The organism is Paenibacillus sp. FSL R5-0341 (assembly GCF_037975235.1).
GTDB lineage: Bacteria > Bacillota > Bacilli > Paenibacillales > Paenibacillaceae > Paenibacillus > Paenibacillus amylolyticus_A.
Genome location: NZ_CP150241.1, coordinates 1,326,446 through 1,557,131 on the forward strand (window position 1 = coordinate 1,326,446; position 230,686 = coordinate 1,557,131).

Below are 230,686 nucleotides of genomic sequence, written 5' to 3' on the forward strand. Positions count from 1 at the left end.
CTGTACGTCACGAGAGCGTTTGCGAATCCGTGGACCAAAAAACACGACCAGAAATGGAATCGCCAGTAAGGGGACAACACTGATCAAAATGAGCGTCAATGGAATCCCGCTAAGCAGCATCATGACAATGCAGGACAGTAGCAGGAAGGTGGCATTGGTCATGAGTGTCACACCGTTGGATATGGCTTCACGGACGGAAGTCACGTCATTCATGACATAACTGAGCAGTTTTCCGTTTCCCTGTTTGGAGAAATAATGCTCGCTAAGTTCGGAAAACTTACTGAATATACGCTCACGCGTCATGAATTCAAAGCGTCGACCGAGCTTCATAATCATGAATTGTCCGGTACCGAACAGCAGATTATACCCGATGGCAATAGCCAGAAGGGACAGGCTGTACCTTACGACGGTCTGCATCTGAAGCGTATTCTGCATCAACTGATCCGTGAAACTGCCCAGTATGCGGGGCAAGGATGCCTGCCCGATATTGGAGGCAATAATTAGAAGAATAGCAACCAGATAGACAGGCCAGTTCGACACAACATAACCGCGAAGTAATCCTTTCTTGGACATAAGCGTTGTTCTCCTTTTGGTATAGGTGAAGTCAGTTCAGCAGGTGGAGTCAAGAAAAGGGCCGACACCTGTTATTAGCGCGTCGTGCCCTCTTACTGTATGCGATCCGGTTTGCAGTTTATCCGTCATCCGATGGATTTCTCTATTCTTATTTTTGCGCTAATCCCAATCAATGTCAACGAAGCCACTTAGCAGAAAGCAAGTGGGTTACATTATCGGCTTCGGAGAAGAGATGTATGCCGTGTTCCTGTGCTGTATTCACCATTTGTCGAAATTACTGAAACATTTTCCAAGGGTATCCCGTCTGTAGGAATGAAGAGGTAAAAAATAGGCTTTACTAATCATATGGAGGTGCCAGGAAATGAAACATAAAAAAGGATTGGCTGCAACACTTGCGCTCTGCGTTTCTTTGACAGCAGGAGGTGCATCGGTACTCGCTTTTTCAGATGTGAAGGATGAAGGACAGAAGTCGGTTGTGGATTCTTTGAAATCAAAAGGTATTGTTAACGGAGTAACGGCGGATCTGTTCCGTCCAGATCTTGCATTGTCCGAGCCTCAGGGTGTTCAACTGATTGTGAATGCATTTGGTCTGAAAAATGCATACGCTGCATCTTCCGCTCAGGATAAAATTAGTCCAGACACGTGGTATGCTGATGCTGTTCAAGCGGCTACGCAAAACGGATTGTCCATTCCGGTAGAATTGAATCCCCAAGGCAAGATGACACGCGAGCAATTTGTTATTTTGCTTCATGAAGGTATCAACACAACCGGGACTTATCCGGTCATCATGAAGTATAATCTTGTTAAGGACGAAAATAAAATCGGTAAGGACGCCATATCTGCAGTCCAGAACTTGCTGAACATGAACATCATTGAACTGGATAAGGACGGTAACTTCCGTCCAGATCAGTCGCTTACCCGTATGGAGGCTGCAAGCATGATCTTCAATGCACTTGAATTTGTGGATAAACACGGCAACGGCGGCTCAGCAGAGCCAGCTCCAACCAATCCAGGTGAAGGCCAGCAAGCGATTGTACCTGAAGTGACAACGACGAAGGTTGATGACAAAACAACCAAAGTTAAACTCAGTGCTGAAATGCCACACCCTGGTTATGGACTGAAGATTGATGATGTGAAATTGGAGAAGGATGGACGTGCCATCGTACTCTATTCCATTATTCAACCTGATCCGGACATGATGTATCCAATGGTCATTACAAATGTGACTGCAGAAGCGGATATCCCAACAGGCTATACGGCAGAAGCTCAGCCTTCTGGGAAGTAATCAATTCTCCTGAACAGAATATAGCTTAACTTAAACCCACCCTTCATGCATGCATGGAGGGTGGGTTTATTCTGCTGGAGATTATTCTTCCAGAGGTTCATAGTCGAACCAATCGAAACTTGCAGGGGTGCGTTCCCCCGATGGATCGTAGGCATACATGGCTACAATAACACCTGTGAAACCACTTGCTACTTCGGTAGATAACAGATGGGTTTCACCTGAACCTACTTCAATGGCATCGGATGAGCCTTGCTGGTAGAGGAACGTAAAGTGATTACGGTCGGCCTTGATCTGTAAAACAACCGGACCCTTCTCACAGTCAAGCATCTGTACCGTTCGTAGAGAACCGACAGTTCGCCGTAGTATGATTTTCTTCTGGTCGTCGATCTTTGTTACAGCCAAGTCATAATGATATTTATTATTCATAAATACGGTTAAACCCGCTTCACCGCCGCTTGCACTTGGCTCATAATGCAGTTCGGTCGCCATGTTACATAAGAAATGGCTCAATCGACGCCCGACAAAGGCTGGATTTTGTCCATCATCGAGCGAAACCGGATGACCCCGCAGGATGAGTTGCCCGGGATTTTCTGTGAGCGTCCAACTATCCGGAGCCGGGTTGCGCAGGAAGATCCAGTTCATGTCCAAAGTTGATTCGTCAAAATGATCCCGAATAGCCTGATGCGACCAGGGGTGTTCAGGCAACGAAGGGCCAGTCATCTCCGGCTCAATATGTCCGTCCACACCGATCATCGGCCAACCGTCATCCGTCCACATGACAGGTGCCAGGAACGTTTCGCGTCCCAGATGGTGCCGCATGGGGTAACCTGCTGGACGAAGGCCCAGACATACAGCCCACCAGCTTCCATCCTGAATCTGGACAAGGTCTGCATGCCCGGTTGCATGGATACTGGATTTCATGCTGCGATTGGACAGAATCGGATTATGAGGACACGGATCAAATGGTCCGTATGGATTTGCACTTCGAGCAATGGTCTCCATATGACCATACTCGGTTCCACCTTCGGCGATCATGAGATAGTAGAGGTCGTTTATTTTGTACAAGTGGGGGGCTTCGGGGGCTGCTCCTCCGGTTCCCGTCCAGATCAATCGACTATTGGTCAGTCTGGCTCCGGTCGTGATGTCTATCTCGCACTGATAGATGCCTTCGCCTTCATTGCCATTACAAGCCGTTTGAAAGTATATACGTCCATCATCATCAAAGAGGAAAGAGGGATCTATGCCGTCCTGATCAACAAAAATCGGAGCAGACCATGGTCCCTCGGGCTGGGCACTACGTACATAAAAATTTCCGCCGCCGCTTACATTGGTTGTTGTCATATAGAACCAGCCATCATGATACCGGAGTGTTGGAGCATAAATGCCGCCAGAGCTGCCCGCGTTCGCTAGAGGGAGTTGTTCAGTGGTAGTAAGGACATGGCCGATCTGTCGCCAGTTCACAAGGTCTTTACTATGAAAAATAGGCACACCCGGAAAATATTCAAAGGTACTGGTCACCAGATAGTAGTCTTCGTCTACACGACAGATGCTTGGATCGGGATAAAAACCCGGAATAACCGGATTGGTATATTTCATCATGTTATGCTCCTATTCATTGTGAGAGTTTAGTACGAATCTGGACATATTAGAGAATCCTTGCTACAAGGCGAATTATAACGGATTTAAGGATATTGAACCTTGATTTTTCGGTCCTGGAATAGCATGATATAGACATTCAGCCCAACAATGTTTGTGGAGGGGAATGCTTTTGAGTAATGCCTATTTGAGATGGTTTACTTCAGATCATCAACAATTTCCGTTTTTCATTCAGTATGGTGGACACGTTGAGGACATGGAGCTTCATAATCATATGGATTTTACGGAACTTGTGATTGTTCTGAATGGTCATGCAACCCATGTGGTGAACACCGAGGAATTTTTTATTAAAAAAGGAAACGCGTTTGTCATCAATGGTGACACCCATCATGCGTATAAAGACCCTCATGATTTTAGGATCTGTAACGTGATGTTCAGTCCCGAGATGCTTGCTTCGGCTGGGCCTGATCTCAGGAAATCCAACGGCTTCCAGGCACTGTTTGTTTTGGAACCGTTCTATCGCAATACCCACTCATTTCCGAGTAAACTGGCGTTATCCATTTCCAGTCTGGAGTATGTCGAATCGTTGATATCGTTCATGATTGAGGAGTATCACAGTAAACAGCAAGGCTATCAGACGATGTTGATCTCACGTCTAACGGAGATGGTTGTATATTTGTCGAGGCAATATGATACGCAGGAAAAGGGCATTGAAGGCAACAATCTGATGCATCTGGCGAATGCCATTTCATATATTGAAGATCATTATCTGGAGCCATTGTCGCTGGAGGACATTGCGGGGAAGTCGAACATCTCGATAAGGCATCTGAATCGGATTTTTCGATCCTATTATCAGATGACTCCGATCTCTTATCTGCAGAAGTTGCGTCTGGAAAAGGCATGTCATTTATTGAAAAACGGGAACCTGTCCATTACGGAAATTTCATATGAATGCGGATTTAACGACAGTAATTATTTCACCCGTCAATTCAAGAAAGCCTATGGCAAGTCTCCCAAAACATACAGGCAAAATCATTAATACCTGACTGGATATAAGAAATCAAAACAGGGCCTCCGCATAAGGGAAGTCCTGTTTAATGTTTTTCAGAGACACGTTAATAGTCCAAAAGTCGTCCGTTATCATGCCACTGACCGTACATTTTATTTTCCTTCGTATTGGTTATGAATTTGTCCAATCGACTCTGGAATAATGCGGGCTGCTGTTTCACACTTTGGATCGTATCGATCCGAATCTTTTGATACAGAGCAGGGAAGGCGATGAAATTCGCATAAACCTGTTGATCCTCTTTCAGCCTTTGTTCGATTACACCATCGATAATGAAAGCATTCGGGTCCATAAAAGGGAGAACCTTTCTACCTTCGTCATGCATGAAGCCCAACTTTTCTAGACGGCGGACACGTTCCTTGTTCAATTCAGTCCAAGAGCTTCGATGGCTTCGAGGAGACAATCTCTGTGCTAATTGAGTCTCGGATATTTTCTTTTTGATTCCATCGATCCATCCAAAGCAAAGCGACTCTTCAACCACGTCCAAGTACAGCAGGGCATCCGAAGTTGGTTTCATGCTTACGATGACCCAGCAAGATTTCTGGACTTTTCCGTGCTCTTGCAACCAATTTCTCAATTCATCCCTCGATGTCACGGGGATACAATGTACATTTTCCATCGAATCGTTGTCTATACTTGAGCCGGTTCTTGATACCAGAATAGAGAATAGTCGTTCATGATGGAGGCATGCCCCAATTGACGCAGCATAGTAGATACATTGCCCCGGTGGTAGGTCCCGTGATTTACCAGATGGAATACCATTTCCGATAAGCTGGTTTCGCGAACTCCGGCAAATGGATTATCGAGCAGAACGGTTTGTTCCAGATCATCTTGGCCTTGGAACCACTCACTGTATTGCGCCGACAGGTCGTTAAAACATTGAATGTATTCACCCACAGAACCGTGAAGTTCACTATTGAGAGGTATGCATGCTTGCAGTGCCTCGGGCATACCTGTGCCAGTTAACACCAGGTACCACATCTTATCCACTGCATAGATATGGCTGAGTGCATGAGCGATGGTTGGAAACGAACTATTCACTTCCTGACTCAGTACGGAAGAGGGCAGTTCCTTGATTCTGCTCAGGATGGTTTGGTTGGCCCATGCGTGATAATTATACATTTGTACCGGATGATTCATTGATGATCGTCTCCTTTAATTTGGGGGTGGATTGGGTTAACTTACTGAGATAATTATAAAAAAAGAAGTATGACAACAGCGTGTCATACTTCTTCATAGAGGTTAAGTGCGTTTCGAAGTTGTTCTTTCAGAATGCTTCGTAATTCAATCGGTTCAATCACCTCGGCGCCACTGCCCAAACTGAGTAGAAACGACCATAACCACTTGGCTTGTAACGGCTGATGGACCTGGATGCGCATCGTCATACTTCCATCCTCGTGAAATTGCTTATCTGCCTGTTGAAAATGATCCATGGCTTCCGATAGCGATTCCGGTTTCACTCGAAAAACAACATCACTAATCTGATCTTGCCATGATGGATCTGACACAACATTCTCTTGAGGAAGCTCAAGATGTGGTTGAAAGTGTTCCGATGTAAGCTGAACGTTCATCATCCGGGACAGTCGGAATTCCCGATAATCCTGCCTTGTCTGGCAAAATCCATAAACATACCAATTACGATATTTAAAATGAAGTCTTACCGGTTCCAGCTGGCGGGGAGTATGTTCATTCTTCGTATTGATGTAGTCAAAACGCACAACCTGATGCTTCATAATACCTGTACGGAGATGAGGAAGGGCATCAGGTTCCGTTCGGCGAGTCTCCAAATCCACAGATAGACTTGAGGTCTGATGCTCCGGTCCAATTGTTTGCAGACGTTCAATCGTTCCCTGTGCACGCGCGTCTTCGAAGACAGTGGAGAGACTACTAAGGATCGTAATCAGGGCATCGACATCATAAGAACCGAGCAAGCTTTTATCCATCTTGTATCCATCCATCATGCCATATCCGCCTTTAAGTCCCTGGTGTGAGACGACTGGAAAGCCGGCTGCGCAGATTACATCAATATCCCGATAGATCGTTCTTGGAGACACCTGAAACTCTTCCGCCAAGGTGGAGGCAGACAACACTTCGTGGTTCAAAAGTTTATATATGATTGAGATTAATCGCTCCAATTTCAAAAGCTATCCCCGCCCGTTATTCCATTTTGTCATTCTAGGCCATTATTATATCACAGCAATATGAACCGGAAGGGAGTTCACCAACTCGTATCCTTCTAATCCTTCGGCGGCTAAGCTTGAATAAGCTATATAGCGAGAGAAAACAAAAAAAGAGTGCTGGATCGCACTCTTTCTAAGGATACATTATTGTTGTGTTGAACAGTTACGTTAGCAGATCGGTCGAACTTTTTTTATTTTGAGATTTTAGTCAGAATGGAAACTATTCCTCTTGCACGTTATAGAGAACGCGAGCAAGCAGATTCTGTCCATAGTTGCCAAAGTTTTTGCCGAAGATCGTCAAGCCCCGTTTGTTCAAAGGGCCGTCGGTAACCGCAATGCGGAAGTGAATATCGCTTTTGTAATCCAAACCGATCTGATCCAGCGTTACGTCCGAGATGCGGCATCCGTCGATATAGCTGCCTTCCTGTGTGATCCGGATCAGCTTCAGCATGCCGTACTGATTCAAATGGGGAGGCCACCATTCCGGATTGAAGGTACCGCGTGTATTGCCAAAATCGCCTGGACTCGTCCAGCAGCCAATCTCAATACCGTTAATGTAGAAATAAATATCCGAAGGATAATTGTCGCAAAAGCCAGGTGCCTCTGAACCCAGTTCCATCGACAACTGAATTTCGCTAAACGACTGATTCGGCTTAAGATAGTTGGGAATCCGATACTCCAGATAACCTTCAGCCAGCCAGATCATCTCCGCATCAATTCGCAATGGATCAGCAAAGTAACGCGGATCATCGAACTCTCCAACAATGCTGTCCCGGGTAGCGAGACCACATGTAGGCGCAGCCTGATAATCGCTGTAATGACCGACCTGAATTTCCACCTCGTAACGATTGTTAATCTCCTGTGAACGCAGATCAACCATTAATTTTTCCTCATTGAGATAACATATCTTCTGAATGCCATGTTTACCAACAGCGGTGTTGATCTCGATCAATCCGCTCTCTTCGAGCTTTTTGATATGCATTGTGATAGCGCCATTACTGAGACCCAGCTTAGTTGCGAGATCATTGAGATTAAGACTTTGGTTCTTGGCCAGCAGCTCGATGATCTGAATCCGGATTTCCGAACTGAGCGCTTTGAAGATATTCACACCCGACATCAGATCTTTAATATAAATCATAGGTGGATTCCTTTCCCCGTTCTGAACAAAGTCTCTTTTCATTGCAGACATTTGCACATTTATATGTTTTATTTCAGATAATTATAAATCATTCCTTCATGGAAGGGAAGGGCTGAGAAATGGAAGCCAAAACCCCTGTACATAGCGCAAATATGAAAATATAAACTACATTTTGTTCACTATTCCGGTTAAAATAAGTGTTAATCAGTTTACATATGTTTGAAATATACCATTGAAATGTAATGAAACCGCTTTTATAATCCTATTATACCTAAATTGATTCATTACTTCATGAACCTAATTAACCATTTGATTCGGAAAGGTGGAGTTCGGTTTGGAAAAGTTGAGCAATGTGAAGAGGTTTAAGTGGAAACGGTTGGCTTTACCGGCATTACTTGTGATGGTATTACTACTGGCAGGTCAGTCAAAAGCTTTGGCGGCGTTCTGGAATCTGACCGGAGATACCGCCGTTCATGATCCGTCGATTATCAAAGAGGGAAGCTCGTGGTACACCTTTTCAACCGGCCCAGGTATTCAGGTATTGAAATCGGATAATGGATCGTCCTGGTATCGTGTTCCACAAATCTTCTTAAGTAAACCATCCTGGTGGGCTTCTGCTGTTCCGGGACAAAGTGGATTGGATGTATGGGCACCAGACGTAGAGCAGTATAACGGAAAAGTATGGCTCTATTATTCCATCTCCACCTTTGGCTCCAATCGGTCTGCGATTGGTCTTGCGTCTGCCAACAGCATTGGAGCAGGGCAGTGGAAGGACGAAGGATTGGTGCTTCAGACTACGACCGCCAATAATTATAATGCGATTGATCCGAATCTGGTCATTGATGCTTCAGGCAACCCATGGCTGGCCTTCGGTTCTTTCTGGAGCGGTCTGAAGATTGTCAAGCTGGACAAAAACACGATGAAACCGACAGGAAGCATAACTTCCATTGCTGCGCGTCCGAATAACGGGGGGGCTATTGAAGGACCAAGTGTTGTATATCGTGGCGGATACTATTACCTGTTTGCTTCAATCGATTCTTGCTGCCAAGGGGTAAACAGTACCTACAAAATGGTCTATGGGCGTTCGACGAGTATTACAGGCCCTTATGTGGATAAAAACGGAGTGAATATGCTGAATGGCGGAGGAACGATATTGGATACAGGCAACGTGAAATGGAAAGGTCCAGGTGGTCAGGACGTGTACAACGGCAATGTCATTGCACGACACGCCTATGATGCAGAGGATAATGGCAATCCGAAATTGCTGATTAATGACTTGCTTTGGGACGCGAATGGCTGGCCGATGTACTGATTTATTTTAGATAAATATAAAATGTTTTATAAAAGTGTTGACTAAAGTGATCTGGATTTGATAAATTTAACAACAGAAATCCTATTTCATCCAATTGAATACGGTTACAAATCCAGATCAGGAGGGGTTCAGATGGTAAAGAAAAAGAATTGGGTCACATTTATGCTTCTTATGCTGGTAAGTGCGCTGGTACTTGCAGGTTGTGGAGGTAGCAGCGGCGCGAGTGGGGACAAGGAGTTAACGTTTATGTTCCGCGGAGGTACAGACGAGCAGAAAGCTTACCAGGCGGTGGTCAAGAAATTCGAAGAAGATCATCCGGGTGTGAAAGTCAAAATCATCGTAACGGCTGCGGATCAATATGCAACCAAGCTGAGAGCGGCAATTACAGGCAACAGCTTGCCTGACGTATTCTACATCAATCCGGGCGATGTGAAAGCGTATGTGAACAGCAATGTGCTGATGAACCTCACATCGTATATTGAAAATAACCCGGATGTTGATCTCGATAATATCTGGAAATACGGCGTGGATCTGTATCGCTATGACGGCCAAATGGCAGGCCAAGGTGATATCTACGGTATGCCGAAAGATCTGGGGCCATTTGCACTTGGCTACAACAAGACTTTGTTTGAAAAAGAGGGCATTCCATTCCCTGACACGGATAAACCATATACATGGGAAGAGTTCATCAAGGTGAACCAGCAAGCGACCAAGGATACCAATGGAGACGGTAAACCGGATGTATACGGTACTGGATTCAACGTACAGTGGGCCCTGCAATCCTTTGTATGGAGCAACGGTGGCGACTGGCTGGATGAAACCAAAACAAAGGTAACGATTGACGATCCGAAATTTGCGGAAGCACTGCAGTTCTTCGCGGATATGCAAAACGTATACAAAATCACACCTTCTATTGAGGAAGCGCAAACATTGGATACGTACCAACGCTGGATGAAAGGTGAAATGGCTTTCTTCCCTGTAGGTCCATGGGATATGAGTACATTTGAGAAACTGCCTTTCGATTATGATTTGTTGCCTTTCCCTGCGGGATCTACTGGCAAATCGGCAACGTGGATCGGATCTCTGGGCATTGGGGTATCGGCGAAAACGAAATATCCAGAAGAAGCGGCAGCATTGGTGAACTACCTTACGGCTTCGAAGGAAGGCATGCAGCAATTGGTAGATGCCAAGGTACAAATCCCGAACTTGCTTGATATGGCAGACGAGTGGGCCAAAGATACATCCACGAAACCAGCCAACAAGCAAGAATTCATTGACATCGTAGAGGATTACGGCCGGGCTCTGCCAGGTAACTACACGTACAATGCGGAATGGTATGACCTGTTCTTCACGGACATTCAACCGGTATTGGATGGCAAGATTACAGCCGCAGATTATGTGAAGCAGCAGCAGCCGAAAATGCAGAAGCTGCTCGACAAAGCGGTTGAACAGGAAAAGAAATCTCAGAATAAGTAGATAGGAAAAGGCGATGCCGGCGGCCAGCAATCATGCTGCTGGCATTGTTCTTATTGGAGCTTATTGGATTCCATACGGGCATGTGGCATTCGTTGATCGACAAGGTTCAATCGACGGATGCCACATGCTGATACTAGAAACAGGGGTGAACGCCGTGATTACGAAATCGAGTTTGTATCGCAAAGAGATGCTGTACGGATATCTGTTTATTTTGCCTCCGATTCTTGGGTTGCTAATCTTTGTCATGTTCCCGTTCCTCTATTCCCTCTATGGTTCCTTTACCGATTGGGATGGACTGGGACAGATGAATTTTATCGGTTTGGCCAACTTCAAGGATCTGCTCACGGATGACCTCTTTTACAAAGCGATGTTTAATACATTCTTCCTGATGCTAGGTATCCCGATTGGTCTGTTGTTGGCTCTATTGCTGGCAATGGGTCTGAATCGTAAAATTCCCGGCACAACGACATTCCGTGTGATCTATTACATTCCGGTTATTTCTTCCCTCGCTGCGGTGTCCATCATGTGGAACTGGGCATACAACGGGGATTACGGTCTGGTCAATCAGTTCCTTGACCTGTTTGGTATCAAGGGTCCAAACTGGCTCGCGAACAAAGACACGGTCAAACCCGCTCTGATTATTATGACGATATGGAAAGGTCTCGGATACACGATGTTATTGTACTTGGCGGCACTGCAAAGTGTATCACGTACATACTACGAAGCGGCTGAGCTGGATGGAGCCAATGGATTCCAGATCTTCCGCAACATTACCTGGCCTATGGTGAAGCCAGTTACCTTTTTCCTCATTGTTACAAATATCATTGGCGGTTCCCAGATCTTCACCGAGATGAACATTATGACGCCTACGGGTGGTCCTGAATATTCTTCGGCATCAATCGTCTTCTACATTTGGCAGAAAGCCTTCAGTAACTTGCAGATGGGTTATGCCTCAGCGATGGCCATGATTCTGGGTATTTTCATTTTTGTCATTACCCTGGTGCAATTCAAAATGAACGAAAAATCAGCCTATGATGGGGATTGATTGTCAAGGAAAGGAGTGAACCGGAGATGTCTTACAGTCAAAAGAGGAAATTAACGAACTCGATCATCTTTATCGTACTCGCGATCGGTGCGATTGCGATGATTGCACCACTGATCTGGATGCTGTCCACTTCATTAAAGGAGAAGCAAGATGTGTTCGCGCTTCCGCCTGTGTGGATACCTGAAGTATTCCAATTTGGTAAGTATAAAGAAATCTGGGAAGCTGGTCCGCTGCTCAGCGGGATCAAAAACAGCCTTATTGTTGCGGTGAGTGTAACGGTGGTGGGTACGTTTACGTCCAGTATCGCTGCCTTTGCCTTTGCCAAATTAAGATTCCCGCACAAAAATAAACTGTTTCTCGCATTGCTGGCATCCATGATGATTCCTTATCCGACAGTCATGATCCCACAATTCATCATGTTCGCGAAGCTGGGCTGGGTGGATACGCTGTTGCCACTGATCGTTCCAGGCCTGTTCGGTAACGTAATCATGATCTTCTTCCTTCGTCAATACCTGCTTAGTGTACCTGATGCGATTATTGAGGCGGCCAAGATTGATGGAAGTTCCTACTTCCGCTTGTACTCCAGTATTACGTTCCCGCTCATCAAACCGGCGATTGCTGCACAGCTGATTCTCTGGTTCATGGGCATCTGGAACGATTATCTGGCACCGATTATCTATCTGAATTCACCGGAGAAGCAGACGTTACAGCTGGTTATCGCGAACTTCAATGCGACGTATGCGATTCAAACGGATTACCCACTTATTATGGCGGCGTCCATTGTAGCCCTGTTGCCGGTATTAATCATCTTCTTGATCTTCCAGAAACAGATTATTGAATCGGTTGCCATTTCGGGAGTGAAGGGATGAATCAGCGGAAGAGATTCCGAGGGTGGACATTTTCGAAGAGAGGGGTTGTTGCTTCCATGTTGCTGATGCTGATTGTTGGAGCTACGGGTTGTTCTGGAGAAGGAGTAGGAGAAACGGTGTCCCGTCCCGTCTTTCCTGAAGCTCCTCAACATACTCAGTTGTATGACACTTCCATTTTGGACGATGAATCACGCTGGACGGTGAACAATGCGCATGATCCAGCTATTATCAAAACCGATCAGGGCTACTACGTCTATTCCACAGACGTTCGTGTAGCAGGAGAAGCGAAACCCGGTGTCATGGTACGAAAATCAGATGATCTGATTAACTGGACATGGGTAGGTCAGGCTCTGTCCGGTATTCCGCAAGAAGCGCTGGATTGGACAGGTGCAGTCAATCTGTGGGCACCGGATGTGATCCAGGCTGGCGATACCTATCGGATGTATTATTCGGCTTCTTCTTTTGGCAGTACCCAGTCGGCCATTGGTCTTCAGACATCCTCATCTCCCGAAGGTCCATGGACTGATGAAGGACTGGTTGTGAAAACTTCTGCGAATGAACAGGACAAATTAAATGCCATTGATGCTAATCCCATCGTAGATGCCGAGGGCAATTCGTGGATGGTATATGGTTCATTCTTTGACGGAATTTACATTGCGCCACTTGATCCAGACACCGGGAAATTCAAGGACGAGGGTTATGGTACACGCATTGCCGCTCGGGATCGTGCTACCGAAGAAGGTGCAGTCGAAGGTCCTTACATTGTGTATAACCCGGAGTTCAAAAAATATTATCTGTTCGTCTCCTATGATTCCTTATTCGAGGACTATAACGTGCGGGTTTCGCGTGCTGATTCAATCACAGGACCGTATACGGACATAAACGGCAATAACATGCTGGATACAGAGTATTTGCCGCAATATGAGATCGGCACCAAAATTCTCGGCGGTTATCGCTTCACAGAAGGTGAGGGCTGGGTTGCGCCCGGACATAACTCCGTTCTGAAGGACGGAGAAGATTATTACATCGTGCATCATGCACGGGGTGAGACGGATAAAAACTGGCCATATCTGCATGTACGCAAAATGTTATGGACCAAGGACGGCTGGCCTGTGGTTTCACCGGAGCGTTACGCCGGTGAGACAGCACAGGACATTCCAAAGTCCATGATAGCCGGGGAGTGGGAAGGCATGGCGCTTGACCCGTCCGTAGACGGGCAAATTCAGGCCGTGCCATATACCCTAACGGGCAACGGTAAAATTCAAAGCAAAAACGGTTCAGGAACCTGGACGTTTGATGGTAAACAAACATTGACACTAAAGTGGAAAGAAAGCCCATGGGGCGGAGCTTCCACGGAAGAGCTGCAACTGCTGCCGTCCTGGGACTGGGAGCGAAGCCAGCCGGCACTCGTAATGACAGGCCTCGATGACCACGGCGTGGCGGTCTGGGGCAAGCAGATCAGCGCACCTGAGGAGTGAGGCTGTAACCCAGCGAGCGCGAAAAGAGCGAGCTACTGCTCTAAGGGTGCACAAGCAGTGAGGGGGGAGGAAGGAGCCGCAGGAGCGAGTTTGGCATCCGATTTCAACCGCAGAGAGCGGTGATAAAAAGAAATCGGAGGACAAGAGAGCACCAAGGTCCTACCGCCACCGAACGCCCGCTGTGCATGACAAGCCGGCCAATAGCTCTGCGGCCAGCCCTGCATTACATGGGGAGAGTTGACCCTGCGAAGCGGTCAACCCCATAAGACCGAGCCACCAAAAAGGCTCGAAGTGAGGTTGTAACCCAGCGAGCGCGGTGAGAGCGAGCTGCCGCTCCGAGGGTGCACAAGCAGTGAGGGGGGAGGAAGGAGCCGCAGGAGCGAGTTTGGCATCCGATTTCAACCGCAGAGAGCGGTGATAAAAAGAAATCGGAGGACAAGAGAGCACCAAGGTCCTACCATCCCCGAACGTCCGCTGTGCACCACAAAGCTGGCCTATAGCTATGCGGCCAGCTCTGCATTACATGGGGAGAGTTGACCCTGCGAAGCGGTCGACCCCATAAAACCGAGCCAAAAATAAGGCTCGGAGTGAGGTTGTAACCCAGCGAGCGTGGAAAGAGCGAGCTACTGCTCTAAGGGTGCACAAGCAGTGAGGGGGAGGAAGGAGCCGCAGGAGCGAGTTTGGCATTCGATTTCAACCGCCAAGAGCGGGTGGAAAAGAAATCGGAGGACAAGAGAGAACCAAGGCCCTGCCACCCCCGAACGCCCGCTGTGCACTCAAATAGCTCTTCTCTTTTCTGCATCGTACACACAACCTCAACTCCGAGCCACCACACACATTTGAAAGGGGAGCATTCCCATGACTGATTCCATTACATTTACTAATCCCATCCTGGAGCAGCGTGCTGATCCGTGGGTGTACCGTCATACGGACGGTTACTATTACTTTTCCGCATCCGTACCAGCCTTTGACCGGATTGAGATCCGGCGAGCAGAGACGTTGGAAGGATTAAGAGATGCCGAGCCAGTAACGGCTTGGACCAAGCGTGACACAGGGCCAATGAGTGCCAACATCTGGGCACCGGAAATTCATTTTATCGATGGCAAATGGTACATACATTACGCTGCGGCTCACACCAGTGAGACCAACGAAGGCCTGTTCGACCATCGGATGTATGTTCTGGAGAACGATTCGGCGAATCCACTTGAAGGAGAGTGGGTAGAGAAAGGGCAGATTTACACCCGGTGGGAATCATTCGCGCTGGATGCAACGACCTTTGAACATAAGGGAATCCGCTATCTGGTGTGGGCGCAGAAAGATCCTGATATTGTGGGCAACTCGAACCTGTACATTTCCGAAATGGAAAACCCGTGGACGCTACGCGGTGAACAGGTCATGATCTCTACGCCAGAGTACGATTGGGAGATCATCGGCTTTAAGGTCAATGAAGGAGCAGCCGTGATGCACCGAAATGGAAGAGTGTTTATCTGTTACTCAGCCAGCGCGACTGATTACAATTATTGTATGGGTCTGCTCACTGCAGATGAAAATGCCGACCTGCTTGATCCGGAAAGCTGGGTAAAATCACCCGAGCCGGTATTCCAGACTTGTGAAGCGAACGGCCAATACGGTCCGGGCCATAACAGCTTTACGGTATCAACGGATGGCAAGACCGATATTATGATTTATCATGCGCGTAATTACAAAGACATCGAGGGTGATCCCTTGTATGATCCGAACCGTCACGCTCGTGCTCAAGTGATTCATTGGCGTGAAGATGGCACACCTGATTTCGGTGTTCCGGCTCCAGATGGAAAAGCAGTAGCAGAAGCGAAATAAGAGATAGTGAAACCTTAAATACGAGAGCCCTTAGTTAGCGAGTGATGCTGATTAAGGGCTCTTCTGTATGTGAGCGATAAGATAGAACGGCCTAAGTATCGATGTCTTGGATATAAAACAAAGCAACCACAACGATGATTTTTGCGTATGAGAAAGATACGGATTACGATACACAACCTATTAGGAGGATCACATATGGATTCACGCGAAACATTGGACCACGAACTTGAACAGATTTTGAAATGGGAAAAACAACAGAAGGACTTGTTTATATGGGATAAAATCGGGCGTTTACCGTTTGCGATGTTGGATAAGGTGATGCCTAAAGCGCTGAAACAGAAAATCGGAGATTCCCTGAATGACGTCGGTCAATATGTACAGAATGGGGGCAAGTTCCTCGTACAGAAGAAAAAAGTAGCCAAGCTGTTGCAAGAGGAAGCCGAGAAATCCGGTTATTCCATGACGGACACGACTGATCGTCTGGAACAGGATGCTGAAGCTGAGGGGACAGCGAAGATTCATAGTGTAGAGAATCTGCCACTTCAGGTGCTGGACCAGGTAGCCGATAACATTACCGAGAGTCGAACGAAGTTTGCCGCGGCTCAGGGAGCAGCTACAGGGTTCGGTGGCATTGTAACCATTGCAGCAGATATTCCCATGGTGATGGGGCTTTCTCTGAAGGTACTGCAGGAGATGGCACTATGTTACGGCTATGATCCCGATGAACCGCTGGAGCGTATCTTTATCGTCAAATGTCTGCAATTCTCTTCCGCCGATATCGTAGGCAAGAAAGCGATCATTGAAGAACTGGCAGCTTACGATGATCCAGACAAGCCTATTGAAGTGGTATCGCAAATGCAGGGTTGGCGGGAAGTTTTTAACTCCTACAGTGAATCCTTTGGTTGGAAGAAATTGTTTCAACTTGTGCCGATTGCCGGCATGGTCTTTGGTTCAGTGAGCAACAAAAATACGATCCGTGATGTAGCCGAAGCAGGTAAAATGCTGTACAAAAAACGGCTGATCCTTCAGCGTTTGAAATAAGGTTACAGAAGAAGTAGTCTTATAGCAGAATACTTAATTGAAAGAGATGAATTTTACATGTTAAACAAACAAGGTTTCTATGATCTTTTAGATCGCAACAATATCGTTTACGAGAGTATTGAACATCCCGCAGTATATACGATGGAGGAAATATTCTCTTATCAGATTCCACATACAGAACATATCGTTAGAAATCTGTTTCTGCGTGATGACAAGAAGCGCAACTATTATCTGGTAACGATTGCTGGAACGAAGTCAGTTGATTTGAGAAGTTTAGGCGAAAAGATACCTAGCCGTAAACTCAGTTTTGCGAGTGAAAAGGATTTGTTGGAGTTACTCGGATTGGAAAAAGGGCATGTTAACCCTATGGGGGTTCTCAATAATATTCAGAAGAACGTAACCGTCGTCTTTGACAAGGATCTAGTCGGTCAGAAAATTGGAATTCATCCCATGGAAAATACGGCGACGGTATTCCTTGAATTTGAAGATGTGAAGAAACTGATTACAGATCAAGGTAGTAGCGTTGTCATGTGTGACGTGGAATAAACGGTTGAAGCTAAATTCGAGAAAAACAAATATATCAAAAGGGTTCCTGCCGCTCTGTAAATACAGAGTTGGAGGGAACCCTTTTGTTGTGGTTAGACTTTTTATTTACTACAAATGTAGGTTACTCTTCACTACCGTTTTCTTTCGCCCAGATATTCAGTAATTTATCGGATGGAAGCAGGAACGTGAAGATCCCGAGCAGGGGCAGAAAGCTGCACACCTGCATTACTGGTGATACGCCGAAGACATCAATCCAGTTGCCCAGAACAAGTGCGCCCAAGCCTCCCATACCAAATGCCAGACCTGTAATCAGGCCCGAGACCGTTCCGATTTTGCCTGGAATCAGCATTTGCGCGTATACAACCGTAACCGAGAAGCTAGATAACATGATAAAACCAATAATGGTTAGCAGTACGCCTGTCCAGAACAGATTCGCATAAGGCAACAACAGAGCAAGTGGAGCAGCTCCGGCCATGGACAGGAAGATCAGGTTACGTTTGCCGAATCGATCCGCCAAGGGGCCTCCAAAGAACGTACCCAGTGCTCCGGCAGCCAGGAACAAGAAGATATAGATCTGCGCGTCCTCTGTGGACAATCCAAAAGTATCTTTCAGATTAAACGCATAGAAGCTGCCGATGGAAGCGATATACCAGGAACGAACAAAGACGAGCAAGATCAATAGTGTAATGGCGGCAGTAATCTTTTTACGTAAAGCAGGATTGGGTGCACGACGGGCAGCAGCCTGTCTACGCAGATATCCTCCCGATTGCAGCATGCGTCCATACCAACGGGCGATGTAGATCTGAACTGCAATTCCCATGGCAGCAATGCCTGTAAATCCAATGGCACCAAACAGTCCAAACGGGATAAAGATCCAGCGTGTAAGCAATGGGGCAAGGGACTGTCCGGCGTTACCTCCGACCTGGAAGATGGATTGTGCCAGCCCACGGCGCTGACCAGCAGCCATATGCGATACCCGTGAACCTTCCGGATGGAAAGCAGCAGAACCCAGACCGACAAAAATAACGGAGATGAGCACAGCCATATAACTGTCAGCGAAGGCCAACAGCAACATGCCGGTAAATGTAAAACCCATGCCAATGGGCAGAATGGAAGGCGTCGGTTTTTTATCTGCAAACCAGCCTACGACAGGCTGCATAATGGATGCGGTAAAGTTAATAGCAAATGAGATCCATCCGATCTGAGTATACGTGAGATGCATGGAATCTTTTAGAATCGGAAAAATGGCTGGAATAACCGACTGGATCGAATCATTGAAAAGATGAACCAGACTGATGGCAATAAGTATCCGGTAAACGGTGCTTTGGGCATCCGATCCGGGTGGGGCTTTCGAACGCGCTGTGGCGTCCTTGGTTAAAGTGGATTGAGTAGACATGTACAATTCTCCTTTGGTCGCGGTCACGAGGGATCAGCGCCTGATGTTGTAATATATGCGTGTAAGCATATTGTTACATAATAGGATAGATTGATTGGACCGACAAGGGGAACAAGGGAAAACGTTGGTGAATTCAACTCTATTTCCGAGGTGTTTATTAATAGCATTACATTTACAAAATAAACGTATTACTTTAGCATCTTCTGTAAGAAGACCCATATTTATGTGTAAGAAGGATAGAGGAGGGATGGATATGAAATCCTTATCACCTTATGAATCCGCCAAACGTGAGTTGGTGATGACCATTATATATATGGCTGTAATAACGTTTCAGGCTATCTATGTAGCACCGAAATCTCTATCTGCTGCCATCGTCATATTTATCATTTTTCAATCGATTGGTGTGTTGATGCTGACACATTACATTAAAAAAGTCAAAGAACTAAAGGACGATCAGTCTACTTGAATGCGCTGCGATCCCATTGTATTGATACACTGAGTTCCATACAGGTTTATACTTGAAAAGCCGAACTTCTTCAGATTTTGAAGAGTTCGGCTTTTCTGTATCCTATAATTTGACTTTATTTATAGCAGAGCTGATTTATCCAGCAGTTTAACGATTATCAATCGTCTCTGGATACATATCATGATTCATCATACGATGGTCGGCCATCTGTTCGTACTTCGTTCCCGGCTTACCGTAGTTCGTGTATGGGTCAATGGAGATGCCGCCGCGCGGTGTGAATTTGCCCCATACTTCGATGTAGCGCGGGTCCATTAGCTTGATCAGGTCGTTCATGATGATGTTCACACAGTCCTCGTGGAAATCACCATGGTTGCGGAAGCTGAACAGGTACAGCTTGAGTGATTTACTTTCCACCATTTTGATATCAGGAATGTAGCTGATATAGATCGTTGCAAAGTCAGGCTGACCCGTAATCGGGCACAGGCTAGTGAACTCCGGGCAATTGAATTTTACAAAATAATCGCGGTACGGATGTTTGTTATCAAAGTTCTCCAAGATTCCTGGATCATATTCAAACGTATATTTTACGTTCTGGTTGCCCAGCAATGTCACATCTTGCATCTCTTCAGGTTGTCTCATCGGTTATTAAACGCTCCTTGTTTCCGTCAAAGCCGAAGCCTTGCGGTATATATGAATAGGCGTGTTTTGCCTGTTGAATTCTTTTGTTTTCTAAGGACATTTCGTCTTCATCCTTACATCATGCCGCTCATTCCACCCATACTGCCCATCACACGCCGCGTTTGTTGCCCCATACCAGCGTATGAAGCTGTGGAAGCACACGAACATCATTCAGGTCATCGGATGCACTAACTTGGTCAATCAGCCACTCATAACGAGCAAGCAGTGAGGACGCCAGATCTGGCGTATCGGCGGAAGTCACATCCGGGTTCCCTGTTTGTAAAAATAAATCTGTGCCCGGATACCGTGCATGCACACGGCGGGCATAGTCCAGGTCTGTCTCATCGAAGATCACGATCTTCAGACTATGACTTCGTTCTACCGGGCCAGCGGCCAACCGTTTGATCAGATCATCCAGCACGGCCCAATCGGTGTCCATACCGGAGCTGGGTGGCTTGGGCGAGACGGTGACTTCGTCAATGTCCGCCAGCCAAGACTGCCAGCGGGAGCCCTGCGTCTCCACCGCAGTACGGATGCCGTTCTCCCGCAGCAGGGGAACCAATCCGCCCAGCGAAGCGAGCAGGGCGGGGTTGCCGCCGGAGATGGTAACATGGGAGAAACGCGTGCCGCCAACGCGGCGCAATTCTTCCCATACATCCTCTGGCGTAATCATGCGAATCTGGTCCTTGCCACTGCCGTCCCAGGTAAAGGCCGAGTCGCACCAGGAGCAGCGATAATCGCAGCCCGCGGTACGAACAAACATCGTTTTTTGCCCGATCACCATGCCTTCGCCTTGAACTGTCGGACCAAAAATCTCCATCACGGGAATACGAGCCTCTTTGCGAGATCCCGTCTCATTCACCTGCTCTGTCACACTACTCATCAATCATCCACTCCCGTCTCGCTTCCGCGTAACTGGTTGGTGTCTCAAAGAGTCGGACAAACTCCGTCCGCCCACCATCGGTCAGCCCGGCATAGGGCTCCGTCTGGAGCGCATGTTCCATCTGTTCGAACAGCCACACGACCATATTTTCAGCCGTTGTATTCATTAAAGGAAGCGTCTCGTTGAGGTACTGATGATCCAGATATCCCTCAATCTGAGTTTTCCATATATCCTTGATATGTCCAAAATCAACCGTCAGCCCGGTTTCACCCGGATAACCGCTGATGCCAAAAATAACTTTATACGTATGACCGTGCAAGTTCTTGCACTTGCCTTCATAACAATGCAGATGATGTGCTGCGTCAAAGGTGAATTCTTTGCTTACAAGCACACGTTTGCGGTGATAGCGCAGCTGGGTGGGTAGAATATCTTCTCCGATGCGTTGCAGATGCTCTACAATACGAAATGTTCCAGGTTCTCTCATCGTACATCCACTCCCGCCGATGCAGCAGCAGAACGTTGCTGTACATAGCGATCCAGTCCGGCTTTGCGTAGTTTGCAAGCAGGGCATTCTCCGCACCCATCGCCGATCACGCCGTTATAACAGGTCAGGGTACGCTCGCGTACATAATCAAAGGCACCGAGATCATCCGCCATCTTCCACGTTTGGGCTTTGTCCAGCCACATGAGCGGGGTATGAATGACAAATGGATAGTCCATCGACAGGTTAAGCGTCACATTCATCGACTTCACAAATGAATCCCGGCAATCCGGGTATCCGCTGAAATCCGTCTCGCATACCCCTGTAACCAGGTGACGTGCTCCTTTTTGCTTGGCCATAATGGCCGCAAAACTGAGGAACAGCAGATTTCGTCCATCTACAAATGTGCTCGGCAGTTCGCCTTCTTCATGCGTAATCTCCACATCCGTGCGAGTGAGCGCATTGGGTGCAAGCTGGTTTAACAGACTCATATCGAGTACCGTTTGCTGGACACCCAGATCGAGAGCGATTTCCGCTGCGCATTCAATCTCCAACTTGTGACGCTGACCGTAATCAAACGTAACGACCTCGACTTCGGCAAACTGTTGTTTGGCCCAGAACAGACACGTGGTACTATCCTGACCGCCGCTGAATACAACGACTGCTTTTTCTTCGTTCAACATAAAAAAACCTCTCCATCTTCTTGAGATCAAACCATGCACCTAGGCATAGAGTGTCGGAAGAACAGAGAAGTTCATGAACTGGCATCCATCAAAAAACACACCTTCTCGATAACCGCTTCAAAAAAAGCAGGCATGAGTAAGTGTCCTTAGTTTTTTACGTACATTACGTTAAGAAACGTGTACGCAAGACTTATACTGACCATCACATGGTCAAGTCTTATAGAGGGAGTTCGCGAACCTCTCCCATGCCATAGGCATGGATTTTCTTCTTCAATTGTCTGAACCATTATAACATGAAACCGCGTGGTGACCACCCCACTGGAGCATAGTGGCAGCTAATCGTTTGTAACAGCTTATTTGATCAGTACATTACCGAAAGGAATAACTTCTTTCAGAATTCGTTTGAACAGCCCCTCATCGTTGAGATCCTGTTCCAAGCGGTGATTTTCCCGCCCAGCCTGGAAGAGTACCGATCCATGTCCCGTCATCTTCCAATGATAGTTCATATGCTGACTGGCAAGATTGTTACCATATACCGTGAGTTCCAGATGTGCATTTTCGGGATAGGCAATAATACTGCCAGCATCCACATAGAGCGGGGCAGTCGGATGCAGTTCCTGTTGGCAAACCTGACCTTGGGTGAGCAATCCGATCTTGCCTTTGCCGGAAAATTTCATTTTCACTGCGTCACGGGTGATGAGCATGTTTTTGATTTTCTGAATTTTGGTATGCATGGTTACACCATCCGAGTAGAAGAACAGGTGGCGGAAGTCATAGAGCAGATCACTGTCCTCCGTGAGCTCTACTTCCTTCATCGTGAATCCGGGAGGCAGGGCAGCCACAAATTGGCATGGTCCGGTAATTTCGGATTTAATCAGCTTTTTTTTGCGATATATGCCCGTGATATTCATGAATTTATCATTGCGACTACCACTTGGACCGCGGAAGGCCACAATTTGCTGCGGATGCAAAATATGAAGGCGGTCATCTTTAATCAATGAGAATGTGACGACTTGTCCAGATCCGCCTGCTTCAGCATTGTTCAGGTGTATGTTCATGCAGTTGCTCCTGTTCTTTTATACTCGGCCCGAACGGCGACGCATTCCCCAACGCATCACACGAATCAGAATAAAGTAACCTAATATGAGAGAAACGACAGTGATGATCATCGTCTGAATTCGTTTGGTGGTAGCTGCTTTGGCATTCTGGTCATCCTGCAACTTGCTTACCATCTCAGTAAGTTTTTGGTTCTGAGCCAGCAACTGTTCGTTCTGGGTCTTGAATGCTTCGACATTAGCCTGGGCTTGTCCCAACTGGGCGGACGTTTGATTTAGTTGCTCCATCGTTTGCTTATAGCTTTCCTGCAGAGCGTTCACTTCTCCGGGCAGTTCGGAGACTCGCTCCCATCCGCTGTATATATCCGTAAATATATTGGCACTGGCTGCATTTACTGTGGAAGCGATTGAAACGGTAAATAGAATACATGTGGTGAATAACACCCGAATGAAATAACCCTGAATGGATTTTGGCATCGTTAACACCTCTTTCTTCGGTAGATAATATAGATCGCTGAATTCGTCGTCTATTGTTGAAATACGCTCTTACATTATACGTCAAAACCGGGACGATGGGTTCAAGATGATATCGTTTTATTACCCGAAATATTTAAAAATATTTATGAACAGAGCTGTTTAGCTTATAAATCTGTGGGGTAATAGTACGGTAGGCAAGCACACCGGACCGTTCTTACAGATCTTTTACTTCAGTTCCGGGTGCATGCTATTCACAAATACGCAATTTAATGAACGATACCAATATATCCGATTGAATATAAGATCGTGAACATGAAGGAGTAGAACCATATGTATACAGCAGATCAGAACACATCAACCAAAACCATTATGATTACTGTTAACGGAGAGCCAGTAGGACGTAAGCTGGTCATTGACAGTGTCACCTATGCTCCGGTTACCAAAGCAGATGGCACACAATATTTACACAAAATGGGAATTGATCATCCTACGGTTTAATTTGGGACTTGTCATAGAGAAGTCATTGAAAAGCTTGGCATAGCGCCAGGCTTTTTCGTCGTTTATTGTCGTATTCAGACGGATTTAGGGATATAAAATTAATATATTGGAAAAATTTAATGAGAACATATGTTCCGTGACAATATAGTGTCCATTCACCCTGATAACTTAGAAGATAATACATATAAATCGGGGGAGAGACTACCAGTGAACTCAGTCTTTGAAGTATCTTATTCGTGGAATAAAGAGGCCATACCGACAGGGGGAGCCGACCCCGTATATATGATGGTAGAGTGGCGTAACGGTGCCCCTGCCAAAAGACTTAGGAAAATAGCACCCAAAATTGTATCAAGAGATTTGGAACTTTTGCTCAAACCGGAATTTGGCGTACAGCTAAAAGGTATCTATGGATGTCGTTCCAAAGAAACGGATATTGGCTGGTTATTGAGGCTTGGGGATATGTACAAAGGGGAAAGTAAACAAATTTTGCTTGAATTCGTCATGGGACCCCGTGTATCCGGAAAAGCAGCCGTATGTTCAGCCTACTGGAGCACAAGGAAATTGAAGCAAAGTCAACGTGTATTGTTACGAAGAGAACAGCTGTATATTCAGTACACCAGTCATCTGGGCATGCTGCGACAGCCGGAAGATCCCAAGGTGGAGAAGACCATCAAGTTAAGTGAAACCGTGCCGCTGATCAAACAAGCCCTGCGTGCCTACGAAAGAGGTCGGGTTCAAGAGGGAAGTAATATGTTACGTCGTCATGCAGATGGGTTGTTAATTGAAGCTGCACGTAAGCAGGATCTGGATTATTACACGGAAGCGGAGATCATTGAACAGCTGCGTTATCACTACGGGATCACGTTTACAACCGGATATCATGACCGTGAAAAAAAGATATTAGGCGAATAGGGTTGATTTCAGATGGTAACGGTATAGAGAACGAGTCTACATATATTTTGAAGGTGAAGTTTAGGAGAAGGTCGAATGTATGTATCAATATCATATTAAACAATGGATGGAGTTGTATCAAATTTATTGAAACAACATCGTGGAGGGTCCGGCAAAATGACAGACCGACTAATCCGATTAATGCGCATTATAACGCTGGTGCAGGCCAAGCCAGGTATTCTGGCACGTGAGCTTGCCCAGCGATGCGAGACGACGGAAAGGACGATATACCGCGACATGGAGGCCCTCAGTGCAATGCATATCCCGATCGCCAATATGGGACACGGACAAGGGTACATGTTTATCAGCCATTTTGCCATGTATCCGCTAAATTGGTCTGATGAAGAAGCCCAAGCGTTCATGCATCTTGCTGAAGTTATGGAGAATATTCGTCCTTTGCTGAAACCTGCTTTTGAGAGCGCTTATGAGAAAGTGGTTGCTTCGAGTCAGAAAAACAAAACAGAACGAGTGGAATGGTCGGAGCAGATTAGTGGGTTGTTTAAAATGGGGTTGCCCGCATGGCAAAATGAGAGCAACGATCCACAGAATCAATCCCTGATTACCCTGCTTCAGGCTGGCATTTCACAGAACACCATTGAAGGGGAGTATCTGTCTCAAGGTAAAAAAGGGGTCGTACGCATAGATCCTTACTGTCTTATCCCTCGTGAATACAGATTTGAGCTGTTAGCGTATTGTCACCTGTCGGAGAAACTTCGAATATTTCAGGTGAGCCGGCTGCAAAAGATACGGATATTGCCACGAACGTTCCGCAAAGAGGATTATCTGATCCAATCGCACTTCCGCATTCCTTGGGCATATGAGGGAAGTACGGAGTGGACTGCGTTCAAAATTCGATTTTCACCCCATGCTGTGGAGCGTGTGATGCAGGAGCAATTTTTTATACGCCCCATCTTAACCATTGAACCGGAAGGTAGCCTGTTATTTGAAGCCATATTAAGTGATGTTGAGGAATTTCTCGTATGGATTTCTAAATATGGACCTGATGCGGAAATCCTCGAACCGGAGATCTGCCGCATCAAGATGAAAGAACGTCTGAACAGCTGGCAACAAATGTACAATAGAAGTTGAGATTAGCATGCAATCTGAAGCAAGAACAAAGATGCCAAAACACCTATACATTCTGTGCTGTGGACGGCTACTCTTTGGTTTTGAAAAGGCTTGCCAGATTGCCAAAAGGCGATTCTTTCTCTTCATCTTCTGTGGAGCTGGAATAGACGACCTTGGATGCAATGCCCTCATCATCAGCTGCGCAGTTGTTTTCCAGCGTGAATCGGTCAAACTGATGCATGAACACTTTGGCTGTATTGATGGCATCATCCAATGCGCGATGCTGGGTACCATCGAATTCGATTCCGCAGATTTCAAGAGCCTGAGCGAGACCGAGTTGACGGAACTTACCTTCTTTACGAACGACACGGGACCATTGTTGCTGGAGATCGTTATGATTGGTGATCCAGGCCACATCGAGCTGATGGGTACGACAATGAGAGATCAGTTTGCTGCGGTCGTCGGGTCCCCAGGAACACATGTAATAGGATTCGCTTCCCATCCAGGCGATGAATTGATTCAGTGCTGCCGGAAAAAGCGGCGCTGCATCAATATCTTTTTGCGTAATACCTGTAAACTGAATCGTGTCGGTAGACAGAACGGACTTGTTGGAAGGACGAACATACGTATGGAACGTATCTGTAACAGTCAGTCCATCCGCTGTTTCCGTAACTTTGACGGCACCGATATCGATAATTTCAGAAGAATAGCGAGTATTACGGCTTACTGTGAATTCAAGATCATATATGATATATGGCATAGGACAAGCTCCTTTATCGATTAATACCAAGGGTATATTTCTATTTCTCTATATTACAGGGAACAAGCTGTCATGTCAGCCATCGTTACGGAATTCATTGTAGTATATGTTAACTCGGTATGGTTGACAATTTCTTGTAAATGAACTAATGTGATCAAAAATGATAAAAGCGTTATAACGAGGACATGATTGTGTTGGTCAGCTTCAACAGAGAGGGAACAGTGTGGTGCAAGGTTCCTGTAGCTGCTTCATAAATTCCTACCTCGCGAGCTGCGGAAGAGAATGCCCAGACAGGGTTGCAACCTCCGCCGGCAGGGCCCCGTTATGCCCCGTAGGACTGCATGCTACAGATCGCATAGGTTGCGAAGGGATTAATTTGCAGTTAAATAAGGGTGGTACCACGACACATTCGTCCCTTGACGGATGTGTCTTTTTGCTGTTTATAACTCAAGATATCCAATAACAATGAGGAAGATTAGGAGTGTGTGCAGATGCGTCAAAGTGAAATGCTTGTTCCAACATTACGTGAAGCGCCAGCGGAGGCAGATGCAGCAGGGCATCGCTGGTTACTGCGTTCCGGTATGATTCGCCAACTGGCAGCAGGGATCTACAGTTACCTGCCCCTTGGACGACGTATATTGTTAAATGTTGAACGGATCGTTCGTGAAGAGATGGATCGTGCTGGATGTCAGGAAGTGTTGCTGCCGATTATGCAGCCTGCGGAGTTGTGGGAAGAATCCGGAAGGTACACACAGTATGGTCCTGAATTGATGCGTCTGAAGGATCGTCATGCACGGGAATTTGCTCTTGGACCAACACATGAGGAAGTCGTAACCGCTTTAGCGCGGGACGAGGTGAGTTCGTATCGTAAGCTGCCATTCACCCTGTACCAGATCGGAACCAAGTTCCGGGATGAACGCCGTCCTCGATTTGGATTGCTGCGCGGTCGTGAATTTATCATGAAGGATGCGTACTCTTTTGCTTCGGACTGGGAAGAGCTTGATCGGACCTATCAGGCCATGAACACAGCTTATAGTCGCATTTTGGAGCGTTGTGGTCTGGACTATATCCGTGTTGAGGCGGACGCTGGAACGATTGGTGGTCAAGGGGAAACACATGAGTTCATGGCTCTTGCTGATGTGGGTGAGGACACAATTGTAACCTGCAAACATTGTGGATATGCTGCAAACCTGGAGAAAGCGGGTTATCAGACTTCTGGAGATATTGAGAAAAAAGAAGGAAACTTGGATGTTCCAGCCGATTCTGCAAGTGCAGACTCCACGCTTCAAACGGATGAACATTCAGGAGCGGAAAACGTAGTACGCATCTCCACACCTGGCGTTCGTACGATTGCAGAGTTAACTTCCTTTGTGGGCGAAGGTGCTGAACAGATGATCAAAACGTTGCTTTATGTGGCGGATGGTCAGCTCGTCGCTGCCCTTGTACGTGGAGATCATGAACTGAATGACATCGCATTGAAGCAGGTGTTGGGTGCAGAGGAACTGAATCTAGCAGATGATGCAGCCATTGCGGCACATCCGAACCTGAAGGTAGGTTTTCTGGGTCCGATTGGACTAAATCTGCCGATGGTGGTGGACGCTGACGTGGCAGTGATGAAGAGCGCAATTACAGGAGCCAATGAAGTGGATGTGCATGTTGCCGGCGTACGTCCAGGCATTGATTTTGCATTGGAGCGAGTGGAACGAATTCGCTTTGCTGCCGAAGGGGACGCTTGCCCAACATGTGGATCGCCGCTTGTGTTTACCAAAGGCATTGAGGTTGGACATATTTTCAAATTGGGAACGAAATACAGTGATGCCATGGGCGCTTCATTCCTGGATCGCAATGGTCGCCAGTGCGCGCCTGTCATGGGATGTTATGGAATTGGCGTATCCCGCCTGATGGCAGCAATAGCTGAGCAGTATGCAGGAGATGAGGGGATTCGTTGGCCGGCCGCTGTGGCGCCATATGATGTGCATCTGATTGCAGTAAGTTGGAAGGATGAGCAACAACGTCAGCTTACTCTCGAACTGGAACAACAATTAATTGATGGTGGTTACTCTGTACTGGTCGATGACCGGGATGAACGTCCAGGTGTGAAATTCAAGGATGCCGAGCTGATCGGATTGCCTGTGCAGATCGTCATTGGCAGAGGGGCAGCAGAAGGACAGGTTGAATTGGGATCACACGCCCTTGCAGCATCAGGTGAATTGAAACGAATCGGCTTGACTGCACGGGAGGCTGTGCTTTATGTGAAGGAACAACTCACTTCCTAGATTCAGGGGATTCGTTCATTATATGAGTTCATATAATAGTACCGAATATGATGCGGTAGCTGATTTTGATTGCTGAAATTCCAATGAGAGCATGAAAAAGAGGGCTATAGGCATACAAATGGGTAGGATTTTATAAGGAAAATCATACGAAATAACTAAATTGGGATAGTTGTATTCAGTATACAAATGATTTTATGATTAAGGAATTGCAGATGATCATACTCGGGTAGATTTATGTGCAAATATGCAATTTTGAGAAGACAGAGATGTCGAAATTAAATGTACAATAACCGCATAAACACAGTAATTCCAGAGAGTTTTTATATAGTTCGGTGACGAAGGCATATGATGAAGTTGGTCCATCAAGGCCTAGCTGGGATTTATTTTTGCCTCAGATGATTGTCAAGATCAGCAGGATATGTCCACAGGAAATGTTCAAGTATCTGATGTGGATGGATGTTTAAGAACTGAGATACAAAAGGGTGTCCCCTTAACCAGTAATCTGGTTTGGGGGACACCCTTTTGGTTATGACAAGATTGATTCGTAATGTTGTTGCACCTTACAAGCAATCATGCCTATATGCACTTTGCTTTGCTGAGCTTAAGAAGCTGCAGGCAATTTCAATTGTTGACCTGGATAAATCCAGTGTGGATTTTTGATATTGTTCAGCTTCTGCAATGCCTGCCAAGTTGTGCCGTATTGTTTGGAGATGGAGTACAAGGAATCTCCGGATTTCACAACATGCAGTTTGGCTGGAGCTGGTTTGCTTGGTGTTGGTTTAACTGGTTTTTCCGGTTTTGGTGTTTCTGGTTTTGGCGTAGTTGGAGCTGGTGTTTCGGTTGCTGGAGTTTCTGGCTCTACTGCAGGTTTCTTCGCTTCACTGATCCGACCATCTGTTTTGATGTCTACAGCACCAAGTTTTTGCATGTAGTTGATCAATGCTTCGTCCAGCGCGCCATACATACCTGTAGTTGAATATTTGGCGAACATGGTGTATTCGTCACCACCAACAGCTGTGAAATCATTGGTTGCCAGTGTGTACGTTGCTTCCGGATCAAGGACTTTATCGCCAACGGTTACGGAATGTACACGGCTACCTTCTGCAGCGGAAGTGTCGATTTTGAACTTGATTCCGGATACTTGCGGGAATCCACCGCTTGGTTCGGGATAGGAAGCTACACCGACTTCAAGGGCTGCCAGAATATCGGAGCCTTTTACTTCAAGCGTTACCACTTGATTACCAAAAGGAAGCACTGTGATGATATCACCTTTGGTTACGATCCCTTTTTCGATGGAAGCACGGATACCACCACCGTTAGTCAATGCAATATCAGCGTTGCTGACATCACGAATTGCATCTGCAAGCAGGTCACCCAGATTGGTTTCTCCTGCACGTACTTGTTCACGCTTACCATCCAGCAGAATAGCTGTATTGGCTACTTCTTCTTTCAGGATAGGTTCTTGTTCTTTTTGAATGGAGTTCACTAGAGTCGCGACTTTCTCATTCGGTTTGATGTCTTTTGCTTCAGTTTCATCAATCAATGTTGCTTGTTTCTTCGTTACTTTACCACCATCTACCCACAGATCGATGACACCTACATAGTTGGTGTATTCTCCTGCACTTGCGATCAATGTTCCGTTATCGGATACAAGGCCATCTTGCAGTACTGTGTGACTGTGACCATCGATGAATACGTCGATGCCAGGAACTTCTTTAACGACTTTAAAGCTAGTATCCGTGCTGGATGCATCTTGTCCAAGGTGTCCCAGAACAACAACAACATCTACTTTGCTGCGGATTTCGTTGACCAGAACTTTAGCTTCCGCAGATGGATCTGTAATATCAAGACCTTCTACGTTTTTAGGGTTCGTTTTGTACAACGTTTCCGGTGTAGTCAAGGCGATGATACCAATCTTAACGCCATCCACCTCTTTAATGAGGTAAGGATCGAAGAGACGTGTTCCGTCTTTTTTCTTCACGTTGGCACTCAGCATTGGGAAGTTCATCATGTCCGCCAGTTCGATCAGACGATCTGAACCATAGTTGAATTCGTGGTTACCCGGTACGATGGCTTGGTATCCCATTTCATTCATGACTTTCACGATGCTCTCACCATTAACGAGAGTGGCAAATGTTGTACCATGCACAGCATCTCCAGCATCGAGCAAGAGCGTGTTCGGGTTTTCGCTACGATATTTGTCAGCGATTCCAGCTACTTTGGCAAAACCCATAGCAGGTGAAGATTCAACTGCGCGGGCATGCGTATCATTCGTATGTAGAATGGTAATGTGTTTGCCTGTGCCCGGAGTGGTGTCCGTTGCAGCCGCGGCAATACCTACACTGCCAAACAGCAAACAGACCGTTAGCAGAAGTGAAACGTAATTCTTCCAGATTTTCATATGAATCCGAAACCTCCCAAAATAATATCTAATTGAGCGTTTACACAGCTCAAATAGTATTTTAACAGACTATTATGTGGAAATCTCGCGATTTACGTAAAAATAAGTAACCTGAAAGTGACATGTGATTCTGCTAATGGAAAATAGAGAAAAAATAATCCTGAGAAAGAACATATGTTCTTAAACGGTGTAAAAAAAATGCTGCGCTTCACGCGGCAGTCCGGTACGTAAACAGAATTTCTCTAAAGATTCATCGGCTTCAGGCATCACTCCGGACGTTAACAACTGAATGGCAAAACGATTGGCCTGTCTTTCCAGTTTGCCTGGTGCAAAATAGGAATGCTCCTCCAGAAAGAAACGATTGATCCCTTTATGAAGCCGGTCATGGCCAAGCTCATGGGCGCACACGAACCGCTGCCATTCCGGCGGCAAATCATTGTGTATGACGATAAACCTGCGCCGGAGCTTGCGAAAGTACAGTCCTTTGGTGGATTTACCCAAGTTGGTGAAACGAATCTGTATTCCAACCGCGCGGGCAATGCTGAACGGGCAGTTGGTCCGGTGTTTTCGAATCAGCTTTGTTACGATGTCATCCATATGATCTCACCTGCTGCCTCATTAAATTCAGTTCGTCATGCTTCATGGGCGATTGTCCGATTCATCTGTCTTCTTGCGTTTGTTCATCTGCTTGGCTTCCCAGAACAGACCTGTCAGCACATCCTTGATGCGTTTCTTGTCCTCTTCATCGAGTGGAATGCCGTCAAACATCAGATCATCATCGTCCTCCAGCATCTTTTTGAAATCACGACGGTCTTTGTATGTAGCCCATTCCGGTACGTCCTGATGTTCAGTAGAACTCCCTGGTTCAATATAGCCAGCCTGCTTCATCATCTCTGTATAGGGAACCGAGAGTGCATCCGAAATTTTACGAATGGTTGCCGGTTTGGGCACACCCCGTACCCCGTTCTCAATGCGTGAAATCTGTGAGTTGCTTATTCCGGCTGCTTCGGCGAGCTGATTGATGCTGTATCCTTGTTGCTCGCGCAGTTGTTTCATATAAGGACCAAAAGCGTGCTCCACAATTCATGCCAACTCCTTCGATTCGTACAAGTGCTTGAGTTATAAAGAAGACAGTTGGATGGGGGAGGTAGATGTGCGTTCTATGCCCGTTTCGGATTCGGATCGTTCTTTTGATCGCTGTTATCCCCAGATTTCCTATTTCCCTCTCTAAAGGGAGAAATCCGGGGATAAAGGCGAACGCTTCGCTTCTTCAGAATCGATTCCGTCTCCTTCACTGCGTATGCGCGTGATACACACCTAAGTCTCTTCCCAAAAAATCTCGGTGGCTTCTTTATAAAAATCAAATGACTTGTACGGAAGTTCATTAATTAAACAGTACTATAACGTATATATACCATTAGGTAAAGAGATATGAAACATTTATGCCAAAAGGCATAGGAAATGAGAGCGAAGGTTTTATTTTATCGTCAAAATGAACCAAAATGAAGGTTTACTCCGATCTCCAGAAAGTGGTATCCTCAAATAGAAATACGAACACTATACGAACAAAATGTAACGTTATAGCGAAGCGTGTGTTTTGTAATCACCTTCTAAAAAGTGGAATTCCCCGTATTATAGCGGTTTGGAGTGATTCCAAAAGGCAACAGGGGAAAATTGAAAAAATGTCGTTACTTTTTTAGAAAACTGGACAACTCTATGAATAAGAGCATTTTGCTATCGTACAAAGAACGATGGCAAAACAATATGATGTGAACGATAGAGTGAGTGATATGAATGGAGTAAAGAATACTAAAGGAGGAAGATAAATATGGAATTGATGCTGCCCGAATTGGACCGACGTAAAACGCAAACAGCTGTTGAGGCTGCGCTGGAAAAATACCGAATTTATAAAACGATTGCATTTGAAGAACGAGAGGTTATGGTGACGGCAAGTTATGCCGAGCGATTCCATGGTGCAACCAATGTGACAGAGGATTCTACGGCGAGAACGGCGATTTATAATGTGGACGTGCAGCGCGCGCGTCAGGCATACTGCGATACGATTGATTTTGTGGTGTCCCGGCTGAGTGAGAAGGAACGTGTACTCGTCTGTGAACGATATCTGAAAGACGATGATGTGTTTGACTATAAAGTGTATAACCATGTATTTGATCCGCCTGTCAGCAAGGATACGTATACGAAGATTCGTACACGTGCTTTCTACAAAATGGCGTTGGCTCTGTCGGACCGCGGTCTGATTAATATGGAGCCTTTGTCCGTGTCCCGTAAAGAACGGCAGAAGCTGGGCTAAGCGAACCGAGTAAGAAGTTGATCCTTTAATATCCAAGGTGGATTGGTTACAATAGTTGAACAAACCACAGTTGGCATCAGTCAAAGGAGAGAAGTCTGCCATGTCGGAAGAGCTCGGAATGCAGGAAATGGTCACGCTGAAGACAATCGCGGAAACGCTCAATACGTCCAATGATCTGAGCTTAATGCTGGATACGGTGGTGAGCAAATTGCTGGAGTTGACCGGATTAACTGCCGGCTGGGTGTTCCTCATTAATGAACGCGGAGACTATACCTGTGTTTCAGATTACAATCTGCCCCCGGCATTACTGCGTAAAGATAAAGAACCCATGCGAACGGGTACCTGCTGGTGTGTGAACCGCTTCAAGGATGGTCGATTGAATCATGCGGTCAACATCATTAACTGCAAGCGGCTGGAAAATGCCGTGGAATTCAAATGGGGAGAAACCCATAATATTACCCATCATGCGACCGTACCGTTAAGATCAGGTGATAAGATGCTGGGCCTGCTCAACGTTGCTGCGCCAGCTAAGGAACTTTTCAGCGACAGTGAACTGGCACTGTTACAGGGCGTGGCGTACCAGATTGGTAGCGCGATGGAGCGGATGAGATTATATCGTGCGGAGCAGCGACGAGCTGATCTGTATGCCAAGCTGGGGGAGTTCAGTACGGATTTGGGTCTTGCAGTGAACGAATGCAGCAATTCTGATGCTTTTTCTTTAAAAGTTGTACAGTTGCTTGGACAGCATTATGATTGGCCTTTCGCTTCCATTATTCAGCAGAGATATGGCGTATATACAGTACAGGCAGCCTATACAGGTGGCATCGTTCAAACGTTATCAAGTGCGTCATTATCTTTGGAAGCGGCAAACCAAATGAATCGTGTGATCAATAGTCACAGGGCTGCGTCCCTGTCTGCGATAGAACTGATTGAGATTTTCACGGGGAGCGAGCTTGACAAAACGATGGATTCCCTTGTCTCAGGGATTGCTGCTCCCCTTCCCTACCATACGCCAGGTGAAACGAGAATTCTAATGATTGGACTTGGAACATCGGGTCCCACACAGGCGGACTTTGAAGTGCTGGAGGCACTGGCCGAGCATATTACAGCCTCATGGGAGAGTCTGAAGCTGGCGGAGAATCGCCGCGAACTGGCACGGCTGGAGGAGAGAAACCGATTGGCTCGCGATCTGCATGATTCGGTCAATCAGATTCTATTTTCACTATCGTTAACAGCTAAAGGTGTGGAAAGTATGTTATCCGGCTCCGAACAGTTGCACCCGGCAGTGGAAGCGATGAAGGATATTCGGTCTTTGTCTCAGGAGGCTCTTAAGGAAATGCGTGCATTGATTATGCAGCTCCGTCCCGCGGGACTGGAAGCAGGGCTGCTCCATGCGCTACAGGAATACGGCACCAGCCAGGGTCTTCAAGTGGTGATGAATCGGACGGGAATGCGGTCTCTACCGCGTAATATAGAAGAAGCATTGTGGCGAATCGGACAGGAAGCGCTGAATAATGTACGGAAACACGCTGGTGTTCGTTCTGCTGAGGTCACCCTCAAGCTAAGTGATCATGAAGCGATGCTCACCGTCACAGACAAGGGAAAAGGCGGAGCGAACAAGCCAAAATCGTCGTCTGGAAGCTCACTGGGTCTGTCCATTATGACGGAACGGGCTGAATCACTTGGGGGCAGGTTAGAAATAGTTAGTTCTTCCCGAAAGGGAACGACAGTAACGGCAGTCATTCCACTTCCGTTCGAAGCTGTATAAAGTCAGGGGGAAGAAGAGATGCCGATTACAATATTGCTCGCAGATGATCATGCGATGGTGAGACGAGGGCTACATGTTTTTTTGACCACGCAACAAGATATGAAGGTTGTTGGAGAAGCATCGAACGGGCAGGAAGCATTGGAGCAGGCGGAAGCATTAAAACCCGACGTGGTATTAATGGATCTGCATATGCCGGTTATGGACGGAATTGAAACAGCCAGACGGTTGCGTACGTTAATGCCAGAAACGCGAATCATTGTACTCACTTCTTTTTCCGATCAGGATCATGTCGTTCCTGCTGTTCGCGCAGGGGTGAAAGGATATCTGCTCAAGGATATAGAACCGGAGGATTTGGCCGTAGCCATTCGTAATGTGCATGCAGGTCAGGTAGAATTGCATCCCGCCGCAGCAGGTCAATTGATGCATGTGATGGCTTCATCCGATTGGTCTATAAATGAACAACAACCACAGCATATACCGATAGATCGGTCAGCAGACAATCAACATCAGGAGCCAAAGCAGGCTGGAAAATCAAATGAAACATCCCTTGGTGGTCCGGATATGCTCACTCGCCGTGAACAAGAAGTCTTGGGGCTGATTGCGCAAGGGCTGAGCAACAAGGAAATTGCGGTTCAATTAGTCATCACAGAAAAAACGGTCAAAACCCATGTCAGTCATCTGCTGGACAAACTCGGGCTGGCGGATCGGACGCAAGCGGCTCTTCATGCCGTAAGAAATGGCTGGGTCGTCTGACCAATTCCGACATATCTTCATACTTAAGTCGTATAAACTCAACCTAAAGGTTGAGTTTTTTGGTATTTCAAGTTAAGTCTATCTGCTGACGAATTGGCTGCGGAAGAAAGGTAAGATAAAGATAGCCAAAGATGGATCGGTTGAAGGAACGTGAAATTCAAAAATAATAAAAAAACCAAGGAGAGTGACATGGATGAATATCGTTATTTTGCAGGTAGCAATCGGAACAATGCAACCAGTACACGTTTGGGAGAATACGCAGTGGAGATTATTCGGGCTCAGGGGCATCAGGCCAGCTTGTTTGATCTGTATCAGACGCCACTTCCATTCTACGCACCAGATGAGAAACAAGCGGATCATGAACATCTGGCAGACCTGAACACGCGTATGCTCGCGGCAGACGCCATCATCCTGTCTACACCAGAGTATCATGGCAGTATTAGCGGTGTGCTCAAAAATGCACTGGATCACCTGAGCCAGGCTCATTTCAGTGGTAAGCCCGTCCTGTCCATCAGCTCCTCTGGTGGAGCGGTGGGGGTAAGTTCGCTTTTACAGCTGCAAGCGATTGTTCGCAATCTGCATGGCATCAATGCCCAGGAGTGGATTTCCATTGGTGGTGCGCAGCGCAGACGTTTCGAAGCGACATTTGACGGATACGAGGAGTACGAAGGCAGTCAGGATATAGAGGACCGGGTGCAGCGGGTCATTGGATCATTTTTAAATCTGGCCGAGACGTTAACGAATGCGCGGAATTCATCCATGAGTTGAGAACGAAGACGAAAATGGGAAATGGAAAAGAGGTTGAGCATCATGATTACAGGCATATTTGAAACACATCTAAACGTAACGGATCTGGAGAGATCCCATCATTTCTATGAAACAGTGCTGGGTTTACCCCATGCTTATATGCAGAAAGAACGTGGGAACTCCTTCTACTGGATCGGTGGAAAAGGCAATGCCATGCTGGGATTGTGGCAAAAGGAACCTTCCGAGGTGAAGCGTCAGCACTTTGCTTTTCATGTATCTCTGGAGGATATGAAGCATGCGGTGGCTCACTTGGAGAACAAAGGGATTAAGACACAGAACTTCCTGGATGATGATATTGGTGAACTGTACGTCTTCGGCTGGATGCCCGCGGTATCTGTATATTTTACCGATCCAGATGGTCATTCGCTTGAATTCATCGCCATGCTCCCGGATGAAGCAAAGCCTGAGCTAGGCATGGTGCCATGGAGTCAGTGGGAGGAGATGCAGGAGAAGATCGTATGATGATCGAAGAATTACAGTTATATACAGCACGGCTGGAGGACCTCAAGCACTTTTATCGTGATACGTTGGGAATGGAGGTGTTCAGTGTCACGGATCAGGCCTTCAACCTACAGGTTGGAAGGACAAAGATGATTTTCAAGCAGTGTGAAACAGATCGTGAGCCCTTCTACCATGTGGCCTGGTTGCTTCCGACGAATCGGTTCAAGGAAGCGAAGCAGTGGACTGCATCACGTGTTGTTTTAAGCAGGGAAGAAGATCGGGATGAGACGTATTCTACTAACTGGAACTCTCATTCTCTTTATTTCGAAGATCCGGCAGGCAATATTATCGAGCTAATTGCTCATCATCGTATTCAGAACGAGAGTGATCACGACTTCTCGACTAAAGATATATTACAGGTGTGTGAGGTTGGACTGGTGACGGATGATGTTCTGTCTACGGTGAATGAGCTTCAGCAGATGGGACTCACGCGCTGGGGTGAGGTGAGTGAAACCTTTGCTCCTGTAGGAGATGTGCATGGTCTGTTTATCGTGGTGAAGAAACATCGGACGTGGTTTTTTTCTACGCAAAAAGCACAGATCTATCCGCTGGAAGTGTCCATTCGTGACGTGGGCAGGCTTCGAATCGGCTAAACTTTATATTCCAGAGTAAAACGGGCATATGTGGAGCCATTCCATCATGTTATAGAAGTAAACGCTTTATTTATTAATTAGGATATATAAGTTGAATTAAATTTACACGATAACGGAGAGGACAGAAAAAACCTGAAAAAGCGAAGGTAAAAGCTTTCTGAAAGAAAGCTACTTTGTAAGCATAATCTCACATTTATCGCCGGATGTTCCCTTAGGAAAGGGAATCGAAAAAAAATCTGGGGATAAGAGTGATTGGAAGGTTGTTCTGTCAGGCTTACAGATGATGAAGGGTGGTGGCAAGCTTGGATCGACGTTTGTTGGAAGAAGGACTAGCGATTATCGTTTCCAGTCGGGAGCGTACAGGAGATCTGTGGCATGCCCATTATGGGGCGGGTGCGATTGCGGCATATTTTTGGGTACGGGAAAATCGTCTCACTGCCCTTGCCGCCGGCAGTGTTACCGCCGAAGCAAAAGCCATGCTTCGCCAGCATGGAGTCAGCCCTGGTCAGACCTCTCCGATTGGTGAAATCATGCCCAGGGAAGATGCCGAAGCGCGTATTACGGACGCATTGGATCGAACGATTGGAGAGTTGCACTGGGTTGGACACCAGGCCATCTACGGGGCAATCAGTCTGAAGGCCATTCGCGAACTGGATGGATGGGGTACTGCGGAGGATATTGGTCGGCTGGTTGAACTGATCGATTCATTCGATCGAACTATCCCAGGAAGATCCTGGATGAATACGACCGTGAAAGAAATTCGCAGTCTGAAGCCGGAAAAGAGAGATGGTTTCCCTGAGATCGAAGATCCAACGCAGTTGTCACGCCTGATTCTGGATGAGCTTGGTGCGTTCCAGACCATCTATCACGCGGAAGCTCATCATGATCTGATCGGCCATATGCTGACCTACGGACATGCGCTTAACATATTATATGAATTGGGTTATCCTGCATTATTCCATAAAGGCATTCCACCTTTCCTTACTATGGTGAAGGCGCTACGTTTAAGCCGAGATGTGAACAGCGAACAGGAGATGCCGACACTGCAATCACCTGTAGACTTGCTGCCATTATCGCGGGCGGAACGATCAGTGGCGCTTCCTCATGAGCTGGAATATTGGCTCACCGATAGACGTTCCCGTGACTGGTACGGAGGTCATGTGTTCAAATTCCCGTTCAGCTTCTATCATCATGCCAAGAACGGGGAACCTGTACCGGAAACATGGGAGAACTTTCGTTATATCATCGCGTGAGATGGAGCCAACGATTTGGAACAAAAATGAAGAGCACTTGCCAAAACTGGCAGGTGCTTGTTTTATGGATGTTATAATTTTATTCAGATTAAAACCGACGATTAACCGCCGCAGAGACAACTACATTCAGGCGTATTTCATCCCGATTACCATCAGCACGAGTGGGCAAAGGCGGTAAGATGTTATTATCGGATTAGCAGCAAGGAGGACACACCGACAGCTCATACGCTAAAGTACAGACCGGCCATGGGGCCGGTTTTTTAATTCGGTGATTGCCTCCTTGCCCTGATCGGGTATTAAAGACTAGATATATAAGTTGAACTAACGATTTACACGAGAACGAAGAGGACAGAAATAACCTGAAGAAGCGGAGCGTGCGCCTTTATCCACGGATTTCTACCTTTATATAAGTGGATCAAGAAAATCCGGGGATAACAGCGATCGGAAGGTTGTTCTGTCATCGAAGTGGCAAGTGTAAATAAACTGTAGTTCAACTTATATAGATAACAGGAGGCTACGTGATATGAAAACAGTATTGTATGTTCCACTGGATGATCGTCCAGCGAATCTGGATGATGTGATTGTGCAAGGGAAAGCAGCCGGTATCCATATCGTTACACCGAACCTGAGTGATCTTAAGAATCGTCTGGACTCCGAGAAAACCGTAGATGGCACTACGCTGCTCGGCACCTCCAAGCCAGTGTATGGTAAACCGTCCAACATTCATGACTTTATTCTGAAACATGCTGCCAAAGTCGACGGATTCATTATCTCATCCGATATGCTCGCTTATGGCGGTCTGATTGGCAGTCGTCAGCTCCGCGAAGATGGGGGAGGTACCTATCCGAAATACGATGAGGAAACCACTCGTTTGCTGGATGTGATTCGCGTGATCAAGCAAAAATATCCACGCAAACCCGTATTTGTCATGGATACTATCATGCGTTTGGCTACAACCTCGTTTGCAGATGGCTTGGCGCTCGATGCATATAATGAATCCCGTGCGTTGATGCAGCAGCCACGCCAGACATACACTGAGTTTGAGGATATTCTCGAAGGTTATAACCTGTCTCCAGATGGGGCGGAATATGGGACAACGACCTATTTTGATAAAGAACAATATTACAACACAAGACAGCATAAATTCAAAACGAATCTATACATTCTGGATCAGCTGGCTCGCACAGGTTATATCGATTTCCTCGCAGTTGGCGTCGACGATGCCAATACGCAGGGTGTTCAGATCAATGAAATCAAATACGTAGAAGCCCGGATCAATGAATGGCTGGGTGGAACCAATGGACAAAATCCAGATCGTGCGATCATCCTGCCGGATGCAGATGGTCTGGGGCACGCTTTGGTCGCTCGCATGGCGAACCAGTTGTTCCGAGGCGGTGCGAAGACACGTTACGGAGTGAAATATTTTGGTCCTCACGGCAATACCATCATTAACACGTATGAATACATGGATGTACATGAGAATGTGGTTCGTCATGTGGATATTGTTGGAGGTGTGCTTGTGGCCGACTCGGCATATCCTGAACCGGAGGTGGTGACGAATGCGGGTGCTGGCTTGGAAAATGAACAGCTAGTGGCTGTAGCAGCCGATCAGGTTGTCCCATTTGACATGGCTTCCGAGTTGGATCGTATGACCAAGGGTCACCCGGGTAATTCCGGAGAGTACACAAGCATTGACATTGAGATTATTGCGATTACCGCTCTGGATCAGGTGCAAGCAGCGTTGGAGCAATTGACCCTGAATGGGGAGCAAGGTCTGCCTTCGGTATTGATTGATTTTGTGGGTAAAGGACCAGCCAATGTCGATGTTGCTGAAGCGTTGCTAAACAGCCCATATACCGGACGGGTGCTGGGTTATAGTGCCTGGAATACGCCAGGTAACAAGATCGGTATTGCCGTAGGCATGGGACAGTCGAGGTACGCGTTGATCACAACAGAGAAGCATGAGCATAAATTGCGAGATGCGATGAATGCGCATGGCTCGCTGTTGTTTAAGCGTTTCCTGAAGGATTATTACTACAAAGCGGTAGCGATTGCGGACATCCGCACGTATTCCCGAGCCCATGCGCTGTATACCAACGTGGCTACCCTTTCGGATCAAAATATGCTGCTGTTCAACTCAGAGGAAGACTATGCCCATTTGCAAACTTTACTCCGTGATCTGATGCAGATGTATACCACGGCACTTGCAAATAAGACAGCTTTCCAGACAGGTAATATTGCGATCAAGCAGATCTGTGATGGCGAATTGTCTTATGCGACGTATGGCAGTGCGCTGCTGGAATATGCGAACCCTGATTTTATCTGGGGCCGTGCATTTGAGATTACGTTGAATCCGAAGGTCACTTTGAACTAAACTGCTATCTCACCATGGACTCCTCATGTTTAGGATAATCACTGGTATGGCTGTACTGCTTAATCTCGCCGTTGTTAAAAATGATGTATTGGTACTTGGCTTCGGGTTCATCCGCGAATGTTACGGAAGCACCGTAAGGTGCTTCAGAGCTTTTTGAAGAGTACGTACCTTTTATTTCGATAAGCTGTTCGGGTGAATAACCCTTCTGTTCCATCAGGTAAGTGGTTACCTGTTGTTCAGCTTCATTTTTCTTCAGCGGATTACCAAGCAGTCCGAAGTAGACCCAGCAGGATAACCCGAGTATAACTGCTAAGATGAAAACTGAAGTGGCCTTGAATGTTTTACTCATAGGTATTTCTCCTTCTTTCACGTAAGCGACAATGAATTTAATAATGAAATATTAATATATTTGGATATATTTATCAATTCATTGATCTTGATCTTAATGCTTACTTAGATATCCTTTAAAATGATGCTTCCAGAATCGTCTTTTTTCCACCCGAACGACGCCCTTAATCGCACCGAAGTCGTATGGAACACCATCCGCGCTAGGGTTGAAAGGGTGTAAGATTGTATTATCGGATCAATAGCAAGGGACGCACCGAAAGCACATACGCTAATGTACAGACCGGCCAGGTGGCCGGTCTTTTTGATGCGGTGAATGTAGTCCCGGTACTGGTTCGGTCGGAATACGACTCTGATTTAAAAGGGGGAGTCTACTGCTGCTGCATTGTCGCTGCACGGTGTGGGCAGATCTCAAACTTGCAGCCAAAGGGGGCGAAATGAATGTGTCTATGAATAATGAGACTAGCACTGCCATAAGCACCAGTGGATTGAGTACGCTCATTAAAAAAACGCTGAAACAGAAGCTCGCGGTGCTTGTTCCAGATTGGGACGGTCGTGTGCTAGATGTACCTGCGTCAGGCGAAGTGTTAGCCGGGCCTTGTGCAATCGTTGCGTTTGCCGAAGAAGTGCCGAAGTCTGCTTGGGCGGGATATCGAAGGATTATTAAAATCTCACCCTACGCTCGTCCAGAAGATGGTGGCACTGAACAAGTGGAAGCTTGGTCAGCCCTTCTAATTGATGGGTTGCACCAGGTAAGACTGGTGGATGAAGCAGGCGAGGCCTTCACCTGTATCTATCTGGGTTCTTCAGATAGTGACCGGGTGGATGCAGGGTCCGGCATGGTTACGCGCAGTCTACGGTTTGGGGTGTATGTTCCCGAAGACTCGGGAGCTGCTCTCGTTGAAACAGGGGACGCGTGGTTAGCTGCACTTCAAGACTGGACACAGCAGGAGCTTGGCTCGAACTGGTCGGTACATGGGGATGTATGGCCTGGTGGGTACGAGAAGCCGTCTGTGTTATGGCGATTGGCCGGATGCAGCACGTCTGTGGCAGGCACATCGGCATTGGAGGTTCGACAACAGTGGATTGGGCATGTGCTCACCGATTATCCGGTGCTAACACGCCAGATCGTTACTCGGTTGGTAGAGCAACTTGCGGTCCAAGCTCGTCTTGCCGTAACTGAAACGGGTGGCGAAGAGCACAAAAGTAACACACGGTATGTGACGGTGGATGAGGTAACGGCGGATCTGCAGACGGATGCATATCTGAATGGTCAGATTCGCCTGACGTTGCAACAGCGGATTCGTCGTCCGGGTACAAATGTACCTTTCATTCGTGAGATTCACCATAGCAAAGGGATGGAGTAAACGTTAGTCGAGAGGAACCTTCTATTAGAGGTTGTTCAAAAAGCCCGCTTTTGATTACAAAGGATGCCTAACGGCATCATCAGCATCGAATATGGAATTCAGCCGAAATGTCCGTTGCTCACGTAGTTTTCCCTACGCTCTGCTACTCCATTTCTAACTTCATCCCATCTTCTCGGTACTGAAAACCGATCTTTTTGAACATGCACTTTTAAGAGTGGTTCCAGATTATAGCTTTGAGTAGATTGATATAGCTTCAACATTGTAGCTTCAAACTCATAGGTTCACAGGATTGAAAATTCATAGATCAAGCTTAAAGATCAACGATTCACGAAATTAGTAGTCCAACAAATGAGGTGAGATGGCAATGGCAAGTTCAGTGAAAAAAAGCAAACAGACAGCCCCGCGGTATACACGGGCAGAACTAATGAATCATGCAGAAGCCCTCTTTGCCGTTAAGGCAGAGGTGCTGTACGGTGCGCTGTACGAAGCGGCGCAAGAGACGTTTTCCATTGAAGAAACGCAGGAACGAATTAACCAATTTATGAAAGCGAAGGTGAAGGGATAATGGCAGGTGGAACTTGGGAGCAAACAAATCGTCCGGTCCTTCCGGGCTTATATATGAATTTTCAGGCGGCAGCATCTTCGGCCATTCAAGCGGGTACGCGGGGAACGGTCGTTGTGCCAGTCAAGGCCAACTGGGGCCCGGTGGGGACTTTTGTTGAAGTAGGGAGCGAAGCGGCGATTGAACGTATTTATGCGGCGAATGTGCTGGATAACGGTACGGCCTATACATCCTTGAAACTCGCCCTGTTGGGTGGACCGAAGAAGCTGCTCGCTTATCGGGTAGCAAGTGCTGCGGCCAAAGCAGCTACGCTTACCTTGAAGGACAGCAGTGATGCCAATGTGCTGCAACTGGATGCAAAGTATCCGGGGGATCGTGCGAATGGGTTCTACGTCACCATCCAGCCGGGTGTGATTGATAATACGAAGCATGAAGTTCGCCTTTTTGAAGGTAACCGGATGTTGTATGCGCTCCTGACAGCGGATATTACAGCAGCTTCTCTGGCAAAAGAGATTAACGCGGATGAACGAAATGTCTGGGTAACGGCGCAGGCGATTGGCGATGGTACTGGCATGGTTGCTACCGTTGCGGGTGCGGCATTCAAAGGCGGCGTAAGTGGCAACGATGACCTGACCAATGCGGAGTACATTGCAGTACAGGGTGCGCTGGAAGGGGAGCAATTCGACGTTTTGGCTTTGGATCAGGCGGCAGATGCGCCTCTGCTTGCGAGTTTTGCGGCATGGGTGAAACGTGTGCGTAGTGAAGGTAAACCGGTGGTGGCCGTATTTGGCGGTTCCGCAGCGGACGACACCTCAGCTACAGCAGCACAAAAAGCAGCAGCACGTTCGCTTGCGCTGAACCATGAAGGTGTGATTAATGTCGGTACAGGCGTGCGCCTTGGAGATGCATTCTACAGCTCCGCGGAAACGTCCGCCTATGTTGCAGGTCTGATCGCCGGACAACGTCTGAACCAATCCACAACCTATGCAGCTACTCCGTTCGATGACGTGACACGTCGTTGGACGCGGGCAGAACAGGAGCAGGCGGTACAGAATGGTGTATTTATTTTCTTCCATGATGGACTTCAGGTGAAAGCACTTCGCGGTGTAAACACACTGGTAACGCCAGCCGCTGGACAGAATAATGCGTGGAAAAAAATCCGTTCCATTCGTGTGTTGGACGCCATTAACACGGATCTGCAACGTTCCGCGGAAGATACGTATATCGGTAAGGTAAACAATACTGAAGAGGGTCGTCAGGCGCTGATTAGTGCCATGAAGGCCTATTTGGCATTGCTCGCACAGAGCAATGTGATTGAAGCTGACGGTTATGATGTCATTCTTGACCCGGCGTATTATGGCACAGCACCAGTTCTCAAACCGGAGGCAGATCAGGTATTCCTACAATGGAATGTGAAGCTGACGGATGTGATGGAGCAGTTGTTTGGTACATTTTACGTGCAATAAGGTTTCTAGAATAATTACTATATGTTGAACTGATGGTTTACACGATAACGGAGAGGGCAGAAAAAATCTGAAGAAGCGAAGCGCTCGCCTTTATCACCGGATTTTCCCTTTATGAAAAGGAATCAAAAAAAATCTGGGGATAACAGCGATCGGAAGATTGTTCTGACTGCGGAGTTATACCGTGTAATATTTATTAGTTCAACCAACCCAAGGAGGAAAATATATGTTGGATGCATCAAGAGTAATTCTCGGTACCCATGGTCAGTTGCATATCGATGGTGTGTGGCAGACAAACATTAACAAGTTGGAAGCGAGTGTGGAGATTGAAAAGCGTGAGTTGAATCTGGTCGGTAACGACTGGAAGGTACACAAGAATGGTGCGAAAAAAGGAACAGGCACGATGACCGGCTACAAAGTCACTTCGGACATGATTCAGCGCGGCTTCACCAAATTCGAGATTATTTCCAAGCTAAACGACCCTGAATCGTATGGACATGAGAGTGTATTGTTGAGAGGCTGCATGGTGGACAAAATTCAGCTTGCCAACTGGACAGCGGGTGAGGAAGTACCAGAGGAAACAGGTTTTACGTTTGAAGGATTTGAATTGCTGAATCCGATTGTGGCGAACTAAAAAGGACTTTAATGGAGGCCGAGATGATCTCGGTCTCTTTGTTGTCTACTTAAAGCAAATTTAGTATCTGCACGGTAACGGAGAGGACAGAAATAACGTGAAGAAGCGGAGCGTTCGCCTAAAAGCTTTCTGAAAGAAAGCTGCATCGGAAGCATAGGCTATCGCCGGATTTTCCCTTGAAGAGGGGAATCAAAAAAATCTGGGGATAACAGCGATCGGAAGGTTATTCTGTCATCGGAGTGGCTAGTGTAGCATAATGATTGCCAAATGTGAACAAGAAGGAGATAACGACCAATGAGTATGATTGAAAATATGTCCGAAGAACAGATTTTGGATCAGTTGTTTGAAGCAGCAGAACGTTTGCCAGAGGAGAATGTACGCATTCAGCGTCTGGATCTGCTGTTGACCTTGCGTGGACTGACGTCTTCCAAAGTGGACCACATTCGCGAACGTTGCACGATTCGTAAAACGACCAAAGGCCGCACCGAGGAAAAGGTGGATACCGAAACATTTAACGCGCTGCTCATTTCTGAAGCAACGGTGAAATTGAAAGTCCGCAGCCTGGAACTCTCCGGCTGGGGAGATACCCGCATTACCGGCCGCATGAAGCTGTCTGGTGGAGAACAGGCGGTACGCCGCATGCTGCTGGCTGGTGAATTGGATGCCGTAGGTGATAAAGTGCTGGAGCTGTCCGGCTTTGGTGTGGAGATTGAAGACCTAAAAAACTGATTCACTCCGGCGGGATGACGACGTTCCTGTATCACATGTGGGTGCGTCATCATCTCCGGCCCGGAGAGTTCTGGTCTTTGCCACGCGGGGAGCGCTCACTGTTGATTGCGTTCTCGGAAGAGGAAATGGCAGCAATAACCTCGCAAATGAATCGATAAGGGAATAGGGTAGGAGGTGAAAAAATGGCAGAAATGATTGTAGGTTTATCCAAGTCCAATGCGGAAATGCGGACGACCCTTCGTTATCTGGATCAGATCCAGCGCTCGACGGAACGTCTGGGCAGAGTTCGTTATCAGAGTCTGATTAAGGTGAACAATGAACTGAGAACGACTGGACGCAGGTTAGAGCATATTTATAGTATGGCTGTGCGAATCAGCAGGCTGCGAATTACACCGACGATTGGGTTGATTGATAAGCTCAGTCCTGCACTGGATCGCGCATGGGCGAAACTGAATAGTTTCAGGGACCAGATGGTTACGGCTTCCGGAACAGTATCCCTTGAGGTTCGGCAGAAGATCGAAGTGGCGATGGGCAAAGGTGGGCCAACTGGTCCAACTATGGCTGTCGTGATTCAAAATAATAAAAATATCACTAACAATGCGAAAGAAGAAGATAGCTGGATTGATAAGGCTAACACTTGGATGGAATTTTTTAATAACCTCAATGATATTTTTGATAACATCATTGATAAAGTTGGTAAAATTATCAATTTGTTCAAAAAGAAAAAAGAAGAAAGTCCTGCATCAGATCCAACCAGAAGTCCAGCATCCAAATGCTGCTGTTGCACAGGTGGAAAGATGGGCAAAAACCGTAGAGTTCGTTCACCGAATGCAGATGGTGGTGGATCAGATCGTGGAAGACGAAATTACCGAAGCGGTAGAAGGTCTAGTAATCGTTCGAACCGGGGCCCATCACCAGTACCCAATCCTGTACCTGATACTCCAACTCCTCCGGCCGATCGCAACCGTAATAGGGGAGGCGGTAGAAGAATACGAGGAAGCGGTAGATTAGGATTTGCGGATGGTGGATTGGGATCTTTAACCGACATGCTGGCTGGTAATGGATTGATGGATAATTTAAGTAGTGGCTTTGCCAAAGGGGCAAAAAGGTTGCTTGGACCGATCAGCATGCTTGCTGATGTGGCAAATGTAGCGACAGCACCCCCGGAAGAGCGTGGCCGAGCGGTGGGTTCCATGATTGGCGGCACAGCTGGTACTGCGATTGGTAGCGCCATCGGTAGCGTTCTTTTGCCTGGCATCGGAACATGGGTTGGTGGTGCAGTAGGTGGTTGGGCCGGAAGTGCAGCAGGCGGCTGGATTGGAGACAAAGCGAAGGATATTGGAAACTTTATGTCTAGTGCTACCGAGGGTGTAGGGGATGCTTTGTCGGGTGCAGCCGATTATGTCTCTGAGAAAACAAAAAAAATCACCGATGGCATATCCGGCTTCTTTGGATTTGGTTCTAAAAAAGAAGAAAAGACGGTCTCGGCAGCAACGGTGGCTGCACCGTCTCCAGTTGCAACAGGCCCGCAGATGGCACCTGCCTATATGCCACCGGCACTGACCATGACAGGCCCAACGGCTTATATGAACAGCAAAGTCGGTCAGCCTACATCTGCTGGATTCATGGGAACAAGCATGATGCAGAGCCAAGCGATGGCGCTTGGTAACGGTGCGCAGACGAATGGGAAATCGTCCACGATGACGGTACAGATATCTGAAGAACAGATGAGCAGTCTGTCCGGTTACCTTAAGGATTTCAAAACGGAAACGACGAACCAGATTGCGATAAATATTCCACCAGGTGCGGTGCAGGTGACTGTGCGCGAAAATGCGATTGATTATGACGCAGTTTCTCACCAGGTGGGGCAACGGATCTCTAACGAGTTCCGCCGTGCGATGCAAAATCGCAAAACAATTATGGCCTAAGCAGAAAGGAGGCCGCAGATATGTCAGTACTTGAAGATAAAGTTGGTCCTAACAAAATGTCATTTACGTTGAAGGACGGCAACACTCCATTTCAATTCCCAGTGAACCCTGAAGAAGTTAATATTTCCAGGTCTAAGGGATATGAAACGGTCAATATGTTGGAGCATGGCGAGTTTGATTTTGCACAAGGGGAGAAGATGAAGGAGATCACCTTCTCTTCTTTTTTTCCCAAAAGATTTGATCCGTCCTATTGCATGAATGAAAAATCTTTTCTAGATCCACGTGTGGCGATGAATTTGCTGAACACCTTTCTGATCTCCAAAAAGCCGCTGCGTTTCATCATTTCAGAGACGGGCGTGAACGTGCCTGTTTTTATTGTTTCGCTTAATTCGAGCTTTCGTGGAGGGGAGACAGGGGATATTTATTTCGACCTGACCCTGCGCACATGGCGGGATTCCAAGGTGGAGAAGGTGGGCTCTGCGGCATCCGGGAGCAAGTCAGGTTCGCGTACCGATTTGAAAAAAACCAGCAAGACCTACACTGTCAAATCTGGTGACTCCCTGTCCAAAATTGCAAAGCTGGAGCTGGGTAGCAGTTCCAAATGGAACGAGATCTACAAGCTCAACGCAAAGATCATCGGGAGTGATCCGAACCGGATCAAGCCCGGGCAAAAGCTGGTGATGCCATGACCTACAAGGTCATTGTCGACGACAAATATGACATCACCAAGCTGGTGGAGACGATTACGCTGAAGGACTCGCTGGACCAGATTGCGTATCAGGCCAACATCCGGCTGGCGGTGTCTGCGTCTTCTGGTCTGCCTTCGATCTCACCGGGTATGGCGGTGAGGATTAGCGGGGTTCCTTTTGGCGAAAAATCCATGGTTCACTTGTTGCATCCTGCGGTCATCTGGGAGGTGGAAAGCTCGAACAGCGGCACCAAGCGGCTGTCTCTCACGGTGTACGACCGGATGATTTATCTGGAAAAATCGGAGGATGAGTTCCTGTTGCCGAAGGATCAGACTGCTACGCAGCGACTCAAAACCTACGCCAAAGAGTGGAAGATTCCATACGCTACATTGCCGGAAACCAAGACAAAGCTGGGAAAAGCCGTGTATCGGTCACAGACGATCTTCTCGATGATGTTTGCCGATCTGAAGGAAACGGCGAAGTCCGGCGGGGAGATGTATCATCCACGGATGACACCCGGCGGGTTACAGCTCTTTCAGGTCGGAAGTAATGCAAAGGTGTATGAGCTTGATCGACTAATTGATCTGACCCAGATGCGTACGCTCGAAGGGGCGGTTACCAAAGTCAAAGTGATGGCAGCGTCGGAGTCTACCAGTGGTAAAGAAGTTCCTTCCAAAGTGCTCGCAATTGAGCAGGATGGTGTGGAAGAACTGGGCACATTGCAAAAGCTGATTGAAGACGATCAGGTGAAATCGACAACTGCGGCGAAAAAACTGGCGAAAAGTCATCTGACGGGTATTCAGGAGACCTTTACGATATCCGCACCGGATGTGAATACGATCCGCGCCGGGGACGCGGTGTTGTTAAAAGGGCTGAAGCTAATCGTCATGTCGGTCAGCCGTGATCTGTCAGCCGGACCTGGAACGATGACGTTGGAGCTTGGGACTGCTGAGCTGGTGAAAAGGAGGTATTACCTTGAATAAAGATGATCCGTATGGGCATTTTGCCGACGTCATGCGGGGTGCGATGAGTACACATTCCCGTCAGGCCGTGAGCGGTCTGGGAGCAGTACTGGGTACGATGACCTCATCCGGCGTGAAGCTGGATGATTTCAAGCACGAAGTGCAGGATTATCTCGTGGCCGAGTTACCGGGCACGCTTGGACTGCCGGAGCGCGAGGCTGCTGGCGCGATTTCCGGTATACCTGACGTGGCAAACGGCGGAACGACGGGCACGGGACGGTTTCTTTTGCAAGAAGAGGAAGTGGAAGAAGCGGTGTGGTCTCTTGGTAAAGGATTAAAAGCGGGAGATCGCGTACTGGCGATGCGGGTGAATGGCGGCAACGACATTGTGGTGTTGTGTAAGGTGGTGAGTGCGCATGCCTAGTTTGTTCCCGGAAACGGGTGTGGTCTGGGGAGATGAGGAGGATCTGTCGGGGGCGGATTCGGAAGAGGCACGCTTTGGACGGAGCTGGCGATTTGATTACGATGCAGGGGATTTTGTATTGACCCCAAGTGGTAAAGTCGCTGCGGCTGGTGGGCATGAAGCCTGGGTGCAATGGTGCATCAAGGCAGTGAAAACGCCACGGTACAGACATGTGATTTACTCCCGGAACTATGGTTCGGAGCTGGAGGATCTGGTAGGGCAGGGTGATAGCCGGGGTGTGATGGAAAGTGAGATTACCCGGATGGTGACGGAGACGTTGCTGGCTGATCCACGGACGGATTCGGTAGACCAGTTCACGTTTGATTGGAATCGGGAGCAGTGTATGTTCTCGTGCCGGGTGGCGAGTGTGCAGGAAGAGATGTTTATTCTGGAAAGTGAGGTGATCTGACGGGATGGCTGAGATTCCGCGTTATTTGGAGGACCAGACGGAGGAACAGATTATGCAGCGCATGCTGGATCGTCTGCCCGCGGATCTGGATAAGTCGGAGGGTTCGTTCTTGTGGGATGCGGAGGCTCCGGTTGCGTTTATGCTGTCTGAAGCGGCTTTATGGGCGCAAGAATTATTGCGGCGGGGGTTTGCAAGTACGGCTACGAGCAGTGATCCAAATTTTCGTTCGGAAGAGCTGGATCTACGGGCAGGAGAGCACGGCATCACACGGCGAGCTGCGGTGGCAGCACAAGGTGCAGTGAGGTTCATGGGTACGCCGGGGAAAGTGGTGCCTGCGGGAACGGTCGTAGCTACGCTCGCGGATGAAGTGTCTGCTGAAGCTTCGCTCGAATATGAGACAGTGGGACGATTGGAACTGGATGCTGAGGGCTCCGGGATGGTAGGTGTGCGAGCGCTTGTTGCCGGAAAAGAAAGCAATGTGCCTGCTGGCACGGTAACTGTGCTGTCTACACCTGTAAGTGGCGTGACCTCTGTCACGAACGTTGATGTGATCAAAGGCGGTGCAGATATTGAGGCAGACACGGCGTTGTTGGAACGTTTTTATGCCAAAGTCCGCAATCAAGGAACGAGCGGCAACAAATCGCAATATGTGCAATGGGCCAGTGAAGTACCAGGTGTTGGTGCAACGCGTGTCATTCCGTTATGGCAGGGTCCGGGCACGGTGGGATTGTATCTGCTGGACACGGACAAACGCGCTGCGGGCATCGATCTGGTGGCGGCGGTACAGAAGTACGTTGACCCCACGCAGGATGGACAGGGTGAAGGCGTTGCACCGGCGGGGCCAGTGGTGTCCGTGATGCCAGCCGTGGAAGTGTCGATGAATATTCAGGTGAAGCTGACTCTTGCTAGTGATGCGACATTGGCCGATGTACGGGCATTAATCGAACGCGGGGTGACCGCGTATCTGAAACAGTTGGCTTTTGCCGATCCACTCGTTCGTTACACCCGCATTGCCGCGATTCTGCTGGATATTCCGCCGATTATCGATTATTCGGAGCTTACCGTGAATGGTGTAAGCGACCAGAATATTGAGATGACCGCGAACCAGGTGGCCGTGTTGGGGACGGTGGATGTTCATGAGTAACATTGGGCAGATGGTGGACGAGGAAGTAGTTTTGGAGTGCGGAGACCAAGGAAGATTGGGAGAAATACGCCGATCTGGGTTGGATATGGTGAGCGAAACGCTCCCTGTTGATGTGAAAGGAAGGGAGGGGACAGGGCATGAGTGCTCCTTCTATTGTAGATGTTGGACTGACGAGTGAGAAAGGGCGGGAGCTGTTCTCGTATTTGCCAAGGTATTATGAGACTTCACGAGTGATGCAGGCCGATATGCAGGCCAAAGGCAGTGAAATGGATCTGCTGTACAAGGCACTGGATGAGACGCTGGAGCAGTTTTTTGTCCGCACGGCGACGTGGGGGTTGGATTTCTGGGAGCAGGAGCTTGGCATTGAGACCGATCGTCTCAAACCTGTGGAACAAAGGCGTGCCGTGGTGGAGTCGAAGCTGCGTGGTGCCGGAAAGTTTTCGGGGAGACAAGTTGTGAATGTGGCTGAGGCATATGCCGGGGGAAAAGTGGATGTAACGTTTCAGCCGGAATTGTGGAGTTTTACGGTGAGCTTTGTGGATACGATGGGCACCCCGCCTAATATCGACGATCTTAAACGTGCGATTGAAGAGTTGAAGCCGGCCCATATGGCCGTGGAATATGAGTATCGCTATCTGATCTGGGACGACCTGGACAAGAAGCAGAAAACTTGGGATGAACTGGATTCCGCGTCACTGACGTGGAATGAATTGGAGGTGTGGGCGTAATGCCACAGGAAACAGATCGACTGAAATTACCTCTTCCCTTGGGGAACGAAAGAGTGACCCGGGATAGTATTAATATGATTTTCGAAAAGATTGATGCTGGTGTTGCAACGCAAGCGGATTTGGATGCTAAACCGTGGCAAAAATATGCACTTACTCAAGATACAGGGTTATCTAAAAGGCTCAGTATTGGTATAAACTTGGATGAATTAATCGATCCTGGTCAATACACCTGCGACTCATCAATAAATGGACCTATTGGTCTAAGTGCAGGTTACATCGAGGTTATAGGCAATGCATTTAGCAGCGATTTTATGATGCAAAGAGTAACTGATGTATTGACAGGATCAGTATATGTCAGAGTTATGCGATTGATGATTTGGGAATCTTGGGTATTACAAACACCAGAAGAAAACCTATGGGGGGCGTTATAGATGGCGGTAGTAACAAAGAGATTATTTAAAGCAGTGTCCTCGGTTACTCTGGGTAGCTATTACAGCGTTCCTGTTAATGCGACAACTATGGTCAAGGCAGTTACTTTGTGTAACATAACAAGTGCCGCAGTAACTTTTAGGTTGAGATTCGGAGGATCATACGTTATTTTTGATCATCAAATAAATGCAAATGACACAGTGACTATACCTTTCTTAGATCAGATATTGACAAGTGGAGAATCAATCGAAATGAGTTGTTCGGCAAATAACGCTATCAGTGTATACATCAGCGGTAAAGAGGTGACGTAATGCCAGGGATAGATATTTACTCATTGGGTAATTACAGGTTGGATGGTGCGGTATCAGCATCGATCCAAGATGTAACTCCAGCAATAGACAACGTATTAACCTCTATATCTCGTTTACAGACGGGAATTGCGTATACGATCGCAACATTTCCAGCAGGAACTAAACTAATATCTATAAACCCTACAATTGTATCTGCAAAAATGGGGTACAAAATAAATACAGAGGGTCCAGCGTCTATTTATTTGGCTTTAGTTGATGCTGCGAGTGTAGTGTGGCAACTTGCACCGAAAACAACCAACTTGACAGGCGTTTCGCTGATGTCGGTGCGAATTGCAAACCCATCAACAGAAAGCATGTATTTCATTGGTGATAGACAGGTAGGAATCACCACTACACCTTGGACACCTATTGTTTACGCCAAACCAACAGCGTTTAACATGGACACTGCTATGTCTTTGTGTGTGTATGTAGATTCAAATAATTCTCCATCTGCGTCTAACCTTTACGTCGATGTTAAAAATTTCCGGATTGTAGCGCTGTAAAGGGCCGTGCATGCTTTGATCAGATGTGGCACGTCTGAAATGGAGGTGAAGATAGGATGCAAACAGGTGAGGATCATTTATGATCAAGACGGGGAGATTGTATTCTCATTTGTGCAAGGTGACGGATCGCCGCGAAATGAGATCACGAAATTAGAATAAGTTGACCTGAAATATGATGAGATCGACTATAATATTTATCGAATTGTGAAGATCAATCCTGAAACAAAACTCCCCGTGATCGAAAGGATTTTTGCTGAACTAACTCCGGAAGAACATATCAAAGAATTGGAAGATCAAGTTGTGTGTCAGCCAATGAGAATACAGGAGGGATTTTGTAATGGTGAACGATGTAGTTGTGCGTATTGCGGCAGAGAGAATTCTGAATAAAGGACTATCCTAAGACTGGACAGGTGTACTTGCTTGATGGCATCACCGATGCTGATTATCGGCAAGCAGTCGAGGACTACATTTTAGAGATTTAACATGCGTACCCAAGTGGTGTGCTATTCTCATATCCTCTGGATTCAGTGGACTTTTCATATTTAAGGGGGCGGAGCCCTGTTCAGATGAGGGAATTTTAACCGGAAAAATCTTGACATATCAGGAGCATACTTACCTGCTGGCACGATGGAAATGACGAGTTCGATGATTATAGATGTAAGCTGATATGGCATACATCTATAAAACCAAAGGAGGTGAAATTATGGAAAGATGGGACACCCTATGGAAATGGGGAATTGCGCTCATGAGCAGCTCAGTAACCTACTTCTTCGGTGGATGGTCAGGCGTGCTCGGCGTACTACTCGTGTTCGTCATCCTCGACTACCTAACTGGTATCGCGGCGGCGGGCATGAGTGGCAAGCTAGAAAGTAATGTCGGCATGTTCGGCATTGCACGAAAGGTATTTATATTTGCAATGGTATCGGTGGCTCATCTGGTGGACGGTGTTCTGGGAGACGGACATTTGTTCAGGGATGCGGTCGCCTTTTTTTATATCGCAAATGAGTTGTTGTCCATCATTGAAAATGGGGGCAAGTTGGGCGCTCCAATCCCGCCAGTGATTCGGCAAGCCATTGAAGTGCTCAAGGGCAAAGGGGGAACCGGGGAACTTCCCGGGAACTTCTCCCCGAGTGCCAAAGACTCTTTTTCACAGGCAGATCCGGATGACAAAGATTCACAGACTGAAAATAGTAAGAAGTAATGCGATTATAGCAAGCTAGCACGTGAAACTACACATAACTCAATACATCAGGGACACGCACACAAGCAACCCCTGATCCAAATGCATTAACTATATACAAACGGCAATTTGCCGCATAAAGGGTGTGAGAAACATGCAAACGAGAAGTTCAGGCAACACACAGGGCATTGACGTCTCCCGATACCAGGGCAATATTGACTGGGCGAAGGTGAAGGCAAGTGGCATGACATTTGTATTCATCAAGGCAACTGAGGGACAGACATATACCGATCCGAATTATCAGAAAAATGTAACAGGCGCACTGGCGGCAGGCATGCTGGTGGGTACGTACCACTTCTTCCGGGCGACATCGACCGATGGTGCCAAGGCAGAAGCGGTACATTATGCCAATACACTTAACAAAGTGGGAGGCGCCAAAGCGCTACAACTGCCACCCGTGATGGACTACGAGAACAACCCTGGCAACCTGAGCAAAGCGCAGATGAATACAGTTGCCAAAGCTTTTTTAACCGAATTACAACGTCTGACAGGTGTAAAACCGATCATATACACGGGCAATTCATTTGCCGGGAATTTTGACACATCACTCAGCTCATATGATCTGTGGATCGCGCGTTACAGCAACACCCGTGTACCGGATGACCAGCCGGCATGGAAGCATTGGACGTTCTGGCAGTATACGGATTCAGGCAAGGTGAATGGCATTAGCGGCAACGTGGATATGAATGAATTCGAGGGAACAGCGGCACAGCTCAGAGCAAGATACGCAGCAGCCACTCCGAAACCACCGGAGCCATCCAATCCGACGAATCCAAGTAATCCGAATCCACCAACCGTACCACCGAAAGGGGGCGAACCGATGACAGCCGAAGAGAAAGCAGCGTTTGATGCGCTCAAATCCCAGGTCGACAAACTGCAGGCGCGTCAGCAAATGGAAGTTCCAGTATGGGCAAAAGCAGCTGTGGATGCAGCACTGGCATATGACACCAAAAATCCATTGTTCAGCATCGATAATGGGGCGAGTTATGATTTTTACCGTTTTATTACCGTGATGCATCGCAGAGGTTTGTTTAAAAAGTGAGCTGATTCTTGGCAAATGACAGGTTGATTTTATCTCAATGTGGATGGAATGGAGAAGGGACATGGGACGCTTTTTGTCGAACTGTGTTCCTTTTTTGTATTTTGTGTAAGTAATACTAACGCATATAATAAAGTTGAAGACTTATGTCTGTAAATCCCTTGTCTAATTGATTAATGTGATGTAAAGTAAGTTACACGAAATTGTTTTTCACTACGGTTTATGTACATAATCCTCCTCATCATGACAAAAACATAACATACGAAGTTATTGTAATGTCTCCCTGTTGTACAATCCAACATCTCAAGATGACTCGCTCATACGTTTTACACATCCAATCTGCAAGAGAAAGCCACCGTATTAAACAACTTACACGATTCATCAAACAACCTAGCCTATGTTGAGTTTCTTTCATCCGTAATTTCCATCTACCAACTTAAATTTGCTCTTTCCAGTCCATACCCATTCGCTGTTGCTTATTGACCTAAGTTCAAATAAAACGCAACAATCCCATAGATTCATTTCAGAAGATTCGTTTTTGAACCTTTTTCATTTTCTATAAAAGTAATCAACCGACGTCCCTAATCCATTGCACGATCTGATATTTATCTGTATTCCATACGTATCCCATGCTGTTTTTGAATTTCATATACATGCCGTACTTTTCCCAGAACTTTAATTCAGGTATCGCAGGCATCTAAAGCCTTTTATATGATACATAGCACCAAACCGATTGCCAACATTGGAGATCTTTCATGCCAGCATCACACACATTATGAGACAGGGAAGGGTGTTGTACGTATGCGAATGAGAAAAAAATGGATGTCCGGTGTTCTGACGATGGCCTTGAGTACCGTATTGGTGTTGTCCGGTTGCTCCAGTAACGAGAGTGGAGAGGCTACGCCTGCTCCGGCGGAAGGAACCGACCCTCCAACCGAAACGGTAGCACAGGATACGATGATTATGGGGCGTGGTGGGGATTCCGTAGCACTCGACCCGGCAATTGTAACCGATGGGGAGTCGCTGAAGATTGGACATCAGGTGTTTGATTCGTTGCTGGACTACAAGGAAGGTGGAACAGAGGTCGTTCCTGGACTAGCTGAGAGCTGGGAAATTTCGGCGGATGGGCTCAAGTATGTGTTTAAGCTGAAGTCCGGTGTGAAATTCCATGATGGAACTGACTTCAACGCGGAGGCTGTTGTGTTCAACTTCAACCGCTGGGGCGATCCGGCGAGTGAATATAAATTTGAAGGAGATTCCTTCGACTATTACGATTCCATGTTTGGTCCAGAGGACGGACGTGTGATCAAGGAAGTGAAGGCGACGGACAAGACTACGGTGGAGTTCACATTGAACCAGCCACAAGCGCCTTTCCTGCAAAATATTGCGATGACGCCATTCGGCATTGCCAGCCCAACCGCGATTCAGGAGAAAAAAGAAAACTTCAAGAGCGAGCCTGTGGGCACCGGCCCATTTGTATTCAAAGAGTGGAAGCGTAACGACTCCATCACCCTGGAGAAAAACGTGGATTACTGGAAAGAAGGACTGCCGAAGCTGAACAAAGTGATCGTGCGTTCGATTCCGGATAACACCGCTCGCTTCAATGCCCTGCAAAACGGCGAGATTGATGTTATGGAAGACCTGAACCCGGACGATCTGTCCATCCTTGAAGGCAACAGCGAGTTGCAGAAGATCGAGCGTCCACCGTTCAACGTGGCGTATATCGGCTTTAACTTTAAGAAGAAACCCTTTGATAATGTCAAAGTCAGACAAGCCCTCAATCATGCGGTGAACAAGCAGGCCCTTATTGATGCGTTCTTTGCGGGACAAGCTGAGCCTGCTGTTAACCCGATGCCGCCAACGCTGTGGGGGTACAACGATACTATTGAGGATTACCCATATGATCTGGAAAAAGCAAAAGCTTTACTAGCCGAGGCTGGCTTCCCTGACGGATTGCCTGAACCGGTAACTTTCTATGCGATGCCGGTATCCCGTCCGTACATGCCTGATGGCAAGAAGGTGGCGGAAGCAATCCAGGCTGATTTTGAGAAAATTGGTGTGACCACGAACATTGAATCCCCAGAATGGGCGACGTATCTGGATGATGCCAAAGCCGGGGAAAAAGACGATATCTACATGCTCGGCTGGACGGGTGATAACGGTGACCCGGATAACTTCCTCTACACGTTGCTGGACAAAGACGCCATTCCGGGCAACAACCGCAGCTTCTATGTTAACGAAGAGTTGCATGTGTTGCTGACGGATGCGCAGAAAGAAACAGATCAGGAGAAACGTGCCGAACTGTACAAACAAGCGCAGGTGATTATCAAGGAAGACGCACCGTGGATTCCACTTGTGCACACTACGCCAATTCTGGCGGGTAAATCGAACCTGAAAGGTTTCGTACCATCCCCGCTGGGCAGCGAATCTTATGCTGGTGCTTACTTCGAATAACGCAGAGGTAAACTGAATTTCTATCTCTATCTCTATCTGAATATGCATCTAACGTATCAACCATTCTTTCTATCAAAGCGCTGGTGAGACGCAATGCTTGGCAGAACCCACATCCGGACGTAACTATCCAAAGCATGCGCGTCTGCCGGCGCTTTTTATTTTTGCACGATATGTCGAAGGCAGGTGAACAGGATTGAACAGCTATATTGTCAAACGTGTGCTTGTGTTGCTGCCCGTGCTGCTGGGTATGACTCTGATCGTCTTTTCCATCATCCACGCCATTCCGGGTGACCCGGCTGAGACCATACTTGGGCAAAAGGCAACCGAACAATCCAAGCAGGCCCTTCGTGACCAGCTCGGTCTGGATAAACCCTGGTTTCAGCAATATTTCGCCTACTTGGGCGATTTACTCAAAGGTGACCTGGGAACATCCATCCGTACCAAGGTGCCTATTGCCCAGGAAATTGTGCCTTATCTGACAGCAACCCTTGAATTAACGATGGCAAGTATGTTGTTTGCTGTCATTATTGGGGTGAATGCCGGGATTGTCAGTGCATGGAAGCATAACTCTTGGTTTGATTATTGCTGTATGGTCATTGCTTTGGTGGGGGTATCGATGCCGATCTTTTGGCTCGGTCTGATGGAACAATGGCTGTTTGCGAACAAGTTGCAGTGGCTGCCGTCCATTGGACGAATGAATGCACGTGATCCGGTGGAAGCCATTACGGGCTTGTACGTGCTGGATACGATGATTGCCGGACAATGGAATCAGTTGTGGACCGTAACGAAACATTTGATTCTGCCAAGTGTTGCACTGGGTACGATTCCGATGGCCGTTATTGCCCGGATGACCCGTTCCAGCATGCTGGAAGTGATGAGTTCCGATTACATTCGTACAGCGAAGGCGAAGGGACTGGGTCCGTTTTTTGTCGTATATGGACATGCGCTCAAAAATGCATTTATTCCCGTGCTTACGGTTATCGGTATCCAGACCGGATCGTTGCTCGGGGGTGCAGTGTTGACCGAAACGATCTTTGCCTGGCCGGGCGTGGGACGCTATATATATGAAGCGATTAGTTCGCGGGACTATCCAGTGATCCAGAGTGGCATTCTGATCGTGGCATTCTTTTTCGTGGTGATTAACCTGATTGTGGACCTGCTCTACGCCGTGTTTGATCCTCGAATTAGTTATAAATAGGGCATTCATCATTCAATCATATCCAGGAAAGGAGACGCCGTATGGCCAAATTATCGACCAATACTGGACCATCCATTGAAGCTGCAACAGCGAGCACAGCCGGTCCGTGGCGGGAAGCGTGGAGAACGTTCCGGAAAAATCGGCTTGCGCTTGCAGGCCTGATCATTATCGTGTTTTTTATTCTGTTGGCCTTCCTCGCGCCATACATCGCACCTTACGATTATAAGGAGCAGGTACTGGTGGATCGGCTCCAGGCCCCTTCGGCAGAGCATTGGTTTGGTACCGATGATCTGGGGCGTGATGTATTTTCCAGAGTGCTTCATGGAGCGCGTATTTCACTGTGGGTGGGCTTCTTTTCCGTCATTGGTTCCATTATTGCGGGTACGTTGCTTGGTCTGATTGCCGGATTTTATGGAAAATGGGCGGACATGCTCATTTCGCGTTTATTTGATATTTTGCTCGCATTTCCCGGGATTTTGCTAGCCATCGCCATTGTGGCGATATTGGGCCCGTCGTTGCAAAATGCACTGCTCGCCATCGCCATCGTGAACATCCCGACCTACGGAAGATTGGTGCGTTCACGGGTACTCAGCTTGAGACAGGAGGAATTCATTACGTCGGCACGGACACTTGGAGCTGGCAACGGGCGAATCTTGTTTCGTCATATCTTGCCCAACAGCCTCACTCCGCTGATTGTGCAGGGTACACTCGGAATTGGGACGGCGATCATCGAGGCCGCTGCACTTGGATTTCTGGGCATGGGCGCGCAACCACCCGACCCGGAATGGGGTAAAATGCTGTCGGACTCCCGTCAGTTTATACAAAAAGCACCGTGGACACTAATCTTCCCCGGCGTTTCCATTATGTTGACCGTGCTCGGCTTCAACTTAATGGGCGATGGACTGCGCGATACCCTTGATCCGAAAATGGCGAAAAAGTAGAAGGCTCTGACTTCTGCTCCAACTCTAACTCTAACCGTAAATGTCTTTCCCCATGCCGGTTCGAACTTTGGTTCGAGTCGGCTTTTGTTTTACTAGCGTGATTACGTTAAAATATGGAGACATGTTCCAAAACGAAAAGGTTATTCGATCTTTTTGTTAAAATAACCGCCTTCGTATTGACACCCAATTTTCCCATATGTTATATAAAAGGAAGGGTTTAGCACTCCGATCATTAGAGTGCTAACAGATGATGTTTTTACTACACGACTACATATGGAATGATTCTGTTTTTGATAATAGATAAAGTTCACCTTGGGATATGACATGCGCGTGAAGTGGCTAGAAAAGTTTTTCTGAAATCGAAATGTATCTTCTGCTCATGGAGTTTCCCATTTGAAAATGTCTCAGCATCATTAAGTTATTTGTCGGAACACCTCGGTAGTGAAGGGGACGGAATCGATTCTGTAGAAGCGAAGCGTTCGCCTTTATTCCCGAATTTCTCCCTTTTTAGAGGGAATCAAAGAAATTTGGGAATAACAGCGATCAAAAGAACGATCCGTAACCGGAACGGCCATTAGAGAACGACAATAACTGAAGTGCTGAGTTTGAGAAGGGAATCCCATAATTAGCGGAACAAGCGATTTGAATGTTTTTTAGCATTGTAGCGTTTTGCATGAAAGACTCAAGGATGTACTTTCTATTTTCAATCAAATCATTCGATATCCAATTTGAAAGGAGTCCAACCACTCATGGCTAAAAAAGAATTCCAGGCAGAATCCAAACGTTTGCTGGATATGATGATCAACTCCATTTACACCCAAAGAGAAATCTTTTTGAGAGAATTGATCTCCAACTCCAGTGACGCCATTGATAAAATTTATTACAGAGCACTGACGGACGATGCGCTCGTTTTCAACAAAGAGGACTACTTCATCAAGCTCACGATCGACAAAGAAAACCGCACGCTCACACTGACGGATACCGGAATCGGGATGACGCAGGAAGAGCTGGAGAACAACCTGGGGGTTATCGCGAAGAGTGGTTCCCTGGCGTTCAAGAAAGAAAATGAAGCAAAAGACGGCCACAACATCATCGGACAATTCGGGGTTGGTTTCTACTCGGCATTTATGGTGGCAGACAAGCTGACCGTAACAAGTAAAACGCTGGGCAGCGACGAGGCTTGGAAATGGGAGTCCGAAGGCGCGGATGGTTACACGATCACACCAGCTGAGAAAGATTCCGTAGGTACAGAGATCGTCCTGACGATCAAAGAAAATACCGAAGAAGATTCGTATGACGAATTTTTGGAAGAGTACCGCCTGAGATCCATCATCAAGAAATACTCCGACTTCATTCGCTACCCAATCAAGATGGATGTAACGGGTCAACGTCCAAAAGAGGGCACGGAGAATGAGTTCGAGGAATACCAAGAAGAACAAACCGTGAACAGCATGGTGCCGATCTGGCGTAAAAATAAAAGTGAACTGACCGAAGAAGACTATACGAACTTTTATATGGAAAAACGCTACGGTTTTGACAAACCGCTCAAACACCTGCACATCAGCGCAGATGGCGCAGTAGTATACAATGCGATCCTGTTCATCCCAGAGAACACGCCGTTTGACTACTATACCAAAGAGTATGAAAAAGGCCTTGAACTCTACTCCAACGGTGTATTGATCATGGATAAATGCGGAGATCTGTTGCCAGACTACTTCGGATTTGTCAAAGGTATGGTGGATTCCGAAGATCTGTCCCTGAACATCTCCCGTGAGATGTTGCAACATGACCGTCAGCTTAGCCTGATCGCGAAGAACATCAAGAACAAAATCAAGAGTCAACTGCAAAGCCTGTTGAAGGACGAGCGTGAGAACTACGAGAAGTTCTATCAAGCGTTTGGCCGTCAATTGAAATATGGCGTATACAGCGACTATGGTGTGAACAAGGATACCTTGCAGGATCTGCTGTTGTTCACGTCTTCCAAAGAGAGCAAACTCGTGAGCCTGGACGAATACGTCTCCAGAATGCCGGAAGATCAGAAGTACATCTACTATGCATCCGGTGAGTCCATTAGCCGTATTGAGAAGCTGCCACAGATCGAAGGTGTTCTTGAGAAAGGGTACGAAGTATTGTACTTTACCGATGACATCGACGAGTTCGCAATCAAGATGATTACGAACTACAAGGAGAAAGAATTCAAATCCATCTCCAGTGGTGACCTGGGTATCGAAGATAACGCGGACAAAGAAGAAACGGACGCTCAGGACAATGACAACAAAGAGTTGTTTGAAGCGATGCAAGCTCAATTGGCAGGTAAAGTCAAAGCGGTTAAAGCTTCCAAGCGTCTCAGAAGCCACCCGGTATGCTTGTCCACTGAAGGTGAGCTGACGATTGAAATGGAGAAAATCCTGAAAGCTATGCCGAACAGCGAAAATGTACAGGCTGATAAAGTGTTGGAGATCAACGTAAATCACGATGTCTTCAAATCGTTGAAAGACGCTTTCGCGCAGGACCAGGAAAAGCTGAACCTCTACACTAGCCTCCTGTACCACCAGGCATTACTGATCGAGGGATTGCCAATTCAAGATCCAGTAGAGTTCACCAACGATATCTGTAAGGTTATGGTGTAACATCTTTGCACCCACTATCTCCACCCCGACAGGGCATTTCCGTCCTGTCGGTTTTTTTTGTTTTTACCCACAACGGGGAGGGCGCGGGGGAGGCAGACTATTATTGAAGTGATGGATGAACATTTTAATGGGATTTTTTAGCCTTTCAAAGTTTTGAAGAATTCCCCCTTTATAAGGATGTAATGTCATTTAAATTGGGAGTGAATCAAACAGCAAAAGTAGTGAAGGGGACGGAATCGATTCTGCAGAAGTGAAGCGTTCGCCTTTGTCTCCAGGTTTTTCCCTTAGTAGAGGGAATTCAGAAAACCTGGAGACAACAGCGATCATAAGAACGATCCGTAACCGTAACGGTCACCCTGGCAGAGTAAGTACTTATGGTTGTTCTGCCATGGGAGCGAGCATATGTGAAATAGTGAGTTCAATATGATTCATTATCATTTAGATGCACGGATGATAGTCTGGCAGGGTATAATAAGAGAAGATGACTGTTCATCACAAGATGATGTAAGAAGAGATGACAATCACAGACAGGTTTTACTTTTCGAAACCACAGATGTTGTGTATAATCACTCAAAATAGAGACAGTCGGCTAGGAGTGATCCCCATGCAATGGAACGATCTGAGAGAACATAGACAATATCCCGAATTAACCAAATTGGATGGATCTCGTGCGGCGTACGAACGGGACTATTCCAGACTCATTCATTCACCGACCTTTCGTCGGTTACAGGGCAAGTCGCAGGTGTTTGGCGCAGGAACGGGCGATTATTATCGTACTCGCTTGACCCATTCCCTGGAGGTGGCACAGATTGCACGAGAGGCTGCCCGAAGTCTGATTCGTCGATTTCCCGAGGTGGACTGGGATCGGGCGGATAACCCGGGTCTTATTATTGATTCAGAAGTGGTGGAGTGCGCTGCAATCGCACATGACTTCGGTCATCCGCCTTTTGGACATAAAGGTGAAGAAGTATTGGACGGCATTCTGGATGACCTCATTAACACCGAGGCTAAGAAAATTATGAAGAAAAGCCGCGGGGCCAAAGTTCCCAAGGTGGAGTCCGAGGTGCGTGCCGAGCTTAAACGGAAATATGAGCATTTTGAAGGCAATGCGCACAACTTCCGCCTCATTATGCACTTGGAGAAACGTGAAGATATCGACGGGCTGAACCTGTCTGATGCAGTATTGCTGGGAATTAATAAATATCCCTACCCTGGGACCGAGAGCAAGAAAGGCATGTATCATCATGAGTGGCAATATATTCGTGAGATCCGTGATCGCTGGAACGTGCCGGCAGGCAAGAAGACGCTGGAAGCACAGCTGATGGACCTTTGCGACGATATCGCGTACTCCTCGCATGACCTGGAGGATGGCATCAAAGCAGGCAAAATTGAAGTTCATGAGCATTTCCTGCAAGATCCGCATGTGAATCGATTGATTGTGGATAAGATTACGACGCTGGAGGATCTGTTCTGGAACGGGTGGACTCGAGAAGCCATTGGGCAAAAGGTAGAAGATGTCCTCGCTTCGTTCCTGCGCATCTGGAATGAGAAGATGCCGTTCTGCGAGCATGATTACTCGCGTACCCGCCGTGAGGTGAAAGCCTACTGGGTGAGCTTTTTTGTAGGCAGTCTGGGCGTTATTGACGACGGTGACTGGAAGAAGGTAACCTTTGTCCGTGAAGGGGCTGAAGACCTCGACATGCTGCGTACGGTGAGTGTGCTCAAAAGCTTTGCATGGGTGACCATGATTCGTGATCTGCGTGTCCAGCGGTTGCAGAAGCGTAGTGAATGGATGATTAAGCGGTTATGGGATGCATTCCTTGATCCGGAAACGTCCAAATCCATTATTCCATCTGACTGGCTGCAACGGTATGAGAAGGATCAAGCCAAAGCCCAGCCGATCTGGACTTGGGAACACATGGTGATCGATTATATTGCAGGAATGACGGATGCATTTGCCGAGAAAATATACAATGAACTCTACGGTCTGAAGGTGGGTTCCATCTACGATCTGGATTAGAGTTAACCAAGATAAAGGGAGATGAGACGCTTGGCTACGAGAATGAGTGAGACGTTCAGTCTGGGCGTACTTGACCTTGTTCCAAGGTTAAATGATGCCACAGCGGAACAGGCGCTTCAACAATCGGTGACACTTGCGCAACATGCTGAGGCGTGGGGATACGCCCGATACTGGACGTCAGAGCATCACGATATGGCTGAACTCGCATCAGCTTCTCCCGAAGTGCTTCTGTCCCACATCGGAGCAAGGACAACAACGATTCGACTTGGCTCCGGTGCGGTCCTGTTGCCGCATTACAGCCCGCTCAAGGTGGCGGAATCGTTCCGTCTGCTTGCTGCGCTCTACCCGGGGCGTGTTGAGCTGGGGCTCGGACGTGCTCCTGGCGGTGGACCTCATGCGACGATGGCACTCAGTGGCAATTACTTGCAACATGTGTCCAAGCTGCCTGAATCGCTCGCAGCACTGACGGAACTGCTCGAAGACCGCTACATGTACGAGGATCATCCCGTGACGGCGCGTCCGATTCCCAAGCTTCCGTTATCGCTTTGGATGTTGGGGACAAATGTGAAGAGCGCAGAGTTTGCTGCACAGTTTGGCATGGGATATGTCTTTGGTCAATTCATGAGTGATACCGATGGTACAGAGGCTGTAAAGCGGTACCGTGAAGGGTTCATACCCAGTGCAACCATGAAGGAGCCGGAGGTTATGGTGGCTGTTAGTGTATTGTGTGCCGAGTCAGAGACGGATGCTTTGGCTTGGAGTCGTGACATGGCGGAGAGACGCAGGGCGGATGGAAAAGAACGTTCACCTGAGCAGAATTCCGATACGGTCTCGGCCTCGAACACGAATGATACAGGCGTTGATGACCATAACGAAGCGGTTCGACACTACGCAGGTACACCTGAGCAGGTATGGATTCAATTACAACAAGTGAGCCGTAGACTGGATACGGAACGTATGCTGCTGGTTACGGCTGGGCCCGATTACGAGCGAAGATTGGATTCTTACCGATTGTTGGCTGAAGCATGAATCCGAACAAACTGAAGAGCTGCAGATCGGGAATTTGCCGTATGCTGCAGCTTTTTTTTGGACGTTGTTAAAATTCAACAATCTTTTACAAAATAAAGCATCTCTCTAACAAAATAATGTTATAATACTTTACGTCTATTTTCCTATCGATATAATATAGATAAGTGCTTTTGACAAGAGGTCAAAAGAAGGGAAAAACAATGACAAAACACCTGAATTCGGGATGGCCGAAGAGGTCAAGGGGGAAATCATATGTTCAGCAGATTCAAGATCAAGAGTATCGGTCTGCGTATCAGCATCGCGTTCTACTTGTTAATCCTCTGTTTAATTGTTTTGAGTGTCACGATTGTCACCCGGATGAATTCTATTGAATCCAACACCAACGAAATTACGAACAATTGGATGCCATCAATCCAGCAAATTAACCGGTTAAACTATACCACAGAGCATGTCCTGTCACTAAGTTATCGTCACTTTGACGCGGATGAATCGGACAAGGCATTCTTGTCAGAAGAGCGTACCAAGTATATTCGTGAAACGACGCAGGCGATTAAAATCTATGATCAGCAGGAGAAGTCTCCGGATGAACTCGAACACTGGACTGCGTTTAAGAATAAATGGGAAGCATATCTCAAGATTAATACGCAATCGATCAAGCTGAGTGATGAGGGGCAGACACAGCTGGCGAAAGAAGTATCGGAAAAAGGTGCTGATTCCTTTGACGCGATGCAAGTCGATCTGGATTATCTTGTGGAATACAATCAGGAACAGTCCAATCTTGCTGCCGCTCAAACGATCAGATCTGTGCAGGATGGCAGATTGTTCATCATTTTTGGAGTTCTCATCATGATTGTTATTACAGCGATCAGTATTCCGATTATTCGTTCACAGGTCGTAAAACCGCTGCTACGTGTCATTAGTGCGGTGAAACTGATTGCAGAAGGCCAATTGAATGTTCAGGACATACATACCAAACATGAGGATGAAGTCGGTGTTCTGGCCAAAGCGGTGAATGACATGAAAGGTAACCTGACTTCCATGGTGCTGAGCGTCAGACGAATTGCGGAAGCTGTCAATCGACAGAGCGGTGAACTGGCAATCTCTTCGGAAGAGGTTAAGATTGGTAGTCAGCAAATTGCTGTGACAATGGAAGAGTCAGCCAAGGCGGCGGAAAGCCAGGCAGAGACGGCCGTGGAATCCGCACGTACGGTTGAAGCTTTGAATGATCACATCCAGAAGCATACGGAACAAGGCAGCCAGCTGCGTGCCATGTCCGATCGTGTACTGGAGCAAGGGCTGAATGGTCGCAAGGCGATGGAACAGTCGGTGCAGCAGATGCAACAGATTTCCGGTTCGGTCTCGGCTTCCATGAGCAAGATGGAACGGTTAAATCGTAAAAATGAAGATATTTCTAAGCTGGTTCAGGTCATTCACGACATTGCACGCCAAACCAACCTGCTTGCATTGAATGCCTCCATTGAGGCAGCACGTGCAGGAGAGAGTGGACGCGGATTCGCCGTAGTGGCATCAGAAGTACGGAAGTTATCTGAGGCTGTGCAGACTTCAGTGGAAGAGATTACGGCGATTACCGAGGATATTCAACAGGATTCACAAGGGGTAGTTGCAGAATTGCGCACGGGCGTTCAGGAGACCGAACTGGGTCAGGAACATGTACTTGCTTCGGGTCAACTGTTCCGTACAATTAATGAATCGGTGGAAGGAATGGTTGGTGTTATCGGCACCATGACGGATGGTCTCGCAGGCATGCAGGAAGCAAGCGGACGCATGAATGATTTCAGTCAGCAGATTTCCGCTGTTTCGGAACAATCGGCAGCCAGTGTGGAAGAAGTTTCGGCATCGGCAGAAGAGCAGGTTAGTTCCATGGAAACGATTAGCGGCAATATTCAAAGTCTGAAAGAATTGTCTGAAGATCTGCTTACATCCATTGAAAAATTAAAAATATAACCTTCTTCTTATAATAGAAGAAACTGGACTCACACAGGCGACGATTTGTGGAAATTCAGCACGATTTTGAGCCTGTTGCCTGTAACGTAAGCTGACAAAACGAGTCGATTTCTATAGTTCTAATCTCAAATAAAATAAGGTGTTCCCGAATAATGGGAATGCCTTATTTTTTTCTAACTATTAGATACGTGCAAGGAAATGATAGTTGTCTAGGAGCCTGACATTGTATACAATGACTACCTGAAGCTAACGTAACAGCCGATATTCGCTATGTCTTCAATAGGCTAGTATTTATATAGAAGAAAACATAAGTTTTGAAGGAAGGAGAGGATAACTTTGCCTGATGAATTACATGGTGTTCACCCTGTTTCTGGGAAATACCTCTATACCTTTGCTTGTCATGAGAACGAGCGCGAATTGTGCATGCTGGAGCTGAGCACGCTACTTGAACCGAGTTCGGATATCTGCTTAGATGGGGGCTCGTATGTGTGGTCCGAACGATGTATTCCACCTGGACGTAGCCCTTTTATCCATGGCAGACTGGACGTGATCGGTGAAGGGAACACTGTGACGGATCTGCTTCCTCTTGCTAAAGAGATCCAGTTGTTGCCAGGAGATACATTTAAGGTAGTTTGTCTGAAAGAAGGCGATCATGCACCTGATTATGCACAGTCTCGTCAACTGGAAAAAGAAGTCGGCATGTGCATTAAAGGCAAAGCGCAGATGAAGCAACCTAAGGTGACTTTCGGCCTAATCCAAACAGGAGAAAAATGGATCTTGGGCCAGTGGACAGAAGCGGATCGATCTTGGCAAATTCATAGACAGAAGCCGCAAAACTACTCCACTGGATTTGGCATCACGCTCGCGAGAGCGCTGGTTAATATTGCTATTCCGAAGGTGGAGAATCACCGGTTGCTTGATCCCTGCTGTGGCATGGGAACAGTTGTAATTGAAGCTTTATCCATGGGAATTGATGCAAAAGGTAACGATCTGAATCCTCTGGCTGTCCGAGGTGCACGTATCAATCTGCCGCATTATGGATATGATTCGGATCGAATCACACTGGGAGATATGAATGAACTGGAAGGTTTGTATGATGCAGCAATTCTGGACATGCCTTATAATCTCTGCTCTGTACTCCCGGATGATGAGCAACGAGCCATGCTGGAGAGCTTGCGCGGATTGGCAAAACGGGCAGTTGTTGTTTCCACAGAGTGGGTAGAAGAGCACTTGCTGGAAGCGGGATGGATGGTAAAAGAGTACCGAACAGTAAACAAAGGCACGTTTATACGTCATATTTGGCTGTGTATGTAAGCGCAAAAAAACAAAAACTCTACCTCTGAGGAAATTTCCAGAGGTAGAGTTTTTTTATTGCTTACAATATCCGTTTGAACTAACTGTTTAGACGAGAACGAGAGGACAGAAAAAACTGAAGAAGCGGAGCTAAAAGCTTTCTGTAAGAAAGCTGCATCGGAAGCATACTCTTCGCCTTTATTCACAGATTTTCACTTTTATAAAAGTGAATCAAAAAATCTGGGAATAACAGTAATCGGAAGGTTATTCTGTCATCGGAGTTGTAAGTCTAAATCTTTTTAGTTCAATTGATATCGTTGATCTGATTTGCACAATATTGCATGGGAACGGGTGTTTGTGTTAATATTTATGACTATAATCCACAAGGTTCACCGGCAGGGTGTCGCCAGCGACATAAGCTTCCAAATTTTTGACGAAAATATCGACTGCTCGATCTGCGTATTGCTCTGTACTTCCTGCGATATGAGGCGTAATTAACACGTTATCCATGCCCCATAGCGGGTGGTCTGCCGGAAGGGGTTCTTCTTCAAACACGTCCAGTGCGGCGAAGGCAACCTGGCCATTTTGGAGCGCGCTCAGCAAGGCGTCCGTTTTCACACTCGGGCCACGGCCCACATTGACGAAGCAGGCACCGGATCGGAACTGCTCAAATGCAGTTTGATCATATATATGTTTGGTTTCATCAGTTAGCGGTAAAATGTTAATTACATAATCGCCCTGGCTCAAGGCTTCATGTAAACCGGTCATGTCGTACATTTGATCCACATTGGGGACATCCTTACCTGAGCGGCGAACTCCGATTGTGCGCATGCCGAGTGCTTTGAGGACGCGGGCTGTTTCGGTTCCGATCTCACCCACACCAACGATGACCGCTGTTTTTCCATGCAGTTCCGGCAATGGTTTGGCAGGAGCTTTCCATTCGGACTGTTGTTGGTGCAACATGGCTTGTCTCAGCCAGCGACTGTGGGATAACATCATGCCCAGAATGATTTCGGTGATTGGAATCGCATGGACTCCATTTGCACTGGTGACCTGAACATTCATTTGTTGCAAATCGGCGAATGGGAGACTGTCCACACCTGCGGACCAGACCTGGACCCACTTCAGCAGGCTGTCCTGTTTCAGAGCATGTTCAGTGACGAGTGGTGACCAGCCGAAAATAATCTCAGCCTCTTTCAACTCAGCGGGGTCCAATTCCTTGGCTTTTCCAAATTTCAGGGTGTATCCCGGCGCAGCATTCTGAATGCGTTGTTGCTGTTCTTCGGATAGAGATGGAAAACATACAATTTTACCCATAATGTGTGGTCCTCCTGAGATATATAGTTTGATGAGTTTGATAATTGAAGTGTATCAGATTTGATGTTGGATGTGCATTACGGTGGAAAATGCAGGAATCTAGCCTTATTTGCAAAATCTGATCTTTGTGTCACTCTATACTTACCCAACTTGAAACAATATGTATAGTTATGAAATAATAGAGCGAACTTTAGAGAGGTGTATGCAATGAATAACCAATCATATCAGGATCATGCATCCCGGCGGGAAAGATTGTTTGTAGCGATTCGTCTTCCTGTAGCTGTTCAGCAGTCTCTTCAGATGGATGCGAGGCTTGTACAGAACAAGCTTGATTTTCGTAAATGGACAGATCATAGAGATTTTCATATAACCTTGCAATTTCTGGGGGACACCTTCGTTAGTGACATTGGACATCTGCGAAAAGCATTGCGCTCAGCAGCAGCCGGATTCCAGGCTTTCGAACTTCAGCTATCGGGCTGGGGCACATTTGGGCTTGAAGAAGCCCCTAAAGTGCTCTGGAAAGGTGTTAGCGGAGAGGTGAATCAGTTGCTTTCATTACAAAAAGAGATCGTGAAGGCTACTTCAACCCTTGGGTATGAAGCTGAATTAAGACCATTTGCTCCGCACATTACAATCGCCAGAAAGTTTCTGGGGCAGATTCCAGGTAATGAGAATAAAGGGGTGTCCGGAGTGCTTCCGGAACATTCCACAGGTGCTAATTCATGGATGGTGGAGGACGTTGTACTTTATGTGACAAGGCTTGGACAATCGCCAATGTATGAGGTCGTGGATACGTTCTCTTTTTCCTGAAAATCATTTTTATGCCATAAAATCACATTGACATTACGTTTATCCCTATGTAATATTAGCCATCGTTATTCAAATTCTTTTTTTTGGGTTACTTAGATTAGGGAATTGTTTCGACAGGAGGAATCTTCGAATGAACATTATAAGCAAGAATCGTTGGGTAGCACCGATGTTATCAGTGCTGCTTGTATGTATAGTGGGGGTAAATGTCGTTCAGGCGACGGGGAAGTGGAATGAAGCTAGTGATAGTAAACAGATGACCGAACTTGCGGCTTCTGTGCAAAATAACCAATCATCTACGCAAGAAGAGAGGCGTATGATGGAAGATGGGACAAGTCTGTCCTCTAATCTGTCTACCCAAACCGTAGCGTGGACTGAAACTCTGCCAGCGAAGAACTGGCTTACGACTACTCAAGAAGAGCAGGAACTGCAAGAAGCCAAGGCCAAGAACAAAGCTAGAGCTGTAGCTGCGGCCAAAGCCAAAAAAGAAGCTGCACTGAAATTGGCCAAAGTGGAACGTGCCAAAGCGGTAGCTGCTGTAACAACTCCCCCCCAAAAACTATACTTTACGCGGACCGAACTTTTGAACCAGGAAGACTCGAAACTTGCAACTTGGTCATACAGTGTGTCCGATAAAGAACTGCATCTGCTGCAAAAAATCGTCATGGCAGAAGCAGAAGGTGAACCGTACGAAGGCAAGGTGGCAGTTGCCAATGTTGTCTTAAACCGGCTGCGGTCAGCCAATTTTCCCGATACCATCTACAAGGTCATCCATCAGAAATCCCAGTTCAGTCCTGTAGCGAACGGACGTTTGAAACGTGTGGTTCCCAATGAGGACAGTATCAAAGCAGTCAATGCTGCGCTGAATGGGAAGAAGGAAGTTGCCGATGATACGTATTATTTCTTGTCATTGACGCTTGCCGACGATCTGACAGTTGCCCGCTCGAAGAAAAAAGTAAAAACGATCGGTCATCATACATTTTACAAGTAATTGACCCGTAAATTCTGCAAACAGGCAGGGTAGTTAACTGTGTGTGCATCGCACAGACCTTGAAAAAGCCTGAATCGTAGTTTTATTTCGTTATTCTCAAATATCGTTATACTCTAAATTACCCTTTTTTCTGCCAAATCATACGGTGGATTTAGCGAAAATAAAAGAAGGTTCCCTTCCAAAATGACGGAAGGGAACCTTCTTTGTATATAAGGAGTATTTGTCTTGTCCCCTAGAACACCTCGTGAGAGCTGTTCTATAGGTCCATAGAGGCATCAGAATGGCATTCTGGTACCTGACAAGGACGTGGCAGTAATTCCGGCTGTGAAGCGCTCCACGGACGTTGTTGTGACTTCGGATGTTGTCGGGAATAATAAGTCATGGACAGCTTGTGCACAACACGTTGGATCATAGGCTGAACGATTACCTGAATTAAGGGCTACGTTCAGCGGGCTTTCAGCTTGAGAGGATGCCTGCTCGCATAATTGTCTAAAACGATTGGTGATTACGTCGGCAGAGTGAATGACCTGACCGTATCCGGCTTGTACAAAGTATTCACAGTTCTCTTCCTCTTGACCTGCCAGCGGAGGGATAAACAGCATCGGTAGACCCTTGGCTAGCGCTTCAGTGCATGTCATGCCACCTGGCTTCGTGATCAGCACATCGGATACATCCATCAGTTTGCTTACTTCCCGCGTGTATCCCAGGATGCGAATATTAGGGTGTTGAAAGCAAGGCATTTCCTTCATTTTCGCGATCATTTTCTCGTTGCTTCCAAGACAGAAGACCATTTGCACACGATCTGCCCAGGACGTGAGAGCTTTCATATGATCCTCATCAAAAGAAAGTCCCCAGCCTCCACCCATGAGAAGCGCGGTAGGCATGTTCTGAAGCCCCATCTCTTCTCGCAGCTTCACCTTGTCGCCTGCTTCCCAGAAGTCCGGATGCACAGGAATTCCTGTGATCTGAATGTGAGAGGGATCGACACCCCGGATCTCAAGCAATGCTTTGACCTGAGGGGTAGAGACCAGATATTTGTTCACTTCAGGATTAATCCATGTTCCATGCACATCATAATCCGTCACGACGGTATAGAGTGGAATATTCAGACCCTGGCGCTTGAGCCGGGAGATCACTGCATTTGGAAAAGGATGGGTACAGATCACCGCATCCGGTTTCAGCTGGGATACAACCTGCGCCGTCTGTGTATAGAAAATTCGGTGTAACGCCAGTTTGGTAAAGCCGTTTAATGATTTGTTGTACTGGGTACGGTACAACAGGCTGACCAGTTTGGGTTGAACCGACAATGTCTTTCGATATGCAGAAAAGATTAGCGGAGCCACCGTTGGGTTTAAAAATTTGCCTAGTTCAATGACACGACTGTGAACATGTGGACTGACTTTTTTGATACCATGTGCCAGCGCATGAGCGGCCTGAGTGTGACCGGTACCGAATCCTTCCGATAATAAGAGCACTCTTGGTTTTCGCATGAGTTCACCTTTATTCATAAGTTTAAATTCAAGATTAAAATATTCATCGTTTATTCTAGCTATGGATTGCGTTACTACATGAATATACATAGAAACGCAAAATCATGTTTCTTCTATGAATATTTACACTATATATCTTACTCTGAGACAGCCTAACTTCATTTATGTGCGTATTGTTTGAGTCATCTTACACTATAGACGACGACAGAAGGAGTTTCCACTGCATTTAGGTTAAAAAATATTAACACAATTTTTTAAATGTTAGGGTTGCAATCTGTTTTCGAAGGTGGTATTGTAGTTTTTGACCGAATGACTGAATTGTATTTTTGGTCATTTATATGGAACGTTTGAACAATGAATCAGAATGAAGGAGGGATTAGATGGCTCCGATTGACAGGAGACAGCAGGTGATACATGCAGCAGCCCAGTCGTTTGCCATGTTTGGATACAAAGCAACGACGATGGATCAGGTTGCCAAGATTGCGAATGTTGGCAAAGGAACGATCTATACGTTTTTCACGAATAAGGAACAATTGTTTGATCAGATCCTGGTAGAAGTGATTCAGGAAATGAAGAACATTGCGCATCGTGAAGTACATCAGGAAAGTGCATTTTTCGATAATCTGTTTCGAGTACTGGATGCCTTGTTAGAGTTTCGTCGTGATCACGATCTGCTTGTTAAGTTATCTCAGGAACTGAAGGACTTTGGTACACTGCAGGCCAAGGAAGGTTTGGACAAAGTGGAGAAAGTGATCTCCGATTTTCTGGCTCGGGAGCTTGAGAAAGCGAAAGAAAATGGAGAGATTCGGGATTGTGACCCACAAGTTGTCGCTTTTATGATGATTCGCCTGTACATTGCGCTCACCTCAGACTGGAGCAAACAACATCAACCGCTGAGCAAAGAGGAAATTAAGACTTACTTTCGCCTTTTCTTAATGGAAGGAATTGCTGCTGTAACGTAATCCGAATTTAATCTACTATAATATAAGGATTTTTACGCGTATCAAGCAGTGAGACTTGTCGGAAGACAGGTTGTTTTTTTGCTCTAAAGTGACCGTTTGAGGAAAGTGGTCATTGCGTGTTTCAGTATATTTTCTGGAATGCGACATTGTATTTCATTATGGTTATTCCTGCTCACAGAGCAGAGAGATTAAGGGGAGAAAATGACATGAAATCTTTATCCGTGTTTTTCAAGGATGTGGGATCGGCCGTGAGAAACCCGAAGGTGTTGATCCCTGTTATTGCAATTATGTTTATACCGATCCTGTATAGTGGCATCTATTTGGCGGCCTATTGGGACCCGTATGGTCATGTGGATGAGATGCCGGTTGCCGTTGTCAATCTGGATAAAGGCGCTGAGTTGGAGGGTAAATCCCTCCATGTAGGTAGTGATCTGGTGGATGAGCTGAAGAAAAATGCAGATTTCAAATGGGATTTTGTCAGTGCCAGTCAAGCCAAAGAAGGCATGAGTAATGACAAATATTATATGCAAATTACAATTCCGGAGAACTTCTCATCTCAGGCAACAACGTTGCTCGATGACAAGCCCGAGCCGGCTGATCTGATCTATGAACCCAATGGCAATTACAGCTTTGTCGGTGCACAGATCGGTAAGACTGCTATTAAGGATCTGAAAGCGAAGGTCTCGGCCAAAGTTACGGAATCCTATGCAGAGACATTGCTCGATAAGTTCTCCGAGGTATCCGATGGTTTAGCGGAGGCAGGCGACGGAGCAGGGGAACTGAATACGGGGGCAGGTAAACTGGATGATGGTGCCGTGAAGCTCAAGGATAACTTGGCGAAGCTCGCTTCGGGCACGCTTGAACTTCAGGAAGGACTTTCTCCATTAAGTGATGGTGTTAACGCGCTACACACTGGGGCGACCAAGCTTGAAAGTGGAACATCGAATCTTGTCTCCGGTCTGCAACAGCTTCAGGCAGCAGCATCAAGTCAGCTTCAGAGCGGAGCCGATCAGTTGAAGGATGGCAGCGCCAAGTTGGAAACTGGACTCCAGTCTTCACTGGATGGCACAAACAAGTTGCAGGCTGGCTTGCAATCGTCCGAACAGGGCAGTGCGAAGCTGTCTGATGGTCTGCAAACAGCTGTTCAGGGCAGCGGTACACTGGCAACAGGCCTGCAATCGGCTGTAGATGGCAGCTCCAAGGTTGCTGATGGCGCACAGGGTGTAGCCGCCGGATTGAAACAGCTTGCTGCATCGAATCCAGAACTGGCTGAAAATGCGGATGTACAGAAACTGCTTGCAGCAAGTGAAGCTGTTGCTGATGGCAGTGCACAATTGCATGAGAGCGAGCAGAAGCTGGCACAGGGTGCAGATCAGTTGCATCAGGGTAACCAGCAGCTGGCTGCGGGTGCAGCCGAGCTTCATGGAGGTCAGGAGCAACTTCTGGCTGGTGCGAACCAGCTGGTGGATGGTCAAAAGCAATTGCTGGCTGGTGCCGGACAGCTTAGTCAAGGAGGAGCGAAACTCTCCGATGGTCTGAAGCAATTCAGTGGCAAACTGGGCGATGCTGCAAGTGGTGGTACATTGCTTGCAGATGGTGCCAAGCAGCTGGGTACAGGTACGACAGCTTTGCAAACGGGTGTAGGTAAACTCAGTGGTGGCGTTAGTTCACTAACGGATGGTTCTAAGCAACTGGGTGATGGCGCAGGCAAACTGGCTGACGGTCTTACTGAGTTAAAAGATGGCTCAAGTGAACTGGCAACCAAGTTGAATGATGCCGCACAGAAAACATCCGAAGTTAAGAAAACGGATGATGTGGTGAACATGTTCGCTGAACCTGTGAACTCTTCGGAGAACACAGCCGAGAACGTGAGCAATTATGGTACAGGATTGACACCGTTCTTCCTGTCCATCGGTCTGTTCGTGGGATCGCTGATTTCGACGATTGTATTGAAAATGCGGGAAACGTCCGTACCTAGTGCAACAGGCTGGAATCGTTTTGTTAGCCGGACACTGGTATTTGGCTCCGTAAGCATTTTCCAATCGGTTATCGTGGCAAGCTTCATGTTATACGGTCTTGGACTGGAGACACACAGCGTAGGGCTGTTCTACCTGTTCACCATTATTACGGGCCTGACCTTTATGTTTATTGTTCAGGCACTTGTAACTTGGCTGGATCTGCCTGGACGTTATGTTGTCATTCTGCTGCTGGTCTTCCAGCTTGCGGCTAGCGCAGGTACGTTCCCTGTAGAACTGATTCCATCATGGCTTCAAGCATTCAGCCCTTGGTTGCCGATGACGCACAGCATTATGGGCTTCAAGGCGGTTGTATCGAGTGGCAATCTGGATGTGATGTGGCATCAGGCAGGAATTCTTAGCATCTATGCTGGTGTGTCCATCGTGTTGACGCTGGCCTACTTCCTCTGGAACGGCAGACGTCCGAAAAAGGAAGTCGAACGGGCTGATTCCGGTCAAGTTGTGACAGCATAAGTCCAATCTGATCTTCAGCAGGAGATATTTACGAAAAAAAACTTTATTTTCATGTAGCGAAATTATGCAATATAGTAGTCAAATAGTGCAAATAGCCTGTGACCCTAAAATGGGGTTACAGGCTATTTTGTATACAAATGCATAGAGAAGCAAAGATTCGCTGGATCAAGCGGTGACAATTTGGTGGAATTATGCTTAAACGCACGCCACATATGGAACGATTTTCTTCTGTCAGCAATTTAATTCAGTTGTACTCTGGCTTAAAAAGTGTATAATTATTCGAAAAAGAGATGAATTTAAACGTCATTACAGTAAAGCTGTACTGCAAAACATTTCTTATCAGAGGTATTAAAAAGTTTAAATTGCGCTGATGTTAGGTCGGTGTTAAAATAATAGAACTATATCAAAAAACGTCGCTCCATATCAGTAGCCGTGCCAGCGGCTGCGTGTTGATTTATATATGCTGTTTGTCGGATCGTCCGAATCAGCTCATCTCATTTTAATGGCTTCTGCCCTATAGCAGGCATATGTTTTTGACAGTCTCATGCTGTCACCTCTTCTATCTAGCAGGCTCTATCGCAAGCGAAAGGCCAGCTCCTCCCGTTTCATTGTTGCCTGTTGCCTATGTTCTTGATCTTTCCGAAATACTTCATTATAGAAAGGTTGCGTTCCATGAGACACATCGGATTACCTCCAAAACAGGGTCTGTATGACCCGCAGTTCGAAAAAGACGCATGCGGAATGGGTTTTGTTGCCAACATCAAAGGAGTACCTTCACACGATATCGTTAGTCAGGCACTGACTATGCTTAGTAACATGGAGCACCGTGGAGGACAGGGAAGTGAACCGAATTCCGGTGACGGAGCAGGTATCCTGATTCAGATTCCACATCGCTATTTTGCACAGGAAGCGGAACGCCTTGGTTTTGCATTGCCAGAACAAGGATTCTATGGCGTAGGGATGTTGTTCCTTTCCCAGGACCCTGCCATTCGCAGTGCACATGAAGAGAGCCTTAAGAAGATTATTGAAGAAGAAGGTCAGACGTTCCTGGGTTTCCGGGATGTTCCTACTTTTGATGAAATGCTGGGCCGTTCTGCACTTGCAGCGAAACCTTATGTACGTCAGGTGTTCATTGGAAGATCGGCAGATGTGAAGGATGAGCTTGGATTCGAGCGTAAGTTGTATGTCATTCGCAGACGCGCTGAGCTGGCTATTCGTTATTCGGCAGATGAAGCAGAAGGCGGTTCGTTCTACCTGCCAAGCTTGTCTTGTCGCAAAATCGTATATAAAGGCATGCTGACAACAGAACAGGTGGGAGAGTTCTATCTGGATCTGCAGCAAGATCTTGTTGAATCGGCTATTGCACTCGTGCATTCCCGTTTCAGTACGAACACATTCCCAAGCTGGGAACGTGCCCACCCGTATCGCTTCATGATCCACAACGGTGAGATCAACACGATGCGTGGTAACGTGAACTGGATGCATGCACGGCAGTCCTTGTTCGAGAGCGAGCTGTTCGGTAACGACATCGCCAAAGTGAAACCGGTCATCAATCCGGACGGTTCGGATACAGCCATGTTCGATAACACGCTGGAGTTCCTGTATCTGAGTGGACGTTCTCTGCCACACGTGGCGATGATGATGGTTCCTGAACCTTGGAGCACAGATGAGGGCATGGACCCTGCCAAAAAGGCATTTTATGAGTATCACAGCACGATGATGGAGCCTTGGGATGGGCCAGCAGCAATGGCCTTTACAGACGGTTTGCAAATTGGTGCAACACTCGACCGTAATGGATTGCGTCCAGCTCGTTATTATGTCACCAAGGATGACCGCATTATCCTGTCTTCTGAAGTTGGGGTACTTGATATCGCGCCGGAAGAGATCCTGTACAAAGATCGTCTGCGTCCAGGTCGGATGTTGCTCGTGGATACACAACAAGGCCGCATCATTGCGGATGAGGAAGTAAAAGCAATCATTGCAGCCGAGAATCCGTATCAGGATTGGCTTGATGAGCATTTGATGGATCTGAGCGAGTTGCCGGAAGCACCGGAACTGCCTGATCCAAAACATGATAACGTGACCCAGCTTCAGCTGGCATATGGTTATACATTTGAAGAGCTTCGTAAAATCCTGGAGCCTATGGCAACAACAGGTATGGAAGCTACCGGTTCGATGGGTTATGATGCACCGCTGGCTGTCCTGTCGGATCGTCCACAGCGTCTGTACAACTACTTTAAACAGATGTTTGCGCAGGTAACCAACCCGCCAATCGATGCAATCCGTGAAGAGATTGTAACGTCTACGGCAACAACGATTGGTCCTGAGCGTAACTTGCTGAACCCTGAACCGGAGAGCTGTCGCCAAATTCGTCTGGATACACCGGTATTGTCCAATGAAGACTTTGCGAAGATTCGCCATGTGCGTCGCCCAGGCTTCCGCTCCATGACGATTCCGATCTTCTTCACCGCTGCAGAAGGAGCAGAAGGACTTCGCAAAGCGATGGAACTTCTCTTCGAAGCTGCAGACCGTGTCATCGACAAAGGTCATAACATTCTGATCCTGTCTGACCGCGGTGTAGACGCAGAGAATGCGGCCATTCCTGCATTGCTTGCTGTAGCAGGTCTGCATCACCATCTGATTCGTCAGGGAACCAGAACAAAAGTCAGCATTATGCTCGAATCCGCAGAGCCGCGTGATATTCACCACTACGCATTGCTGCTGGGTTACGGTGTAAGTGCGGTGAACCCTTATCTGGCCTTTGAAACGTTGGATGACATGATTCAGCAAGGGTTGCTGCGTGGTATCTCGCATGAGAAAGCAGTGAAAAACTACATTAAAGCAGCTACCAAAGGCGTTACGAAAGTGTTGTCCAAAATGGGGATTTCTACGATTCAATCGTATCGCGGAGCTCAAATCTTCGAAGCAGTGGGTCTGAAATCGGACTTCGTTGACCGTTACTTTACCTGGACACCTTCCCGCATCGGCGGAATTGGGTTGGAAGAAGTGGCAGCCGAAGCGTTGACACATCATAACCGTGCCTTTACGGAAAAAGACGGTAATGATAAAGTATTGGATTCCGGTGGAGATTATCAATGGCGTAACGACGGAGAAGAGCATCTGTTCAATCCGCAAACCATTCATACCCTGCAACACGCAGTACGTACTGGGGATTACAAGCTGTATAAAAAATATTCCAAGCTCGTGCAAGGTGAGAATGATCAACTGTTGACTATTCGCTCCATGCTGAAGCTGAAACCGGTTGGAGCTTCCATTCCACTCGAAGAAGTTGAATCTGTTGAAGATATCATGCGTCGTTTCAAAACGGGTGCGATGTCCTTCGGTTCAATCAGTAAAGAAGCGCATGAAGATCTTGCCATTGCTATGAACCGTGTTGGTGGTAAATCCAATACCGGTGAAGGCGGAGAAGATCCGGCTCGCTTCATTAAAGATAGCAACGGGGATTCCCGTCGCAGTGCGATCAAACAGGTTGCATCTGGACGTTTCGGTGTAACATCCAACTACCTGGTTAACGCCGACGAAATTCAGATCAAAATGGCACAGGGAGCAAAACCGGGTGAAGGCGGACAGCTGCCAGGACGTAAAGTGTATCCTTGGGTTGCTGAAGTTCGTGGATCAACACCGGGCGTAGGTCTGATCTCACCACCACCACATCACGATATCTACTCGATTGAGGATCTGGCGGAGCTGATCTATGACTTGAAAAATGCCAATCCGCGTGCTGAGATCAACGTGAAGCTCGTATCGGAAGTAGGCGTGGGTACCATCGCAGCTGGTGTAGCCAAAGGCCGTGCCGATATTATCCTCGTCAGTGGTTATGACGGTGGTACTGGTGCATCACCGCAAGGTTCAATTCGCCACGCAGGTATGCCTTGGGAACTCGGTCTTGCAGAGACACATCAAACGTTGATGCTGAACAATCTGCGTGACCGTGTCGTCCTCGAAACAGACGGCAAAATGCTGAACGGACGTGACCTGGCGATTGCAGCTTTGCTTGGAGCAGAAGAGTATGGTTTCTCTACAGCACCGCTCGTTGCACTTGGCTGTATCATGATGCGTGTCTGTCAGATGGATACCTGTCCAGTTGGTGTAGCGACACAGAATCCGGAATTACGTAAAAATTATATGGGTGATCCGGCTCATGTGGTTAACTTCATGCGATTTGTTGCTGAAGATGTGCGTGAGATCATGGCTGATCTTGGTTTCCGTACCATTCAGGAAATGGTCGGACGTACAGATTGCCTCGAAACGGTAGAAGCCGTAGATCACTGGAAGAAAAAAGGTGTGGATCTGTCTGTATTGCTGCACGTGCCTGAAATGCCGGAAGGCTCTGCACGTTACCGTACACAGCATCAGAATCACCAATTGGAAGAAACGCTGGATATGCAGCAATTGCTGCCACTGGCACAGTCTGCTATTGAATCCGGTCAACCGGTTGAAGCGGTACTTCCAATTACGAACGTTAACCGTGCTGTAGGTACTATTTTGGGTAGTGAGATCACACGCAAATATGGACTCGCAGGATTGCCGGAAGACACGGTTAAATTCAAATTTGTCGGCTCTGCCGGACAAAGCTTTGGGGCCTTTGTACCTAAAGGCATGACCTTAACCGTTGAAGGCGACTCCAATGACTACGTGGGTAAAGGATTGTCCGGAGGTAAACTGATCGTGATGCCTTCTCCGAAAGCAACGTTCGAGGCGGAAGACAACATCATTATCGGGAACACGGCTCTTTACGGAGCAACAAGTGGTGAAGCATATATCCGTGGTATTGCGGGTGAGCGATTCGCTGTACGTAACTCGGGCGCCAAAGTCGTCGTTGAAGGTGTCGGCGACCATGGTTGTGAGTATATGACGGGTGGACGTGTCGTTGTACTCGGCGATACAGGTCGTAACTTTGCAGCAGGGATGTCCGGAGGTATTGCCTACGTATATGATCCGGAAGGCACATTCCTGAAACGTTGTAATCTGGAAATGGTTCTTTTGGAGCGTATCGAAGATGTGGCTGAAAGTGCAGATCTTCGAGGCATGATTCAACGTCATGTTGCCAACACAGGAAGTGCCGCTGGTCAGCGCATTCTGGATAACTGGCAAGATGCGGTAAATCAGTTCGTTCGGGTTATTCCGAAGGACTTCAAACGCATGACAGAGCAGATTGAACGAATTCAGGCGACTGGTTTGACTGGAGAAGCGGCATTGCTCGCAGCATTTGAAGCGAACATGCGTGAACTTGCACGTGCTGGAGGCTAATAACTTCCTTGTTCAAGTGTAAGTGCATGAACAGGTTGTATTAAGAATAATAGGAGCAATATGGTTGCCATTATGGCACCATATTGCTCCTATTTGGCTTTCGACAAAATTAGAACCCGTTCAAAAAACGTTATCGCCATGAGACGACAACATTGAGGAAGTTTCTCAAGTATAATAAGGCTAGTTTTGGAGTGCAGGGAAAGTATAAAGATAAGAGAGGTTAGCGGAATGAATATGAAGCATCCAAACAGGGGCGATCGTAAGCCGACAGGTAAACAAGTCGAAGCAACCCAGATGGACATCATGAAGGTTTTACTGCAATGCGGAATCGACCCGGAGCGTTGGAACCAATTCGTATCCTCCGTCAACAACAAGCGTCCTTGACACAATAGACAACCATGGAATGGAGGGAATTCAAGACACCAAAAAAGCCCAGCAGCCGGAGAGTACATCTCTCGGGAACTGGGTCTTCTTTTCGGGTTTAGTCCATGCTGCGTTCCATTCGGACAAAAGCAATAAAACGACGTGCCTCTTCTTCCGTTAAGGACTTACCATCAATCATCAGATCGAAGCGCTCCAGCACTTCCTTGTCCGATAACTCCAGGGTGTCAACGAATTCACGTACGTCTTCATCCATCACGACATCACTTTGCTTCGTACGTCCAATGAGATAATCAATGGACACGTCGAAGATGTCGGCAAGTCTCGTTAACACTTCGAAATCCGGTTTACGTCGGTTCTTCTCGTAGTGGGAGAGAGCAGCTCTTGTAATATGAATGGAGCTCGCAAGTTCTTCTTGAGTAAGTCCCCGCTGTTCCCTTAATTCAGCAATGCGATTTCCGTAACTCATAAGCTATTTCCCCCTGAACGACATCAAATATATATTGAAACAATCCTGAGCCAAGTTTTTGATCAGGGCAGCTTTCCTGCAAAAGAGTAACTCCTCATGCGTTTCCTTCAACCATTTCCATTTGTAAATAGGTCTGTCTAAGGACATCTCAAATTGTCGTAAATCAAAAGAACCATGTCCAAATACCGCTTGACATGATACGTATTGTATCGTAAATTGGACGTATGGAGTTACAAAATGTATCATTTGGAATATTTTAAGTATCTCCTAGTTGCCTCCACCATATACCTGTGAGAAGGAAGTAGAGGCAGTCCATGTAGGCTAATCCATTCTAAAGGAATGAAACCATGAATTCAATAATTCAGGAATGGGCTGATATGAAATTAAATGTCCATATGTACATTCAGGAGTTTCATGGGAAAATGGTAGACCGCAAAAGACGCCCCGTTCTGTTACTTGGAATGGACACGCAAGCGATTACCTTTCTGAGCGACCTGAACTTACCAGTATCACCAGAAGTGCTCATTGGTTTGGATGTTGAAGATCATCATGTATGTGTAAGACTTCACGCAAGGTTGCAATGGAAACAGCCCTTCGGAGAGCTCACAATGTATCATTCAAACTTGCATATTCAGCACGAACAGAAACTATATATAACTGGACAGTTAAACGCAATGCTTACTGAGGTTCAGTTTAAGGCGGTTTCCCGTTTTCAGTATGAAAAGGCGACAGAGCAAAGGGCCCTGCAAAAACCCTATCATTACATTGATTTCACCATATAATTCCAGGTCGAATCTTAACATTTTCTGAATAAAACATGCACTTAACGCCATTTTACTATATTTCATAGCGTTATGCATTAGTTCTTTAACACCAAAAGCATTTGCGCAATGAATAAAAGGGCGAGGGGGATCATACTATTTCAGGAAGTTTGGATATGGTTGAAATGCACTGCCACATATTATCCGGTCTGGATGATGGTCCTGTTCGAATGGAGCAGTCCGTTGCGATGGCTGAGAAGGCGGCAGCCTCAGGAATTACCTCCATTATTGCTACTCCGCATCACCTGAACGGGCAATACAACAATGAACCGATGGTGGTCAATCAGGCCGTGAACCTGCTTCACGCAGAACTTCGCAAACGTAATATTCGCCTGGAGATCCGTCCCGGACAGGAGATCAGGGTGCATGACAACCTGATTGGAGACTTATATGCAGGGAAGTGCTGCACACTCGCCGGAAGTCGTTACATGTTGCTGGAACTGCCCTTTGGTCATATTCCCTCACAGTTCCCCAGGATACTGCATGAATTACGAATAGCGGGAATTACCCCTATTATTGCTCATCCGGAACGCAATCGTGTCATTTTGAAGAAGCCAAAGCTGTTGGCTGATTATTTGAGTCAAGGTGGGTTATGTCAGCTCACGGCTCAATCTTTCACAGGGCTTTTCGGTCGAAAAGTTCGGCAGTGGTGTTTTCATTTTTGCAAAGAAAACGGGTTTCATTTCATTTCATCAGATGCGCATGATACGTGCAAAAGGACGTTTGCCATAAGTGAAGGAGAGCGAGTCATCGAGCGTCGATTCGGAGCCGAAGCCGTCAAAAAGCTGGCAGAGAATGCATCTCACATACTATCGAATTCGAGCCTGGTCACAGAACGCTGGAAACCTCGCAAATGGCTGCTGTCCATCTGGTAGTTACATAGGTTTGATCACAACGTATAGGAGGAATGAAAGTGGAACTTAAAGGATATTTTCGACTCTTACAAAAGAAACTGTGGTTGATTGTTGCAATAGCTTTAATAGCCGGTGTGGGTGCAGGGGTCAAAAGCATTTTTTTCACTCAGCCCATCTATGAGGCAAGTTCCAAACTGATCGTGAACCAGACTTCTACCGTTCAAGGTCAGGCGATGATGGATTTCAGCATGATTCAAACCAACATCAAACTCATTAACTCGTATAGAGAAATTATTAAATCTTCCGCCATTATGGATAAAGTCGCTACCACGTATCCGGACTTGGGCTTAACCTCTGCTCAGCTCATGAATAGCACCTCCGTCTCTACAGCCAGCGAATCCCAAGTGATGAGCATAACTGTACAAGGGACTACCTACGAAAAAGCCGCGAAAACGGTTAATGCCATCTCCAACGTGTTCCAATCTCAAATCCCCCTGATTATGAAAATCGATAATGTGGCTATCCTCAGTGAAGCAAAAGTGGATAGTAACGTACCTCCAATCAATATGAAAACCACATTAAGCATCATTGTCAGCCTGTTCGCTGGTCTTGTACTTGCGATTGCGCTCGTATTTCTGCTGGACTATCTGGACGATACATTCAAATCCGAAACCGAACTGGAAAAAGAGCTGGGGCTTCCTGTGCTTACAGTGATATCCAAAATGAAAAAAGATGATCTGAAAAATACGAAAAATTACGTATCTCAACAGAAAGTGGGGGATGGCAAATATGTCGCGGCTAACCAATGAAAATAACAGTCTGGTGACCTATTTTAACTCCAAATCTCAAATCTCGGAGGGATACCGTAAATTACGGACCAACATCCAGTTTTCTTCGATCGACAGTCATATCAAAAAAATTATGGTGGCTTCGGCCGAAGCCGGCGAAGGAAAGACCACAACCATTAGCAACCTGGCGGTGACCTATGCCCAGGAAGGCAAGAAAGTTCTGCTGATCGATGCGGATCTGCGTAATCCTTCTTTGCATCAGGTGTTTTCCGTACCGAATCATGTCGGTCTCAGCAGCGTGCTGTCTAATCAGTACAGTGTGGATGAGGTGCTCAGAGAAAGTTATATCGACAATCTTCAGTTGTTTACGTCTGGCCCAATTCCGCCGAACCCATCCGAGATGATCGGTTCCAAACGAATGATCAAGCTGATTGAGGAGTTAGAGGATCAATATGATGTCATCATGTTTGATACGCCGCCGGTGCTCGCAGTAACGGATGCACTCATTGTGAGTTCGTTGTGTGATGGTGTGCTGCTGGTCGTGAACTCGGGCAAGGTCAAGAAGGAATTGGTCAAGAAGACCAAGGCTGCTCTGGAACATGTGAATGCACGAATTCTGGGCGCGATCTTGAATAATATCAAAAACGCTGCAGTTCCGGTGGGCTACGGAGAGAAGTAAAACTTCCATCTGATGTTCCCGAAGAAACAGGTAATGTCTACTGCACCTTTATCACTGTAGGCACTCGGTCATGCTGTGGGTTCAATGAACCTTAGACGTTAATCGTCAAAGGTATGACGTGAGGACGGGTTAGATGCCCTGGTTCAACTTTTATCAAACTAAAAAAAAGAGGATAGGGTGGTATTTATGAAAAAAGTGAGAAAAGCAATCATTCCTGCAGCTGGACTGGGTACTCGTTTTTTGCCAGCCACGAAAGCGATGCCTAAAGAAATGCTCCCTATTGTGGACAAACCAACTATACAGTATATCGTTGAGGAAGCCATTGCCTCTGGAATTGAAGACATCATCATCGTAACCGGTAAAGGGAAGCGGGCGATTGAAGATCATTTCGACAACGCTTTTGAACTGGAACACAACTTGTTGGAAAAAGGCAAACTGGGCCTGCTTGAAGAGGTCCGCAAATCTTCTAATGTGGATATCCACTACATAAGACAAAAAGAGGCCAAAGGACTTGGTCATGCTGTCTGGTGTGCACGTAACTTTATCGGTGACGAACCTTTTGCCGTGTTGCTCGGAGATGATATCGTCGTATCGGAAGTGCCGTGCACCAAACAACTGATTGATCAATATGATCAGGTTCAACAATCCATTGTTGGCGTACAGACCGTACTTGCTGAACAAACAGACAGATACGGCATTGTGGACCCGTTACAATCGGATGGCCGTTTGACAGAGGTTCTCAGATTCGTAGAGAAACCTGCCCAAGGCACAGCGCCTTCCAACCTGGCGATTATGGGGAGATACGTACTGAGTCCAGAGATTTTCGAACATCTGGAGCAACAGGAGATTGGTCAAGGGGGAGAGATTCAATTAACGGACGCGATTCAGCGTTTAAATGAGACACAAGGAGTGTATGCTTACGATTTCGAGGGAGTACGTTATGACGTGGGCGAGAAACTGGGATTCATTTTGACGACCATCGACTTCGCTCTGCAAAAACAGGAACTTAGAATTCCAATGCTGCAAGCTCTGCAACAGATTCTGGAAAAAGAGTCGGTAGAACATGTAGCCGGGGGGGAGTTTGAATGAGTCCATCTCCCCAAACGAAGGAAGCGGAGATCGTTATGGACCCAAGTCTGGGGTACAATGCATCAACGATGGCAGGACAAAATGCAGATAAAGTGTATCTATTTATGAAAAGAATGCTCGATTTGCTGGGTTCTTTCATAGGTTTGATCATTTTGTGCCCCTTGTTTGCGGTCATCGGAATACTGATCAAAATCGAGGCCCCGCAGGGGTCTGTTTTTTTTCGTCAGGTACGGGTCGGACAGAATGGGAAAGAGTTTCATATGTACAAATTCAGGTCGATGGTTGCGAATGCAGAAGATCTGCTGGAACAGCTGATTGACCAGAATGAAGTGAATGGGAACATGTTCAAAATGAAAAATGATCCCCGCATTACACGGATTGGCAAGTTTATTCGAAAAACCAGCCTGGATGAGCTGCCACAGTTGTGGAACGTGTTCCGAGGAGAGATGAGTCTCGTTGGACCCAGACCGGCTCTGCCCAGAGAAGTGCAGAATTACACTTCGTATGACAGACAGCGCCTGCAGATGATTCCGGGATGTACGGGATTATGGCAAGTTAGTGGTCGAAATAGTGTCGGTTTTGATGAAATGGTAGAGCTGGATCTGACGTATGCCCGTGAGCGCAATATGATGGTGGATATCAAAATTATCTTCAGAACGTTCAGGGTGCTGGTTGGTTCGAAGGATGCGTTTTGAAACACGATTCTGGCTTTGAGGTGGCATAGCAGATATGCAAAAGACCGGTATACTTGCTGCATTGAATATGAAGTCGTTTAATATCATTCTTTTTTCGCTGGTAGTTATCTTCGCAGCAATCTATCTTCCGCTAATCTCGGTTGTTGCACTCATATCTGTGATTCTGCTGGGCGTTTATATTAAACAGCCCAGCTGGATCTTTATGATTCTCATCGTAAGTTTCTCATTGTCTATTGATAAAATATTTAGCATTCACCTTGCAGGACTGGATTCGCTGTCCTTCTACAAGCTGGCGATCCTGGGCTTCGTCGTCTCTCTTTTTTTACGCTTTGGTATTCGCAAAGAGATGATCTATCCTGCACTGGCGATCGGTTTTTTATTTGTGGAGAGTTATTTTCTATCGGACCTGCCTAGTAAGGTTAGTCCAATAGATCCATTCAAGGCCTTTCTGGGCGTTATTGTTCCATTTTTGTTGCTGATGCCCCATTTTTCCCGAGAGATCAGCCAGCGAATCATACGTGTACTTGCCTGGTTGCCGCTGTTCAGTCTTGCTGGTGGTTATATTCTGCAACTGGCCGGCATATTGTCCATTACTAACCTGGAGATGTCCGGAGTAACCCGATTACAGGGAGCGAACATCGCAGCGCATCTGGCGATGTTGTGTTTTATCTCGATCTGCGTCTGTCTGATTCAGATCAAGCAAGGCCATCAGGTTGTTCTGTATTACATGCTTACCTTGACTCATCTGGTCATTCTGGTCCAGACGGGAACAAGGGGGCCGCTTATTGCGCTGATTCCAATTATTCTGGTCTATCTTTTTGATCAACTGAAAGCCTTCATTAAAGGCAGAGTTAGTGCCATCATTCCTCTCATTCTGTTCGTTGTCGCTGTGGCCTATATGGTCATTGCGCAGTGGGACAATTATGAGATGAGGTCAGAGAGCAAGGGCTTGTCGGGAAGAGATGTAGCCTGGAATTATTTTATTGGCAAAGCGAATGAGTATCCGATATTTGGACGTGGGCTGGGCTCGACTCTCGTAGCCAATGATGGAAGTATCTTTTCTGGCTTCGTCGTTCCGCATAATGAATACATTCGTTTTTATTACGATGGCGGGTTAGTTGGAGCCATCCTGTTGTTTCTTTCACTGCTTCTGGTGTTCCGGGCCGTATACCTCCGATTGGGCGGCATGATCCGGTTGTATTTTGCCGGCATGATTATCGGTTTCCTGACGTATTCCTTTTTTGACAATACCCTGTCTACCGTTCATCTGATTGCTCCATTCTGTATCTTCCTGAATGCATTATATGCTACGGGAAATGGAGTCCGTACCAAGTCAGGGATCGAAGCAAAAGTCGATGTACAGGTACAGCGAGCGAAGGACGTATCCTTTTCAAAGGAGATTAGAACATGAAGGTCTGTTTGATCAGTTCTACAGGCGGTCATTTTGATGAACTAACCAAAATTATTCCTGCAGTTGAAGAACATGATTATTTCCTGATTACGGAAAAGAACAAAAGCAGAAAAGTAGATTCGGCACAGGGCAAAGTATACTTCTTAATGCAGCAAGAGCGTAAGAATGCGATGTTTTTACTAATTTTTGTGGCTAATATTATCAAGTCGTTCTTTCTATATCTGCGTGAGCGCCCAAAGGTGATCATTACAACAGGGGCGGGAGCCACATATCCTTTTTGCCTCATCGGTAAAATCTTCGGTGCCAAGCTGATCTACATCGAAAGTTATGCCAAAATCTATTCCTCCAGCGCAACCGGGAGATTGATGTACAAAATCTCGGATGAGTTCTTCATCCAATGGGAAACGTTGCAGGATAGCTATCCCAATGCGAAGTACAGGGGGGCTTTATTTTGATATTTGCTATCGTTGGAACGCAGCGCTTTCCATTCAATCGGATGTTCGAGCTTATTGACGAAGCGATTGACGCGGGCATTATTGTAGAAGAGGTTGTCGCCCAATCCGGATATACGGAGTATCAGCCGCGAAATTTCACTGTGATTCCTTTCCTCACGCAGGAAGAGATGAATGAATATGTGGAGCGCAGCAGATGCATTATTTCTCATGCAGGTGTCGGCTCCATCACGAATTCACTCGAACGTGGCAAGCCGGTTATCGTCATTCCACGCCGGAAAGAATGGGGCGAGCATGTGGATGACCATCAGCTTGAGATCTCCAAGGTTTTTCAGGAAAACGGTTATGTGGCCGTCGCGGAGAGTCAGGCTGAATTGCAAAAGCTGATTCCTTGCATAGAGGAGCTGACATTTCAGCCCTATGTGAGAAAACAGTCTGATCTGATCTCGTCCATTAAAAATTACGTCAATAGTCTGTAAGTGCTCTAAAGATTAACCAAGAAAAAAGGAGTCTATCATGAAACCAAAAGTATTGGTTGTTGGATCATCCTTGAAGGATATGGGCGGAATTGTGAGTGTCATCAAAAACATTGAGGATTCTTCGATCTCTGAAATGTATGCCATGCAGCGGGTCGAAACGTACATCACGGGCAGCGTGTTCTCACGGCTGCTTATTTTTATACGGGGATTCATTCAATTCTGGATGAAGCTGTACACGTTCAAGCCGGATATTGTTCATATTCATATGGCAAACAACGGGAGCTTTTATCGGAAGTCTCTATTTCTGCTAACGGCTAGAAAGTTGTTTCGTAAGTCAGTCATTCTGCATATTCATGCGGCCAGCTTTGATGAGTTCTACAATCAGTTCGCTCTGCAGCGCAAGTATTGTCACTACATTCTGAATCAGGCAGACAAGTTGATTGTCTTATCCCAGACGTGGAAAGAATACTTTGCTACGATTGTGCCGGAGACAGCCATTGAGGTTCTGTATAACGGTGTCTTTGTCAAAGAACCGTTTGCCAGAGAACAACAGGCAGCCGTTAATGCGCTCTTCATGGGCAGACTGGGTGAGCGAAAAGGAGTCTACGATCTGCTTCAGTCCATACAGCAATTGAAGGCGCTGGGCGTTACAGCTACCTTCAATCTGGCGGGGGATGGCGAAGTCGAAGAAGTCAAAGCGCTTGTACAGCAGTATGGAATAGAGGACAGTGTCAACGTACTCGGCTGGATTAACGGAGAGCAAAAGGAAAAGCTGATGCGGGAAGCGGATCTACTGGTCCTGCCTTCTTATCATGAGGGATTACCTATGGCCATACTTGAAGCAATGAATTGTGGCTTGCCCATTATATCGACCACCGTCGGAGGCATCCCCGAAGTGATTACAACGGGTCATAATGGGCTGTTAATCGAGCCGGGAGATGTGCACGGGCTAACATCAGCACTGGAATATCTCATCACGGATGGAGAGGTTAGAGCAAGAATGGGTTCACATAACAGAGCGATTATATCGGATAAATTTGATATGAATCTTCTCGTAGGCAGATTGTCAGGAATATATGATGCACTTCAAGTGAAGGTATCCTAGTGAACAGGAAAAGGTGATGAAATGAACCCCTTGGTATCTTGCATCATTACGACCCATAACCGGGCCGAGTTATTAAAAAATGCGTTAAGAAGTGTGCGTGAGCAAACACATCCGTATCTGGAGATCTTCATTGTGGATGATGGTTCAGAAGATCAGACGCCGGATATCTGTCAGGCTTGGACCCGGGAAGATTCACGGATTCGGTACATCCGGGTTCCGTTTCCCAAAGGAGCCAATCATGCACGGAATGTGGGGATATCCCATGCCAATGGCAAGTACATTGCATTTCTGGATGATGATGATGAATGGATGGCTGACAAAATTAAAACCCAGGCGGAAGTGCTGGAGCGCACACAGGAATCATTCACCTTTTGCAGCAAGTATCTTGCATACACGAACGAGCAGCATCAGGTGGTCAAACGGAAATTGTCGGTGGAACCTCGCGATGTTGTTCGGTATGAGGATCTGCTTACATTCAACTGGATCGGGGAAACGTCTAAAATCATGGTACTTACCTCACTGGCGCGTGAAGTTCGATTCGATGAGAATCTAACATCCGCTCAGGATTACGACTTTTATCTGCGCATATTGAAGCGAGGCTATATCGCCGTGAATGTGAAAGAACCGCTGGTGGATATCAACATCCATAGTGGACCACGAATTTCAACCTCTACAACGGCCAAGTACAAGGGCCAACGCAAGATTATTTTGAAATACTACAACGATATGTCCAAGGAACAGAAGCGCCGTCAGTTACACCATTATCGAATGCTCGAATGGTCGAGAAATACGCTTCGCAATAACGTTTATTTGAGAAAAGCACTGTCGCTGTATCCCTGGTGGAAGGATTGGGTGCTGCTCAAGCGTAATACCAAGATCATGATGCAAGGATTTTTGATGAGATTCCATGCAAGACGCGCAGTTGGAACGTATACAGAGGAACCTGTGCGAATGAAACTAAAGTAAGAGGTGCCTGGATGGAGAATCCGACGGTGTATATGCTGCCGAAGATGATTGAGAACAATAAATTCAACGAGCTGTTATCCGATTCCATTGAGAACAAGGGATGGGAAGTGAAGCAGTTCACCAAAAAAGATCTAATTAAACTGAAAAAAAATGATGTGCTGCATTTTCATTGGCCCAGCTTCTATTACAGAGGTTCATCCGTGCTGGCAACAGTGATCAAATCCATTTTGTATGTATTGATGATCTGTTTTGCACGCTTGCGCGGGGCCAAATTGTTCTGGACGGTGCATAACATCTGGCCTCACAACACCGGCAAGACGCGGTTCGATTATTGGATGAGAAAAATTCTGGTCCGAAATTGCTCCAAGCTGATTGTCATGGGCAAACCCCTGATCTCCGAAATCTGTTCGACGTTCGGGATTGATTCTAGCCGGATCGAGGTTATTCCTCATGGACATTACAAGGGAGTGTATCAGGGGAAAGGCGTGAATATCCGTTCCCGGTTTGGCATCCCGGAGGATAGTTATGTATATGCGTTCTTCGGTCAGGTCTCGCCGTACAAGGGCGTGGATGATTTGCTGGAGGCATTCAAGGATCTGAACTCTGATCAAGCCCATCTGTTGATTGCCGGTAAAAAGGTGAAGGACTACGATCTCGGTGAAGAATTTCTCGAGAGCGGACATATTCATACCCATTTTCATTTTATTGAAGATGATGAATATTCGGACTATTTTGAAGCAGTGGATTCCATCATCCTTCCCTATAAACAGATTGCGACTTCAGGCAGCGCGATTCTGGCACTGACCTTTGGCAAACCGGTTGTAGCGCCAAGGATTGGTCTGCTGGAAGAATATCTGCCGGAAGATTGTGCAGTGCTCTACGAACCCTCCGATCCGGATGGATTGCTCAAGGCGATGAATATGATCCGGTTAAAGCAATCGGAGTTCCAGGAAGGCAGTGGTTTTGTCAAAGCGCTGGAGCGGCTGGACTGGCCAGTGATTGCCCAAAGGACACTCACCCTGTACTCCAGCTAGTACAGATGAGAGAGTGGACCTAATTCAAAAATATGGGGATGAAATGATGAAGGTAACCGTCGCAATCTGTACGTATAACCGTGCACATGATGCGGTAGAGGCCATACGAAGTGCAATACAACAGAATTACGCAAGCAGCGACTACGAGATCATACTTATTGATAACAATTCGAAAGACAACACGCGGGAAATCGTGCTTCAAACGATCTTGCAGCATGATAACCATTCAATCCGGTATGTGTTGGAAGAAAAGCAAGGCTTGTCGGTAGCCCGTAACCGGGCCATTCACGAGGCTCGCGGCGAATATATCCTGTTTCTTGACGATGATGCCTTTGCTTGCAGGGACTGGATTCGCCAGATCGTCAGCGTATTTGAGATGAGTGAGAGCATTGGGTGTGTCGGTGGCAAGATTGATCCGATCTGGGAAGTGCCAGAACCGATGTGGATTCCACCCGAGAACAGGTCACTGTTCACCATTCTGGATTTTGCAGATGAAGTAACTGAGATGAAAAGCCCCTATATTCCATTTGGTGCGAATGTAGCTTTTCGGTTATCGGTCTTCGATCAACTGGCTCCCTTTCGTGAGGACCTTGGCAGAGTGGGGAACAATCTTCTCTCCAGTGAAGAGAGTGAGTTAATTGCAAGAATACGCACGAAGTTCAAGGTATATTACACGCCGTATGGTGCTGTACAACATAAAGTAGCGAAAGAGCGAACGACGAAGAACTGGTTCCTGCGCCGAATCTATTGGCAGGGTGTGAGTGATGCCATTCGGGATCAGGATCGTGGTGTTGTGCGTACGGCCAAACATGGCATTAAGCTTGCGCAAGGGATTACAACGGCACTGATCTACATCTATAATACAGATCGGTTCACACGTCAGCTTGCCAAAGTATGTTACAGAAACGGCATGATCGTTGGGTCGCTTCGTCAAAACAGTAAGGGATGAGGATCGCTATGGCGCAAGTTGCACTTCGCAAAGTATTCAGAGGAAACGGCTTAATGAGTGCCATATTCCAGACAAGTGGAACCAATCTGCTAGTCATGACACTAACGATGCTGTCTTCCATTTTGACGTCACGCATGTTCGGCGTAGAGGGGAAGGGCGCATTCTCGGCTATCCTGTTCTGGCCTGCGCTATTAACCGGATTGGTCGGGTTCGGACTACCGACATCCATCATTTATAACATCAAACAAAGCGCAACCGAGAAGAGTGCGCAGTATGTTCGGTTAAGCTTTCTCTTTCAGGTTCCGGTATGCATCATCATCGGTATAGTTGCCTGGTTTGGATTACCCTTCTGGCTTTCCAGCTTTCCGCCAGAGGTAGTGCAGATATCCAGATGGTATACGATTGCTACCGTTCCTGTACTCATTGTCATCAATCTCATATCAGCCCTCTCGCAGAGTCGGGAGAAATTCGCTGTATATAATGGCATTCGGTTAATGATCCCCCTGTTTAATGTAGGCGGGCTTTTTGTGTTATGGGGCCTGGGCATGCTGAGCATTCAGCTCGCGGCTGCGATCTATTTTGTAACAAGCTTCTCCGTGGTGGCGTGGGCTATCTATGCCAACCGTAATGAGTTGAGACTGAGATGGTTCAAGGATCGGGTGGATCAGAGTTCGGCCAAGAAGCTTTTCGGTTATGGAAGCAAGGTGTATGGCGTTGAATTGTTAGGAACATTGTATACCCAGTTCGATAAAATCATTATTTTGGCTTTGCTCACCCCGCGTGATTTTGGACTGTATTCCGTCGTATTCGCGTTATCGAGAATCTATAATGCCGTTCAAACGGCGATAAGCAATGTTGTTTTTCCGAAAGTGACTGGATTGCCTCAAGAGCAGATTATTCGAACGGTTGGCAGAGCCTTCCGTATCTCGCTCATGGTCATGATGATCATTGTAATACCCACCATGTTTGTGGGGAACTACCTGATGGGTCTCCTATTTGGCTCCGAATTTCTGGAAGCGAGCGTCGCATTTTATATTTTGGCTGTGGAATGCATCATTGGTGGTGGCTCCTGGATTCTGGCTTCCGCATTCAATGCACTGGGTCGGCCAGGGCTTGTGATGATCAGACAGCTCATTGCACTCTCAGTGACGGTGGCCTTGTTCTTTGTGTTCACCCCGCTATGGGGGCTTAACGGCATTGCAATTGCTTTGCTGATCGGGTCCATTGTACGAATGGTAGTTACTGTAGCCGCGATGAAGATTGTATTTAAGGTGAAGTTTGCCGCTATGTTCTATGACAAGGAAGATCTGCCGTTTCTCTATGAACGGTTAAACAAAAAAAGAAGAAGAGTCACCCAAGGAGGAGATGGAGATGCTGGGCACTAACAATATTCATCCAATGGAAGAGTTGAAGGGACATTTACGTCAGATTTTGAAGGTCATTCCACCGCGTACCGAAATCTATTATCTGGATTACCCGGTGCATAGCAATGGTGGCGACTTGTTGATTATGAAAGGTACTGAGGCTTTCTTCCGGGACAATGATATTCAAGTACGTGCCAGATACAGCATTCTGGATTGCCCTTTGTCTCTCAAGGTTCCGGAAGGCATCACGATTGTGTTGCACGGGGGAGGTAACTTTGGTGACTTGTACCCTGCCCATCAGAAATTAAGAGAACGAATGATTGCCCAGCATCCCAATCACCGGATCGTCATTCTGCCACAGACGATGTTTTACAAGAGTGATATTGAATTGAAAAAGACAGCCCAAGTATTCAATCGTCATAAGGATGTGCACTTTTTTGTCAGAGATACATTATCTTATGAGATAGCCAGTAAAGAATTTCAACAAACCAATGTGTATCTATCACCGGATATGGCACATCAATTGTGGCCTTTGAAGTCCAAGAGCCAGCCTACTGCAGAGATGCTGTATTTCTTCCGTAAAGACATTGAGAAGACTCAGAATCAGGTGCATTACGAATCCGTCAGTGGACCCAAGGCCACGTTTAAAGACTGGGAAACATTGTACAACCGGGTCGACCGGAAGATCATTCGCATGATTACATCCCGGTTGAAGTCAGGGAAAGGTAGCTCTTTCGCCCGCTGGTTGTGGTACAAATACTCTGATCGGATGGTACATACGGCCATTAAGGAATTCAATAAATACCAAACCATCACCACATCCCGTCTGCATGGACATATTCTGGCTTGTCTCCTCGATCAACCGAACATTCTGCTGGATAATTCATATGGCAAGAACTCGAATTATTATGCAGCCTGGACGAAGAGCAATCCAGCAGGAAGACTCGAATCCAATCAGACTAGCACATATAACAAGCAAACCGAGACCGGCAAGGGAGCAAGTACGGTTGTTCTCTCGGATGGTGCAGCCCTATGAGAAGTATTCTGTTATCCGGCGGTTCTGGCAAGCGTCTCTGGCCGTTATCCAACGATTCCAGATCCAAGCAATTTCTTAAAGTGCTTCACGGGCCTGAGGGAAGTCCGGAATCTATGGTACAGCGAGTATGGCGACAGTTGAATCATGCCGGACTTGCATCAGAGGCACTGATCGCAACCAGTTTGCCACAGGTCGAGATTTTGACTTCTCAGCTGGGAGACGATGTGAGACTGGTCGTGGAGCCTGAGCGCAGAGATACGTTTCCTGCGATTGCGCTCGCAGCCTCTTATCTGTATTCCGTAGAGAGTGTGAGTCTGAATGAGACCATTGCAGTCTTGCCAGTCGATCCTTTTGTAGAAAAAGAATTCTTTGAGGTTATGGCAACCTTGCCGGAGATGCTGGATAAGTCTGGTGCTGATCTGGCCTTAATGGGGGTTGTGCCGACGTACCCGTCAGAGAAGTACGGATACATCATTCCGCAATCCCTGTCTTCCAGTGAAAATAACAATGAATACGTGAATGTAGCGAAGTTCCAGGAGAAACCCTGCGAATCCGATGCGGCCCTTATGATGGAGCAGGCCGCATTATGGAATTGCGGGGTTTTTGCTTTTAAGCTGGGTTATTTGATCAATCTGCTGATTGAGATGGAACTGCCGATCCAATATGACGAAATGCTGAAGCAATACGGAAGATTGAACAAGATCAGTTTTGATTACCAGGTTGTCGAGCGAGCCAATCAGATTATCGCCATTCCTTATAACGGCTTCTGGAAAGATCTAGGCACGTGGAACACACTCACGGAAGAGATGGGAACTTCGGTGGTAGGTAAAGGATGGATCACGGGAGATTCCCTGAATACTCACCTGGTCAATGAATTGAACATCCCGGTTGCGATATTGGGCTTGTCGGATGTGGTGGTAGCTGTGAGTCCGGATGGCATTCTGGTCAGTGACAAAGAGGCTAGCCCACGCATTAAGGAAATCTTGAAGAATGAGGATCAACGTCCCATGTACGAGGAGCGCAGATGGGGTTGCTACCGGGTGCTGGATTATACAAGAAACGAATCTGGCGGCGAAGTTCTCACCAAACGAATCTGCATTAGTGCCGGGAAAAACCTGAGTTATCAATATCATTTGCTTCGCAATGAGGTATGGACGGTTGTATCGGGAACAGGGGAATTGATTCTGGATGGGCAGAGCCGAATGATCGGGCAAGGAGACACGGTGGTCATTGATCGGAGTATGCTTCATTCGGTCAGAGCCGTTACGGAACTGGAGATCATCGAAGTGCAGATCGGCAGCCAACTGATTGAGGAAGATATCGTTAGAGTATCTACCGAATGGCAGGATATTGTTCAGACATATGTGAAGCACGCGTAACCAACACATTAGGACATGGGGGAGATTATGGAATGAATATTACGGTGATTGGCACAGGCTATGTGGGTTTGGTATCGGGCGTATGTTTTTCGGAACTGGGAAATAACGTGATCTGTGTCGACAACAATGTTGAAAAAGTGAATATGTTGACGGATGGTCACGTACCTATCTATGAACCGGGTCTCAAGGACATCATGAATACCAATATGAAAGCGGGAAGGCTGTCCTTCACCACTAACATTCAGGATGCCATCAGTCGTTCGGATATTATTATCATCGCGGTCGGAACGCCGTCCCTGCCGAATGGCGAAGCGAATCTGAGTTTTATTGAGCTTGTCGCGCGAGAAATAGGTTCTTATATGGATAATTATAAAATAATAATGACTAAAAGCACTGTTCCTGTCGGAACGAACGATCGCATTCAGGAATGGATCAGTAGTTTGACGAGTCACCCGTTCGACATGGCATCGGTACCTGAGTTCCTGCGGGAAGGCACTGCTGTGCAGGACACACTGTATCCTGACCGGATAGTCATTGGGACACATAGCGATCGGGCAGTTGCCACGTTGAAAGAGCTGCATCAGCCATTAACCGATCAGATTATTGTTACGGATATTCGCTCGGCCGAAATGATTAAATATGCATCCAACGCTTTCCTGGCAACCAAGATCTCGTTTATCAACGAAATCTCTAACATCTGTGAAAAAGTAGGAGCAGATGTCAGCCGCGTTGCCGAAGGCATGGGATATGACAGACGAATCGGTGCTTCCTTTCTCAAGGCAGGCATTGGTTACGGAGGTTCCTGTTTCCCCAAGGATACACAAGCTCTAATTCAAATTGCAGGTAATGTGGATTATGACTTCAAACTGCTGAAGTCCGTGGTGGAAGTGAACAAGGATCAACGCTTCAACGTCATTCGCAAACTGGAAGACGCACTTGGTTCACTCGAAGGGAAGGAGATTGCGATCTGGGGACTCGCCTTCAAGCCGGATACCGATGATGTTCGTGATGCTCCGGCGATTGAGATTATACAGCGTTTGCTTGAGCAAGGAGCAGTGATTCGGGCGTATGACCCTATCGCGACCGAGAACTTCCGCAAAGAGGTGGATTCCCCATCCATTACGTGGGAAGATCGTGCAATGAAAGCGGCGGAAGGCGCTGATGCGCTCTGTGTCCTGACCGAGTGGAAAGAGTTCATGGAGGTTAATCTAACTGATTTGGCAGCGCATATGAATCACCCCATTCTCATTGATGGAAGAAACATCTACGGAGAAGAACAGATCAAAGACACGTCCTTTCAATACTACTCCGTCGGTCGTCCGGGTCTAACCAATATCGATGGAAGAAAAACGGCAGTCATCTGACGGAGGCCATAACATGAGACGCGGGATCAAAATAACATTAGGTGCCATTTCCCTTATTGCAGTTGTCATGATTGGATATTCGGTGTATCTGTATCTGCATGTCAAATCAGCGGCGGATCAAATGTATGAACCCCGGGAACCCATCAAGCAGGTATCCATTGTAGACCAGAGGGGCGGGGGCGATTTCCCTGTGGACATGGAGAATGAAGAACCTTTCAATGCTTTGATCCTGGGTGTAGATGAACGCTCCAATGATCGGGGGCGCTCCGACACCATGATTGTATTGAGTGTTAACCCTGCGAAACAATCCGTACTTATGTTCAACATCCCCCGGGATACCAGAACAAGTATTGTGGGACATGGCACGGAGGATAAGATTAACCATGCCTATGCCTTTGGTGGCGTTAACATGTCTGTGCAAACAGTGGAACAATTGCTCGATGTTCCCATACACTACTACATGAAAGTGAATATGGAGGGTTTTGCACAGGTCATCGACATGGTGGGTGGTGTGGATGTGAATAACCCGTTTGCTTTTGACTATGAGGGCTATCGGTTCGAGCAGGGGAATATCCATTTGGATGGCGCAGCAGCATTGGGATTTTCACGAATGCGTTATGATGATCCGAAGGGAGATCTCGGACGCAATGACCGTCAGCGGGAGATTATCAAACAGGTGTTGAAAAATACAGTTCAGGTATCCAACGTGTTGCAACTGGAGACGTTGCTGGACGAAGTCAGTGCTCATGTGAGAACCGACGTTACCTTTGATGAAATGAAGCAGATGTTCTCCAATTACCGGCCGGTGCTGGATCATATCGAATCTGTTGAGATTAAAGGCACGGGCAAGAAAATAGACGGAGTGTATTATTATATCGTGGAACAATCGGAACGAGACAGGATACATCAGATGATTGAACAACATTTAAAATGATCAGATAGGGCGGTGAACCAGATGCGTATCTCCAGGCTATTGAAATTATCCCTGATTGTGCTACTAATGTATATGCTCATGATACCTGCAAGTACAAACGTTGTTCAATCAGCTCAAAGCTATCAATGGAAAAATATACCTATTGGTGGTGGGGGGTACGTTACGGGAGTGCTCATTCATCCGACTGAGCCTGATCTGGTTTACGCTCGAACTGACGTTGGAGGAGCCTACCGGTTGGATGCAGCTTCAGGAGATTGGATTCCACTACTTGATCATTTCGGAGATGAGGATAGCAATCTGTACGGCGTGGATGGCATTGCGCTGGATCAGCAAAACCCCAATGTCGTGTATATCGCGGCTGGGAAGTACGGCAATGTGGGACCAAGCGATATTCTGAAATCTACAGACCGAGGAGAAACCTGGATTCGAACCGGACTGAATCTTCGGAATGAATCAAATGGAAATATCCATCGAGCCATGGGTGAAAGCATCGCTGTTAATCCAACGAACTCCAATTACTTGCATGTCGGTACGCGATATGATGGATTGTACACCTCCAGTGACGGTGCAGCAACGTGGAGCAAGGTGTGGGATGTACCGAGCGGGCTGTCCGGTGAGGGTATACGGAGTGTAGCCTATGGATTAAATCCCGTAACGAAGCAAGGCCAGGTTGTGTATGCAGGGGTTCGCGGCATTGGTGTGTATAGCAAAGCACCAAGAAGCAATGGGCAGACCACCTGGCAACTTACAGGGAGAAGTCCTGAATATCCTGCGCGTATGACTGTGGCAAAGAACGGAACGCTGTATGTTACCACTGATAATCAGGGCGTCTATAAGTTCAATGGTGTGCAGTGGACGAATATCACGCCAAGTTCCAGCTACTCGTCTTATTATGGGATCACGATCGATCCCCAAAACGATAATCATATCTTGGCAGCCGTTCGAACGGGCGGAGATAATCTGCCACTGTATCGTTCGGTAAACGGCGGACTGAGTTGGACAACAGTAAGCAAAACGCTGGTATCCAAACCATCCTGGTGGACACCCAACATGTTTTTCTCAGCGACATCCAGTATCAAGTTCGATCCACATAACCCGGGCACCGTATACGCTACAGACTGGTTTGGTGTGTACAAGACGGAAAACATCAATGGTACCAATGGATTGACTGGCAGTACTGCGAGTACTTGGGAAGCCATTACCGATGGTCATGAAGAAGTTGTCGCACTCACCGCATCCACACCACCTCAGGGTGTTTCATTTTTTAGTGGTTTAACGGATCAGGTCGGATTTAGACATAATAATGTAGACGATGTTCCTCTTAATAAAATCCCGCTCGCAGGTATGCGAGAAATTGTGAGTATTGACTATCATGAGGCAAATCCGAATTACATGATATTTCTGGGAAGCAGTGACTGGTATGGTACGACCACACGCTTATTTGTCTCTTCCAATAACGGAGTTACAGCAACCCCGGTAAACGTTCCGGCAGGCTCTACACTGGGGCGGGTGGCCTATTCAGCCATCAATCCAAATGTAATTGTTTATTACCCCCAGACCGGTAATCCGGTCAGAAGCACGAACCGTGGCGCAACATGGCAAAATATGAATGGTGCCCCATTTCAGGCTATTGGGGGGAATATGGTCTTCGCCTATAATCATCCACTGGCTGCCGATCGCATCAATGGATATAAATTTTATATGTATGCTGCCGGTTATCTGTATCGGTCTACGGATGCAGGAGCCAACTGGTCCAAAGCGAATACGGTTCGCCTTCCTATTAATACGGATATTAATACAAGCTTCATTAAAGTCGAGGCTGCACCTGGGGTGGCGAATAATGTATGGGTGAGTCTGGGAACCGATGGATTATATGCATCGACGAACTCGGGAAATACATTTTCCAAGATCCAGGGTGTGCAGAATTCCAAATTATTTGCCTTTGGTAAAGCGAAGCTAGGTAAATTAGTTCCAGCTGTCTATGTATATGGCACCGTAAATAACGTGAATGGATTCTTTCGTTCTGATGATATGGGGGCAACCTGGAACAATATAGGTCCTTTAGGTGCTGGAATTGGGCTGGGCAATGAACCGCAAATTATGGCGGCAGACCGGCAAATCTATGGTCGGGTATATGTAGGGACGAATGGCAGAGGCATGTATGTTGGTTCATTAGAATAAAGAAAGAGATATGAAAGTGGTGATGAATCATATGATGGAGGAGGGTTCAGGGCGCACGAGACAAAAGCATGTTCGAAGAACGTATGGATTTCTCATTGCTCTGCTGCTGATTGTGCTCTGGATTCTGGTCATTTGGTCCATGTCCACGCAATCCTCTCAGCAGCAGGACATTCAGCCTTGGCTGCATAAATGGTCCCAAAAATTGCAAATCGGTTTTACGCTACCAGATGTGCAATTCACCTACGGGGAGTATGAGTATTCGCTGAAACAGAGGCCGTACGATTTTGCAGAGTTCATCTTTCGCAAGAGTGCGCACTTATTTGTATACGCTGTGCTCGCCGTGCTTGTGTACGGCGGGCTGCGATACAGGAGGACATCCATCATGACCTGTATCGTGTCTGCTCTGGCTGTAGTGTGTATCATCGCCTCCATTGATGAGTATATTCAGCAGTTCAGCCCAGACCGGACAAGCTCGATACGTGATGTTGGAGTGGACTTGCTCGGTGGCTGCTGTGGGATTGCTACATATGCCGGGCTTCAGTTTCTGATCCGCAGGATCAGAAAGAGAAAGCATACTCCCATTCAAAGCGAGTGATTTCCCAGGAAATTAGATGCATCGTTCAGCTTCTACTTGTCTACCATCCATCATAAATATGGATGGAGGACAAGGAGGACTGGACATGCTGCGAAGAAGGAACAGGAATGCTTTGCTCAAGAAGATCGGTTTCATAGCGATCATACTGATATTGCTATGGTTGATCGGTAGAACCATTCCGTATTTGTTTCGGGCAGATACACCGGATGAAGCTGCGGCTGTTGCCGAAGAGTTCTACAAATATGAGCAGACGGGTGACTTCGGCAGTTCGTGGGAACTGTTTCATCCCTTGATGAAAGAGCGGTTTCCAAAGAGTGCTTATGTACAGAATAGAGCACATATATTCATGCAGCATTTTGGTGTGGAAACCTTTGAGCTGGAGATGGAGAAGCCGGAGCGCGAGTTCGATGTAACAGTGGTGGATGGTGTGAAGCCATTCTCAGAAGCCTACAAAATCAGAGTTACTCAGAAGTACTCAGGTACCTTTGGACAATTCGATATTGTGCAGACCTGTTATCTGGTAGAGGATGGAGATGAGTGGACCTTACTCTGGTATTATCCGAATGAGAAGAATGAGGGGGCCTCGCAGGATAACAACAGTGAATAATTAAGCATCATTGTCAAAAAGACTGAAATTAAGTCATAATGATATTCACCCATACGTTGCACCGAATTGTATCATTTACCTAACACGAAGCTCCATAAATGCGAGACTTTTGTCGCATTTATGGAGCTTTTTTTGTATTTTACCTGTTTTTATGGCTGTAAAGCCTTGACATTAGTCCCGGTGTCAAGTAAATTACGAGGTAGATACAAAATGTATCAATTTTCAGCGTCTAACGACAAATAACAGGGACTTCTAAGCTCCTTGTGAGGGGAAGGAATATCATTGATCGAAACGGGCCGCTTTTACTGTGTCAGTTGTGGGATGATTGTGTCGGTCGCTAGAAGCTCTGTCGAAATGAAAGAAGAGGGCTATGGAGGCAATCACGTATTTCGCACCGGATTTTACCGGAGTGAAATGCCGCTTGGATGCTGTGAAGCGTGTGTAGTTGAAGTGAAACGTCAGGGGAAATCCCAGTTTGCGGGACAATATACTAAAGATTATGATACACTATGTGCATATGAGAAACGGGCATGAGCTATGTGCTCGTCCATGAAGGAGGGGATTGAATGCAGCAGGAGCCGGTCGTCCGGATTCAGGGCGTCAGCAAGATCATATCCTCCCGATCATTGGTCAGCGACCTGACTCTGGATATTTCTCCGGGGCAGGTTTTTGGTTTTTTAGGACCTAATGGCGCGGGAAAAACAACGACGATTCGAATGATGGTTGGACTGATGTCCATCAGTAAAGGTGATATTTTCATCTCGGGACACAGTGTGAAGAATGAGTTTGAGCAGGCGGTAGCGCAGGTCGGAGCCATTGTGGAAAATCCGGAAATGTACAAGTTTCTGACTGGATACCAGAATCTCGTTCACTTTGCCCGCATGTCGCCGGGAGTTACGAAAGAACGTATTGCGGAAACGATTGAGCGTGTGGGGCTTACAGCCCGTATCCACGATAAAGTCAAAACCTACTCACTGGGTATGCGCCAGCGTCTGGGTGTCGCGCAAGCGATATTACATAAACCGAAGCTGCTTGTACTGGATGAGCCGACCAATGGTCTGGACCCACAGGGCATACGGGAACTGAGAGATTATTTGCGTCAGCTCACCCAGGAGGAAGGCATCACGGTCTTCGTATCCAGCCATTTGCTGTCGGAGATGGAACTGATGTGTGATACCGTAGCCATCATCCAGAATGGCAAGTTGATTGATGTAAGAAACCTTCGGGCTGAAGCAGGTTCGGATGCATTAATTGAAGTTGCTTTTGAACTGAATGATGCAGACCGCGCTGCGGATCTGATTCAGGGTGCTACTGTACAGGGCAATGTCCTGGTGGCACGGGTGTCTCGCGAGCAGATTCCGGATATCAATGCCAAGCTGGTTAGCGAAGGGTTTCAGGTATATGGTATTCGTAACGTGACTCATACCCTGGAAGAACAATTCTTGCAAGTTACTGGGGGTGGAGGCATTGGGTAGTTTCGGTAATCTGATATTGAATGAAAATATGAAAATATTCCGTCGTCCCCGTACCTGGATCATGTTATCGATTCTGGCGCTGATCTCGCTGTTAATGCCAGTGTTACTGCGAGAAGGCATGGGGTCCAATGAAGTTTTGTACTGGGAAGCGGCTGTGACGACCATCCAGATTACGTTTTTCTTGAACACGATCTTCTGTGTTGTGATTGCAGCGGAATCGGTCGCAGGTGAATTTACTTGGGGAACCATTAAGCTATTGCTGATCCGTCCATGGTCACGAAGCAAAGTTCTCGCTTCCAAATACCTGACCGTCATTGGCTTCAGTATTGTCAGTACATTGCTGGTCATCGCGATGGCCATGCTAACGTCGTATATCCTTTTCTCGCATGATGCTCCGGGAGGAAGCAGTAGTCCGGCTACGAATGCGCTGACGCTATGGGGATATCTGTACGTCGATCTGTTCATTACGCTTGCGATTGCCTTCATGGTGTCCTCCGTATTTCGTTCAGGCGCACTTGCGATTGGATTATCCCTGTTCATTATGTTCTCACAAAGTATCTTCTCACTCATATTCAATCCGGACCGTTATGAGTGGGCCAAGTATGTTTTATTTAACAACATGGATCTTAGCAAATACATGACTTCCGGGGCGGAGTTTGCGCTTATGGGTGGTCCGAGTGCAGGAATGACACTGGGTTTCTCCATTGCAGTCCTGGCAGTGTATTATGTTATTTTCATGGTGATTTCCTGGGTTGTATTCAGCAAAAGAGATGTGGCAGGCTAACGCCTGCTTCTTTTTTTTGCCCTAATGCTGTTTTGGGAGAAAAAAAGTGTATATTCAGCATCGGCTGTGGCATGACTGTCATTTAAGGGTACTTAGTATCATAAGTAAATGACTAGATATACATATCAACGCCGCAGTCACTTTGGCAACGCAGCGCATGGAGGGATCACGTTTCTTGATAAACAACAAGTTCTACCGCATCTGCACAGCGATTATTCTGCTGCTGCTCATCGTGTATCTGGGGGATAAAGTGAACTTTATTTTCAGCCCCCTGACCTCACTGATTCACATCATCATCATTCCGCTGCTGATTGCTGGTTTTTTCTATTATCTGTTGCGCCCGCTCGTCGATTATATGGAAAGACATAAGATCAAGCGTGCATTGTCAGTTCTGATTATTTATGTCGTGACTGCATTAATACTTGCTGGTTTCAGTGTGCTGGTCTGGCCTTCATTGAGAGAGCAACTGATGAATTTTGTGGAGAATGCTCCAGCGTTGGTTACTTCGCTCAGCGATCAGTTGAATGCACTTGAAAAGAGTAATTTTGTTTCCAGATATCTGCCTGATGATTCCAATCTATTCTCACGACTTTCCGATATTCTGAGCCAAGGGATCACTCAGGTAACCGATTATGTCTCCGGGTTATTCTCTGTGGTATCCAATCTGGTTATTATTTTGGCAACGTTCCCGATCATGTTGTATTACATGCTTAAGGAAGGCAGCAAATTTGGAACGAATCTCACCTTTTTGTTGCCGAGACATTATCGGAAGGATGGGGAAGAAACCGTCCATGAGATCGATGAAGCACTAAGCAACTATATCGTTGGTCGGGTTATCGTTAATGTAGCCCTGGGGATTCTGATGTACATCGGTTTTCTCATCTTAGGTTTACCCTATGCATTGCTACTAACTGTGGTATCAATTATTCTGAATTTTATCCCTTATGTGGGGGCTTTGCTGGCGGCTATCCCGGTTGTCATTGTCGCGTTTATCGAATCACCTTCGATGGCGATCTGGTCACTGGTTATTATTGTGATCGCACAGCAAATTCAGGATAACCTGATCTCACCTTACGTCTACGGCAAGCAGCTTGATATTCATCCACTGACTACCGTTATTCTTTTGCTCGTAGGTGCCGATCTGGGAAATATTCTGGGTATGATCATCGTTATTCCGCTATATATGATCCTGAAAATTATAGTTCGCAGAATCCATTACCGGATTGTTGAAGATAAGACTGAAACTTAAATGAAATTGAAATACAACGCTGTCATGTGCCACTACTAATGTTTGCTCTTGAATCACATCGATAAGCTCAACAGGATAAGCCGCATATCCATGGTGAAGGGTCAGGTAACTTGCCCTCGCGATGGATATGCGTTTTTTTTTATTTTCAACCTTATTGCTCACTTATGTTATACCTGTTATACTTGATATATAACAGATAACAAAAAGAAGGTGAACCCTTGATTATTCAACTGGATATGCAATCCGAACTTCCCATCTATTCGCAACTTGTATATCAAATTATCGAAGGCATTGCTAGTGGTGAGTTACAGCTAGGTGAGGCGCTACCTTCGGTTCGGAATTTGGCAGCAGATATTGGTGTTAACCTTCACACGGTCAACAAGGCGTATACACTACTCAAGCAAGATGGATACATTCTTGTACATAGACAAAAGGGAGTTGTGGTAAACCCTGATGGAATGCCTGAATTAACGGATGAATTTTTGAAAAAGCAGCAAAGCGAATTAAGACCGATTATTGCCGAAGCGATATGTCGTGGAATGACCAAAGAGGAGCTAACTGCGGTATTAGAGCAAATGTATGATGATGTAAAGAGGGGTCACAACAGAGAATAAAGGGAGTGTGTTATGTATGCAACTATTTAGTATATTACCTATCATCTTAATCTTTGCTCCATTAGCCTTACTTCTATCCTTTACACCTTATTTGACAAGGGAAACCATTAGCTTTGGGGTTACGGTAAGTGAATATAATTACCACACACCCATCTTACGTAAGCTACGCAGTACGTTTGCTACAGTAAGTCTGATCGGAAACGGGATGGTTATTCTTGTCTGTCTGTATTTACTTCGATCTGCTAATGAAGAGTCAACCGCAATAATCACCGGTGTTTGCACAATGATATTCATTGTGTACTGGTCAGCACTACACCTCTTATTTCATTTCAAGATGAAAAAAATAAAGGGAATACTTACAACTGTAGAAGCACCTCAGCGGGTTAAAATCGATACCACCTTCCGCCAAAATAAGCTCACCTATTCCAACTATTGGTTTCTCATTCATATTGCTATTATTGTAGCCATTGGGATCATTTCGATCCTGAATTATAAGGCATTACCTAACGTCATTCCAATGAAATATGATTTTCAGGGCAATGTCACTTCCAGTGTGCCTAAAACCTACCTCTCGGTACTGGCTATTAATCTGGTACAGCTAGGCATCATTGCACTTATGATGCTGGTGAACTGGAGTATCAAAACAAGCAAACAACAGCTTACTACGTCTAATCCGGCCAAATTTGCTGCTGATAATATTCAATTCCGCCGTAAATGGTCCCTATTTACGATCATAACGGGGTTACTTCTTACCATTTTATTTGCCTTCATTCAGATCAATATGTTCGTCCCTAATTTGGTCTTGTTAACTGCTATTAGCCTTATCATTCCTGTATTGATCGTGTTAGGCGCTGTATTGCTGTCTCTTACAGGCAGACAAGGCGGTGGGAAGATTCGGAATCATCAGGAAGATCGCGAACGTTCCAAGGAGCAGCCTGTGAATGACGATGATTATTGGAAATTTGGTTTCATTTACTTCAATGCCAATGATCCTTCTTTTACGGTAGAAAAACGTTATGGAATAGGCTGGACCATCAACTTCGCTCGTCCGTTGTCTTGGGTCCTGTTGTTATTCATCATTGCTATTGTTGTTATAAGTATAGTCCTGAGCCAATAAATGCTCATAGATCTATGCATATCATAAAAAGAATTAGGAGGATTTATTATGATGAACCATTGGAAAAAGCTATTACTTTCTCTTACTTTCGTATGTCTCATCCTGCCGGTGACAGCCATCTCAGCAGCTGGTGAGAAACCCGCTGGTAGTGAAAATCTAGTTCCTATTCGTGAGATTGCAGAAAAGAATGGGGCAGAGGTATTGTGGCAGAAAAAAACAGGTGAAATTACAATACGAAAAAATGAGCTTATGATTGTACTTAAGGTAGGAGAGAAACAGGCGATTGTAAATGGGCAGGTCATAGCCTTAAACAATCCTGTTCAGTTAACGAAAGGAGTTACCTTTATGGAGAGGGAATTTCTTACGGAGACGCTGAAGGCAGCACCTGAGGACATATTCATTTCACTTATAAGTGAGGGTGATGGCAAGGAGGCTGCCAAGTATGTTCATACCTCAGTGAGTGGCGTGTTGTCACCCACGTTGTTGAGTCAGCTATGGGGAGCTTTAGAAGGACAAAATGGCAAAATTACAAGTAAAGCCATAGCTAAACACGTAGAAAATAACACAGTGCATCGCAATGTCACTTACACTTTTAAGACAGCGCTTACTCGTTTAAATATTACAGTCAGAATGAATGATAACGGACTTGTGGATGACTTGTATATTGCTGCCGCTACACCAGATGTTTATCAAAAACCAAGCTATGACGATCCATCTGCTTATACAGAGCAAGATATTACCGTTGGTCAGGGTGATTTGGCTTTGCCAGGGAGATTAACTTTGCCCAAGGGAGAGGGGCCTTTCCCGGTTGTCATTCTGGTACACGGATCTGGGCCTAGCAATCAAGATGCTGCCATTGGTGGTGCAAAGCCATTTCGCGATCTTGCGGTAGGTTTAGCTTCACAAGGAGTTGCTGTATTAAGATACGATAAGGTCACATATGAGCATACCTATAAGGTCGCTTCTCAGCCCAAATTTACATTAAAACAAGAGAGCGTAGATCAGGTAACCGATGCAGTGGAATTGCTTAAAAAGAATACACATATTGATTCTACAGCGATTTTTGTAGCTGGACATAGTCAAGGCGGGTTTGCATTACCGTTAATCCTTGCTGAGGATAAACAACATGATATTGCAGGAAGTATTCTACTTGCTGCACCAAGTAGTAGCTTTGTGGATGTGCTTACCGAGCAGCAGGACGAATTGGTCGATCGGATGAAGCAGCTTGGTTTAGACACGGAGATCATTCAAGGGCAAGCTGATTTTTATAAAAATGTGGCTGCGATCGTTAAAGATCCTAAATATTCTAAAGATCATCTTCCTGAAGCGTTTCCACTTCAACCTGCTTATTGGTGGTTTGAGCAGAAAGATTATGTACCTGCGGAACTGGCTAAAACACAAAATATCCCCATGCTTATTGTACAGGGTGAAAATGATGTGCAAGTGTCTATGAATCAATTCGAAAACTGGAAATCGGCTCTTCAAGGTCATTCCAATGTAACGTACAACAGCTATCCAAAGGTAAATCATCTGTTATCCAGCTATGATGGACTTTCGATTGGCCAAGAGTACGCTGAGCCATCTAATGTCTCCAAAGCCATTATCGATGATATCGCGAAGTGGGTATTAAAAGTTGAGTGATGACATGTAGAAGTGACATATTGAGCGAGAAATAATAAGAAGAGCACTTACCAATATAGGTAAGTGCTCTTCTTATTGTATATAAAGTTGCTTTATTTTGCTAAATTAGGAGACTCTTTTTCGTCTTCATCGGTGTAATCAGACATGGTCAGTGGTTCCTTGGGAACAACGGCTACTTTGTAGAACCGATTCTTATCTTTTTCCAGCAAAACAAAGATTAGATTCTCGAACTCATATTCTTCCTGTTCGTTCATCTCGGGACGATGGCTGTAGAGCCATCCACCAATGGTGTCCCACTCATCTGCATCCAGGCTGGACATAAACATGTCGTTCACCTTCGATAAGGAAACCTTACCATCCATAATGACATAGTTCTCATTGATGACTTGGATATCTTCCACTTCGTCTGCGTCGAACTCGTCGCGGATCTCACCAACAATCTGCTCAAGCACATCCTCAATGGTTACAATTCCGGAAGTTCCGCCATATTCGTCGACAAGTACGGCGATATGTACGCCATCCTTCTGCATTTTCTTGAGCAAGTCCTTCACAGGAGTTGTTTCGTGAACAGCCGATACAGGCTGAATCAGGGAGGACAGATCGACAGGTTCATCGTTTCCGTAAAGCTCCAGGAAGAATTGCTTTGTATTAATGATTCCGATGATATCGTCTTTACTCTCATTGACTACTGGAAACCGGGTATATTGTTCTTCACGAATGATCTCCAGGTTTTCCTCGTTCGTTCTATTCACATAAAGGCAGACCATATCGGTCCGGGGTACCATGATTTCTTTGGCTAACATCTCATCAAAAGCAAAGATCCGGCTTACATAACCGAACTCGGCTTGGTTGATTTTACCACTTTCAAAGCTTTCATTAATAATGATCTGCAACTCTTCTTCGGAGTGTGCATCTTCATGTTCAGAAGCAGGTTTGATTCCGAACAGTTTCACCAGTTGGTTCGCTGAGCCGTTTAACAGCCAGATAAAAGGATACATAATTCGGTTAAACCAGATGATAGGTGTAGACGTCAGCAGTGCGACAGTCTCGGCTTTCCGGATTGCAATCGTTTTTGGAGCGAGTTCACCAACCACAACATGCAGATACGTGATGGAAGCAAACGCGATAACAAATGATAAGAATGAAGAAACCGCCTCAGGAATTTGCATGCTTTCGAACACAGGGTGGAGAATCTTCTCTACCGTTGGTTCACCCAGCCAGCCCAGTCCCAGAGATGTGATCGTGATTCCAAGCTGGCAGGCGGACAAATATCCGTCCAGATTGGCAACGGCCTGTTTAACAGCCAGCGCACGCTTGTTTCCTTCTGCAATCATTTGATCGATCCGGCTCGGACGAACCCGTACCAGCGCGAACTCCACTGCAACAAAAAACGCCGAAAGTCCTATCAACAACGCAACCAATACTAAATTTAACGCATACCTCTCACTTTCCATTCACTGCTCTTCTCCTTTAGGTAATAAGTTTTTAACGAGTATTATATCTAATTTTACGTAAGAAGACCACCTTATCATGAAGAAAAGAGGAAGAGTCTGGAAGGGGAACGGAGCAGATTGTCGTCACAATGCGGTTCTGCTTCATGATAAATCTGATATGTAGAGGGTAACACAGTCAGAATATACAACCAATGCGCAGAAATTCGGATTCCCAGAATAAAGTATTCCATGTGCTTATGTAAAGTTTTATCTAAGCAAACGTTACGAACAGGGGCTACATTGGGTATCTATGATTAGCTGTAGGCTTAATCGTCAAAGCTGTGTAAGTGAGAGAACGGCAAGGTCATGAAGCTTGCCATCTGAGGAGGAAGCCGAATGTTCTGGCTGGTCATTATATTAGTCGTATTTATTTTTCAGGCAGCCACGATTCTGTTGCTGGAATTTCGGAATCCGGCCAAAGCTGTGGCTTGGCTGTTTATTTTGTTCTGTGTGCCACTGGTCGGTTTTGTGGTGTACTATTTCGTGGCCCAGGACTATAACAAACGCAAAAAACTTCGCAAAGGTGGATCACGGATCTTCCGGGAAATGAGGGAAACGATCTGGGAACAAGCCCGCATCATTGGAGATGTTGAACAGATGCCTGGCAATCGTTACAACCACCAGCATCGTTTGTTTAACCTGTTGTCCCATCTGTCGGAGAGCCCCATCACAGGTTGTAATCACAGTACGGTGCTCACGAACGGGGAAGAGGCATTCACTGCAATGTTGAAGGAGATGGAAAAAGCGAAGCATCATCTGCATGTGGAGTTTTACATCTTCCGAGACGATGTGATCAGTACGAAGTTTCAGGATGTCATGATTCGCAAGGCACAGGAGGGCGTGAAGGTTCGGTTTATCTGTGACGGTCTCGGCAGTCACAAGATGAGCTGGAGTTTTATCCGCAAACTGCAGGATGCAGGTGTGGAGTTTCACTATTTTCTGCCCCCACTAATTGCAACGATTGACCGAAGAGTTAACTACCGAAATCACCGCAAAATTGTCGTTGTGGATGGACAGGTTGGCTTCGTGGGTGGCATTAATGTAGGTGATGATTACCTTGGGAAATATCCGGAGATCGGTTTCTGGCGGGATACACATGTACAGATCGAGGGAGATGCCGTGTATTTCCTGCAAAGTACGTTCCTGAACGACTGGAAATTGGCTTCGGGTGAGCGAATTACTGAACCCCAGCTTGCGGAGTTGTTTCCACCTCATATCTGTAGCGGGGAAGAACGAATTCAGATTCTGGCCAGTGGGCCGGATCAGGACTGGGATGCCATTCAGGAAATGTGTTTTGGCGCCATTTCGGTAGCTTGTGACCGGATTTACATTACCACACCTTATTTTATCCCTGATCCTGCACTGTACGAGGCACTCAAAACAGCTGCTGTCAGTGGGGTCGATGTGAAAATTATCATTCCTTATCAATCCGATTCCAAGCTTGTTCATCTGGCGTCACTTTCATACGTGGAGGAGCTGTTGCGAGCAGGTGTGCAGTTCTTCCAATATCGCAAAGGTTTTGTACATGCCAAAGTGATGATTGTGGATGAGTTGCTTGCAACGGTAGGCACGGCCAATATGGACATGCGTAGTTTTTTCTGTAATTTCGAAATGACGGCCGTATTGTTCGAGACCTCCCCGATTCATCGTTTGGTTGCTGATTTTGAACGTGATCTCAAAGAATGCAGCAAGATCGACCTAAAGGTTTTTCAGGGGCGTTCAAGAGGACAAAAAGGTGCAGAAATGCTTTCTCGGATGCTTTCTCCGCTTCTTTAGCCGATTTAGGGCAGATTTCTGAAGATAAGTTCACTTTTTGTGAATTTATCTTCTTTTTGCTAAGTATTTTGCTCAAATTTGATCTTTTATGATATAATAGATATATAAATCATGTCTTGGCGAAGGAGGGGAGTCTGCGGGAAAACAGGCTCCCTTTTGCTCTCTTTTGAAAGTGTAAACCGGAATTAAGACAATCTTGAATCCATTTCATATAGCCTTTAGATGCTTGTGCTCGTACTGACAGGGTACGTATAGAATCGATCTTTGTGAACACGCACTTCTATATGTAGGTTCCCCCGTGGAGTATTTAAATGATTTATGAAATGGATTCACATACTGATCCAACGGGGGGGATACCATGTCCAATGTAACGGTTAAAGAACTGACATCCAAGCCTGACCGGGGCGTCAAAAGCTCGGTGTTTACATTAAAGCTGCTGCAACGTATTGTGATGATTCTGATCGGTGCTGCACTGATGGCTGTATCGCTTGAAGTGTTTCTCGTGCCAAATGGTGTTATTGATGGTGGGATTACAGGTATTTCAATTATGGTGTCGGAGCTTACACATCTGCCACTGGGAATATTCCTGACCTTGCTCAACTTGCCGTTCCTGATTCTGGGTTACAAGCAGATTGGTAAAACGTTTGCGTTATCCACGCTGCTGGGGATTGTGGTCATGTCGATCGGGACTTCATTATTGCACCATGTTCCTGCATTGACACCAGGGGAGCCATTGCTCGGAGCTGTATTCGGCGGATTGATCCTGGGTGTGGGGGTTGGACTCGTTATCCGGTCTGGTGGTTCACTGGACGGTACAGAGATTGTGGCCATCCTGCTTAGTGAGAAATCACCGTTGTCTGTAGGACAGATCGTATTGTTCATTAACGTATTTATTTTCGCAGGTGCAGGATTTGTGTTCGGCTGGCCGAATGCCCTGTATTCCATGATTGCATATTATATTGCGATGAAGATGATTGATATTGTGAATGAAGGACTTGACCAGTCCAAATCAGTATGGATCATTAGTGAGAAATATCGTGATATCGGTTCAGCTCTGACAGACCGTCTCGGTCGTGGGGTGACTTTCCTGGATGGAGAGGGCGGATTCAGCGGGGACGAGAAGAAGATCATCTTTGTCGTAATCACCCGTCTGGAAGAAGCGAAGCTGAAGACCATCGTTGAAGATTGGGACCCGCAAGCCTTTGTGGCTATCGGTAACATCCATGATGTGAAGGGCGGACGTTTCAAGAAAAAAGGTATTCATTAGCGATTTATATACGCATGAATGATAATAGCCGACACCCTTGTAATAAGGGAGTCGGCTATTTTTTCTTCAAGTGCTTGAGAATGAGCTCTACCGGTTGGGGCTCAACGGCTGCGATCAGATCACCGGTGTCATTCAGGCGTTCAACAATATTCATCAGATGGTAATCCTGGATGGAGACGTTGTTTCGAACTTCATCCCAGGTCAGTGGAGTAGAGACGGTGGCGCCTGATTTGGCACGTGGTGTATAGGGAGCTGCAAGGGTTTTGCCGCCGTAATGCTGGAGGTAGTCAAAATAAATACGGTCTCCACGGTCCTTTTTGAGTCGTTCCAGTGTGAACAGATCCGGGTGCTTCTGAGTGACATATTTACCAACAAAATAACCGATATCTCGTAATTCATCAAAGGTTATCCCTTGAATAATCGGAACGATGATCTGAACGCCTGTGGCGCCTGAAGTTTTGGGGATGGACCTCAGACCAAGCGAAGTCAGGGTCTCGCCAACGATGAGTGCAGCTTGCATGATCCGGGGTTCATGTTCCTGAGAGGGGTCCAGATCAATCATCCATTCACAGGGCAGATGGCTTCCTACGGTATGCAGAGAAGGGTGAAATTCAAGTGCAGCCAGATTGCCAAGCCATAACAATTCGGGGAGTCCATTCATGACCACATAGCGGATGCCGTCGTGTACTTCAGTCCGAACATAGTCAGGGACAGGTTCAGGGGCATTCTTTTGATAGAAAAATGTTCCTCCAGTCCCGTGGGGATACCTTATGGTGGTGAGCAATCGATTGCTTGTATATGTAAGCAGATACGGAGCCAAGGCGGCCAGCTTTTGCAGATAGATGGCTTTGGTAACACCCGCATCCGGCCACAACAGTTTGTCCGGGTTCGTGACCGTTAGCTCTGTGCCTTCTATTATGATGGTACCTTGAATCTTAGGGGCCATACGGAACACCTCCTATTATCTAATCAATCGTTAAAATCATGGGCTGAAACACGCGTGCAGCGATCTCTTCTTCATTGAAGAAGCTGGTTCGCCAGACAATCCTCGCGGGTTACATCCGCGAAAGTTTGAATACTGGGATGACGCAATGTGCGATGATGTGTCAGTTCCATATATTGCACTTTGACACCTATTCGTGGTTCCACCCAGGTGGTCTCTGCACTGCGCTCGGGTATATTGTGGAACGGCCTATCCTGCCTGACCAGAGGATCCACTTGATGTGTGAGTTCCCGCCAAGTATTGGAGTTCAGCTTGCCAGTCCCGACATGACCAATATAGACAAAGTTAGGCCCATCATATACACCAATCGCGACGGCATTCACGATACCGTTCCGGTAAGTGACTCCTCCGATCATGGCATATACATCATGCATGATTTTGACCTTCTGCCAGCGCTGGTCCTTGCCCTGAATGCCGTAGCTGCTGGTGAGATCCTTGCAGACGATGCCTTCCATCTGGTGCTGTCTCATGACCGTAAGCAGGGAAGCAGCATCAAGCGTATTGGTGACCTCCTGAACATGGGGAGCGGTGTTGAGAACCTCGTGCAACAGGCGTTGTCGATCTGCCAATGGCTGATCCGTCACCCATTTTCCCTCATAGAAGAGGATATCAAATACCATATAAGTAACCGGAATCTGATGTATGGCCTGGGCGATACCTTCGGGCCTGCTCATGCGATCCCTTCTAAGTACGTGATAAAACGAAGGTTTTCCGGTGTCAGGGTCCAGCGCAATCACTTCTCCATCCAAGATATAGGAGGAACCGGAGCATAGATTACGTGGTGTTACCAATTCGGGATATTGTGCGGTTCGATCATGCAATCTGCGATTCACCAGACGCAGCTCATGCCCGTCCTCATAGGCAAGCATGCGAACTCCATCCCATTTGATCTGGGCAATCCATTGGGGGCCTGTAGGCAAGGTATCCCGAGATATGGGTTCGAACGGAATCAACGGTTTGAACATGGAGAACTCCTTTCTCGTACCAACCTGTTGGAACAGGTTAATTCGGAAGTTTGTTATATTTTTGAAAATGGGACTTCATATGATGCACCAGAATGAGCAATAACGGAAGCGCTATGCCGCAGGTCAAATCCCAGTCAATCCAATAGGGAATGATGACCTTGAGATAAAAGTTCTCGTTCGGAGAGATCAGAATGGACATGGCTAGAATCAGGATGGAACCCGGCAGAATCAGTGAACGATAACTGGACAAACGAAACAAGTGAGCGATGCCAAGGACAAAACTGTAGAAGAACAGGGCGGCTTTGAAAAAAACGGCAATAAGCCAGACTGATGCCATGAAGGCTTCAATCCGTTGCATGAAGTTTCCGATATTGATCTTCTGTGAAAGGTTGAATGAGGCGAACCAGTGATGCTGTGTCATCCATGGTCCCATGACGAGCAGACACATACTCAGCGTCAGTGTAAGTAACAATCCACCAATCGTGCCCGCTAACAGGATGTCTTTCTCCAGATGGGGTTCCTTTTTCGTGTAGGGGAAGAGCATCATGAAGATGCACAGCTCGCAGTAGGGATATGTGAGTACAGCGACAAAACCTTTGAGTGGATTAAGAAATCCTTGTGCAAGTACCGGTTGGATATTGGCCAAATGTACATGGGGGATTAGACACACCGTCAGAATAAGCAGAAACAACACGACCAGAGGAAGAAAGACCTCGGCACTCTTACCGATGCTCTCCAGACCCGATAGAAGCCCCCAGACAAGCGCACACATAAAAGCCAAATGCAGAACCAATAATGGAGATTCAGGTAAGATCTGAGTAGCCATAAAATCGCCAATCTCTCTGATGAACGTTGAGGTACTGATCAGGAAATAAAAAAGGTAAAAAGAGCTAAACAAGGCCCCAATCCAAGGTCCCAGTGTGCGAAGGGCGTTCTGAATCAGGTTCAAACGGGGATGCAGTTTGTAGGTAACAAGCATAATGAAAAGTATGCCGAAGCCGCCTGCGACTCCCAATAAGGCGGATAACCAGGCATCCTGTTGTGCGTAGGATGTAATCATGGAAGGAAAGACCAAAATTTGCTCCCCAATCGTGCACAGGAACATTAGTGAAGCGAGCTGCCTAACAGTCAAGCGCTCCTTTTCAATCATAGGGTATCTCCTTAACGTATCTTGTCTGTGTATATGGATAGGATGCGCCAATTGTTCCAGTTTTATAAATAGGCAACCAAAAAGCCCGGATAGCTGACCTCTCTCTGTGATGAAGAGAACTCAGTTACCCGGGCTTGCTTATGTGACTTATGAGCGATTGAAATCGAATTACGCAAAATAAAAAATCAGTTTGCAGTGGTCAGACTGATACGGATATTCTGTGGATCTACCGTAAACCAGGTATCTTCCACTTGTGTAACGGCTGCGCCGGATTGACGTAATTGTTCAAGCGCCTGTTGTACTTCTTCCTTCGTGGCATAAACAATGGTGAAGTAGTCAATTCCTGTAGCGTTATCCGGATTAACAGGCGCGTTCACTCCTGCCCAGATATTTAGTCCCAGATGGTGATGATAGCCGCCAGCAGAAACAAATAGTGCAGACATGTTGGCGAAGTTACCTACGATATCAAAACCGAGTATGCCGGTGTAGAAATTGCGAGCTTCTTCCAGGCTGCGGACGTGGAAATGCACGTGACCAATGACTGTGCCAGCAGGCAGACCCTGCCAAGGTTCATTCTCCGATAAGGCAAAGAGGCTTTCCACATCAACAGGATCACTTGCCATCACGTAATTATTGTCGCTATCCCGTTTCCAGGTGTCACGTGCTCGGTCAGCATAGATCTCAATCCCGTTCAGATCGGGATCAGAGATGTAGAAGGCTTCACTGACCAGATGATCTCCTTGGCCGATATCAATACCAGATGCAGCCAGATTACGCAGAGCAAGACCCAGGGACTTACGGTCAGGCAGCAGGATGGCAAAATGATACAAGCCTGCGTGTGAGCGTTCAGGCAAGGTAATTCCATCCGTCAGTTCTTCCAATCGCAACAGAGATTGTTTTCCGTCTGCTGTTAACGTAGCCACTTTGCCACTCTGCTCCAGCAATTTCAGTCCGACCACATTAGTATAGAACTGGATTGAACGGTCGAGATTTTTAATCCGTAGGCTCACTTCACCCAGATGGGTTGTGGCAGGAATTTGATACGTTGTATTCATATTTATATCCTCCTGATGATGTGATTATAGATAATAGGGCTTAGCGTTTGATTGCGAGTATGCGTTGAATCGAATTATTGGATTGCACTCGGTTGAAGCAGAAGTTCAGGTTAACTGTATATTCATAAATAAGTTACTTTTCATAAGTTAATATAAAATATAAATCACCTTTCGTCAATCGTATTTTACGATTATAGCTGGAGTTTTATTGGCATGAATTGTTTGATAGTTCTGTGAAAACAAAAAAATCCGACTGTAAAGCCGGACCTGAGTTGGATTCATTACATGAGGCAAAGCTTATAACGAAATCGTTCTTGCTTGGGCGACAATCAAACCTTTGGTTTGGGCGTGGCCTTTTTTCTTTTGGCTGGAGCAGGTGCGTCCGATTCTCCCCCGGCAACAGCTTGAGCAGACGTTTTTCGAGGTGCACGTTTCTTGGGCTTGGCCGTTGTTGTCCCAGGGTCAGTCGGAATGGGCTTCACGGCCTCGATGCTTGCCTGCAACGCAGCCATCAAATCCATTACATTGGCTTCAGGTTTGGCTGGAGCAATTTTGATTTCTTCGCCTGCCACTTTGTGCTGAATGAGATCCAGCAGTTTGCTGCGGTAGTCATCGTTGTATTTACCGGGTTCAAAAGGCGTGGACAATTGGTCAATTAGCAGCTTTGCCATCGTGAGTTCCTTCTCATTCACGTTCTGTACTTCCGGCAAGTTGGGCACCTGGGAGACAGGACGAATCTCGTCCGGGTAAAAAATTGTCTCCATGGAGAGGCAATCTTCCAGCACGCGTATGGCAGCGAGACTGCTTTTGGAGCGGATGGAGATTTTGGCGATGCCAATTTTGCCGGTATCCCGCATCGCATTCATCAACAGCTGGTAGGCGTTACCCCCAGCCTGATCGGGCGATAGGTAATATGTTTTCTGAAAATAGATGGGATCAATCTCAGTCAAGTCAACAAAATCCAGTATCGTAATGGTTTTACTGGTGGAATCATTTAACGCTTCCAATTCATCTTTCTCGAAGAGTACGAATTTTCCCTTTTCATATTCATAGCCTTTGGTGATCTCTTCCCACTTTACGTCCACTTCACACGATGGACATTGACGAACATAAGCGAGCGGGCTGCCGCAGACTTTATGGATGTAACGCATGGAGATGTCTTTGTCTTCGGTAGCCGAGAACATTTTGACAGGGACATGTACAAGGCCAAAACTGATTGCGCCTTTCCAGACGGTATGCATAGGTCGGCTCCTTTCGAAAGGGTACACTTTTATTCAGTAGTATGGGCATCTGGTGCAATGGATAATCGTCTTATGGATGAATGAATTCGTATGGTTCGGCGAGACTCGGGGATGATAACAGAAGTGATTTCGCAATGATTAAGCCGGGAGGTGCCGAAATGAGTAACAGACGGGATGAAGAGGAAGCGCATAAGCATGCTTTTACTCCGTATCCTCTTGCTGATGCCGAAAGCGCTGAAGAATTTTATACACCAGCAACAGCTGTGAATTGGGAAGCAGTCACTTCGGAAGAATTACCCCTTGACCGGGAGTCGTTCATGCTCGACATTGACCGGATGGTAAATGAAGGGTTAGGTGGAGGACAGGTTACGGAAGATAACGGTCATATTGGTGAAAGTACAACAGATAGCATGGTTCGTGAGTCACATGATGATCCGGAAGGGGAGTATGAATAAGATGATGGATGCAAAGCGCGCCAAAGCGATCTATGATTCCAAGGATACCATTGCTGTGACACTGGAAGGAGATCCGGTGTGGATTGAGAATGTGGATGAAGCCAATGGCATGGCGACCGTTCAGGTTGGCAGCAGGCCGGGAAATACCCAAACGGTACGTGTGGATCGGTTGGAGGAGTAGATACAGATAGAGCGTAGTGCTTGAGGAATTGTTGTGAAAAAAAGCTGGAATATGTACGTAAGATGGCCGGTACCGGGAGGTGCCGGTTTTTTGTTTTTCCTAGAGAATGTCTGCAAACTCCGAAGGAAGCGAGTTTGCAGACATGGCCTAATAATGCACGTTTATATTTCCGCTTGTTTCCTTCGATGTTGCGGGGGAAGAAAGGGACCGATATAATAAGGTTCAAAGTGAACTCAGGCGGCTGGACCGCCAAAGGTGGGGCGAATATTGAATCAGACGCACGAGCAGTGGGTGTATCAATCCCATGGCATTGCAGATACAGAAGCGCTCGCGTCCGCACTCGCCAGACAGGCAAACGCCGGCATGGTGATTGCGCTGGATGGTGATCTGGGCGCGGGGAAAACGGCATTTTCACAGAAATTTGCCTGGCATTTGGGTGTACGTGATGTGGTGAGCAGTCCCACATTTACGCTAATCAAGGAATATGAAGGGCGCCTGCCCTTGTATCACATGGATGTATATCGCATTTCGCTGGAAGAAGCGGATGAGCTTGGACTTGATGAATATTTCTATGGAGCCGGAGTCAGTCTGGTGGAGTGGTCAAGCATCATTCCCGAATTGCTGCCGCAAGAGCACTTGCATGTACAGATTGAGACAACGGGCCTAGAGGATCGAACGATTACACTGGATGGGTACGGCGAGACTTATGCAGCCATGTGCCGACAGTTCAGACAGAATGGAGTCAAATGATGATGGAAGATTTACAAAAAGAGCCGCGTCAGCGGTTTTTGGCGTTGGATACATCCACCGCAGTGATGGCAGCTGCGATGATGGAAGATCATGCGCTTCTGGAAGAACGCAATGAGCGGGCTGAGCGTAACCATTCGGTACACGTTGTACCCGTAATGGAGCAGTTGCTGGCCGCCAGCAGCACAGAGCCTGGTCAGCTGGACGGTATTGCCGTCGGCGTTGGCCCAGGCTCATACACGGGCATCCGCATTGCGGTGACCGCGGCGAAGACACTGGCCTGGGCGTGGGACATCCCCGTAGCCGGGGTGTCCAGCCTTCAGGCCATCGCCTGGGGCGGCTGGCACAGCGGCCTTGCCGCCAAGGCAGAAGCTGCGGCAGAGGATGCCGCAGCAGGGGCTGGCGGAACGCCATCCGCGGACCAGGGCAGCACAGGTGCTGCCCCTGTCCACTGGATCGTTCCGCTTGTGGATGCACGGCGCGGTCAAGCGTGCACCGCGCTGTTTGCCTCCGCCGGGAGCGATGCGCCCCGGCGTCTGGCGCCTGATGCCATCCGCAAGATGGACGGATGGCTGGAAGCCCTCGCCGCCCGCATGGCGGAGGCGGCGCCGGAAGAGCGGCCCGTAGCCGTCTGGTTCGTCGGCGAGACGGGCCCTCATGCTGCGGCAGCGGCGGAGCTTCGCTGCCCCGCAGGAACGGCGCTCCAGCTCGTACCTTATGAGCTGGAAGGCCGCTGGGTTGGGCGCCTAGGCGCCGCCGCGCTGCTTGCAGGTCAGCGTGATGACGTGCATGCGCTGGTGCCGAACTACACCCAGCTGTCTGAAGCGGAAGCCAATCTGCTGCGCAAAGGCTAAAAGAGGTTGTTCAAAAAGTCCGCTTTTGATTACGAAGGATACCTGGTGGCATCATCAGCATCGAATATGGAATTCAGCCGAAATAAGCGGGGGGCTTACGAAGTATGTTTCCTTTGGAAACATTGTAGTTGCTCACGTAGTTTGTTCTACGCTCCGCTACTCCATTTCTAGCTTCATCCCATCTTCTCGGTACTGAAAACCGGTCTTTTTGAACACGCACTAAAGGGGGAGGGGAAGCAGATGGACAACGTGGCGAATAATAAGCAGGAAGCAGCGCTTCAGTTCAGGTTCATGACACTCGCGGATATTCCCGATGTGATGGAGATTGAACATGAGGCCTTTACCCTGCCCTGGACGGAAGAAGCATTTCAAAATGAATTGACACACAATCATTTTGCTAAATATATGGTGATGGAATTAGAAGGAAAATCCATTGGCTATGCAGGTATGTGGACAATCATGGATGAAGCCCATATTACCAATATTGCAGTTAGAGGCGCGTATCGTGGACGCAAGCTTGGTGAAAAGTTGCTGGACGAATTAATGAGTACGGCAGCTTATCTCGGGATGGAACGAATGACGCTGGAGGTCAGAGTGTCGAACAGCATTGCCCAGCGTTTATATCAGAAAAAAGGGTTTGAATCGGCGGGTCTTCGTAAAGGGTATTACTCCGATAATGGGGAAGATGCGATGATTATGTGGGCGAACTTGCCGTCTGCAGGCCGGAGCGGCGAAGAGGAAGGAAGCGTACTGGATTCATGAACGAACTCAATGAAAAAATAAATGCTACACCCTCCTATATTTTGGCGGTGGAGACAAGCTGTGATGAAACATCGGTAGCTGTAGTCAAGGATGGACGTGAAGTACTATCCAATCTGATCTCAAGTCAGATCGAGACCCATAAGGCATTTGGCGGCGTTGTACCTGAAGTGGCTTCACGCAAACATGTCGAAGTGATTACGTTGATGCTGGAACAGGCCATAGAACAGTCCGGCATTCGTCCGCGTGATCTGAGTGCGATTGCTGTGACGCAAGGTCCGGGACTGGTCGGGGCATTGCTGGTAGGAATCGTTGCAGCCAAAACGCTGGCGATGGCACTGGGCAAACCGCTCATTGGCACACATCATATTGCTGGGCATATCTATGCCAACCGACTTACTCATGAACTGAAATATCCGGCAATGGCACTGGTCGTATCCGGTGGACATACAGAACTCGTGCATATGGAATCCGAGGGCAAGTTCAAACTGATTGGCCGTACGCGTGATGATGCTGTAGGTGAGGCGTATGACAAAGTAGCACGTGCATTGGGCTGTCCTTATCCGGGAGGTCCGCATGTGGACCGGATGGCGTCTGAAGCGGAGAATGTGGTCCCATTGCCACGGGTGTGGCTGGAAGCAGGTTCGTATGATTTCAGTCTCAGTGGTCTGAAGTCTGCTGTACTGAATGCGCTCAATCAGGCCAAAATGCGCGGCGAAACGTTGGAGCCATCTGCGGTTGCCCGTGGTTTCCAGGAAGCTGTCGTAGAAGTGTTGGTGGAGAAAGCCGTAAGAGCAGTTCGTGAGTACGGTTCACGGCAATTACTGTTATGCGGTGGTGTTGCAGCTAACCGGGGGTTGCGCTCGGCGTTACAAGAGCGTTGTGCGAAGGAAGGGCTTGAACTATTAATACCGCCGATGGAATATTGTACGGATAATGCGGCCATGATTGGAGCGGCTGCGTATCTGAAATGGCAACGGGGAGAAATCTCTGAGTTTGATGCCAAAGCAGACCCTGGACTTTCTCTGGAGCAATGGTCTGTTCAATCCGTATAGGCAGGCCGTTTGAGATTAAGAGTTGACAGCCTGGAGGTGAAGAATGTATATTAGTTACAAATTTAAACAGGAATTTATCTTCCTGAACTGATAAACGCGATGAACAGGAATAGTAAGGTCATTCCCGGTCTTAGAGAGCTGCGGTATGGTGCAACGCAGTCGAAGGAAACCTGAAACTCACCTGGAAGCGGAACGATGGAACACGGTGACTCCCTGGGAGAATCCGAAGGCCAATTATGGCTCAAAGTACATGGTTACGGGTTGCCTCCGTGAATGGGCCGTTGTCGGTAGAGACCGTTATTACAAGGATTGACTGACGATAACTGAGGGGGCTTTCAGGCTGCTTCAAGTGATCCGGATATGCGAAAGCATTCAGGGGTTGTCTTGAATGAACAGGAAGGAAGTCAACAAGAGTGGTACCGCGAAGGTGAACAGCCTGTCGTCTCTTGCATTAATGCATGAGGTGGCAGGCTTTTTTGATTTTCAAAATAAGGATGAATGAAGTTAGGTCATATTATAAATGTGATGAACGGGAGCAGTAGAAGGATAAGGCGCTCAGAGAGCTGCGGGGTGGTGCGACGCAGTGGCTGGAATCATTCGAATCTCGCCCGGGAACGGAGCTGTGGAAGCGTGGGGACGATATCAATCGCCCAGTTGTCCTGATGGACAACGACATGTGTTACACAGCAACGGTTAACCCCCGTTATAGGGTGTTTCTCCGAATTCCAGTGGTGTCGTGCGTGCATGCACAATCCAGCGAATATCGGAGACGACGAGGTGGATGGAGTCCGGCGCAAGTCTGGCACATCAAGCGAGAGTGGTACCGCGGAGGGGATAATAACCCGCCGTCTCTTATATGAGATGGCGGGTTATTTGTGTTTGCTGCCGGCAGCAGGGTGGGCATGGGAATGGACCATATGGAGATTGAAAAATCAGAAGGTCAGGGTGTAAGTCGACGTACACTCTGTCATGAGGGTAAGCAGGATATGCAACGAACGAGCAATGAGCATGTAACATCAAGTAGAGGCACTAAACATTCAACAGGCTTTAATGATCACCAAGGACCAAACTACAAATGACATATGCTTTTACAAACAAAATATATAACTACAGCGAAAGGCGATCAACGAGTGTTCTATCCTCGTAGATCGTAACAAAAGGATTATAAAATTTGATGGAGGTCGATGAATATGACAACAACTAATAACAAACGCATGGTTGAAATTTTTGATACAACGCTGCGCGATGGAGAACAGGCACCGGGAGCGAGTCTGCAACCCGAGCAAAAGATCGAACTGGCACACCAACTGGCTTCTCTGGGCATCGACGTCATTGAGCCTGGATTCCCGATCTCCAGTCCAGGTGAGTTCGCGGCGGTTCAGGCGATTTCGAGACAGTTGCAGAACGTGGAAATCTGTGGATTTGCGCGTGCAGTCAAAGGCGATATCGATGCAGCTGTTCAAGCAACAGCGGATGCAGCACGGCGCCGAATTCACCTGTTTATCTCTTCTTCGGATATTCATATTGAGCATCAACTGCGCCGCCCGCGCAGTGAAGTGGTGGCTACGGCTCGTGAGATGGTATCTTATGCACGCCAGTTCACGGACATTGTAGAGTTTACCGCGATGGATGCAGCTCGGACGAAGATGGATGATCTGATCGAGATGGTCGAAGTAGCGATTGAAGCAGGGGCCAGCATTATCAACCTTCCGGATACCGTGGGTTATGCTCTGCCACATGAGTATGGCGAGATGTTCCGCCGGGTACGTGAGGGTGCAAGAGGCGGCGATCAGGTTCGCTATAGTGCTCACTGTCATAATGATCTGGGCCTGGCTGTAGCCAATAGCTTGGCTGCGATTGCCAATGGTGCTACCCAGATTGAAGTGACTATCAATGGTATCGGAGAACGGACGGGGAACTGTGCACTGGAAGAGCTGATTATGGCGCTGGAGACTCGGGGAGATGCGATTGGGGCGACATCCAACATCAAGCTGAACCAACTGTATGAGACTTCACGTCAGATTAGTCGCGCGATGCACTTCCCGATTGCGTACAACAAACCAGTGGTGGGACGTAATGCATTCCAACATGAATCCGGCATCCATCAGGATGGTCTGCTCAAGAACCGGAGCACCTATGAGATTATGGATCCGGAAGCGCTGGGTATCCCGCGTAGCATGATTATTCTGGGCAAACACTCCGGTCGTCATGCCCTGAAGGATCGGGTTCGCAAATACGGTTTTGAGCCGGATGAGCAACAGATGGAACAATTGTATGAGGTTTTCAAAGAAACCGCAGACCAGCAAAAAGTGGTCAGTGATGACCAGTTATTGCAGATGGTTAGCCAGACCATGAATATTCCTGCACAGGATTATGAGCTGGTTGAATTGCAGGTGACAGCGGGTAGCATGACGGATCGAATGGCCGCCGTTCGTATTCGCACAAGCGCTGGAGAACAGTCCTACTCTGCCGTTGGCGGCGGACCCGTGGATGCAACCATCCGTGCAATTGGTCAGAGCATTTCCGATGATATTGCATTTGTTGATATGGAGATGCATGCCTTGAGTGGGGGAGAGGGTGCAAGTGCCGAAGCTGTAGTTACCGTGGAGCGTGCAGGACGTGAGTTCCGGGGAACGGCAACACATAATGATATCGTCATGGCTGCCGGTCTTGCTTATGTAGCGGCGTGTAATGCTGCTGGGCTGAAGGCTGAGTCTTCCGAACATCATGAACAAGAAGCGCATGCGTAAAACATCTTTGCCAGATCGCATCTACAGCGGCTATAGTAGCAATTGCAATTCGATGTAAATAGGCATGGCATATAGGAAATAAACATCGGGCAGGCCTTGAACGTCAAAGGTCTGCTTTTGTCTTATTATGGAGGAACAATGATTAGCGGGAGAATGCATTTGTCAAGGTGTGACTATAGTTATCCACATATCCAGTGCAATTTGTGGGTAACTAACGCAAAGTCAAACCAGTATAGTTTTCGAAACGAAAAGGGTTTAGGGGATAGAATGACTCCTTACTATCCACAAAGATGTGGATAAAGTGGATAACTTAGTGGATAAATATGGTTTTTGTGTGTAAAAGGCTATTCTACCGCTGTATAATTAAGCTTATTAATGTGCTTGCTATCTTGCTTTGTTGTGGATAAGTGTGAGGAAAAGGGGGATAAAAATATTTCTCTTCATTCGAGTAAATTTGACAAAAGTCAAAACAGCTCCCCTAACTTCCGTATGTCAGAGTTCAATCTCAAGGAACATAAAGAACATAAGGTGCCGAGCTTCAATACTCATCCTCAACACACAAAAAGCTGATCCCAATAAGGAATCAGCCGGTGGTACAACTATACTTGTATGGACGCGATCAAGTCATGGTCTGAGTCTCTACTATTCGTACTATTCCATGGCTAGTTCTTCCCATTCTTCGTACGCTTTGGTGAGTTGTGCCTTGTGTTCCTCCGACTGTTGCTGGAGTTCTTGCAGCTTCATATAATCCTGATAGATTTCAGGCAGAGCCATCTGCTCCTCAAGCTCGGTAATCTTCGTTTCCAGGTCCGCAATCTGCTGTTCCAGAGCTTCCTGCTTGCGTTGACGGTTACGCTCTTCACGCTTCGCCTGTTTTTCCGCTTCGAATGAAGCAGCTCCGGATTTTTCGGTTGTGGATGTACTCAGATCGGATTTGGACGAGTTCTTGGACGAAGCCTGACGTGCCTCAGCAGCTTCGCGTGCGATGTCCTCAAGCTCCTGTTTCTTCTCCACATAATCATCATAATTTCCGAGATAGTGTTCCGTTCCACCTGGATGAAGCTCGACAATCCGTTCAGCCATTTTGTTAAGGAAGTACCGGTCATGGGAGATGAACAGCAGGGTGCCTTCATAATCCATTAATGCGGCTTCCAGCACTTCTTTGGCAAACAGGTCGAGATGGTTCGTAGGCTCATCCAGAATGAGCATGTTGGCTTCCTTCAGCATCAACTTGGAGAGAGAAACACGTGCTTTCTCACCACCGCTGAGGGAGGAGATTTTCTTGAGCACATCGTCACCGCTGAACAAAAAGTTCCCCAGTACGGTCCGAATACGTGCTTCTTCCATCCCGGGATAGGCACTCCACAGCTCTTCCAGAACTGTGTTGGACGGATTGAGCCCCGTCTGTTCCTGATCATAGTAGCCAATCTGCACTTTCGTTCCCCATTGAATATCCCCGGTTACCGGACGTAAACTTCCGGTGAGACACTTCAGCATGGTGGATTTACCAATACCGTTTGGACCAATTAGGGCAACGGTTTCACCGCGCCGCAGATCGAAGGATACATTGCGGAACAATGGAGAAGCCTCGTCATAAGCGACAGACAACTGATCCACACGAAGCACTTCTTTGCCAGACATAACGGCGGTTTCAAATGAAAAATGGGCTTTTTTCAAATCTCCCATCGGTTTATCCAGGCGTTCCATTTTGTCGAGGGCCTTGCGGCGGCTTTGCGCCCGTTTGGTCGTCGAAGCACGCACGATATTTTTCTGAACAAAATCCTCCATCTTGGAGATTTCGCCTTGCTGTTTCTCATATTGCTTCATCTGAGTTTCATACTCGGCAGCTTTGAGTTCCATATAACGGCTGTAATTGCCCGTGTATTTTTTGGAGCGGTGACGTTCGATCTCCACGATGGTCGTTACGAGTCGATCCAGGAAGTAACGGTCATGGGATACTACGAGCAGTGCGCCTGAATACCCTCTCAAATAATCTTCCAACCATGTAAGAGTGGCGATATCGAGATAGTTGGTAGGCTCGTCCAGCATGAGCAGATCAGGTGCCTGAAGCAAAATACGAGCAAGCGCAAGACGTGTCTTCTGCCCGCCGCTCAGGGTAGCAATAGGGGTGTCAGGCGAAAATTCGCCGAATCCCATCCCGTGCAATACACTGCGAATGCGAGTTTCCATCTCGTAGCCACCATGGTCCTTGAACCAGTCAGAGCGTTTCGCATAACGTTCCAGCAGGTCAGCATATTTTTTCTCGTCTTCCATCTGGGCAGGGTCGGCAATGTCGCGTTCCATCTGACGCAAATCTGCTTCAGCCTGTGTCAGGTGAGCGAACACGTTCATCATTTCTTCCCAAATGCTGCGGTCGGATTGCAGCCCGCTATTCTGAGCCAGGTAACCGAGCGTCGTTTCTTTGGATTTGAAAATCTGTCCTCCGTCATAAGACATTTCACCCGCCACAATTTTGAGCAAAGTGGATTTCCCTGCACCGTTTACACCAACGAGGCCGATGCGCTCGCGTTCTAATATTTGTAAGTTCACGCCGTCCAGGATTGGATCGACACCAAAACGTTTGATAATTCCGGATACTTGCAGCAGCATAAAATTAAGTTCCTCCATAGGTCCAGTTCTTGATATGACAACTATATCCCAGTTTACATGAAATACAGAGCAATTGCACCGATTGGGAACGCATGGGGCATGTAGTCTTTTTGATCAATCAATGATAAACTGAAAGAAGGCATGTTATTACATGAGGATTTTGCAGAAAATGAATCATTTTAACCATTTCAACAAGATGACAACTGGTCATAACATATAAATTGTTTTTAATGAGAGCTTTTTTCTACCTTCCCTATCAACAGGAGGTTATTCAAGGATATGCAGGATCATGCGGAACTGAAAAGTCAGCTTCGATCCAGACTGAGACAGAGCCGTGATCTGATGGATGCAAGCATGCGTCAGCAGGCAATGACTAAGATTAATGCTGGGATGAAGCGTGAGCTGGAGCGCCTCAGACAGGACAAGCGGAAGGTCGTGAACAGACCACTCGTCATATTCAGTTATTTGTCCTATGGAAGCGAAGCATCCACAGCGTTTCTGTTTCAAGAGGGTTGGAACCATGGAGATGTGATGTTAGCACCGAAGGTATTGGCGAATCCACCACGAATGGAACTGAGGCAAGTAACCGGAGAACAGGATTTGGAGCCAGGCATATGGGGCATACCAGAACCCAAGGTTTCCTGTGAAGTTCTTTCACCTGAAGATTGGCCGGATATCGATCTCGTTCTGGTACCTGGGCTTGGTTATGATCTACATGGAGGGCGCATTGGTTATGGTGGCGGTTATTATGACCGTTTTGCCGAGACGCTTGCAGCACAATGTGCGATGACGGACAAGAAACCGTTGATGGCTGCAATGGTATTGCCGGGTCAGCTACAGGATGAGATTCCGATGGACCTGCTCGATCTACGGATTGATCTGTTGATAACAACCGAAGGTATATTACATATCGAATAAAGGGTTGTGATGTGATTGAGTTCAGAAGCGAATAACGGCCAGGCTTCCGGTGGCAAACTGACCCATTTTAATGAACAGGGGCGGGCCCGGATGGTTGATATTTCGGGTAAGGAAATTACCGTACGTACGGCTGTGGCCGTAACGAAAGTGACGATGAATCCAGATACACTGGAAGCGATTCGGGAGGGCCGAATCGGCAAAGGTGACGTTCTGGCTGTGGCTCAGATTGCCGGGATTCAAGGTGCAAAGAAAACGTCGGACTGGATTCCGATGTGCCATCCCTTGGCACTGACGGGTGTGGATATTCGTTTTCATGATAACGGAGTGGATGAATTACACATTGAAGTCACTGTCAAAACGGAAGGTAAAACGGGTGTTGAAATGGAGGCGCTCACGGCTGCCTCGGCTGCAGCACTGACGGTCTATGACATGTGTAAGGCGATGCAAAAAGATATGATTATCGGTCCAACCATGCTGAATTCCAAGAGTGGTGGCAAAAACGGCGATTACAGCCGATAAGCAATATTTATTTTCATAGAGGAGAAGGGTGATCTTTATGGTGTGGAGAACAGCAATCCTGACAGCCAGCGACAAAGGAGCCCGCGGGGAACGTGAGGATACGAGTGCACAAGTCATTCGGGAACTGGTGGAAGAAGAGCTGGGTGGTCAAATCGTGGAGTATCGCATCGTTCCGGATGAACCCGATGAGATTATTGCGGCTTTGATTGAGATGACGGATTATTTTCACGCCGATCTGGTGCTGACTACCGGTGGTACGGAGCTGGCCATTCGTGATATTACTCCGGAGGCGACCCGGCGCGTGATTGAACGGGAAGTTCCTGGGATGGCAGAGGCCATGCGTTACAGTGTAATGAGTAAAAACCGTTCTGCAATGCTGTTCCGTGGTGTATGTGGTATTCGTGGACGTACGCTGATTGTCAATCTGCCAGGTACACCGAAGGGTGTGCATGAACATTTGGCTGCCATTATGGATCAGCTTCCGGAAGCGCTGCTCATGGTTACGGGGCAGTTCAAGCAATAAGTGGGTACGGACTCTTAGGCATTATATTTGACTAGACATAAATCGTTGTGGTTGGAAAATGTGATATCTCTTATTTGTGAATATTGCGGGTTATGTAAGTGGTTACATCTGTGGTATGATGGGCTTAAATTAAGAACGTAGTAGAGACATCTATGACCGTATGGCAGAATATGCGCATCTTTGAACCTTGAAGACGAGGAGGAATATCAATGTTAAGTTCCATTGGACCAACGGGTTTTATTTTGCTGGCCGTGATTGCATTGTTGTTGTTTGGACCCAACAAACTTCCGGAACTGGGACGTGCAGTTGGGCGTACCTTCCGTGAATTCAAAGAGGGCGCTCGCGAGATTATCTCTGAGGATGACTCCTCCAATCGTAAAGAGCAGGAGAAAGCGAAACCGCTGGCGGCTGAGAGCACACCTGCAGACAAGCCTGCTGATAAACGCCTGCCGGAATAATCTTGACGGCAATGAAAGAGAAATCCCTTCCTGCCGGAAGGGTTTTGTATTTTAAGCTGGCAATAATGGGGGGCAGGCATGACGCAGCAAATGGAAGAAATGTCGATTACGGAACATCTGAGCGAGCTGCGGAAGCGGCTGATCTACGTATTAAGCATTTTTGTGCTGGGACTGATTGCAGGATTTTTTGTGGCGGACCCGGTATATCAATATCTGACCAAGTCAGAGTCGGCTAAAGGTTTTGTATTGCATGCCTTCTCGTTCTGGGACGGGATTGGCATCTACATGAAGATTGCCGGTTTGTTTTCACTTATCATTACGCTGCCGTTTACGGTGTATCAAATCTGGAAGTTTGTTAGTCCAGGGCTAAAGCCGCGCGAGCGAAAAGCAACGCTGAAGTATGTGCCCTATGTGTTTCTGTTATTTCTTATAGGTATGGCTTTCTCGTATTATGTCATATTTCCGATGGCACTCGCCTTCACGACAGCCATTACGGAGAAGATGGGGCTTGTGGAGACCTACGGGATGAAACAGTATTTCAGCTTCCTGTTTGGCATTGTGTTGCCTGTGTCCCTGTTATTTGAGCTACCTTTACTTATTATGTTCCTGACGGGACTGCGGATTCTGAATCCAATTCGTCTTCGCAAGATGCGTAGGGTCGCTTATTTTGTCTTGATCTTCATTGCAGTGGTTATTACACCGCCAGACTTCATATCCGATCTGCTGGTGATGATTCCCTTGCTCCTGTTATATGAGATTAGTGTGCTTTTATCTGCAATCGTATACCGCAAGCAGCTTGCGGCCGATCAAGAGATTGAATCCCGTTACGTTCGTGCTGAGGATAAGAAGCATGCAGGCTGAATGAAACGATCTGTAATGTGCCCGGAAAAGACGGTCTGTTCTTATCCGGGCTATTTCTGTAGACTGTCACACACAAGGCAGGACAAGCAGGCATAATATGTTCAGCAATGGATACAATGGGAAAGGGACTGTCTGCTAACGTTGCAGAAGGGCACAAGAATTTCGTAGAATAAGAGTAGCGAGTTGCAACATTTATCCAGGCATACCGGGTGTTATTTGGTTGTGTTGGTGTAAATTCAACGTAAATTCTCGCAGGAATTCGTCAAAAGGACTTGAAATCATGCTTCAAGTTGAGTATCATAAAGTTGGTTGTTAGCACTGAACACTGTCGAGTGCTAATACATATGGCTACAACCTACAATGTAACGTTATATAATTTCAAAAGGAGGCTATTTTTCATGATCAGACCTTTAGGTGAACGCGTATTGGTAGAACCACTGGAGCAAGAGCAAACAACTTCTTTCGGGATCGTACTCCCGGACTCCGCCAAAGAAAAACCGCAAGAGGGTAGAATCATTGCAGTTGGTGCTGGAGTATTGAAAGACGGCGTACGTGTGGCTCTGGAAGTGAAAGAAGGAGATCGCGTTATTTTCTCCAAATATGCCGGTACAGAAATCAAATTCGAAGGTAAAGAATATTTGATTATGAAAGAAAGCGATATTCACGCGATTCTCGACTAATTCAAATTTAATCGGACAACCGAACCATATAGCAGTACCATTTTCCAACAAAAACTAGGGAGGTTTTCTTAACATGGCTAAAGACATTAAATTCAGTGAAGACGCTCGTCGCTCCATGCTTCGTGGTGTGGACGCATTGGCTAATGCAGTAAAAGTAACACTCGGTCCTAAAGGCCGTAACGTGGTTCTGGAGAAAAAATTCGGAAGCCCGCTCATCACTAACGATGGTGTAACCATTGCTAAAGAAATCGAACTGGAAGATGCATTCGAGAACATGGGTGCACAACTGGTTAAAGAAGTAGCAACGAAAACGAACGATGTTGCCGGTGACGGTACTACAACAGCAACTGTATTGGCGCAAGCGCTGATCACAGAAGGTCTGAAAAACGTAACTGCAGGCGCTAGCCCAATTGGTATCCGCAAAGGTATCGACAAAGCGGTTAAAGCTGCGGTTGCTGAATTGCAATCCATCTCCAAACCAATTGATTCCAAACAATCCATCGCACAAGTTGCAGCAATCTCTGCAGCTGACGAAGAAGTAGGCGAACTGATCGCTGAAGCTATGGAAAAAGTGGGTAAAGATGGGGTAATCACAGTAGAAGAATCCAAAGGATTCGCTACTGAGCTTGAAGTGGTTGAAGGTATGCAATTCGACCGTGGATACATCTCTCCTTACATGATCACAGATACGGACAAAATGGAAGCTGTTTTGGACAACCCGTACATCTTGATCACAGACAAAAAAATCTCCAGCACGCAAGACATCTTGCCATTGCTTGAGAAAATCGTTCAACAAGGCAAACCGCTGGTATTGATCGCTGAAGATATCGAAGGCGAAGCACTGGCTATGCTGGTTGTGAACAAATTGCGTGGTACATTCAATGCTGTAGCTGTTAAAGCTCCAGGATTCGGTGACCGTCGTAAAGCAATGCTGCAAGACATCGCTGCCCTCACTGGTGGCCAATTGATCACGGAAGAACTGGGTCTTGACCTGAAATCCGCTGTTGTGGAACAACTGGGTACAGCTCGTCAAATCCGTGTAACAAAAGAAAACACAATCATCGTTGACGGTGCTGGTAACAAATCCGATATCGATGCACGTGTTAGCCAAATCCGTACACAACTGGAAGAAACAACTTCCGAGTTCGACAAAGAGAAACTGCAAGAGCGTCTGGCTAAATTGTCCGGTGGTGTAGCAGTAATCAAAGTTGGTGCGGCTACTGAAACAGAATTGAAAGAACGCAAACTTCGCATCGAAGATGCCCTGAACGCAACTCGCGCTGCGGTTGAAGAAGGTATCGTATCCGGTGGTGGTACAGCGCTCATGAACGTATATAGCGCGGTTGCGGCTGTGGCTCTGTCCGGTGACGAGCAAACAGGCGTAAACATCGTCCTGCGTGCTCTGGAAGCACCAATCCGCACAATCGCAGCTAACGCTGGCGAAGAAGGTTCCGTAATCGTGGAACGTCTGAAAAAAGAACAAACAGGAATCGGCTTCAACGCTGCAACTGGCGATTGGGTTAACATGATCGAAGCTGGTATCGTTGACCCTGCGAAAGTAACTCGTTATGCATTGCAAAACGCTGCTTCCGTAGCAGCAATGTTCCTGACTACTGAAGCAGTTATCGCTGATAAACCAGAACCTGCAGGTGCTGGTGGCGGAATGCCTGACATGGGCGGTATGGGTGGAATGGGCGGCATGATGTAATAAAGGTGTAAAAACCTTTAAAGCATCATGTGCCTGGCAGAGCGAATTCTCGTTACGATGTGACGAGAATTGGTGAAGCAGTCACTGATACAAATTATAAATAACACAAAAACCACTTCTTAATTAAGGAGTGGTTTTTGTGTTATTTATAATTATCATAATTCAAGTTCACTAATTTTGGAGAGTTCCCATTTTTTATTTCTTAGAGTTACTTTAGATATATGCTTCCCTATTGCAAATAGAATATTTGCAGTTGTATGATGAAGGTTAGTATTAAGAGATACGGAGGTCAGATATCATGAAACATGTTAGAAAAATGATAGTGGCAGTTTTGGTGTCTGCTGCTGTTATCATCTTAATTTATAATTTCACTTCCAATTCTGAAGGAAGATTCGTAAAAGCAAATGAACCTATAAATACTCCAGTAACTCCATTAACAGTAATTAATAATGAAGATTTCGCAGGTACTACAAATACGCATCGGTTTGATATTCCGGCAGGATTTAGTTATGTGAAAGTGAGTTTTAAAAACACGGGTTCGAAACACTTCACATTTACGATCAATAAAGGATCTACTAGTGGAACCGCAATAACGTCTGGAAGTGTTCCAGCAGATGGAAAAGAGCATACATATTATAGTGACAAAGCGTTGTCGACGGGTTTGTATTATGTAAGTACCTCTTCTGCGCAAGGGATGTCTGGCACATTAGATGTTTCTCTGGGAACTGATGTTAATTAAAGATTCGGTAATTCGCTCTAAATGCAGATTTGAAGCCCTGTGATTGAAACCTCGTTCCTATGGTTTCGTATGTACTGTGATACATAGAGAGCTTATCAGTAACGACTTGAGGAGGAAATGATTTGAGAAAGGGTACAAAGTGGACATTGTTGATTCTGGGCTTGATGCTCGCTGCAATTTTTATTAACTTCTATATGAATCTATATAGCTTCGCTTATGCGCTGATTACGGTGCTGTTACTTGCCTTTATGGGGTGGGGATTCTTAGCAAAGTTAAAGAATGACGTTCGTCAGCATGAAGATCATCATAGAAGAGAGCATCAGTCTGCGAACGATGACATCGATAGATACACCAGGTAGAATTCAACCAACCAACCTACCTACCATACTTAGCACGTAGCATACATGAGAAGTTATAAGAAACTTGCCCTGAAAAGGCTCCCGTGAGGGAGTCTTTTTAATGGCTGATCTTGTAAAAGGAAGTAGTGATGTTTTCTTCTATTGCTAAACAGACAGTTGTTAATTAAAATTAACATATGAGTAAGTGCTCATGTATTAGTATATAGACGATATTGGAGATGATACATATGTACGATGTATTGGTTATCGGAGCTGGACAAGCAGGCTTGGCAGCAGGTTACTATCTTCAGCAGTCGGGGTTAACCTTTTTAATCGTTGACGCTGCCTCATCTGTCGGAGAGTCTTGGCGTAAACGATACGATTCCTTGCGTCTTTTTACCCCACGAATGTATGATGGTTTACCGGGATTGCCTCTTAGTGGAAATAAAAATAGCTTGCCAAGCAAAGATGAAATTGCAGATTATTTTGAAAGTTACGCCAAGAGAATGCATCTTCCTATAAAGTTAAACTGTGAAATCTCGCGTCTATCGAAGCAAGATGAGATGTACTATGCTGAAACTAATGATGGAATGATTGAAGCGCGCAATATTATCGTTGCGACGGGCCCTTTCCAGACCAAGAATGTTCCTCATTTTGCGAAATCATTATCCGAGAATGTGGTTCAGCTTCACTCATCAGAGTATAAAAATATGTCTCAATTGCATCATGGAACAACAGTAGTTGTAGGTGGAGGGAATTCAGGTGCCCAAATCGCTGTAGAGTTAGCATCAGATGAACAACAAACCGTATACATATCCATAGCTCGAAATATTACCTTTAGGCCTTTGCATATCATGAAACAAAGTATATTCTGGTATTTTGAAAAGCTCGGCGTATTACGTGCAAGTGCAGATCGTATGGTTGGAAAATGGTTGCGAAATCAGCCCGAGTACGTTTATGGCTACGAGTTAAAAGAGTTGATGATCCAAGGGAAAGTTAACATGCGCCCACGTGCTGTAAATGCAATAGATGACCGCATCCTATATGAGGATGGTAGTGAGACACGAATAGACAATATTATCTGGGCGACTGGATTTAAGCGAAACGATAGTTGGATCGCTATCAATACTGCTTTTGATGCCCAAGGTGCAATTTTACACGAGAGAGGAGTCTCACCGGTTGCTGGACTTTACTTTGTAGGACTGCCTTGGCAGACATCACGAGGCTCTGCATTGTTGGGATGGGTCAAGTACGATGCTCAGAGAATCGTTAGTCATATCAAAGGTAAATCATATTAAACTATACAAAGCGATTGGAAGGTTATTCTGTCATCGTAGTGTCTGTGTAAATAACTTTAACTTATGTAGATTAAATATCAGGAATAATTAGCGAATATCATAACTCACATTTTGGGGTATATTCCTAAAAGGAGGGATATTATGAAATTGTTTAAACTGCCAATGATTCTTTGTGTTATAGTGCTTGTATCTATTCTCTCAGCTTGTGGTGCGGATGATATAATCCGCGGAAAGAGCGATAACTGGAATATAGCTCTTCAGAGATCGACAGGAATCTATACTATAACCTACATCGGTGATGAAAAGCGTATAAAGGATTTTGTGTTTGACCTTACTGGCAACAATTTATCACAACAGGGGAAATCACTTGAAGAAGAAGGGGTACCGTTCACAATGTCGTGAACAATTACTGAGACGGAGAAAATGAAAAATCCGATTACCTTTAAAATGAGTTGGAACAATCAAAGCGAGACTGTAACTTTTGAATAACGCTCGCATGGTGGGGGTGTCCATCATTGGTTTGGTGGCAATTACTGAACTATTCAAACAGTACATATCACACGTTGGGCCGTTCCTTCATGGAGCGGCCTTTTTACACAATCGCATCTTATTTCGCAACAGTTATTTCAAACGTCGAGTGATCATGATCCTGTACGCTGAAGCGATATTCCAATCCATTTCGAACTGTCGCTCCATCAAAATCACGCTGATTCACATCGCGATCCAATATACCGATATCCTGAATGACATTTTGTGCATCGTTATATGTGTACTCATTATTGGTTGTAAGAATGAGTGTGGCGATAGCAGTCAAAAGAATTCCACCCGTTGGTTCGCTCGTATCACCAGTTGCATATAACCTGACTTCCTGTATGCTCTCATCTGCATTCACTACACCAACCAAGCGCAATTCGTCATTGAAAACATACTCGAAAGTGTCAGTGTCCTGCGCTGAAGAGTCATTCATATCCAAGCGGGTAATACTCAAACCATTCAGTCGATATTTGCCAACGGCGCCATTAAACTTGTTTTTAAATTCAGTGGTAGTCATGTGGAGGCCAGAAAGTTTAATCTGGGGTGAAGGGGTCTGATCTATTTCAGGCTGAGTTGAGTTTGATGATAAAGTCAGCATGCCGTACAACCCTATTGAAGCAATCGCAAAACAGGCCGTCGTTAAAAAAATGTATCTGATCGGCAACCTGTTACCTTTCCGAATAGATAAGATCATCCCAACAACAAATACCAAGAAAGAAAGTAAGCCAAGAATAAAGATTATTGTAAAAAGATATTGCAAAGTCTCACCTCGTAATAGAGTAATAGCTGTTAAAATCTTTTTTGCACCTCATTCATTATAATGTTCCGTTGAAAAACTTTAAACCCATACTACTCACCACTCCACAAAAAAAGCACTGCCGGCATACTGCCAGCAGTGCTTGCTTGATGTTATACAGGTCTTACCGTAAAGGTGAAATGATACGCGCGATTGGCTGGCAAAGTGTATTCAGCGTGAGTACGTGCACCCCAACTATCATCCCCACCAACACCCATTTGTTTGTAATTGATGCGCGCCACAGTCTGTGTGCTCTGAGGTAATTTGTACACATGATCGTTTGCTTCCAGTTCCTCCGGTGTCCACGGCAACGCATTGATTTCAAATGGTATGGTGGCTTCAACATGCAAACCATTTTGACCATCCGCTGACGTAATTTCAGCGTACCGTACATCCGTTTTGTTACCACACTCTTGTGGTTTCAGATATGGAACGAATTGATCTTGAACTGCACCTGTGTAATAGCCGAGCCTTGCACTGGTTAGACGGTCTGCGTAGTTGTCGTGTGGCCCTCTGCCGTACCAAGATATGGTATCCAAGCTGTTATTCAGCTGCAGCAGCATACCGAATTCCGGTAGATCGGGAAGACCTTCGCCTGGAATAAGGGTTTGACTGATTTCCAATACACCATCAGGATTGATTCGGTACGAGATGGACAGCGTACATCCTGGATGTGAATCCCACGTATAATCGGTCGTCACGAGAATGCCTTGTTCGTCTGCATGGTGCTCGAAGCGAATTAATCTGCTGGTAGCATGAGCATCCCTCCAGAAGGCAGAACGCTCATTCAGGCGGTTCCCCATATCGTTGTCTGTCATGGCTCTCCAGAAATTCGGGCGGACCGGTGCGAGCAATTGCTCCTGATTGTTGATCTGATAGGACGTGAGCGTGCCAGTAGCTGAATTGAAGCTCAACGTGACCTGGCCTGTAGCCACTTTTAATTCATCTTGCAGATCCTCTACCTGCGGCTCATTGCCTTGTCCTTGATACACTGGTTGAATTGGACGCAATCGTGGAGATACCACGAACTGATCCCAGGCAATCTCATGACCTACTCCTGCCCATTTGGTTGCAACTTTCGTAACCAGAGATACAGTCAGCACCGCTTCCTTGAACAAATCGGACGATGGCGTGTATGGAATACGGACTTCAACCGATTCGCCAGGAGGTGCTGCGATATCGAGCGTGCCGTTCTCTACAGACTTGCCATCATGTGTTACTGTCCATACGAGCGAATATTCGCTCAGATCCGTGAACAGGAACTGGTTTCGGATGCGCAGCAAGCCGTCTTTTATATCAACAGCTTCCATACGAACGTTCTGATAACATTTCTTCACTTCTTCCAGCTTCGGCGTAACCGTCTTATCGGCCAGAATCAGTCCGTTTCCGCAGAAATTGCCATCATGAGGGGATTCACCGAAATCACCGCCATAAGCGAAATATTCGACACCGTCTGCCGTAGTGGTACGAATGGACTGATCGACCCAGTCCCAGATGAATGCACCCTGCAATACATCATATTTATCGAACAAATCCCAATACAGATGCAGACCACCGCAGGAGTTACCCATGGCATGGCTGTATTCGCAGATAATATAAGGTTTCTTCGGTCCTTGCATGCGAGCATAATTCTCCACATTTTCAGGACTGATATACATCGTTGATTCAATGTCGCTTGCTGAATCGGAAGGGCGATAGTGGAAAGTCCCTTCATAATGAACGAGACGGGTTGGATCGACTTGTTTCAGATAATCGTACATGGCGATGAAGTTATCGCCGCCGAAGGACTCATTACCCAGAGACCAGATAATAACGGACGCATGGTTTTTGTCCCGCTGGAACATCGAGTTACAGCGATCGATTACGTTATTACGCCATTCCGGCTTGCTCGCAGGAATATTGTTCTCGTTCATTTCCTTTTGCCCATAGTACCACGTGCCGTGAGTCTCCAAGTTCGTTTCGTCAATGACATACAGACCATATTCATCACACAGTTCGTACCAGAGTGACTGATTCGGATAATGGGATGTGCGCACGGCGTTAACGTTATAGGACTTCATCAGCTCGATGTCACGGATCATGTCTTCCCGCCCAATGGCTCGACCGGTATCCGGGGAAAATTCATGACGATTCACACCTTTGAATACAATGCGTTTGCCATTGATTTGCATCAGGCCGTCTTTCAGTTCAAACTTGCGGAATCCGATCCGGCTGCGAACAGCCTCCAGCGTTTCGCCTGATTCGTTCTGAATGGACAGCACAAGTGTATATAGATGAGGGGACTCGGCGCTCCATAGAAGCGGCTTTATAACCTCTGCTGACAACTTAAATGACAGTTCATCCTCGCCCTGGAACGTAACGGCCGCAGTAAGTGGCTGTTTCAATACAGTCTGTTGCTGTGCATCATAGAGCTGTGCGTGAATGGATAATCCGGCAGTGGTCTGCGCGGCATGATGATTAAATAATTTCATATCCAGCAGTAGCTCCGCATCCTGATAGGCTTCATCCAGTTCAGTACGAACAAAGAAATCGGCGATCTGAACTGGTGAAGGTGAATGCAAATATACACCACGGAAGATGCCGCTTAACCGCCAGAAATCCTGATTCTCCAGCCAGCTCGCATCACACCAGCGATATACCTCCACAGCCAGTTTGTTCTCACCTTCCGCTAGATAAGCAGTGATATCAAACTCAGCGGGTGTGAACGTGTCCTCGCTATAACCGACCAATTCCCCGTTGACCCATACATAGAAGGCGGATTCAACGCCCTCAAAGTGCAGCAGGACAGGCCGGTCTTTCCAGTCAGCAGGAACCGTAAACGTACGGATGTACGAACCCACCGGATTATAGGTTGTTGGTGCAAATGGTGGCTTCAGTTCAGGCTCACGCTCGACCCACGGATACGTCATATTCGTATATTGGGGATAATCGTAACCTTGTAGCTGCCAGTTGGAAGGAACGGCGATCTCGTCCCAGTCACTGGCATCATAGTTGTTCTCATAAAAGGATGAAATCCTTTGCTCCGGTGTCTCCGCAAAGGCAAACTTCCACAAACCATTCAACGATTCGTACCACGGTGATGCACTGGATTCATTGGACAATGCTTCTTCCACGGATGGAAACGCTACCATAGACGCATGTGCGGGTAGACGGCCTACTTGAAAAGTTTCGGGATTGTTGTTCCATTCCGGGTATCCATTCGCCGGAGGGGTATGTATTAGTTTCTTTCGCATAACAGCAACTCCTTCTGAAATGTTATAATATTGTCATTATAGAATTGAATTGATACTTAGAAAATAAAGAATATTGCCCATATATATCACAATATGAAACTAACGACGGAGAGAGTGGTGTACTGGATGGATACCCGGATTTTTTTTGGTAAAACAGAAGAAGCTGCTCGCCTGCCGATCTATATGACCACGGTTGGATACTGGGAGCACCAATATGAAACTGAGCGTCCAGAGGGATTCCCGGATTATCAGATCCACCAGATTATTCATGGTCAGGGGAGGCTAATTATACAAGACGAAGAGTACATCGTCGGACCAGGTGACGTTTTCGTTCTGTACCCTGATGTCCCGCATAAATATATGCCGATCAGTGACCGCTGGGAGCTGGCTTGGGTCTCGTTTCAGGGGAGAGAGGCCAGTCAGCTATTATCTTATGCAGGTATTACCGGTTCACGCGTGTGCAGACTCCGGACAGCCACACTGCTGCATGGACTGGAGCAACTTCTGGTTAGAGGTGAGAATGGCGGTGATACGGATTATGCAGATTACGATGTGGAGTGTTCCAAACAATTATATGCTCTGTTGCTGGATCTGAAGCCACTACTCATCGTATCTGCCAACTATAATGATGATCTGGAGCGCTTGAAGCCTGTGCTGCGTTATATCGCAGAGCATCTGGATCGTTCACTGTCGCTGAAGGAACTGGCCGATGTGGCGGTGGTGTCTCCTCAATATTTGTGCAGGCTGTTTCAGAAGGCACTCCATACCAGACCTGTATTTTACGTGAACCAGGAGCGGATTAATCGGAGTAAACAGCTCATGTTCAGTGAGAGAGAGCTCCGAATCTATGAAGTTGCTGATCGGGTGGGCTACGAGAACGCCAGTTATTTCTGTGCGATGTTCAAAAGGCATACAGGCATGAGTCCGGAACGTTTTCGCAAACTGCACGGACTGAGTTGAAAGTCTGAATGCTGTTATTCATTTTGAATTTTGATCTGATATTCATCCCAATTTCAGTTTCCATTAAGGTTGTGAAGGTAAGATAAGTCTTGTAAACCCCTTCTCGTGTTAAATAGATGTGTGACTGGCCCTATCGGATTGTCCTCCGGTAGGGCACTTTTTTTCTTCATTTCTACTGTTGATGGTATGATAGATGAATACATAATGTGTAACCAACTCTAGTGATCGGAGGATGGAATGGTGGATCACAGCCTGCACCCATTGTTTAAGCCTATTCAGATAAATGGAACGTACCCTAACAGTTATTATGTTGAGAAAATACCTGCTGCCGGCTTGATGGCTTATGTGGCCTGTTATTGGGAATCAGGATCTCTTCCGAACACGCATGCAGATGTTAATTGGGGAGAAGGTCGAGAGCCATCGGTGATCACTGTCCCTGCACGGGTATTGCCGGATGGTTGCACGGATATGCTGATTACATACGACCCGGTCTGTTCAGAACATTCCTATGCTTACTGTGGTAATTATACACAGCCGTTCGCTGTACCTGAGCGATCCGATGAAGGCCCTCCTGCTGGAGATTACACCTTTGGTGTCCGATTCTTTCCAGGTGGTGCGCATGTCTTCCATGGCATGCCTCTGGAATGGTTTACGGATAAGCGAATTGCCCTTCAGGAATGTTGGCCAGAGAAGCTGAACGAGCTTCAGGAGCGGATGGCCGAAACGAATCGTTTTGCAGAGCGGGTAGAGGTTATGAATGCGTACTTGAGTCCATTGTCTGTGCAGGCAAGCACATCTGAGAACGATCTGATGAAAAACGTGCTGCACCGCATCTTTATAGATGGGGGGCGTATGACTGTCCAGGAGCTGGCGATGCGTGAAGTGATCAGTGAGCGGCAGCTGCATCGCAAGTTCTCAGAGTGGGTCGGAATCAGTCCCAAACGATTCAGTGAGGTAGTTCGTTTTCATCGTGTGTTGCGTGATATTCATCAGGGGAACACGGTAGACTGGGCAATGCTTGCCCAGAATCATGGTTTCTTTGACCAAGCCCACCTGATTCGGCAATTTCGCAAGTTTTATGGAGAGACTCCGTTGACGGCAGCCAGAGAGCATGGCAGGATGTTGTCCGATTTGTACAATAGATCTGTAGAACCGTCGGTTATACTTAAATCGTGAGAATAAAAGATAAGGGAGACATCATATATGAATGGAACATTGCAGATTCGGGATCATTTGTTAAATGAGTTGGAAACAGGCGTACGGACGGGGGCTTCGTTGATTCGCTTGATCCGTTCGGAGGATTGGTCGGTTCGTCCACAGGAGAATATGCGTTCATTGGTGGAGCTTGTGCATCACTTTATCCAGATCACGGCATCGGATCTTGCCATTATGCAAGAGAAAAGTGAAGCAGAGGTTGGTCTGGTGGAGAACAGCCTGTCCGGAATCGAGGATATCGATAAGCTGGAAGCAACGTTGTGGAGCAATTTCGAATCCTATAAAGCATATATCACGGGATTGAGTGAAGAAGATTATTTAAACCGCTCAACCAAAGCTTTCTATATGGAACATGGTCATTTGCAGGCGCAATGGCAGATTGAAACGTTAACGCATGTGTTCCATCACCGTTCGCAGCTGTATAACTATCTCAAGCAGCAGGGTCATGAACTTAACTTTTTCATGCTGTATGCCTAAAGCAATTCCTTGAAAAGGGGGACACAATATGTGTCGCCTTTTTTGTTTTGCATGGATGTCTATCCCATTTGACAGAACACGATAAGCATCGTTATAATTGAGAATTATTATCATTTAAAACGAGCGGATGGATTTCAGAGGGGTTATGCAATGAATATAGACAGGTATATTGAGCTATGGAATCAGGCTGCGGTTCAGGTCGTGGATGTGCAGCATCATATGTTGGGGCATGGGCAGGACTCCATGATACATGAATTGCCGACCAGCGGACTAATCTACACGGTTCGTGGTGGTGGCTTAATTTACATGGATTACAACCAGTACAGAACAGATCGCTATCATTTGATCCATGGCGGGAAAGGGAGCTTTCTGCAGATTGATGTACTCGAAGAACAGTTGGAGTATTATCTGATTTTGTATCAAGCACACATCTTGTTATCTGCTGGAACAGCTGCTCGACTACTACCGGATGGGAGTCCGTTATTAGAGATTCAATATGATCTGAAGCCCATTCATCCGGTGATGTTACAGGATAAAATAAGTCAGCTTAGACAGATGTGGACATCTCCACACCGTTTGCAGGAAATGCAGGTTCGTTCCATCTTCTTGCAGGTCATGATGGAGATTCTGGAACAGTTGCAGTCCACAGAGGTCTCGTCTGAACCTCCTGATCTGGTGGCACAGGCGATGAGCTACATTCAGGAACACTATCACCTTCCAATCACAATCGATTCACTGGCTGCCAAGCTGGAATGCAGTCCAAGACACCTCGGACGCTTGTTCCGTAATAGCGAGATTGGTCAGAGCCCATCGGATTATCTTGTGCAATTCCGAATGAGCAAAGCGCGTGAATTGCTTGTGCAAACGGATCTTGCGCTGAAGGATGTGGCGAGTAGCATCGGTTACGAGGATGTCTATCATTTTAGCCGTATGTTCAAAAAGTACTGTGGTTTATCTCCGATTCACTATCGTAATCAGTATCTTCAATCGCCAACAGGTCTGAATACGACATCTGCTATGTCCGATATATCCATTGTTGAGTCGCTCATACCCCGTTATATTGATAATGATTCTCAAAACAAACAAGTAAGCGGGGGTTCTTTCATGATGTACAATTGGTCCAGGCGTTCAACGGTAATGATGCTGTTGCTGAGTTTTAGTCTTTTAATGAGTGCGTGCGCGAGTCCAGCTCCATCCACCAATGCTCCGGCAGTATCAAGTGGAAGTGAACAGGCAACCGCAGATACTACTTCTTCACGCACGATCAATCATGATCTGGGAAGCACGAAGGTACCTGTTGAGCCCACACGGATTGTGGTGTTGGAACAAGGATTTACACAGACCCTTGCAGCGCTTGAAGTGAAGCCTGTTGGGGTTGCGGATGATAACAAACCTGAGCGTTTCCCCAAGGACACGCTTGCTTATATTGAGGGATATACCTCGGTGGGTACCCGTTCTGAGCCGAATCTGGAAGTGATTCGTACGCTCAAACCGGATCTGATTATTGCGGATACGAGCCGTCATGGCAATGTATATGATGAGTTGTCGGCTATTGCGCCAACGATTGTATTCAAGAATGATACAGCCAACTACGAGGATATCTTGGTGTCGACTGAGAAGATCGGTGAAGCGTTGGGCAAAACGGAAGCTACCACTGCCTTGCTGGAAGAGCATCAGAAGCGATTGGATGAGTTGAAGCAAATGATCAATCCTCAACAGTAATCGTGGCTGCGGATGAAGATGAGACACAATCGTTTCAGGTTCGGACAGATCAGGCCTTTCATTCTTCGTTCTTGTCTGCGGCAGGTCTGAATTATGCCCTGAAGGATGAGAAAGAAGTTAATCAATTGATGACGACAGAGCAGCTGCTTACCATGGATTCGGATCAAATACTGATTCTAATTAATGAAGATGGGCCATCCGTGCTCGAAGAGCAGAAGGATAATCTGCTCTGGAATCAGTTGAAGGCAGTACAGAATGTTAATGCTCATGAAGTGGAATTGGCAACTTGGTCAAGACAGCGTAGTATACCTGCATTGAACAATATTATGGACGAAGCGGCTGCATATTTCAAATGAATAGAACGCTGACCGCGGCCTTGGTTGGCATAATCGGATTGATTGTGCTTTTTCTGGGCTCGCTGATGATCGGTACTTCCTGGATACCCTTATCCACTGTGCTGGATTATATGTTCGACTATTCTCCAACGGTCAAAGAACATGTCATTCTGCATGTATTGCGAATGCCACGTGCCTTGGCTGTGCTGTGTATTGGCGCCAATCTGAGTATTGCAGGGTGCATTATGCAGGTACTGACCCGTAATCCGCTTGCATCTCCGAGCATATTCGGGATCAATGCCGGTGCCTCCTTTATGATAGTCATGTTCACGATTGTTTTCCCAACGGTGAGTGGTTTGGCGCTGGCAGGTGCAGGCTTTGCAGGGGGATTGCTGACGGTGAGCATTGTGCTATTGATGAGCTTTGCCATGCGCGGAGGTCAAGCCGAAGTACGGATGGCACTCATCGGTGTGGTGGTACAGGCATTGTTATCTTCATTTACGCAAGGACTGTTGATCTTTAATGAGGAGTCCGCCGGTAAAATCATCTTCTGGCTCGCCGGTTCGGCTACTGGCGTCAAATGGGAAGAGATTAACCTTTTGCTGATATTCAGTTTAACGGGTCTTTTCATGGCTTTGTTGATTAGTAAATCATTGTCCTTATTAAATCTCGGTGAAGACATCGCCCGCGGATTGGGGCAGAATATTTGGACTATTCGGATAGTGGGCAGTGTAATTGTGATCATTCTGGCAGGCATATCCGTGTCGGTTGTAGGGCCGATCGGATTCGTGGGATTAATCGTGCCACATATAACCCGCTATCTGCTGGGTACAGACTATCGACTGCTGATCCCGTTTTCCGCCTTATTCGGAGCGATTCTGTTAACCGTAGCAGATATTGCTTCCCGGTTTGTTCATTTTCCATCAGAGACACCTGTTGGCATTATTACGGCCCTGATTGGCGCGCCTTATTTCGTATATCTCGCAAGGCGACAAAGCAGGAGTGCATCATGATGAGCATACTAAGGAATAGGAATCTTACGGTGCTTGTGGCGCTTGTCATTCTATTGGGTCTTCTCATGATGACGAATATTCAGGCAGGAGCGGTAGGGATTAGCTGGCAGGAGGTTTGGGCTTCCTTTACAGGTGAAGGGGATCCGGATCTATCTTATATCATTCTGAATTATCGTCTTCCTCGTATTGTACTGGCCATGCTTGTTGGCTGTGGTCTGGCTGTTTCGGGTCTGGTCTCCCAGAGCATTCTTCGCAACCCGTTAGCCGCACCAGATACGCTGGGAATTTCGGCGGGGGCTGCCTTAGGAGCCGTATCTACGGTGCTGTTATTACCTGTTGAGATGCAGAGTGCATGGCTCACTTCACTGTCTGCATTTGTTGGTGGTGGAGCAGGGGCGCTGCTTGTATATGTATTCTCTTATCGAAATGGGGTAGATCCGGTACGTCTTGCATTGGTAGGTGTTGCGGTTAGTGCATGTGGGAGCACCTTGGTGCAACTGCTGATTACACAATCATCGGCGAACACCAACACCGTCTTGCTCTGGCTCAACGGTTCATTATGGGGACGTAACTGGGATCAAGTATTGCAATTAGTACCCATTATTGTTGTGGTTATTCCTGTGGTCTGGATGCTGGGCAAAGTCATGGATCTCTTCGGTCTCGGCGAACAGTCAGTCAAAGGTTTGGGTCTGCGCGTGGAGAAGATGCGTGCTGTACTGCTTCTATTGGCCGTTCTTCTCGCGAGCGGTTCGGTGGCTGTGGTTGGTATGATTGGTTTCGTAGGTCTGGTCAGTCCGCATATCGCTCGCCACCTGGTCTCGGGAGGTCATCGGTATTATGTACCTGTGGCCGGGCTCGTAGGAGCAATCATGATGTTACTGGGGGATTATATTGGACGTGTGTTGGCCCCACCATTGGAATTCCCCGTCGGACTGGTAACATCTGTCATCGGTGCACCGTACTTTCTATTTTTACTGTGGCGCCAATATCGAACTAAAAGCAGACCGGATAAGAACATCTAATTAGTCATCACAGGTTTTCGTATTTTATAGGGTTAGACTGGCTCCATCGGACGTTTCGGTGGGGCATTTTTGTGTGCAGTTGTCTATCAATCTATGCTGTCTATTAAAAATGGACGTTATAACACGGTCATTTCACCGTGACTTTACTAGTTTCTGAACATAGAATACCGTATCAAAGCAAAAGGAGGTGATTTCAATGGCCATCCTTTTACCATTACAGTATTACAATCTTCCAGCTGGCGTAGGCAAGTCCTACTACGAAAACCTGTCTGGAGGAACCAATGCCAGCGTTACAGTAAACAACAACGGACCTTTTCCAGTATCTCTCGTAATCACTCGTGTTAATGCACCAGTAGTCACTTACGTGGTTCCAGTAAACAGCAGTCTTACAATTACTGCAAGTGCAGTCCTGGTTTTTGCATTACAAGCCAACCTTGGAGGCGCAGCTTCCGGAACAGTTCAATTCGCCGTAGCAGATTTCTAATTGGTGTAATACAGTAGATTGGCCTCTGCCGGACATGATGTCGGCAGGGGTTATTCTTTTTTTATATGGATATACATAATTCGTTGGAACAACGATAGTATGCGTAGAAGGGGAAATCCTTTCTGAGGAGGAAGTAAAAGTAACAACTAATAACCAAAAACCATATAAATGCGAACCTATAGATTACTATAACGAAACAAAGCGAGCCTTTCATAAGAAAAAATTAAAATTATAAAAGAAATAACCCGCCATAGGTTGCCGTATGGAGTGGAGACCTGCTTCAAAATATAGTATTTTTACAATCGATATAATAGATTAATAAATAAGAGAGAGAAATTATTCCAAATATGTGTTATAATATATTAGATCAAAAAATACAATAATTTGAATTTCTGTGAACAAGAGGTGGAAAAAAACTATGAAAAATAGAAACATAACAGGTATTGTAGTGGCCATAATTTATTGTGTTGTTCTTTATGTTTATTTAACCGATGCCCCCCCTGGTGAAGCTCCAAATAATCCGCTATGGATTTATTTATTGATTCCAATTGGAGCGATTGTAATTACGTCTCTTTTTGATTATGTGATTAAGTTCGATTTCTTCAGGAAAAAGAAGAAATAGAAGTAAAGAATGAATGGAGGATAAGAATGATAGGATCAAAAATATCTAAAACATTTTTTGCAGGAGTTCTTCTCTCTACATCTATCTCACTACCAGCCTTTGCCCAGGATCAGGTAGACTTACCATCTTCTTTGCCAGTGTCACAAGTGGACAAAAGCCTATTGGATTTAGTTGAAAGCACAACCAGTAATTCTGTAACTTTTACAGATGGTTCTACATTAGTTCAATATGACAATTACTATATTGCGACTGATTCAAATGGAGAAGATGAGTTAAAAATCACAAAAGTTGACGATAGCAAAGTAAAGTATGAAAACCTGCAAACAGGCGAAGTGAATTATGCAATCAAAAAAGTTAGACCTGTTTATGAAGATCTCAGTTATGCTCCACAGGCATTAGCAGATGATTATGTATATAAAGGCAAAGTAGAAAATTCAACTGAGATAATATATGCCACAGCCTCTGCAGTAGCAGGTATACTTGCTTCCTTTATAGGCGGACCTGTAGGTGGAAGAATAGCTGGAATACTTGTAAGCATTGGCGGTTATTATCTTTCTAAAGATGCACCAAGAGCCTACTGGATAACAAAAACATACACTAAAGGTGTTTCTAGTGGTTACAGTGGGACTTTATCCATTAGGAAAGACCATCACTATTATAGATATCATGATTATACTGGGTTTATAAATACTGTTTCGACAATTCAGACTTGCCAACCTTATGGTTGTGGTACAGTCAAAGAATTGTGATCTCTTAATAATAAAGGTAGATTGACGTTAAGTCCCTACCAAAAGTTTAACCCCCTTTCCAAAGAAGGGGGTTAAACTTTTGGTAGGGATCAAGAAATAAGGTACTTGTGATTAAAATAAAAACACCGCTTCATTACAAATAACGCTATTTATTCTGAAAGATGTCTAAGAAACAAGAAATGATACATTTAAAGAGAGGAGACTACATCTGGGCAGCTCCTTTTTTATTTTTTATTCAGCTTCTAATAGAAGGTGAAGATGATAAAAGATGTAAATAGAAAGTAAGAAATGAATATTGATAAAAATTGTTACTCAACTTTCCAGCTTAAATCTCCAAAAAACCTTGATATGGCTGGATAGAACAGAGATCCATTCTTGTAGTTGACAAAAAACAGCCCATTTACACACCTTTCTTGTTTATGGTAGATCGACACTTCCATGATACCAAACAAGCGAGGTGTTTTTTTGTTACTAGAAACAGTAATGTTTAAATCTTCTTACGCCCACAAGGGGTTGACTCAATATTCTAAGTGCGAAAGTTAAGTAATTAATAAATGCGTATTACCTTTATACTTTAGTAGCGTCTTTATACATATTTGTTTACCCTGACGGTCATTCGATTAATTTAAGGTATAGGCGGCACGCAGAACTTGTGTTGGCATACAGGAGGTTAGTGGATGATGAACAGAACAATCTTATTTGAAACCGAACGGTTGGAATGTGCGACGTGGAACGAGGGAGATCGTGCGCTGGCGTTTGCGCTGTGGGGTGATCATGAGGTTGCCAAGTGGATTAGCAGCAAGGGATTTCTGAGCGAGGACGAAGTAGAAGCACGATTAACACAGGAGATTCAAAGGCAGAAGGAAGCGGGTGTGCAATATTGGCCCCTTTTTGAGAAGGAGTCTGAGGTATTTGTTGGTTGCTGTGGTTTGCGTCCATATTCTCCAGAAGAGGATATCTATGAACTGGGATTTCATCTAACCCGGGATTACTGGGGTAAAGGGTATGCCCAGGAAGCAGCGCGGGCGGTGATTGGTTATGCCTTTGACGAATTGAACGTGAAAGCACTGTTTGCCGGGCATCATCCGGATAATGAAGTGTCACGTCACATCTTGATTAAGCTGGGATTTGAGTATACAGGTGACGAACGGTATGAACCGACTGGTAAGATGCATCCATCCTATGCGCTGCAAAGTCCTTAAATATCCTTCCAATATGGACAGGCTTAACATAACAACTTAACGTGAATCCGATCCAAAAGAGGTACGCGGTCCATACTGGCTCAGCTCGCTTTTCATGCTTTTTTTATTTCGCTTTCAGCTTCTATTAAGGTAGCAGAGGTATGATAACTCTTGTAAACCCCTTCTCGTGTTAAATAGATGTGTGACTGACCCCGCCGGGCGCCGGTGGGGTATTTTTTTGTTTTATTTTCAACTAAACAAAACTAAACAAAAATAAATAAAAGTTTATTTCTGTGTTTATTATTGACTATCAAAGATAAACAAAGGTATAATGAATGTGAAAAAAGGAACTTACTATGTACGTGGCAAGCCATATTATTTTCAATATAAGGAGAGAATGATTATGAACGTGACCCTTACGAATGAGACAACGCAGGCTGCAGGTTTCCATATTCCATTTGTCCGTGAGATGGCCGAAATTACACAACATATGTGGAAAAATGGCTGGGATGAGCGTAATGGCGGTAATGTCAGCTATCTGCTGGAGGAAGAGGAAGTTGCCCAATATATCGATATCCATCATGTGATTCGCAAGATCAAACCGGCATTTTCGGTGCAGGAGCTGGCAGGCAAGTATTTTATCGTGACGGCATCGGGCAAATATTTCAAAAATGTACTCGCTGATCCCGAGAGCAATCTGGGGTTGCTGCGTGTATCGCAAGATGGACAGGAGCTGGAAGTGCTCTGGGGATTGAAGTCGGGCGCGAATCCAACAAGTGAGTTGCCTACGCATTTCATGAGCCATATCGAACGTCTGAAATTGGACCCCAACCACCGGGTTGTCATGCACAACCACGCCACTCATGTATTGGCGATGACGTTTATCCACGAATTGGATGAAGCAAAATTCACCAAGACCCTCTGGCAGATGTGCACGGAGTGTGTGGTTGTATTCCCGGATGGGATTGGCATCATTCCATGGATGATTCCTGGATCGAATGAGATTGGCCGCGAAACGGCTGAGAAAATGAAAGAATATCACGCGGTCATCTGGCCGCAGCATGGCATATTCGGAACAGGTACAACGATTGACGAAGCATTTGGTCTGATCGAGACGATTGAGAAGGCAGCCCAAGTGTATATGCTGGTTGCTGGTCACGAGATCCGGCAGAGAATTACGGATGAGCAGCTGACCACACTGGCGCAAGCGTTTGGTGTCACCCCTCGTCCCGGCATTCTGGGCAGTTAAGGGAATCTGGATTGTTTTGTAGTCAACGCATAGATCAAGGAAGTGGTCTTTGGTTCATTGAACCGAAGGCCATTTCCTTTTTTTTGACGAACAATCGTCATTTTGGTTCAAAAAAGTTCAAATTACTGAACAAGAATGGCTTTGTTATCGATTATTGAATCGTAGAATGCATTATCACGCGCTGGCGAAATTCGGGTGAAATGACGTATTGTCAACGGCTCTGCGATTTTGCATAATAACAATGCTTCACAGATGAGAGACGGAAGGAAGTTATGATCATGCTTGGCAAAATGAAGAGAATCTTAATAGGCAAGCCAATGAAATCGGCTGAACTGGATGGAGAAAAATTGGGGAAATGGAAGGCACTTGCCATCCTGTCCTCGGATGCCCTATCGTCCGTTGCCTACGGTACGGAACAGATTTTGCTGGTGCTCGTTGCGGCCGGATTCGCCGCCCTGTGGTACTCTGTTCCGATTTCCATCGCCGTGCTGGGATTACTCGTCATTTTAATTTTTTCCTATCGCCAGACGATATTTGCTTATCCAACAGGGGGCGGCGCTTATATCGTAGCCAAGGATAACCTGGGTACAACATCCAGTCTGATTGCCGGAGGATCTCTGCTGGTCGATTATATTTTGACCGTTGCGGTAAGTTCGTCCGCAGGGACGGATGCGATTACGTCGGCTTTTCCTATGCTGCATGACTACAGTGTTGTGATTGCACTCATTATGATTGTTTTTCTAACGATTATGAATTTGCGGGGAGTGACGGAGTCAGCGTCTGTGCTGGCGATCCCCATCTATCTATTTATCTTCTCGATTGCGGTTCTGATTATCTCAGGCGGAATCAAATTTCTTGCCGGGGGGATGGAAGCAGCTGCACCTGAATTCGGAACAAGTCTATCCCATGTGAGTATCTTTTTGTTACTAAAAGCATTTAGCTCCGGTTGTTCGGCGTTGACTGGTGTGGAAGCGGTAAGTAACGCGATCCCGAACTTCAAGCAGCCTGCCGAGAAAAATGCTGCCGGTACGTTACTGCTCATGGGTTGTATATTGGGAGCCATGTTCATTGGCATCACGTTGCTGGCTTTCGGTTATGGGGTGAAGCCTGATCCCCATGCCACGGTTATTTCCCAGATTGCCGAAGCCACATTTGGCAGAGGGTGGATGTATTTTATTATCCAGGGTGTGACGGCACTAATCCTGTTCCTGGCAGCCAATACGGCGTATTCGGCCTTCCCGTTGTTGTCCTTCATGATGGCGAAAGACAAATATATGCCCCATATGTTCATGGTCAGAGGTGACCGTCTTGGCTTCTCCAACGGGATTATTTTTCTCAGTGTGATGTCTGCGCTGCTGGTGGTCGGGTTCAAAGGGAACACGGAAAGCCTTATTCCGCTCTATGCGGTAGGGGTGTTCATCCCATTTACCCTGTCACAGCTTGGCATGATGATTCGCTGGATCAAAGTCAAACCATCAGGCTGGCAGATGAAACTGCTCGTTAATACAGTAGGTATGCTGACTACATTATCGATTACCCTGATCTTTATTTTCACCAAGTTCACGCAGACATGGGTCATCTTTATCTTTTTGCCGTTCGTTGTCTATGTGTTCCTGCGTATTCACCGTCACTATTGCAACATTGCCGATGAGCTGCGGATTGATATTCAGGTCGATAAGCCAGCCAAAAAAGGCAATACCATTGTCATTCCTGTTGCAGGCATTACCCGGGTCGTTATGAATACGATCAGTTACGCCCAGACGATGTCGGATCACGTGGTCGCACTGTACATTGGATTCGATGATGAGGCGATACGCAAGATGGAGCAGAAGTGGGAAGAATGGAATCCAGGCGTTCGTCTGGTTGTGATCAAATCGAGGTACCGTAGCATTATGGGGCCGCTGAAGAAATTCATTGATACCGTAGAGTGGAAAACGGCCGAGACCGATCATATCACCATTCTGATTCCACAATTCATCACCAAGCACTGGTGGCAAAATGTACTGCACAACCAGACCAGCTTCATGATCCGGGCTTATCTGATTAATTACAAAGACGTGATTGTCACCACGGTGCCATATCATCTTAATCGTTAACTCGAAGGGTTAATCGCTTCACCCCGTTTGGAAGATTTACAGATTAATGTAAAATGAGTCACTTTCATTAATAGACAAACGTTCATACTCCATTTACACATCAAACGGCAGGGACATCTCCAAACAGGGGAGTTCTTGCGGTTTTTTGTCGTGAAATCCGATTTGGATTTCGCTTTCGAATTGATGCACATTTGCGTAAACAGCCTTGTCCATGATTAACGTTACGTTGATTCAGAACAGATTTTGCTGTGACATTCGACTCTTACACTAGATAACGTGGTGTTGAAGTGGATGTAGCATTTCACACACACTGAATGCGTGAAACAAGGGGGAAGAAAATCCGATGAGTGAGCTTGATAACCGGATCAGCTTGCCCGCCGCCAAACGGCGCGTATCCGGTACGAGTGAGCGCCGGACAGTCTCGCTGCGTGTGCAGCGAATGCGGGAGAATATGCTGGCCTATGGTTTCCTGGCACCATCGCTGCTTTTGTTTGCAGTGTTTCTGTTTTACCCGATGTTTAAGTCCGTGTACCTCAGTCTGCATTCCACAGATCCGACGGGACAAATTGCGGCTTATGTGGGACTGGATAACTTCAAGGCGGTGTTCCAGTCGGGACTGTTTATGCAAGGGATGAAAGTGACTTTGCTATTTGTCCTGTTTACAGTGCCTACGGGCATGCTGGCTGCTCTGATTCTGGCTGCACTGACCCACAACCGATTCAAGGGAATGCGTGTGTTCCAATTTGTATTCTCTCTGCCGGTGGTGTTATCCGTCGGTTCGTCAGCAGTCATTTGGAAGTTTCTTTTCCATCCGACCCTGGGCATGCTGAATTATCTGCTTGGCAAAGTAGGCATCGATCCAATTCCTTGGCTTACCAGCCCGGATTGGGCATTGATCTCAATTTCCATCATGACGATCTGGATGAATCTTGGATTCAACTACATTATCCTATCCAGTGGTTTGGCGGGCATCCCGGATGAGATCTACGAGAGCGCCAAGATTGACGGCGCAGGACCCTTACTTACGTTTCGCAAAATCTCGATGCCGCTACTGTCACCAACGTTATTCTTTGTTACGGTCGTATCGATCATTGGCGCTTTTCAATCGTTCGGTCAGATCAACATTCTAACCCGGGGTGGCCCGATGGACAGTACGAATGTTTTCGTCTATTCCATCTATCAGGAAGCCTTCGTTAATTTCCGCTTTGGTACAGGTAGTGCGCAGGCACTGATCCTGTTTGTGGTAATTATGCTGCTGACTCTGATCCAGTTCAAATGGGTAGAAAGGAAAGTGCATTACCAATGAGTGCGACATGGACCAAAACACTGTTGTATGTATTACTGACGATCTGTGCAGCGCTTGTGCTGTATCCGGTGATGTACACCTTTTTTATGGCCGTCATGACGCCGGAAGATGCGAGCGCTTATCCGCCGCATATCATTCCAAATTCAATCGATCTGTCCAACTTTAGCGAAGTGTTCGATATTGTTCCGATCGGTCGATTTATCGGCAATACCTTTCTTGTCGCAGGACTGACGACGCTTGGTCAATTGATTACAGCGAGTATGGCAGCCTATGCGTTTGCAAAAATGCAGTTCAAAGGCAAAAACGTCATCTTCAGCATGTTTGTCGCAACGATGATGATTCCATGGGAAGTAACGATGATTCCAAATTACCTGACAGTTCGCAGTTGGGGTTGGCTGGATAGTTATCAAGGGCTTACGGTGCCGTTTCTGGCAACTGCGTTTGGTACATTCCTGCTGAGACAGTTCTTCATGCAACTACCCAAGGAATTGTTCGAGGCGGCGAGGATCGACGGTTGTGGTCATATTCGATATTTCATATCGCACGTCTTGCCATTGTCCCGTCCGGCACTTGGAACACTGGCAATTTATTCATTCTTAAGTATGTATAATTCGTATCTCTGGCCGCTGCTGGTGACAAACACACCGGAAATGAGAACCGCACAGATCGGAATCTCGATGCTGGAGTTCCAGGAATCCACAGCGTGGAATCTGGTATTTGCCGGAACAGCGATGGTCATTCTACCATCCTTACTGCTATTGATTTTCGGGTTGAAACAGCTTGTCCGCGGAATGGCCGCAGGCGCGCTGAAGGGGTAAGGAGTAAGGTTTTGAAACTATTTATTGAAGTGGAAGCTCTGAAGATTTTGATCTAAAGATTTTGATTTAGAGGTTTTGAATTAAACCTTGTATCTTCGTACAAGGTCTAAGGTTTGGATACCAGGAGCGAATAAAATGAGGCTCGTGCTTCAAATAAAATGTTGAAATGAACGACGGTAGTAGTGGAGGGGACGAAATCGATTCTGAAGAAGCAAAGCGTTCGCCTTTATCCCCGGATTTCCCCCTTTGAAAGGGGATGAAAGAAATCCGGGGATAACAGCGATCAAAAGAACGATTCGTAACCGTAACGGCCACACCGCGTCATCCCCAAGATTTTATTGCAAGCGAGCCATATAAAAGGAGAGCGATTATGAACGGATTTCGTTTGAAAAAAAGAGGAACATTTGCATTAATGCTGGCTGCACTCATGTTGGTCATCTCCGCTTGCGGAACGAAAGCAGAAACAAGCAGCCCGGCGAGTGGAGCACCAGCAGAAGCGGCCGCCGTTGAAACAACACAATTGACGTGGTGGCATTCCATGTCTGGCGCAGGGGAGAAAGCCATTAATCAACTCGCTTCCGACTTTAACGCTAGCCATCCGGAAATTCAGGTTAAACCCATCTATCAAGGGAAGTACGATGAGAGTCTGAACAAACTCAAAGCATCCATGGGCTCAGACAGCGGTCCTGACATTATCCAGGTCTACGAGATCGGTAGCAAGTTCATGATCGATTCGGGCATGATTACGCCAGTACAGCAGTTCATTGACAAGGATCAGTTCGACCTGTCCCAACTGGAGCCAAACATCATCCGATACTACACCATCGATGGCAAATTGAACGCGATGCCTTTTAACACATCGAACCCGATTCTGTACTATAACAAGGATATGTTCAAAGCAGCAGGTCTGGACCCGGAGAACCCGCCGAAGACGTATGAAGAGTTTGAACAAGCAGCAAAAGCACTTGCGAAAGACGGAAAGCCAGGAGCATCCATGGCGATCTACGGCTGGTTCATGGAACAGTTCTTTGCGAACCAGAATGCAGATTATGTAAACAATGGAAACGGAAGAACAGAAGCAGCTACAGAGTCAATGTTGAACTCCGAAGCTGGAGTGAAGACATTAACGTGGTGGAAAAAGATGATTGATGATAAAACCCTCTCCAATCTGGGACGTAGCACAGACGATACGACAGCAGCATTTACAGCACAGCAAATCGGTATGACCCTCGATTCCACGGCTGGCCTGCGTAAAATCGTAGAAGGTTCAGGTGGCAAGTTTGAACTGGGAACAGGCTTCCTGCCTCGTCCAGCGGATGCCAAAGAAGGCGGCGTTGTGGTGGGTGGAGCAAGCTTGTACATTATGAATAACAAATCAGAAGCACAACAACAAGCGGCATGGGAATTCATCAAATACTTGGCTACACCAGAGGTACAAGCAAATTGGAGTGTTGCGACAGGATACTTCCCTATTACGACAGCAGCTTACAATGAGCAAGTATTAAAGGATAATATGGCGAAGTACCCGCAATTCCAGACAGCAGTCGATCAATTGCACGCTTCCGCGGATTCGACAGCAACATCCGGGGCATTAATGGGTGTATTCCCAGAAGCCAGACAACTTGTCGAAGGAGCGATTGAAACGGTCCTGAATGGACAAGGTACACCACAGGAAGCATTGGATGCCGCAGCCAAACAAATTACAGACAAGATTGCGCAATATAACAGTACGGTGAAGAAATAATTGTAGGTTAATCTCAAAATAAAGATGCGGCGATCAATCCTGATCGTCGCATGTTTGTGATTATGGTTATTTAATTTGTAAGACTTAAGTTGGATTTTTTATCATGAATGGAGTCATAGGTGTTATCACAAAATGTCGAAAGAAGATATAGCACACAACATTGTGTTAGTTTAACTGACGCTAATTAGTTGTTTGTGCACAGGAACGGGAGATATAAGGTTCAAAAAGTCGCATTTAGGACCTATAATTAGTCCTATTTGAAAGAAAATGATATGATTTATTTTATTTTTGTAATGTACATGTTCTATTTTCTTTCATAACGAAGAAATATTGTTTACACCAGTCTGTTATTCAGTTATCTTATATTTGAACTAATGTACAAGCTGTCTGAACAAATGATTGCCAAGTTGAAAACATGGGGGTAGGACGAATGAACAACAAGCAAGTGAAACGTTGGGCGCAAGGGTTTCTGGTTTTCGTTCTTGTCGTTACAGGTGCAGCACCAATAGGTGGATTAAGTAGCACTGTATATGCTGATGAGGAAAGTGTAGTAACGGAACAGCCGCAAACAAGTGATCAGGAGACCTCCACACCGGATGCTGTCTCAACCGAAGAATCGCCAGACCCGGAGGGGACAGAGTCACCGAGTAACGAAGATGATCATTTGGATGGAACTGAAAGTGAGGAACCAGCTGAGACGGATAACTCAGAAGTGCAGGAAGCAGACGGGACTGGAATCATATCCATTGCTGATGCGCGAGTCCTTGCACCAAATACAAATGTAGCCGTTTCAGGTGTCGTAACGTACAGTGAACTCTCCGGAGAATTTACGAATTATTATATTCAGGACGAAGAGGCTGGCATTGTAGTCCGAGCGAAGAATCAAGTTGACGTGGGGGATCGCATTGAAGTGTATGGTCCAATTACCCACTACAGCGGACTCGTCCAGATCGAGAAGGATAAGTCAGGTTTTACCGAAGGATACATGAAGGTAAATGAGCAAAATGTAACACTTCCCGGACCCAAAAATATGGTGTCCACAGACTTTGTCAGACCAGCAGACCAAAGTAATAAAGGTCCGGGCGAAAAGTATGAGGGAATGTTTGTCGAAGTAAGAGATATTCAGGTAACACGGGGCAGTAGTTCGACGTTCTACGCTACGGATAGTCATGGTGCTGAGATAACGATTTATGCCAAAAACTCGCCTACCGCGCTAACTGTCGGCAAAACCTACGAATATGTGCAAGGTGTTCTGACCTTCAACAGTAATTACGGTTTAGAGATTTTGCCTAGAACAGCCGCAGATGTTGTAGAAAATAGCCTGTCTGTGATGGCAAGTGTTCCATCCGGCGGGATTCCCCGAAACAATGAAGTCACATTAACCTCTCCAGCCAAGGGCGCGATTGTACACTTCACAACGGATAATACAGAGCCTACTTCTTCTTCCACCGTGTATAGTAGCCCATTAGTGATTGATCAAGACATCGTAATCAAGGCGGTTGCCATTCTTAATGGACAATCCAGTGCAGTGTACACCTTTACGTATCAAGTACTTCCTGATAAAGAAAACCTGCGTATCCATGATATTCAGGGCGCTGGACATACCTCTGTTTTTAACGGATACGATGTTAAGGATATCGAAGGTATTGTTACTTCCGTCAGTACAAGCAGTTTTTACATGCAAGAGCTTCCAGGTGAAATTGACGATGATGTTCGAACCTCCGAAGCCATTCAAGTGTATAAGCCGAGTCATGGGGTTATCGTTGGCAACCAGGTGAAGGTATCCGGCAAAGTTACGGAATATGGGGCGGTTAACGAATTAACCACCACGCAAATTACGGCAAATACCATTGTAAAAGTGCTAGATAAAGTTGACCTACCTGCACCTGTGAAGTTGGGTGTCAATGGACGTATCATTCCAACAGTCATTGACTCGGACTCTTTTGCAGAATTTAATCCCGAGACGGATGCGATAGACTTTTTTGAAAGTTTGGAAGGCATGCGTGTTGAACTGGAAAAGCCTGAAATTATAGGTCCTTACTCTAGTCAACCGGGTCTGGCCGTTGTTGTAAATAATGGTGAGAATAATCCACTTCGCACACCTAATGGTGGTGTTATTCTGACCGATAACAAGAAAGATATGAATGAGAGTGATCTCAATCCGCAGCGTTTATTTATCAGTAAAAAACCTTCCAAAGCAGTAAAAACAGGCGATAAGTTGGATGGTAATGTAATCGGAGTAATGACATATTCTAGCGGCAATTTTAAGGTGAGTCCTGAAGGGAATTTGCCAGCAGTCATCCCGGGAGAAACGAAACAAGCGACTACTTCCATTGAACAAGCGGCAGATAAACTGACCATTGCCACGTTTAATGTGGAGAACTTTAGCAAAAAAGATGCAACACGAGCCAATAAAATCGGCAAAATCATCGTAGATAATCTGAACACGCCAGACATCATTGGCATTATGGAAGTTCAGGATAACGATGGCGATGCCGACACGGGCACAACAGCTGCCAATGAGAGTTTTCAGACTCTAATTGATGCAATCAAAACGAACAACGGACCAACATATCGATATAGTGAGATTTCTCCGGAAAATAACAAGGATGGCGGGGCACCTGGTGCCAATATTCGTGTAGGATTCCTTTATCAATCGAACCGTGTATCGTTGGCTACTGGTATCGGAAAAGGAAATGCTACGACGGCGATCACAGTCAAAGCTGACGGCAGTCTCTCCAATAATCCGGGTCGTATTGCACCAGGGGATGAGGCGTTCGCTAGCTCCCGCAAGCCGCTTGCCGCTGAATTCGAATTCAATGGTGAACGTGTAGTGGTGATTGCCAACCACTTCAATTCCAAAGGTGGAGACCTGAAACCTTTTGGAAGCATACAGCCTGCGACTCGAAGCAGTGAAGTTCAACGTGCGAAGCAAGCTGCGTTAGTGAATGGGTTTGTGAAGGAGTTACTGAACAAAGACCCTGAGGTCAATGTCGCTGTTCTCGGTGATTTTAATGACTTCCAATTCTCAAATACTTTGAATATTGTTGAAGGTAATGAACTGGACAATCTGGTAAACGAACTGCCAGAAAATCAGCGGTATTCCTACATCTATGATGGAAACTCTCAGACACTGGATCACATTCTGGTGAGTAAAAACCTGACTGAGACGGCATCCATCGAAGTGGTACATGTGAATGCCGATTTTGAGACAGCGGATGGACGGGTGAGCGACCATGATCCACTGCTCGCACAATTAAGTATTGGAGATCCGGTGGAAGAAGGGGACTTCAACCTGCGCGTACTGCACACGAATGATACGCATGCGCATCTGGATAACATTCCGCGCCGAGTAACAGCAATTAAGGAAGCGCGCAATGATAATACCCTGGTGCTGGATGCAGGGGACGTATTCTCTGGTACATTGTACTTCAATCTGTTTAACGGTCTGGCTGATCTGGAGTTCATGAACATGATCGGATATGATGCCATGACTTTTGGTAACCATGAGTTTGATAAAGGTCCAAGCGTACTGAAAGCATTTATTGAAAAAGCAGAATTCCCGTTCGTGAGTGCTAATATTGATTACTCAAAAGATGCGAGCTTGAGTGGTTTGTACAACAATAGCATCGGTGATCCGGGTGAGAAAGCCGAAATCTATCCGGCGATTATTACGGAAGTGAATGGTGAGCGAGTCGGTATTTTCGGACTGACGACACCGGACACGGTATCTCTTTCTTCACCGGGAGATGACTTGAAGTTTGTAGATTATAAGGCAAGTGCACAAGCAACTGTACAGATGCTGCAAAATGAAGGTATCAATAAAATCATTGCTTTGACTCACCTTGGTTACTCAGAGGATCTCAAATTGGCAGAAGCCGTAGAAGGGATCGATATTGTGGTAGGTGGTCATTCACACACCATTCTGAAGGAACCGATTGTTGTGGGCAGCCAAGATGAGCCAACATTGGTTGTGCAAACCGGGGAATATGACGTTTCTCTTGGTCAATTGGATGTTACGTTTGATGAAGCCGGTATATTGAAGAAGTGGAACGGCAAATTGTTGAGTCTGGATGCGAAAGATACTGCCAACCAATTCATCTATGCTGATGATGTGGAAGCTGCAAACAAGCTGAAAGAATATGCTCCTCAGTTGGAAAAGTTCAAGAAAACGATTATCGGTAAAACGAATGTCTTCCTGGATGGAGAACGTGGCACTGTGCGGAAACAGGAAACCAACTTAGGAAACCTGATGACAGACGGTATGCTGGAGAAAGTGAAATCCATTGTGCAGGAAAACGACGTCAAAGGATACGTGGCGATCCAGAACGGGGGTGGCATTCGTGCTTCATTCCAGATAGGGGATATTACGCTGGGCAATCTCCTGACTGTGATGCCATTCGCTAATAATCTGTCTGCGTTGAAAATGACAGGCAAAGAAATCACAGCCGCGCTGGAAAATGGCGTTAGTGGTGTGGAAACAGGAGAAGGGCGCTTCCCGCAAGTGGCAGGAATGCGGTTCTACTACGATTCCACCAAACCAGGCGAAAAAATTGATGCCACCACTAACACTGTGACCCAAGTCGGTCAACGTGTGGTCAAAGTTCAGATTAAGAATGCAGATGGTACGTACTCGGATATCGATCCGAACGGGTACTATATCGTCGCTACCAATTCATTTATGGCTAACGGTGGAGACTTCTACCGTGCTATGAGAACAGCAAAAGATGATAATCGATTCTACGAATTGAATCTGGTCGATTATGAAATCTTCCATGAACATCTGGACCGTGTAGGTACAGTTGATCAAAAAACGGAAGGACGCAGTACGGATTTGAAGGGAGTACCACTTCCGGGGGACGGTAATGGAAGCAATCCTGGTAATGGTGGCGGGAATAATGGAAGTAATCCGGGCAGTGGTGGAGGTTCTACAACACCTACTACACCTGTAACTCCAACCACACCGACTACACCAACCAATCCTACGAACCCAACTACGCCAACCGTTCCGGGTAATGGAGGAACTCCTAATCCAACCACACCGGTTGTAGACCTTAAGGACATCGGAAATCATTGGGCTGCGGCTGCTATTGAGCAGGCCATTTCCCGGGGAATTGTGAACGGGTATCAGGATGGTAATTTCCGTCCGAATGCACCAGCGACACGCGCCGAATTCATTGTGATGTTGGGCAGAGCATTTGAACTTCCGGCCAGCAACAAGGCATTGACGTTTAAGGATGCTGCGGGAATACCTGTATGGGCACAATCCTTTATTGCTCAAGCAGTCGATCAAGGCATCATCAGTGGGTATACGGATGATACGTTCCGTTCATCAGGCAAAGTATCACGGGTAGAGATGACAGTTATGCTCGTCAGAGCACTCGGTCTCCCGGTACAGTCGAATCCGGTACTGAGTTTCGCGGACGCAGATAAAGTACCGGCGTGGGCTGCTCCATATATCGCTGCTGCATATGATGCAGGACTGGTGAAGGGAACAGGGAAGAATATGTTTAACCCAATCGCGGAAGCAACCCGTGCTGAAGTGGTGACTCTGCTATTGTCGGCAAGCGAGTTGCAAAAGCAATAAAACGTATAATACAGACGTAACAGAACAGCTTGCAGACTTCCATCTGCAAGCTGTTTTTTTCTAGGGCGTGTCTGAAAACTCCGAAGGAAGTAGATTTTGCCGAATTTTCGTTCCAAGCAAGGAAGTTTTCTGCAGGCGTGCCGGGGCACGTCAAGGGAAAGTGACGCAGCAGGGGGCGAAAAGGCGGTGAAAGATGCACTTCAGCGAGTTTTGAGATACGCCCAATTAATGCCTGTTAATTTTCACTAAGTGAAGGTATAGTAGACAGGATTATATTGAAGGAGTGTTGAAGAAATGCAAGATCAACCCGTTTTAATCGCACTATTTGCCATAGCGGCAGGAATTTTTAGTTTGCTCGGAGGAATCAACAACTGGGACTGGTTTATGAAGAGCTTTAGAGCAGGAATTTTTGTGAAGACCATTGGACGGCAGGGAGCAAGAGTGGTATATGGTATTCTCGGTGTTGTCATGATTGTCATTGGTGTACTACTGTTGCTGATCGGATAGTTGTTGGAAATAATCGAACTCACCAAGTAATATCTACATAGAGGGTTCAAGAGCGAAGTAAGCGGATATGTGTGAAGCGTTGAATGGAAAAAAGCGTGTGAATGCTTAAGGTAGCAGTATTACTAAGATTGAATACCCAATCAAATTAGCATGTCTGAAAAAAACATAGCCATAAGAAAAAGACCACCGAAAAATTTCGGTGGTCTTTTTTTACCAAATTCAGGTTTATCCATCTCAATCTGGTTTAATTATCTTTTAAATCTTCAACGGAGTTGATATCCATGTAAGTTGGAACAACCAGACCTTGTTTGACTCCGGTCATACTTACAGCAATATCTTCAATCTGGTCACCATACGTCTCCCAATAATCCCCGTGTGTAAGCGGGAGCCAAACGGCTGGAGAAGCATCGATGTCACCTGCTGCTAAGCCTGCCCACATGGGACCAGCTTCGACTTGTAGGGCTTTGACGGTATAACCCAGATCCGTCTCAAGCACATACTTCATCAGGTTCGTACTCGCAATTTCAGAGTCCCATGCCACATAACCAAGACGTAGATTATCACCACTAACAGGAGTTAACCCGGTAGTCCATTCTTTAATCTGGTCTGGATGTTTTTCAGCATAAGTCTTGGCTGCTTCTTCAGGCGAAACGCCCTTTTGAATGTCAGTCATGATTTCACTCATCTGATCCGCAGTCCAATTAAAGCGAGAGAAGAACTCATAGGCAACGGGATGATCTTCCTTGATTCCCTTACGTCCAACCGTGTGAACTTCCTCTGCATCGCCGAAAATTAAGTCTGGATCGTCCAGATACTTCAGATCATACTGATTGAACATCCAGTGAGGAGTCCAACCCGTAACGATGATGGGCTCCTCATTTTTATAAGCTTTGTCCAGCGACGCCGTCATCGCTGCTCCAGAGCCTTCGATCAGATTCCAATTAGACAATTCGTAATGCTCAATAGCATTTGCAGTAGCCTTCATCAGACCTGCACCTGGATCAATACCAACGATTTGGTGATTCACCTCTTCGCCCACATTAGCACTTGCCGATGGAGTGGAGGAAGAAGTCGCACCTGTCTCCAAATCTGCAATCGAGTTAACTTCAGTCATGTAACTAGGAACCACAAGGCCTGTACGTACACCCGTCATGTTGGCACCCAGATCGTCCACCTGGTCTTTGTAACGTTCCCAGTAGTCAGCGTGTGTTAATGGCAGCCAAGCTGCTGGAGAGGCATCTACGTCACCTGAGGCAACACCCGTCCACATCGGTCCGGCTTCGACTTGCAGAGCGTTAACTTTATAACCCAAGTCGTTTTCCATCACATATTTCAGCAAGTTGGTACTTGCGATTTCGGAATCCCAAGCCACATAGCTCAGTTTGAACGCATCACCGTTCACTGGAGTCAGACCTTTGGTCCACTCAGCGATCTGATCGGCATGTTTTTCGGCATAAGCTTTCGCTGCTTCTTCAGGGGATGTGCCATCCTGGATGGCAGTCATCATTTCACCCATTTCATCGGATGTCCATTGGAAACGGGATAGGAATTCAAACGCAACAGGGTGATCTTCTTTCAGACCTTTACGGGCAATGGTATGAATTTCTTCAGCATCACCGAAAGATTTCTCAGGGTCTTCCAGATATTTTAGATCATATTTGTTAAACATCCAGTGCGGAGTCCAACCTGTAATAATGATTGGGTCTTCATTTTTGATGGCTTTGTCTAATGTAGCAGTCATCGCTGCACCAGAACCTTCAATGAGGGTCCAATCAGTTAGTTTATAGTCTTCGATCGCTTTAGCTGTGGACTTCATGATACCAGCCCCTGGATCGATACCAATAATCTGATAGTTCACTTCTTGACCTACAGCATTGGCTGCTGAATTGTTGCCACCAGCGGAAGTCGTACCACCAACGAAGTATTGTGAGAAACCAGCTACTAACACAAGGAATGTTGCTGCAGCAGTGATCCATGCTTTTTGCTTCGTTGTAATGCGTGAGGTCTTTTTGCGACCTGGCATAAACAGATTTTGTGTAAAACGGTCCAGCACAATCGCGAGTACAACAACAGCGAGACCGGCTTCGAAACCTTTACCGATTTGCAGCTGTGTTACTGCACGATATACTTCCGCACCAATACCCTGTGCACCGATCATGGATGCAATAACAACCATGGACAGTGACAACATGATCGTCTGGTTAATACCGGACATCACGGTAGGCAAAGCGAGTGGAAGCTGTACTTTGAATAACTTTTGCATGGAAGTTGAACCGAATGCGTCGGCTGCTTCAACCAATTCGCCAGATACCTGTTTGATACCCAGGTGAGTCAGACGAATCGTTGGTGGAATCGCGAATATAACCGATGCGATAACACCTGGAACGACACCGAGGCTAAAGAATGTAACCGCAGGCAGCAAGTAGACAAATGCAGGCATTGTCTGCATGAAGTCAAGTAGCGGTGTGACGATACGCGCCGCAGTTTTACTGTATGCGAGCCAGATTCCGACAGGCACACCAAGCAGGATCGAAACCAATCCTGAAGTGATAACCAGGCCGAGTGTGTCCATGGATTGGGACCAGTACCCCAAGTTATCTACGAGCAAGAACCCGATAACCGTGAATAGTGTCAGTGGGAGTCGACCTACGAGGAACGCAAGAACACCCAATATTGCAATGAACAGGAGTGGATGTGGCAACATGAACAGCCCGGAGAAGAATCCGACCACTTCCTGAATAACAACAGAGATAACTTTAAACAATCCGGAGAGCGAGGAGCTCATCCAGTCAACGATGGATTCAATCCACGATGCGAGTGGTATTTTGGGAATCATTCACAAGTTCCTCCTTTACTGCAACTTCACCGCTAAGCGCACCCAGCAGGGCACCGCGGACGATAACACCTTGCAGACGGCCATTCTCACCAACAACAGCGAGCGGCACATGGGCAGAACTTACGATCTCGAACAATTCATGAATCAGAGTCTCAGGCGACACCGTCGGCCCGTCCGTGATCAGTATGTCGTTCAATACTTTGTTTTCGCGCATGGCACGAGTTGCATCTTCAGCTGTAATGACACCAAGCAATTTTTTCGAACGGTCAATGACAAACAGGTTGGAAATACCACGTTCGCGCATTAATTCGAGGGCAACACGAGGACCACGGTCAAGCGTAATTGTTTCAGGACGACGCATTACGTGAGATGCTGTAAGGACCTTGGACAGATCCACGTCTTCGACGAAGCGGGCCACATATGAGTTGGCCGGTTGAATCATGATTTCTTCCGGTGTACCGATCTGCACGACTGCGCCGTCTTTCATGAGGGCAATACGATCGCCGATGCGCAGCGCTTCGTCCAAGTCATGGGTAATGAAAATAATGGTTTTTTTCATTTTATCCTGAAGCTCGATCAACTCATCTTGCATATCACGGCGAATCAATGGATCAAGTGCACTGAAGGCTTCATCCATTAGGAGTACTTCCGGGTCATTGGCAAGTGCACGGGCCAAGCCGACACGTTGCTGCATCCCGCCACTGAGTTCATCTGGCATTTTATCTTCCCAGCCTTTAAGGCCAACCAGCTCAAGTGAGGTTTTCGCCTTCTCGCGGCGTACTTCCTTATCTACTTTTTGTATTTCCAATCCATACTCCACATTATCAAGAACGGTACGGTGCGGGAATAACGCAAACTTCTGGAAGACCATGCTGATCGTTTTCCGGCGCACTTCGCGCAATTGTTCTTTGTTCATCTTACGTAGATCCTTACCATGGACCAGAATTTCTCCAGATGTTGGTTCAATCAGACGATTGAACATCCGAACCAGTGTGGATTTACCACTCCCGGACAGTCCCATAATAACGAAAATCTCGCCTTCCTTAATGTCCATGTTGACCCGGTTGACACCAACCGTTATCTGTTTTTCTTTGGCCAACTTTTCTTTACCCCAACCTTGCTCCAGTAATTGCAGACCTTGCTCGGTTTGGGGTCCAAACAATTTACTTACGTTTTTCACTTCAAGTATGGTCATGTTTTCACCCCTTCTGATGTGTTGTGCACTTCGAACGGCTTTCAGCATCCATAAGCCCATACACTTATGCGCCCAGCCACGAAATCCGGTAGTTGTTGCTTCGCTTCCCGTCTTTCTGGGTAACGTTTTGTATTCTAACAATACTTACCCCGTATAGCAACCGAATAAACAGTACATAATGTTTGTACAGTAAAAACTGTACAAAGTTTTCCTCCCATATGCTCCGTCGTTCTCCTTATTCTGTCTAATAAGGTTCCTTTACATTTGATATCGCTTTTCCTACAATAGAAAATGAGCTGAATTGAAGCTGAATTTTTTGGTTAAAAGATAGTCATAGGCAAATGTAGCCTGGTAAAGTTCCCATTTTCATACATTGGGTGAAAGAAAGCCCTCTGGCATATAGGATGTCCGGCCGGATGCTTTCCCATGTAAGCAGGACTTTTAAAGTGTTGCAATTATTTTGCCAAGACTGTGGAATGTTCAGAATGGAGGTTGCAAGCATGGGCTTGGACCATTTACAAGAGGAACAGCAGGCAACCGTGCTGAGGATTCGTAAACGCGTGATTGAAGCCATTGGACGTAATATGGATCTTTACGGGGTTACGCTGTCTACGGGACACTTATATGGATTGCTATTTTTTGCAGACAAGCCAATGACCCTTGACGATATGGGACGGGAAATGGAAATGAGCAAAACGAGTATGAGTACAGGTGTGCGAACACTGCTGGATTTGAAAATGGTAAACAAAGTATGGAGCAAAGGCTCCAGGAAAGACCTATATGAAGTAGAGTATGACTGGCACCAGACATTTACGGATTATTTTGCGATTAAGTGGAGAAAAGCCGTGGAGAGTAACCTTCAGATTCTGCGCAAATCGATTGAAGAACTGAATCGGTTAGTCGAAGATCTGGATGAGCAGGCAGATGCTGAACTTATCCACATTCTGATGGAAGACAAACATAAGGTTTTGCAAGCGGAAGCATACTACAAATGGTTGGATCGGTTGATTGATACCATGGAAGATGAAGAGATATACAAGTTGGTTCCGAAGGAAGAGATCAAGGAACATTCATAATTACATGTAAAGGGCCCTTTCCGTTATAGGAGAGGGCCCTTTGGCTTGTGCAAAATCTTATTTAATTATAATGAAGGAAAACGATGGAGAAAATAACTCTGCACACCGGTCACTTCGTAGGAGCTAATATTCATATCTAATGTCCGATCAGTCCTGCCTGAGGAAAGACAACAGACTGCTGATCAATCTGCTCCAGTTCGTTCAGAATCTGCAACTGGCCCACCGGGTTCCAGCACAAGAGATGCCAATTTGAGATATCATGAACATTACCATGCAGCACGGCAGGTGATCGATGCCATGATGCCATTTGCTTCATGCGTCGGAATACCTTTTCACTGGCAGGCTGAAGCGAAGTACGATGGATCAACAGATAATCCGTGTCCAGCACAGGGATATTATCCGCAACATACTCATTTCTGGAACTTTCGGGAGACACAAGCTGGGCAGGATGGAGTCCCAATTCAGCATACAACAAGCGATTTAATGGATGCTCGCCAGTCCCCTGTAATCGAATGAATTGATTCGTAATCTCCATCAGAGCGATACGCTTTTGTCCGAAATAAGGTTGGAGGCTCAGTCCGGCTTCAAGCTTGCGGAACGCAAGTTCCTTGAAATTCAGCAACGCTTGCTTCTCGCGTCCGACCAGTTCGGCTATGCGAATATGGTTCTCTTTCCAGTCGTCAGTGGGCTCCAAAATGATGGTGGGTGCAATACTTTTCAGGCGATCATAATAAGGCTTATGGTAAAAATCACCGATGATCAAGTCTGGCTTCGCCTGCCGAAGTTGATCGAATTGTCTGGTTAATCGGCGTTCTTGTTCATATTCATCCGATTCTCGGTCAAGAACTCCTTCCAGCACAGCTACAGGGCGCAGTCCAAGCGAAGCCAGATTCTCGTGGAATCCCATGATGGATGCCGTAGCTACGCGAAGTTGATCTCTTTTCATATATACGCTGGGAGCAATGCCCAAGGTTTGTTTGAATTTGCGGCTAAAATAATACTCATTGCCATACCCGACAGATACCGCGACGTCTTTGAGGACACAAGATTCCTCTGTCAGCTGTTTTTTGGCTTCGTCTATACGTAAACGGTTCAGATAATCGGTCGGCGACATGCCCTTGGCTTTCTTGAAACTGCGAGAATAGGAGCTGGGTGTGAGTCCAGCAATCTTGGCAAGCTGATCCATGCTGATTCCTTCACTCATGTAACGTCGCATATACATAATACTGCGCTCCAAGGCAGGGTCCACTTTCTCATGATTGGCTTCCAGCCGGTTCTCTGAGAGAAACTGCAGCAGTTCATGCAGCTGGCTATGTATGCTGATAAAATGATCCGGTTGAAGACCGCGATAGGTTTCATACAATTGTTCCAAACGTAATACAGCCTGCTGCTCATGACGAACCAGCAACCTGCCTGTCTGCCAATCCAGCGGGAAGGCGGGTGAAGAGGTCATTTTCCATTCGCCGCGCACTTGCTGCAAACGAACCGTATCCATGCTTAGCAATATAAATTCGGTCACTTTCGAGCGTGCAGCGGCCTCGATGGTTGTACCTGACTTCAACACGAACAAGCTGCCCGCTTGCGCCGTATAGACTGTATCATTCAGGACCAGAACACCGTCTCCTTGCAAAATAAGACAGAGCATGGGCCGGGACACCGTCTTGCCTTGCACACGGAAATTCTCCCCACGACGCACACGGCACATGGAGGAGAGGAGCGGTAGAGATGAGGTTTCAGCAATGAAGGGAAACTGTTCAGTCATACGGACCATCCTTTTGTCTTATTTTTCTTAATGATAACAATTATCATTCTCATATGGAAGATGTTTTTGAAAAATAGTTTTCGACAACCAAAAAAGGACTACCAAGAGCCCGTATGGCTGCAAGGTAATCCTTTTTGTTATGGACAAGTCCGATGAATAGGCTACACGCTTGATTCAACAGGATATGTTAGTACGGTGTCACCAATAGAATATTGTCGAGGAAAACGTCACTCATTACTTTTTTCCCTGTTCCACCCGTTTGCACGTGATACAAGCGATACTGATCTTTGGCATTGATGTAGAACAGGCCGGCAACATCATCTCTGATATGGAATGCATCCCATTCGTCACCGGTAAGTTTCGTTACCTTGAGAGCTGTATTGACCGAATAGAGACCGTTGTTGCCCGAGATGTATGCAGCCGTAGCTGTACCATTGGTCAATTGATTTGCAACATACGTTACATTGTTCAGGTTCAGGTTGGCGGACTTGGTCACTTTGTTGCCGGAGACCGTTTTGGCATAAGCCTTCTTGTCTGCATCAATAAGGACAACCTTGTCTGTACCTAAGGCACTTACTTCCCGGATGCTCTTGTTATGAAGCTGAAGCGTTTTGGCTGAAGTTGTTAACGCGAACGCTTTGCCTTTGGCATAATTGTAATCCTTATTAATGTCGAGATCGATTCCTTTGTTATACACGTAAAGATTGTTACCCCAACCACCGGAATACACAGCATTCACATCCAGTTTGGCCTTGGGATTAACAGCAGTTGCCTTGCCAGTGTTGTGATTCACCTTATACATGACAACAGCATTGGTGGAATAGAAATCCTCGTAGGGGTCTGTATTTACCATCAATTGCAGTTCGTTTTTGGCTTGATTCGTAAAATAACGTCCTTCCACTGCGCCTGCGGCAATCCGCTGCACAGCTCCACTTCCGTTGGACGTTTTGGACACGATCCACGTGTTTCCATTAACCAGCGAATTATAGTAAGCACGCCCTTTGGCTACCAGGAGAAATGGAAAATTGGTATCGGCTTTGTCAGCAATCTTGGTGACAGCTGAAGCGTCACTATTGCCATTAGCGCGATAAATTGTACCTGTAGCATCCAGATAATAGATGAATCCGTTATCCGTGTAATAGCTCAGTACATCTGTAGCAAATGTTTCTGCTGCATCGCTGGACCCGTCATTCGGAACCCGGAGCAATGTTGTGGAAGAAGCGGTCTGAGTGTAGTAAAGATAAGAGCCTGCTGCGTGCAAGTCCACACCTTGGAAATCAATTAATACTTCTGTCGTATTGCTGCCATCAGCGGATACTTTGTACAAGACGCCATCGGACTCATAATACACTGTGGATTGACTGAGTGAAGCTGCTTGGGCTGCGGTTCCGCCTCCCAATGTCACTGCTGCAATGAGTGTAAATAACAGTAATGTACAGATGGTGCGTTGTACGTATGTATACCCTGTCTTCATTCTTTCATCGTCCCCTTCGTTCTATATGTATGTAATTAACGCCTTATGTTATATCGGTAAACTATGGAAGATATGTTAGATCTCGAACATGAAAAAAAGAAGAGAATGAAATTGAATTTCATACATTTTCAAACCTGAAATCGAATTGCGCATGATGCTGCCAATCCCGCCCCAAAGCATTCTCCGCCTGACTTGATCGTGATAACATTACACTCAACCAGAGCAGAGGAGTGAGCGATCATGATATTGAATATGGCGATCATCGGATTTGGGAACGCAGTGGTGAACTATCATTTGCCTTATCTGGACAAGAAAGAAAACATCAAGGTGAAGACGATATACCGTCGGGAGGAAGATCGGGTTGGCGATACCGAGCGTGAATCACTCTATCCCGAGATTACTTTTTCAACGAATATCGAAGACATATTGCAAGATGATGAGATTGAATTGATTGTTGTTGCCACCCATGTGGATAGCCATGTAGAGTACGCCAGGCTGGCATTGGAACACGGGAAACATGTGCTGGTGGAGAAACCTTTTGCCTCTACTTCTGCGGAAGCCAAAGATATCTTTGAACTAGCCAATCGTAAACATCTCATCGCCATGGCGAATCAAAATCGCAGATTTGATGGTGACTTTCTGACATTGAAAAAAGTGATTGAGAGCGGCAAACTGGGGAATATTGTTGAAATCCAGTCCCACTATGATTATTTTCACCCACAGTATGCCAGAAGCGGATTTGGGTTGCTGCATGGTTTGGCCGTGCATACCATCGATCAGTTAATCTCCATATATGGTGTAGCCGACCGAATTGATTATGATGTTCGGAGTTTGATCGCGCCAGGTAAATCCGATGATTATATCGATATTGATTTTCGTTATGGACGAATGAAGGCTACGATTAAGTGCAGCCTGCTTGTGAAGATCGAGCATCCGAAATTCATTGTACACGGGGATCGGGGAAGCTTCGTTAAATATAGCAGTGGGCACCAAACGAAAAGTGGAGATGGACGAACCAAGGTATCCATTGAAGCTGAATCAGAGGATAACTGGGGTACGATTAGTTATGTGGACGATGAGGGAACATCACATACGGAGAAAGTTCCTTCGGAAGCAACGGACTATGGCATTTTATATGATCGACTGCTTCATGCCATTCGACATAACGGTGATAAACCGGTCTCGGATGATGAGGTTTTATATGTATTGGATATTTTACATGACGGAATCGAAGCGGCGAAGAAAGCCAACTGACAAATCAACGACAGGAGCGAAACAATATGATGAATATAGCAACGATTGGTACAGGGTCCATTGTGGATGCCATTTTGTCCGCGATAAATGAACTGGAAGATGTTACTTGTACAGCGATGTACTCCCGGAAGAAAGAAACAGCACAGGAGCTTGCGGGTAAATATGGGGTAAGTACAATCTATACAGGCCTGGAATCCCTATTTTCAGATGCGAATGTAGATCTCGTATATATTGCTTCACCGAACAGCATGCATTACGAACAGGCCTATCAGGCACTACAACATGGCAAGCATGTCGTATGTGAAAAACCGTTCACATCCACGCTTCAGGAAGCAGAGACGCTGATTGCACTTGCGAAAGAAAAGAATCTGTTGCTGTTTGAAGCCATCTCCAACATTCATCTGCCCAATATTAAAGTCATACAGGAGAAACTACCGAAGCTTGGTCCGATCAAACTCATCCAGTGTAACTACAGTCAATACTCGCGCAAATACAATGATCTGCTTGCAGGGCAAACACCGAATGTATTTAATCCACAATTCTCTGGTGGAGCGCTGATGGATATCAATATTTATAATCTTCATTTGGTTATGAATTTGTTCGGTAGTCCGAATGCCGTATCGTATACTGCCAACCAGCATGCAAACGGCATTGATACGTCAGGAGTTGTGGTTCTCAAATATCCGGAATTTATTGCGGAGTGTGTAGGTGCCAAAGACACGAGCAGCATGAACTTTGTACTCATTCAGGGCGAGAAAGGTTATCTTCAGGTTGTGGGAGGAGCAAACGGTTGCCGGGAGATCAAGCTTCAGATCGGGAATGAGCCTGCTGAGGAGTATAATGCGCAGACCAAATCCAATTGGCTGTACTATGAGTGGGAAGCGTTCAGGGACATCTATGCAAGTGGTGACCACAAACGGTGTTACGAACTGCTCGAACACAGCCAATCTGTGATGAGTGTACTCATGAGTGCGCGTAAGGATGCCGGGATTGTATTTGCAGCGGACCAGCTTTAATCGTTAATACGTATCGCTAATGCTGCTCATGTACAACATGTCGAAAATATAAAGTACCGAGACCATTGAAGACATTTTGGACAGTCTTAACTGTTCATTGTATCCATAAGCCAGCAGCGTTTCATCACAATGTCTGGACAGCGTTGAATGGTTGTTGCCCGTAACCGCGATGACTTTCATCTGTTTGTTGCTGAGCACTTTGGCAGCTTCAATCATGGATTGATTCTCACCTGTGTGCGAGATAACAAAAGACAGCGTCAGGCTGTTGGGATTCATCGTGTTCAAGTAATGCATGTTGGGACTATTGTGAGCAATCGCAGATATGCCGAGTTCATTCCACTTGGCACAAGCCTGTTGAGCCAGATAATAATTCATATCACTGCCATAGATATCGATACGTCCGGATTCTTTGACCCAGTTAGCGATTCGTAGCAAAACAGGAGCATTTAACATCCGGCGCGTATCATCCAGCGCCTGCTGATACAGGTAAGGAACCGAGTCGATGGCAGCCAGCACGTTGCCTTGTTCTGCAATTGCATGATCCTGCGTCTGCAACGCGGAAGGTATCTGTTGGTATTCAAGAGCAAGCTTGAGCTGAAAGTCTGGGTACCCCTTGGTACCCAGCTTTTTGCATAGGCGAACAATGGTAGATGAGCTTGTATAGGTCTGCTGAGCCAGTTCATGGGCTGTAGAATCAAATACAACTTCGGGATTGTTCAGGATATAGTTCACAATATGCTTCTCCTGTGCCGTTAATTGGGAAGCATATTTTAATTTTTGAAGTAGTTTGGATTCCATGCTGTTGTTCCATTCCTCTCTATAATCATCCCGATATACATGTCTCCACATCATAACCTGCGTTTGTTTATTTCTCAATCGGTTGAATTTCCTCGCTAAACTCCACATCATTCAGATCTAACTTTCTCACAGTTGTTGACGACTATTCCATAGCGTGACGAGACGAAGCAGAACCAAACTTCAAAGGCATGACGAAAAAATGTATCTCTCCGTCAATAGTCCCGGATGGAGGGTGCGCACTTCCCATCAATTCCACTTCAAATCGGGTCTAAGGTTTGTTTTCACTATGGCCTGTACGATGTATCCTTATTTTAAGGGTAGAACATCCGTTTCATTGCTCTTCATAACGTGGTAATGAAAGATAAGGCCTTACGTCTCATGAATGTCTGAAATATTCATCTAACGCCGGTCTTGGTTATCCAAGGCCGGCTTGACGTGATGTTTTGGCGTACCTGTCACGGGAATGTCTGTTTTTAACGATTACATAATGAATTCGTCTAACACATCCATATGAATACATCGTATGGGTACATATTGTGTTTGGACGTAGAGGAAGGTGAGTGAGTCATGACAGCATCTAATGAATATCGTTTTCAAGTGAACCTGAGTGGTATGATCCAGATATTATCCAACCATCTATATAGCAGTCCGAAAGTGTTCTTGCGCGAGCTGATGCAGAATGCGACTGATGCGATTACCGCAAGAACGGAGGCGGAGCCAGGATATCAGGGTGAAGTGCGTGTTGAACTGACAGGAACCGGGGAGCAACTGACCATGATGGTGGAGGACAACGGCATCGGCTTGACTGAAGCTGATATCCATGAATTCCTGGCCATGATTGGACAATCCTCGAAACGGGGGCAGCAAGCGCTGCTGGACGGAGAGACTTCATTTATCGGACGTTTCGGGATCGGGTTGTTATCCTGTTTCATGGTGAGTCATGAAATCGTCATGCTGACGCAATCCGCGAAGGGCGGACCTTCGATGGAGTGGCGGGGCAAGCCGGATGGCACCTATACGATTCGGCAGTTGGACACACAGCTGTCCCCAGGCACCAAAGTATATCTGCGCTGCACACCAGACGCGGCTCATTACTTTGAAGCGGATTATGTGAAAGAGGCCCTGTTCTATTACGGAGCGTTATTGCCGTATGCGGTCACACTGCATCATGACGGTGTGCAGCATGTGGTGAATAGCGAGACGCCGATCTGGCTGATGGACCCTGCACTCGCACGTTCACGCAGAGCAGAGGTATTGGCTTTTGGTGAACGTCTGCTTGGGGAGAAGTTCCAGGACTTCATTCCATTGACGACCGCTTCAGGCCGTACCGGAGGTATTGCTTTTGTACTGCCACACGCAGTTAATCTGAATGCCAAGCGTTCTCACCGGGTGTATCTGAAGCGAATGCTGATTTCCGAGAAAGCAGAGAACATTTTGCCAGAGTGGGCTTTCTTCGTGAAATGTCTAATTTGGACAGATGAGCTTCAACCGACGGCTTCACGAGAACATTTTTATGAAAATGAAAAACTGGAGGAAGTTCGCTCCGAACTCGGAGACGCACTTCGCAAGGGACTGGTCGACATGGCCGAGAGCCAGACGGAACGTCTACAGAAGCTAATTCGTCTGCATGCCCTGTCCATGAAGGCACTTGCTGTTCAGGATCAAGCATTCTTCGCGATGATTCACCGCTGGCTGCCATTTGAGAGCACCAGAGGACACCGGGAGCTGGGTGAGCTGATCGATGAAGGAGAGACATTGTATTTCACGTCCTCTGTCGATGAGTACCGTCAGATTCATCATGTGGCATCGGCACAATCGATGCTGGTTATTAACGGTGGCTACATCTATGACAGCGAGTTGATGGCGACACTGCCGATGACTGTGCACAATGTACGCACGGAACGGCTAGAGCCGGATCAGGTCTCGATGAGCTTCACGGATGTGCCACCGGCTGAGCGTAATCAGTATTATGATGCGTTGCGACTCGCCGATTCTGCTCTGCAGCGCTTCCGTTGTCGAGCAGAGGTTAAGGGTTTCAAGCCATCGGATCTGCCGGTGTTGTTCACTCTTTCGCAGGAATCCTCAACACTCCGTGCGCTGGAAAAAGCAAGCGAAGAGAGCACGGAATTGTTCTCATCCATCCTGGGCTCCTTATCCTCTGGAATCAGTTCGGCGGGATATTCAACCTTGTACCTGAATGTGAACAATCCGATTATTCAGCGTGTGCTAACGGCACCGGATGACCAAATGACGCCGATTGCCATTGAGATGCTGTATGTTAATGCATTGATGATGGGGCATTATGCGATGAACCGGCAGGAGTTGGAAGTGCTGAATCAGGGCATCGTTCGTTTTATTGATTGGGGTTTGCGTGCGAATACAGATCGTAAGGGGGATGCCTGATGAAGACAGAGATGGATTTTGAGGAATTGATGGACGAGGCCTACGGCTTGCCTAACGGTCCAGCCAAGCTGGGTATGCTGGAGGAAGCGGCAAGAGTCGCCGATGTGAACGGCATGGAAGAAGAGGCATACGAAGCAAGATCAGAGATTGTGGAGACAGCAACATTCTGCGGTTATCCGATGAAGGCACTGATTGCTTTTTCCTGGCAGCTGGGCAAGTTCGACCAACAGCCAGAAGAATATGATGAAGAAACGTTAATGTGGTCGTATAAATGGATTCTAGGCAAACTATCCAGTTTCCCGGAAGTATCACGCGATAAAATAATGGAGCTGCTTGAAGACTTCGGACAGCGTTTCAAGTCATTTGGCTACAGCGAACGTTCGTATTGGTATTATCGATTCCGCATCTCCATGGATCTGGGGGAGCTGGAGGAGGCAGGAAGCAGTTATGCCAAGTTCAGAACGATGGATCGAGACTTTATGAGTGACTGTGAAGCCTGTGAACAGGATGAGATGATGCGTTATTTTATCCTTACTGGTGACGACGAGAAGGTGCTTGAAATGGCAAAACCGATCTTGAAAGGCCGGATGAGCTGCGCGGAGATTCCGCATCTTACGTTGTCGGAGATCTTGATGCCACTCTACCGTTTGGGGCGGACTGCGGAAGCAGACAAGCATCAGCAAAAGGGCTACCGGTTGATCAAGGGTCAAAATGATTTTGTGAGAAGCTTTGCTGAGCAGATGGATTATCTTGCACGTACCAATCCGGCGAAGGGGATTGATGTGCTGGAAGAAAGTCTGGTCTTCGCGATGAATAATGAAGATCCATTTGCCAAAATGTTGTTCTATGCCAGAACGGCACCATTGTTACGCCGCTGGGCGGACGAATCCCCGGAATACCGATTACGTCTGCCTGCGTCCTTCCCGTATGAAGGAGATCCAGGAGATTTGCATAAACTGGCGGATTATTTTGCGGGATATGCCCAAGCAGCGGCAGACAAGTACGACCAGCGTAATGGCAATCGTCATGTCTCTTCGTTGCTCGGATAGGAACGGATATAACCCCGTAATAGATAGAATTGTAAGTTATGAAAAGTAAAGAAACAGGCTTGTTCAAGAAGGATCTTACCCTTCCGAACAAGCCTGTTTGTCATACATCATGAGGATGATAGATCTAATCGGTATGAAGATATTTTATTGTGCTGATGCTGGAGAAGGGACTGTCGCTGGTACAGGAACCGGCGCAGTTTCAGATGTCTCATCTGCAGGCTCGGCTCCTTCAGCAGGTTCTGCTTGTGGTTGCTGAGCCGCCATCAGTTCAGCGACGATTTGATCAGTTGGTTGTGTAAGCAGTGCATACATAATCGCAGCCTCTTCCTGACGAATCAGAGGTTTGCGGGAAAGGAAATCAACAGAACCATCCTCCAGTACCTTCACCTCAGGTCCGTGGATACCGAGCGTATACATCATCTGAATGGCTGGTACAGCCCATTCATCTGTGTGCCCCGCAAGTTTCACATCATTGAACAGTTCGCTAGGATATTGCAGTTGCATAACTCTCCACATCATGACCATGGCTTCCTGTCGGATAATCACTTGATCTGGCTTAAACTGCTGTTCGTCCGTGCCCGTAATCATACCCAATTCATATCCGAGTTGAATATATCCGGCTGCTGCATGATCTGCCCAGTCGGTGCCAGCAGGAGGCGTTGTTTTGCTGGGCTTCAATCCGCTCAGTTTAAGCGTGTTCTCAATAAACTCAGCTCGTGTCACAGCTGTTTTTGGTTGGAAAGACTTGCTAGCATTATTCTCATAATATCCAAGAGATTGTATGGCATAGATTGCTTCAGCATAAGGACTGTTCTCACGAACATCCCGGAAGCCCATAGGTATTTGTCCTTTTTTCTCATAGCCCATAGGGTTGAGGTAAGGTTCTTTCATGTATGTGGTGCCATCTGCATATTCTTTGAAGGCTGTGAATTGACCAGTCAATTCATCCTTGAAGAGATTATCCTCCACTTGAATCAGGTTGCGTTGACCCAGGAATACATCGTTAATACTCAGTTGTCCTGGCTTATCCCCGCCATCTTTCAAGGAACTTACAATCGTGCTAAGTCGAAGATCCGCGTACAATCCGGTAAAGCGTTGCAGCTCAGCTGCGGATTGCGGCGTGTATTCCTTGAACTGTACAGGCTCTGCATATTGTGGGAAGAAATTTTGTATGAATGCCGGGTAGAACAGATTACGAAGTGCTCCATTCTGATTATACGTCAGGAAGACGCCTGTATTTTGCTCAGGAATAAGGAAGAGATAAGAGCTGAATCCAGTCAGGTCGCCTGCTTTCGTAATAATTTTTGGACTACTTCCTGCTCCGGGAAGCTGAAATGCAGCTTCGAATCCATACGTGGTGTTCGGTAACAGGGGATGAATGGAGGAACGGTATTGTTCCATGCTTTTCACTGTGGATTCTTTGAGAATCCGCTCGTTGTCCTTCACGCCCTCATTCAGGAACGCAATCATGAATTTCCCGATGTCTTCTGCGGTAGACAGCATGCCACCTTGAGGCATTGGCGTTGGAGCGATGGTGTACAGATCAAGCGGGTTGTGTGTCGCATCATAGCCTGTAGCTAGCTGCTTTTGGAACTTTTCGTCCAGCATGAAGCTGCTGTTATCCATGCCTAGCGGTTTGAAGATATGTTGTTGCATATAAGTTTCAAAAGGCTCACCGCTTACGTTCTCGACAATCATGCCAAGCAGCAAAAACGAGAAGTTATCGTACATGTAGGCGCTACCAGGCTCTCGAACGACAGGAGGCATATGCTGCTGTGCGTAATCCTCCATCGCTATGTACTTGTCGAAATCAGTATGGATGTCTTCCTGCTGGGGATCACGGATCTCGAATCCGGTCGTGTGTGTGAGCAGGTTCTCCACAGTTACAGGTTTGTCAAAAGGATTATCGAATTCGAGCCCTTTCACATAGGTCTGAAAATCAGCTTGCAGATCAACCTTACCTTGCTCCACTAGTTGCATTACAGCTACTGATGTGAACGTTTTGGAGACAGAGGCTACACGGAAAGCGGTTTTTTTCGGATCGATAGCTGTTTTGCTCTCTACATCGGAGAAGCCATATCCTTTTTCTGCCAGAACTTTACCATCTTTCACAACAACAACAGAGGCTCCCACATAATGGGCTTTTGCCTCAGGGGACTCGAAGAATGAATCGAGAAATGCTGTAGCCGATTCGGTTGTCAGCGCTTTCGACTTTTCTTGTTCAGCAGCTACTGGAGTAGGGGTCTCCGCCTGAACCGCGGGTACCCACAGACTGAGAGACAGTACCACAGCCATGAAGGCTCCTGTTAGGGAGGTTAACCTGAAGCGGGTGTTTCGTTTGGATAAATGCATGCAAACACTCCTTTATGAAAATATTTACAAAATAGTTGCTCGAATCAATTTCATAACTCACTAAAAATGGAATTTTGTAACTAGATATAGACAAATTAAACCGTTTTGATCTATATCTAACCTTCATTGAAGTAGCTAAAGGTATTATGAAATTGATTCACTTACCCGTGTATTACTGGTTACTCGCACGATAGGTTTCACGATAATAGATTCCGATGTTGGCAATCCAGATAATAGAGAGCATAACGATTGGGAATGGAGCGAAGGTAAATAGAACCGAATACAGCACCATGGACAACATGCCGACACCGAGCAATAGGTTCATCATTTGGAAAGAACGATAGGCTGCGCGATACACGATCCATTTCTCACCTTCATCGAGTTTCTCGAAATGATCTTTCTTCATATTGCGCGAGTTCAAATCCAGTGCACGATCAGGGAAATAACGGTTATATCTTTTGAGCGTCAGACTTTGCAGGATCACGACGATGAAAATGGAGATACACGCACCAATGAGATTCACGAGGTTAAACAGTTCTGGATAATTCGGCATGTTTCTGTTGGATGCGTACAAGGATAAGGCCAGTGCTGCCCAGGTAAATGCAACAATAACACTGAATCCGCTGAGGATCATCGCTTTTCCGAGGGAACGCTCTGCAGGAGAGATTAGAGAATCAGACTCTCCATAAGTATCTTCTTCCATCGGAGGAACAGATGGCGTTCGGGAGAGACTGAATATATTCCACAACATCATAACCACCACCGCAGCAGCCAGGACTGCAAATAAAAGATCATAGTCATAGTACACCGACAGCGTCCAGTTCAGGTCAGAAGGGACTTTGCGGACCCCGTTAGCTCCGATAAAACCAACTACAGCGCCACCTGCTGCATACAAGGGAAGACGCAACCGCTTCTTAATGGATGAGGATGATGAACTTTTCAATCTAATCTCCACCTTTCAATTCAAAGATTTTTTCGACGGGTTCACGAAAGACGTGGGCTATTTTTAATGCCAGGACGACTGATGGGGAGTAATCCCCACGTTCAATCAAAGCAATGGTTTGACGGGATGCGCCGATGAGTTTGGCTAGTTCCGTTTGGGACAGTCGGTCTCTGGCCCGTAACTCCCGAACGTGATTGTGCAATTCTTCCACTTGCTCACCTCCATGAACCTAATGTACATGATATTTGACTAAATGTAAACTATAATATACAAAATGTTTATGATAATTTACTTTAAAGTGATGATAATGGGCATGAAAAAGAGAGCCTGCCGGGCTCCCTTACATGATTGTTTTGTTGCAGGAAAAGTGAAATCAAGATGCATCTGCACACGACAGATGTTCATTCTGTTCCTCTGGCTTTCGAAGTAACATTCGGAAAAAGACGAGCGCTCCAAGCCCCATGAGTACATATAGACCAGCCATCGCATATGAAGGCAGAAAGGCTCCTATGGTTAACCCGAGACTTCCGATGAGGGCAGCCACGTTATAGCTCAACCCGTCAGCGGCCATGTAGGCAGCACGGTCCGAATCGGGAATCATACCCGCGAGCATGACCTGACGAACAGGGGCGTACATCAATTCTCCAATGGTAAGCAGTATAGCGGATAAGATGAGTAACCAGGCCCAGTTGCTGAAAGCCAGTACGGTGAAACCTGCGGTATAGAGGAGCATACCGACAGTCATGATAGATCGGGACGGGAAGCGACCGATCCATCTGGAGAACGGAATGGCAACCAAGGCGACCATTACAGTGTTGATGACCATGATCAGGCTGAACATATGCAGACCTGAGATATCTGAACCGAACAGTTGGGCGGTGAATTCATTTTTTAGACGAACAGCGATGTATTTATCCAACTGAAATTCCAGGGAGACCGCAAGTACAGTGGCTGTAAAAAATATCATGAAACGTTTGTTTTGAAAGACCGCCCAGTACGTTTTCAGTATGTTCCTCTGGATGGGAGCATTGGCTTCCATTAGTCTGTTGGATGGATCGGAATCCTTGGATTGACCGGTAGTATTATATACGCGTTTATCCATTGTTTCTTGAATCATAAAGACCAAAATAAATAGGGTAGCCATACTTTCTAGACATACCAGACTGAACAACAGAAAACGAAATGACTCGAAAAATAGTCCGCCCATCAGTGTGCCAAAGGTTACAGCTACGTTGGTTGTCCAATATTGCAATCCATATACATAATGACGTTCATGTTCACTGCTTACATCAACAATCATGGCATTAGCAATGGGGACGGTGATCCCTGAACTGAGACTGCTGAGCAGAAACATGACACAGGTGACGATGATCGAATCCATCCACGGCGAGTTGGCGATGGCCAAGCATAGTAGAGCCACGACCTGGAGACTTTGTGCGATCACCATTAATTTCTTTCGTCCGATCCGGTCAGACCAATATCCTGCCCCCAATCCCACGATTATCGAAGCCACAATATTGACCGTCAGCAATACCCCCGCCAAACCTGCGCCAATCTGAACACTCAGATAGATTGCCATGAATGGAATGATGGACTTCTGGGTTAGATCGGTGAAAAAATCAGTAATGATGCGTATCCTGATGTTCGGGTGCAAATCGGCGTATTTCATAAGTCTTTCTTCTTCCTTCCCGCTGGTCAAGTTGATGTTACTGAGTATAATGGAGGAAAACCTGAAGAAAAACTGTAGAAGCAACCGAATGGATTTCGTATTTTAGTAGATGGAGCTAAGTAGTTGAAAGATAGAATTTAGAACATAGGAGAAGGGAGGGCATAAATGGACGTATCAGAACATTACATTCAATTGCGATTGAACTTTCTGCATGTGCATGATGAACAAGAAATACATACAACGGTAGGTGAACTCGCCGATCATTTATGTTGTACCATGCGTAACATGAACCTCATTATGAACAAATTCAAAGAGAACGGATGGGTCATGTGGAACCCGCAGCGCGGTAGAGGCAAAGAATCGATACTTGTCTTTTGCATCCCCCTGCTTGAAGTGGTTCGTGAACGGTATGACCATCTCCTGAATGGGAACAGGATCGAGGACGCCTATGAACTTGCCTCCACCTTACCAATTACGATGCGAGAACATCTGATGCAGCAAATGCAGCATCAATTCGGTCTGCGTTCGAACGAAGGGGCCAGAGGGCGAGTGGATACATTACGGATTCCGCAAAATACGCCGTTTAAGACTCTCGACCCAACGCAGACGGCGATGTGGGGAGAAGTTTTCATCATTGCAGAGGTGTTCGATCGTTTGGTTCGCTATAATGCTGAACGTCAAGTCTGCGAGCCGAGTCTGGCTATAGCATGGGAGAGTCATGCGGATGGAAGGGAATGGACCTTTTATCTGCACAAAGGCATACCATTTCATCATGGAAAGATTCTGGATGCAGAGGACGTCAAGTTTACCTTTGATCGCATTATCTCTGACAGGAGTAACCCTTGCAGGCCGCTGTTTAGTTCGATTGAGAGCATAGAGGCGTATGACCAGTTGACTGTACGTTTTGTGTTGAATAAGCCAAACTTCATGTTCCCGGATCTGATGAGCAGTATGTGTGCATCTATCCTGCCTAGAGATGTGGAGATGACCCCGCTTCATCCGATTGGAACAGGACCTTATCGTTTGACTCGTCATGATTCGAAGCTGCTTGTGCTTGAGGTGTTCAATGCCTATTTCAGAGGACGGGCTTATGTGGATCGTGTTGAAGTGTGGCAGCTCCCTCACTCGGCAAAGGCGGAGTCCATCATCAAGCATGATTTATTTCCGGATGCACAACCTCGTGCCGTACAGCATGAGATGCAGGGTGGTGTGTATATGACATTTAATATGCAGAAGGAAGGGCCGCAGCATGACGTGAATTTTCGACGGGCTATCCAGCAGCTATTGAATGCGCATGAGATGTTGGAAGCGCTCAAGAGCAAGAACACGCAGGCTGCATCTAGTTTGATTCGAGGACGAGTTCAGAAGCAGCCTTTAACGGAGAGTCGGGATCAAGGGGGGGCGTGGAAACTGCAATCGGAACAACCGGATGGTTCTGCTAAACCAGCACTTTCCGTAGACTCTTCGCTGGCGCAGGCCTCAGCATTATTACGTCGTAGCTCTTACCAAGGGCAGATGTTAAGTCTGTGGGTGGAAGAAGGTGAGAAGATGGAGGCGGACATGGTCTGGTTTGCAGAGAGATGTGAACAAATTGGCCTACATATATGCATTACTCCGGGAGACCCGGTCCATGCAGTCTATCAAGATGGATTCAGGGATTGTGATCTGATCTATACAGGAGAAGTTTTCGATGATCATGTCGTGCTGAGTCTCGTGACGATGTATACCTTCCAGAACACGTTATTCCTGATTGCGATGAATGATTACTGGAGACATGAACTGGAACAGGAATGTGGACACGTTGTCATGATTAAGGAACCTGCGGAGCGGTTGAATAGATTGATTCAGCTGGAAGATCGATTGATTCAGGAGGCGCTGCTTCTGCCCACCTACAGCTTCAAGGAAGAACATGCCCATCATTCTTCTCTGCGTGGTTATCATGTTGCGGGACATGGTCTGCCTGATCTGCGCCGATTGTGGGTGAAGAGAAGACCTGGTACCGCTGAAGAGGATACGAGTTATCCGGTGTATATTCCGTTGTGGTAGGTAGGTTTGGCTACCACAACGGAATGAATTAGGTGTTCATTTACGAAACCCTAATGAATTCAATAGGCTTCGTACCCGGCTCAAGCAGCAAAGGAATGGAGATGGATTGAGCAACGTCTGATGATTCATTCAGGGTGAACGTATACGTGACCTTCAGACCGAATAACACGAATTCGACCGAAAACGTATCTTTTCCGGTGTATTCCATAGGCATTTCGATCGCGTTAAAGGTTGCCTGTAACCCGTCCGTTGTTTCCTGAATGGACATTTCGCCATAACCAGGATGCGTGTAAATACCCGCATAAGCGGTGAGAGGACGATCAAACGGAGCAACTTGAGGTTCTTCAATGTTTTGCTCAACAGCAGTTTCTGGGTGAATAGATAATTCCGAAGTATTCTCCGGATTAGTCTCTGTTTCTGCCGGTTCTTTTCCCATTAATTTGCTCATTCTGGAACTCCAATTAACGGGCTCCAATCCAAGCAGTCGGTCCATGATATGAAAAGCAACCGTATACGGAATTATACTTCCGTGGGTATTGCTCAGAACCACGATTCCAATCTGCTCCTCTGGCAAAAAGGCAACTTGTGATGCAAAGCCATCAATAGCCCCACCATGATGAATCATGGCATGCCCACGATACGGCTCAATCATCCAGCCCAGACCATATGTACTCACAGGCAGCTCTTTGCTGTTGAATGCTGAATCACAAGCCATCTGAGGACTGTGCATAACCTTCATCTGTTCCTTCGATATCAGTGACGTTCCTTCCCATTCACCTTGATGCGACTGGAATTGAAGCCATGCGATCATGTCGACCAGATTACTGTTAATGGAACCAGCTGGGCCAACAGCGTCAATAGCTCGAAATGGTATTCTTGTATGCTGACCATCCTGTTCCATATAAGGACAAGCATAGTCAGTCTGAAGCTGCATCTCATCGACAGAGAACAGGCTTGAGTTCATACCTAGGGGGTCAAATAGAGACTTTTGAACAACCTCTTCCCACGAATTTTCTTTCAATTGTCCAACCAGATAACCTGCCGTCATGTACATCATGTTCTGATACTGCCATTTGTTTCGGAAATCTTGATTCGGCTCCAGATACTGTAATGTACGAACAAGTTCTTCTCTTGTACGTGGGGAGTTGTACCATACCAACTCATGTCTTGGAAGACCGGAACGATGACACAGCATGTCGCGAATGGTGAGACGTTCTGTTGCCACCGGATCGAACATCCGGAAATCTTTCATATAGGTCTTCACAGGTGCATCCCAGTCCAGTATCCCCTGATCCACAAGCAGAGCAGCAGTTGCTGCGGTAAAGGCTTTGGTACTTGAACCGATGGCAAACAGCGTATTGGGGGTAACTTCAAGTTTGGACTCCAGATCACGGTACCCGTAGCCTTTTTGCCAGATGACTTCATCCTTATGGATTACAGCCACCGCTGTGCCGACACCTTTCCATAGTTGAAGTTGCTCGTCGATGAATTCATCCAGTCCTTCCAGTGATGCGCGAAGCTGAGTTGTCGTCATACCTTCCCCTCCCGATATTCAATGAAATGGATCGTTTCCTACAATCCACTATGCCTTTTCTGGATAAAGTTTACATCCTACCCGAGACTGATTTTGCGTAGCAATGCCGTATTAACTGACTTCACTGCATGCTTGTCAAACTAGTCCGCATATATCGAACAAGTCCCTCATAGACATGTACTAATCAAGTAGGGGTTCTGCTGCAAGCAAAATCCTGAAGTGAAAACATGTGCTAAAGGGGATGATGTCATGCGCCGAATATCATGGATGCTTGCCATGGTATTGGTCTTATCGGCCTTGCTTGCCGCCTGCGGGAAGAAGGATGCGGCAGCTGTGGTCAAAGATCTGAACGAAGTCGTAGGAGAGATGGAAAGTTACCAGGGGGCAGGCGTGATGACGCTGCATACCGGAGATACGCCGCAGCAGTACAAGGTCGAGGTATGGCATCAGAAGCCTTCCTATTATCGTATTGCGTTAACCAATGCCAAAAAGGATGTAACACAGATTGTCTTGCGTAACGATGAGGGTGTGTTTGTTCTGACGCCTAGCCAGAACAAGAGCTTCCGTTTCCAGAGCAACTGGCCAGATAACCAAGGACAGGTATATCTCTACGAAACATTGATTCGGAGCATTACGGGGGATACGACCCGTCAGTTTGCGGATGAGAAGGAGAGCTATGTTTTTGATGTAGCTGCCAATTATAATACACATGCACTCGTCAGACAGAAAATCTGGCTGAACAAATCGGATTACGCACCGAAACAGGTGGAGGTATCCGACTCCAATGCCAATGTGGTTGTGGATGTGAAGTTTGATTCCTTCAAATTCGGTGCTGCATTTGAGAAAGACGCCTTTGACATGCAACGTAACATGACAGCCAATACAGAAGAAGGCGGCAAAACGGGAACAGACTCTGGTGTGGCTCCTGCGGAGCAAACAGGGAATGAGGGCGGTAAAGAACCTGCCAATCCTCAGACTGCGCCAGAACCAGACGGAGCTGTCACGGATGGACAGTCGGGTGTAGGCGTTGACACAGAGCAGCAAGGTACAGAGGGTGCTGCAACAGGTCAGGAAGGCGAAGAGCCGACACTTGCAGAACCGGAAGGGGCAGACAGCTTCGGCGTGATTCAGCCTACCTATGCACCGGAAGGCGTGCAGCTCAAGGATGATCAGATTCTGGAAGAAGCGGGAGACTACTCGGTTATGCTTCGTTATGAAGGAACATATAATTACACAATATTTGAAGCCAGACCACAGGATCGAGCCGTATCGCTTGCTCCATCCAGTGTAGTGGATCTTGGATTCACACTGGGGATGATCAGCGGAGATGCATTGCAGACTCTGACATGGATGACAGATGGCATAGAATATCGGATTACCAGTGCCGACCTGCCTCAGAACGAAATGGTACGCATTGCAACATCGATGCAGGAAGAGTCAGGCAAATGATTTTTGAACAAATGAACGAATAGTAGCATAAACATAAGGAATGCTAATAAGCATCGGAGACCCGTTCTCCGGTGCTTTGCTTTGATGTGAGACATGTGTACATCTAGGACTGTTTTTTCTTACTCCGAGCACCCAATAATGCAAAACGCGCTTCTACACATAGGGAACCGGGTAAATAATCGATATAAGCAGATTTTTGCTGGGGTGGAAAGTGAAATTTTGCCCTGCCAATCTCGCTTATCGGTCTTCTTCTGTGTTCGCATTTGTTCCTCAAACGGCGCACCTTGCATCTGTTTTTGAATGCGAAACTTCGGTTCATTTGACAGTCACATGCTGGAGCATTACGATGGAGTCTGACGTGAGCCGGATTAAGATGATTAGAGAAGGTGACTTAACGTGCAAGGACAATATCGGCCGACCGAAGCGGAGATCAATTTGGATCATTTGTGTACTAACGTAGAAGCTTTCCGCGAGGCATTGCCTCAGGGCATGAAATTCCTCGCCTGTGTGAAGGCCAATGCCTATGGACACGGAGCGGTGGAGACGGCTAGAGAACTGGAACGAGTGGGTGTGGATTACTTAAGTGTTGCTTTTCTTGACGAAGCTCTGGAACTGCGACAACATGGGATTACGATTCCAATTCTGGTATTGGGTTATACGCCGCCGGAAGGGATCGCTGTTGCTTGTAAACATGATGTGACCATCACGCTGTTCAGCAGGGAAGTGCTCGATGCCATTCGACATCTGGATGCGAGCACATTCGCTAACCAACTGAAGGTTCATATTAAAATCGACAGCGGCATGGGCCGATTAGGTCTGTTGCCTGGCGATGAGGCAGTGGCTTTCATAGAGGAAGTGGCCTCGCTCGATCAGGTGATGCTGGAAGGTATGTTTACCCATTTTGCCAAAGCGGATGAAGAAGACAAAACCTATACACTGGAGCAGTATCGACGGTTCCAATGCGTGGTTCATGCGCTCAGGGATCAGGGATGTGTCATCCCGATTATACATACGGCGAACAGCGCCGCTGCCATTGATACACCGGAATTATCCTATGACATGGTACGTGTAGGAATCAGCCTGTACGGATTGTATCCTTCGGCCCAGGTGAATCATCAGGTGGTGAAGCTGTCCCCGGTATTGATGCTGAAGACGAAGGCGGTTCTGGTTAAAACACTGCCACCCCATTGGGGGATCAGTTACGGAACCCGTTATGTTACACAAGGGCACGAACGAATAGCGACCCTGCCGATCGGCTATGCAGACGGATTCTCAAGAATGCTGACAGGTAAAGCACAAGTGCTTGTGCGCGGCCGCCGCGTTCCTGTCGTCGGTACGATTTGCATGGATCAGTGTATGGTGTCGTTACAATCTTTCGCGGAAGAAGCGGAAGAAATTCAAGTCGGCGAAGAGGTTGTCCTCATCGGTCATCAGTCTGGTGGCGTTATAACCGCAGACGAGGTGGCAATCCAGCTCGGTACGATTGCTTATGAAGTGATCTGCATGATGGCGCACCGCATTCCACGGGTCTACACCCGTGGGGGAGCAGAAGTCGCCAGAATCAATCCACTTTTGACATCCTGACAGGTAAGCTGGACGTCATTACCAATAAACTTTTTTTCAGAACAGAAGGAAAACTGTCGGAGCATCTCGAATTATGTATGACGATAAGGATTTAAATCCTGAAATGAGATGTTTGGTCTGTACGAATATTGTTCCCCGTGTTTATAATGGAGTACAGCATACTTGATATACTCGGGGCATATATATTCCTTTGTATAAAAGTTCTGGAAAAACGTAATACTGGTTCACAATGGCGAAAGGTTTGTGGGGGTGGAAGAAAGGTGGCCAACTTGCAGAACACCAAGCGGATCATGATCAGTTTACCTGATTATCTTTTGCAGGAAGTGGATGGCATCGTAGCGCTGGAGAATTCCAACCGCAGCGAATTGATTAGGCAGGCTATGAAGCTGTATTTGACGGAGCGTAAGAAACGTTACATCCGTGAAACGATGCAGCGCGGATACATGGAGATGGCAAAAATTAATCTGACCATGGCATCCGAAGCCTTTCATGCGGAGGAAGATGCGGACAGCACTCTGGACCGCTTAGTTAGCGGGGTGTAGACATTGATCGTAAAACGTGGTGACGTTTTTTTTGCGGATCTTTCTCCCGTTGTCGGTTCCGAGCAAGGTGGAGTCAGGCCTGTTCTGGTGATCCAGAATGATATCGGCAACCGGTTCAGTCCAACTTGTATTGTGGCGGCTATCACCGCCCAGATCCAGAAGGCAAAGCTGCCAACGCATGTAGAAATTGATGCGGCGGCACACGGCTTTGACCGGGACTCGGTTATTTTGCTCGAACAAATACGGACGATTGATAAGCAGAGGCTGACTGACAAGATTACCCATCTGGACGAGGAGACCATGAAATTGGTCAATGAAGCCTTACAGATCAGCCTTGGTTTAATCGATTTTTAAGGTAGCAACCAGCGTCTTGTACGCTGTCCTGCCGTCCGTTGGCAATGGATGTTCCTGTGAGGGAACACACTAATTTCAGACTGTAACCAAAAGAGCGTATGGCATCCTTCGGGCTGTTGTACGCTCTTTTGATTAAAGCTTGATGAAAGCGTAGAACATTGGCGATCTTTTCGTTATAATGGAACCTGAGAAACCGTTTACCCGAAAGACCTATATATAGAGGTGGAGGAGACATATGAGCATTTACATCAATCAAGAGAAACTTCAGTTTCATTTACAAACCCGTGAGGCCAGTTATGTATTTCAGGTACTGCCTTCAGGATATTTGGTGCATTTGTATTATGGCAAAAAATTACGCGACACCGATCTGAGCTGGTTGCATGTTCGTACAGAACGAGCATCTTTCAGTCCGAACCCGGTACCAGAAGACCGTACGATTTCATTTGATACATTGGCAGTGGAACTACCCGTGTATGGCACAAGTGATTTCCGTAATCCGGCAATCCAACTGGAACTTGAGAATGGCTCAACGGTTTCGGAGTTTACGTATACAGGCCATCGATTGGTCAAAGGAAAGACAGCGCTTACTGGATTGCCAGCAACGTATGTTGAATCCGATGAAGAAGCAGAGACGCTGGTTATTGAGTTGGAAGACCGCGTTGCAGGCATCAAAATTGAGCTTTCCTATACAGCCTTTACGGCATTTAATGCCATTACACGCTCCATGCGTGTCGTTAATGAGAGCGCTACCTCAGTGAATGTGGTGCGTGCGCTCAGTTCCTCTGTTGATTTCCCGCATGCAGATTATGAATTGTTGCAATTGTCAGGAGCTTGGACACGGGAACGTGATATCGTTCGCAGACCGCTTGCTTCAGGCCTGCAAGGGATTGAGAGCCGTCGTGGGTCAAGCAGTCATCAGCAGAATCCATTTATTGCACTGATGACACCAGGCACGGATGAAGATCAGGGTGAAGTCTACGGATTCAGTCTCGTCTATAGCGGTAGCTTCACTGCACAGGCTGAAGTGGATCAGTTCCACACCACTCGTGTATCGCTCGGGATCAACCCGTTCGAGTTCAGCTGGAAGCTGGATCCACAGGAAGCGTTCCAGACACCTGAGACGGTTATGGTATATTCGGATGCAGGTCTGGATGGTATGTCTCAGTCGTACCATGAACTGTACCGGGAACGTCTTGCACGTGGTAAGTTCCGCAATGCGGAACGTCCGGTTCTGGTCAATAACTGGGAAGCAACTTATTTTGGATTCAATGCGGACAAGATTGAACAGATCGCTCGTGCTGGACAAAAGCTGGGTATTGAGCTGTTTGTCTTGGATGATGGTTGGTTTGGACACCGGGACAGCGACAATTCCTCGTTGGGCGACTGGATTGTAGATAAGAACAAATTGCCACAGGGGCTGGATGATCTGGCTAACCGGGTAACAGGTCTGGACATGCAGTTCGGATTGTGGTTTGAGCCTGAGATGATCTCACCAGACAGTGAGCTGTACCGTGCGCACCCAGACTGGTGCCTGCATGTGCCAGATCGTCGTCGAACAGAAGGACGTCAGCAACTGGTACTCGACTTCTCTCGTCAGGATGTACGTGATGAGATTGTACGCATGTTAACAGATGTACTTGGTTCGGCACCAATCACTTATGTGAAATGGGACATGAACCGGAATATGACGGAAGTGGGTTCTGCGTTGCTTCCGGCAGACAGACAGCGTGAGACAGCGCATCGTTACATGTTGGGGTTGTATGACGTCATGGAACGAATCACTTCGGCATTCCCTAACATTCTGTTCGAGAGCTGTTCAGGTGGTGGTGGCCGCTTCGATCCAGGTATGCTGTATTACATGCCACAGACGTGGACAAGTGACAACACTGATGCGATCTCCCGTCTGCGGATTCAATACGGTACGAGTCTTGTGTACCCAGTGAGTTCGATGGGATCACATATCTCAGCGGTACCGAATCATCAGGTGAACCGGATCACTTCTCTTGAGATTCGGGGACATGTTGCAATGTCGGGCAACTTTGGGTATGAGCTGGATCTGACGAAATTCACAGAGGAAGAGAACGAAATCGTGAAAGCGCAGGTTGAGCTGTACAAAGAGATCCGTGGAACGGTTCAATATGGAACATTCCGTCGCTTGCTCAGCCCGTTTGAAGGTAATGAGACCGCTTGGATGTTTATTGCACCAGACGGAAGCGAAGCCGTTGTATTCTACTTCCGGGTGCTCTCTGAGCCTAATGCGCCACTCCAGCGCCTGAAGCTGAAAGGATTGGACCCTAGTGCGGATTACCGTCTGAAAGGCGGCTCGGAGACCTTTACCGGCGATGCCTTGATGTATGGCGGTATTTCGGTAGGCAGTGCATCAGGAGACTATCTGAGCGAAATGTTCCGGTTCGAGCGCGTCTAGATAAGTGAATTACATTTTATTTACACGGATACTACGATGACAGAACAACCTTCCAATCGCTGTTATCCCAGATTTTTTGATTCCCTTTTCTCAAAGGGAAAATCCGGAGATAGCGTATGCTTCCGATGTAGCTTTCTTTCAGAAAGCTTTTAGGCAAAGTGTATGCTTTCGAAGTAGCTTTCTGCAGAAAGCTTGTAGCTTCGCTTTTTCAGGCTTTTTCTGTCCTCTCCGTCATCGTGTAAATGAGCAGTTTCACTTATTAGATTGCTATTGTATTTAAAATTTTGAATAAGGAAAGACCGGGGGGCGTCGTGTGGACGTTTTTCGGTCTTTTTTTGCTGTAATGGGGAAGGCTGGAGGATGACATCATTCTGTCAGAACTTGTATGCTTGCGGATTGATGGAAATCTGGACGTGATTTTGTGATAATATAGGGTAGAGTGGAAGAAACAAATGGTTTAACAATACTGTAATTACAGCAGCAAAGCTGCCCTGAAATGATTGTAACGAACGATTCAGGAAGGAAAGAGGGATTTATTTTGTCTGAACAGGAAACGGTTCTGGAACCCAATGAAGAAACAATAAAGGCAGAACGCCATGAACGAATCATCAAACAGGTAGCCAAGGAACTGTCACTGTCCTTGAAGCAGGTCCGCACAACGTCGGAGCTTCTGGACGAAGGCAATACGATTCCATTTATCGCCCGCTACCGTAAAGAAATGACTGGAGAGCTGGATGAGAACCAGCTGCGATCAATTGAGGAACGCATTGTCTATCTGCGCAATCTTGAGGATCGCAAATTGGAAGTCATCCGTATTATAGAGGAACAGGGCAAGCTGACCGGAGAACTGAAGAACTCCATTACCCAAGCTGTGAAGCTGCAGGAAGTGGAAGACTTGTATCGTCCGTTCCGTCAGAAGCGGAAAACACGTGCCAGTGTGGCCAAGGAAAAAGGTCTTGAGCCCCTTGCTGTATGGATTTGGGGTCAACCGAAACAAGGAGATACACTCCAGGAAGCTGCGAAATATATCAATGCTGAACTGGGTGTAGAAGATGCGGAGGCGGCGCTTCAGGGAGCCAAAGATATTCTCGCGGAGAACATCGCAGACGATGCTGCCATTCGTGCCTGGATTCGTCGGTACACCTTGGATCACGGCATGCTGACTTCGGAAGCGAAGGATGCTCAAGAGGAGTCTGTGTACGAGAATTATTATGATTACCGCGAATTAGCCAAAAAGATGCCTCCACACCGTATTCTCGCGATTAATCGCGGTGAACGTGAGAGTATTCTGAAAGTTGGCCTGGACGTACAGGCAGAACCGGCCCATCGCCATATGGAAGGACAGATCATTCGTGGTGCTTCTGCCGTGCAGGATATCCTGCGTGATGTGATTGAAGATGCTTACAAGCGGCTGATCGCGCCTTCCATCGAGCGTGAAGTTCGTGGAGAGCTCACGGAAAAAGGAGAAAATCAGGCCATATCGGTATTCTCGGCCAATCTGCGTAATCTGTTGCTTCAACCGCCGATTCATGGCAAACGTGTGCTGGGAGTCGATCCGGCCTATCGTACCGGTTGTAAACTGGCTGTAGTAGATGATACGGGCAAGTTGCTGGAAGTGGCTGTGACCTACCCAACTCCACCACACAACAAGAAACGTGAAGCTGCGGAAGTATTCCACCGGATGATCAAGCAATATGATATTGGACTGATCGTTATCGGTAACGGTACGGGATCGCGTGAAACGGAGCAGTTTGTTGCCGAGATTATTCAGGAGAACGGTGATGAAAGTCTCGTATATCTGATTGTTAACGAAGCAGGTGCAAGTGTGTATTCTGCATCCAAGCTGGCGCAAGAAGAGTTCCCAGACCTCGATGTAGCTGAACGCAGTGCAGCTTCCATTGCTCGCCGGGTGCAAGACCCGTTGGCGGAACTGGTTAAAATTGATCCGAAAGCCATTGGCGTGGGTCAATATCAGCATGACGTATCCCAGAAGATCCTGGAAGAAAGCCTGAAGGCTGTCGTGGAATCCGCAGTTAACCATGTAGGTGTGGACGTGAATACGGCTTCACCTTCGTTGTTGTCATACGTTGCTGGGGTTAATGCTACGATTGCCAAAAACATCGTGAAGTACCGTGAAGAAAATGGCCGGTTTACGAACCGCCGTCAGCTTCAGAAGGTACCGCGTCTGGGTGCCAAAACGTATGAACAGTGCGTAGGATTTATGCGTATTGGCGAGGGCGAGAATCCGCTGGATCGTACACCGATTCACCCTGAGTCCTACAAGGTGGTTGATCAGCTGTTCAAGGAGCTTCAGGTTGCACTGGACAAGCTGGGAAGCAAGGAATTGTCGGTGTTACTGTCGGAGCAACAGCCAGAACAACTGGCCGTGAAACTGGACGTAGGTGTGCCTACATTGCGTGATATTCTGGACAGCTTGCAGCGCCCGGGTCGTGACCCGCGTGAAGAGATGCCATTGCCAATCTTCCGTACGGATGTATTGAAGATTGAGGATCTGGTGGAAGGCATGGAGCTGCAAGGTACAGTTCGGAACGTAATTGATTTCGGTGCCTTTGTTGATATTGGAATTAAGAGTGACGGGCTTGTCCATATCTCGCAGCTCAGCAACGGGTATGTTAAACATCCGATGGACGTTGTGTCTGTTGGGGATAATGTAACAGTCTGGGTTATGAATGTGGATACCAAAAAAGGCCGTGTCGGCCTTACGATGAAGAAGCCTGCTTCTGCGCAACAGTCTTCCTAAGTAATAGGATTGGAGAACAGCCTTCCCTGACAGGGAAGGCTGTTTGTGTCGACAATAATGGTCCCGTTATCCGTTCTAATTCCTCTGGTAAGTACGATGGCTATGATCATGGGCTTTTGCTTAAAGTTCGTGTTCAAAAGCGGACTGTTTGAACAACCTCTTAAAGTTCGTTCTCCGCGCTGCGCGGTGTGCCATTTGCTGGTTTGTTACGATAAAAGAACCAGCATTCGTTCAGCAACTTGATTTGCCGGCTGTCCTTTTTGTGAAATGCACGCATCAGTTGATTGCAAAGCCATTGAGGCAAGGGTATCTCCTCCTCTTGCATAATTCATCTGTACGTTAGCATATGTGGCAATAGCCTGGACTGTGCGGGTTAAGTGAAGGACACTGGCAAATCAATATTAATACCAAAAAGCACAAATCCCAATTCAGGGAGATGCGCTTTTCGTTCTTGTCATTTTAAAATGAGATCTGGAGTGAATTAGAGAGCTTCCATCTCTTCTTCATACCATTGTTCCAATTGGGCCTGAAGCGCCCGAATTTCGGTAAGTAGGGAAATCAAGGGATAATGGCTTTCACGTAGTGCTGCAAAAGATTCTTCAAGCGCATTGATATAATCAAGGCCACCGATAATGGAAAGGTTTTCGTTCAGGAGATCCAGGTTGTCACATTCGGCAATCGCCCAAGGCAGGACAGGGACATCTGCTGCAGTGAGTTTATCGATTTCCTTGTGCAGGCGCAGATTGAGCGCACTGAGTTGATAGGCGTAATCCGCCGGCATTTCCACAAACTGCAATTGTTGTTCCTGCTGCAAGATGACATAGCGCATTGTAGGCATAACGAGTAATAATCTCCCCTCATACATTCTACTTGACAGTGTAGCCTACGAAACGGTTAAAATTCAAGTATTATGCGGGAAAAACAAATGCTCCGAGGGGGTGCAAGGAGAGGATACCGATGGAAAATGAGGAATTGCAACAATGGATTGAACAGGTATCACTGGATCATTTCGGAGTGCCGTTCACCCATGAAGCGTTGTTTAACGGTCGCCTGACCACTACAGGTGGACGTTATATGCTCAAAAGTCACCGGATTGAGATCAATCCGCATCAACTCGAAGTCTATGGGCGAGATGAGGTTGAGAAAATCATCAAGCATGAGCTGTGTCACTATCATTTGCATATTCGTGGACGCGGCTATCAGCATCGTGACCCGGAATTCAAGGCTTTGTTGCAGAAAGTGGGCGGTTCGCGTTACTGTCAATCACTTCCTGACGGCAAAGGCAGAAAACCTCTGCCCTATCGTTATAAGCTGGTGTGCAAGAGCTGTGGTACGGAATATTTGCGCAAGCGGAAAATAGATCCGAAGCGTTACCGCTGTGGTCGTTGTGCGGGAAAACTGGGTCTTCAGAATATCTGATGTGTGCATCGTTCACTGCACGTAAGAAAGTGATGAAAGGCATGTTGACTTGGATTATTAATCATGATAAATTAAGTTAATCAAGATTAATTTTCCCTGATAGCTCAGTTGGTAGAGCACTCGACTGTTAATCGAGTTGTCACAGGTTCGAGCCCTGTTCGGGGAGCCATTTCTTGGAGAGATACCCAAGTGGCTATAAGGGGACCCTCTGCTAAGGGGTTAGACTGCGTAAGCGGTGCGAGGGTTCGAATCCCTCTCTCTCCGTTCTGAATTAAACTTCTCTGCAAAGGGATGAGAACCCTAGAGGTTCGTCGGAGCATAAGCTTCGTTAGCAATACTTCGCAGTCTCGAACGAAGTGAGAGTATCCCTCTCTCTCCGTTCTGAATCACCAAAAAAATCCTCTTCACATTAGACCGGTTGACGGTCAGTGTGAAGGGGATTTTTTTACGTTCTCATTTTTGGTTATCCCTCATAGACGCTTCTGCTTAAAGTGAAATGCCCAACACCTCGTATAAACCTTTCTTGCCAGCATCCGTTACTTCGACAGAGCGACTTCCTGTTTTTTGACGAATCCAGTCCAGTTCCGATAATCGATGTCTGAGTTGTTCCCCAAGCATACCCGAGAGATGATGACGGCGTTCGCTCCAATCCAGACATTTACGAGCGATGGCACGGCGTGACCCCGGCTTCACTTGAAGTTCAATACCGAACGTAGTAAACCACTGCATTCCTTTCTCTGTAACTTGATAATCCTTGCTATGTTTCTCTTCGGGCTCTGAAAGATAACCCTTCTGTAGTAAGGTCTCACAGAGCGAGATTCCTAATTTCCCAGCCAGATGACCATAACAGGTCCGTGCATAACTCAGTTGTTGAAGCTGAACGGATTGTTTGAGAGAGCGGATCTGTACAGGTGGAGCAATACTGGCCATGGTTTCAATCAGATTAGCAATTTCTTTGCTTGCCAGACGGTAGTATCGATGGCGTCCTTGTTGTTCGACTTCGAGTAATCCTCCCACTACGAGTTTAGCGAGATGGCTGCTTGCTGTCTGGGGAGTGACGCCTGCCATATGAGCAAGCTCTCCTGCGGGCAACGCCCGCCCATCCAGCAAAGACGAAAGAAAAATAGCGCGGCTTGGATCAGCAATTAACGACGCAACAACAGTAATATTTGGATATACATTCATACTTCGATCATATCTGAACTATTCCTGTATTACAATTTTGTTCTATCGTCCCTACGGGTCAGATTGAGGTTATAAACCAATGGAATTGGAACAGGAGAGGTACAGAATATGAAAAAGATAACGAAACAGGACTTTGCCATAGAGCAGTTGTCCGAGAGTTCAGAAGTGATTCAACATGAAACGCTTAATCCCAGTATTTTATATTATGGTACGCCTGTATTGCTGTTAAGCACATTAAACGAGGATGGGTCAACCAACCTGTCTCCACTGTCTTCATCTTGGGCGCTGGGGGATTGTTTGGTTCTTGGTCTAGGTATACAGGGCAAAGCCTATCAAAATCTGAGTCGACACCCTGAGTGTGTGATTAATTTGCCAGATGCATCTATGTGGAAACAGGTTGAGGCATTGGGGCGTTATACGGGAGTTACCCCGGTTCCTGAGGAGAAAAGGCAGATGGGCTATACGTTTTGCCAGGATAAATTCACTGTAGCTGGACTGACATCTGAATCATCGGTTCAGGTGGCTCCAGATAAAATAGCTGAATGTCCGCTTCAGATTGAAGCCGCTGTTCAACACATACGTATTCCTGAACACACACCGTTCATGGCGATTGTGGAAGCGAAAGCGGTGAAGGTGCACGCGCACACAAGACTAATATCTGGACCGAACAAAATCAATCCGGAGGAATGGCATCCGCTGATATATAATTTTAGACATTATTACGGATTGGGAGAGAGACAAGGGGGCAATTTTCGGGCAGAGAATTGACCTGAGTAGAGGCTTTTTATTAGTCGGGGAAAGATTGGGTAATAGTAAAGATAGACACATGTAAGCATATACATAATGAAAGAGGTGATGTGCATGGAAGTGGAATACTTGATGCGTGTACTCATAGCTGGAATATGTGGTGTGCTAATCGGATATGAGCGCAAGAACCGAATGAAAGAGGCAGGAATTCGTACTCATTTTGTGGTCGCCGTCGGTGCTGCCCTGATGATGATTGTGTCGAAGTACGGATTTCAGGATCAGGCCGGTTGGGACAATCTGTCCCTGGATCCATCTAGGATCGCTGCACAGGTTGTTAGCGGTGTGGGGTTCATTGGCGCTGGCATGATCTTCACGCAGCGGCATACGGTCAGAGGATTGACCACAGCGGCAGGCATATGGGCTACAGCAGGCATGGGACTTGCGGTGGGTTCAGGTCTGTATTGGACAGGTGCAGGCGTGACGCTGCTTATTGTAGTGGCACAGATGCTACTGCATCGGCCTACACGCTGGCTGGTATCCGCTCGAACAGAGACGTTAACCATCCACCTGCAAACGGAGGGAGAGGCTCTGAAGAGTGTTTTGGCACTGCTGGGGCAGGAAAAGATCTCGGTCATTGGATTTAAAACAGAACAGCAAAAAAGCACAGACTCTGAAGAAGAGACTGTGCTTGAGTTCACATTGCAACTGCCGGGTTCATACCGGGGCGAGCAACTGATTATTTTGTTACAGGACGTGCCTCATGTTCGATCTGCTGAGTTGAAATGAAGCGAACCAGCTTGGATCAAAAGACGACCCATCCATCCAGATTCAGCGGTTAATTCCATACAGGTTCAATTACTGTCCTTCTCCGACAATCGTTTCCGGACGGGATACGGGTTTACCTTCAAGCAGGCACTCAATGGCATGTGCGACACCGTGCTCCACATTAGTCAACGTTATGGCTTTGGCTAATGCCTGAATTTCGGGTTCGCCATTACCCATGGCGATGCCGAGTCCAGCCATTTTTAACATGGAGACATCGTTGAAGTTATCTCCGATCGCTGCTGTATCTTCCATGGAGATGTTCAGGTGAGCCGCCAATTTGGTGAGGGCATTACCTTTGGATACGTCCGGGTGCTGCATTTCGAAGTTATGCTCAAAGGATACAACCATGGCTACATCGGATCGGGAAGCGAAGTGTTCTCGTCCTGCCTTTACTTTGTCCGGATTCATGGAGAAGGCCATAATATTGTAAATGCAGGCTTCTGCCGGGATTTCGCTATGGTTGTTTACGCGGTGATAATCTTTTTTGTCATAGTGTTTCTTGATGGCCCGAATCATGCGTGCAATGTCCTCACCAGGGTTCGAACCAAGAACGCGTTCCATCTCGGCGAGCAAGGTCTCATGACTGCTAAGCGGGGCATAGATACCTTGCTGCGTTGAGGCCTCATAATAGAAATCATGATCCTCCAGCCACTGCATGACGGAAGCTGCTGTGTCACGTTCAAGTGGAAGATGGAATAGACGTTCACCGTCTGCATCATGAATCGTCGCTCCGTTGGAGCCGATAATTGGGGTTTTGATTCCGCCTTCGCGGCTGATGGTTACCACATCGGAGTAGACACGTCCTGTAGCGATTGTAACCTTCATACCGGATTGCTGTGCTTTTTGAATGGCTGCTGCATTCTCCGGGCTAATCTGGCTGTCTCTGTTCAATAAAGTTCCATCTAAATCTGTGGCAAATAATTTCATATATTTACAACTCCTTATCATCTGTGGGTTCAGGAATGAGAATCTCAACCTGTTGTTCGGCTAGAAAAACAAGCCATTCTTTGGTTGGCCATTGATCCGTAATCAATACATCCACCAATGACCAGTCGGCAAAACGATAACCATAACGTCTATCAAACTTGGATTGATCGGCAAGAACAACGACTTTCTTGGCAGCCTTCATCATTTGGTGTTTAATTTTCCCTTCCTCTTCGGAAGCGCTGAAGCCATCCATGGTGATACCGCCAATTCCGATAAAGGCTTTATCTACATAATAGTGGGAGAGAGTCTCGATAACAGAGGTACCGTAGACATAACGTTGTTCCTTATCCACTTTGCCGCCGAGTAAACGAATCTGGACAGCTGTGTGATTGGAGAGAAGATCAGCGGAATGAATCGAATTAGTAATGACGGTACAGGATTTGCCGTTCAAGTTCTCGGCACAGGCCTGCACGGTCGTGGAAGAATCCAGAATAATGATCTCGCCTTGTCTTACAATGGCCGCAGCGAGTTTGCCGATGGCTCTTTTTTCCTCAGATACATCGAGTAAACGGTCTTTGTAGGATCTGAATTCTTGCGGAGGAGGGGGGAGAATCGCACCGCCACGTGTTCGAATAATGGCATCCTGTTCCTCAAGCTTGATCAGATCCCTGCGTGCAGTATCCCGTGATACATCAAACAAGGTGACAATATCATCGGCTGAGATGCGATTGTGTTTGCGTAGATGTTCAACAATGAGCTGCATTCGTTCTTCTTGAAACAAACATGTCACCTCCGGTTGTATGGATGACCGTACTTATACTGATACTTTAATTATAAGTATTCTTAATGTGCTTTGCAATATTATAAGTGAATATAAGTTTTTGTAAGTGTTTTAATGGGTGATTTACATTTTTCCTGCACAGGGATGACATTGGCATGAATAGGGAAGGTGGCGATTAATGGGTTTCTGAAGAGCAGTATCAACAGGCAAAAAAGGCTTGGGAAATAAATTTTAAAAAAAGTGTTGCAAGTATAAAATGTCCTGTGGTATACTCATTCTTGTCGCCAAGAAAGACAACTTGTTATTAAGGCCCGTTGGTCAAGGGGTTAAGACACCTCCCTTTCACGGAGGTAACAGGGGTTCGAATCCCCTACGGGTCATATCTTCACCACCTCATGAGATTTATATTTTCGATGAGAAATCCTCAAAGTCATTGCTCTTAGAGACAAGAATGAAGCGTGGCACATCCGGTGAAGTTTACAGCAAGAGCCATTAGCTCAGTTGGTAGAGCACCTGACTTTTAATCAGGGTGTCGAAGGTTCGAGCCCTTCATGGCTCACCATTTTTTACAATTGAATATGCGGTCGTGGTGGAATGGCAGACACGCTATCTTGAGGGGGTAGTGGGTGTATACCCGTGGAGGTTCGAGTCCTCTCGACCGCATCACAGCAACAACGTTATAAGATAGACTCTCATGATCATTCGTGGGAGTCTATCTTTGTGTTATACGTTATACCTCATCATATTTCGGGGATTTAAAGGCTGAGCATTCAGGAATAATGTGGTATAATTCAAGCAGATGAGTTGATTATTACGGTTGGAAGGCGGTTCTTGTATGCAGTCGATCTATGAGCGAATTGAACACCTGATTGCCGAACGAGGAATGACCAAGAAGGCTTTCTGCCAACAGCTGAAGATTAGCACGGGCAATCTGGGTGATTGGAAACGTGGCAAGTCTATTCCAAGTACGAATAAGTTAATTGAGATTGCTTCGTTTTTTGATGTGAGCCTCGACTGGCTCATGATTGGGCGTCCATCGAAGGAAGCGATGGTGCGGGAAAAACGGGAGGATTATTTTTTTGACGTGTTGCGGCAATTGAATTGCCAGGAAAGCGAATTATCGACTGTGGAACAGTCTTTTATCAGTGAATATATCGAGTTTACCCGTTACCGAAAATCCAAGGAAAGCAAAGATGCAGGCGACTATCGCTATAAGGCTGACAACAAATCAGAGAACAATTCTGAGGGAAACGAAGCGTAAGTGATATGGACAGCATCCTTAGACTGAATGTACAAAAACCTCTGGACTAATCCGAACACACTCGGAGACAGTTCAGAGGTTTTTTGTGTTAACTTATGATCGATATCTTTATTTACGAAAAACGAGGGTTTCTTTGCCCAGCAGATGGGGACGAAGTGTATTCCAGATCTGAAGACACTGTTCCTGAAGCTCCCAGGCTGCCATGCCAAGGAGTCGAACGCCGATGCCGCCGGTTGCCAGCAAACTTGCCCCTGCGAGCATTCGTCCATCTGGTGGCAGAGCGGATCTGACCTGTTCCAGCTCGGCAGTACCCAGTCCCGGGGCAATCATCCACAATGCAGCCGTGTGAGTATAGTGAAGGAGGGATGCTGAGTGTTTGGGGTCATCGGTTTCCGGATCGAGTCCGAATCGATCCCAGACAGCCAGTTTCTCGCCTTGCCATATCTCCGTCAAGCTGCGGTAACGCTCAAATTGGAATGCTTCTCCCCGATGAATTCGTCCGGCAGACCAGATATCTGCATAGGCCAGGATCGCCTGTTCTTCCAGCTCAAAGGTTACAGTGAGTGATGAAGAACTGCCTTTGAAAGGAATTACACATTCAGGAAAGTATTCCAGCGTGGCCCCTTTTCCCAACCGAAAGTGATGATTGACGGATGAGGGAATGGAAGGTGTGGGATGAAGCCTGGTAGCAGATGTGCTGCTCAGCATGACATGGGTGCCTTCCCCTAATTCCCACTCGGAATGATAGTGATCCCCGTTGAGGACTCCGGGAGAAACGTCTGACGTGTACACGCATAATTCGGTTCCACCTCCGGGAGGTCGAAAGGATCGGCTAAACCGGAGGGGGGCGCTGTAATAACGATCAGTCATGACAGTTCGCTCGCCTTGAAAGGCAAAGGTGGCCCGAAGCTCGCTGCGGCGCGTGACGGGCTCACCTGCACTTTCGTCCCGATTCATCTCTGTTCCCGTGGGGACAGAAGATGAATTAATGCGAGTGAGTGCCATGCTCATGGCTGTGTGAATGCAGATGTGCAGCGGAAGCATCGTCATCCATATATTGATGTTCAAGCCAGTGGACAATCTCGGATACACCCTCACCGCTCATTAGATTAGACATGACGTAAGGGCGGCCTTCGCGTACCCGCTCGGTATCATTTTTCATCACTTCCAGGCTTGCTCCAACGTAAGGAGCGAGGTCGGTTTTGTTAATTAACAACAGATCTGAACGGGTGATGCCGGGACCGCCTTTGCGAGGAAGTTTCTCCCCTTGGGCAACGTCGATAATGTAGATGAACACATCGGCCAGTTCTGGACTGAATGCAGCAGAGAGATTGTCACCGCCGCTCTCGATGAAGATCAGTTGTAGATCTGGGAAACGTTCAATCAACTCGTCAACTGCTTCGAAATTCATGGAGGCATCCTCACGAATAGCCGTGTGCGGGCATCCGCCTGTCTCAACGCCGATAATACGCTCTGGTGCCAGGGCGTTCTGACGCAGCAAGATTTCGGCATCTTCCTTGGTATAAATGTCATTCGTGATGACAGCAAGGCTATACCGTGTACGCAGTGCCTTGGACAGCTTCTCCACAAGGGCTGTTTTACCTGAACCTACTGGTCCACCAATGCCAATTCGCATCGGACGACTCCGATCAAATTCGTTGCGTTTCCACTCCGGATGATGCGTATGATTAGCTCCTCCACACATAACAATTCCTCCTTGGTTATATAAAAGTTGTAGTTAAGACATAAATAGCCGCGCGGGTAAGGTTTCGTGCCGCATGGCGTAGATTTCCTGGGCGATTCCGAAGCTGCGCATGTCTTCCGGGTCATTTTCCCGAATGAGAGCCCATTCCGCTTCAATATCATCAAGCAGTTTCTGAATCAACATCTGCGCTTCCGTTTGTCCGATGGGCAGCAGGCGAAGTGCGCTGTTCACATAAGCGTTCACTGAGGTATACAGATGCCCGGTAACGGCTTCGTCCAGTCCAATCTCCAATTGATAGTTGATATAACCGTGAATGGTTGTGATGCCGCAATATGCGCCGTATTCCTGTATGGCCTTATCAATCAGGGAAAAGTCCATCCATGGATAGAGTGAACGGGCGAGCTTGAGCAGTCGCTTTCCCATTTTGTGTCCGCTTTCCCTGAGTTCCCGAGGGGAACGCTGGGCGTGGACGCGTTTGTCATACAGAGCAAGTAGAGCGGCGTCTTGCTGTTTTATCGCTTGATAGACGCCTTTGATGGCAAGGCCATCTAGTCTTACAAGACTGGAATGAAGCTGGCTGCGAATAAACTGTTCAAGCTGGGCGGTATTTCGTACGGTGCCATCATGCGTGTAGGCTTCCAGACCAAAGGAATGGGAGAAACCACCGATGGGCAGGGCTGAATCCAGCAGCTGAACGTAACGGAGTAGCTTCGTGCCACTGTTCATCATGAGTGCCCCCTTATCAGCTAATCCGTATTCCTATCAAAACATAAAGTACCGCTGTGCCATAGGCAACTCGTCTGCGGGTTCGCAGGTGAGAAGCTCGCCGTCGGCGCGCACCTCATAGGTTTCGGGATCGACTTCAATAACGGGGGTGACGTCGTTATGAATCATGTCTTTTTTGCTGACTGAGCGGCAGCCTTTGACGGGTTCAACCCGCTTTTTCAAGCCCAATGACTCTTTGATCCCTGCTTCTGCTGCGGCTTGGGATACAAATGTGATCGATCCGCTGGCAATGGCGCTACCATAGGCTCCGAACATCGGTCTGCCGAATACGGGCTGAGGTGTCGGGATGGACGCATTGGGATCACCCATCTGGGCGAACGTAATCATGCCACCTTTAATGACGATCTCGGGTTTTACACCGAAGTAAGCCGGTTTCCATATGATTAGATCTGCCAGCTTTCCAACTTCCACCGAACCGACGAGGTGTCCGATTCCATGAGCGATAGCGGGATTGATGGTGTACTTGGCGACATATCTCTTGATCCGATCGTTATCGGAGGGAGAATCCGGGTTGAGTTCGAGTTTGCCACGCTGTTTTTTCATTTTGTCGGCTGTCTGCCAGGTACGGATAATGACTTCGCCCACTCGGCCCATGGCTTGTGAATCGGAACTGATGATGCTGAACACGCCTAGATCATGCAAAATGTCTTCGGCCGCAATCGTCTCGGGGCGAATCCGCGAATCCGCAAAAGCGACATCTTCCGGGATGGAAGGGTCCAGATGGTGACACACCATTAACATATCCAGGTGCTCTTCTACAGTGTTGCGTGTGTATGGTCGTGTTGGATTAGTTGATGAGGGGATAACGTAGGACTCCCCAGCTGCCCGGATAATATCCGGTGCGTGTCCGCCACCAGCGCCTTCTGTGTGGTAGGTGTGGATCGTCCGGCCGTTAATCGCAGCCAGTGTGTTTTCGAGAAATCCGGTTTCGTTCAGTGTATCGGTATGGATAGCGACTTGAACATCATGTTCTCCGGCAGCAGTCAGACATGCATCGATCGCGCTCGGGGTAGTACCCCAATCCTCATGCAGCTTCAGGCCGATTACACCCGCTTCAATCTGTTCGACTAAAGGTGCGGTGGTGGAGCTGTTGCCTTTACCAAGGTAACCAATGTTCATGGGGAAAGCTTCTGCGGACTCTAGCATCCGGTGAATGTGCCAGGCTCCTGGTGTGCAGGTGGTGGCTTTGGTTCCTGTTGCCGGTCCTGTTCCGCCGCCGATCATGGTCGTGACCCCGGAGGATAATGCAGTTTGAATCTGCTGTGGGCAGATGAAATGAATATGGGTATCAATGCCGCCGGCAGTTACAATCATGCCTTCACCAGCGATGATTTCGGTGGAAGCTCCGATGACTAGTGCGGGATGAACACCATCCATCGTGTCCGGGTTACCAGATTTGCCAATGGCGCAGATATGACCATCCCGAATGCCGATATCTGCTTTTACAATGCCCCAATGATCGATAATGATAGCGTTGGTGATAACAGTATCAGGAGTGCCGTTACTTCGCAGAGCAGAGGTGGACTGGCCCATCCCGTCGCGGATAACCTTGCCACCCCCGAATTTGCTCTCGTCTCCGTAGACAGCATAATCATGTTCAATCTCTGCCCATAGTTCGGTATCTGCAAGTCTGACAGCATCACCGGTTGTGGGTCCGAACATCGACGCGTATTGTTCGCGGCTCATTCGTTTCATGAAGGTTCACCTCCATCTTGTATGGGTGGAGAGAACGTCTTCAGGAATGTCTCCAGTTTCTGTGGATCAGGAGCTTGATCCGCAGAACCTTCGGTTAATCCGTTGAACCCGTGAATCTGGCGTTTGCCGCCAAAGGTCGTGAGTTCAACCGGCTTCTCTTCACCGGGTTCGAAGCGGACTGCTGTGCCTGCCGGAATGTGCAGGCGATGTCCAAAAGCTGACGTGCGATCAAAGTCCAGTGCTGCATTAACTTCATAGAAGTGAACGTGAGAGCCGACCTGGACGGGACGGTCGCCGCGGTTGAGGACAATGAGGCGTAGGGTTGAACGATCCGGATGACAGATGATGTCGTCATCTGGCTTCAAGCGATATTCACCAGGAATCATGGTTTCTCCTGCCTTTCTCAGCGTATAGGTTCATGTACGGTAACCAGTTTCGTACCGTCAGGAAATGTAGCTTCTACCTGTACTTCAGGAATCATATCGGCAACGCCATCCATGCAGTCTTCGCGTGTCAGGATGGTGCCTCCGTATCTCATTAATTCGGTAACGCTCATTCCATCCCGTGCTCGTTCCATAAGTTCGGAGGTCAACAAGGCGATGGCTTCGGGAACATTCAACTTGAGTCCGCGTGCTCTTCGTTCACGGGCGAGGTTAGCGGCCACGGTAATCAGGAGCTTTTCCTTTTCCTGCTCAGTCCAGTGCAAGGCAATCCGACCTTTCGCTTATAATGTCTGATATGTTCATGGATCATGTTATATGTTAAATATACTCACACAGGGTGAATCCTTTGTCAATAAGCTTCCGGGCTTATTAGCAGCATGCATGAAATGAGTAGGCATGAAATAAAATTATGTAAGCTATATTGACATGAAGGGTGTAACGCTCCATAATTTGGATCAACGAACATTTCGGGTGTAAATGTCCTTAATGTTCGTCAATAGACTAAAAAAAGGGAGTGTAGGCTATTGAAGAAGAGGTCGGTCAAGTTATGGAGTATTTTGCTCGGTGCGGTCATTGTGATGACAGGATGTGTGGAGGGCGCTGCGCCGCCTGAAGCTTCGGGTTCAGGTGGTACAGGAGAGCCGGCTGCATCTGGTGATACGATCAAAGTTGGCATTCTTCACTCCCTCAGCGGAACGATGGCAATCAGTGAGGTATCTGTTAAAGATGCCGAGATGCTAGCTATTGAAGAGATTAACGCCGCGGGCGGAGTTCTGGGTAAACAGATCGAACCTGTAGTTGAGGATGGCGCTTCGGATTGGCCTACTTTTGCGGAGAAGGCTGGGAAGTTACTACAACAAGATAAGGTCGCTGCGGTATTTGGCGGATGGACCTCTGCAAGTCGGAAGGCTATGCTCCCCGTGTTTGAACAGAACAAAGGTCTATTGTTTTATCCGGTGCAATATGAAGGATTGGAATCATCGCCAAACATTTTTTATACAGGAGCCACAACGAATCAGCAGATCGTTCCATCCGTAACCTGGTTACTGGAGAACAGGGGCAAGACGTTTTATCTGCTCGGTTCAGATTATGTATTCCCGAAAACGGCCAATCAGGTCATTAAGGCGCAACTCGCAGCAGAAGGCGGCGAAGTGGTGGGTGAGGAATATACCCCGTTGGGCCATACCGATTATAGTACCATCATTAGCAAAATCAAGGCTGCAAAGCCTGATATTGTATACAATACGCTGAACGGAGACAGTAATGTAGCCTTCTTCAAACAATTGAAGGATGCTGGAATCTCCTCAGATCAGATGACGACCCTGTCGGTGAGTGTGGCGGAGGAAGAAATCCGTGGCATCGGCGCAGACGTATTGAAGGGCCACCTGGCTTCATGGAATTATTATCAGACAACGGATACGCCTGAGAATGCAACATTTGTTGCCAAGTATAAAGAAAAATATGGCGCTGATCGAGTGACAGCAGATCCAATTGAAGCGGGATATGTAGCGGTTTATCTCTGGAAGGCGGCGGTGGAAAAAGCAGGATCAACCGACGTGGAGAAGGTGAAAGCGGCTGCCAAGGGTCTGGAGTTTGACGCCCCGGAAGGTAAGGTAACCGTGGATGGAGAGAATCAACATATCTACAAAACGGTGCGGATTGGTGAGGTGCAGGAAGACGGGCAGTTCAAGGAATTGTGGAATTCTGGTGCGCCTGTCAAGCCGGATCCTTATCTGAAAACGTATGAATGGGGAGCATCCCTCAGCGCTAAATAACATAGAAACCTCGCAATAAAACAGGCAACTTGTTTCAAAGCAGCCAATTCATAGACGAGGGTGTGACAACACATCCTCTCACCGCATTGCGGTAAAGCGTTACTGTGGTGTGCGATGTGTTGCTGCCGCTAATTGATATCATGTGAAATATCGAGAGTCACGGTATGGAGGAGGGGATAGCGATGGATATGTTTATCCTGCAGATGTTCAACGGTCTGAGTATCAGTTCGATTTTGTTGTTGATTGCACTCGGTCTGGCGGTAACGTTTGGGCTGATGAATGTCATCAATATGGCTCACGGTGAACTGATCATGATCGGTGCATATGCAACGTATGTAACTCAAAATCTGTTCATGTCCTATGCTCCAGCGGCGTGGTTCGGTGCCTACTTTGTTGTGGCTCTGCCGATTGCGTTCATTGTAGCTGCTCTGATTGGCTGGTTGCTTGAAGTGGTGTTGATCAGGCATCTGTATGGCAGGCCGTTGGACAGTCTGCTTGCGACGTGGGGTGTAGGCATGATGCTGCAACAACTGGCCCGTACGATATTCGGAGCGCCGAATGTGGGGGTATCCAGTCCAGCCTGGCTCAATGGTGGATTGGCGATCTCGGATGGCATTGTATTTCCGTATAAACGAATTTTCATTATCGCACTGGTTGCGGTTGTGCTGCTGTGCATGTACCTCTATATCTATCGAACATCTTCCGGAAGACGAATGAGGGCTGTAATGCAGAATCGGAGCATGGCGGGCTGTCTGGGCATTTCGACACGACGGGTAGATGGCATGACCTTTGCGATTGGTTCGGGAATCGCTGGAATCGCTGGTTGTGCGTTAACGCTCATTGGTCCGATTGGTCCTTCGCTTGGTACGTATTATATTGTGGATGCGTTCATGGTGGTTGTCCTGGGTGGTGTGGGGAAATTGGTCGGAACCGTGTGCGGTGCACTGGGGATCGGTATGTTCAACACGTTGTTCGAAACCTATACCTCGGCTTCCATTGGAAAGGTGCTCGTGTTCGTATGTATCGTTGCTTTTCTGCAATGGAAACCACGCGGCTTGGTCGCGATGCGCACACGGAGTCTCGATTAACGTGAAGAAGGGGGTTAGTTCATGTCGGCATTACTCAAGACTGGCAGTCTGAAAATGAGGATTATCTGGGCGGTTGTACTGATCATGATGTGTCTCGCTCCACTGATCTCCACGGAGTTTCGTCTGAGTCTGTTAGCCAAGTTTTTGGCGCTGGCGATCCTGGCCATTGGTCTCGATCTGATCTGGGGATATGGAGGTGTACTGAGTCTAGGCCATGGTGTGTTCTTCGGTCTGGGTGGGTATGCGATGGCGATGTATCTGAAACTTCAGGCTAGCGGTGCAACACTTCCGGACTTCATGGGATGGAGTGGTCTCAGCGGCCTGCCGTGGTTCTGGGAACCGTTTCGCTCTTTCCCGGTGGCGCTGTTATTGGGGATAGCCCTTCCCGCATTGCTCGCCTTTGCTCTGGGCTGGTTTACATTCCGTAACCGGATTACCGGTGTATATTTTACGATCCTGACGCAAGCCCTGGTTCTCATTACGGTGACATTGTTTGTGGGCAAACAGGAATGGACGGGCGGAACGAATGGCATTACCGGGTATAATTCGATCTTTGGATTTACACTTCATTCCGCAGGAACAACGATTGCTCTCTACTATATAACGCTTGCTGTTCTGGTGATCGCTTATGTGCTGTGTCGTCGAATGGTGAACAGCCGGTTCGGTCAGGTGCTGGAAGCTGCGCGGGATGGAGAGAATCGGGTGCGATTCCTCGGATATGATCCGGCAGGATATAAAACGCTGGCTTTTGCTTTTTCCGGTGCGCTTGCAGGCATCGCGGGCATGTTGTTTGTTCTTCAGGTCGGTATTATCTCGCCATCGATGATGGGGATTGTGCCTTCTATTGAGATGGTCCTGTGGGTTGCGCTGGGTGGTCGAGGTACGCTTATTGGAGCGGTCATCGGAGCAGTGGTGCTGAATGCAGCCAAAACAGGCATAAGCGAGGCTTACCCTGAAGGGTGGCTGTTCGTCATTGGTGGGCTCTTTGTAACAGTAGTTTTGTTCATGCCAAACGGAATTGTAGGTGTGTATCGTCATATCGTTCGTTTGCTGAAGCGGAGAGGAGAGAGTGCGCATGTCCAAGTCACGCGGGAAAAACCTGAAGTCTACTGAGGAATCAACGGTGTTGGTAGCGGAGGGTATTACGGTAGCCTTTGGTGGGTTCGTTGCTGTCAAAGGCATGAATCTGAAGCTGCATGAGCATGACCTGCATTTTCTGATTGGACCGAATGGTGCGGGAAAAACGACGATGCTGGATGTGATATGCGGCAAAACCAAACCCATGTCCGGCTCGGTAAAGATGGCGGATGGTACGGAATTAACACGACTGAAGGAGCACCAGATTGTTCGCAAAGGGGTGGGACGCAAATTCCAGGCGCCTTCGATCTTCGCGGGTCTGACGGTGCAGGAGAATCTGACGCTGGCGGCGGAGACGCGCCGTTCCCCTTTGCAAGCCATCGGTATTCGTCGATATGGAAAAATGAGTGCTGCCATGGAGCATATTACCCTCCAGATTGGTCTGCAAGACCGCGTTGATGCTCGTGCAGGAGCATTATCCCACGGGGAGAAGCAGTGGCTGGAGATCGGCATGTTGCTCTTGCAGGAGCCTCGTGTGTTGTTGCTGGACGAACCAGCGGCGGGCATGACGGATGAAGAAACACACAAGACCGGACGGCTTCTGCAAGAGATTGCGCGTGAGCGCTCGGTTGTGGTGGTGGAGCATGACATGGAGTTTGTGCGAGAGTTTGCAGCCAAGGTGACCGTGATGCATGAAGGCAAATTGTTGAAGGAAGGTACGATGGCGGAAGTGCAGGCGGATTCGAAAGTGGCAGAAGTGTATCTGGGCAAAAGGAGGGATGACCATGCTGTCGCTGCAACGAATTGAATCCGGCTACGGGGAAAGCAATGTACTTCGTGGTGTGAACCTGGATGTACAGCCTGGGCAGGTGGTGTGTCTGATGGGCCGTAACGGTGTAGGTAAAACGACGTTGATGAAAACATTGATGGGGCTGCTCAAAATACGCAAGGGCAATATTCAATGGCAAAATCAGGAGTTATCCACGTTGGATACAGTCAAGCGGGCAAGGGCGGGGATCGGTTATGTACCGCAGGGGCGGGAGATTTTCCCACAGCTTACGGTGAAAGAGAACTTGTTGCTTGGCCTGGAGACAAGTGCACCAGGTGTAAAGGCGTTCCCGGAGGATGTGCTGGCGATGTTCCCTGTGCTTGCTACAATGTATGGGCGGCAGGGCGGGGATCTGAGTGGTGGACAGCAGCAACAGTTGGCATTTGCCCGAGCGTTGGCTTCGCGTCCGGGGTTACTGCTACTTGATGAGCCGACAGAAGGCATTCAGCCTTCCATCGTGGAGGACATTCGGCAGGTTATTTTACAGCTCAAGGCAAAGGGGAACCTCTCGGTTCTGCTGGTCGAGCAGAGTATTGATTTTGTGCGCAGTGCTGCAGATTATATCTATATCATGGACAAAGGTACCATTACCCTACATGGGACACCGCAAGAACTGGATATGTCCCAGTTTGAACATCATCTGTCTGTGTAATTGTAGTTATCGTATCGAGTGCAGAGTGGGTTCAGGAACGCTTGTCCAGAATATTCGAGTATTTCGGATATAACCGCCGGATGCATTCCGGGCAGATGTCATGGGTGAATTCGGCGTGGGTATGTTTCTCCAGATAACTCTCGACGGAGTTCCAATGTTCCTCTTCGTCCTTGATTTGTTTGCAGACAGCACAAATAGGCAGTAATCCTCGCAAGGTGCGAACGTCAGACAGAGCCTTCTTCAATTGGCGTTCTGTCTTTTTCTGTTCGGTAATATCCATGTGGGCAATCAAAGCGAGATCGGTATCCAGGTTTGAGTTAGTGTGAGATAGAGGGGTGAGTTCCACACGAAACCACCTCTCTTCGTTGTATACCGTATACACGCAGATGTCATATGTATGATTTCGACTAAAGGGTGTTCCGCGTTCTTTCAAATTCTGTGCGACAAGTGCCATATTGGCGTTCTTGCCTTGTAATGCCCAGGCTTCCAACAGATGCAGGTAATGTCTATGAGTGCTGTTCGCATCCGGGTTCGGTAATAGTTGACCGAGTTCCTGTTGCCAAGCACGGTTACAACTTTGGATAATCCAATCGTGATCAACGATGATGAGCTGGTGAGTTATGGAGTGGAACGACAGCCTCTCCAGATCGGATGTAACATGTCTCATGGATGGGGTCCTCCTTTGGCAGAAATCTTATCTCAGTTCATCTGGAATATCCAAAATATCAGCGACCAAGTGTCTGAATCGAGTTGCTTTGCGTGTGCCGTGAATGAGATTGGATAAACGATAGGGTGGGATGCCATGCTGTTCACAAAAGGTCTTCTGATCCACTTGAAGTTCGGTTAGCCGTCGTTTGATGGCCCATCCGAACGGAGTCACTGGCTTTTTCTTGTTCAAAAGGGTTCACCCCTGGTTAGAATGTAGTATTCAGTCGCTCTTTCTTCATGTAGAATATATAGAAATGCGAGCTGTATATTTTATTATATACGTAAATCCGTCATCTAACAATTAAAAAAGACGGAAAAAAGTGTATTTTGTGATGTAAAATGGCGCAAATACGTTAAATAAACCAATGAAATGACAAAAAACACGTCGGCAAGGAGGTTGCCGCGTGTTTTTTTTGTGTCTGAATGAAGGGGAGCAGGTGTAGGAGTAGGTGGACAAGGATTAGGCCCTGTAGGCATGAAGTCCAGCTCCAAGCATATGGAAACTGGGGAAAAACGATTTCATGGACATCGAGGTTGGCTGTGCCAGTCCATCCGCAGCCGAGGCGCTGACGGTGTTCCATTCATTCTCCAGATCTGCGGCCAGGCGTACCGTCAGATCTTTGGTTGTATCAGTGTTCAGGGGAATGACTTTGGAGGCTTCGGTTATGCAGGCATTCATGGCTGAATGCAGATAACCAAGAACTGCCGCCTCGACAGGGATATCGAGGTGGTGGTTAATCCAGGCGTGAACAGTGGAGAGGCAGCCAACCGAATCATATTTGGCGAAGGTCTGTTCGAGCTGGCTGAAATCAATCCAGGGGTGCAGAGCGCGTGCGAGTCTGATCAATCGTTTACCCATCGTAGCAGCTTCTTCTCTGAGATCTCCAGGAGTTCGCTGAACATGTACGAGCTTGTCGATCAGGGCTATCCGCCATGTATCCTTGTGATCTGCTGCGGTATAGATGCCTTTGATGGCCATGCCTTCAAGACGAACGATGCTGGGGTGCAACTGACAACGCATGAATGATTCGAGATCTTCAGCATTACGAATGGTACCCTCCTTGATATGGATATCCATGCCGAAGGAATGGGTGAACCCTCCAACCTGAATAGAGGAATCAAGCAGTTTAACATAATCGAGCAGCTTATTCCCACGGTTCACAATCATTCGCCTCCTGTGTTCGCTAAATGTCACTTTAATTAACATTTATATTCCTTATTGTTTGCTTTATGTTTGAAAATCCGAATTATATGATAGTTATCATCCCATAAATGTCCGCTTTTTGTCAATGGTGTCATTGAAATTCAATGGATTAAATCTGAAATTCAATATTAGTGTTATTTTATATAACATTTAAAGTTAAATGTTTGAGAAATGTAGGGGGGACTATATATAAATGAATCAACAAGATCGGCTCTTACCGAAAAAGAGGGGATCGAATCTAATAATATGCAGTTCATGGGTAAAGATGACGAGAATATGCGATTTTTGATGAAAATGCCTAGTTGAAAAAGAAGTATTAAAAAACACTTTACTTTTAGAACAGAACCCGGTATAATCAATTCTGTTGCCGATTATTTACGACATGCGGTCGTGGTGGAATGGCAGACACGCTATCTTGAGGGGGTAGTGGGCGTATGCCCGTGGAGGTTCGAGTCCTCTCGACCGCATCATATGAACGATGAAGAAGAAGCTTTCCGTTATTGGAAAGCTTCTTTTTTGTCTTTTTTGAACAGTCTGACATCGGGGTTGAAAAAAAGGCCATCCATGATCGGAGGTAATGGAGCTCTACCTTTCCGGCTACGGGTGGCCTGTGCATTATTTTTGGAGTAAGTTCTTGATATCTTCTTCAATCTTATCCGGTGTTGTTTTGGGAGCATAACGTTTAATGACCTGTCCGTTCTGATCCACAAGGAATTTGGTGAAATTCCATTTGATTGCTTTGGAGCCGAGCAGGCCAGGAGCTTCTGTGCTAAGGTGCTGGAAGAGAGGGTGAGCGCTTGAGCCGTTCACATCAATTTTCTCAAACATAGGGAAGCTTACGCCATAATTCATCTGACAGAACTCGGCAATATCATCGGAAGAACCTTTTTCCTGTGCAAACTGGTTGCTTGGGAAACCAAGAACTTCAAATGGAGCATCCTGGAACTTGTCTTGCAGTTCTTGCAGACCTTTGAATTGAGGAGTAAGGCCGCATGAGCTTGCCGTATTCACAATCAGGAGCACTTTGTCACGGTAGTCGGACATTTCAACTTCTTGACCGCGAAGGGTATTCACTTTGTAATCGTAGACTGTCATCTAAATCGCCTCCATTGATATACTCTTATATCTTCTATTATATTGGTTGCAATTAAATATTGCAAAACTAATGTGGTGTTAAAAGAATCAAAACAGGCAACTTGTGCAGAATACGTGAATGAATTGCGAAGTGATTTTCGTCAGCGTGAGAATTAGATAGCCTTGAAGAGATGGATAGAGTATAACCTTATTGTAAGCGTTATTATGGATGAGTATTGGCAGAAATCTGCCGATTCGGTGATCTGTGCGGACTTTACAGCGTCATGGCGCGGGTGTATGATTCATAACGTAATTTCAATTTAAACTAAATTGTACTTGAAAAACGAAACAAACGATAATATCGCTCGATCTTACTTTAAGATATACGAACGATGTTTTAATCGCTGAGTTTCCATTCATTCATGAGTGGGAAACGGGGGAACCAACGGAATGCGCTGTCCAGGACAGTAGGCATTCATGGGGTGAATTTTCCGGTGACAGCCGGAAATAGGGCGACTCTCGCGCCCGAATCCGTCAGCTAACCTCGTAAGCGTTAAAGGGAGAGGCAACAAGCCGTACGCTGGTTCATGGCGTTTTCGCCATGGGTTATTTAAGAAGCGTTCGGGAGGCCTTGGTCCCCCACGCTTCTTTTTTGTTGTCTTTTCACGCCAAGGGAGGAACGAATGATGGATACTGAGATGATCTTAGTGACTGCTCCAAATGAAGCAGGACGCAAATTTATCAAATTGCTGATGTACAAAAAAATGCCGTTTGCCGTTCTAACCAACAGTGCAGGGGAAGAGCGGAGACTCCGCAGAATCGGGGTAGAGCATGTCATTCGCATGAATACGGCTGCAGCTCAAAAATGGTTTTTGCCGCAGGGTAGCGTAGGCAACGTGTTTATTTTCGAGAACAGCCTGAATCTGACCTGTCGTTATTTACAGATCTGCCGTTCATGGACTTCGAAATCCCTGTGCGTCATCACGGAGCAGAGTCATCCAAAGGGCATCTATCGCGGGATGGGCGCAGACCGGATTGTATATTCGCTCAATGGGGAAGTCGGCTTTCTCCTCAATGGTTAATGCCATAGCTTGTGATTGCTCAGGTGTTAGGTGCCTGTTATAATTGAATGTATTAGAATCAAATTCACTCAAGGTATTATGAAATTGATTCATCGATAAACGGAAATTTGAGGAGACTCATGCGTGATGGTGGGTCTTCTTTTTTTATGCTTACAGGGAGGAATTGGCATGCCGGATGTGAGTGGGTTAAAGTGGTTATTTTTTGATGTTGGAGATACGCTGGTGGATGAATGGGAGCCGGTTGATGATATTATCGGACAGTTCGTCCGTGAAGCTTGTGCTTTAGGGTATCCAGTAGAAATTGAGGCGGTACGCGAACTGTTCGCGAGCTGTTACCGGAAATACGAGCAATGGCCCATGAGAGTGGCGATTCGCACATTCATTGAAGACGAGGGCCACCGGAAACAGATTCAGGACAAGCTGAAGTTTCAAAAAGATCTTGAACGTCCTTTTCCTTCAGCGGATTCCGTTCTGCAGCAGTTGTCACGGTATTATCGCATTGGCATTATTGCCAATCAGAGTCCTGGAACGGAAGAGAGACTGGAGAGCTACGGCTTGCGGAAGTATGTTGATGTTCTGGCGTGTTCAGCCGAAGAAGGAGTGTCCAAGCCAGACCCTGAGTTATACGCTGTGGCCTTGAAACAGGCAGGCTGTGAACCAGAGGAAGCTGTCATGGTCGGGGATCGGATCGATAACGACATTATTCCTGCCCGGAAGATGGGTATGCACACGATTCGAATCATGCAGGGTTATGGGAGATTCCAACCGGAACTCTCCGATGACGACCGTGCGGATTGGACCGTTGATTCATTGGATCAGCTCCTGCCGTTACTGATACCAAATCAGAATTAGATGATTGCGTTCAAGAGGTTCTACTCTAAATGAAAACACGTTGCTGTGCAGCAACAAAAAAGGCTGATCAACTTGGGTATAGCATACCGGAGTGATCAGCCTTTTTGACATTTAGTTGATTAGGACGAGATTAGAACAACCGGATCGTCTGAATGATCAGATATACATTCAGCACAACGATAACAGCGGCAATGATCCATGAGATGATTTTGAGCCACAATTTGTTGGCGAATGCACCCATGCTTTTTTTATCACTTGTGAACATCACCAGGGGAATTACAGCAAAAGGTAATTGAAGAGAAAGCACGACCTGGCTCAAAATGAGTAGTTCTTCTGTGCCGTGTTCTCCTGCAATGGCTGTGACAATCACCGCCGGGATGATGGCGATCAGACGGGTGACCAGTCTGCGCAGCCAAGCCGGAATTCGAATGTTCAGGAAACCTTCCATAACTATTTGTCCAGCGAGTGTACCTGTGAGGGTAGAGTTCTGACCTGATGCTAACAGAGCCACACCGAACAGGATACTTGCAACCGTAGTACCTAATAGAGGGGTCAGCAGATGATAGGCATCAGCGATCTCGGCAACCTGCGTCATACCAGCACTGTGAAATACAGCGGCAGATACAATCAGGATAGCTGCATTGATGAACAGGGCCAGTGTCAGCGCGATCGTAGAGTCCATGGTGGAGTACCGAATGGCTTCTTTTTTGCCCTGTGGTGTCTGTTCAATCTGACGGGTCTGCACAATGGAAGAATGCAGGTACAGATTATGCGGCATTACGGTTGCTCCAATAATACCAATAGCGATATAGAGCATAGCCGGATTTTGCAGAATCTCGACATTCGGTACAAAACCGTGCAGAACACCGCCCATATCCGGTTTCGCCAGGAACAGGTCAATCCCGAAGCATAGGGCAATGGTTGCCATCAGCACAATGACGAGTGTCTCCAAAGCGCGGAAGCCTTTGTTTTGCAGGACGAGTATCAGGAGTACATCGACTGCGGTGATGATCACGCCGTATAACATGGGGATGTTAAATAACAGCTTTAACGCGATGGCAGAACCTATAACCTCAGCCAAATCAGTGGCTGCAATGGCAAGCTCACACAGAATCCATAACATCATGACGACCGGCATGCTGAATCGTTCGCGACAGGCTTGAGCCAGATCCCGTCCAGTGACGATGCCGAGCTTGCCAGCCAGCGACTGAAGGACAACGGCCATCAGATTTGAGAGCAGAATGACGGACAGCAAGGTATACCCAAACTGCGAGCCGCCTGCAATATCCGTTGCCCAGTTGCCGGGGTCCATGTAGCCTACGGCAACGAGGTATCCGGGGCCTACAAAGGCGAGGAATTTCTTCCACCATGCAGCATTCTGCGGAACCTTCATGGAGCTATGCGCTTCTCCGAGCGAAGGGGCCATGCCCGCAGTGGATAATGATTCTTTTGAAGGAGCGTTAAATGGATTTTTTTTACTCATACGATAATCACCTGACTTTGAAATATTGATGCGGAATGAACCGCTTATGATATATCTAAATTTTTATGTTTATTGTTACATTGTACTCCTTCAAATGTTTTTGTCTAGCGCAACTTTTATGTATCAGCACAAAATTTCGATTACAGCTTGAAGATGCCCCTTCGTATATTACCCAACCTTAGAGAAAATACAGCCATGAAGTTGAAATGCATGAAAATAATAAAGATGTAAAAGCTGATAAAGATCCAAAATGCGTTTCAAAATGAGCCAGAAGTTTAAATTGAAAGGAAGGCAGTTAAAAATTATATTGATGAGGGAGAGATTCTTAATGGAAGCTTTATATACAGCAGTAGCGACAGTTAAAGGTGGACGTACAGGTTCGGTGACTTCTTCGGATGGCGTGCTCAAGCATGATCTGAAAATGCCCAAAGAGCTTGGTGGTTCCGGTGGTGAAGGTACCAACCCTGAGCAACTCTTTGCAGCTGGATATGGGGCTTGTTATGAAAGTGCTCTTGCCAATGTAGCACGCAAAGCGGGCGTAAAATTGGAGAATGTGGTGGTTACAAGTAACGTATCCATAGGTAAAGACCCTGCGGATGACGGGTTCCAGTTATCTGTTCGTCTGGACGTGAGTATGCCTGGTGTGGATCACAGTCAAGCCGAAGATCTCGCCCGCAAGGCACATGATTTCTGTCCCTATTCCAAAGCAACACGCGGTAACATTGATGTTGTATTAAACGTGGTCTAAGATTTGACTCCCGGAAAGTAACGGGGAACATATAGAGCAGGGTATTCTGGATACCTGATGTTCAAGTACGAAGCCCTGCTGGCAATCGGCAGGGTTTTGTGTTGATTATAATATATGGACATGATGCAGGAGATTAAATGCCAGATCGCGTACTATTTTACATAATTGCACTCCCACTTCATGCTACATATTCCTTAAAGGGGGAACCAAGATGAGTATTGAAGAGATGATCGAGCGTCGATTTGTATGTACGAAATGCAGGGGCACGGATTGTAACATTAAGGAAGCTTCCATGTCAGGAGCAGGCCTGAGCAAGGTGTTCGATACTCAGCATAACCACTACCTGTTTGTGGGCTGTGCTTCCTGCGGGTATGTTGAAATTTTTGATCCGGATGTCTTGAAAGGGAAAAAACAGGGGCAGGTCGGGACTATTCTGGATATTCTGTTTGGCGGGTAGATATGCGCGAGTTGACATTGATCTGAATTTTCTTTAATATAACTTAGTACTGAGTAGTGTCATTGCATGAACCAAATTTGAATTAAACAGGTGATATCCATGTCTTATAGACCGCGTATTGCAGATTTAGAATTAGCTTATGGTAACAAGGAAGACGGATTGTATGAATTCAAAATGAATTTGGTAGACGGTACTAAATGCCGTGTATTCTACTCCCGTTCCCCGGAATGGAAGATGACCAATATCAGCCGTCTGCAGAAAACCCCTTGTCCAGTATGTCGCAAAGATTTCATTTGCAAATGTATGGACCAGTGGGCAAGTGACCTGCATCAACAGATGATCGATGACCAATGGATGGAAAAGGCAGTTACGGAGTAATTGTCGGACAGATACGAGCGTGGGCACAATGCCTGCGCTCTTTTTCTTTTTATCTCTATAAGTGAACTACCTCTAGAAGAAATAAATTTAGAATTAGTGAACAAGATGGCCCAGATTGGGTAAGTTACTCTAACCGGAACAATAGGAGGCAGCCAATATGACAGCAAATCAAACAGATGTGCATCAGGGACATCCCATCGTACTGGTGGATGGCGTCTGTCACTTCTGCCAGGGCTTAACCAAGTGGATTATTAAGCGTGACCCGGAAGGAAAATATCATTTTGCTTCGCTCCAATCCGATGTAGCCAAGGAATTGCTGGAGAAAGGCAATTTGTCGACAGATAGTATGGACACCTTTGTTCTGATTGAAAATGGAAGTTACTATACACGTTCGACCGCCGCGCTGCGATTGGCAAAAGGTCTGAGGTTTCCTTATCCATTGTTATATGTATTCATAATCATACCGAAATTTATTCGTAATGCAGTCTATAACTGGGTTGCGCGCAACCGTTATCGTTGGTTTGGCAATGATGAAGCGTGCATGTTGCCTACACCGGAGATCAAAGATCGGTTTTTGTGATTAATAACGGGAATTATTGGGTAATCACTACAGATCATATCTATTTTGGGAGGACAACAACTTGAAGAAGTGGACTACAATATTTATCGGGGCATTATTAGCAGTGAGCTTGGCAGCATGCGGTAACGACACAGATAATACGGCAACGCCGCCAGCGACTAACAACGAAACGTCTAACGAGGGCAATACACCTGCGGAGCAGGAAACAAAGATCCCTACCCTAGACGAGTTGATTACCAAAACCAATGCAGCTACCAAAGAAATGAAGAGCTTCACAACCGAAGCAAACATTGATCAGAATCTGAAACTGGATGCTGGTGAACAGTCCCAGGATCAACAGGTTAAAACATCGCTCAAGATGGATATTATCAAAGATCCAATGATGATCTATCAAGAGATGAATATGGAAATGTCCGGCCAGGAAGCGCAGAACGTGAAGCAATATATCACTTCGGATAAAATCTACTCTCAAGTTGGGGATCAATGGGTTGCAATTCCTGAAGCTCAAACGAGTGAACTGATTGAGCAGATGAAAGCAAGCATGAATCCCGAAGGTGAATTAGAGCAATTCAAAAAGATCGAAGAAGATACTGAAGTGACCGAAGAAGGCGACAATTATGTCATTAACGCTGACGTATCCGGTGATAATGTGAAGGAACTGGCCAAAGCCGTGATGGAGCAAAATGGATCGGATGCCCAGATGCAAGCCATGCTTGATCAGATGAATATCACCAGCATGAAGATGAAATATATGATCAACAAAGAAACCTACCTGCCTGCAGGTACGGACGTAAACATGGTCATGGAGATGGAACAGAATGGACAGAAAATGACGATGGACATGAAAATGACGAGTACATTTTCTAACCACGATCAAGTGGAAGAGATCAAGATTCCACAAGAAGCATTGGATAGCGCTAAATAAAACAGGCACCTCTGAACTAGATCTGTGTAAGCCGAGAGGTTTACCCGATTGAATTCAGGGGTGTTTTTCTTTTTAACGGAGATTATGGTCAGGGTTCAAAGTGTTATAGTATAGTCATATTTAATTAGAGAGGGGGATATAAAAGATGATTGAATATGCACACATCCACCATGTTAGTCTGGCTGTTCGTGATCTGGAAATCGCGAAGAAGTTCTATTCGGGGTTACTGGGCATGCAGGAGATTGAACGTCCGGCTTTCCGCTCCACGGGTACATGGTACGCTATCGGGAGTCAGCAGCTTCATCTGTTACAGCACCCGGAGGGTCACACGCTGCGCGAGGCTGGTATTGATACAACAGACGGTCACTTTGCGATCTGGGTCACCAGTTATTCAGGAACTATAGCTTGGCTGGAGCAGCAGGGAATTGAGTATGAAGCGAGACCTGACAGTGTAGCTGGATTCGCGCAAATTTTTGTACTTGATCCCGATCGTAACATTATTGAGTTTGACTCACCATATCACTCTTAAGGGAAAAAGGGTTAGAATAAATCCCTTGCTCCACCAGAAATTGTATGCTATATTATCCATACATTCATAGCACGTGACGGAAGCACCGTCCATATACTGCATACTTATGCGGTTATTGGACGGTGCTTTTTTGTGCTTTTTGACAGGGAGGGAAGGAAAAATTGATTGTACTGAAGGCAGTGCTGGTTTCCAAAGACAGAGATTACATTAGTGCCTGGTTTGATTATGTACAGGGGAATTCGTCCGGTCTTCATGTGCGTTTCACGGCGTTCTCGCAATGGGATTCGTTCAGGGATTACATGAATGAGCAAGAGGGTCGGGAATTGCCAGATTTGGTTATTGCGGAACCGGAGTTTTTGAATAACTGGCTGAGCAACGGCGGAGAAGCATCGGGTGTACCTTGGTTGATGCTTAGTGAAGGGTTGGAAGAGGTGGATGAGGCCAAGCGGTTGATGAAATTCCAACCTTTGCCCACTTTGCTGGATGCTGTGATACATGCTTGCCGGCAACCACGCCGCAAGAAGATGCATCGTCCGGGGCAGGATACTCTCTCTATTGGCGTAGTATCCGCTTCGGGTGGAAGTGGCAAAACGGCAGTGGCCCTGCATATGGCAAAGCAATTGGGACTTGCAGGTTATGCTGTACTCTATCTCAATCTGGAGACGCTGGACAGTGCGCTCCCGTTTCTGGAGAAGGGGCTTTCCCGAAGTGGTCAGCATCACCCGGATGCGGAGACGGGGCTGTCACGCTTGCTATACGATCTGAAGGTAGGCAGAAAGGAATCGGGCAAGCAGCTACAGGTTCAATCCAAGGCTGTAGATGGATATGTGATCCGGCATGAAGGTCTGAAATCCGATGTATTCTGGCCGTTATCGAATCGGAAGGAACTGTTGCAAATGACTCGTGATGATACGTCGAATTTGCTTCGTTATTTGACCGATTGCGGACAATATGACGTGCTCATTCTGGATGGCGATTCCGGCTGGGACGGACGCAGTGAAGGGGTGCTGGATGCAGCAGACGCATTTGTCTGGCTGGTTGAGGATGATATATCTGCCATGCATCGATGGGGACAATGGTTACAGCATGCTGAGCGTACGAAACCAGATCTGTACGAAAGTGTGCTGGACCGTTCACGCTTTGTGGTTAACAAATATCGGGACAATGTTGTTAATGCACTCCCACGGCCTGATCTGCATCTGGACGCGGTTTTGCCCTATATTCCTTCATGGAAGCAGCTTAGTCAGGAGGAAATCATGCTTAGTTCTCCGATCTTCCAACGCGAAGTGAAAAGACTATGTGCCATGCTGGTACAAGATGACGAAGAAGAATTGAAGCAAACGGGGCGAATTCAGAAGCAGGATCGGTGGGCGTTATGACGGAGTCATCCAATCGAATACTCGATCGTGAAGAACAGTTTCAGATCATGCGCAGGGAGGTCAGGGCAGGCCTGGATTTAACCTCTTCCGCTGGAGATGATGAACTGTGGCAGGGGATAGAACGCAAAGTTCTTACTGACCCGAAGCTGAATGATTTGACCTCCGGAGAGCGTCATACACTGGTACAGCGATTGTTTGATTCCTTTCGTGGATTGGATATTCTGCAACCGCTCGTGGATCATCCCGATATTACGGAGATTATGATCAATAGTCACAAGGAGATTTTTGTGGAGCAGGAAGGTGAAGTCAGTCAGATCACTCTAGAATTTGAGTCCAGGGAACGACTCGAGGATATTATTCAGATGATTGTGTCCGGGGTAAACCGGATTGTGAATGAGTCTTCTCCAATCGTGGATGCCCGGTTAAAGGATGGATCGCGGGTCAATATCGTGTTGCCGCCCATTGCCTTGAAAGGCCCTACGATGACGATTCGTAAATTTCCGAGTGAGCCGATGAAGATGTCTGATCTGATTGCTAAGGGAGCCTTGCATGAAGAAGCCGCAGAACTGTTGCAACAGTTGGTACGGAGTAAATACAACATCTTCATTGGAGGTGGGACTGGATCGGGAAAGACGACCTTTCTGAACGCATTATCCCAGTTCATCCCTGCCGATGAGCGGATTATAACGATTGAGGATTCGGCTGAACTGCAGATTGTTACGGTACCGAATCTGGTATCACTGGAAACGCGAAATGCAAACACCGAAGGCAAAGGACAGATATCTATTCGGGATCTGATCAAATCTTCCTTACGGATGCGTCCGAACCGGATTGTGATTGGTGAGGTAAGGGGCGCAGAAGCGCTGGATATGTTACAGGCTATGAACACAGGACACGATGGATCGTTGTCAACTGGGCACGCAAACACGATCTCGGACATGATCAGCAGACTCGAAACGATGGTGCTCAGCGGTGCGGATCTTCCCATTGCGGTTGTAAGACAGCAGATTAGTTCGGCAATCGATATTTTTGTGCATCTGTCCCGGCTGCGAGACCGCTCCCGGCGGGTGACGGAGATCAGTGAAGTGATTGGCATGCAGGACGGTGAGGTCTTGCTGAATCCGTTGTTTCGTTTCCAGGAACAAGAAGAGCGGGAAGGCAAAATTATTGGCGGTTTAATACAGGTTGGGAAGTTGAATCAGGTGGATAAAATTCAGATGGCTGGGCTTGGGGAATGGCTGGATGAATACATAGAACAATATAGTGTTGAATCAAATTAATCAGATAACAACGTGAATTGAAGTTATTGGAAGGTGATTAATGTTGGGTGAAGCCAGACAGATGTTGACGGATTACACCGTATATACGCTTTCCCGGAGACAACGAATGGTCTGTATGCTGATTAGTGGTTTGCTGTTCTTTGGAATCGGAATTCTGTTCTACCATCACTGGTTGGCTGGAGCAATTCTGGCTGCGGGCTGTATATGGGTACCCAAACATTGGACTAAGGTGCTGTTAGAACGAAGAAGGATGACACTCAGTTTACATTTTAAGCAAGCGTTATATGCATTGTCTTCGGCACTGGCCGCAGGTAAATCTGTGGAAAATGGATTCAAGGAATCGGTGGAGGATTTGCGGATGTTGAACCCGGAAGCGGATACCGATCTGATTCGTGAGTTCACGATATTGCGAACACGGCTGGAGTATGGACAACCGATTGAAGAGGCGCTACAGGATTTCTCGGATCGGGCGCAGGTTGAGGATATTACGAATTTTGCAGACGTGTTCATTACGTGCAAACGAACTGGCGGGGATCTGGTTGAGGTTGTACGTCGTACATCTGCGGTGATTGGTGAGAAGCTGGACATTCAGCAGGATATTATGGTCGCGGTATCGCAGAAAAAGTTCGAATCAAAGGTGATGTTTGCCGCTCCATTTATTTTTCTGATATTTCTCAATCTGACCGCCAAGGATTTTATGGAGCCTCTATATAGCGGGATGGGATATCTCATCTCTAGTGGTGCATTGGCAGTACTGGCCTGCTGTTATCTGTGGGTTACTCGAATTATGGATATCAAAGTATAAGGAGCTGAAACGATGCTGTTTCCCGTTATAGTCGCAGGGATGCTCGGAGCGGGATGGCTGGTGCTGGATCGAACCCGGGGACAGACCTACCGGCATCTGCGCAAGCTGGATATGGAAGGATTACGACTGAAGAAATTGCATGGACCTTTCCTGTTTCTATTGGACAAGTTCGAGATTGGACGCAGATTGCCTGTGCTCATGT

The 230,686-nt window shown here is 46.8% G+C and carries 212 protein-coding genes, 6 tRNA genes, 1 riboswitch and 2 other annotated features (2 of these 221 cut by a window edge); of the genes, 161 read left to right on the plus strand and 57 right to left on the minus strand.

Annotated elements, in window-relative coordinates:
- Positions 1–573 carry the start of an ABC transporter ATP-binding protein gene (locus MKX75_RS05820; protein ID WP_339168859.1) on the minus strand. Its footprint begins 1,170 nt before the window's first position, so the window shows 573 of its 1,743 coding nt (coding positions 1–573); its start codon is at positions 571–573; its stop codon lies off the left edge, out of view.
- 361 nt (positions 574–934) lie between these two features.
- Between MKX75_RS05820 and MKX75_RS05825 the strand changes: the two genes are divergently transcribed.
- Positions 935–1,858 carry an S-layer homology domain-containing protein gene (locus tag MKX75_RS05825; RefSeq protein ID WP_062832972.1) on the plus strand — a complete coding sequence of 308 codons (924 nt, stop codon included), beginning with the start codon at positions 935–937 and terminating at the stop codon, positions 1,856–1,858.
- 81 nt (positions 1,859–1,939) lie between these two features.
- On the opposite strand, the gene MKX75_RS05830 is transcribed toward MKX75_RS05825, so the two are convergent.
- On the minus strand, positions 1,940–3,454 hold the full coding sequence (locus MKX75_RS05830) for a glycoside hydrolase family 43 protein (protein ID WP_339170361.1): 1,515 nt from the start codon (positions 3,452–3,454) through the stop codon (positions 1,940–1,942).
- Between the two features lie 172 nt (positions 3,455–3,626).
- On the opposite strand from MKX75_RS05830, the gene MKX75_RS05835 reads away from it, so the two are divergent.
- Positions 3,627–4,493 carry a helix-turn-helix domain-containing protein gene (locus tag MKX75_RS05835; RefSeq protein WP_145146361.1) on the plus strand — a complete coding sequence of 289 codons (867 nt, stop codon included), beginning with the start codon at positions 3,627–3,629 and terminating at the stop codon, positions 4,491–4,493.
- Positions 4,494–4,569: 76 nt separating this feature from the next.
- Here MKX75_RS05835 and MKX75_RS05840 read toward each other — a convergent pair whose 3' ends face one another.
- The 4 genes from MKX75_RS05840 to MKX75_RS05855 form a co-directional block, all read right to left on the minus strand.
- On the minus strand, positions 4,570–5,139 hold the full coding sequence (locus MKX75_RS05840; RefSeq protein WP_339168861.1) for a YdeI/OmpD-associated family protein: 570 nt from the start codon (positions 5,137–5,139) through the stop codon (positions 4,570–4,572).
- Between the two features lie 11 nt (positions 5,140–5,150).
- Positions 5,151–5,660, minus strand: coding sequence for a DinB family protein (locus tag MKX75_RS05845; protein WP_339168862.1), 510 nt, complete (start codon positions 5,658–5,660; stop codon positions 5,151–5,153).
- Between the two features lie 83 nt (positions 5,661–5,743).
- The gene (locus MKX75_RS05850) at positions 5,744–6,661 is read right to left on the minus strand and encodes a YafY family protein (protein WP_339168863.1); all 918 of its coding nucleotides are present in this window, start codon (positions 6,659–6,661) and stop codon (positions 5,744–5,746) included.
- Between the two features lie 259 nt (positions 6,662–6,920).
- A complete protein-coding gene (locus tag MKX75_RS05855) occupies positions 6,921–7,838 on the minus strand; it encodes a winged helix-turn-helix transcriptional regulator (RefSeq protein WP_062832986.1) in 918 nt (305 codons plus the stop codon).
- A 400-nt stretch (positions 7,839–8,238) separates the two neighbouring features.
- Between MKX75_RS05855 and MKX75_RS05860 the strand changes: the two genes are divergently transcribed.
- The 8 genes from MKX75_RS05860 to MKX75_RS05895 all read left to right on the plus strand — a co-directional run bounded on the left by MKX75_RS05860 (position 8,239) and on the right by MKX75_RS05895 (position 17,444).
- Positions 8,239–9,150 carry a glycoside hydrolase family 43 protein gene (locus MKX75_RS05860; protein ID WP_062835909.1) on the plus strand — a complete coding sequence of 304 codons (912 nt, stop codon included), beginning with the start codon at positions 8,239–8,241 and terminating at the stop codon, positions 9,148–9,150.
- Positions 9,151–9,282: 132 nt separating this feature from the next.
- On the plus strand, positions 9,283–10,626 hold the full coding sequence (locus MKX75_RS05865) for a sugar ABC transporter substrate-binding protein (RefSeq protein ID WP_145146366.1): 1,344 nt from the start codon (positions 9,283–9,285) through the stop codon (positions 10,624–10,626).
- A 154-nt stretch (positions 10,627–10,780) separates the two neighbouring features.
- On the plus strand, positions 10,781–11,671 hold the full coding sequence (locus tag MKX75_RS05870) for a sugar ABC transporter permease (RefSeq protein WP_062835910.1): 891 nt from the start codon (positions 10,781–10,783) through the stop codon (positions 11,669–11,671).
- Between the two features lie 26 nt (positions 11,672–11,697).
- Positions 11,698–12,540, plus strand: a complete 843-nt coding sequence (locus MKX75_RS05875; RefSeq protein WP_036611483.1) for a carbohydrate ABC transporter permease — start codon at positions 11,698–11,700, stop codon at positions 12,538–12,540.
- A gap of 56 nt (positions 12,541–12,596) precedes the next feature.
- Complete coding sequence (locus MKX75_RS05880) at positions 12,597–14,018, plus strand: arabinan endo-1,5-alpha-L-arabinosidase (RefSeq protein ID WP_339168865.1); 1,422 nt, start codon at positions 12,597–12,599, stop codon at positions 14,016–14,018.
- Positions 14,019–14,876: 858 nt separating this feature from the next.
- The gene (locus MKX75_RS05885; RefSeq protein WP_339168866.1) at positions 14,877–15,857 is read left to right on the plus strand and encodes a family 43 glycosylhydrolase; all 981 of its coding nucleotides are present in this window, start codon (positions 14,877–14,879) and stop codon (positions 15,855–15,857) included.
- Positions 15,858–16,052: 195 nt separating this feature from the next.
- Positions 16,053–16,898: an EcsC family protein gene (locus MKX75_RS05890; RefSeq protein ID WP_082762672.1), complete on the plus strand. Its 846-nt coding sequence runs from the start codon at positions 16,053–16,055 to the stop codon at positions 16,896–16,898.
- Positions 16,899–16,955: 57 nt separating this feature from the next.
- Positions 16,956–17,444 carry a YbaK/EbsC family protein gene (locus MKX75_RS05895; RefSeq protein WP_339168867.1) on the plus strand — a complete coding sequence of 163 codons (489 nt, stop codon included), beginning with the start codon at positions 16,956–16,958 and terminating at the stop codon, positions 17,442–17,444.
- 121 nt (positions 17,445–17,565) lie between these two features.
- On the opposite strand, the gene MKX75_RS05900 is transcribed toward MKX75_RS05895, so the two are convergent.
- Positions 17,566–18,840: an MFS transporter gene (locus MKX75_RS05900; RefSeq protein ID WP_339168869.1), complete on the minus strand. Its 1,275-nt coding sequence runs from the start codon at positions 18,838–18,840 to the stop codon at positions 17,566–17,568.
- 253 nt (positions 18,841–19,093) lie between these two features.
- On the opposite strand from MKX75_RS05900, the gene MKX75_RS05905 reads away from it, so the two are divergent.
- Entirely contained in the window at positions 19,094–19,306 is a 213-nt protein-coding gene (locus tag MKX75_RS05905; protein ID WP_339168870.1) for a hypothetical protein, read from the plus strand.
- Between the two features lie 147 nt (positions 19,307–19,453).
- Here MKX75_RS05905 and queF read toward each other — a convergent pair whose 3' ends face one another.
- From queF to MKX75_RS05935, 6 genes are all read right to left on the minus strand, one after another.
- A complete protein-coding gene (gene queF / locus MKX75_RS05910; protein WP_076331905.1) occupies positions 19,454–19,945 on the minus strand; it encodes a preQ(1) synthase in 492 nt (163 codons plus the stop codon).
- Positions 19,946–20,093: 148 nt separating this feature from the next.
- Positions 20,094–20,867 carry a 7-carboxy-7-deazaguanine synthase QueE gene (queE, locus tag MKX75_RS05915; RefSeq protein ID WP_339168872.1) on the minus strand — a complete coding sequence of 258 codons (774 nt, stop codon included), beginning with the start codon at positions 20,865–20,867 and terminating at the stop codon, positions 20,094–20,096.
- Positions 20,860–21,351 (minus strand): 6-carboxytetrahydropterin synthase QueD, encoded by a 492-nt coding sequence (gene queD / locus MKX75_RS05920; RefSeq protein WP_036611465.1) that lies wholly within the window; start codon positions 21,349–21,351, stop codon positions 20,860–20,862. The genes queE and queD overlap by 8 nt, the downstream gene beginning before the upstream one ends.
- Entirely contained in the window at positions 21,348–22,028 is a 681-nt protein-coding gene (gene queC / locus MKX75_RS05925; RefSeq protein ID WP_339170365.1) for a 7-cyano-7-deazaguanine synthase QueC, read from the minus strand. The genes queD and queC overlap by 4 nt, the downstream gene beginning before the upstream one ends.
- 356 nt (positions 22,029–22,384) lie before the next feature.
- Positions 22,385–23,089, minus strand: a complete 705-nt coding sequence (locus MKX75_RS05930) for an AIM24 family protein (RefSeq protein WP_145146372.1) — start codon at positions 23,087–23,089, stop codon at positions 22,385–22,387.
- A gap of 18 nt (positions 23,090–23,107) precedes the next feature.
- On the minus strand, positions 23,108–23,563 hold the full coding sequence (locus MKX75_RS05935; protein WP_062832995.1) for a hypothetical protein: 456 nt from the start codon (positions 23,561–23,563) through the stop codon (positions 23,108–23,110).
- 330 nt (positions 23,564–23,893) lie between these two features.
- On the opposite strand from MKX75_RS05935, the gene MKX75_RS05940 reads away from it, so the two are divergent.
- From MKX75_RS05940 to MKX75_RS05950, 3 genes are all read left to right on the plus strand, one after another.
- Complete coding sequence (locus tag MKX75_RS05940) at positions 23,894–24,061, plus strand: hypothetical protein (protein WP_339168873.1); 168 nt, start codon at positions 23,894–23,896, stop codon at positions 24,059–24,061.
- 207 nt (positions 24,062–24,268) lie between these two features.
- A complete protein-coding gene (locus MKX75_RS05945) occupies positions 24,269–24,973 on the plus strand; it encodes a hypothetical protein (RefSeq protein WP_062832996.1) in 705 nt (234 codons plus the stop codon).
- Positions 24,974–25,129: 156 nt separating this feature from the next.
- Complete coding sequence (locus MKX75_RS05950; protein WP_339168874.1) at positions 25,130–26,101, plus strand: WYL domain-containing protein; 972 nt, start codon at positions 25,130–25,132, stop codon at positions 26,099–26,101.
- 67 nt (positions 26,102–26,168) lie between these two features.
- Here MKX75_RS05950 and MKX75_RS05955 read toward each other — a convergent pair whose 3' ends face one another.
- On the minus strand, positions 26,169–26,840 hold the full coding sequence (locus MKX75_RS05955; RefSeq protein WP_062832997.1) for a 3'-5' exonuclease: 672 nt from the start codon (positions 26,838–26,840) through the stop codon (positions 26,169–26,171).
- Between the two features lie 491 nt (positions 26,841–27,331).
- Here MKX75_RS05955 and MKX75_RS05960 point away from each other — a divergent pair, with 491 nt between their 5' ends.
- Positions 27,332–29,116: a proline--tRNA ligase gene (locus MKX75_RS05960; RefSeq protein ID WP_076331909.1), complete on the plus strand. Its 1,785-nt coding sequence runs from the start codon at positions 27,332–27,334 to the stop codon at positions 29,114–29,116.
- A gap of 601 nt (positions 29,117–29,717) precedes the next feature.
- On the opposite strand, the gene MKX75_RS05965 is transcribed toward MKX75_RS05960, so the two are convergent.
- From MKX75_RS05965 to MKX75_RS05975, 3 genes are all read right to left on the minus strand, one after another.
- A complete protein-coding gene (locus MKX75_RS05965; protein ID WP_062832999.1) occupies positions 29,718–31,517 on the minus strand; it encodes a 5'-nucleotidase C-terminal domain-containing protein in 1,800 nt (599 codons plus the stop codon).
- 180 nt (positions 31,518–31,697) lie between these two features.
- Complete coding sequence (locus MKX75_RS05970; protein ID WP_339168875.1) at positions 31,698–32,114, minus strand: ImmA/IrrE family metallo-endopeptidase; 417 nt, start codon at positions 32,112–32,114, stop codon at positions 31,698–31,700.
- A gap of 42 nt (positions 32,115–32,156) precedes the next feature.
- A complete protein-coding gene (locus MKX75_RS05975) occupies positions 32,157–32,600 on the minus strand; it encodes a helix-turn-helix domain-containing protein (protein ID WP_339170367.1) in 444 nt (147 codons plus the stop codon).
- A 745-nt stretch (positions 32,601–33,345) separates the two neighbouring features.
- On the opposite strand from MKX75_RS05975, the gene MKX75_RS05980 reads away from it, so the two are divergent.
- The 9 genes from MKX75_RS05980 to MKX75_RS06020 all read left to right on the plus strand — a co-directional run bounded on the left by MKX75_RS05980 (position 33,346) and on the right by MKX75_RS06020 (position 41,877).
- Complete coding sequence (locus tag MKX75_RS05980) at positions 33,346–33,828, plus strand: ArpU family phage packaging/lysis transcriptional regulator (RefSeq protein ID WP_339168876.1); 483 nt, start codon at positions 33,346–33,348, stop codon at positions 33,826–33,828.
- A 55-nt stretch (positions 33,829–33,883) separates the two neighbouring features.
- Positions 33,884–35,596 carry a GAF domain-containing sensor histidine kinase gene (locus tag MKX75_RS05985; protein WP_339168877.1) on the plus strand — a complete coding sequence of 571 codons (1,713 nt, stop codon included), beginning with the start codon at positions 33,884–33,886 and terminating at the stop codon, positions 35,594–35,596.
- A gap of 18 nt (positions 35,597–35,614) precedes the next feature.
- Positions 35,615–36,349 carry a response regulator transcription factor gene (locus MKX75_RS05990; protein WP_076331912.1) on the plus strand — a complete coding sequence of 245 codons (735 nt, stop codon included), beginning with the start codon at positions 35,615–35,617 and terminating at the stop codon, positions 36,347–36,349.
- A gap of 150 nt (positions 36,350–36,499) precedes the next feature.
- A complete protein-coding gene (locus MKX75_RS05995) occupies positions 36,500–37,117 on the plus strand; it encodes an NAD(P)H-dependent oxidoreductase (protein WP_339168878.1) in 618 nt (205 codons plus the stop codon).
- 42 nt (positions 37,118–37,159) lie between these two features.
- Positions 37,160–37,618: a VOC family protein gene (locus MKX75_RS06000; protein WP_076331914.1), complete on the plus strand. Its 459-nt coding sequence runs from the start codon at positions 37,160–37,162 to the stop codon at positions 37,616–37,618.
- Positions 37,615–38,250: a VOC family protein gene (locus MKX75_RS06005; protein WP_339168879.1), complete on the plus strand. Its 636-nt coding sequence runs from the start codon at positions 37,615–37,617 to the stop codon at positions 38,248–38,250. The genes MKX75_RS06000 and MKX75_RS06005 overlap by 4 nt, the downstream gene beginning before the upstream one ends.
- 302 nt (positions 38,251–38,552) lie before the next feature.
- Positions 38,553–39,503, plus strand: a complete 951-nt coding sequence (locus tag MKX75_RS06010) for a hypothetical protein (RefSeq protein ID WP_339168880.1) — start codon at positions 38,553–38,555, stop codon at positions 39,501–39,503.
- Position 39,504: 1 nt separating this feature from the next.
- Positions 39,505–39,681 (plus strand): hypothetical protein, encoded by a 177-nt coding sequence (locus tag MKX75_RS06015; RefSeq protein ID WP_339168881.1) that lies wholly within the window; start codon positions 39,505–39,507, stop codon positions 39,679–39,681.
- 345 nt (positions 39,682–40,026) lie between these two features.
- The gene (locus tag MKX75_RS06020) at positions 40,027–41,877 is read left to right on the plus strand and encodes a DUF4127 family protein (RefSeq protein ID WP_339168882.1); all 1,851 of its coding nucleotides are present in this window, start codon (positions 40,027–40,029) and stop codon (positions 41,875–41,877) included.
- A gap of 4 nt (positions 41,878–41,881) precedes the next feature.
- Here the strand turns inward: MKX75_RS06020 and MKX75_RS06025 are convergent, their stop codons facing one another.
- Positions 41,882–42,226 (minus strand): DUF3139 domain-containing protein, encoded by a 345-nt coding sequence (locus MKX75_RS06025; RefSeq protein WP_339168883.1) that lies wholly within the window; start codon positions 42,224–42,226, stop codon positions 41,882–41,884.
- Between the two features lie 439 nt (positions 42,227–42,665).
- Between MKX75_RS06025 and MKX75_RS06030 the strand changes: the two genes are divergently transcribed.
- The 26 genes from MKX75_RS06030 (at position 42,666) to MKX75_RS06155 (ending at position 70,412) form a co-directional block, all read left to right on the plus strand.
- Positions 42,666–43,589, plus strand: a complete 924-nt coding sequence (locus MKX75_RS06030; protein WP_339168884.1) for a hypothetical protein — start codon at positions 42,666–42,668, stop codon at positions 43,587–43,589.
- A gap of 364 nt (positions 43,590–43,953) precedes the next feature.
- Complete coding sequence (locus MKX75_RS06035) at positions 43,954–44,154, plus strand: hypothetical protein (RefSeq protein ID WP_017690177.1); 201 nt, start codon at positions 43,954–43,956, stop codon at positions 44,152–44,154.
- Entirely contained in the window at positions 44,154–45,617 is a 1,464-nt protein-coding gene (locus tag MKX75_RS06040) for a phage tail sheath subtilisin-like domain-containing protein (protein WP_339168885.1), read from the plus strand. Before MKX75_RS06035 ends, MKX75_RS06040 begins: the two co-directional genes overlap by 1 nt.
- A 223-nt stretch (positions 45,618–45,840) precedes the next feature.
- Positions 45,841–46,248, plus strand: a complete 408-nt coding sequence (locus MKX75_RS06045) for a phage tail tube protein (RefSeq protein ID WP_036611426.1) — start codon at positions 45,841–45,843, stop codon at positions 46,246–46,248.
- A gap of 294 nt (positions 46,249–46,542) precedes the next feature.
- Complete coding sequence (locus MKX75_RS06050; RefSeq protein WP_339168886.1) at positions 46,543–46,977, plus strand: hypothetical protein; 435 nt, start codon at positions 46,543–46,545, stop codon at positions 46,975–46,977.
- A 14-nt stretch (positions 46,978–46,991) separates the two neighbouring features.
- Positions 46,992–47,135 (plus strand): hypothetical protein, encoded by a 144-nt coding sequence (locus tag MKX75_RS06055; RefSeq protein WP_162842432.1) that lies wholly within the window; start codon positions 46,992–46,994, stop codon positions 47,133–47,135.
- A 24-nt stretch (positions 47,136–47,159) separates the two neighbouring features.
- Positions 47,160–48,905, plus strand: coding sequence for a hypothetical protein (locus MKX75_RS06060; protein ID WP_339168887.1), 1,746 nt, complete (start codon positions 47,160–47,162; stop codon positions 48,903–48,905).
- Between the two features lie 56 nt (positions 48,906–48,961).
- Positions 48,962–49,594 carry a LysM peptidoglycan-binding domain-containing protein gene (locus tag MKX75_RS06065; protein WP_339170369.1) on the plus strand — a complete coding sequence of 211 codons (633 nt, stop codon included), beginning with the start codon at positions 48,962–48,964 and terminating at the stop codon, positions 49,592–49,594.
- Complete coding sequence (locus tag MKX75_RS06070) at positions 49,591–50,577, plus strand: phage portal protein (protein ID WP_339168888.1); 987 nt, start codon at positions 49,591–49,593, stop codon at positions 50,575–50,577. Before MKX75_RS06065 ends, MKX75_RS06070 begins: the two co-directional genes overlap by 4 nt.
- Positions 50,570–50,980, plus strand: coding sequence for a hypothetical protein (locus tag MKX75_RS06075; RefSeq protein WP_145320658.1), 411 nt, complete (start codon positions 50,570–50,572; stop codon positions 50,978–50,980). Before MKX75_RS06070 ends, MKX75_RS06075 begins: the two co-directional genes overlap by 8 nt.
- Complete coding sequence (locus tag MKX75_RS06080; RefSeq protein WP_339168889.1) at positions 50,973–51,428, plus strand: DUF2634 domain-containing protein; 456 nt, start codon at positions 50,973–50,975, stop codon at positions 51,426–51,428. The genes MKX75_RS06075 and MKX75_RS06080 overlap by 8 nt, the downstream gene beginning before the upstream one ends.
- Positions 51,429–51,432: 4 nt before the next feature.
- Positions 51,433–52,572: a baseplate J/gp47 family protein gene (locus MKX75_RS06085; protein WP_339168890.1), complete on the plus strand. Its 1,140-nt coding sequence runs from the start codon at positions 51,433–51,435 to the stop codon at positions 52,570–52,572.
- Positions 52,573–52,709: 137 nt separating this feature from the next.
- Positions 52,710–53,300 carry a YmfQ family protein gene (locus MKX75_RS06090; protein WP_339168891.1) on the plus strand — a complete coding sequence of 197 codons (591 nt, stop codon included), beginning with the start codon at positions 52,710–52,712 and terminating at the stop codon, positions 53,298–53,300.
- The gene (locus MKX75_RS06095; RefSeq protein WP_339168892.1) at positions 53,300–53,731 is read left to right on the plus strand and encodes a pyocin knob domain-containing protein; all 432 of its coding nucleotides are present in this window, start codon (positions 53,300–53,302) and stop codon (positions 53,729–53,731) included. The genes MKX75_RS06090 and MKX75_RS06095 overlap by 1 nt, the downstream gene beginning before the upstream one ends.
- Positions 53,732–54,040, plus strand: coding sequence for a hypothetical protein (locus tag MKX75_RS06100; protein WP_339168893.1), 309 nt, complete (start codon positions 53,732–53,734; stop codon positions 54,038–54,040).
- On the plus strand, positions 54,040–54,582 hold the full coding sequence (locus MKX75_RS06105; protein WP_339168894.1) for a hypothetical protein: 543 nt from the start codon (positions 54,040–54,042) through the stop codon (positions 54,580–54,582). The genes MKX75_RS06100 and MKX75_RS06105 overlap by 1 nt, the downstream gene beginning before the upstream one ends.
- Before the next feature lie 703 nt (positions 54,583–55,285).
- Positions 55,286–55,783, plus strand: coding sequence for a phage holin family protein (locus MKX75_RS06110; protein ID WP_339168895.1), 498 nt, complete (start codon positions 55,286–55,288; stop codon positions 55,781–55,783).
- Positions 55,784–55,916: 133 nt separating this feature from the next.
- Positions 55,917–56,864: a glycoside hydrolase family 25 protein gene (locus MKX75_RS06115; RefSeq protein WP_339168896.1), complete on the plus strand. Its 948-nt coding sequence runs from the start codon at positions 55,917–55,919 to the stop codon at positions 56,862–56,864.
- A gap of 804 nt (positions 56,865–57,668) precedes the next feature.
- Complete coding sequence (locus MKX75_RS06120; RefSeq protein WP_339168897.1) at positions 57,669–59,315, plus strand: ABC transporter substrate-binding protein; 1,647 nt, start codon at positions 57,669–57,671, stop codon at positions 59,313–59,315.
- A gap of 193 nt (positions 59,316–59,508) precedes the next feature.
- The gene (locus tag MKX75_RS06125) at positions 59,509–60,513 is read left to right on the plus strand and encodes an ABC transporter permease (RefSeq protein WP_017690144.1); all 1,005 of its coding nucleotides are present in this window, start codon (positions 59,509–59,511) and stop codon (positions 60,511–60,513) included.
- Between the two features lie 41 nt (positions 60,514–60,554).
- On the plus strand, positions 60,555–61,454 hold the full coding sequence (nikC, locus tag MKX75_RS06130) for a nickel transporter permease (RefSeq protein ID WP_145146408.1): 900 nt from the start codon (positions 60,555–60,557) through the stop codon (positions 61,452–61,454).
- 749 nt (positions 61,455–62,203) lie between these two features.
- Complete coding sequence (htpG, locus tag MKX75_RS06135; protein WP_339168898.1) at positions 62,204–64,084, plus strand: molecular chaperone HtpG; 1,881 nt, start codon at positions 62,204–62,206, stop codon at positions 64,082–64,084.
- 604 nt (positions 64,085–64,688) lie between these two features.
- On the plus strand, positions 64,689–66,104 hold the full coding sequence (gene dgt, locus MKX75_RS06140; RefSeq protein WP_062833025.1) for a dGTP triphosphohydrolase: 1,416 nt from the start codon (positions 64,689–64,691) through the stop codon (positions 66,102–66,104).
- Between the two features lie 42 nt (positions 66,105–66,146).
- Positions 66,147–67,133: an MsnO8 family LLM class oxidoreductase gene (locus MKX75_RS06145; protein WP_339170370.1), complete on the plus strand. Its 987-nt coding sequence runs from the start codon at positions 66,147–66,149 to the stop codon at positions 67,131–67,133.
- Between the two features lie 252 nt (positions 67,134–67,385).
- Entirely contained in the window at positions 67,386–69,098 is a 1,713-nt protein-coding gene (locus MKX75_RS06150; protein ID WP_062833026.1) for a methyl-accepting chemotaxis protein, read from the plus strand.
- A 336-nt stretch (positions 69,099–69,434) separates the two neighbouring features.
- Positions 69,435–70,412, plus strand: a complete 978-nt coding sequence (locus MKX75_RS06155) for an RNA methyltransferase (RefSeq protein ID WP_339168899.1) — start codon at positions 69,435–69,437, stop codon at positions 70,410–70,412.
- 339 nt (positions 70,413–70,751) lie between these two features.
- Here MKX75_RS06155 and MKX75_RS06160 read toward each other — a convergent pair whose 3' ends face one another.
- Positions 70,752–71,708: a D-2-hydroxyacid dehydrogenase gene (locus MKX75_RS06160; RefSeq protein ID WP_339168901.1), complete on the minus strand. Its 957-nt coding sequence runs from the start codon at positions 71,706–71,708 to the stop codon at positions 70,752–70,754.
- Between the two features lie 207 nt (positions 71,709–71,915).
- On the opposite strand from MKX75_RS06160, the gene thpR reads away from it, so the two are divergent.
- Positions 71,916–72,518 carry an RNA 2',3'-cyclic phosphodiesterase gene (thpR, locus tag MKX75_RS06165; RefSeq protein WP_339168903.1) on the plus strand — a complete coding sequence of 201 codons (603 nt, stop codon included), beginning with the start codon at positions 71,916–71,918 and terminating at the stop codon, positions 72,516–72,518.
- Positions 72,519–72,648: 130 nt separating this feature from the next.
- On the plus strand, positions 72,649–73,506 hold the full coding sequence (locus MKX75_RS06170) for a cell wall hydrolase (protein WP_339168904.1): 858 nt from the start codon (positions 72,649–72,651) through the stop codon (positions 73,504–73,506).
- Positions 73,507–73,781: 275 nt separating this feature from the next.
- Here the strand turns inward: MKX75_RS06170 and MKX75_RS06175 are convergent, their stop codons facing one another.
- Entirely contained in the window at positions 73,782–74,996 is a 1,215-nt protein-coding gene (locus tag MKX75_RS06175) for a glycosyltransferase (protein ID WP_339170374.1), read from the minus strand.
- A 380-nt stretch (positions 74,997–75,376) separates the two neighbouring features.
- Between MKX75_RS06175 and MKX75_RS06180 the strand changes: the two genes are divergently transcribed.
- The 4 genes from MKX75_RS06180 (at position 75,377) to MKX75_RS06195 (ending at position 84,102) form a co-directional block, all read left to right on the plus strand.
- A complete protein-coding gene (locus MKX75_RS06180) occupies positions 75,377–75,958 on the plus strand; it encodes a TetR/AcrR family transcriptional regulator (protein WP_062833031.1) in 582 nt (193 codons plus the stop codon).
- A gap of 206 nt (positions 75,959–76,164) precedes the next feature.
- Positions 76,165–78,447 (plus strand): YhgE/Pip domain-containing protein, encoded by a 2,283-nt coding sequence (locus tag MKX75_RS06185; protein ID WP_339168906.1) that lies wholly within the window; start codon positions 76,165–76,167, stop codon positions 78,445–78,447.
- Between the two features lie 672 nt (positions 78,448–79,119).
- Positions 79,120–83,718, plus strand: coding sequence for a glutamate synthase large subunit (gene gltB / locus MKX75_RS06190; RefSeq protein WP_076331940.1), 4,599 nt, complete (start codon positions 79,120–79,122; stop codon positions 83,716–83,718).
- A 228-nt stretch (positions 83,719–83,946) separates the two neighbouring features.
- Positions 83,947–84,102 (plus strand): hypothetical protein, encoded by a 156-nt coding sequence (locus MKX75_RS06195; protein WP_167350832.1) that lies wholly within the window; start codon positions 83,947–83,949, stop codon positions 84,100–84,102.
- A 97-nt stretch (positions 84,103–84,199) separates the two neighbouring features.
- Here the strand turns inward: MKX75_RS06195 and MKX75_RS06200 are convergent, their stop codons facing one another.
- The gene (locus MKX75_RS06200) at positions 84,200–84,568 is read right to left on the minus strand and encodes a helix-turn-helix domain-containing protein (protein WP_047841965.1); all 369 of its coding nucleotides are present in this window, start codon (positions 84,566–84,568) and stop codon (positions 84,200–84,202) included.
- Positions 84,569–84,915: 347 nt separating this feature from the next.
- On the opposite strand from MKX75_RS06200, the gene MKX75_RS06205 reads away from it, so the two are divergent.
- From MKX75_RS06205 to MKX75_RS06330, 26 genes are all read left to right on the plus strand, one after another.
- Positions 84,916–85,350, plus strand: a complete 435-nt coding sequence (locus MKX75_RS06205; RefSeq protein WP_062833035.1) for a hypothetical protein — start codon at positions 84,916–84,918, stop codon at positions 85,348–85,350.
- Between the two features lie 155 nt (positions 85,351–85,505).
- Positions 85,506–86,264, plus strand: a complete 759-nt coding sequence (locus MKX75_RS06210; protein ID WP_062833036.1) for a CpsB/CapC family capsule biosynthesis tyrosine phosphatase — start codon at positions 85,506–85,508, stop codon at positions 86,262–86,264.
- Between the two features lie 32 nt (positions 86,265–86,296).
- Positions 86,297–87,052 (plus strand): Wzz/FepE/Etk N-terminal domain-containing protein, encoded by a 756-nt coding sequence (locus MKX75_RS06215; protein WP_211175593.1) that lies wholly within the window; start codon positions 86,297–86,299, stop codon positions 87,050–87,052.
- The gene (locus MKX75_RS06220) at positions 87,033–87,710 is read left to right on the plus strand and encodes a CpsD/CapB family tyrosine-protein kinase (RefSeq protein ID WP_062833038.1); all 678 of its coding nucleotides are present in this window, start codon (positions 87,033–87,035) and stop codon (positions 87,708–87,710) included. Before MKX75_RS06215 ends, MKX75_RS06220 begins: the two co-directional genes overlap by 20 nt.
- 186 nt (positions 87,711–87,896) lie before the next feature.
- Positions 87,897–88,799 (plus strand): UTP--glucose-1-phosphate uridylyltransferase GalU, encoded by a 903-nt coding sequence (galU, locus tag MKX75_RS06225; protein WP_062835918.1) that lies wholly within the window; start codon positions 87,897–87,899, stop codon positions 88,797–88,799.
- A gap of 35 nt (positions 88,800–88,834) precedes the next feature.
- On the plus strand, positions 88,835–89,494 hold the full coding sequence (locus MKX75_RS06230; protein ID WP_235599463.1) for a sugar transferase: 660 nt from the start codon (positions 88,835–88,837) through the stop codon (positions 89,492–89,494).
- Positions 89,495–89,528: 34 nt separating this feature from the next.
- Positions 89,529–90,905: an O-antigen ligase family protein gene (locus MKX75_RS06235; protein WP_076331941.1), complete on the plus strand. Its 1,377-nt coding sequence runs from the start codon at positions 89,529–89,531 to the stop codon at positions 90,903–90,905.
- Positions 90,902–91,360 (plus strand): PssD/Cps14F family polysaccharide biosynthesis glycosyltransferase, encoded by a 459-nt coding sequence (pssD, locus tag MKX75_RS06240; protein WP_036611329.1) that lies wholly within the window; start codon positions 90,902–90,904, stop codon positions 91,358–91,360. The genes MKX75_RS06235 and pssD overlap by 4 nt, the downstream gene beginning before the upstream one ends.
- The gene (gene pssE, locus MKX75_RS06245) at positions 91,357–91,836 is read left to right on the plus strand and encodes a PssE/Cps14G family polysaccharide biosynthesis glycosyltransferase (RefSeq protein WP_076331942.1); all 480 of its coding nucleotides are present in this window, start codon (positions 91,357–91,359) and stop codon (positions 91,834–91,836) included. The genes pssD and pssE overlap by 4 nt, the downstream gene beginning before the upstream one ends.
- A gap of 37 nt (positions 91,837–91,873) precedes the next feature.
- On the plus strand, positions 91,874–92,941 hold the full coding sequence (locus tag MKX75_RS06250) for a glycosyltransferase family 4 protein (RefSeq protein ID WP_339168909.1): 1,068 nt from the start codon (positions 91,874–91,876) through the stop codon (positions 92,939–92,941).
- Between the two features lie 21 nt (positions 92,942–92,962).
- Positions 92,963–93,907 (plus strand): glycosyltransferase, encoded by a 945-nt coding sequence (locus MKX75_RS06255; RefSeq protein WP_339168910.1) that lies wholly within the window; start codon positions 92,963–92,965, stop codon positions 93,905–93,907.
- A gap of 11 nt (positions 93,908–93,918) precedes the next feature.
- Positions 93,919–94,941 (plus strand): glycosyltransferase, encoded by a 1,023-nt coding sequence (locus MKX75_RS06260; RefSeq protein ID WP_062833044.1) that lies wholly within the window; start codon positions 93,919–93,921, stop codon positions 94,939–94,941.
- A 43-nt stretch (positions 94,942–94,984) separates the two neighbouring features.
- Positions 94,985–95,890 carry a glycosyltransferase gene (locus MKX75_RS06265; RefSeq protein ID WP_339168911.1) on the plus strand — a complete coding sequence of 302 codons (906 nt, stop codon included), beginning with the start codon at positions 94,985–94,987 and terminating at the stop codon, positions 95,888–95,890.
- Positions 95,891–95,898: 8 nt separating this feature from the next.
- Complete coding sequence (locus MKX75_RS06270; protein ID WP_062833046.1) at positions 95,899–97,275, plus strand: oligosaccharide flippase family protein; 1,377 nt, start codon at positions 95,899–95,901, stop codon at positions 97,273–97,275.
- Positions 97,262–98,290: a polysaccharide pyruvyl transferase family protein gene (locus tag MKX75_RS06275; RefSeq protein WP_062833047.1), complete on the plus strand. Its 1,029-nt coding sequence runs from the start codon at positions 97,262–97,264 to the stop codon at positions 98,288–98,290. Before MKX75_RS06270 ends, MKX75_RS06275 begins: the two co-directional genes overlap by 14 nt.
- Complete coding sequence (locus tag MKX75_RS06280; RefSeq protein WP_062833048.1) at positions 98,287–99,669, plus strand: sugar phosphate nucleotidyltransferase; 1,383 nt, start codon at positions 98,287–98,289, stop codon at positions 99,667–99,669. Before MKX75_RS06275 ends, MKX75_RS06280 begins: the two co-directional genes overlap by 4 nt.
- Before the next feature lie 32 nt (positions 99,670–99,701).
- Positions 99,702–101,033, plus strand: a complete 1,332-nt coding sequence (locus MKX75_RS06285; RefSeq protein ID WP_339168914.1) for a UDP-glucose/GDP-mannose dehydrogenase family protein — start codon at positions 99,702–99,704, stop codon at positions 101,031–101,033.
- 13 nt (positions 101,034–101,046) lie between these two features.
- Complete coding sequence (locus tag MKX75_RS06290; RefSeq protein ID WP_339168916.1) at positions 101,047–101,967, plus strand: LCP family protein; 921 nt, start codon at positions 101,047–101,049, stop codon at positions 101,965–101,967.
- A gap of 12 nt (positions 101,968–101,979) precedes the next feature.
- Positions 101,980–104,148, plus strand: coding sequence for a hypothetical protein (locus MKX75_RS06295; protein ID WP_339168918.1), 2,169 nt, complete (start codon positions 101,980–101,982; stop codon positions 104,146–104,148).
- Positions 104,149–104,179: 31 nt separating this feature from the next.
- Positions 104,180–104,743 (plus strand): VanZ family protein, encoded by a 564-nt coding sequence (locus MKX75_RS06300; RefSeq protein WP_339168919.1) that lies wholly within the window; start codon positions 104,180–104,182, stop codon positions 104,741–104,743.
- Positions 104,744–104,828: 85 nt separating this feature from the next.
- A complete protein-coding gene (locus MKX75_RS06305; protein ID WP_145146426.1) occupies positions 104,829–105,350 on the plus strand; it encodes a hypothetical protein in 522 nt (173 codons plus the stop codon).
- Between the two features lie 354 nt (positions 105,351–105,704).
- Positions 105,705–105,884, plus strand: a complete 180-nt coding sequence (locus tag MKX75_RS06310) for a hypothetical protein (protein ID WP_062833054.1) — start codon at positions 105,705–105,707, stop codon at positions 105,882–105,884.
- A 32-nt stretch (positions 105,885–105,916) separates the two neighbouring features.
- On the plus strand, positions 105,917–106,825 hold the full coding sequence (locus MKX75_RS06315) for an ABC transporter ATP-binding protein (RefSeq protein ID WP_062833055.1): 909 nt from the start codon (positions 105,917–105,919) through the stop codon (positions 106,823–106,825).
- Positions 106,818–107,609, plus strand: a complete 792-nt coding sequence (locus tag MKX75_RS06320; RefSeq protein ID WP_339168921.1) for a DUF2705 family protein — start codon at positions 106,818–106,820, stop codon at positions 107,607–107,609. Before MKX75_RS06315 ends, MKX75_RS06320 begins: the two co-directional genes overlap by 8 nt.
- A 175-nt stretch (positions 107,610–107,784) precedes the next feature.
- A complete protein-coding gene (locus tag MKX75_RS06325) occupies positions 107,785–108,858 on the plus strand; it encodes an AI-2E family transporter (RefSeq protein ID WP_145146427.1) in 1,074 nt (357 codons plus the stop codon).
- Between the two features lie 218 nt (positions 108,859–109,076).
- Positions 109,077–109,472: a GntR family transcriptional regulator gene (locus MKX75_RS06330; RefSeq protein ID WP_339168923.1), complete on the plus strand. Its 396-nt coding sequence runs from the start codon at positions 109,077–109,079 to the stop codon at positions 109,470–109,472.
- Between the two features lie 138 nt (positions 109,473–109,610).
- Here the strand turns inward: MKX75_RS06330 and MKX75_RS06335 are convergent, their stop codons facing one another.
- Entirely contained in the window at positions 109,611–109,766 is a 156-nt protein-coding gene (locus MKX75_RS06335; RefSeq protein ID WP_175623721.1) for a hypothetical protein, read from the minus strand.
- A 40-nt stretch (positions 109,767–109,806) separates the two neighbouring features.
- On the opposite strand from MKX75_RS06335, the gene MKX75_RS06340 reads away from it, so the two are divergent.
- Both MKX75_RS06340 and MKX75_RS06345 read left to right on the plus strand, forming a co-directional pair.
- A complete protein-coding gene (locus MKX75_RS06340; RefSeq protein WP_339168926.1) occupies positions 109,807–110,589 on the plus strand; it encodes a DUF5808 domain-containing protein in 783 nt (260 codons plus the stop codon).
- A 48-nt stretch (positions 110,590–110,637) separates the two neighbouring features.
- Positions 110,638–112,230 (plus strand): stalk domain-containing protein, encoded by a 1,593-nt coding sequence (locus tag MKX75_RS06345; RefSeq protein ID WP_339168927.1) that lies wholly within the window; start codon positions 110,638–110,640, stop codon positions 112,228–112,230.
- 92 nt (positions 112,231–112,322) lie between these two features.
- Here the strand turns inward: MKX75_RS06345 and MKX75_RS06350 are convergent, their stop codons facing one another.
- Entirely contained in the window at positions 112,323–113,684 is a 1,362-nt protein-coding gene (locus tag MKX75_RS06350) for a hemolysin family protein (protein ID WP_062833059.1), read from the minus strand.
- 375 nt (positions 113,685–114,059) lie between these two features.
- On the opposite strand from MKX75_RS06350, the gene cls reads away from it, so the two are divergent.
- Positions 114,060–115,499, plus strand: a complete 1,440-nt coding sequence (gene cls / locus MKX75_RS06355) for a cardiolipin synthase (RefSeq protein ID WP_145146430.1) — start codon at positions 114,060–114,062, stop codon at positions 115,497–115,499.
- Between the two features lie 358 nt (positions 115,500–115,857).
- Positions 115,858–116,766 (plus strand): YitT family protein, encoded by a 909-nt coding sequence (locus tag MKX75_RS06360; protein ID WP_062833061.1) that lies wholly within the window; start codon positions 115,858–115,860, stop codon positions 116,764–116,766.
- Positions 116,767–116,821: 55 nt separating this feature from the next.
- On the opposite strand, the gene ligD is transcribed toward MKX75_RS06360, so the two are convergent.
- The 5 genes from ligD to MKX75_RS06385 all read right to left on the minus strand — a co-directional run bounded on the left by ligD (position 116,822) and on the right by MKX75_RS06385 (position 122,180).
- On the minus strand, positions 116,822–117,712 hold the full coding sequence (gene ligD / locus MKX75_RS06365) for a non-homologous end-joining DNA ligase (RefSeq protein WP_339168928.1): 891 nt from the start codon (positions 117,710–117,712) through the stop codon (positions 116,822–116,824).
- A 71-nt stretch (positions 117,713–117,783) separates the two neighbouring features.
- On the minus strand, positions 117,784–118,734 hold the full coding sequence (locus tag MKX75_RS06370; RefSeq protein WP_339168929.1) for a DNA ligase: 951 nt from the start codon (positions 118,732–118,734) through the stop codon (positions 117,784–117,786).
- Between the two features lie 37 nt (positions 118,735–118,771).
- On the minus strand, positions 118,772–119,884 hold the full coding sequence (locus MKX75_RS06375; RefSeq protein WP_062833064.1) for an endospore germination permease: 1,113 nt from the start codon (positions 119,882–119,884) through the stop codon (positions 118,772–118,774).
- A 185-nt stretch (positions 119,885–120,069) separates the two neighbouring features.
- Positions 120,070–120,939, minus strand: a complete 870-nt coding sequence (locus MKX75_RS06380) for a VOC family protein (RefSeq protein WP_339168930.1) — start codon at positions 120,937–120,939, stop codon at positions 120,070–120,072.
- A gap of 329 nt (positions 120,940–121,268) precedes the next feature.
- Positions 121,269–122,180: a Ku protein gene (locus MKX75_RS06385; protein WP_339168931.1), complete on the minus strand. Its 912-nt coding sequence runs from the start codon at positions 122,178–122,180 to the stop codon at positions 121,269–121,271.
- Positions 122,181–122,338: 158 nt separating this feature from the next.
- Between MKX75_RS06385 and MKX75_RS06390 the strand changes: the two genes are divergently transcribed.
- From MKX75_RS06390 to MKX75_RS06420, 7 genes are all read left to right on the plus strand, one after another.
- Positions 122,339–122,635, plus strand: coding sequence for a hypothetical protein (locus MKX75_RS06390; RefSeq protein ID WP_175623716.1), 297 nt, complete (start codon positions 122,339–122,341; stop codon positions 122,633–122,635).
- Between the two features lie 4 nt (positions 122,636–122,639).
- Positions 122,640–122,816: an H-type small acid-soluble spore protein gene (locus MKX75_RS06395; RefSeq protein ID WP_026081228.1), complete on the plus strand. Its 177-nt coding sequence runs from the start codon at positions 122,640–122,642 to the stop codon at positions 122,814–122,816.
- 267 nt (positions 122,817–123,083) lie between these two features.
- Positions 123,084–123,566 carry a tRNA (adenosine(37)-N6)-threonylcarbamoyltransferase complex ATPase subunit type 1 TsaE gene (gene tsaE, locus MKX75_RS06400; protein WP_017690089.1) on the plus strand — a complete coding sequence of 161 codons (483 nt, stop codon included), beginning with the start codon at positions 123,084–123,086 and terminating at the stop codon, positions 123,564–123,566.
- 2 nt (positions 123,567–123,568) lie between these two features.
- Positions 123,569–124,417 (plus strand): tRNA (adenosine(37)-N6)-threonylcarbamoyltransferase complex dimerization subunit type 1 TsaB, encoded by an 849-nt coding sequence (gene tsaB / locus MKX75_RS06405; RefSeq protein ID WP_339170376.1) that lies wholly within the window; start codon positions 123,569–123,571, stop codon positions 124,415–124,417.
- Between the two features lie 240 nt (positions 124,418–124,657).
- Entirely contained in the window at positions 124,658–125,179 is a 522-nt protein-coding gene (gene rimI / locus MKX75_RS06410; RefSeq protein WP_339168933.1) for a ribosomal protein S18-alanine N-acetyltransferase, read from the plus strand.
- Entirely contained in the window at positions 125,176–126,231 is a 1,056-nt protein-coding gene (gene tsaD / locus MKX75_RS06415; protein ID WP_339168935.1) for a tRNA (adenosine(37)-N6)-threonylcarbamoyltransferase complex transferase subunit TsaD, read from the plus strand. Before rimI ends, tsaD begins: the two co-directional genes overlap by 4 nt.
- A 90-nt stretch (positions 126,232–126,321) precedes the next feature.
- Positions 126,322–126,681 (plus strand) — a binding site (T-box leader).
- Positions 126,682–126,747: 66 nt separating this feature from the next.
- Positions 126,748–127,087, plus strand: a binding site (T-box leader).
- Between the two features lie 334 nt (positions 127,088–127,421).
- The gene (locus MKX75_RS06420; protein ID WP_339168937.1) at positions 127,422–128,981 is read left to right on the plus strand and encodes a 2-isopropylmalate synthase; all 1,560 of its coding nucleotides are present in this window, start codon (positions 127,422–127,424) and stop codon (positions 128,979–128,981) included.
- Positions 128,982–129,632: 651 nt separating this feature from the next.
- Here MKX75_RS06420 and MKX75_RS06425 read toward each other — a convergent pair.
- Positions 129,633–131,591, minus strand: coding sequence for an ABC-F family ATP-binding cassette domain-containing protein (locus MKX75_RS06425; protein ID WP_145146434.1), 1,959 nt, complete (start codon positions 131,589–131,591; stop codon positions 129,633–129,635).
- Between the two features lie 279 nt (positions 131,592–131,870).
- On the opposite strand from MKX75_RS06425, the gene MKX75_RS06430 reads away from it, so the two are divergent.
- The 11 genes from MKX75_RS06430 (at position 131,871) to MKX75_RS06480 (ending at position 140,035) form a co-directional block, all read left to right on the plus strand.
- Positions 131,871–132,509, plus strand: coding sequence for a 5-formyltetrahydrofolate cyclo-ligase (locus tag MKX75_RS06430; RefSeq protein WP_339168939.1), 639 nt, complete (start codon positions 131,871–131,873; stop codon positions 132,507–132,509).
- 15 nt (positions 132,510–132,524) lie between these two features.
- Positions 132,525–133,028 carry a cyclic pyranopterin monophosphate synthase MoaC gene (gene moaC / locus MKX75_RS06435; protein ID WP_303048966.1) on the plus strand — a complete coding sequence of 168 codons (504 nt, stop codon included), beginning with the start codon at positions 132,525–132,527 and terminating at the stop codon, positions 133,026–133,028.
- A 37-nt stretch (positions 133,029–133,065) separates the two neighbouring features.
- The gene (locus MKX75_RS06440) at positions 133,066–133,551 is read left to right on the plus strand and encodes a MogA/MoaB family molybdenum cofactor biosynthesis protein (RefSeq protein WP_017690080.1); all 486 of its coding nucleotides are present in this window, start codon (positions 133,066–133,068) and stop codon (positions 133,549–133,551) included.
- Positions 133,552–133,760: 209 nt separating this feature from the next.
- A complete protein-coding gene (gene tatA / locus MKX75_RS06445) occupies positions 133,761–134,009 on the plus strand; it encodes a twin-arginine translocase TatA/TatE family subunit (protein ID WP_036611264.1) in 249 nt (82 codons plus the stop codon).
- 78 nt (positions 134,010–134,087) lie between these two features.
- Positions 134,088–134,870 (plus strand): twin-arginine translocase subunit TatC, encoded by a 783-nt coding sequence (gene tatC, locus MKX75_RS06450; protein WP_062833073.1) that lies wholly within the window; start codon positions 134,088–134,090, stop codon positions 134,868–134,870.
- Positions 134,871–135,268: 398 nt separating this feature from the next.
- Positions 135,269–135,550, plus strand: a complete 282-nt coding sequence (gene groES / locus MKX75_RS06455; protein WP_017690077.1) for a co-chaperone GroES — start codon at positions 135,269–135,271, stop codon at positions 135,548–135,550.
- Between the two features lie 73 nt (positions 135,551–135,623).
- Complete coding sequence (gene groL, locus MKX75_RS06460) at positions 135,624–137,258, plus strand: chaperonin GroEL (RefSeq protein ID WP_339168941.1); 1,635 nt, start codon at positions 135,624–135,626, stop codon at positions 137,256–137,258.
- Positions 137,259–137,556: 298 nt separating this feature from the next.
- A complete protein-coding gene (locus tag MKX75_RS06465; protein WP_339168942.1) occupies positions 137,557–137,997 on the plus strand; it encodes a hypothetical protein in 441 nt (146 codons plus the stop codon).
- A gap of 122 nt (positions 137,998–138,119) precedes the next feature.
- Complete coding sequence (locus MKX75_RS06470) at positions 138,120–138,356, plus strand: hypothetical protein (protein ID WP_339168943.1); 237 nt, start codon at positions 138,120–138,122, stop codon at positions 138,354–138,356.
- Positions 138,357–138,574: 218 nt separating this feature from the next.
- Positions 138,575–139,633 carry an NAD(P)/FAD-dependent oxidoreductase gene (locus MKX75_RS06475; protein ID WP_339168945.1) on the plus strand — a complete coding sequence of 353 codons (1,059 nt, stop codon included), beginning with the start codon at positions 138,575–138,577 and terminating at the stop codon, positions 139,631–139,633.
- A 141-nt stretch (positions 139,634–139,774) separates the two neighbouring features.
- Complete coding sequence (locus MKX75_RS06480; RefSeq protein ID WP_339168946.1) at positions 139,775–140,035, plus strand: hypothetical protein; 261 nt, start codon at positions 139,775–139,777, stop codon at positions 140,033–140,035.
- 205 nt (positions 140,036–140,240) lie between these two features.
- On the opposite strand, the gene MKX75_RS06485 is transcribed toward MKX75_RS06480, so the two are convergent.
- Both MKX75_RS06485 and MKX75_RS06490 read right to left on the minus strand, forming a co-directional pair.
- Positions 140,241–140,684, minus strand: a complete 444-nt coding sequence (locus tag MKX75_RS06485; RefSeq protein ID WP_339168948.1) for a hypothetical protein — start codon at positions 140,682–140,684, stop codon at positions 140,241–140,243.
- Positions 140,685–141,076: 392 nt separating this feature from the next.
- Positions 141,077–144,196, minus strand: coding sequence for a glycoside hydrolase family 2 TIM barrel-domain containing protein (locus tag MKX75_RS06490; protein WP_339168949.1), 3,120 nt, complete (start codon positions 144,194–144,196; stop codon positions 141,077–141,079).
- Positions 144,197–144,289: 93 nt separating this feature from the next.
- Between MKX75_RS06490 and MKX75_RS06495 the strand changes: the two genes are divergently transcribed.
- From MKX75_RS06495 to MKX75_RS06580, 18 genes are all read left to right on the plus strand, one after another.
- Positions 144,290–145,156, plus strand: coding sequence for an AraC family transcriptional regulator (locus MKX75_RS06495; RefSeq protein WP_235599346.1), 867 nt, complete (start codon positions 144,290–144,292; stop codon positions 145,154–145,156).
- 240 nt (positions 145,157–145,396) lie between these two features.
- The gene (locus tag MKX75_RS06500) at positions 145,397–146,332 is read left to right on the plus strand and encodes a helix-turn-helix transcriptional regulator (RefSeq protein ID WP_339170378.1); all 936 of its coding nucleotides are present in this window, start codon (positions 145,397–145,399) and stop codon (positions 146,330–146,332) included.
- 27 nt (positions 146,333–146,359) lie between these two features.
- A complete protein-coding gene (locus MKX75_RS06505) occupies positions 146,360–146,848 on the plus strand; it encodes a DinB family protein (RefSeq protein WP_339168950.1) in 489 nt (162 codons plus the stop codon).
- 150 nt (positions 146,849–146,998) lie between these two features.
- A complete protein-coding gene (locus MKX75_RS06510; protein ID WP_339168951.1) occupies positions 146,999–148,570 on the plus strand; it encodes a helix-turn-helix domain-containing protein in 1,572 nt (523 codons plus the stop codon).
- Between the two features lie 2 nt (positions 148,571–148,572).
- Positions 148,573–148,926 carry a hypothetical protein gene (locus MKX75_RS06515; RefSeq protein WP_339168953.1) on the plus strand — a complete coding sequence of 118 codons (354 nt, stop codon included), beginning with the start codon at positions 148,573–148,575 and terminating at the stop codon, positions 148,924–148,926.
- Positions 148,923–149,918: an iron ABC transporter permease gene (locus MKX75_RS06520; RefSeq protein ID WP_339168954.1), complete on the plus strand. Its 996-nt coding sequence runs from the start codon at positions 148,923–148,925 to the stop codon at positions 149,916–149,918. The genes MKX75_RS06515 and MKX75_RS06520 overlap by 4 nt, the downstream gene beginning before the upstream one ends.
- On the plus strand, positions 149,915–150,940 hold the full coding sequence (locus MKX75_RS06525) for an iron ABC transporter permease (RefSeq protein ID WP_339168955.1): 1,026 nt from the start codon (positions 149,915–149,917) through the stop codon (positions 150,938–150,940). The genes MKX75_RS06520 and MKX75_RS06525 overlap by 4 nt, the downstream gene beginning before the upstream one ends.
- 196 nt (positions 150,941–151,136) lie before the next feature.
- A complete protein-coding gene (locus MKX75_RS06530; RefSeq protein WP_076331976.1) occupies positions 151,137–151,424 on the plus strand; it encodes a hypothetical protein in 288 nt (95 codons plus the stop codon).
- Between the two features lie 418 nt (positions 151,425–151,842).
- A complete protein-coding gene (locus MKX75_RS06535; RefSeq protein ID WP_076331977.1) occupies positions 151,843–152,046 on the plus strand; it encodes a hypothetical protein in 204 nt (67 codons plus the stop codon).
- Between the two features lie 26 nt (positions 152,047–152,072).
- Complete coding sequence (locus tag MKX75_RS06540; RefSeq protein WP_076331978.1) at positions 152,073–152,795, plus strand: adenosine deaminase; 723 nt, start codon at positions 152,073–152,075, stop codon at positions 152,793–152,795.
- A 677-nt stretch (positions 152,796–153,472) separates the two neighbouring features.
- Complete coding sequence (locus tag MKX75_RS06545; RefSeq protein ID WP_083679548.1) at positions 153,473–153,997, plus strand: GNAT family N-acetyltransferase; 525 nt, start codon at positions 153,473–153,475, stop codon at positions 153,995–153,997.
- 382 nt (positions 153,998–154,379) lie between these two features.
- On the plus strand, positions 154,380–155,225 hold the full coding sequence (gene rhaD, locus MKX75_RS06550) for a rhamnulose-1-phosphate aldolase (protein ID WP_339168956.1): 846 nt from the start codon (positions 154,380–154,382) through the stop codon (positions 155,223–155,225).
- 278 nt (positions 155,226–155,503) lie between these two features.
- Positions 155,504–157,321 (plus strand): APC family permease, encoded by a 1,818-nt coding sequence (locus MKX75_RS06555; protein WP_076331980.1) that lies wholly within the window; start codon positions 155,504–155,506, stop codon positions 157,319–157,321.
- A gap of 343 nt (positions 157,322–157,664) precedes the next feature.
- The gene (locus MKX75_RS06560; protein ID WP_062833088.1) at positions 157,665–158,627 is read left to right on the plus strand and encodes a sugar ABC transporter permease; all 963 of its coding nucleotides are present in this window, start codon (positions 157,665–157,667) and stop codon (positions 158,625–158,627) included.
- Positions 158,624–159,445 (plus strand): carbohydrate ABC transporter permease, encoded by an 822-nt coding sequence (locus MKX75_RS06565; RefSeq protein ID WP_036669010.1) that lies wholly within the window; start codon positions 158,624–158,626, stop codon positions 159,443–159,445. Before MKX75_RS06560 ends, MKX75_RS06565 begins: the two co-directional genes overlap by 4 nt.
- Positions 159,446–159,815: 370 nt before the next feature.
- Positions 159,816–161,189, plus strand: a complete 1,374-nt coding sequence (locus MKX75_RS06570) for an ABC transporter substrate-binding protein (protein WP_339168957.1) — start codon at positions 159,816–159,818, stop codon at positions 161,187–161,189.
- A gap of 430 nt (positions 161,190–161,619) precedes the next feature.
- Positions 161,620–166,776, plus strand: a complete 5,157-nt coding sequence (locus tag MKX75_RS06575) for a 5'-nucleotidase C-terminal domain-containing protein (protein ID WP_339168958.1) — start codon at positions 161,620–161,622, stop codon at positions 166,774–166,776.
- Between the two features lie 294 nt (positions 166,777–167,070).
- Positions 167,071–167,283, plus strand: a complete 213-nt coding sequence (locus tag MKX75_RS06580; protein WP_047842001.1) for an immunity 17 family protein — start codon at positions 167,071–167,073, stop codon at positions 167,281–167,283.
- A gap of 244 nt (positions 167,284–167,527) precedes the next feature.
- On the opposite strand, the gene MKX75_RS06585 is transcribed toward MKX75_RS06580, so the two are convergent.
- Complete coding sequence (locus tag MKX75_RS06585; protein WP_062833091.1) at positions 167,528–170,119, minus strand: glycine betaine ABC transporter substrate-binding protein; 2,592 nt, start codon at positions 170,117–170,119, stop codon at positions 167,528–167,530.
- The gene (locus tag MKX75_RS06590; protein ID WP_076331983.1) at positions 170,085–171,314 is read right to left on the minus strand and encodes a glycine betaine/L-proline ABC transporter ATP-binding protein; all 1,230 of its coding nucleotides are present in this window, start codon (positions 171,312–171,314) and stop codon (positions 170,085–170,087) included. The genes MKX75_RS06585 and MKX75_RS06590 overlap by 35 nt, the downstream gene beginning before the upstream one ends.
- 500 nt (positions 171,315–171,814) lie before the next feature.
- On the opposite strand from MKX75_RS06590, the gene MKX75_RS06595 reads away from it, so the two are divergent.
- Positions 171,815–172,390, plus strand: coding sequence for a hypothetical protein (locus tag MKX75_RS06595; protein ID WP_062833093.1), 576 nt, complete (start codon positions 171,815–171,817; stop codon positions 172,388–172,390).
- Between the two features lie 136 nt (positions 172,391–172,526).
- Here the strand turns inward: MKX75_RS06595 and MKX75_RS06600 are convergent, their stop codons facing one another.
- Together MKX75_RS06600 and MKX75_RS06605 are read right to left on the minus strand one after the other, a co-directional pair.
- Positions 172,527–174,152 (minus strand): helix-turn-helix domain-containing protein, encoded by a 1,626-nt coding sequence (locus MKX75_RS06600; protein ID WP_339168960.1) that lies wholly within the window; start codon positions 174,150–174,152, stop codon positions 172,527–172,529.
- Positions 174,153–174,339: 187 nt separating this feature from the next.
- The gene (locus tag MKX75_RS06605; protein ID WP_339168961.1) at positions 174,340–175,626 is read right to left on the minus strand and encodes a DUF5050 domain-containing protein; all 1,287 of its coding nucleotides are present in this window, start codon (positions 175,624–175,626) and stop codon (positions 174,340–174,342) included.
- Positions 175,627–175,866: 240 nt separating this feature from the next.
- On the opposite strand from MKX75_RS06605, the gene MKX75_RS06610 reads away from it, so the two are divergent.
- Both MKX75_RS06610 and MKX75_RS06615 read left to right on the plus strand, forming a co-directional pair.
- Positions 175,867–176,880, plus strand: a complete 1,014-nt coding sequence (locus tag MKX75_RS06610; protein WP_339168962.1) for a Gfo/Idh/MocA family oxidoreductase — start codon at positions 175,867–175,869, stop codon at positions 176,878–176,880.
- Positions 176,881–176,909: 29 nt separating this feature from the next.
- A complete protein-coding gene (locus MKX75_RS06615; RefSeq protein WP_339170380.1) occupies positions 176,910–177,896 on the plus strand; it encodes a Gfo/Idh/MocA family oxidoreductase in 987 nt (328 codons plus the stop codon).
- Between the two features lie 3 nt (positions 177,897–177,899).
- On the opposite strand, the gene MKX75_RS06620 is transcribed toward MKX75_RS06615, so the two are convergent.
- Positions 177,900–178,748 carry a MurR/RpiR family transcriptional regulator gene (locus tag MKX75_RS06620; protein ID WP_339168963.1) on the minus strand — a complete coding sequence of 283 codons (849 nt, stop codon included), beginning with the start codon at positions 178,746–178,748 and terminating at the stop codon, positions 177,900–177,902.
- Between the two features lie 513 nt (positions 178,749–179,261).
- Here MKX75_RS06620 and MKX75_RS06625 point away from each other — a divergent pair.
- A complete protein-coding gene (locus MKX75_RS06625; protein WP_339168964.1) occupies positions 179,262–181,097 on the plus strand; it encodes an HSP90 family protein in 1,836 nt (611 codons plus the stop codon).
- Positions 181,097–182,146, plus strand: coding sequence for a hypothetical protein (locus MKX75_RS06630; RefSeq protein WP_339168965.1), 1,050 nt, complete (start codon positions 181,097–181,099; stop codon positions 182,144–182,146). Before MKX75_RS06625 ends, MKX75_RS06630 begins: the two co-directional genes overlap by 1 nt.
- A gap of 144 nt (positions 182,147–182,290) precedes the next feature.
- Here MKX75_RS06630 and MKX75_RS06635 read toward each other — a convergent pair whose 3' ends face one another.
- The 4 genes from MKX75_RS06635 to MKX75_RS06650 form a co-directional block, all read right to left on the minus strand.
- Positions 182,291–184,441 (minus strand): serine hydrolase, encoded by a 2,151-nt coding sequence (locus MKX75_RS06635; RefSeq protein ID WP_339168966.1) that lies wholly within the window; start codon positions 184,439–184,441, stop codon positions 182,291–182,293.
- Positions 184,442–184,670: 229 nt separating this feature from the next.
- Complete coding sequence (locus tag MKX75_RS06640; protein ID WP_339168968.1) at positions 184,671–185,441, minus strand: DUF3169 family protein; 771 nt, start codon at positions 185,439–185,441, stop codon at positions 184,671–184,673.
- A gap of 1 nt (position 185,442) precedes the next feature.
- Positions 185,443–185,652 carry a helix-turn-helix transcriptional regulator gene (locus MKX75_RS06645; protein ID WP_062833100.1) on the minus strand — a complete coding sequence of 70 codons (210 nt, stop codon included), beginning with the start codon at positions 185,650–185,652 and terminating at the stop codon, positions 185,443–185,445.
- Positions 185,653–185,814: 162 nt separating this feature from the next.
- On the minus strand, positions 185,815–187,110 hold the full coding sequence (locus tag MKX75_RS06650) for an MFS transporter (RefSeq protein ID WP_339168969.1): 1,296 nt from the start codon (positions 187,108–187,110) through the stop codon (positions 185,815–185,817).
- Positions 187,111–187,275: 165 nt separating this feature from the next.
- Between MKX75_RS06650 and MKX75_RS06655 the strand changes: the two genes are divergently transcribed.
- Positions 187,276–189,156: an ABC transporter substrate-binding protein gene (locus MKX75_RS06655; RefSeq protein WP_076331992.1), complete on the plus strand. Its 1,881-nt coding sequence runs from the start codon at positions 187,276–187,278 to the stop codon at positions 189,154–189,156.
- 40 nt (positions 189,157–189,196) lie between these two features.
- Here MKX75_RS06655 and MKX75_RS06660 read toward each other — a convergent pair whose 3' ends face one another.
- Positions 189,197–190,690: a serine hydrolase gene (locus tag MKX75_RS06660; protein WP_076331993.1), complete on the minus strand. Its 1,494-nt coding sequence runs from the start codon at positions 190,688–190,690 to the stop codon at positions 189,197–189,199.
- Positions 190,691–190,939: 249 nt separating this feature from the next.
- On the opposite strand from MKX75_RS06660, the gene MKX75_RS06665 reads away from it, so the two are divergent.
- From MKX75_RS06665 to MKX75_RS06690, 6 genes are all read left to right on the plus strand, one after another.
- On the plus strand, positions 190,940–192,139 hold the full coding sequence (locus MKX75_RS06665; RefSeq protein WP_339168972.1) for a DUF4367 domain-containing protein: 1,200 nt from the start codon (positions 190,940–190,942) through the stop codon (positions 192,137–192,139).
- Positions 192,140–192,535: 396 nt separating this feature from the next.
- Entirely contained in the window at positions 192,536–193,723 is a 1,188-nt protein-coding gene (gene alr, locus MKX75_RS06670; RefSeq protein ID WP_339168973.1) for an alanine racemase, read from the plus strand.
- 260 nt (positions 193,724–193,983) lie between these two features.
- Complete coding sequence (locus MKX75_RS06675) at positions 193,984–194,265, plus strand: ribbon-helix-helix protein, CopG family (RefSeq protein WP_017690037.1); 282 nt, start codon at positions 193,984–193,986, stop codon at positions 194,263–194,265.
- Positions 194,266–194,268: 3 nt separating this feature from the next.
- Positions 194,269–194,619, plus strand: coding sequence for a type II toxin-antitoxin system PemK/MazF family toxin (locus MKX75_RS06680; protein WP_024630714.1), 351 nt, complete (start codon positions 194,269–194,271; stop codon positions 194,617–194,619).
- A 235-nt stretch (positions 194,620–194,854) separates the two neighbouring features.
- Positions 194,855–197,044 (plus strand): alpha-galactosidase, encoded by a 2,190-nt coding sequence (locus MKX75_RS06685; RefSeq protein WP_339168974.1) that lies wholly within the window; start codon positions 194,855–194,857, stop codon positions 197,042–197,044.
- Positions 197,045–197,582: 538 nt separating this feature from the next.
- Positions 197,583–199,805, plus strand: coding sequence for a Tex family protein (locus MKX75_RS06690; protein WP_062833107.1), 2,223 nt, complete (start codon positions 197,583–197,585; stop codon positions 199,803–199,805).
- Positions 199,806–199,965: 160 nt separating this feature from the next.
- Here the strand turns inward: MKX75_RS06690 and cmpA are convergent, their stop codons facing one another.
- A complete protein-coding gene (gene cmpA, locus MKX75_RS06695) occupies positions 199,966–200,109 on the minus strand; it encodes a cortex morphogenetic protein CmpA (protein WP_017690033.1) in 144 nt (47 codons plus the stop codon).
- Between the two features lie 177 nt (positions 200,110–200,286).
- The gene (locus MKX75_RS06700) at positions 200,287–200,643 is read right to left on the minus strand and encodes a hypothetical protein (RefSeq protein WP_062833108.1); all 357 of its coding nucleotides are present in this window, start codon (positions 200,641–200,643) and stop codon (positions 200,287–200,289) included.
- 119 nt (positions 200,644–200,762) lie between these two features.
- Here MKX75_RS06700 and MKX75_RS06705 point away from each other — a divergent pair, with 119 nt between their 5' ends.
- From MKX75_RS06705 to MKX75_RS06715, 3 genes are all read left to right on the plus strand, one after another.
- On the plus strand, positions 200,763–201,224 hold the full coding sequence (locus tag MKX75_RS06705; RefSeq protein WP_076331999.1) for a SprT family protein: 462 nt from the start codon (positions 200,763–200,765) through the stop codon (positions 201,222–201,224).
- Between the two features lie 93 nt (positions 201,225–201,317).
- Positions 201,318–201,393: transfer RNA gene (locus MKX75_RS06710), tRNA-Asn, on the plus strand.
- Positions 201,394–201,399: 6 nt separating this feature from the next.
- Positions 201,400–201,488, plus strand: a tRNA-Ser gene (locus tag MKX75_RS06715).
- 222 nt (positions 201,489–201,710) lie between these two features.
- Here the strand turns inward: MKX75_RS06715 and MKX75_RS06720 are convergent.
- Positions 201,711–202,409, minus strand: coding sequence for a winged helix-turn-helix domain-containing protein (locus MKX75_RS06720; protein ID WP_145146466.1), 699 nt, complete (start codon positions 202,407–202,409; stop codon positions 201,711–201,713).
- A gap of 108 nt (positions 202,410–202,517) precedes the next feature.
- On the opposite strand from MKX75_RS06720, the gene MKX75_RS06725 reads away from it, so the two are divergent.
- Together MKX75_RS06725 and MKX75_RS06730 are read left to right on the plus strand one after the other, a co-directional pair.
- Positions 202,518–203,177: a flavin reductase family protein gene (locus MKX75_RS06725; RefSeq protein ID WP_339168975.1), complete on the plus strand. Its 660-nt coding sequence runs from the start codon at positions 202,518–202,520 to the stop codon at positions 203,175–203,177.
- Between the two features lie 93 nt (positions 203,178–203,270).
- Complete coding sequence (locus MKX75_RS06730) at positions 203,271–203,942, plus strand: MgtC/SapB family protein (RefSeq protein WP_062833112.1); 672 nt, start codon at positions 203,271–203,273, stop codon at positions 203,940–203,942.
- A gap of 69 nt (positions 203,943–204,011) precedes the next feature.
- Here MKX75_RS06730 and MKX75_RS06735 read toward each other — a convergent pair whose 3' ends face one another.
- Both MKX75_RS06735 and MKX75_RS06740 read right to left on the minus strand, forming a co-directional pair.
- On the minus strand, positions 204,012–204,908 hold the full coding sequence (locus tag MKX75_RS06735) for a Cof-type HAD-IIB family hydrolase (protein WP_062833113.1): 897 nt from the start codon (positions 204,906–204,908) through the stop codon (positions 204,012–204,014).
- Between the two features lie 4 nt (positions 204,909–204,912).
- Positions 204,913–205,689 carry a DeoR/GlpR family DNA-binding transcription regulator gene (locus MKX75_RS06740; protein WP_062833114.1) on the minus strand — a complete coding sequence of 259 codons (777 nt, stop codon included), beginning with the start codon at positions 205,687–205,689 and terminating at the stop codon, positions 204,913–204,915.
- Between the two features lie 308 nt (positions 205,690–205,997).
- Between MKX75_RS06740 and MKX75_RS06745 the strand changes: the two genes are divergently transcribed.
- From MKX75_RS06745 to MKX75_RS06760, 4 genes are all read left to right on the plus strand, one after another.
- Positions 205,998–206,069: transfer RNA gene (locus MKX75_RS06745), tRNA-Glu, on the plus strand.
- Between the two features lie 106 nt (positions 206,070–206,175).
- A tRNA-Lys gene (locus tag MKX75_RS06750) sits at positions 206,176–206,251 on the plus strand.
- 18 nt (positions 206,252–206,269) lie between these two features.
- A tRNA-Leu gene (locus MKX75_RS06755) sits at positions 206,270–206,352 on the plus strand.
- Between the two features lie 172 nt (positions 206,353–206,524).
- On the plus strand, positions 206,525–206,950 hold the full coding sequence (locus tag MKX75_RS06760; protein WP_062833115.1) for a helix-turn-helix transcriptional regulator: 426 nt from the start codon (positions 206,525–206,527) through the stop codon (positions 206,948–206,950).
- A gap of 108 nt (positions 206,951–207,058) precedes the next feature.
- Here MKX75_RS06760 and MKX75_RS06765 read toward each other — a convergent pair whose 3' ends face one another.
- Genes MKX75_RS06765 through MKX75_RS06790 form a run of 6 tightly spaced genes read right to left on the minus strand, consistent with a single transcriptional unit; the run spans position 207,059 to position 211,842 of the window.
- The gene (locus MKX75_RS06765; RefSeq protein ID WP_339168977.1) at positions 207,059–207,961 is read right to left on the minus strand and encodes an urease accessory protein UreD; all 903 of its coding nucleotides are present in this window, start codon (positions 207,959–207,961) and stop codon (positions 207,059–207,061) included.
- Positions 207,936–208,655 carry an urease accessory protein UreG gene (gene ureG, locus MKX75_RS06770; RefSeq protein WP_062833117.1) on the minus strand — a complete coding sequence of 240 codons (720 nt, stop codon included), beginning with the start codon at positions 208,653–208,655 and terminating at the stop codon, positions 207,936–207,938. The genes MKX75_RS06765 and ureG overlap by 26 nt, the downstream gene beginning before the upstream one ends.
- A gap of 33 nt (positions 208,656–208,688) precedes the next feature.
- Positions 208,689–209,384, minus strand: a complete 696-nt coding sequence (locus MKX75_RS06775; RefSeq protein ID WP_339168979.1) for an urease accessory protein UreF — start codon at positions 209,382–209,384, stop codon at positions 208,689–208,691.
- Between the two features lie 33 nt (positions 209,385–209,417).
- Positions 209,418–211,136, minus strand: a complete 1,719-nt coding sequence (gene ureC, locus MKX75_RS06780; protein ID WP_339168982.1) for an urease subunit alpha — start codon at positions 211,134–211,136, stop codon at positions 209,418–209,420.
- Complete coding sequence (locus MKX75_RS06785; RefSeq protein WP_339168983.1) at positions 211,133–211,501, minus strand: urease subunit beta; 369 nt, start codon at positions 211,499–211,501, stop codon at positions 211,133–211,135. The genes ureC and MKX75_RS06785 overlap by 4 nt, the downstream gene beginning before the upstream one ends.
- Before the next feature lie 38 nt (positions 211,502–211,539).
- Positions 211,540–211,842: an urease subunit gamma gene (locus tag MKX75_RS06790; RefSeq protein ID WP_339168985.1), complete on the minus strand. Its 303-nt coding sequence runs from the start codon at positions 211,840–211,842 to the stop codon at positions 211,540–211,542.
- Positions 211,843–212,103: 261 nt separating this feature from the next.
- On the opposite strand from MKX75_RS06790, the gene urtA reads away from it, so the two are divergent.
- From urtA to urtE, 5 genes are all read left to right on the plus strand, one after another.
- Positions 212,104–213,354, plus strand: a complete 1,251-nt coding sequence (gene urtA, locus MKX75_RS06795; protein ID WP_339168987.1) for an urea ABC transporter substrate-binding protein — start codon at positions 212,104–212,106, stop codon at positions 213,352–213,354.
- 182 nt (positions 213,355–213,536) lie between these two features.
- Positions 213,537–214,442, plus strand: coding sequence for an urea ABC transporter permease subunit UrtB (gene urtB, locus MKX75_RS06800; protein WP_036610830.1), 906 nt, complete (start codon positions 213,537–213,539; stop codon positions 214,440–214,442).
- Positions 214,443–214,463: 21 nt separating this feature from the next.
- A complete protein-coding gene (gene urtC / locus MKX75_RS06805; RefSeq protein WP_339168989.1) occupies positions 214,464–215,555 on the plus strand; it encodes an urea ABC transporter permease subunit UrtC in 1,092 nt (363 codons plus the stop codon).
- Positions 215,518–216,327: an urea ABC transporter ATP-binding protein UrtD gene (gene urtD, locus MKX75_RS06810; RefSeq protein WP_339168991.1), complete on the plus strand. Its 810-nt coding sequence runs from the start codon at positions 215,518–215,520 to the stop codon at positions 216,325–216,327. The genes urtC and urtD overlap by 38 nt, the downstream gene beginning before the upstream one ends.
- Positions 216,305–217,000: an urea ABC transporter ATP-binding subunit UrtE gene (urtE, locus tag MKX75_RS06815; RefSeq protein WP_339168993.1), complete on the plus strand. Its 696-nt coding sequence runs from the start codon at positions 216,305–216,307 to the stop codon at positions 216,998–217,000. The genes urtD and urtE overlap by 23 nt, the downstream gene beginning before the upstream one ends.
- Positions 217,001–217,031: 31 nt before the next feature.
- Here the strand turns inward: urtE and MKX75_RS06820 are convergent, their stop codons facing one another.
- From MKX75_RS06820 to MKX75_RS06830, 3 genes are all read right to left on the minus strand, one after another.
- Positions 217,032–217,667 (minus strand): hypothetical protein, encoded by a 636-nt coding sequence (locus MKX75_RS06820; RefSeq protein WP_339168995.1) that lies wholly within the window; start codon positions 217,665–217,667, stop codon positions 217,032–217,034.
- A gap of 27 nt (positions 217,668–217,694) precedes the next feature.
- Positions 217,695–217,898 (minus strand): hypothetical protein, encoded by a 204-nt coding sequence (locus tag MKX75_RS06825; RefSeq protein ID WP_017690011.1) that lies wholly within the window; start codon positions 217,896–217,898, stop codon positions 217,695–217,697.
- A gap of 270 nt (positions 217,899–218,168) precedes the next feature.
- The gene (locus MKX75_RS06830; protein WP_175623631.1) at positions 218,169–218,870 is read right to left on the minus strand and encodes an urease accessory UreF family protein; all 702 of its coding nucleotides are present in this window, start codon (positions 218,868–218,870) and stop codon (positions 218,169–218,171) included.
- A 426-nt stretch (positions 218,871–219,296) separates the two neighbouring features.
- Between MKX75_RS06830 and MKX75_RS06835 the strand changes: the two genes are divergently transcribed.
- Positions 219,297–219,379, plus strand: a tRNA-Leu gene (locus tag MKX75_RS06835).
- A gap of 148 nt (positions 219,380–219,527) precedes the next feature.
- On the opposite strand, the gene MKX75_RS06840 is transcribed toward MKX75_RS06835, so the two are convergent.
- Positions 219,528–220,007: a glutathione peroxidase gene (locus MKX75_RS06840; protein WP_036610823.1), complete on the minus strand. Its 480-nt coding sequence runs from the start codon at positions 220,005–220,007 to the stop codon at positions 219,528–219,530.
- Positions 220,008–220,378: 371 nt separating this feature from the next.
- A riboswitch (cyclic di-AMP (ydaO/yuaA leader) is annotated at positions 220,379–220,554 on the plus strand.
- A 115-nt stretch (positions 220,555–220,669) separates the two neighbouring features.
- Here MKX75_RS06840 and MKX75_RS06845 point away from each other — a divergent pair.
- Both MKX75_RS06845 and MKX75_RS06850 read left to right on the plus strand, forming a co-directional pair.
- Entirely contained in the window at positions 220,670–221,068 is a 399-nt protein-coding gene (locus MKX75_RS06845; protein ID WP_235193755.1) for a hypothetical protein, read from the plus strand.
- Positions 221,069–221,236: 168 nt separating this feature from the next.
- A complete protein-coding gene (locus MKX75_RS06850; protein WP_186333547.1) occupies positions 221,237–221,920 on the plus strand; it encodes an HAD family hydrolase in 684 nt (227 codons plus the stop codon).
- Between the two features lie 130 nt (positions 221,921–222,050).
- Here the strand turns inward: MKX75_RS06850 and MKX75_RS06855 are convergent, their stop codons facing one another.
- Positions 222,051–223,346 (minus strand): Nramp family divalent metal transporter, encoded by a 1,296-nt coding sequence (locus tag MKX75_RS06855; RefSeq protein ID WP_062835928.1) that lies wholly within the window; start codon positions 223,344–223,346, stop codon positions 222,051–222,053.
- A gap of 385 nt (positions 223,347–223,731) precedes the next feature.
- On the opposite strand from MKX75_RS06855, the gene MKX75_RS06860 reads away from it, so the two are divergent.
- The 10 genes from MKX75_RS06860 to MKX75_RS06905 all read left to right on the plus strand — a co-directional run.
- On the plus strand, positions 223,732–224,151 hold the full coding sequence (locus MKX75_RS06860) for an organic hydroperoxide resistance protein (RefSeq protein WP_017690005.1): 420 nt from the start codon (positions 223,732–223,734) through the stop codon (positions 224,149–224,151).
- 211 nt (positions 224,152–224,362) lie between these two features.
- The gene (locus MKX75_RS06865; protein ID WP_339169001.1) at positions 224,363–224,608 is read left to right on the plus strand and encodes a zinc ribbon domain-containing protein; all 246 of its coding nucleotides are present in this window, start codon (positions 224,363–224,365) and stop codon (positions 224,606–224,608) included.
- 99 nt (positions 224,609–224,707) lie between these two features.
- Entirely contained in the window at positions 224,708–224,986 is a 279-nt protein-coding gene (locus MKX75_RS06870) for a hypothetical protein (RefSeq protein WP_017690003.1), read from the plus strand.
- A gap of 157 nt (positions 224,987–225,143) precedes the next feature.
- On the plus strand, positions 225,144–225,566 hold the full coding sequence (locus MKX75_RS06875; RefSeq protein WP_339169003.1) for a thiol-disulfide oxidoreductase DCC family protein: 423 nt from the start codon (positions 225,144–225,146) through the stop codon (positions 225,564–225,566).
- 61 nt (positions 225,567–225,627) lie between these two features.
- On the plus strand, positions 225,628–226,491 hold the full coding sequence (locus MKX75_RS06880; RefSeq protein ID WP_145146476.1) for a DUF6612 family protein: 864 nt from the start codon (positions 225,628–225,630) through the stop codon (positions 226,489–226,491).
- Between the two features lie 145 nt (positions 226,492–226,636).
- Positions 226,637–227,020 carry a VOC family protein gene (locus MKX75_RS06885; protein WP_062833131.1) on the plus strand — a complete coding sequence of 128 codons (384 nt, stop codon included), beginning with the start codon at positions 226,637–226,639 and terminating at the stop codon, positions 227,018–227,020.
- 161 nt (positions 227,021–227,181) lie between these two features.
- Entirely contained in the window at positions 227,182–228,399 is a 1,218-nt protein-coding gene (locus MKX75_RS06890; protein WP_076330015.1) for a hypothetical protein, read from the plus strand.
- The gene (locus MKX75_RS06895) at positions 228,396–229,679 is read left to right on the plus strand and encodes an ATPase, T2SS/T4P/T4SS family (protein ID WP_339170382.1); all 1,284 of its coding nucleotides are present in this window, start codon (positions 228,396–228,398) and stop codon (positions 229,677–229,679) included. The genes MKX75_RS06890 and MKX75_RS06895 overlap by 4 nt, the downstream gene beginning before the upstream one ends.
- A gap of 40 nt (positions 229,680–229,719) precedes the next feature.
- Entirely contained in the window at positions 229,720–230,484 is a 765-nt protein-coding gene (locus MKX75_RS06900; protein ID WP_145146480.1) for a type II secretion system F family protein, read from the plus strand.
- A 12-nt stretch (positions 230,485–230,496) separates the two neighbouring features.
- Positions 230,497–230,686: the beginning of a type II secretion system F family protein gene (locus MKX75_RS06905; protein ID WP_145146481.1), read on the plus strand. It continues 680 nt past the right edge of the window; 190 of the gene's 870 nt are visible here — the first part of the coding sequence; it begins with the start codon at positions 230,497–230,499; its stop codon lies beyond the right edge, outside the window.

Bases quoted from the DNA above. Each gene is read 5' to 3' on its own strand.
- MKX75_RS05825 (WP_062832972.1), top strand. From the start codon at position 935: ATGAAACATAAAAAAGGATTGGCTGCAACACTTGCGCTCTGCGTTTCT.
- MKX75_RS05830 (WP_339170361.1), bottom strand. From the start codon at position 3,454: ATGAAATATACCAATCCGGTTATTCCGGGTTTTTATCCCGATCCAAGC.
- MKX75_RS05840 (WP_339168861.1), bottom strand. From the start codon at position 5,139: ATGGAAAATGTACATTGTATCCCCGTGACATCGAGGGATGAATTGAGA.
- MKX75_RS05845 (WP_339168862.1), bottom strand. From the start codon at position 5,660: ATGAATCATCCGGTACAAATGTATAATTATCACGCATGGGCCAACCAA.
- MKX75_RS05855 (WP_062832986.1), bottom strand. From the start codon at position 7,838: ATGATTTATATTAAAGATCTGATGTCGGGTGTGAATATCTTCAAAGCG.
- MKX75_RS05860 (WP_062835909.1), top strand. From the start codon at position 8,239: ATGGTATTACTACTGGCAGGTCAGTCAAAAGCTTTGGCGGCGTTCTGG.
- MKX75_RS05865 (WP_145146366.1), top strand. From the start codon at position 9,283: ATGGTAAAGAAAAAGAATTGGGTCACATTTATGCTTCTTATGCTGGTA.
- MKX75_RS05875 (WP_036611483.1), top strand. From the start codon at position 11,698: ATGTCTTACAGTCAAAAGAGGAAATTAACGAACTCGATCATCTTTATC.
- MKX75_RS05880 (WP_339168865.1), top strand. From the start codon at position 12,597: ATGTTGCTGATGCTGATTGTTGGAGCTACGGGTTGTTCTGGAGAAGGA.
- MKX75_RS05885 (WP_339168866.1), top strand. From the start codon at position 14,877: ATGACTGATTCCATTACATTTACTAATCCCATCCTGGAGCAGCGTGCT.
- MKX75_RS05890 (WP_082762672.1), top strand. From the start codon at position 16,053: ATGGATTCACGCGAAACATTGGACCACGAACTTGAACAGATTTTGAAA.
- MKX75_RS05895 (WP_339168867.1), top strand. From the start codon at position 16,956: ATGTTAAACAAACAAGGTTTCTATGATCTTTTAGATCGCAACAATATC.
- MKX75_RS05900 (WP_339168869.1), bottom strand. From the start codon at position 18,840: ATGTCTACTCAATCCACTTTAACCAAGGACGCCACAGCGCGTTCGAAA.
- MKX75_RS05905 (WP_339168870.1), top strand. From the start codon at position 19,094: ATGAAATCCTTATCACCTTATGAATCCGCCAAACGTGAGTTGGTGATG.
- queF (WP_076331905.1), bottom strand. From the start codon at position 19,945: ATGAGACAACCTGAAGAGATGCAAGATGTGACATTGCTGGGCAACCAG.
- queE (WP_339168872.1), bottom strand. From the start codon at position 20,867: ATGAGTAGTGTGACAGAGCAGGTGAATGAGACGGGATCTCGCAAAGAG.
- queD (WP_036611465.1), bottom strand. From the start codon at position 21,351: ATGAGAGAACCTGGAACATTTCGTATTGTAGAGCATCTGCAACGCATC.
- MKX75_RS05930 (WP_145146372.1), bottom strand. From the start codon at position 23,089: ATGAACATACACCTGAACAATGCTGAAGCAGGCGGATCTGGACAAGTC.
- MKX75_RS05935 (WP_062832995.1), bottom strand. From the start codon at position 23,563: ATGCCAAAATCCATTCAGGGTTATTTCATTCGGGTGTTATTCACCACA.
- MKX75_RS05940 (WP_339168873.1), top strand. From the start codon at position 23,894: ATGTATACAGCAGATCAGAACACATCAACCAAAACCATTATGATTACT.
- MKX75_RS05950 (WP_339168874.1), top strand. From the start codon at position 25,130: ATGACAGACCGACTAATCCGATTAATGCGCATTATAACGCTGGTGCAG.
- MKX75_RS05955 (WP_062832997.1), bottom strand. From the start codon at position 26,840: ATGCCATATATCATATATGATCTTGAATTCACAGTAAGCCGTAATACT.
- MKX75_RS05960 (WP_076331909.1), top strand. From the start codon at position 27,332: ATGCGTCAAAGTGAAATGCTTGTTCCAACATTACGTGAAGCGCCAGCG.
- MKX75_RS05965 (WP_062832999.1), bottom strand. From the start codon at position 31,517: ATGAAAATCTGGAAGAATTACGTTTCACTTCTGCTAACGGTCTGTTTG.
- MKX75_RS05970 (WP_339168875.1), bottom strand. From the start codon at position 32,114: ATGGATGACATCGTAACAAAGCTGATTCGAAAACACCGGACCAACTGC.
- MKX75_RS05980 (WP_339168876.1), top strand. From the start codon at position 33,346: ATGGAATTGATGCTGCCCGAATTGGACCGACGTAAAACGCAAACAGCT.
- MKX75_RS05990 (WP_076331912.1), top strand. From the start codon at position 35,615: ATGCCGATTACAATATTGCTCGCAGATGATCATGCGATGGTGAGACGA.
- MKX75_RS06000 (WP_076331914.1), top strand. From the start codon at position 37,160: ATGATTACAGGCATATTTGAAACACATCTAAACGTAACGGATCTGGAG.
- MKX75_RS06005 (WP_339168879.1), top strand. From the start codon at position 37,615: ATGATGATCGAAGAATTACAGTTATATACAGCACGGCTGGAGGACCTC.
- MKX75_RS06015 (WP_339168881.1), top strand. From the start codon at position 39,505: ATGGAGCCAACGATTTGGAACAAAAATGAAGAGCACTTGCCAAAACTG.
- MKX75_RS06020 (WP_339168882.1), top strand. From the start codon at position 40,027: ATGAAAACAGTATTGTATGTTCCACTGGATGATCGTCCAGCGAATCTG.
- MKX75_RS06025 (WP_339168883.1), bottom strand. From the start codon at position 42,226: ATGAGTAAAACATTCAAGGCCACTTCAGTTTTCATCTTAGCAGTTATA.
- MKX75_RS06035 (WP_017690177.1), top strand. From the start codon at position 43,954: ATGGCAAGTTCAGTGAAAAAAAGCAAACAGACAGCCCCGCGGTATACA.
- MKX75_RS06040 (WP_339168885.1), top strand. From the start codon at position 44,154: ATGGCAGGTGGAACTTGGGAGCAAACAAATCGTCCGGTCCTTCCGGGC.
- MKX75_RS06045 (WP_036611426.1), top strand. From the start codon at position 45,841: ATGTTGGATGCATCAAGAGTAATTCTCGGTACCCATGGTCAGTTGCAT.
- MKX75_RS06050 (WP_339168886.1), top strand. From the start codon at position 46,543: ATGAGTATGATTGAAAATATGTCCGAAGAACAGATTTTGGATCAGTTG.
- MKX75_RS06055 (WP_162842432.1), top strand. From the start codon at position 46,992: ATGACGACGTTCCTGTATCACATGTGGGTGCGTCATCATCTCCGGCCC.
- MKX75_RS06060 (WP_339168887.1), top strand. From the start codon at position 47,160: ATGGCAGAAATGATTGTAGGTTTATCCAAGTCCAATGCGGAAATGCGG.
- MKX75_RS06065 (WP_339170369.1), top strand. From the start codon at position 48,962: ATGTCATTTACGTTGAAGGACGGCAACACTCCATTTCAATTCCCAGTG.
- MKX75_RS06070 (WP_339168888.1), top strand. From the start codon at position 49,591: ATGACCTACAAGGTCATTGTCGACGACAAATATGACATCACCAAGCTG.
- MKX75_RS06080 (WP_339168889.1), top strand. From the start codon at position 50,973: ATGCCTAGTTTGTTCCCGGAAACGGGTGTGGTCTGGGGAGATGAGGAG.
- MKX75_RS06085 (WP_339168890.1), top strand. From the start codon at position 51,433: ATGGCTGAGATTCCGCGTTATTTGGAGGACCAGACGGAGGAACAGATT.
- MKX75_RS06090 (WP_339168891.1), top strand. From the start codon at position 52,710: ATGAGTGCTCCTTCTATTGTAGATGTTGGACTGACGAGTGAGAAAGGG.
- MKX75_RS06095 (WP_339168892.1), top strand. From the start codon at position 53,300: ATGCCACAGGAAACAGATCGACTGAAATTACCTCTTCCCTTGGGGAAC.
- MKX75_RS06100 (WP_339168893.1), top strand. From the start codon at position 53,732: ATGGCGGTAGTAACAAAGAGATTATTTAAAGCAGTGTCCTCGGTTACT.
- MKX75_RS06105 (WP_339168894.1), top strand. From the start codon at position 54,040: ATGCCAGGGATAGATATTTACTCATTGGGTAATTACAGGTTGGATGGT.
- MKX75_RS06110 (WP_339168895.1), top strand. From the start codon at position 55,286: ATGGAAAGATGGGACACCCTATGGAAATGGGGAATTGCGCTCATGAGC.
- MKX75_RS06115 (WP_339168896.1), top strand. From the start codon at position 55,917: ATGCAAACGAGAAGTTCAGGCAACACACAGGGCATTGACGTCTCCCGA.
- MKX75_RS06120 (WP_339168897.1), top strand. From the start codon at position 57,669: ATGAGAAAAAAATGGATGTCCGGTGTTCTGACGATGGCCTTGAGTACC.
- nikC (WP_145146408.1), top strand. From the start codon at position 60,555: ATGGCCAAATTATCGACCAATACTGGACCATCCATTGAAGCTGCAACA.
- htpG (WP_339168898.1), top strand. From the start codon at position 62,204: ATGGCTAAAAAAGAATTCCAGGCAGAATCCAAACGTTTGCTGGATATG.
- dgt (WP_062833025.1), top strand. From the start codon at position 64,689: ATGCAATGGAACGATCTGAGAGAACATAGACAATATCCCGAATTAACC.
- MKX75_RS06145 (WP_339170370.1), top strand. From the start codon at position 66,147: ATGAGTGAGACGTTCAGTCTGGGCGTACTTGACCTTGTTCCAAGGTTA.
- MKX75_RS06150 (WP_062833026.1), top strand. From the start codon at position 67,386: ATGTTCAGCAGATTCAAGATCAAGAGTATCGGTCTGCGTATCAGCATC.
- MKX75_RS06160 (WP_339168901.1), bottom strand. From the start codon at position 71,708: ATGGGTAAAATTGTATGTTTTCCATCTCTATCCGAAGAACAGCAACAA.
- thpR (WP_339168903.1), top strand. From the start codon at position 71,916: ATGAATAACCAATCATATCAGGATCATGCATCCCGGCGGGAAAGATTG.
- MKX75_RS06170 (WP_339168904.1), top strand. From the start codon at position 72,649: ATGAACATTATAAGCAAGAATCGTTGGGTAGCACCGATGTTATCAGTG.
- MKX75_RS06175 (WP_339170374.1), bottom strand. From the start codon at position 74,996: ATGCGAAAACCAAGAGTGCTCTTATTATCGGAAGGATTCGGTACCGGT.
- MKX75_RS06180 (WP_062833031.1), top strand. From the start codon at position 75,377: ATGGCTCCGATTGACAGGAGACAGCAGGTGATACATGCAGCAGCCCAG.
- MKX75_RS06185 (WP_339168906.1), top strand. From the start codon at position 76,165: ATGAAATCTTTATCCGTGTTTTTCAAGGATGTGGGATCGGCCGTGAGA.
- gltB (WP_076331940.1), top strand. From the start codon at position 79,120: ATGAGACACATCGGATTACCTCCAAAACAGGGTCTGTATGACCCGCAG.
- MKX75_RS06195 (WP_167350832.1), top strand. From the start codon at position 83,947: ATGAATATGAAGCATCCAAACAGGGGCGATCGTAAGCCGACAGGTAAA.
- MKX75_RS06200 (WP_047841965.1), bottom strand. From the start codon at position 84,568: ATGAGTTACGGAAATCGCATTGCTGAATTAAGGGAACAGCGGGGACTT.
- MKX75_RS06205 (WP_062833035.1), top strand. From the start codon at position 84,916: ATGAATTCAATAATTCAGGAATGGGCTGATATGAAATTAAATGTCCAT.
- MKX75_RS06210 (WP_062833036.1), top strand. From the start codon at position 85,506: ATGGTTGAAATGCACTGCCACATATTATCCGGTCTGGATGATGGTCCT.
- MKX75_RS06215 (WP_211175593.1), top strand. From the start codon at position 86,297: ATGAAAGTGGAACTTAAAGGATATTTTCGACTCTTACAAAAGAAACTG.
- MKX75_RS06220 (WP_062833038.1), top strand. From the start codon at position 87,033: ATGTCGCGGCTAACCAATGAAAATAACAGTCTGGTGACCTATTTTAAC.
- galU (WP_062835918.1), top strand. From the start codon at position 87,897: ATGAAAAAAGTGAGAAAAGCAATCATTCCTGCAGCTGGACTGGGTACT.
- MKX75_RS06230 (WP_235599463.1), top strand. From the start codon at position 88,835: ATGGACCCAAGTCTGGGGTACAATGCATCAACGATGGCAGGACAAAAT.
- MKX75_RS06235 (WP_076331941.1), top strand. From the start codon at position 89,529: ATGCAAAAGACCGGTATACTTGCTGCATTGAATATGAAGTCGTTTAAT.
- pssD (WP_036611329.1), top strand. From the start codon at position 90,902: ATGAAGGTCTGTTTGATCAGTTCTACAGGCGGTCATTTTGATGAACTA.
- MKX75_RS06250 (WP_339168909.1), top strand. From the start codon at position 91,874: ATGAAACCAAAAGTATTGGTTGTTGGATCATCCTTGAAGGATATGGGC.
- MKX75_RS06255 (WP_339168910.1), top strand. From the start codon at position 92,963: ATGAACCCCTTGGTATCTTGCATCATTACGACCCATAACCGGGCCGAG.
- MKX75_RS06260 (WP_062833044.1), top strand. From the start codon at position 93,919: ATGGAGAATCCGACGGTGTATATGCTGCCGAAGATGATTGAGAACAAT.
- MKX75_RS06265 (WP_339168911.1), top strand. From the start codon at position 94,985: ATGATGAAGGTAACCGTCGCAATCTGTACGTATAACCGTGCACATGAT.
- MKX75_RS06270 (WP_062833046.1), top strand. From the start codon at position 95,899: ATGGCGCAAGTTGCACTTCGCAAAGTATTCAGAGGAAACGGCTTAATG.
- MKX75_RS06275 (WP_062833047.1), top strand. From the start codon at position 97,262: ATGCTGGGCACTAACAATATTCATCCAATGGAAGAGTTGAAGGGACAT.
- MKX75_RS06280 (WP_062833048.1), top strand. From the start codon at position 98,287: ATGAGAAGTATTCTGTTATCCGGCGGTTCTGGCAAGCGTCTCTGGCCG.
- MKX75_RS06285 (WP_339168914.1), top strand. From the start codon at position 99,702: ATGAATATTACGGTGATTGGCACAGGCTATGTGGGTTTGGTATCGGGC.
- MKX75_RS06290 (WP_339168916.1), top strand. From the start codon at position 101,047: ATGAGACGCGGGATCAAAATAACATTAGGTGCCATTTCCCTTATTGCA.
- MKX75_RS06300 (WP_339168919.1), top strand. From the start codon at position 104,180: ATGATGGAGGAGGGTTCAGGGCGCACGAGACAAAAGCATGTTCGAAGA.
- MKX75_RS06305 (WP_145146426.1), top strand. From the start codon at position 104,829: ATGCTGCGAAGAAGGAACAGGAATGCTTTGCTCAAGAAGATCGGTTTC.
- MKX75_RS06310 (WP_062833054.1), top strand. From the start codon at position 105,705: ATGAAAGAAGAGGGCTATGGAGGCAATCACGTATTTCGCACCGGATTT.
- MKX75_RS06315 (WP_062833055.1), top strand. From the start codon at position 105,917: ATGCAGCAGGAGCCGGTCGTCCGGATTCAGGGCGTCAGCAAGATCATA.
- MKX75_RS06335 (WP_175623721.1), bottom strand. From the start codon at position 109,766: ATGAATATCATTGTGCAAACACCGGTGATTATTGCGGTTGACTCTTCA.
- MKX75_RS06340 (WP_339168926.1), top strand. From the start codon at position 109,807: ATGAAAAAAATAAAGGGAATACTTACAACTGTAGAAGCACCTCAGCGG.
- MKX75_RS06345 (WP_339168927.1), top strand. From the start codon at position 110,638: ATGATGAACCATTGGAAAAAGCTATTACTTTCTCTTACTTTCGTATGT.
- MKX75_RS06350 (WP_062833059.1), bottom strand. From the start codon at position 113,684: ATGGAAAGTGAGAGGTATGCGTTAAATTTAGTATTGGTTGCGTTGTTG.
- cls (WP_145146430.1), top strand. From the start codon at position 114,060: ATGTTCTGGCTGGTCATTATATTAGTCGTATTTATTTTTCAGGCAGCC.
- MKX75_RS06360 (WP_062833061.1), top strand. From the start codon at position 115,858: ATGTCCAATGTAACGGTTAAAGAACTGACATCCAAGCCTGACCGGGGC.
- ligD (WP_339168928.1), bottom strand. From the start codon at position 117,712: ATGGCCCCTAAGATTCAAGGTACCATCATAATAGAAGGCACAGAGCTA.
- MKX75_RS06370 (WP_339168929.1), bottom strand. From the start codon at position 118,734: ATGTTCAAACCGTTGATTCCGTTCGAACCCATATCTCGGGATACCTTG.
- MKX75_RS06375 (WP_062833064.1), bottom strand. From the start codon at position 119,884: ATGATTGAAAAGGAGCGCTTGACTGTTAGGCAGCTCGCTTCACTAATG.
- MKX75_RS06380 (WP_339168930.1), bottom strand. From the start codon at position 120,939: ATGAATACAACGTATCAAATTCCTGCCACAACCCATCTGGGTGAAGTG.
- MKX75_RS06385 (WP_339168931.1), bottom strand. From the start codon at position 122,180: ATGCATACCGTCTGGAAAGGCGCAATCAGTTTTGGCCTTGTACATGTC.
- MKX75_RS06390 (WP_175623716.1), top strand. From the start codon at position 122,339: ATGAGTAACAGACGGGATGAAGAGGAAGCGCATAAGCATGCTTTTACT.
- MKX75_RS06395 (WP_026081228.1), top strand. From the start codon at position 122,640: ATGGATGCAAAGCGCGCCAAAGCGATCTATGATTCCAAGGATACCATT.
- tsaB (WP_339170376.1), top strand. From the start codon at position 123,569: ATGGAAGATTTACAAAAAGAGCCGCGTCAGCGGTTTTTGGCGTTGGAT.
- rimI (WP_339168933.1), top strand. From the start codon at position 124,658: ATGGACAACGTGGCGAATAATAAGCAGGAAGCAGCGCTTCAGTTCAGG.
- tsaD (WP_339168935.1), top strand. From the start codon at position 125,176: ATGAACGAACTCAATGAAAAAATAAATGCTACACCCTCCTATATTTTG.
- MKX75_RS06420 (WP_339168937.1), top strand. From the start codon at position 127,422: ATGACAACAACTAATAACAAACGCATGGTTGAAATTTTTGATACAACG.
- MKX75_RS06425 (WP_145146434.1), bottom strand. From the start codon at position 131,591: ATGCTGCTGCAAGTATCCGGAATTATCAAACGTTTTGGTGTCGATCCA.
- MKX75_RS06430 (WP_339168939.1), top strand. From the start codon at position 131,871: ATGCAGGATCATGCGGAACTGAAAAGTCAGCTTCGATCCAGACTGAGA.
- MKX75_RS06440 (WP_017690080.1), top strand. From the start codon at position 133,066: ATGGTGTGGAGAACAGCAATCCTGACAGCCAGCGACAAAGGAGCCCGC.
- tatA (WP_036611264.1), top strand. From the start codon at position 133,761: ATGTTAAGTTCCATTGGACCAACGGGTTTTATTTTGCTGGCCGTGATT.
- tatC (WP_062833073.1), top strand. From the start codon at position 134,088: ATGACGCAGCAAATGGAAGAAATGTCGATTACGGAACATCTGAGCGAG.
- groES (WP_017690077.1), top strand. From the start codon at position 135,269: ATGATCAGACCTTTAGGTGAACGCGTATTGGTAGAACCACTGGAGCAA.
- groL (WP_339168941.1), top strand. From the start codon at position 135,624: ATGGCTAAAGACATTAAATTCAGTGAAGACGCTCGTCGCTCCATGCTT.
- MKX75_RS06465 (WP_339168942.1), top strand. From the start codon at position 137,557: ATGAAACATGTTAGAAAAATGATAGTGGCAGTTTTGGTGTCTGCTGCT.
- MKX75_RS06475 (WP_339168945.1), top strand. From the start codon at position 138,575: ATGATACATATGTACGATGTATTGGTTATCGGAGCTGGACAAGCAGGC.
- MKX75_RS06480 (WP_339168946.1), top strand. From the start codon at position 139,775: ATGAAATTGTTTAAACTGCCAATGATTCTTTGTGTTATAGTGCTTGTA.
- MKX75_RS06485 (WP_339168948.1), bottom strand. From the start codon at position 140,684: ATGACTACCACTGAATTTAAAAACAAGTTTAATGGCGCCGTTGGCAAA.
- MKX75_RS06490 (WP_339168949.1), bottom strand. From the start codon at position 144,196: ATGCGAAAGAAACTAATACATACCCCTCCGGCGAATGGATACCCGGAA.
- MKX75_RS06495 (WP_235599346.1), top strand. From the start codon at position 144,290: ATGAAACTAACGACGGAGAGAGTGGTGTACTGGATGGATACCCGGATT.
- MKX75_RS06505 (WP_339168950.1), top strand. From the start codon at position 146,360: ATGAATGGAACATTGCAGATTCGGGATCATTTGTTAAATGAGTTGGAA.
- MKX75_RS06510 (WP_339168951.1), top strand. From the start codon at position 146,999: ATGAATATAGACAGGTATATTGAGCTATGGAATCAGGCTGCGGTTCAG.
- MKX75_RS06520 (WP_339168954.1), top strand. From the start codon at position 148,923: ATGAATAGAACGCTGACCGCGGCCTTGGTTGGCATAATCGGATTGATT.
- MKX75_RS06525 (WP_339168955.1), top strand. From the start codon at position 149,915: ATGATGAGCATACTAAGGAATAGGAATCTTACGGTGCTTGTGGCGCTT.
- MKX75_RS06530 (WP_076331976.1), top strand. From the start codon at position 151,137: ATGGCCATCCTTTTACCATTACAGTATTACAATCTTCCAGCTGGCGTA.
- MKX75_RS06535 (WP_076331977.1), top strand. From the start codon at position 151,843: ATGAAAAATAGAAACATAACAGGTATTGTAGTGGCCATAATTTATTGT.
- MKX75_RS06540 (WP_076331978.1), top strand. From the start codon at position 152,073: ATGATAGGATCAAAAATATCTAAAACATTTTTTGCAGGAGTTCTTCTC.
- MKX75_RS06545 (WP_083679548.1), top strand. From the start codon at position 153,473: ATGATGAACAGAACAATCTTATTTGAAACCGAACGGTTGGAATGTGCG.
- rhaD (WP_339168956.1), top strand. From the start codon at position 154,380: ATGAACGTGACCCTTACGAATGAGACAACGCAGGCTGCAGGTTTCCAT.
- MKX75_RS06555 (WP_076331980.1), top strand. From the start codon at position 155,504: ATGCTTGGCAAAATGAAGAGAATCTTAATAGGCAAGCCAATGAAATCG.
- MKX75_RS06560 (WP_062833088.1), top strand. From the start codon at position 157,665: ATGAGTGAGCTTGATAACCGGATCAGCTTGCCCGCCGCCAAACGGCGC.
- MKX75_RS06565 (WP_036669010.1), top strand. From the start codon at position 158,624: ATGAGTGCGACATGGACCAAAACACTGTTGTATGTATTACTGACGATC.
- MKX75_RS06570 (WP_339168957.1), top strand. From the start codon at position 159,816: ATGAACGGATTTCGTTTGAAAAAAAGAGGAACATTTGCATTAATGCTG.
- MKX75_RS06575 (WP_339168958.1), top strand. From the start codon at position 161,620: ATGAACAACAAGCAAGTGAAACGTTGGGCGCAAGGGTTTCTGGTTTTC.
- MKX75_RS06580 (WP_047842001.1), top strand. From the start codon at position 167,071: ATGCAAGATCAACCCGTTTTAATCGCACTATTTGCCATAGCGGCAGGA.
- MKX75_RS06585 (WP_062833091.1), bottom strand. From the start codon at position 170,119: ATGATTCCCAAAATACCACTCGCATCGTGGATTGAATCCATCGTTGAC.
- MKX75_RS06590 (WP_076331983.1), bottom strand. From the start codon at position 171,314: ATGACCATACTTGAAGTGAAAAACGTAAGTAAATTGTTTGGACCCCAA.
- MKX75_RS06595 (WP_062833093.1), top strand. From the start codon at position 171,815: ATGGGCTTGGACCATTTACAAGAGGAACAGCAGGCAACCGTGCTGAGG.
- MKX75_RS06600 (WP_339168960.1), bottom strand. From the start codon at position 174,152: ATGACTGAACAGTTTCCCTTCATTGCTGAAACCTCATCTCTACCGCTC.
- MKX75_RS06605 (WP_339168961.1), bottom strand. From the start codon at position 175,626: ATGAAGACAGGGTATACATACGTACAACGCACCATCTGTACATTACTG.
- MKX75_RS06610 (WP_339168962.1), top strand. From the start codon at position 175,867: ATGATATTGAATATGGCGATCATCGGATTTGGGAACGCAGTGGTGAAC.
- MKX75_RS06615 (WP_339170380.1), top strand. From the start codon at position 176,910: ATGAATATAGCAACGATTGGTACAGGGTCCATTGTGGATGCCATTTTG.
- MKX75_RS06620 (WP_339168963.1), bottom strand. From the start codon at position 178,748: ATGATGTGGAGACATGTATATCGGGATGATTATAGAGAGGAATGGAAC.
- MKX75_RS06625 (WP_339168964.1), top strand. From the start codon at position 179,262: ATGACAGCATCTAATGAATATCGTTTTCAAGTGAACCTGAGTGGTATG.
- MKX75_RS06630 (WP_339168965.1), top strand. From the start codon at position 181,097: ATGAAGACAGAGATGGATTTTGAGGAATTGATGGACGAGGCCTACGGC.
- MKX75_RS06635 (WP_339168966.1), bottom strand. From the start codon at position 184,441: ATGGCTGTGGTACTGTCTCTCAGTCTGTGGGTACCCGCGGTTCAGGCG.
- MKX75_RS06650 (WP_339168969.1), bottom strand. From the start codon at position 187,110: ATGAAATACGCCGATTTGCACCCGAACATCAGGATACGCATCATTACT.
- MKX75_RS06655 (WP_076331992.1), top strand. From the start codon at position 187,276: ATGGACGTATCAGAACATTACATTCAATTGCGATTGAACTTTCTGCAT.
- MKX75_RS06660 (WP_076331993.1), bottom strand. From the start codon at position 190,690: ATGACGACAACTCAGCTTCGCGCATCACTGGAAGGACTGGATGAATTC.
- MKX75_RS06665 (WP_339168972.1), top strand. From the start codon at position 190,940: ATGCGCCGAATATCATGGATGCTTGCCATGGTATTGGTCTTATCGGCC.
- MKX75_RS06685 (WP_339168974.1), top strand. From the start codon at position 194,855: ATGAGCATTTACATCAATCAAGAGAAACTTCAGTTTCATTTACAAACC.
- MKX75_RS06700 (WP_062833108.1), bottom strand. From the start codon at position 200,643: ATGCCTACAATGCGCTATGTCATCTTGCAGCAGGAACAACAATTGCAG.
- MKX75_RS06705 (WP_076331999.1), top strand. From the start codon at position 200,763: ATGGAAAATGAGGAATTGCAACAATGGATTGAACAGGTATCACTGGAT.
- MKX75_RS06720 (WP_145146466.1), bottom strand. From the start codon at position 202,409: ATGAATGTATATCCAAATATTACTGTTGTTGCGTCGTTAATTGCTGAT.
- MKX75_RS06725 (WP_339168975.1), top strand. From the start codon at position 202,518: ATGAAAAAGATAACGAAACAGGACTTTGCCATAGAGCAGTTGTCCGAG.
- MKX75_RS06730 (WP_062833112.1), top strand. From the start codon at position 203,271: ATGGAAGTGGAATACTTGATGCGTGTACTCATAGCTGGAATATGTGGT.
- MKX75_RS06735 (WP_062833113.1), bottom strand. From the start codon at position 204,908: ATGAAATTATTTGCCACAGATTTAGATGGAACTTTATTGAACAGAGAC.
- MKX75_RS06760 (WP_062833115.1), top strand. From the start codon at position 206,525: ATGCAGTCGATCTATGAGCGAATTGAACACCTGATTGCCGAACGAGGA.
- MKX75_RS06765 (WP_339168977.1), bottom strand. From the start codon at position 207,961: ATGAGCATGGCACTCACTCGCATTAATTCATCTTCTGTCCCCACGGGA.
- ureG (WP_062833117.1), bottom strand. From the start codon at position 208,655: ATGTGTGGAGGAGCTAATCATACGCATCATCCGGAGTGGAAACGCAAC.
- MKX75_RS06775 (WP_339168979.1), bottom strand. From the start codon at position 209,384: ATGATGAACAGTGGCACGAAGCTACTCCGTTACGTTCAGCTGCTGGAT.
- ureC (WP_339168982.1), bottom strand. From the start codon at position 211,136: ATGAAACGAATGAGCCGCGAACAATACGCGTCGATGTTCGGACCCACA.
- urtB (WP_036610830.1), top strand. From the start codon at position 213,537: ATGGATATGTTTATCCTGCAGATGTTCAACGGTCTGAGTATCAGTTCG.
- urtC (WP_339168989.1), top strand. From the start codon at position 214,464: ATGTCGGCATTACTCAAGACTGGCAGTCTGAAAATGAGGATTATCTGG.
- urtD (WP_339168991.1), top strand. From the start codon at position 215,518: ATGTCCAAGTCACGCGGGAAAAACCTGAAGTCTACTGAGGAATCAACG.
- urtE (WP_339168993.1), top strand. From the start codon at position 216,305: ATGCTGTCGCTGCAACGAATTGAATCCGGCTACGGGGAAAGCAATGTA.
- MKX75_RS06820 (WP_339168995.1), bottom strand. From the start codon at position 217,667: ATGAGACATGTTACATCCGATCTGGAGAGGCTGTCGTTCCACTCCATA.
- MKX75_RS06840 (WP_036610823.1), bottom strand. From the start codon at position 220,007: ATGACAGTCTACGATTACAAAGTGAATACCCTTCGCGGTCAAGAAGTT.
- MKX75_RS06845 (WP_235193755.1), top strand. From the start codon at position 220,670: ATGATGGATACTGAGATGATCTTAGTGACTGCTCCAAATGAAGCAGGA.
- MKX75_RS06850 (WP_186333547.1), top strand. From the start codon at position 221,237: ATGCCGGATGTGAGTGGGTTAAAGTGGTTATTTTTTGATGTTGGAGAT.
- MKX75_RS06855 (WP_062835928.1), bottom strand. From the start codon at position 223,346: ATGGCCCCTTCGCTCGGAGAAGCGCATAGCTCCATGAAGGTTCCGCAG.
- MKX75_RS06860 (WP_017690005.1), top strand. From the start codon at position 223,732: ATGGAAGCTTTATATACAGCAGTAGCGACAGTTAAAGGTGGACGTACA.
- MKX75_RS06865 (WP_339169001.1), top strand. From the start codon at position 224,363: ATGAGTATTGAAGAGATGATCGAGCGTCGATTTGTATGTACGAAATGC.
- MKX75_RS06870 (WP_017690003.1), top strand. From the start codon at position 224,708: ATGTCTTATAGACCGCGTATTGCAGATTTAGAATTAGCTTATGGTAAC.
- MKX75_RS06875 (WP_339169003.1), top strand. From the start codon at position 225,144: ATGACAGCAAATCAAACAGATGTGCATCAGGGACATCCCATCGTACTG.
- MKX75_RS06885 (WP_062833131.1), top strand. From the start codon at position 226,637: ATGATTGAATATGCACACATCCACCATGTTAGTCTGGCTGTTCGTGAT.
- MKX75_RS06895 (WP_339170382.1), top strand. From the start codon at position 228,396: ATGACGGAGTCATCCAATCGAATACTCGATCGTGAAGAACAGTTTCAG.
- MKX75_RS06900 (WP_145146480.1), top strand. From the start codon at position 229,720: ATGTTGGGTGAAGCCAGACAGATGTTGACGGATTACACCGTATATACG.